Genomic DNA, 227,341 nt, shown 5'->3' with positions numbered 1-227,341 from the left:
TCCGCCGCACCGCCCTTGGTCAACCGGACGGTCTCGCCGGGTCGAACGCTGAGCGGGTCCAGCGCCTCGCTGAACAGCAGAGTGATCGGTTCACCGGGCACGGCGCGGTCGGCCACGTCTCCCGGCGTCCAGGACAGCCGCTGTTCACCATTGTCGTCCATCACCAGCAAGGTGGGCGGCACCGTATCCGCTGGCTGCGGCGGCGCGTTTTCCTGGTCGCGATAGGACTCCATATGGAAGCTCAGCACGCCGTGACTGTTTTCCACGCCCAACACCCTTGGCTCCACCACGGTGAGCGCGTCGGTGACCAGTTTGCCGTCCTCGACGATCGCCTTGCCCACCAACTCCACGTGCATCAGGTTCTGCGTGAAGGCGCCGTTGGCACGGGCATCCTTGGTGTTGGCGGCGAGATCCATGAACAGACGCACGTTCTTGGCGGCGTCGGGGGAATCGGAGTTGGGATTGGGAAACAGGTAACCGGTGGCGTCCGACATCACCTGGATGGTCACCGCGCCGGAGTCGAAGCCCACCGGCACTTCCCCACCGATCAACACATCCAGCGGTTCACCCACCAGGATGCCGCCCCGTTTGATGCGCAGCGGCGTCACGTCCGGAAAGCTGGGCGGGAACGCCAGTTCGGCGTAGATATCACCGGATTGCTTGGACGCGGTGCCATTGGCCAGCAGGGTGCTGATCAACGGCACACAGTTGATCGGATCGCCGGTCAGTTCGGAGGTTCGCAGATCGCCCTCCTCAAGACAGCCAAGGGTGTCGTGAGTGGCCGGCGCCTCGGTCACCAGCACTTCCCGTTCACCGGTGCTGGACTTGGTATTCAACGGTGTCACGGTGCGCTCGAATGGCGCCAGGGTTTCCCCTAAGGCGCTGGTGATCCCGCTCACCGTCAACACGTATTCCTGCCCCGGGGTCATGTCCTCCAGCGGATCCACGGTAAGCGTATCGCGGCCGCTCAGGACCAGGGCCGGCACCAGTTCACCACTCCGCGTCAGGCTGACGGTGTCCCCATACGCCACGGAAGACGGATCCAGCGGCTGGGAGGTACGCAGCCGGAAGGTGGAGAAATCCACGGTGGGAAACTGATCATCGTCCGGGAAAATTTCGCTGATCTCGAAGGTGTCCGAAGCACGTTGTTGCGACAACGGCCCTTCCAGGGCGGGACGGGTGGAGAAGTTCAATTCGCCGTCGCGGAAATTAACCACCCGGCCATCCGGGGCCAAGTCGATGATGGCGACCTTGTAATCACTGATCGGCGCCAGCGGCGCGGTCGGCTGCAACACCACGTTGCGGCCGCCGTTCATGACCTTCATTGCAAAAGGCACCGCCGCGCCATCGGGCCCGGTAAAGCGGAAGTTGTCCTCGGTGACCTCCAGGGGATCGCTGAATTCCAGCACCACCGGAGCTGACGGCGCCACATAGGCCTGCCCGTCGAAAGGATAGTTGAAATACAGCTCCTTGGGATTGTACTGGGGCCCGTCAAAACTCGGATTGCTGCTACCGCCGCCCCCGCAGCCGGCCAGGATACCGGCGCAGGCGGCAATGATCAGTTTACTTCGCATGACACCACTCCTCAGAACTTCAGGGTGACGGAACCGCTGAATACATGGACTTCGCCGCCGGTTTCGATGGTTTCGTAGGGATTCACCGGAGCCCGGTCGCTGGTCAGATCAAACTTGCGCTGGTCGATATCGTGGAACTGGTAACCGAAATCCACCCGCATCGGGTACGCGAGAACCGGGGGCTGCTCGATGGTCCAGGAACCGCCGACGCCATAGATGGTCTTGTCCGCGTCCAGATAATTGACGTCCAGGCTGCGGTCGCTTTCCATCGGTGATTCCCGGAACGCCACGCCGGCGGTCAGGCTCACGTTCTTGAGCGCGCTCCACTCAACACCGACCCGCGGCACGGTGATGTCCTTGAAGTGAATGTCCGCCTGATCCTTGATGGTGTCGTCCTCCAGCACCTCCATAAGATCCGACCAGTTCTGCCGTTCCACCGTCACCCCGGCACGCAGCCGGTCATTGAAACGGTACTGCACCCCGGCGCTGTAAATATCCGGTTGGTAGGAATCCACGGTATCGATCAGCAACGCGATACCCGGAGACGGCACGGTGCCGGGAATGGTGATGCGCGAGTCCACCGAAGTGCGCGCCTCGGTATGGCCACGAAAAGCAAACGCGGTTTCCAGGCCATTGGTGATGCAGTCGCCCTTGCCGCAGATCAGCTTGCCCCAGTCCAGGGTGACGCCGAGCACCGGCCGGATCACCGGTTTGGCGTTGACCTCGAGCGTTTCGTACTGGGTTTCACCGGCCAGATTGGAGCTGGCCACCAGCTTCGCGTCGGAACGCAGGGAGACGTGCGCGGAGGCGCCGACGGCGATCCCGTGCAGCAACTCGGTACCACCGCCGATATTCAGGAATAACGGTTGACGACCGTACTCCATGTATTGCCCGCCCATGGACGTGCTGGAATTGAAGGAAAGCATTTCTTTCCCGTATTTTTCCACGCCGGCGATGATGGCGAAGTAAATCGGATGTTCGAATTTGGTGATGCTGGACAGATCGGTTTTCAGCGCGATCAATTGCTGCTGGCTGCGGCTGTCATCGAGCAGGTTGCCGTCGCGTGTGGCCGGAGCGGCGCCCCCCAAACTCTTGCCATCGAGTTCCTGCTCGGCGTGCAGGAAGCCGATGGTCAGCTCACCACGGGGATCCTTGATCAGGTAGGACGGGTTGTAGTACAGCGACGACGCCTGCGGATTGAACATGGAAAGGGCCTGAGCGGATGCCACATCACCAGGAAAAAGGCCATAGCTGCTGGCGGTGTTACCCATGGCGGCGAAGGCCGGGGCAGCAATCGAAGCGGCGACCGAAAGGGACAGGGCCGCGATGCCACCGCGACGCAGGGGGGAAAGTCCGAACATACACTGCCTCCGGTACGGATCATTGTTGTTGTGTAGTTCAGGCAGTAAAACAAATGTGCACAGACATTGGCGTATGAAAAAAGGTGGAAAACCGTACTCAGGGATGGCGGATGGTTAGCAGCTGTAACAGACCGTGTCGCTCTGTGACGGGGGTCGGAAGAAAGAATTGAGGCAGCCTGATTGCCGTTTTCAGGCGCAATGGTGAGGGCGGGATTAAAACGATTACGGGCATCGCGGCCATGAACCGCGATGCTCCGTTTTCAACTCAAATCGAGATCACCTCGTCGCCACGGCCAACCAGCACCAGGTCGGCGGGACGGCGGGCGAACAGGCCATTGGTGACGACCCCGGTAATATTATTGATTTTCTCTTCCAGCTCGATGGGGTTGAGAATATCCAGATTGCGTACATCGAGAATCAGATTGCCGTTATCCGTGACAAAACCCTCCCGGTATTGGGGCTGCCCGCCGAGCGCGGCGAGCCGGCGCGCTACGTAGGAACGGGCCATGGGGATCACCTCCACCGGCAACGGGAAGCCGCCCAGGCGTTTGACCTGCTTGGAACCGTCGACAATACAGATAAACCGCTCGGCCACCGCCGCCACGATTTTCTCGCGGGTCAGGGCGCCGCCACCACCCTTGATCATCTCCCGGTGATCGTTGACTTCGTCGGCACCGTCCACGTACAGCGGCAGACTGTCCACCTGATTCAGCTCCAACACCTCGATACCGTGTCCACGCAACCGCTCGGCGGTGGCTTCGGAACTGGCCACGGCGCCGGCCAGGCGATCCTTCATGGTCGCCAGGGCATCGATAAAACAGTTTGCCGTGGAGCCGGTACCCACACCGATGACCTCGCCTTCAGGCACATGACGCAAGGCGGCTTCCGCCACCCTCTGCTTCAACGCATTCTGATCCATTTCCTACCTCAAACCGATTAATTCCACGACGATCGCCCAGTTTAACCTGAATATTGCGCCAATACGCCCCCCGTGAGTATCACCACCCCGCGGTACACGTGCTGAAGGCCGGCGATGCTGGCACGCTGATTCACTGCCACGGCAAGCCGCCCACGGCAGCGCTCCACCAGCCTCGATATTCTTTTTTACTAATGTATGACTTGAATTTTTGTACAGTTCGCGCATCTTGAACATATCACCGTGTCGCCGGTACGGACCGCCCCATGCCGGCCTCCGCGGTGAACTAAAACAATGAATCCAAAAAAGCGCTACTCCACGGAATGTTCAGGGAGTAACCATTGATCTACAAGGAGACGACTCATGCAACGGTCAGCATTCATTCCCCTTCTCTTCGCTACTCTCGGTGTCGTGGCGGCGCCGCTCGCGATGGCTGACGACACGTCCGGGCGGGATTACTCCACCGAACGCCGCAATCTGGACAGCCCGGAACACATCTCCAAGGAATACAAAAAGGCAATCGAAGCCGAAACCGAGTCCAAGCGGCGTGCCGCCGAAGGCGTTTCGGACAAGGCCAGAAACTACGGTGAGGACCGCAGCAAGATCGACAAGAATATCGAGGAGCGGCTTGAGGAAGGCCGGGCAGCCCGGGACAAGGCCCGCCAGGAAGCCAAGGAAATGGGTAAGGACATGCAAAGCCCGGACTACGCCAAGGATCGGGAAAACCTGGATAACCCGGACCAGATCAAGGAGCGTCTGCAGGAAATGAAGGAAGGCGCGATCAAACCGAAAGAGTAAACCGTTTCCCGAAACGAAAAGCCCCGGTCACCCCGGGGCTTTTGCGCTATCGCGTCAACGCCTCGCGACGACGCAACGCTTCCTGTTCCATTTCCTTACGGCGCTGCTCGGCGGCCTCCATCCGTTCATCCGCTCGCTGCTGCTGGGTTTTCCGCCGCTCTTCCGCGGCGCGGCGCTGACTGTCCAGGCGGTTCTGCAAATCCTGCCGCTGCTGTTCCGCCTGGGTGGCGGGGTCCGCGGATGGCATAGCCCGGTTATCCAACTGAGCCAGCGCCGGCGCTGCCATCGTCACCAGCATCACGCCCATGGCCATCCATACTGGTTTGAACTTCATGGCGTTACCTCCTGCTCGCGCCCGGGCACCGTGTCCGGGCGGCACTTGTATCCGGACAGTACTTGTATCCGGCTAGTACCATTGTCCCAGATTTCCCACCGAGACAAGCAAGTAACACAAGGTAAAATCCCAGGCCTTCAGGCTTACGGCCGGGCAGTGTGCTCCGGCACGTTCAGACAATCGTCAATGATACGAAAGATGCGCTCCCGATAATCCGCCTGCTCATTGGCCAACTGATGGCGGGCACCCTCCAGGATATGAATGCGGGGCTCCTGGAACTTGCGGCGGATAATATCCAGGTTGTAGCGCCAGTCCACCGTCTCATCCTGATCGCCTTGAATCACCACCGGCGACAACGGCACCGGGGCCGCCCGCTCGAATCCCGGCAACCAGCGCTTCAGCGCGGTCACCCAGCTGGCCGGCAACCGCCGCGGCTGCAGAGGGTCCCGATTTTCCAGGAAATCGAGGAAGTCCGGATCCCCGGAGTTGATGGTGAAAACCCGCTTTATCGAGCGAGCAAAGGGGCGAATCAGGGTATGCAGCCAGCGAGCGGTGCCCCATTTGAATGGGCGCACCAGAGGCGCCAGCAGGATCACCTGGTCGAACGGCGCCTCGTCCGCATCAAACCGGTGGTGCAACAGGAAGTCCATGACGATGGCTCCGCCGGTGCTCTGCGCCACCACGTGCCAGGGTTTCGGCAAATGAGTCCGGGCCAGGCTCAGACACTGCTCCAACACTTCCCGATACACCTTGAAGTCATCGATATCCGCCGGCGGGCCGGAACTGAGGCCGTGCCCGGGAAGATCGTAGGCGACCACGGCGAAGCCTTTTTCCAACAGATGCCCAATGACATGACCGTAGAGACCGACATGATCAAAATAACCATGACATACGAACACCGTGCCCTTCGGCGACGGGGGACGCCACACATGGATACCGAGAGTATGGCCGGCGGCATCGAAATAGCCGAAACCGTGCTCCAGCCGCGGCAGCCGGGCGGCGAAATCAATGCCGTAGTAGCTGACGTAATCCAGGCTGGGGTCATCGAGAGGGGCGAACCGTTCCCAATTCAGAGGATGCCAACTGCGGGTGATGGCGTCGCGGGAAAACGGTATCGACATAGGCGGGAAACTCGATTCAGGCGGTGTATGACAACCGTCAATGATAGGCACTCCGTGCCCGGCATGCCATCGCCCGAACCACAAAGCGCCCGGTCAAGGGCGCTTTGATGGGCCCGGCCAGGGAAGCCGGGCGAAGTACTACAAGCTTGCAGGTTTGCTGGCGAGTCTCTTACAGCTGTGCCTGCTGAGCTCGCAACGCTTGCTGGGCCTGCACTTCGGAGATGACGCGTTGCAGATTCTCCGGAGAGTCCAGGTTCAGGCGGTGACCCAGATGATCCACCGGAGTCTGGCTGGCCAGGGGAGCACGTTCCTTGGCGACCGCCAGGTTGTGCTGAGCTTCCTGGGAGCGGTAAGCGATGTAGTCCTGGGAGTCGATATTTTCACGGACGCTCAGGAAGTCACGGCCTTCACCCTGGGACTGACCACGCTGCTCGGCTTGCAGGCGATCGCTGGCGGCTCTTTGTACCTGGCCGTCAACCAGCGCCGGGGAGTCGATCTGCTCACGGGCGCTCAGGTAATCGGCACGAACCTGATCTTCGAAACTGTTGGCCTGGGCCAGCGGTGCGGCAGCCAGACCAGCAACGACCAGGGCGGCAACGGACAAACGGGCTACGTTTTTCATCATCCTTTCCTCACGTTCACATTCAGGGAATGTCGCGGGAGGTCAGGGCGATTTCGCGAGTGCTTGCTGGTCTCCCACGCTGATGGAGCCAGTATAGTTACAGGTTACGTTATTGTCAACTTGTAACTCGCGATTATTTTCAGGGCGCCAGACTCCGGAGGATCAGGTTGGTGACCGCCGCCAGCTTGGTTTCCATCTCCTCGGTGTTCCCCAGCCGGTTGAGCAGCACCGGGTGAGCGTAAGCGGCGGCGGTGACGCGGATCGCCATGCAGACCTCATCCAATGGCGTCTTGCGCTCGAACTCCCCGCTTTCACGGCCGTCCGAGACGATTTTCTCGATCGCCTCGTAGATCTCATTATTGTGTTCTTCGGTGACCGCCCACTGATTCTCAATGGAGACAACAACAATATCGTGTATGCACCGCTCCTTGAGAAACAGCCGCATCCCCTCGGAAAGCAAGGTGTGCAGCATGTCGCGCAGGCGCTGAGTGGCGGAGGCGTCGCGCTCGGAGACGGCGCGGATGGCCTCGCCCATGGTCGACAGCGCCAGGGCGCAAACCGACTCGCCGATCGCCTGTTTGGAATCGAAAAAGCGGTACAGATAAGCGCTGGATACTCCAATCGCCTTGGCAATGTCGGTCACCGAGGTCTTGCGGTAACCGTGCACTCGGAACAGTTCATCCGCCACCTGCAGAATCTGTGTACGCCGCTCGTGGTCGGCGGGCCCGCGTTGTCCGGGCAGGTTTTCACAATTGTCGATCGCCATGGAGGCTCTCCCTGAAATTCTCGCGTCGCTTAGATGAGTTACGACTATTGTTATGTGTAACACCAAGTAACCATCATAGCGCCGACTGGAGTATCCGCCAAGTGAACGGCACTTTCAGGCAAGCCAGCACAGGAAGAAGAAAGGCGATGGGGGAAGGGAAGGTTGGGGCAGGAGATCCACGATTCGCTACCAAGGCAGCTTCCCACAGCGGCTCTGTAGCGCCACTGTGGGAAGAGGCCGGCAGCGAATTACGGGCTTACTTGACGCGCGGGTCCAGTTCGCCGTTTTCGTAACGCTGGAACATCACTTCCAGGTTTACCGGCTTGATCTTGTCGGCGTTACCGGCGGTACCGAACGCTTCGTACCGGGCGATACAGATATCGCGCATGGCGGTCACGGATTCCTTCAGGTACTTGCGCGGGTCGAACTCGGCCTTGTTGGTGGCCAGGAACCGGCGGATGGCACCGGTGGACGCCAGGCGCAGGTCGGTATCGATGTTGACCTTGCGCACCCCGTACTTGATACCTTCCTGAATCTCTTCCACTGGCACCCCGTAGGTTTCCGGGATCTCGCCCCCGAACTCGTTGATGATGGCGAGCCAGTCCTGCGGTACGGAAGAGGAACCGTGCATGACCAGATGGGTATCCGGGATACGGGCGTGGATCGCCTTGATCTGCTCGATGGCCAGAATGTCGCCGGTGGGCGGACGGGTGAACTTGTAGGCACCGTGGCTGGTGCCGATGGCGATGGCCAGGGCGTCCACATGGGTTGCCTTGACGAAGTCCGCTGCTTCTTCCGGGTCGGTGAGCATCTGCTCATGGCTCAGGGTGCCTTCGGCGCCGATGCCGTCTTCCTCGCCGGCCTGGCCAGTTTCCAGGGAGCCCAGGCAGCCCAGTTCCCCTTCCACCGAGACGCCGCAGGCGTGAGCCATATCCACCGCCTGGCGGGTCACCCGCACGTTGTATTCGTAGTCGGTGGGGGTTTTGCCGTCCTCACCCAGGGAGCCATCCATCATCACCGAGGAAAAGCCCAGTTGGATGGAACGCTGGCACACGGCGGGGCTGGTGCCATGATCCTGGTGCATCACCAGCGGGATATGGGGAAATTCTTCCACCGCCGCCAGAATCAGGTGACGCAGAAACGGGGCACCGGCGTATTTACGGGCACCGGCGCTGGCTTGCACGATCACCGGGGAATTGGTTTTATCCGCCGCTTCCATGATGGCGCGCATCTGTTCCAGGTTGTTCACGTTGAACGCCGGAACGCCGTAGCCGTGCTCGGCGGCGTGGTCCAGCAATTGGCGCATGCTGATCAGTGCCATGGGGAATTCTCCTTCGCAATCCGTTTGTCTGAACAAACTCCGTGGGAGCGGGCCCGGTCAGCGGGCCTCCGCGCTCTCACGATCTGACTTAATCCTTGGCCCGGGCCTCGAGCATGGCCACCGCGGGCAAGGTCTTGCCTTCCACGAACTCCAGGAAGGCGCCGCCGCCGGTGGAAATGTAGCTGATGCGGTCGGCGATTTCATACTTGTCCACCGCGGCCAGGGTGTCACCGCCACCGGCGATGGAGAATGCTTCGCTGTCGGCGATGGCCTCGGCCATTTCCTGGGTGCCCTCACCGAACTGATCGAACTCGAACACGCCCACCGGGCCGTTCCAGATGATAGTGCGGGCTTCCTTCATCAGCGCGGCGAAGACGTGGGCGGTCTGCGGGCCCACATCGAGGATCATGTCGTCCTCGCCCACCTCTTCCACCTTCTTGGTCACCGCTTCCGCGTCGGCGGAAAATTCCGTGGCCACCACCACATCCACCGGCAGCGGAATGTGCACCTTGGCGGCGATTTTGCGAGCCGCGTCGAGCAAATCCGGCTCATGCAGGGATTTGCCCACCGGCAACCCTTCCGCCGCCAGGAAGGTATTGGCGATGCCACCGCCGACGATCAGTTGATCCACTTTGTCGGCCAGCGCTTCCAGCACCTCCAGTTTGGTGGACACCTTGGAACCGCCGACGATCGCCACCAGCGGCTTGGCCGGGTTGTCCAGCGCCTTGGACAACGCATCCAGCTCATTGGCCAGCAGCGGACCAGCACAGGCGACCGGGGCGAACTTGCCCACCCCATGGGTGGACGCCTGGGCACGGTGCGCGGTGCCGAAGGCATCCATCACATAGATATCACACAGCGCCGCCATCTTCTGTGACAACGCCTCGTCGTCCTTCTTTTCGCCTTTATTGAACCGCACGTTCTCGCACAGCACGACCTCGCCCTCGGCCACCTCGACACCGTCGAGCCAGTCCTTCACCAGCGGCACTTCCCGGCCCAGCAGGGTTCCCAGGTGTTCGGCCACCGGCTTCAGGGAAAACTGCTCTTCGTACTCCCCTTCACTGGGGCGGCCCAGGTGGGACATCAGCATCACCCGGGCACCGGCCTTCAGCGCGTGCTCAATGGTCGGCAGGGAAGCACGGATGCGTGCATCACTGGTGACCTTGCCCTCTTTGACCGGCACATTCAGGTCTTCACGGATCAGTACCCGCTTGCCCTTCAGATCCAGGTCGGTCATGCGTTTGAAGTTCATGGTCTTGCTACCTCGTCTAAAACCATCCATCCGGGATGATGAAAACTTGTCGGTTCGAAGATTCCGCCGGGCGTCAGACGTTCGACGCCCTGGACAACTCACTTACCCAGTCGAGCAGCCGGTTGGCATAACCCCACTCGTTGTCGTACCAGGCCACCAATTGCACCAGTTCGCCCTGCACCCGGCTCAAGGAGCCGTCGATGATGGCGGACTCCGGCCGGTGGTTGAAATCGGCGCTGACCAGCGGCTGGTCGTTGTAGCCCAGCAGGCCATTGCTGTCCGCCGCCAGCCGGCGCAGCCATTGGTCCAGATCGTCGCCTTCCGCTGCTGGGGGACGTTCCAGGGACAGGGTCAGTTCCACCATGGCCACGTTGAGCGTCGGCACACGAATACTGTGACCGCTGATACGCCCGGCTAATTCCGGCAATACCTGCTGCACCGCGCCGATGGCGCTGCTGGTGGTGGGCACGATGTTTTGCGCGCCGGCCCGGCCACGGCGGGGATCCCGGTGCACGTGATCCAGCAGGGTCTGATCGGAGGTGTAGGCGTGGGTTTCCTGCATCAGCGCCTGACGCACCCCGAAATCCGCGTGCAGCGCCCGCAGCAGCGGGGCGATGCAGTGAGTGGTGCAGGAGGCCGCGGAAAGGATGCGGTCACCGCTGCCCACCTGCTCCTGATTGACACCGTACACCACCACCTGATCGGCGTGGTCGAACGGCACCGCGCCGAGAATCACCCGCCCGGCACCGGCCTCCAGATGCACCGCGGCGTCCCGGTAAGCGCGGAAATGCCCGGAGCATTCCAACACCAGGTCCACGCCCAATTCCCGCCAGGGCAGACGCGCCGGTTGCGGCTCGTTAAGCAGCAAGGGCGTCTGCTCCGCCAGAGACAAACGGCCGTCCCGCAGGTTGGCTTCCTGCGGCAAACGGCCGTGGGTGGTGTCGTAGCGGGTCAGGTACAGCAGATCCTCCGCCTCACCGAGGTCGTTGATCGCCGTCAGGGCAAACGGCGCCTGCCAACCCCGCTCCCAGCGCTCCGCCAGGGCCCTGACGAAAGAGCGCCCGATACGACCGTATCCGTTGATGGCGACTTTCATGATGAATCCCGCTGGATGCCAGACGCCAGACGCCAGACGCTTTGCTCCACGCAACCCTGATCCAGCAGCACGCAGCCGGCGCCCATCGCGACCCAAAGGCCATAAGAGGACACCTTACTTGTAAGCGTCCGGCGTCCAGCGTCCGGCGTCTGGGGTACCATTAAAGCAGGCTCTCCACGGCCTCTGTCACCGCCTCGGCGGTGATGCCGAAATGCTTGTACAAGTCTCCGGCGGGGGCGGAAGCCCCGAACCCGGTCATGCCTACCACCTTGCCGTCCAGACCGACAAAGCGATACCAGTAATCGGTGATGGCGGCTTCCACCGCCACCCGCGCTCTGACCGCCGCCGGCAGCACGCTTTCCTGATAATCCGCGCTTTGCGACAGAAAAGTATCGACGCTGGGCATGGACACCACGCGTACATTGCGGCCAGCGGCCCCCAGCGTTTCCGCGGCTTTCACCGCCAGTTCCACTTCCGAGCCGGTGGCGATGATCAGTGCGTCCGGGGTGCCTTCACCGGTTTGCAGCAGGGTATAGCCGCCCTTTTCCACCTGGTCCAGAACGCTCTCGTCCCGGGGCATGCAGGCCAGCCCCTGGCGGGAACAGATCAGCGCGGTGGGGCCGTCCTGACGCTGCAGAGCGTGTTTCCAGGCCACCGCGGTTTCCACCGTGTCACAGGGGCGCCAGGTGCTCATGTTCGGCGTCATGCGCAGGTTGGCCAGCTGTTCGATGGGCTGGTGGGTCGGGCCGTCCTCGCCCAGACCGATGGAGTCATGGGTGTAGACCAGAATATTGGGCTGGTGCATCAGCGCCGCCATGCGCACGGCGTTGCGGGCGTATTCCATGAACACCAGGAAAGTGCCTCCGTAGGGGCGCAGGCCACCGTGCAGGCACACGCCGTTCATGATCGCGGTCATGCCGAACTCGCGCACCCCGTAATGCACATAGTTACCGCTGGCGTCAGCGGCATTCACCGCCTTGCAGCCTTTCCACAGCGTGTTGTTGGAACCGGCCAGATCGGCGGAGCCGCCAAGCAGTTCCGGCAGCAGCGGACCGTAGGCGTCCAGGGCATTCTGGCTGGCCTTGCGGCTGGCCACTTTCTCACCCTTCTCCTGGCACTCCTTGATGAAGGCCTGGGCGGCCTGATCGAATCCGGTGGGCAGCTTGCCGTCCATACGGCGCTGGAACTCCACCGCCAGTTCCGGGAATTCCGCCCGGTAGGCGTCGAACCGGGCCTGCCATTCGGCCTCTTGCCCGGCACCGGTGTCGCGGGCGTCCCAGGCCTGGCGAATATCTTCGGGGATCTCGAACGGACCGTGCTGCCATCCCAGGGCTTCACGAGTCAGGGCGATTTCGTCCTCGCCCAGCGCGGCGCCGTGGGATTCTTCCTTGCCCTGCTTGTTGGGGCTGCCGAAGCCGATGATGGTCTTGCAGCAGATCAGGGTGGGCTGTTCGCTGTTCTTGCGCGCGGTTTCCACCGCCATGCGGATCTCTTCCGGATCGTGGCCGTCCACATTGGGGATCACCTGCCAGCCGTAGGCGCGGAAGCGTTCCACGGTGTCGTCGGTGAACCAGCCTTCCACCTCGCCATCGATGGAAATGCCGTTGTCGTCATAGAAAGCGATCAGTTTGCCCAGCCCCAGAGTGCCGGCCAGGGACGCCACTTCGTGGGAAATCCCCTCCATCATGCAGCCATCACCCAGGAAACAGTAGGTATGGTGATCGACGATCCGGTGGCCTTCGCGATTGAACTGCGCCGCCAGCACCTTCTCCGCCAGCGCCATGCCCACGGCGTTGGCGATGCCCTGCCCCAGCGGGCCGGTGGTGGTCTCGATGCCCGGCGCGTCGCCATATTCCGGATGACCCGCGGTGGGACTGCCGAGCTGCCGGAAGTTCTTGATGTCTTCCAGGCTGACGCCGTAGCCGGTCAGGTGCAGCAGGCTGTACAGCAGCATGGAACCGTGGCCGTTGGACAGCACGAAGCGATCCCGATCCGGCCATTGCGGGTTGCCGGGGTTGTGCTTGAGGAAACCGCGCCAGAGCACTTCGGCGATGTCCGCCATGCCCATGGGCGCGCCGGGGTGGCCGGAATTGGCTTGCTGGACCGCATCCATACTGAGCGCACGGATGGCATTGGCGAGATCACGGCTGGCGGGGGCACTGGACATGCAGGGCTCCAAACTGACTGGTGGCTGAAAAAGGGGCGCTATTGTCGCCCATGGGCGAGTCGCGGGCAAATAAAGCGATGACTGGCCTCGAACGCCGGAACACCGCCCTGGCCGGCCTCCTTCGGGACGGCATCCACTTTGTAAAACCCGCCCTCGGAGCGAGCTGTAACCTCGTGAGCCCGCCTCATTTGTGGTACCCCTAAAAAAGAGTGCATCCGCCAAAACACACAAGGAAGATCGATGAGCGACAAGGACTTCATCACCATGGCACCGCGCGGCCTGACGGTATTGGGCCTGGCCGCCGCCCTCACTCTCCCGGCCTGCGGTGGAGGCGGAGGCGGCGGTGGTGGCCCCCGGGACACCACGCCGCCCACGGCGTCACTCAATCAGACCGGTCCGGTGCTGGGCAAAGAGGCCAGCGTCGTGGTGACTTTCAGCGAACCCATGAATACCGACAGCCTGCAATTGGGCGGCGCACTGGAGGCGGCCGGCACTCCAACCTGGTCCGACGATGCCACAACGCTGACCCTGACACCCGACGACGGCGCCTGGCCGCCCGGTTCCGGGCTTGATCTGAGCATCGACGCCCAAGACACCGCGGGTAACGCACTCAACACCGTCACGGCAACTTGGCTGGTCAAACTGGCATTCAGCACGTTCCAGCCCGCCGCCACTGTTATCGGCCAGGCCGACTTCACTGGCACCGGCCCCAACAAGGGGACCAACGAAAACATCCCCGACCCGCCGGCAGCCGATTCTCTGGCCAACCCATCCGGCAATCCGGCGGTGAGCCCCGCCGGCACGCTGTTCATCAGTGATAGCTGGAACGCCCGGGTGCTGGGCTACCACGCCCTCCCCACCGTCAACAACGCCGCCGCCGATTTCGTCTTGGGCCAGCCGGATTTCGAAAGCAAGGAAGAAGGTGTGTTTCCCTACCCGACAGGGGTGTCGATAGCGGACGGCAAGATGGCGGTGGCGGACAGCGACGGCAACCGGGTCCTGATTTACAACACGGTTCCCACCAGTGGCGGGGCCGAACCCGATGTTATCGTGGGGCAGACCGATCTGGATTCCGAAGACACCACTTGCGACGCCACTCACTTGCAATATCCCGAAGCCGCCGTGCTCACCGCGGACGGCAAGCTGGTGGTGGCCGACTCCTCCCACAATCGAGTGCTGGTCTGGAACGCCCTGCCCACCACCCACGGCCAGCCCGCGGATCTGGTGCTGGGTCAGCCCGACTTTACCCGTTGCGGCCCAGATGAGGGCAGCCAGGGCGGCAGCGTCGTCCATTCCGCCCGTGCGTTCGATTTCCCCGCCGGCCTCTGGACGGACGGCCATCGTCTCGCATTGACGGACAACGATAATAACCGGGTGCTGATCTGGAATACCTTCCCCACCAGCCATTTCCAACCCGCTGATATCGTGCTGGGCCAGGCGGATTTCACCTCGGTCACCGAATCCGTGGACACCCTGGACACCCCCTACGGCATCGACTCCAACGGCGAGCAACTGGCGGTCGCCGACAGCCTCAATCATCGCGTACTGATCTGGAACAGCTTCCCCAACAGCAACGCTCAGCAGGCCGATATCGTTCTGGGCCAGAGCGATCTTGCTCACAATCAATCAAACGACGACGACCAGAATGGCGAGGATGACGGCGCCGCCTCGGCCCGCGTACTGAAGTCTCCCGACGGTGTCCGCTTTCACCAGGATAAGCTGCTGGTTTCCGAGATCGGAAACAATCGCGTGTTGATATTCCAGTCGCAATAACAAGCACCAAGGAACCCATAATGAAAAACAAGAACCTCGTAAATCTGACATCGCGCGGCCTGACGGTACTGAGCCTGGCCGCGACCTTCACCCTTTCGGCTTGCGGGGGAGGCGGAGGGGGCGGCGGTTCCGGCGGGGGTGGCGAAAACCTCCCGCCGCTGTTGAACCTCAGCAATTTCCAGCCGGCCGACATCGTTATCGGCCAGGCCGACTTCATCGGCACCGGCCCCAACAAGGAAACGGGCTACGGCACACCCGAGGCCGACTCCCTGGCCACGCCCTACGGCAATCCGGCGGTGAGCCCCTCCGGCACCCTGTTCATCAGTGATTCCTCCAACAACCGGGTACTGGGCTACCACACCCTTCCCACCGTCAACACCGCCGCCGCCGATTTCGTGCTGGGCCAGCCGGATTTCACCAGCAACGAGCCGGGCATGCTGTCCAGTCCGCAAGGGGTTTCGATAGCGGGCGGCAGGATGGCGGTGGCAAATTTTGACGGTGACCGCGTATTGATCTACAACACGATCCCCGCCGGGGGCGGGACCGAACCCGATGTCGTGGTCGGACAGGTGGACTTCGATTCTCAGGAGGACACCTGCGATGCCACCCACCTCAACAGCCCCGAAGCCGCCACACTCACAGCGGATGGCAGACTAGTGGTGGCCGACTCCGCCCACAATCGAGTCCTGATCTGGAACACCCTGCCAACCACCCACGGCCAGCCCGCGGATCTGGTGCTGGGACAGGCCGACTTTACCCATTGTGATCCAAATGACGACGATCAGGATGGCCTCAGCGGCCCCCGTTCCGCCCGCACCCTCGACTATCCCACCGGCCTGTGGACGGACGGCCGCCGTCTCGCGGTGATCGACAACGACAACAACCGGGTGCTGATCTGGAGCACCTTTCCCACCAGCCACTTCCAACCCGCTGATATCGTGCTGGGCCAGGCGGATTTCACCTCGGCCAGCGCCTCAACAGGCACTTTGGACACCCCCTATGGCATCGATTCCAACGGCCGGCAATTTGCGGTCGCCGACAGCCGCAATCATCGTGTACTGATCTGGAACGGCTTCCCCACCAGCAACTTCCAACAAGCCGATATCGTGCTGGGCCAGAGCGATCTCACTCACAATCAATCAAATGACGACGACCAGAACGGCGAGGATGACGGCGCCGCCTCGGCCCGCGTGCTGAACTTTCCCGCCGGCGTCCGTTTTTACCAGGACAAGCTGTTGATTTCCGACATGGCAAACCATCGCGTGCTGATATTCCAGTCGCAATAACAAGCACAAAGGAACCAACAATGAAAAACAAGGAGCACATGAACATGACACCGCATGGCCTCACGGTGTTGAGCCTGACCGCGACCCTCACCCTTTCCGCTTGCGGCGGTGGCAGTGGTGGAGAGAGCGGTGGAGGTGCTCCCCTCCCACCGAAGTTGAAACTCAGCAATTTCCAGCCCGCCGCCGTTGTCATCGGCCAGGCCGACTTCGCCGGCATCCGTCCGAACCAGAACGGCGCACCGGACGCCAACACCCTGCAAAGCCTGTATGGCAATCCCGCGGTGAGCGACTCGGGGACGCTTTTCATCGGGGATTACGGCAATCACCGTGTTCTGGCCTACAACACCATCCCCACTGTTAACAACGCCGTTGCTGACTTCGTGCTGGGCCAGCCGGATTTCACCACCACCGAACCAGGCACCTTTGACGGTCCGCAGCAGATCTCGATTGCCGGCGGCAAGATGGCGGTGGCGGACTATGACCTCGACCGCGTACTGATCTACAACACGGTCCCGGCCGGTGCCGGCGTCGAACCCGACGTGGTGGTCGGAAAATCGGGCTTCTCTTCCGACGAGACCCATTGCGACGCGGTTCACGTCACTATTCCCGAAACAGTGGAAGTCACCCCAAACGGCAAGCTGGTGGTGACCGATTCCGAGCATCACCGGGTATTGATCTGGAACAGCGTGCCCACCAGTCACGGCCAACCCGCCGATTTAGTGCTCGGGCAAGCCGACTTCACCCATTGCCAGCAGAACGACGACAACCAGGATGGCGAGCGTGATGAGGCCCCAACGGCGCGCACCCTGTCTTTTCCGGCCGGCCTTTGGACCGACGGCAGCCGACTGGTAGTGAACGACTACGAGAACAATCGCACCTTGATCTGGAACACCTTCCCCACTTCCAATTTCCAACCCGCGGATGTGGTTCTGGGGCAAGCGGACTTCTCCAGCAGCATGCCAAACGACGACGACCAGGACGGCCAGACTGACGAGGCCCCCTCCGCGCGCACTCTGAACTATCCCTATGACGGTGTGGACTCCAACGGCAGACAACTGGCTATCGCCGACAGCGGCAACGCCCGTGTGTTGATCTGGAACAGCTTCCCGACCGCGAATTTCCAGCCCGCCGATGTGGTGTTGGGCCAGAGTGACTTCGCCCATTATGCTCCCAATGACGATGACCAGGATGGCTCAATGGACAGTGCCGCCTCCGCACGTGTGATGATTTCCCCCACCGGTGTGCGTTTTCACCAGGACAAGCTGTTGGTGTCCGACGAGGGCGCCAATCGCGTGCTGGTATTCCAGTCGCAATAACCTTGATGTTGACGAGGCATCCACCATGCATCTGATGACCGCCTTGCTCTGGGGACTGGCGGGAGGCAGTGCCCTGCTGGTTGGCACACTGCTGGGCTGGTTCACCAGGCCGCCGGCTCGGGTGACCGCGGCGGTGATGGCGTTTGGCTCCGGTGTTCTGGTTTCCGCCATCGCCTTCGATCTTATGGATGAGGCGTTGCACAAAGGCGGCTTGCTGGCTTCGGCAGCGGGCTTTCTGGCCGGCGCCGCCGCCTTCACCGGCGGTGCCGTCATCCTCGCCAACAACGGCGCCCGCCACCGTAAGCGATCGAATAAATCCAATGCCGCCACGGCCAGTGCCGCCCTGGTCATCGCTCTGGGCTCCGTGTTCGACGGCATACCGGAGTCCATGGTGATCGGCCTGAGCCTGCTCGAGGGTAATGGCGTATCGATCCCGATCGTCGCCGCCATCTTCCTCTCCAACGTGCCCGAGGGCATGTCCAGTACCGTCGGCATGAAACGGGCCGGCATGTCGTTCGGCTATGTGTTCGGACTGTGGACGGCCATCGCTTTGTTATGCGGCCTCGGCGCCGTGGGCGGCTACCTTCTCTTCGATAACGCGCCGGCGCAGTACATTGCCGTGGCCCAGGGCGTCGCCGCCGGCGCCATGCTGGCCATGATCGCCGACACCATGATTCCCGAGGCCTTCGATGAAACCCATAACGCGGCCGGACTGATCACCGCCGCCGGTTTCACCACCGCGTTTATCCTTTCACATGCTTTTTCCTGAATCAGAAGGACCCGGCGCCGGCCTAACCGTCCTGACGGGACAGAGGCCGGTAACGGCGCTCCGGGCGACCAATGCTGCCGTAGGTCTGATCGGCTTCCAGTTCGTGGCGCTGGAGCAGGTATTCCAGATAGCGGCGGGCGGTGGAGCGACTGACGCCGGCACGCTTGCCCACCTCCTGGGCATTGAGAAAGTCCCGGGGAACCTTGGCCAGCACCGCCCGAACCCGGGACAGAGTAAGCGCATCGATCCCCTTGGGCAGGCGTGCCTGCCCGCCCTTCGCCGGGGCCGCCGGTTCGCCCTCCGCGTCCCGGGAAAACAGTGCATCGGCCATGGACTGGGTGATCGCCGGTGACTGGCGCAAGCGCCGCTGGCGTTGCATGAAAGTGTTCAATGCCCGGTCCAGCCGCTGCAACAGCACCGGTTTCACCAGGAAGTCAAAGGCTCCCAGCTGCAAGGCCCTTTCCAAAGCGGCCACTTCGGAAGCGGCGGTCACCATCATCACTTCACAACCGTGGCCTGCGGCGCGCAACTCCGCCAGCAGGTCCAGGCCGCTGCCATCGGGCAGGTAGACGTCGAGCAGCAGCAGATCGGGCTGGTAACGCTCCAGCAAGGCCCGCCCGCCAGCCAGATCGCCAACCACCGCGGTGACCCGGAACTGATCGTCCCGCTGCAGGTATTCCGCCAGCAGCCGGGCCACCTCGCTTTCATCCTCCACGATCACTACTGAATAGGTCATGACCGGTTGTCCTCGTCCGTTGGCCGGCGGGGCAGGTACACCGTGAACCGGGCGCCGCCCAGATCGGCCTGACCCACTTCCAGAGTGCCCTTCAGGGCACTCACGTAGGTCTTCACCAGATACAAGCCGACACCGTGTTGACGCCCGCTCTTGGAAGAATAGTCCGGCCGGAACAGCGCCTCCAGCCGTTCTCGGTGCAACCCTTCTCCACTGTCTTCCACATCGAAGATCAGATGGTCACCAAGATCGTCGAACGTCACCCGAACTCGCGCCGGCTGGCGCGGCCCGACGCGCGCCGCTTCGATGGCGTTGTCGATCAGGTTGCCGAGAATCGACACCAGCCGCTCCAGCAGGGCTTTGGACGCCGCCGCGTCGAGCACGCTCTCTTCCGCCACCTCGAACGAGACACCCTGCTCCTTGGCCTTGTGATATTTGCCCAACAACAATCCCGCCAGCAGCGGCTCCCCGGTACTGTCCAGCAGCCGGTTGACCATGGCCTGATGGCCCTGGCTTTCCAGGCCGATCAGCTCCACCGCCTTGCCGTAGGCGCCCATCTGGATCAACGCGCCCAGGGTATTGAGTTTGTTGGAATAGTCATGGGTCTGCACCCGCAGCAGCTCCGCGAACGCTTCCACCTGGGCCAGTTGTTGACTCACATGGGCAACTTCGTCCTGAGGACGGAAACTCAGAAACACGCCGCGCACCGTGCCGCCCACCCGCAACGGCCGCCGGAACAGCACCAGTTCCTGGCCGGCGGCGTACAACTCCACGCCATCCAGCACCTGCTCCACATCCCGCAACAGAAAACCGGCCTGGTCGGGGAACAGATCCCGCAAGTGCAGCGCGCTTTCCTGTGATGTGTCCACCCCCAACAATTGCCGGGCCCGGCGATTGCTGCGCTGCACCCAGCCGTCCAGATCCAGAGCGACAATGCCCGAGCGCACCGTATCCAGCATGGCGCTCTGCTCGGCGAATACCCGGGCGATTTCATGGGGCTGCCAACCGAACAAAGCGGCGCGCACACGGCGGGCGATCCAGAGCGAGGACAGAATGCCCACCAGGAACACCGCCAGCACCACCGGCAGCCATTGCAGATAGCGCCCGGCGACGATGGATTCCACCGAACGGTTGAGAAACCCCACCGATACCAGACCGATGACATTGCCGCCAGCATCCAGCACCGGCGCCTTACCACGCACGGAAAAGCCCAGGGAACCCCGAGCTTCGGAAATAATGGTGTTACCGGCCAGCACCTCCTGACTGTCACCGCCCTGCATGGTCTTGCCCAGACGGTCGGGCTGCGGATGCGCCAGCCGCCGCAGCCGGGTGTCGCCAACCACGATGAAGTCCGCGCCGGTTCGCCGCCAGAGGTGATCGATGAACGGCGCCAGTGCGTCACCGGCCGGGGAGCCGATGCCGGCCACCAGCGCCTGGCGCACCTGCGGCAACTCCGCCACCAGTTGCGCCAGGTCCAGCGCCTTGCGGCCGGCCTCCTCCCGCACACCCCGCTCCAGCAGGTACTGCCCCAGAGCAGCGAACAGCACCACCTGCAGCAGACTGAATGCCAGCACCCAGAGAATCAGCCGGGTTTCCAACCGTTGAATACGCCTGCGACGCATGGTTCCTCCCGGCCAGCAAGGGTTTACAGGTTATCGGACAGCTCCGCCTCCGGCGCCGGCCGTTTCAGTCCGCGCAGGAAATCCATCAGCGGCACCAGCAGCAGCGCCAGGGACACCAGCGTGATGCACAGGGTCAGCGGCCGCTCCCACAGGAACGCGATGGAACCGTCGGCGATCATCATCGCCCGGCGGAAATTACTCTCCAGCATGCCGCCGAGAATAAAGCCCAGAATCAACGGTGCCATGGGGAAATTCAACTGCCTCAATATCAGCGACAACACCGCGAAGCCCACCATCAGATACAGATCGAAGGTATTGAACGACACCAGATACACACCGATCAGGCTGAAGAACAGGATCAGCACGGTCAGTAGCGGTTTCGGCAGCGCCAGCGTCTTGGCGATGTACGGGATCATTGGCAGGTTGAGGAACAGCAGCACCACGTTGCCCACATACATGGACATGATCACCGCCCAGAACACATCCGGGTTATCGTGCATCAACAACGGACCGGGTTGCAGTCCGTAGGCAATCAAAGCGCCAAGCATTACCGCCGTGGTGCCGGAACCGGGAATACCCAAGGTCAGCAACGGCACGAAGGAGCCGGTGCACGCGGCGTTGTTGGCGGTTTCCGGCGCCGCCAGACCACGCAGGGAACCCTGTCCAAACTGTTTCTTCTTCTCGCCCCGGGCCAGATTGCGCTCGGTGGCGTAGGCCAGGAAGCTGGCAATGGTGGCACCGGCACCGGGCAGAATGCCGATCAGAAAACCAAGAATGGAGGAACGGCCGATCACCGGCACCACGTCCTTGACCTCTTCCCTGCTCAAGCGCAGATCGCCCATCTTCGAGGACGGCGCCGGCGCTTTTTTATGGCCACCGTCCCTGGCGGCCACCCTGCGGGCCGTTGCTGAAGCAACGTTTAAAATTGCTCCCGGCAATTTTTTATGATCCGGGCGCAGTACGCCGGAGAGCGCCTCGGACAAGGCAAAGATCGACATCGCCACCAGCAGGAAGCTGATGCCGTCGAGCAGATCGCTGGAGCCGAAGGTGAACCGTTCGGCGCCGGAGGACGGATCGATACCAACGGTGGCGAGCATGATGCCAAGCAGGGTCATCATCACCGCCTTGAGAAACTGCCCCCGATTGGAGAACGCGGCGATGGCGGTGAGCCCCATGACCATCAGCGCGAAATAATCCGCCGACCAGAAGCTCAGCGACACCTTGGCCAGCAGCGGCGCCGCCACCATCAGGAATACCGCCGCCAGGGTACCGCCGGAAAACGAGGCATAAGCGGCCAGCGCCAGCGCCTTGCCGGCCTGCCCTTTGCGCGCCAGGGGATAGCCATCGAAAGAGGTCGCCACGGTACCGGCCACCCCCGGCGCATTGATCAGAATCGACGAGGTGGAGCCGCCAAAAATCGCACCGTAGTACACTCCGGCCATGAGGATCATGCCGTAGGAAGGGTCGATACTGTAGGTCACCGGAATCATCAGGGCGATGGCGGTGATCGGCCCCAGCCCTGGCAACATGCCAATAAAGGTGCCCACCAGGCACCCCATCATTACGTAGAGGATGCCCTGCCAGCTCAACGCCGCGGACAAACCGGTCAACATGCCTTCTATCATGGTCTCAGCTCCACAGCATGCCCGGCGCCAGGTAAATCCCCAGCACACGGGTCATGATCAACCAGAACACCACCACCACCGGCACCGAGGCCCAGAACAGCACCTTCGGGCGGTATTCACCCATCAACAGGTAGCCGGCCAGCAGGAACACTTCGGTGGCCAGCAGGAAGCCGAGCGGATCCAGCATCAGGGCATAAAGCACCATCAGCACTAGCAGCAGCGCCGTGCGCCCCAGCGCCAGCGCACCGGAATCGCCCTGCGGCCCCGACGCTTGTTGCAGGAAGGATCCGGCCAGCGCCAGCAGGCTTACCACGACACCGACCACGGCATAGATTTTCGGCAAGGTCGACGCGCTGACGGCGATGCCCTGCTCAGTGGGCAGCAACGGAATTTGCCAGGCGTAAACGCCATAGGCACAGGAGAACACCAGAAACAGAAAGGCACCGATACGATCTTTGCTGACGGACATAGCCCCTCCTTCAGCGGATGAAGCCCAGATCACGCATCACTCGCGCCATCTGTTCTTCCTGCTGCTCCAGGGATTCGAGGAATCGCTCCGGCGTCTCGTAGTTGTTGAGCCAGCCGTTGCGCTTGCGTACCGCTTCCCACTCAGGGGTCTCGAGCAGTTTGCGGAATACCGCGGAGTACGCCGCCACTTTTGCGTCCGGGGTATCCGGAGCGGCGAACAGCCCCCGCCAGTTGACGAAACTCATCGGGTAACCCAGCGATTTCAGGGTCGGAATCTCCGGGTAGTCGGCGATGGTCTCCGGCGCGGTGATGGCGAGAATACGAGCATCACTGGAGCGCATCAGCTCCAGCGCTTCACTGAAACCGGTGGACAGCAGTTGCACTTCCCCGGACAACAACCCGGCTTTGGCCTGGCCGCCCGCGTCATAGGGAATGTACGCCAGCTTGCGGCCGTCGCCCCCGGAGGCCTGGAACGCCTGCGCCGCCACCAGGTGATCCATGCTGCCGCGGGCGGAACCGCCGGCCACTTTGACCAGGCGGGGATCGCGGCGGTAAGCGTCCATCACTTCCTCCCAACTCTGATAAGGCGAGTTGGCGGTCACCACGAAGGCGCCGTAGTCGGCGATCAGATTGGCCACCGGCTTGAGATCACGAAAGCTGTTGGGGATTTGCCCGGACAGGGCCCGCAGCACGATGGGGGTGGAATTGATCATCACCATGTCGCCCTGCTTGGTGCCCATTTTGATCATGTAGGCAATAGCGCGGCCGCCCCCGCCACCGGACATATTCTGGAACGAGGCATTGCTCTCCAGGCCGGACTTGATCAGTGCCTCGCCGGCGGCCCGGGCAGTAGTATCCCAGCCGCCGCCGGGGCCGCCAGGCACCAGAAAATGGAGATCCGCCCGGGCCGCCACGGCCCCGAGCATCATCGACAGCACCAGCAGACCGCGACACAGACGCCGGCAACCGGCGTGAGCAGGCATAGTCATGGCAACCTCCTAGAATTGGTATTGCGTCCGCAACACCACGGCATTGGCATCACGCTCACTGCCCACCAGCGCGGGCGCGCCGGGACCACTGACCCGGGAACGGATCAGATTGAGCATGAATTTCAGATTGGCGTCGTAGTAGTAGGACAGGCCCAGGGTGTGGCTGGTGACATCGGTGCCCTGGTTGGCGCTGCTGGCGTCCACCCGCGAGGTGCGCGCCGCCACTTCCCAGGCATTGCGCACGCCGTCCGGCTGCCGGAATACGCCCTGGCTGGCCTTATAGGCGCGGGATTCCCCCGTCAGAAAGTAACTAAGGGAGGCGGAATAGCCGTCGAAATCCCGTCCGTCCAGGTCGGAAGCGCTATCCTCGGTGCTCAGTTCACGGCGGGCGTATTCCGCCTGGAACAGCAGACTGTGCCATTGAGCCGCCAGCTCCAGCCCCTGCTGGGTCAGGTGGTCCACCGCCACTGGCGCGCCACCGGCGGCATAATCCACCAGTCTGACGGGCGTCTCGCGAACCTCGCCACGGGCCCAGGACGCACTCAGCTCATCGCCGGACATGTCCCGGTAGGAAGCCCAGAACCCCAGATGCAGCACCTGCCCCTGATCACGTTTGGGAGCCCAGGTGAGCCGGCCACTGGTAGCGTAGTTGAGACGCTCGCTGTCGTCCTTGCCGCTGTCACCGAAGGCGTCATTCTTATACACGCCGAAGGCATAGCGCAGGCCACTGGAAGGGAAAAACTGATAAGCCGACGCGCCCCAGCGAAAATAGGGTGAGACGGTATTGGCCAGACTGGACCGCTCGATCATTACCAGATGGGCACTGCTGGACAACGCTTCCAGCGAAATGTCCTCACGCAGTTTCCCCAGTTGGACCACCGGGCCACGCTCGAAACCACTGTAGCGCAGGCGCGCCATGACGATCTCGGCATCCTCGGAGAAGTCCATCAGCAGCTTGTAGTCCCAGTCACCGTGCTCGGAGCCGATATAGGCGCGCACCCGACGAGGGAACAGATCAGAGCCGGTACGGCCCTCATGGGTTGCGTTGTAGGCGCCATCGAAATGGTTGTAGTCGAGTTGCAGAGCACCACCGATCTCAAGGCCGTCCCAAGGCGAGGGGGCGGTTTCGCGCTGACTGAGCGCATCGACCTTTTGATTCAGTTCCTCGATCTGCTGCTTGAGGCGGGACAGATCATCGTCGGCACGGACTCCGGCGCTCAACCAGAGGCCAACAAACACCAGCACCAAAGTCATGGAGCTTCGCATCATCGGGCGTTCCTTTTCTTTTGTTTATGCGCGCCGCGGCGCACCGGCCACCGGGGAGACGGAGGCGCCACCCGGCCTTGAACGGAGAAACAAGTGTTTCTCTACAGCCGGCACGCTACCCCCCACTGAAAAAGTGTGAAATGTAATGGCGATAATGGGCGTTCTTTGTGTTTTGGGCGTTTTGTTCATATTGATCACGGAGTGCGCCGGACGCCCCATCCAACCTATATCAATTTATTTTGATGCACTCGCGGCAATAGGCTACACTCGCCGCCATGACGGCACCCGCTGAAGCCACACAATCCGGACTCGACGGTCTGACGGTCTTTCTCAAGGCCGCCGGCGACGGTTTGCGTCTGGAGGTTTTGCAGGTGCTCGGCCAGAACAGCTTCGGCGTGCTGGAGCTGTGCGAGATCATGGCCATGAAGCAGTCGGGCATGAGTCATCACCTCAAGGTGCTGGCCCAGGCCGGTCTGGTGGAGAAGCGCCGGGAGGGGAATTCCATCTTCTATCGGCGCCGTCTGCCGCCGGCGGATACCCGGACCGGCGCTCTGCACGGGGCTTTGTTCGAGCAACTGGATCAGACCCCGCTGGATACGGTGACGGCGCAGCGCCTGAAAGGCGTGCAGGCGCAGCGGGCGGCCCAGAGCCGGGCGTTTTTCGTGCGTCACGCGGATGATCTGGCACGCCATCAGGACCTGATCGCCGAACACGAACAGTACGCCGAGCAGGCCTGCGAGTTATTGGATCGGGCCGCGGGCAGTCCGGCCGCCGGCGGCACCGGCACGGTGCTGGAGATCGGGCCCGGCGACGGCCGTTTCCTGGTGCCGCTGGCACAGCGTTTCGAGCAGGTGCTGGCCCTGGATCACGCCGAGGCCATGCTGGAGCGGGCCCGCCGGGAAGTGGCGGAACAGGGCCTGGACAATGTGCGTCTGATACTGGGCGAATGGCCGGAGGCGGGAGCGGCCCTACCGCCGGTGGACGCCGTGGTGATGAACATGGTGCTGCACCATCTGGCCTCCCCCGCCGCCGCTTTGCAGGCCGCCGCCCAGCAATTAACTCCGGGCGGGGTGGTGGTGGTCACCGATTTGTGTCGTCATAACCAAAAGTGGGCCGTGGAGGCCTGCGGTGATTTCTGGCTCGGCTTCGACGAAGCCGATCTGGTGAGTTGGGCTGGTCGTGCCGGCCTGGTTTTGCGCGATAGTTTGTTCCTGGCCCTGCGCAACGGGTTCCAGGTGCAAGTGCGCAGTTTTCAACGCGGTGGCGCAGAGATCGACAACAGACTCTGAGGTCCGTGTGGAACGTCAACCCCCAATCGAGGGAGTAAACCGGTAATGAGTGAATACAGCATCTTTACCTCCGAGTCGGTCTCCGAAGGCCACCCGGACAAAATGGCCGACCAGATTTCCGATGCGATTCTGGACGCCATCATCGCCGACGATCCCCACGCCCGCGTGGCCGTGGAAACACTGGTGAAAACCGGTATGGCGATTGTCGCCGGGGAAGTGCGCACCAATACCTACGTTGAATTGGAAGACATCGTCCGCCAGGTGATCCTGGACATCGGTTACGACAGCTCCGATGTGGGCTTCGACGGCGCCAGCTGCGCCGTGCTCAACGGTATCGGCAAACAGTCCGCGGACATCGCCATGGGCGTGGATGAGGCGGACAATAAAGACCTCGGCGCCGGCGACCAGGGTCTGATGTTCGGCTACGCCACCAATGAAACCGACACGCTGATGCCGGCACCGATCTATTTCTCTCACCGTCTGGTGGAGCGCCAGGCGCAACTGCGCAAGAACGGCACCCTGCCGTGGCTGCGTCCGGACGCCAAGAGCCAGATCACGCTACGCTACGAAAACGGCCAGCCGGTAGCGGTGGAAGCGGTGGTACTGTCCACCCAACACGCTCCGGAGATCAAGCTGAGCGATCTGCGCGAAGCGGTGCTGGAAGAGATCATCAAACCGGTGCTGCCGGCGGACTGGCTGCACAAGGATACGCTCTACCACATCAACCCCACCGGCAACTTCGTCATCGGCGGCCCGATGGGGGATTGCGGGCTGACCGGACGCAAAATCATCGTCGACACCTACGGCGGCATGGCGCGCCACGGCGGCGGTGCTTTCTCCGGCAAGGATCCGTCCAAAGTGGACCGTTCCGCCGCCTACGCCGGCCGCTATGTGGCCAAGAATATCGTCGCCGCCGGCCTCGCCGACAAGTGCGAGATTCAGGTGAGCTACGCCATCGGCGTGGCCGAGCCCACCTCCATCTCCATCAACACTTTCGGCACCGGCAAGATCAGCGACGACAAGATCGCGCAACTGGTACGCGAGCACTTTGATCTGCGTCCGCGCGGCATCATCGAAATGCTCGACCTGCGCCGTCCGATCTACCGCCCCACCGCCAGCTACGGCCATTTCGGCCGGGAAGGCTTCAGCTGGGAAAGCACCGACAAGGCGGACGCGCTGAAGAACGCGCTCTGACGACGAACTCCGCCACTCCCCCGAGGGGCGCTGCAGCGGCGAGGGCCGCGAGGCTCGGGGGAACGGCGCGACATTTCAACGGCGCCCATTCGCTAACCACGAATGGAGAGAGCAATGAACGCACAACCGGAAACGTTGCAGGATTACAAGGTCGCGGATATCTCCCTGGCCCAGTGGGGCCGCGCGGAAATCGAGATCGCGGAAACCGAGATGCCGGCGCTGATGGCGATCCGCGATAAGTATCGTGCCGAGCAGCCGCTGAAAGGCGCCCGCATCATCGGCTGTATTCACATGACCATTCAGACCGCGGTGTTGATCGAAACGCTGAAGGAACTGGGCGCGGAAGTGCGCTGGTCCAGCTGCAACATTTTCTCCACCCAGGATCACGCCGCCGCCGCCATCGCCGCCGCGGGTGTGCCGGTGTTCGCCTGGAAGGGCGAGACCGAGGAAGAGTACATGTGGTGTATCGAACAGACCTGCCGCGACGGTAACGGCAATCTGTGGGACGCCAACATGATTTTGGACGACGGCGGCGACCTGACCGCCTATATTCACGATACCTACCCGGAGATGCTGGATAACATCCACGGCATCACCGAGGAAACCACCACCGGCGTGCATCGTCTGTATGACATGCTCAAGAAAGGCACCCTCAAGGTACCGGCGGTGAACGTGAACGACTCCGTCACCAAGAGCAAGAACGACAACAAGTACGGTTGCCGTCACTCGCTCAACGACGCCATCAAACGCGGCACCGACCACCTGCTCTCCGGCAAGAAAGCACTGGTGGTGGGCTACGGTGACGTGGGCAAGGGCTCCGCCCAGTCCCTGCGCCAGGAAGGCATGATCGTCAAAGTGACCGAGATCGACCCGATCTGCGCCATGCAGGCCTGCATGGACGGCTTTGAAGTGGTGAGCGCTTATAAAAATGGCGTCAACGACGGCACCGCCGCCTCCATCAATACCGATCTGCTCGGCAACACCGATCTGCTGGTCACCACCACCGGTAACTTCAACGTCTGTGACGCCAACATGCTCAAGGCGCTGAAGAAAGGCGCGGTGGTGTGCAACATCGGCCATTTCGACAATGAAGTGGACACCGCCTTCATGCGCAAGACCTGGGAATGGGAAGAGGTGAAGCCCCAGGTCCACAAGGTATGGCGCGACAAAGCGAAGGGCGACTTCCTGCTGCTGCTTTCCGAAGGCCGCCTGGTGAACCTGGGTAACGCCACCGGCCACCCCAGCCGGATCATGGACGGCTCCTTCGCCAACCAGGTACTGGCCCAGATGTACTTGTTCGATCAGGGCTACGCCAACCATTCCGACGCGGTAAAGGAAAAGATGCTGAAGGTGGAAGTGCTGCCCAAGCATCTCGACGAAGAAGTGGCCATGTACATGGTGCAGGGCTTTGGTGGCGTGGTGACCAGGCTGACCGCCGAACAGGCCGACTACATCGGCGTCAGCGTCGACGGCCCGTACAAGCCGGATCATTACAAGTACTAAAGGCGTCGGACGCCGAGGGCCGGACGCAAACAACAAATCGCCGTCCTTTTCTGTATGAAAAGGTCTGTATGAACAGGACCGCGATGGTTTGCGCCCGGCATCACGCGTCAGGCGCCTCGCAATGCGAGGCACCGAATGAAACGCATCAGTTTCGAGTTCTTCCCACCGAAAACGGATGAAGGACGTACCAAACTGCTGACCACACAGCAAAAGCTGCTGGCGAAGAAGCCGGCTTTTTTTTCCTGCACCTTCGGCGCCGGCGGCTCCACCCGTGACAACACCCGTGAAATGGTCGGCAAACTGCGCGAGCAGCACGCCGATACCGCGCCACACCTGAGCTGCATCGGCCAGAGCCGGGAGGAAATCCTGGAGTTGGTGCGCGGTTACCGTGACAGCGGCGTGCGCCGTATCGTCGCTCTGCGCGGCGATCTGCCCTCCGGCATGGGCTACGCGCAAAGCGAAGTGAAATACGCCGATGACCTGGTCCGCCTGATCCGCGAGGAAACCGGCGACCATTTCACTCTGGAAGTGGCCGCCTATCCGGAAATGCACCCGCAGGCGCGCAGCTTCGAGGACGACATCGCTCACTTCAAACGCAAGATCGATGCCGGTGCCAACAGCGGGCTGACCCAATACTTCTATAACGCCGACGCCTACGGCTACTACATGGACGCCCTGCGCCGCACCGGCTGCGACGCTCCGGTCTACCCGGGCATCATGCCGATCCTCAATGTGGCCAATCTGATCCGCTTTTCCGGTGTCTGTGGCGCCGACATTCCACGCTGGCTGCGCAGCAAGCTGGACGACATCAAGGACGATGAGCAGGCGGTGAAAGCCTTCGGCGAGGAAGTGGTGACGCGCTTGTGCGAGCGCCTGCTGGCCATGGGCGCGCCGGGCCTGCACTTTTACACCATGAACCAGGCCCAGGCGAGCCTGCGCATTCTGGACAATCTGGGCCTGTAATCCCGCCCCGCCCCCGGAGGCGGCTTCGGCCGCCCCTCGCGGGCTCATGCCCCGCGGTTGTATGCCGATATGCCCATATAGCCCAACGGTATTTTCCCCACCGGCCCGCCCTTCCTATTCTGGAGGAAACACGGTTTTCGCTACCGGCAGGAGGTGCATCATGGCCGTACGCGCTTTGACCGAGTTGCTCGACAGCAACCAGGTGAACTACCACTGCTATAACCATCCCCCCACCGCCACCGCGGCGCAGACCGCGCAATCCACGCACATCCCCGGTGATCACATGGCGAAAACGGTGATCGTGTCCGTGGATGGCGAGCTGGCCATGGCGGTCTTGCCCGCCAATGAGTATGTGGACCCGGACCGTCTGCGCCAGGCCCTGGGCGCCCGCCATCTGTCCCTGGCCCGGGAAGATCAGTTCAGGGACCGTTTCCCACTCTGCGAAGTGGGCGGCGAACCGCCGTTCGGCCCCCTATACAACATGCGCGTCTTCATTGATGAAAGCCTGCTCAAGCAGGACTGGCTGGCGTTCAATGCCGGCTCCCATACGGAGGTGATCAAGATGGGCATGGGGGATTTCCTCAAATTGAGCCGACCGGAATCCATCTCCTTCGCCATGCGTCACTGAAGGAGCAGGGAGGTGCAGACAGCCAGGGAGCGGCGCTAGCGAATCCGGTTCTCGATGAGGAAATCGACGAATTGACGCACCTTGGGCGACAGGTGCCGGTGGCGGGGATAAACCACCCACACCGCGGTGTGGGCACAGGCGTATTGGTCCAATACCGACACCAGCCGCCCGGAGGCCAGATCTTCTTCCACGTAGTAATCCGGTAACTGCGCCAGCCCCAGCCCCTTGCGCACCGCGTCAAGCAACGCCAGGCCGGAGTTGGCACGCCAGCCGCCCTGGACCCGTTGGGTGCGATGCTGACCCTCCACATCGAAGGTCCAGTGATCCAGGGAACCGTGCAGGCAATTGTGCGCCGCCAGTTCCCCCAGAGTATGGGGGCGGGCGTGCCGTTCGAAATACTCCGCCGAGCCAACAATGTACTCCCGGCGGTCGCACAGGCGCCGGGCGATCAAGGACGAATCCGGCAGGGCACCGGTGCGGATCGCCACATCGAAGCCTTCATCAACGATATCCACACGGCGGTTGGTGAACTCCATATGGACTTGCAAACGGCTGTGTCGCGCGAGGAAGTCATTAACCACCGGCGCGATGTACTTCTCACCGAAGGTGGAAGCGCAGGTCAGCCGCAGCACCCCGGAAGGTTGTTGCTGATAGTCACCAATCGCCGCCAGGGCCTCCTGGAAACCGTCGAATAACTGGGCGCAGTGCTCGAAATACACCGAACCCGCATCGGTGAGCTTCAAGGTCCGGGTGGTACGGTACAAGAGCTGGGTTTGCAGCTGGGTTTCCAGGCGTGCCACCAGCCGGCTGACATGGGAACTGGACACCCCCAATCGCTTGGCGGCACCGGCAAAGGACCCGCGTCGCACCACTTCCACGAACGCCTCGATACGATCCCAATGCTGCATTGTTGCTCCCAGGCAATAATCAATTGCGCCATAATGCCTTAATCCTCCCCTCGGCGCTGCACTACACTGCCAGCATCCTCTGATAATCACGGGAACGGCTGGTCCCTCCGCCAGCCCCCCGCGAATCGTGCACCCAGCCTGGAGATGGAGAGAAACATGAAATCAAGAGCCGCCGTAGCCTGGGAAGCAGGCAAGCCCCTGGTGATCGAGGAAGTGGACGTGGCCGGCCCGAAGGCCGGTGAGGTGCTGGTGAAAATTGCCGCCACCGGCGTCTGCCACACCGATGCCTACACCCTTTCCGGCACCGATCCCGAAGGTCTGTTTCCCTCCATCCTCGGCCACGAAGGCGCCGGTGTGGTGCAGGAGGTGGGCGAAGGCGTCACCGGCCTGAAACCCGGTGACCATGTCATTCCGCTGTACACCGCCGAGTGCCGCAAGTGTAAGTTCTGCCTCTCCGGCAAGACCAACCTGTGCCAGGCGGTACGTGCCACCCAGGGCCAGGGCCTGATGCCCGATGGCACCAGCCGGTTCTCCCATAAAGGCAAGATGCTGCACCACTACATGGGCACCAGCACCTTTTCCGAATACACCGTGCTGCCGGAGATTTCCCTGGCCAAGGTGAGCAAGGAAGCGCCGCTGGACAAAATCTGCCTGCTCGGCTGCGGCATCACCACCGGTATCGGCGCGGTGCTGAACACCGCCAAGGTGGAGCCCGGCTCCACTGTGGCGGTGTTCGGTCTCGGCGGCATCGGCCTGGCCGTTATCCAGGGCGCGGTGATGGCCAAGGCGGAACGTATCATCGCCATCGACATCAATCCGGAAAAAGAAGCCCTGGCCCGTCAGTTCGGCGCCACCGAGTTCGTCAACCCGAATGACCACAGCGCTTCCATCCAGGAAGTGATCGTCGAACTCACCGACGGCGGCGTGGACTACTCCTTCGAATGCATCGGTAACGTCAATGTCATGCGCTCCGCGCTGGAGTGCTGCCACAAAGGCTGGGGCGAATCGGTGGTCATCGGTGTCGCCGGCGCCGGCGAGGAAATCAGCACTCGCCCGTTCCAACTGGTCACCGGCCGTGTCTGGAAGGGCTCCGCCTTTGGCGGAGTGAAGGGCCGTACCGAGCTGCCCGGCTATGTGGAACGCTACATGAAGGGCGAAATCATGATCGATGAATTCGTCACCCACACCATGCCGCTGGACGAGATCAACACCGCCTTTGACCTGATGCATGAAGGCAAAAGCATTCGCTCGGTGATTCTCTACTAAAGTATCTGTTGGCCGGAGAGGCCCGGCGTGCCCGGCCTCTCCCACGAAGGAGGGAAAACGATGTCCGACGAGCTGGAGCTGATCTCCGCCACCAAGTCCTTCGGCGGCTGGCTGAAACGCTACAAGCATCGCAGTGAAGCGCTGCACTGCGAAATGATCTTCGCCATCTACCTGCCACCGGCGGCGGAAGAAAAATCCGTGCCTTTGCTGTGGTGGTTGTCCGGCCTCACCTGCACCGACGAAAACTTCATGCAGAAAGCCGGCGCCCAGCGCATAGCCGCGGAGCTGGGCATTGCCATCGTCTGTCCGGATACCAGCCCCCGTGGCACCGATCTCCCCGGAGAACACGATCGCTATGATTTCGGCTCCGGCGCCGGCTTCTATATCAACGCCACCGAATCCCCCTGGAACCGGCACTACCATATGTACGACTACGTTACCGGGGAGCTGCCGGCGCTGCTGGAAGCGCACTTCCCGCTGAATGGCAAGGCGGCCATCAGCGGCCACTCCATGGGCGGGCATGGCGCTTTGATCTGCGCCCTCAAGAACCCAGGGCGTTACACTTCGGTGTCCGCGTTCGCCCCGATCTGCAACCCGAGCCAGTGTCCCTGGGGCGAGTCCGCGTTCAGCGGATATTTAGGTAAGGATCAGACCAACTGGCGGGAATGGGATGCCTGTGAACTGGTAAAAAGCCGTGGCAGCAATCTGGCGTTGATGGTTGATCAGGGGGACGCCGATAATTTCTACCAGGACGGACAGCTGCGGCCGGAAGCCTTACAGGCCGCCTGCAAGGAAGCGGAAGTGCCGCTGACATTGCGCATGCAACCCGGTTACGACCATTCCTATTTCTTCATCGCCAGCTTTATCGACGACCATTTGCGCTATCACGCGCATCATCTGCGCAGCGCCTGAAGGGTCAAACAGGATCGCGGCTCGTGGGCCAGGACACGAAGCCACTGTAGGAGCTTGCCTGCAAGCGAATCGGCTTTCGACCCAAACAATTCGCTTGCAGGCAAGCTCCTACAGCAGCGCCCTAGTGGGGTTTGGCTGACCCGCGGTATCAGCCCTTCGGCTTCAACGAATCCAGCAGCAGCATGCTGCCGGCTTTCACCGCGGTGGTGATCGCCAGCGCCGGGTTCTTGATCTCGAACTTCGGGTTATGGTTCAGCGGTGGCAGCTTACCGGTTTCCATGTAGACCTTGGTCACGTCCGGAGCGCCCCCGCCCACTTCCATGAACAGCGTCTTGGTATTCTCCAGACCGGATACCAGCAGCGGAAAATCCTCGGACCCCATTACCGGCGGGAAGCCCGGCATCAGCGCCTTCTCACCCAACACCGAGGCCAGCACCGGCTTGGCCCAGTCCACCAGGGCTTCATCGTTATAGACCGGCTCGGCGTACCCTTTCATGGTGTATTCCGGCATACGGTCCTCGGGGACTCCGGCAGCCTTGGCCAGACCGTTGGTTTCCCGTTTGATCGCACTGATCAGTTGTTCGCGCACCGGCTTCTCGTACCAGCGCAGGTTCAGCTTGAGCACGCCGTTATCCGGAATCACGTTGTTGGCCTCACCGATCTGAACACTGCCCACGGTCAACACCGCCGGCTGTTGCGGATCCACATTACGGCTGACAATGGTCTGGTAGGCCATCACCGAACGAGCTCCCAGCACCACCGGATCAACAGTGTGCTGCGGCGAGGAGCCGTGGCCGCCGACGCCATGCAGGGTCACATCCAGAGCATCTGAGCCAGCCATGCGGCGGCCAGCGCGCACCGCCACCGTGCCCGATGCCCAGATCGGGAAGACGTGGGCGGCGATCAGCAATTCCGGCTCGGGCACCTTGTCGTAAAGCCCGTCGTCCACCATGGCCTGGGCGCCTTCGATCAACTCTTCCGCCGGTTGCGCCACCAGCACCAGGGTGCCGGACCAGTCCTTGCGGGTTTCCTTCATCACCTTGGCGATCCCCAACAACCAGCTGACATGACTGTCATGGCCACAGGCGTGCATGACATAGGTCTGGCTGCCGTCGGGCAGGGTCACCTGCTTGTCGCTGGCATAAGGCAGATCGGTGTCTTCCTTCACCGGCAGCGCATCCATATCGCTGCGGAACATGACCACCGGACCGTCACCGTTCTCGAGCACCGCGGCGATGCCGGTACCGCCGATACCGGTGTGCACCTTATACCCAAGCTTGTTGAGGCGCTTGGCCACCATGGCGGCGGTCTCGGTTTCATGGAACCCCAGTTCCGGATTGGCATGCAGATGCTTGAAGGTCTTTTCCAGGTCGCCGCTCTGGGCTTCGGCCAGCTGCTGCACCCGTTCCACCAGACCGGTATCGGCGGCATGAACAGCAGTGCCCGCCAACAGCACGGCGGCGGCCAGAGGGGCTCGGATCGCGGATCTCAGGTTCATGGTCTCTCCTTGTGCACTTTCTTATGTTCTTGTGATACGCCAACAGGCATCCGAACACTTTTCCCCATACCGGCGGGCCTGCCAAGTGCAAAAGACGACGAATTTTTGAAGAAAGCCGGACTTCAGGCCTCAGACGTCCGGCCGACAAGCTTCGGCGCCACCGCGCCCCGGTACATTCGCCAGGCCATCACCCCAGCCAATCCATTGCCCAGGGCCGCCCCCAGAGCGAGGCCAGTGAAACCGGCCAGCACCGATCCCAACCACAGCAGGGGGAGATAACAGGCGAACAGGCGCAGGAACGAGATCCCCATGGCCCGCCAGGGCCAGCCCAGGGCGTTGCTGGCCGAAACCACCAGCATACAGACCCCCAGCAGGCCATAACTGGGCGGCAGGACGCGAATCAGGACAGTAAGGGTGTCCCGCACTTCCCCGCTGGCCACCAGTGCCGACGCCAATGGCCGTGCCGCCAGGGCGAAGACCACGCCCAGCGCCAGCTGCCAGAACAGCACCATGCGCGCCGCGCTGGCCATCAGCCGCTCCACCTCGGCCCAGTTGCCGGCACCGTAACAACGGCCCAGCCAGGGCGGCAACGCCATGGTCATACCCAGCACCAGGACGATGGAAAAGCTCTCCAGACGGCTGGTCAGCCCCCACGCCGCCACCGCGCTTTCGCCGAGGCGCGCCACCAGGCCGGTGGCCAGCATCGAGGCCAGTGGCGGCATTAACTGGCTGATCATGGCCGGGCCGGCGATATGGGCGAACGGCAGCGCCGAGGCACGCGCTTCCCGCCAGGCCCCCACCCGCTCCAGCCAGCCACGGCCGCGCAGCGCCCAGGCCACCACCAGCACACCGCAGCCAAACGCCAGCAAAGACGCCCAGGCGGCGCCGATAAGCCCCAGCCCCGGCCAGGGGCCGATGCCGAAGATCAGTAACGGGTCCAGACACAGGTTGATCAGGCTGGTGAGCACCATCATGGTGCCGGGAAAACGGGTATTACCGTGCGCCCGGAACAGGCTGTAGCCAAAGTACGCCAGGGCGCCCAGCCAGGACGCCACCACCTGCACGGTCCAGAATGGCCGGATCAGCTCACGAATCGACTCACTGGCGCCGAGCAGAGAGAAAGCCGGTTCCTGCACCAGCCACAGCAGCGCCAGTAACAACGCCATCAGCCCGCCACCGCCGGCCAGCACCAGCAATCCCAGGCGCCCGGCCCGATGTGATTCGCCGGCGCCGATGGCACGGGAGATCAGCGCGGCGATGGCGATGCCCACGCCGACCTGCACGCCAATGCTGAGAAACACCAGCGGGAAGGTAAACGACTGCGCCGCCAGCGGCTCGGTGCCCAGGCGGGCAACAAAAACGCTGTCCACCAGATTGAACCCCAGCAGCGACATCACGCCCAGGGTCATCGGCCAGGTTTGCCGCCATATTTGGCGTGTCAGAGACTGTGATTGCACGAATCGGTCAAGGGTTGAGAGTCAGGTTGTCGCTGTTGATCAGCCCTTCCCACGGGAGGGGCTACGAAGCCACTGTGGGAGCTTGCCCGCAAGCGAATTCTTCAGAAGCGAGTCCAATTCGCTTGCGGGCAAGCTTGTATGGTTTCCCGGCAAGTCTTAGAAGGAGAAGACTTGTCGGGGTGGAGGGACCAGGCAAGCTTCTGACCCTAGGGTACAGACTGTGGGAGATATGGCCCCACCCCGCACCTTCAAACGCCGATAAGGAATCCATCGGCTGAGCGCACACTCAGACCGACGATACTCTGCAAGCCAGCGTGACGGTGCGCCCCGACAAGCCCATTTAACCTAGCTGACAGGGGTGCCCCATGGCAATGCCGGCAAGCCGCCCGGAGATCGGGATCGACGTTGCGAAAGATGACCTGGTGATTCACCTCCAGGGCCTGAACCAAACCTTCACCATCGACAACACGCCCCAAGCCATTCGCCAATGGCTGGCCACCCTCCCCGAGGGCTGCGATATCGCCATTGAGGCGACCAGCACCTATCACATGGACATTACCGAGCGCGCACACGCCAAGGGGCATCGGGTCTATGTGGTGGACGGTTACCGCCTCAGCAACTACCGCAAAGGCGTTGGAGGGCGGGCCAAGACGGATCTGGCCGATGCCCAGTTGCTGGCCCGCCATCTGCACAAGGAGAAAGACGAGTTACGCCCGTGGAGCCCGCCCCCAAAGGCGTACCGGATGCTGCAGAGCCTGCTGCGTCGCCGGGCCGCCTTGGTTAAGGCCCGCACGGCATTACGTCAGAGCCTGAGCGGAGAACCGGAGCTCAAGGCCCCTCTGCGTGCCCTGATCGCCAAAATGGACCGGATTGACTCTCTGATCCAGAAACGGCTCAAGAGCGCGGTGAGCGCCGCCGGCTTACAGACTCAGGTCCAACGCTGCGACGCGATCGACGGGGTCGGCGAGATCACCGCCACCGCCTTGGTCATGGCCTTCCTGAGAGGGGACTTCAAGAACAGCGATGCTTTCGTTGCCTTCCTGGGGCTGGATGTCCGAGTCCGCGACTCCGGCAAACTCACAGGCAAGCGTAAGCTGACCAAGCAAGGGGATACGGAGGTCAGGCGACTGCTGCACTGTGCCGCCATGAGTGCGTCTCGACACCCGGTCTGGCGCGCCTTCTATCAGCGCTATCGGGACCGGGGACTGCACACCACGCAAGCCTTGGTGATCCTGGCCCGGAAGATCGCTCGCACCGCCTTCGCCCTGATGAAGCAGCAACAAGAATATTGCCCCGCAAAGCTCTTCTAAGCATTGCAGGGCACCATAGAATCTCCCACAGCGGCCTTGTAGTTGCCTTTGTCGTGTGCGTGCCAGCGAATCGCGGAAGCGGTGAGCAAGAGTAGCACAGATTCCCGGCGCGGATTATTCCGCGCCGGGCAGATAGGCGGGCGTCAGCAGGCGGGAAGGTTCGCGCTCCATGATCACTTTGCCGCCGCGCACCGAGAGCAGCACCTCGCCCTGACGCCGCAGCACCGAATAGTCGTCTTCGCCATCGAGCAGAATGAAATTACCCGGCTTACCCACGGCGATGCCGTAGCGGTCATGGATGTTCAGGGTTCGCGCGCTGTTGTCGGTGATCAGGTCCAACGCCCGGCTGAAATCCTGATAGCCCATCATGTGGCAGATGTGCAGCCCGAAATCCAGCGTTCGCAGCAAACTGCCGTTGCCGAGGGAATACCAGGGGTCAAAAATGGAGTCCTCGCCGAAGCACACATTGATGCCCGCCGCGTTCAGTTCTTTCACCCGGGTCAGGCCGCGCCGTTTCGGATAATTATCAAAACGCCCCTGCAAATGCAGGCTCTCGGTGGGACAGGAAATGAAGTTGATGCCGGACTGCTTGAGCAACCGGAACAGCTTGGAGCAATAGGCGTTGTCATAGGAATGCATGGCGGTGGTGTGGCTGGCGGTGACACGCCCGCCGAGCCCGTTGAACAGCGCCTCGCTGGCCAGCACTTCCAGGAAACGGGAATTGGGATCGTCGATCTCGTCGCAGTGAACGTCCACCAGCCGGTCATAACGGATCGCCAGTTCGATGACTTTCTTCATCGAGGCGTTGCCCAGCTCCTGGGTGAACTCGAAATGGGGAATGCCGCCGACCACGTCGGCGCCGATTTCCAGCGCCTGCTCCATGCGCTCCAACCCGCCCGGGCTGGACAGAAGCCCCTCCTGGGGAAACGCCACCACCTGCAGGTCGATATAGTCCTTCAATTCATCGCGTAGTTCGCACAACGCCCGCAGCGCCACCAGGTCCGGATCGGTGGTGTCGGCGTGGGTGCGGATGTGCTGCACACCCCGTCCCACCAGCAGTTCCATGGTGCGTAGCGCGCGCTGGCGCACGTCCTCGTTGCTGAGCATGGGGCGCCGTTCGCTCCAGCGCTCGATGCCTTCGAACAGGGTGCCGCTCTGGTTCCAGGCCGGTTCACCGGCGGTAAAGGCCGCGTCCAAATGGATGTGCGGTTCCACCAGAGGCGCACAGGCCAACCGTCCCTGACCATCCCGCTGCCCCTGTGCCGCCGCCACCGAACCCGGCTGGCGCTCGATGGCGGCGAAGCGCCCCTCCTCGATACGCAAAGTGTACAGATCAGGTTGCTGACGCAGACGGACGTTGACGATTTCCATGATCACTCCAAAAACGGGCTCAAGGCTGAAAAAAGCTCACGATTGCTCCGGGACGCCCTCCGCCGCTGGAAACAGGCGGGAAATCAGGGCATGGGCCAGGAAGGCCACCCCCACCCCGACCACCGGCGGCAATACCGGCGAGCTCCAGGCCGCCAGGGCGCCGAGAGCGTAGGCGCCCAGACCAGACCATTGGAAAGCCGGCAATACCGTACCCTCCAGAGAAGGGTATTGGCCGCGGAAACGCACCCAGAAGTCGGCCATGATCACCCCGCCCAGCGGCGGAATGAAGGTGCCGAGCAGGATCAGGAACGGCACCAGCAGATCGTACATGCCGAACACCGCCAGCAGCGTACCAATACCGGCCCCGGCGACGGTTACCACACGACGCCGGTCGGTGCGCAGCAGATTGCAGCCGGCCACCGAGAAGTTATAGATGGTATTGTCCTGAGTGGTCCAGATGTTCAGGAACAGCATCAACAGCGCCAGCACCACGAAGCCCTGGGTAATCATCACGTCGACGATATCGGCCTGCTGGTAAATCAGCGTGCCCATGGCGCCGACCAGCACCATCAAACCGTTGCCGAGGAAGAACGCCGCCAGGGTGGCGATCACCGCGATACGGCCATTGCGGGCAAAGCGGCTCCAGTTGGTCGCCATGGTACCGCCACTGACAAAAGTGCCAATCACCACCGTGATGGCGGCGGCGAAGCCCATATCACCGCCGCCGGCGCGAGCGCTCAGCGCCTCGAATCCGCCCACATCGACCACGCCCCGGTAGAGGCTGACACCGATGAACAGCAGCATGGCCGGCACCGCGAACCGGGACAGCCAGTCCAGCCCGCGATACCCCACCATGGCGGTGACACAAAAACCAAAGCCGAACACCACCATCAACGGCAACTCCAGCCATTGCGGCAGCGGCGTCATCTTCACCAGAGCAATGGCGATGGTGGCGGTACCCCAGGCGTACCAGCCGATCTGGGTAAAGCCCAGCAAGCAGTCAGACAGCTTGCTGCCCTTCTCCCCGAAACAGTAGCGCCCCATCAGCACGGTGTTCAGTCCGCTGCGGCAGGCAATATAGGCCAGCGCGGCGGCGTAGGCTCCCAGCAGCAGGTTGCCCACCAGGATCACCATGAGCAGTTCAGGGAACGAGAACGCGGTCCCCAGGTTGCCGCCGGCCCACATGGTGGCGGTGAAGAACGTGAAGCCGAGCAGCACCACCGAGGTGGACAGCAACCCCTTACGCTGGTCCTCGGGAACAGCGCTCAGCGGGTAATCATCGGATGAGGACATGACAAACTCCGTGACTATGAGGAAAACACGGAGCCTGGCCGTGCAACCTGCGGGCCAAATCAGTTCGCGGGCCGGCGGCCCAGCAGAGGATGCAGGCGATCGGCGCAACGACCGCTCTCCACCAGTTGCAAAAATTCATCTCCCAGGCGCCGGCTTTCATCGATGGCCATGCGCCAATAGCGTTCACGGCCGGCGTCATCATCGAGATAACGCTTGAAGTCGGTGCGATCCGGCAGCTTGCCATGCGGCAGGCTGGCCAGATACTGCGGTGACGGCGACACCAATACGGTGCGGGACAAACGCCCGGGGTCGCCATTGCGCCAGCGCAGCGGCTTGTCGAACCAGCCGGGAATCACCCGGTCGGTGAAATGCGGATACAACACCAGCCCTTCCGTGCGGTACGGCAAGTCCAGATGGTAATCGAGCATGCCGCCATCCCGGTAGACGCCTGGCGGGGCCCCGGGAATATCCCGCACCCCTTCCAGCACCATGGGAATGGCGGCGCTGGCCAGCAGGGCGGCACGCAGGTTGTCGGCGGTCAATGGCACATGGTGGGTGGCGAAATCCGCCAGCGGCGCCAACGGCAGGTTGTCCTGGCCACCGGTGTAGACCAGGCCACGCTCCATGAAAGCACCCAGCGCCCGGCGGCTCAGTAAATTACCGCCAATCACTCCGGCCAGTCCCAACCCCAACCCCAGGCCGCCGTCCCGTGTCATCAGGCCACGGCTGCGGATCACCACCACCACCAACCGATAGTCCGGGTTGTCGAGGATGGTGTGGTCCTGCTCATCAAGCAGCTCGGAGAGCATGGCGGCACAACGGCGGGTGACTTCGTGGGCGGTAATGCCTTTGGGGAAACGCTGGCGGGTATACAGCTCCGCCAGCCGCGCCAGCGCCCCGGAGCGCGCGGCGCCATCCTTGCCACTGGCCACGGCGGCGAAGCGCCAGCTGCCGATGGAGGCCCCGATCAAGGTGCGCCGGCGCGGCGCCCGCGACAAAAAGTCGCCGAAAATAGCCTGATCCAGACCAGCAATCCCGATTCCCTTGGGCCCGCCGGCGGCACCGGGCAGCACCTCGATGTCTTCCGCGCGCAGCCCATGCTCGCGGATGTGCGCGATGGCCTCATCACCGGCACGAAGGATCAGGGCCGGTTCGCGGGTATGGATAGCGGGCACCGTCAACTCCTGGCGTTGGAAAGCAGGGAATACTAATCAGAATGGGGAGGTGGGGCAAAAGTAGCGGAGCATGGGGCGAGCACTTCCACACGCCGATTCGCTGGCAAGCCAGCTTCCCACAGCGGCTCCGTAGTACCCCTCCGTGGGAAGCTGGCTTGCCAGCGAATACAGCGTTTTTCGATCAGCCGTACAGGCACAGATAAGCGGTATCCACCGCCACTTTCACCTGGAAGCGCTGATCGGCCTCCACTTCGAAGGTCTCGCCGGCGGCGTAGGTGCGCCAGTCCTCCGCGCCCGGCAGCTGCACGGTAAGGGCACCGCTGACCACGGTCATGGTTTCGTGCTGGCTGGTGCCGAACTCGTAGTCGCCCGGGGCCATGACGCCGACGGTGGCGGGCTTATCCTCGGTCTGGAAGGCAATGGACGCCACCTTGGCATCGAAATACTCGTTAACCTTGAACATCGACGGTCTCCACGGAACGGGATGGGAACAGGATCAAAGGAGCGCGAGTATATACCGGAGCCGGGCGGGCGCCATAGCGGGACCCTGCCCGCAGGCGCCACGGCAAATCCGTGGACAGTGGAGCGAACCGGAATCAGGGATTCCGGTCGTGTTCGTGGCAGTACAGCACCAGTTGACCGTCGTCGGCGTCTTGGTAACTCAGCGGGAAGTTCAGGGGGTCACTGAACGCCAGGATGGCATCGTAGCTGCGGCCACCATTCATGGCGCAGTCCACCCGGGTGATACGGCGCTCCGGGGAAACGCCGTTAACCAGCACCTCCATATTCAGGCGCCCGCTGTTCATGGTCTGGTAACCAGTGACATCACCACGCTGCAGATCCGTACCGAAAGCATTGTCGTCACCGTTGACGCGTACATCGATGGAAAACGCATCGGAAAACGTCACCGTGTTGATCACCCGGAAGCGCACCGTGCCGCTGGCTACCTCGCTGATTTCCTGATTCAGCAACTGGACCTGAGCGGCGCCCGTGGTGAGATCACCGTAGGACACCAGGGTGTAACCGGTATCGTTGGCCAGACGCAGGCGCTGCTGGAACAGGGTCGAACCGTTGCCGCTGACGCCGGTCATCTGCACGCTGTTGTCCTGATTGTCGTTGGAGTCATCGATAGTGACTTCCAGGCTCGATCCCTCGGCTTCACCGGAATAGCCCTGGCCGGTGATGCTTTCATCATCGATGGTCAGATCCACGGTCAGCGCGGTCTGATCGGCGTTGCCGTTATGCGTGATCTGGTTGTAGTAGTACACCGTGGCGCTGGACCGGAAGCGACCACCGCCATCACCATCCTCGTCCTCGCAACCGGACATGGTCATGGCCATCAAGAAAGGCAGCAGCATGGGCAGCAGCAGGAATTTCATCATTATCCCTCGTTATCACCGTTGTCGTCCTTATTTCCCCCCGGAATCCGGACTTCGGCTTCCGGCACCGACTGTTCCTCAGTGGACCCGTCCGCGGCGGCCAGGTTCCCGTTTTCACCGGCGCCCACATTGAACTCCTGAATGAAAATTTGCCAGAACGAAACGAACAGGCCCGCCAGCAACGGCCCCAGGGCGAAGCCGGTGATACCGAACAACGTCAACCCGCCCAGGGTGGAGAACAGTACCAGATAGTCCGGCAACTTGGTGTCCCGACCCACCAGGACCGGGCGCAGCAAATTATCCACCAGCCCGATGACGAATACACCGAACAACACCAGAATCAGCGCCTCGGTGACGTCTCCGACAGCGTACATATAAAGCGCCACGGGCACCCAGACCAGACTGGCCCCCAGGGCCGGAATCAACGACAGCAGCGCCATCACCACCGCCCACAACACCGCCGCCGGCATACCCAGGATCCAGAAGATCAGGCCCCCCAGTGCCCCCTGTATCACCGCGATAACCAGGTTGCCCTTCACCGTGGCGCGGGTCACTTCAGCGAATTTGCTGAAGATCATCCGCTCCCGGTCATCGCCCAGCGGCAACGCCCGGATCAACAGGTTCACCAGCGCGGGGCCGTCGCGCAGCAAAAAGAAGGTGAGATACAGCATCAGGCCGAGATTGACGAAGAACTGGAACGTATTCTGCCCCACATCCAGCGCCCGCTTGGCCAGGAACTGGCCGGCGGCCTTCAGGCCCGACATCAACTGCGCGCCCAGATCGGAGAAGTCCACTCCCAGGCGCTGCAGCCAGTAATGGGCGGAGGGGAAGGCCACCTCCAGTTTTTGCAGGTAGCTGGCCGGATCGAATTCGCCCTGTTGCACGCGGTCATATACCGCCAGCCCTTCTCGAATGAAGGACGCCGCCACCACCAGAACCGGGATCACCACCACCACGATGCTCAACAGCAGGGTGATCATGGCGGCCAGATTGCGCCGCCCCGGCCAGCGCGCCAACAGGCGCCGCTGCATCGGAAAGAAGATCAGCGCCACCGCGAAGGCCCAGAACACCGGCGCATAAAAAGGGCGCAGCAGCAACAGGAAGGCCACCGTCACCAGAATCAGAAAAGCCAGAAAAGACTGCTGCTCCAGACGCTCACGCATTCCGTTGTCCTCTTTTCACCGCGGATTTCACGGCGGGGCGGCGTCCCGGCGCCGGTCTTCTCCCCTCACCAGTATTGTGACGGCATCACGGTACCATGGTGGTAACCAGATAACCGGTGTAGGCCAGATAAATAACCAGCAACGCCGAGCCTTCCAGACGGTTGATCCGTCCCCGCCCGCGGAAGCCGTACCCGAACACGAACAACAGCAGGGTCAGGCCGGTCATCACCGCCCAGTCCCGATAAAGCACCGCCGGTTCCACCGCCACCGGATGGATCGCGCCGGCGATCCCCACCACCGCCAGGGTATTGAACAGGTTGGAGCCTAGCACATTGCCCAGCGCCAGATCGTGCTCGTTTTTGCGGATGGCCACCAGGCTGGAGGCCAATTCCGGCAAGGAGGTGCCAATGGCCACCACGGTCAGACCGATGATCAGATCGCTAACCCCCAGCGCCTGGGAAATTTCCACCGCTCCCCAGACCAGCAGACGGGAACTGAGCACCAGCAGGACCAGCCCCAGCACCAGCCAGAACAGAGCGCGCTTCTTGCTCATCGGATGGGTGAAGGCTTCCTGGTCCACATCCCCACCCAGAGGGTCGCCTTCCCCCCGCATACCTTGGTAGATGGACCAGCCCATCAGCGCCGCGAAGACCAACAACAACACCGCCGCATCGATACGACTCACCAGATCGTCATAGATCAGCGCGGCGGACAGCAGGGTGATCACCAGCAGTATCGGCAGCTCTTTACGCAACACCGAGGAATGCACGGCGATCGGACTGATCGCCGCCACCAGGCCGAGGATCAAAGCGATATTGGTGATGTTGGAGCCGTAGGCGTTACCCAATGCCAACCCCGGATTGCCATCCGCGGCGGCCAGGGCGGATACCACCATTTCCGGCGCCGAGGTGCCAAAACCGATCACCACCATGCCGATCAGCAAGGACGGCATGCCCGCGTAACGGGCCGTGGTGGCGGCACCATCAACAAACCGGTCAGCACTCCAGACAAGAACAATCAGGCCGGCAACCACTGCCGCCACGGCAAGCCACATACTCTTTCCTCAGTGTTTTTGAAACCTCGCGCTCCCTTCTTCCATGAAGAGGACCGCTGCTATTCGCAGTTCGCTGGCACGCCGCAATTCCGGGTCACCACAGCGGCCTTGTAGCGCCCTTATCCCAGTCATCACTCCCGCTGGAACAGCCGGGCCAGCACATCACCGCCGCTTTTTTCCTTCAGCAGCCGCCAGTTCTCCGGCACTTCCGGCGCTCCGTCCTGGCGCCGGGATTCGACGTAGATCAACGCCTCCGGCATCAGCAGCTTGAGCGCCTCCAGGGCGCGGCAGGCGGGTTCCGCCAGCCCCAGATCATAGGGCGGGTCAACGAACACAAGATCAAAGCGCTCCGCCGTCCTCGGCAACCATTTCAAAGCGTCGGCGCACTGTATCACCACCCGCTCCCCGAACAAGGGGCGCAGTTGGCGGGACAGGTCGGAACAGCGCTCCTTTTTTTTCTCCACCAGGATGGCACGCTCGGCACCTCGGCTCAGCGCTTCCGCGCCCAGAGCTCCGGAGCCGGCGAACAGATCCAGCACCCGGGCCCCGGACAGCTCCCATTGCAACCAGTTGAACAGGGTCTCGCGCAGGCGGTCCCCGGAGGGGCGCAGATCGCCCCCCTGGTCGACGAAGTGCAGACGGTGGCCACGAAATTCGCCACCGATGATCCGCACCTGCCCTTTACTGGTCTTTCCCTTGGCTTTCATTACTTTCGACCGTTTGCATGGCGGGCAGGGCGGGCGCTTCCGGGCCGATACTGACAATCGCCAGATGATCCGGATCCACCGCCTTCCGCATTGCCGCCTGAATGTCCGCCACGGTCAGATCCCGCACCTGCTGGTTGAACCGTTGCAGATAGTCCAGAGGCAGATCGTAGAAGCCGATGGCGCCGAGCTGGCCGATGATATCGCTGTTGTCGGCGGTTTCCAGTGCCATGCCGCCAAGAATGTTGTCCTTGGCCATGGTCAGTTCCTCCTCACTGGGCCCTTCGGCGATGAAGCGGCGGATTTGATCCAGGGTCAGAGCGAGCGCATCGCTGGCATTATCGTTGGCGGTTTGTAGTTGTACCGTGAACGGGCCGCCGGCGGCCATGGGCTTGAAATAGCTGGAGATACCATACACATAGCCACGCTTTTCACGCACCTCCTGGGTAAGCAGAGAAGCAAAGCCACCGCCGCCGAGAATGTAATTGCCCACATACAAGGCGACATGGTCCGGATCACCACGCCAGGTGGCCTGGTTGCCGAGCAGAATATGGGTCTGGGTGGACGGAAAAGTCAGATGTTCCACTTTGCGGGCGGACAGCGTCCTGGCGCGGGGCAACGCCGGCGCCGCGCCGCCTTGTGGCAAAGCATCGCTGAGACGCTGGGCGATCCGCTCGGCCTGTGCCCGGCTGACATCGCCAACCAGGGCGATGACGGTATTGCCGGCGGTGTAATAGCGCTGGTGGTAATCCACCAGATCCTGACGCTGAATACGCGGCAGGCTCTCCAAGGTGCCACCCTCCGCATGCCCATAGGGATGATCGCCGAACAGCAGCTTCTGGTATGCCTTCTGAACCTGCGGGCCCGGCACCTGCCGCTCCATTTTCAGTCCCTGCAGCATCTGGGTGCGAATGCGCTCCAGAGCGTCCCGCGGGAAAGTGGGCTGGCCCGCCACCCGCGCCAGCAGGGTCAGAGCCGGGTCCCGCCATTGCGGCTCGGACAGGGTACGCAGGCTGATCACGGCCATGTCCTGGTAACTGCCAGAGGAAAACTGCGCGCCCTTGTCCTCGAACCCCCGGGCGATATCGTCCACGCTCAACCCCTGGGCCCCCTCGCCAATCAGCGCGCTGGTCATGGCCGCCAGCCCCGGCAGATCGCCGTCACGGGCGCCTCCGGCGTTCATTACCAGACGCACATCCAGCATGGGCAGCGCCTCGCTCTGGACGAACATCACCCGGGCGCCTCCGGAGGTATGCCAGGACTGGATATCCAGCTCCGGCGCCGCCGGCTCCGCCTGGCGCACCTGCCGCTCCGAGGCGGGGAAGCTGGCGCAGCCGGCCAACAACCACGCGCACATCACACTCCAAATCGCTACTTTCATCGCGCGCATTATTGTTCCTCCGGCTGTGCATTCTCTGGCTGCGCCTTCTCTGGCAACACAAAGGCGGTGGTGCGGCGCTCATCCACCAGCCACCGGCGGGCGGCGTCCCGCACATCCTCGGCGGTGACCTTGGCAAGGTTGGCCTCGAACTCGCCGGCCAGCCGCCAATCCAGACCCAGTGTGCTCAGCATGCCCAGTTCCATGGCCTGGCCCATCACCGAATCCCGCTGATACACCTGGCTGGCGGTGACACTGGCGCGCACCCGTTCCATTTCCCGCGCACTGGGCGGCGTTTCGGCCAGGGCACGGATCTGATCCAGCAAGGCCTGTTCCAACTGCTCCAGGGTTACCTCCGGATTGGGCGTGGCGGTGAAGGTGAAGGTCCCACTGCCCCGCTGCAAACCGCTGTAACCAGCGCCGGCGCCAGCGGCCAGACGCTGCCCCCGCACCAGTTCCGTTTCAATGCGGGCGCTGAGGCCGCCATCCAGAACCCCGGCCAGCATGGTCAGGGTATAGAACGCTTTCTTGTCCTCGGCGGTGGTCAGCGACGGCACGTTATAGGTCATGTAAAGGGCCGGCACTTTTACCGGCAGACGCAGGGACAGGCGCCGCTCTCCGGCGGGCGGCTCGAGACTGAGTTTCGGCCTTGGCGGCGTCTCCCCGGCCGGCAGCTTGGCGAAAAAGCGTTGTACCAGTGGCCGTACCTGTTCCTCGGTGACGTCGCCGGCAATCACCAGGGTGGCGTTGGACGGCACGTAATAGCGCTGGAACCAGCTGCGCGCCTGCTCCGGTTGCAGCTGGGCCAGCAGGTCGCGCCAGCCGATGATCGGGTGGGCGTAACCGGTGCCGGGCCGCGCCACCGCCTGGAACTTCTCCCAGGCCAGAGCATTGGGGTTATCGTCGGTGCGCTGCCGGCGCTCCTCCATCACCACCTGCAGCTCACGATGGAACTCCTGGTCGTCGATCTCCAGATTCTTGAGGCGCTCCGCTTCCAGCTCCAGCGCCAGGGGCAGACGCGAGGACTCATACTGCTGGAAATAAGCGGTGTAATCGTAACTGGTGAAGGCGTTGTCGCTACCGCCAAAGCGGGCCACGATCCGTGAGTATTCTCCCGGTCCCAGATGTTTGGTGCCTTTGAACATCATGTGCTCAAGCAGATGGGCCAGCCCGGTTTCATGGGGGGCCTCGTCGATACTGCCCGCCTTGAACCAGATCATCACGGTGATCACCGGCGCCCGGTGATCCTCGCGCACCAGCACGCGCAGACCGTTATCCAGACTGAATTCGTGGGTCGGCAAGTCCGCCCGGGCCAGGGATGACAACATCCCCAACACTAACGCTACCACCAGGATTCTCATCAAACGTCCTCTCATACTCTGATCGGAAATGCCGGACTCACACCACCAGCGCGCCGGCTCCCCCCCTTATTCACCAACGGCCGGTTGGGCAGCGGCCGCCATACCGCGTTCACGGTGGCGTCGCATAGGCCATGAACAGGCTCCGCGACAGTGGTAGGATACCCGCTCGCCCGCCGACGCGGGCGACGCTTTTTCCGAATCCGCCACCAGGGCGGGTTCTTCCGGCCGCGGCCGGACAACCCGATGGATACGACTGATCATGAACGACGAAGTTTCCCGCGACGACGATAACCCTGCCGAGAAGGAACAAAAGAAAGGCGGTTTCTTCTCGCGCATGTTCCGCCGCGACCGCGAGGAAGCGGCCCCGGCCGGACCCGCCGCGGACGAGACAGAGTCCAGCGAACCGGCCTCCACCGCCCCTCCGGCGGAGCGGCGTGAAACCACACCGGAGCCCGCGGAAAGCGCGGAACCGGAGAAACCAGTGGCCGCGCCCGAGCCTCCAGCCACCGCGCCGGTAACGAGCGAGGAAGAAGACAAGGCCGGTTTCTGGGCCCGCATGAAAGCGGGCATGAGCAAGACCAGCAAGAACCTGGGCAAGGGCCTGGCGGATCTGCTGGTGGGCGCCAAGGAGATCGACGACGAGATCTTCGAGGAGATCGAAACCCAGCTGCTGGTGGCGGACGTCGGCGTGGAAGCCACCGACGTGATCATCCAGGCACTGACCGAGCGCGTCGGCCGCCAGGAACTGGTGGACGCCGACGCCCTCTACGAGGCGCTGCAGGAAGAGCTGCGCAAGCTGCTGGTGCCGGTGGATCAACCACTGGTCATCAACGGCGCGCACAAACCCCACGTGATCCTGATGGTGGGCGTGAACGGCGTCGGCAAGACCACCACCATTGGCAAGCTGGCCTGCCGCTTCAAGGCGGAGGGCCGCAATGTGATGCTGGCCGCCGGCGACACCTTCCGCGCCGCCGCCGTGGAGCAATTGCAGGTATGGGGCGAGCGCAACGATATTCCGGTGGTGGCGCAGCATACCGGCGCCGACTCCGCCAGTGTCATCTATGACGCGGTGCAGGCCGCCCAGTCCCGCCAGGCGGATGTACTGATCGCCGACACCGCCGGCCGCCTGCATACTCGCGGCAACCTGATGGAGGAGCTGTCCAAGGTCACCCGGGTGATGAAGAAGCTGTCCCCGGAAGCGCCCCACGAGGTGCTGCTGGTGCTGGACGCCGGTACCGGCCAGAACGCCATCAACCAGGCCCTGGAATTCCGTGAGACCGCCGGTGTCACCGGCCTGGTGCTGACCAAACTGGATGGCACCGCCAAAGGCGGTATCCTGTTCGCTCTGGCCAAACGCACCGGTCTGCCGATCCGCTTCATTGGTGTCGGTGAACGCCTGGAGGATCTGCGGCCCTTCAACGCCGAGGAATTCGTGCAGGCCCTGTTCGAGGACGTGACCTCCTGATCGAAGCTCCCCAGCACGCTCAACGAGACCAGCATCCATGATCAAATTCGACCGGGTCAGCAAACGCTACGCCAGCGGCAAGGATGCCCTGCGCAGGGTGTCGTTCGAATTGCCCGCCGGGCAGCTCACCTTTCTTACCGGCCATTCCGGCGCCGGCAAATCGACCCTGCTCAAGTTGATCATGATGATCGAGCGCCCGACTCAGGGGCAGATCTTCGTCGGCCGGCAAAACCTGAATGGCTTCGGCAACCGCCATATCCCTTTGCTGCGCCGCAAAATCGGCATGGTCCACCAGAACCACCAGTTGCTGTTCGATCGCAGTGTGTTCGACAACGTGGCCCTGCCATTGGTGATCGCCGGTTTCCCCAAGGCGGATATCGGCAAACGGGTGCGCGCCGCCCTCGACAAAGTGGGCCTGCTCAGCAAGGAGAAGCAGAATCCGATCATGCTCTCCGGCGGCGAACAGCAGCGGGTGGGCATCGCCCGGGCGGTGGTCAACAAGCCACCTCTGCTACTGGCCGACGAGCCCACCGGCAACCTGGACCCGGCCCTGTCCGCGGAAATCATGGACCTGTTCCACGACTTCGCCCGGGTTGGCGTGGCGGTATTGATCGCCACCCATGACCTGTCGCTGATCGCCCGCTACCGCCACCGCCTGCTGACTCTGCGCGAAGGCAATCTGATCCACGATGGCGTCGAGAGCGCCACCCCGGCCGCGGGAGACTGGTATGGCGCGTAACCCGAAACGCCCCGCCGGCGCCCGCAGCGCCCGCACCTCCCTGGGCGATCATTTCACCGCCTGGCGGCACCATCACCGGGACTCGCTGGCGGACGCGCTGGGGCGCATGCGCGGTACTCCCGGCAGTACTCTGCTCACCATCCTGGTGATCGCCATCGCCCTGGCCCTGCCCACCGGCCTATCGGTGCTGCTGGACAACGCCCGGGTCATCACCCAGGGCTGGGATGGCCGCGCCCATCTGTCCGTCTTTCTGAAGATGGATGTCAACGAGGAGCGGCAACGGGCTCTGGCCAAGGATTGGGCAGCCCTGGACGGCGTGGCGGACACCGAGGTCATCACCCGCCAGCAGGCGCTGGATGAATTCCGTGAACAATCCGGTTTCGGTGACGTACTCGAAGCCCTGCCGGACAACCCGCTGCCGCCGCTGATCGTGGTGTTCCCGTCCAACAACGAGCCGGCGGCGCTGGAGGCCCTGCAGCAACGCCTGTCGAAGCTGCCGGAAGTGGATCTGGCACAGTTGGATGTGGCCTGGGTGCGGCGCCTGCATGCCATTATCGAGCTGGGGCAGCGCCTGATCGGCGTGCTGACCCTGGCCCTGGCCGCCGCCGTGGTGCTGGTGGTGGTGAATACGGTACGGCTGGCCATCGAGAGCCGCCGCGAAGAGATCGTGGTGATCAAGATCGTCGGCGGCACCGACGGCTTTGTCCGCCGTCCCTTCCTTTATAGCGGCTTCTGTTGCGGTTTCGCCGGCGGGCTGGGGGCGCTGATCCTGGTCGGCACAGCCCTGTGGTGGCTGGGCGGCCCGGTCAATCAGTTGCTGGATCTGTACAAAAGTGAGCATTCGCTCACAGGGATGTCCCCGGCAACCGCGCTGATCCTGCCGCTGTTCAGCGGCGCCCTGGGCCTGCTCGGCGCCTGGTTGGCGGTGAGCAGGCATCTGGGCGAGATCGAGCCGCAGTTCTAGGCGCCGGACAGCCGGCTATCCAAAGACCGGACTACGAGGCCGCTGTGGGAGCTTCGTAGCCATATCCGAGTTCGCGATCCTGCTTTTTTACTTCCCGTTACATCCATTCGTCATCCAACCATGGAATCATTGATCCAGATCGGGGTCCGATGGGGAGAGCGGGGTCATTATTGATTCCGACGATAGCGGGGAACCAAAACCCCTATTAGCACTCAAAGGGACCGAGTGCTAATATCTTTCCCATCCAAAAGGGAGAAGGGATACATGAACACACAACTGCAACGTGCACAGGCCATGCCGCTGGCGGTACCGGGTAATGACCTGGACGCCTATATCCGCGCGGTCAACGCCGTGCCGGTGCTCAGTGCCGAGGAAGAGCGGGTACTGGCGGAGCGGTTGTACTTTCAGGAAGACCTGGATGCCGCCCGCAATCTGGTACTGGCCCATCTGCGCTTTGTCGTGCATATCGCACGCAGCTACACCGGCTACGGTCTGCCACTGGGCGATCTGATCCAGGAAGGCAACGTGGGTCTGATGAAGGCGGTGAAACGCTTTGATCCGGCCAAGGGTGTGCGCCTGGTCAGCTTCGCGGTGCATTGGATCAAAGCGGAGATTCACGAATACGTGATCCGTAACTGGCGTATCGTCAAAGTGGCCACCACCAAGGCCCAGCGGAAACTTTTCTTCAACCTGCGTGGTCAGAAGAAACGTCTGGGCCGGTTGACGCCGGAAGAAGCCGCCCGGGTAGCCGATGATCTGGGGGTAACCCCGGAACAGGTGAAGGAAATGGAAGGTCGGCTGGGCGCCTATGACGCCAGCTTCGACGGCCCCATCAACGACGATGAGGACAACACCATTCCGTCACCGGCCGCGTACCTGCACAGCGACAACAGCGACCCCGCTGAACTGCTTGCCGAGCAGGACGATCAGGACCGTAACTCCCGCAAGCTGGGCTCCGCCCTGCTGGCGCTGGATGATCGCAGCCGCGACATTCTCGAACGCCGCTGGCTGGCGGACAGCAAGTCCACCCTGCAAGAGCTGGCTGATGAGTACGGCGTGTCCGCCGAGCGGATCCGCCAGTTGGAGAACAACGCGATCAAGAAGCTGCGTAACGCCATAGCTGCCTGATCGTTGCACGAACCCGTAATGCGCTGATTTTGTTTTTGTTACTTTTGCTTTGTTTGCTTTTTCTGCCTTTTGCACGCCACCTCCGGGTGGCGTTTGCGTTATAATCCCGGCGTTTTTCCGCTACCCGGCGACACTCTCCCGATCACCCACGCATGAGGGATGACTCTCAATGAATGCGTTACTCACTCTCGGCGCGCTCAACGGTGCCCTCGCGGTGATGCTGGGCGCGTTCGGCGCTCACGGCCTCAAGGCGCGGGTCGGCCCCGCCGATCTGGCCATCTGGGAGACCGCCAGCCAATACCATTTCTACCATGCTCTGGCCCTGCTGCTGACCGGCCTGCTGGCCCGTCAATTCTCCGCCGGCGGCGCCATCACCGCCGGCTGGGTGATGTTTGCCGGCATGGTGGTGTTCAGTGGTAGCCTGTATGTACTGGTACTCAGCGGCCAACGCTGGCTGGGTGCGATCACCCCCCTTGGCGGCGTGGCCCTGATCGTGGGCTGGCTGATGCTGGCCTGGGCTTTGTTCCGTTCCGTGGATTGAATGATGACCACCCTGACCGTTAACGGCGAACCCTTTTCCCTTTCCGGCCGTACCGTGGCCGACCTGGTTCAGGCCCTGAACCTGAGCGGACGACGGCTGGCGGTGGAAGTGAACCGGGACATTGTCCCCAAGAGCGCCCATGCCGATCATGTGCTGCGCGACGGGGATGTCGTGGAAATCGTGCACGCCATAGGAGGGGGATGAGCCTCCGGCTCCCCCGTCTCCTTAACCCACCAATCTCAACCGAGGCCATCATGTCCGACCTACTCGATATCGCAGGAAAAACCTATTCCTCCCGGCTGCTGATCGGCACCGGCAAGTACAAGGATTTCGAGGAGACCCGATCGGCCATCGAGGAGAGCGGCGCGCAAATCGTCACCGTGGCGATTCGCCGTACCAATATCGGCCAGAACGCCGACGAACCCAATCTGCTGGACTTCGTCAGCCCGGACAAATACACCATCCTTCCCAACACCGCCGGCTGCTTCAACGCCGAGGACGCGGTGCGCACCTGCAAGCTGGCGCGGGAACTGCTGGACGGCCATGATCTGGTGAAGCTGGAAGTGCTGGGCGATCAGAAAACCCTTTATCCGAACATCACCCACACCCTGAAAGCCGCCCAAACCCTGGTGGACGACGGCTTCAAGGTGATGGTGTACACCAACGACGACCCGATCGTGGCCAAGGAACTGGAGTCCATGGGCTGTGTGGCGGTGATGCCGCTGGGTTCGCTGATCGGATCCGGCCTCGGCATCCTCAATCCGCACAACATCCGCCTGATCCTGGAAGAGGCGGAAGTGCCGATCATCGTCGATGCCGGGGTGGGCACCGCTTCCGACGCCGCCATCGCCATGGAGCTGGGTTGTGACGGTGTGCTACTGAACTCCGCCGTGGCCCATGCGAACAAGCCAGTTCTGATGGCCTCCGCCATGCGCAAGGCCATCGAAGCCGGCCGCGAATCCTTCCTGGCCGGCCGCATGCCACGCAAGGCCTATGCCGCCGCGTCCTCGCCGCTGGATGGCGTGAGCCGGTAACCGCCATGCTCGATTTCATCAACCAGGACAAAGACCCGGTCACCGGCAAGGTGATGCGCAAGGTGCGCAGCTTCGTTCTGCGTGAAGGCCGCCTTACCGTTGGCCAGCGTCACGCCCTGGAAACACTGTGGCCGCGTTATGGTCTGGAACGTGCCGGCGGCCAGTTGGAACCGGAAACGGTGTTTGGCCGCGACGCCCCCCGGGTACTGGAGATCGGCTACGGCATGGGCCATTCCCTCGCCACCATGGCGGCGGCCGCCCCGGAGCAGGATTTTATTGGCGTGGAAGTGCACCGGCCCGGTGTCGGCGCGCTGCTGATGGAGATCGAGGAACAGCGTCTGAGCAACCTGCGCAGCTACTGCGATGACGCGGTGGACATCCTCACACTGTGCATCCCCGATCACAGCCTGTCACGGGTGCAGCTCTATTTCCCCGATCCGTGGCACAAGAAGAAGCATCACAAGCGCCGCATTGTCCAACCGGAGTGGGTGGCGCTGGTTCGCGGCAAATTAAAGGAAGGCGGCACGCTGCACATGGCCACCGACTGGGAAGACTACGCGCAACACATGATGGCGGTAATGAACCAGGCACCGGGCTTCCGCAATCTCGCCGGCACCGGCCAGTTTTCCGAACGCCCCGCCTGGCGGCCGGAAACCAAGTTCGAACGCCGCGGCGAGCGGCTTGGGCATGGCGTCTGGGATCTGTTGTTCGAGGCGGTATAACCAGCGAACCGTGGCTCGGTCCTTAAGGCCACCGTGGGAGCTTGCCTGCAAGCGAATGGGCTCTCGGAAAAAGATTCGCTTGCAGCGGCCCGCCGCCCGGACCAAGCTCCCACAGCGGCTTCGTAGTCCGGTCAGTAATGCCTAGAACCGGTATTGAGCGCCGATCCCCACGCTGTCATATTCCAGATCATCCACGCCGTTGGCGTCGATCTCGAACTTGTAGCGATTATAGGCCGCGGTCAGCGCGAGCTGGTCGGTTACCAGATACTGCAGCCGCAAGCCGTAGAAGAAATCACGGGCATCGTCATCGTCCTTGAAGCCGTTGTAGCCATCGCTGACTTTCAGGGTGACGTCCACACTCTGTATGCCGAGCGTCCCCCCCAGTGACAACCGTTCCGTCACCGGCATCAGACCATCCAGAGCCACATAGACCCCGTCCGCTTCCACCTCCATCTTGCCGCCGTAAATCCGGGTTTCGGAATCACCAAACAGGCGATGCCCGAAACGGGCCTGAAAATACTGATTGAAGGCGACCCCCACATAAAGGTCCGTCCCCCATTCCGCATCAGGCGCACTGGCACGGATGAGCGGATCAATACTTTCCACCACCTCATCCAGATTACTCTCGTCACGCATCAGCGAGCCGCCGACCAGCAGGCGCGGGTCCTCGGCATGGGCGAGAGGGGACAGCGTCGCCGCGATAGCGGCCAGAGCAACGGGTATTTGGACAATTGATTTTTTCACGGTTTCCCTCCATTGGTTATCCCGTTGGTTATTGTGATCCGGCCTCCCCCAAATCGAGGCCGAAGCGCAAATCCTAGCACAGGTCACCGTGACGCCAAGGCCGAAAAAACAGCGCCCTATCCACACTCAGCCAACCCTCGACAGCGCTCTACTCCACCTCCGGTAACTTCCACGACCACAGCGTCCCCAGCACACCCATCGCACCGAGGCTGATCAACGCCCACTCGGTGCCCAGCAGCGACACCACCGCGCTGATACCACCGGCCACCAGCAGCAGCACACCGATCACGGTATTGCTCACCGCGGTGTAGTCGGTGCGCTTGGTGCCACCGGCCATGTCCACCAGATAGGTCTTGCGGCCGATACGCACACCGGCATGGGCAATAGCCAGCACGAAGAAGGCAAAAGGATAAAACCAGGCGGCGGCGCCTTCGCCGGCCAGGGCCAACACCGCCACCAGCAGGCAGGTGGCCGAGGCCAGACCGCCACCGCGAATCATCACTTTGCGGCTGGAGGCGTCGGCCATGAACCCCCAGACACTGGCGGAGACGGTACTGGCCAGACTCGACGCTACCAGAAACCCACCCAGCAACGCGGCGCCGGAATTCTGTTTCTGCGCCAGCACCACCAGAAACGGCGAACCCAGAGCGGACGCCATCAGCAGAGCCCGGGCGATCACGAAGTTACGGAAAGGCGCATCGCTGATCAGCAACCCAAGGCTGCGCCAGGCATCCCTCAGGGCGTGTCCGCCACCCGCGGTTTCGCCGGCGAATTCATCCACCGAGGCGAATACTCCCGCCGCCAGCAGCCACGCCAGGGCCGCCCCCACCAGCAACACCGAATAGAACACCATGCCCGGATCCTGGCCACCGCGGAACAGCACCACGCCAACCCCGAGGGTCACCAGACCGGACAGGGTCGCGGCAAGGCCGGTAAGACGGCCGCGCCGGGCCTTGGGAATGCATTTGCCCTGCACATCCTTCATCGCCACCGAGCAGAAGCCCCGCCCGAGACTGAACACCACCAGCAAACCGACGATGGCCAGACCGGCGGCCAACCCCTGCCACTGCCACACCGACAGCGCCATGCCCAGAACACAGATCCCCTGGATCACCGAACCCAGCACCCAGAACCCCTTGCGCACCGGATGCCGGCGCATCCAGGCGCCGATCAGCAACTGCGGAATCAGCGATCCGGATTCGCGGATCGGCACCAAGGCGGCGGTGAGAAATCCCGGCGCCCCCACCGCGCCGATCAGCCAGGCGAGGATGGTTTTCGGATTGATCAGCAGATCTCCGACCTTGGAAAGCAGATTGGCGACAATGATCTTGAAGAAGTTGCCTGGCACCTCGCGGCAGGCTTCTTCACTGATATCGGTACAGGTGCGCGCATCCTCGTCATTGGCGACCAGGGCATAAAGGCGGTCCACCGTTGCCCGCGTCCCCGCGCCATGAACGTTCCCGTTGCTCATCATGTCCCCTTTTCACCCAAGCGAATGTCCCAACACCGGAAGCCGTATTCGCCAGCAAGCTGGTTCCCACAGATTACACTACGAAGCCGCTGTGGGAGCTTGCCTGCAAGCGAATTTTTTGGGGCTCGGAGCCCGATTCGCTTGCAGGCAAGCTCCCACAGCGGCGTGGTAACCCGGAGTCCATGGACCACGATACCGGGGTGGCCGCATTGCATGCCTTGGGGGGGGTCGATAGACTTTGCCTCACCTTTGGATGATGACCCGAAATGCCCGAATCAATCCCCCAGGACTCCGTGGGCCTGGTACAGCCCCATACCCTCCATGTGGACCAGCCGCTGGAGTTGGAATGTGGGCGTCAGTTGCCATCCTACGATCTTGTCTACGAGACCTACGGCAACCTCAATGCCAGCGCCAGTAACGCGGTGTTGATTTGCCATGCCCTGTCCGGCCATCACCACGCCGCGGGCTATCACAGCATGGACGAGAAACGTCCGGGCTGGTGGGACAGCTGCATCGGCCCGGGCAAGCCCATCGACACCAACCGTTTCTTCGTCGTGTGCCTGAACAATCTGGGCGGCTGCCACGGTTCCAGCGGCCCCACCTCCACCAATCCGGAGACCGGCCAGCTCTGGGGCCCGGATTTTCCCATGATGACGGTGAAGGACTGGGTCAAGAGCCAGGCGCGGCTGGCGGATGCACTGGGCATTGAGCAATGGGCGGCGGTGGTTGGCGGCAGCCTCGGCGGCATGCAGGCCCTGCAATGGGCGATTGATTTCCCGGAGCGCCTGCGCCATTCCGTGGTCATTGCCGCGGCGCCCAAACTGTCGGCGCAGAATATCGCCTTCAACGAGGTGGCCCGGCAGTCCATTCTCACCGATCCGAACTTCCATGGCGGCCGCTATTATCTGCACGATACCTATCCCCGTCAGGGCCTGATCCTGGCGCGCATGGTCGGGCACATCACTTATCTCAGCGACGACGCCATGCGCATGAAATTCGGCCGCGACTTGCGCTCCGGCCGCTTCCATTTCGGTTTCGATGTGGAATTCCAGGTGGAGTCGTATCTGCGTCACCAGGGTGAAACCTTCTCCCGCAATTTCGACGCCAATACCTACCTGCTAATGACCAAGGCGCTGGATTACTTCGATCCCGCCCGCGAGCAGGGCGGGACCCTGGAACAAGCGTTGGAGCGTACCCGTTGCGGCTTCCTGGTGATGTCCTTCAATTCCGACTGGCGCTTCTCGCCGGAGCGCAGCCGCGAGATCGTCAACGCTCTGACCCATGTGGGCCGGGACGTGAGCTACGCCGAGATCGATACGCCCAAGGGGCACGATGCGTTCCTGCTGCCGATCCCGGAGTATGTGAAACTGTTCGGCGCTTACCTGCGCCGGGTGGCCGATGAGGTGGATGCCGATGGCCAATGATGTACAGCGGATCCGCGAGTGGATGCCGGAGCGTAACGACCTGAGCCTGATCAGCGACTGGATTCCGCGCAATGCCACGGTGCTGGACCTGGGTTGCGGTGACGGCGCGCTGCTGGCGTACCTGAAAGCAAACAAAGGGGTGCGCGGTTACGGCCTGGAGATCGACCAGGACAACCTGGCCGCCTGTTTCGAGAACGGCGTCAACGTGATCGAACAGGACCTGGACAACGGCCTGGACAACTTCCAGAACGACCGCTTCGATTACGTGGTGATGACCCAGGCCCTGCAGGCGGTGTTACGCCCGGACCGCATCCTCGCGGAAATGTTGCGGGTAGGTCGCGAGGCGATCATCACCTTCCCCAACTTCGGCCACTGGCGGGTGCGCAGTTATCTCGCCTTCAAGGGCCGCATGCCGGTGTCTTCCGCGCTGCCTTATGAGTGGTACGATACCCCCAACATTCATCTGTGCACGGTGAATGACTTCGAGACGCACTGTCGCAAAAACGACATCCGCATCATTCAGCGGGAAGTGGTCAACCGCGATCACCGCAGCAGCACCCTGCCCCGGCTGCTGCCAAATCTGTTCGGCGAGATCGCCATCTATCGGGTGACCCGGTAACCGCCCCCCTATTCAAGGAGAGACCATGGCAACCCTGGTTCTGGCTTCCGGCAATCGCAAGAAGCTGGAGGAAATGAACGCCATTCTGGCGCCGCTGAACATGACCATCGTGCCGCAGAGCGATTTCGATGTGCCGGAAGCGGAAGAGACTGGTCTGACCTTCGTCGAGAACGCCATTCTCAAGGCCCGCAATGCCGCCCGGCACACCGGCCTGCCGGCCATTGCCGACGACTCCGGCCTGGAAGTGGACGCCCTCAACGGCGCCCCCGGTATTTATTCCGCCCGCTTCTCCGGTGTCGGTGCCAGCGACGCGAAAAACAACGCCTTGCTGGTGGAGATGCTCGGCGACCTGCCCGACGCTCCCCGCACCGCCCGTTATCAGGCGCTGCTGGTACTGATGCGCCACGCCGAGGATCCGACGCCGCTGGTCTGCCAGGGCAGTTGGGAAGGGGAAATCGTTCTTGAACCACGCGGCGAGTTCGGTTTTGGCTACGATCCGCACTTTCAGATCAGTGGTGACGGCCGCACCGCCGCCGAGATGCCGCCGGAAGAGAAAAACCGCGTCAGCCATCGCGCTCGCGCTCTGCAGCAGCTGATCGCGCAACTGCGGGAGCATCCACTGCCGTGACCCCGGAGCGGCCGCCCCTGGCGTTATACGTGCACGTACCCTGGTGCGTGCGCAAATGTCCGTATTGCGATTTCAATTCCCATCAGCGCGACACACTCCCTGAAACCCAATACCTCGACGCCCTGCTGGCGGATCTCGACGCGGACCGGCGCTGGCTGGAAGGTGAGTTGGACCGGCCCGTTGTTTCGATCTTTATCGGCGGCGGCACACCGAGCCTGATGAGCGCCGATTTTTACCGGCGCCTGCTGGATGGCCTACGCCAGCGCCTGCCAATGGCCAACGACGTGGAAATCACCCTGGAGGCCAACCCCGGCACCGTGGAAGCGGGCCGCTTCGAAGGCTTCCGCGAGGCCGGCATCAACCGCCTGTCCATCGGCGTACAGAGCTTCGATCCCGGCCAGCTCGCGGCTCTTGGGCGTATTCACGGCCCCGAGGAAGCCCGCCGTGCCGTGGCCCTGGCCCGCGCCGCCGGTTTCGATAATTTCAATCTGGATCTGATGCACGCGCTGCCCGGACAAACGCCGGCCCAGGCGCTGGCGGATCTGCAAGCGGCCATCGAGTTGTCACCCGCTCACCTGAGCTGGTATGAACTCACCATTGAACCGAATACCGCCTTCTACCGCGCCCCTCCGACCCAGCCGGACGAGGACACCATGGCCGACATCGAGGAACAGGGGTTTGCCCTGTTGCGGCGCCATGGCTATGAGCGTTATGAAGTTTCCGCCTTTGCCCGGCCGGATCGCCGCTGCCGTCATAATCTCAACTACTGGCGCTTCGGCGACTATCTGGCGATCGGCGCCGGCGCCCACGGCAAACTGACGCGCCGTGACGGACAACGTGTACGCTATCAAAAAACCCGGCAACCGGAAGCCTATCTTCGGACACCGGAACAGACACGCCGTAGTATCACCGCCATAGAAGATCCTCTGTTCGAAGCATTGATGAACGCGTTGCGTCTGACCAACGGCGTTCCCTCATGCACATTGAGCCAAAACAGCGGCGTGGATCAGGAACGCATCGCGGCCCTGCTGGCGCCCTTGCGTGAACGCGGTCTGCTGCAACCGGATCCGAATCGAATCGTTTGCACCACTTTGGGATTACGCCACCTCAACACCGTGTTGACGCTTATTGGAGAATCCCTCTCCACCTCTTGATGCCCGCCTGATTTCTGGGCACACTCGGGCCTTCTGGACGCCGTGGCCGCCGGGTCTGCCCTCATTATTTTGATCCGCTTTGTCGATCTGCCCTTGCCCCGAGCGATTCAGCCTGGAGAGAAAAAACCAAAACCACAGGGACGCAGCTTTTGATGCACAGCCACCGGCAGGTAGGGCTCTTGTTTCCCAAAAGATTCGCTTGCAAGCAAGCTCCCACAGCGGCTTCGTAGCCTAATCCGTGGGAGCCAGCCTGCTGGCGAATGCGATCCTCTGGTTTTGGACGCTCTCATGCAAGGCTGCCAGGCAACGAAAATATCCAAATAAGCAGGTTGCACATCGGGGTTTCGATCATGACAAAACGCATGGTGATTATGCTGGTCTGCGTTGGCGTATTGTTCGGCGCCATCTTTGGCTGGAAGGCATTCATCAATCATATGATGACGGGCTTCTTCGACAATATGCCCATGCCAGTCGCCAATGTCTCCACCGCGGAGGCAACCCGGGACGAATGGGCACTGTCACTGGATGCCGTGGGGACCGTGGAAGCGGTCAACGGCGTCGACGTCACCAGCCAGGTGGGCGGCGAAGTGGCGGCCATCGAATTCACCTCCGGCGACCAGGTGAAAAAAGGCGACCTTCTCGTGCGGCTGGAATCCCGCGCCGACCAGGCTCAGTTGAAGGCGTTGCAGGCCACGGCTCAGTTGGCGTCCCAGGAATACGATCGCTATCAACGGCTGTTCAAACAAGGGTCGATCTCACAATCCGAGCTGGACAACCGGCGCGCCCAGCGGGATCAATCCATGGCCCAGGCGGACGCGCAGCGGCAGCAGCTCAGCTACAAGACCATTCGCGCGCCCTTCGACGGGGTCCTTGGGATCCGCCGCGTGGATATCGGCCAGTACCTGCAACCCGGCACCCCGGTGGTCAGCCTGGCGCAACTGGATCCGATCTTCGTCAACTTCGCCCTGCCCGAACAAACGCTGAGCAAAATCGAAACCGGCCTGACCGTCCGCGCTTCTCTGGACGCCTACCCTGATCAGACGTTCGAGGGCACCATCACCGCCATCGAACCGGGCGTCAACGAGACCACCCGCAACGTCACCATTCAGGCATCCTTCGAGAACGCGGATCAGCGTATGCGTCCGGGCATGTTCGCCAACGTAACGATCCAGTTGCCGCAATCCGAACCGGTGGTGGTGATCCCTCGTACGGCGGTGGCCTACGCCCCTTACGGAAACGCGGTGTTCGTGATCCAGGACGCGCCGGCGAAAGAAGGCGAACAGGCCGAACAGCAAAGCGGGGACGGCGCCGGCAAGATAGTGCGCAAGCGGTTCGTGAAACTGGGCCGCCAGCGCGGCGACCTGGTGGTGGTGGAATCCGGTCTGGAACCCGGAGAAATCGTTGCCACCAGTGGCTTGCTCAAGTTGCGCAATGATGCACCGGTGGCCATTGAGAATGACGTACAGCCTTCCGCGGAAGCCACGCCCGAGCCGGCGAACAGCTGAGGTCGCTCATGAAATTCACGGATATCTTCATCAATAAACCGGTTCTGGCCTCGGTGGTCAGCCTGTTTATTTTCCTGCTCGGGTTACGCGCCGCCACGGAACTGAACGTGCGCCAGTATCCCGAGCTGGAAAACGCGGTGATCACCGTCACCACGATCTATACCGGTGCCGACGCGGATCTGATTCAGGGCTTTATCACCACGCCGCTGGAACAGGAAATCGCTTCGGCGAACGGCATCGACTATCTGGTTTCCACCTCCCTGCAGGGGGCGTCCTCAATCCAGGCTTATGTACGGCTGGGCCAGGATCCCAACGAAACTCTGACGCAGATCGTCGCCAAGGTGAACAAGATGCGCAGCGAACTGCCGGAGGAGTCCGAGGACCCCACGGTGGAGCTGGCCATCGGCGATGATATCGCCGCCATGTACCTGTCGTTTTCCTCCGAGGTGCTGGACAACAATCAGATCACCGACTATCTGGTGCGCGTGGTGCAGCCGAAACTGGCCACCATCAACGGCGTGCAACGGGCACGAATTCTCGGTGACCGCACCTTCGCCATGCGCGCCTGGTTGAAACCGGAGCGCATGGCGGCGCTGGGCATTACCCCTTCCGACGTTTACGCCGCGCTGGAGCAAAACAATGTTCTCGCCGCGGTGGGCAGCACCAAGGGCACCAATGTGGCTCTGGATCTCAAGGCGGAAACCGACCTCAACGACGTCGCCGGCTTCCGCCGTCTGGTAATCCGCGCCCAGGACAATGCCATCGTGCGTCTCGAGGACGTGGCCGACGTGGAACTGGGTTCGGAGTCCTATGCCGCCTCAGTGACCTTCAACGGCCAGAAGGCCACGTTCATGGGCATTGAAGTGGCGCCGGACGCCAACTCCCTGGACGTGATCGCCGAGGTAAGGAAGGTTCTGGAAGACGAGATCTTCCCGCAAATGCCGGAGGGCCTGGAAGGCAATATTCCTTACGACGGCACCGAGTATATCCAGGACTCCATCGATGAGGTGGTGAAGACCCTGGTGGAAGCGGTGATCATCGTTATCCTGGTGATCTACCTGTTCCTCGGTTCTCTGCGGTCGGTACTGATCCCGGCCATCGCCGTGCCGCTCTCCATGGTCGGCGCGCTGTTCCTGATGCTGCTGATGGGCTTCTCCATCAACCTGCTGACCCTGCTGGCCATGGTGCTGGCCATCGGCATCGTGGTGGACGACGCCATTATTGTTCTGGAAAACGTGCACCGCCATGTGGAGGAAGGGCTCTCGCCCAAGGACGCGGCACTTAAGGGCGCGCGCGAGCTGGCCTGGCCGGTGGTGGCGATGACCACCACACTGGTGGCGGTGTACCTGCCAATTGGTTTCATGGGCGGGCTCACCGGCACCTTGTTCGTGGAATTCGCCTTCTCCCTGGCCGGCGCGGTGCTGCTCTCCGGCGTGGTGGCACTGACCCTGTCGCCGATGATGTGCGCCAAAATTCTCAAGGCCCACGACCCGGAGCATCGCGGCAATCGCTTCGAGGCCTGGCTGAATCGCCAGTTCGAGAAACTGGCCGGCAGCTATGAGCGGCGACTGCACGGCGCTTTGAACGACGTGCCCACGGTGCTGGTGTTCGGTCTGATCATTCTGGTGTCCTGTTACTTCCTGTTCGTCACCTCGCCGAGCGAACTGGAACCCAAGGAAGACCAGGGCTTTGTGCTGGTGTCCGCCACCGCCGACCCCTACGTGACGCTGGACTATCTGGAGCCGTTCACCCGGGAGCTGGAACAGATTGCCGCCGACACCCCGGCGGTGGAAAACATTTTCCTGCTCAATGGTCTCGGCGGCGGCGCCGGCACCGCCGCCTCCAACACCGCCCTGGCGGGTTTCGTACTGGACAGCTGGAATGAGCGGGACGTCACCACCAATGAATTCCAGGAACAGTTGTCCGGGCAGGTGAACAGCATCGCCGGTCTGCAATCAGCGGTGTTTGTCCCGCCGTCCCTGCCCAGCGGCGGCGGCATGTTGCCGGTGGAATTCGTCATCGGCACCACCGAACCGACCGAGAATCTGCAGGAACTGGCCAACCAGATCCTGGGCAAAGCCCAGGAGAGCCGCAAGTTCATCTTCCTGGACACGGACCTGAAGATCGACAAACCGCGCTACAACATTCTGATCGACCGGGAGAAAGCCGCGTCGCTGGGCATCACCATGCGCCAGTTGGCGCAGGAACTGGGCGCCATGCTGTCCGGCGCCTACGCCAACCGCTTTTCCCTGGAAAACCGGTCCTACAAAGTGATTCCCCAGGTTCAGCGCGGCGACCGGCTGACGCCAGAGCAGTTGCAGCAGTACTACATTCGCACCGGCTCCGGCGATCTGATTCCACTGGCCACTCTGGTGCGCCTGGAAGAAACCGTGCAGCCGCAACAGTTGAAACGCTTCCAACAGCTGAACTCGGTGACCATTTCCGGCGTACAACGCCCCGGGGTGACACTGGGCGAAGCGCTCGGCATCCTGGAAAGCGCGGCACGGGAAGTGCTGCCCCCCGGCTACAGCGTGGATTATTCCGGCCAGTCGCGGCAGTTCAAGAAGGAAGGCAGCGATTTGATGATCACCTTCTTCTTCGCCCTGATCGTGATCTATCTGGTTCTGGCGGCCCAGTTCGAATCCTTCCGTGATCCGATCATCATGCTGATCACGGTGCCCATGTCCGTGTGCGGCGCCATGATCTTCGTCAGCCTCGGTCTGGCCACGCTCAACATCTACACGCAGGTGGGGCTGGTGACTCTGATCGGGGTGATATCGAAACACGGGATTCTGATCGTGGAGTTCGCCAACAAGATGCAGGAAGAGGGCATGGGCAAGCGGGAGGCCATCGAACACGCCGCCGCCGTGCGCCTGCGTCCGGTGCTGATGACCACCGCCGCTTTGGTCTTGGCGATGATTCCGTTGCTGATCGCCGCGGGCCCCGGTGGTGGCGCCCGCTTCGCCATCGGTCTGGTGGTGGCCGCCGGCATGACCATCGGCACCCTGTTCACCCTGTTCGTGGTACCGGCCATGTACATGCTGCTGGGCCGCAACGAAGGGCACGGTGACGAAGAGACGGAGGCACTGCCGGAACCGGCGGAGAGTTGATGAGGAGTTGAGGAAAGCGGTTCGCCAGCAGGGCTGGCTCCTACAATTGTGCTACGAAGCCACCGTGGGAGCTTGCCTGCAAGCGAATCTTGGGGCCGGAAGCTCATTCGCTTGCAGGCAAGCTCCCACGGCGGCTTCGTCCTCCCTTGGCGGGAGAGCGATTACGTATTACCGATTCAGAATGTCCAGGAAGCGGACAGGGCGGGACCTTTCAGGGTGACGTTGTCCTTGTCACGATAGAACATGTATTCCACGTTGACGTCGAAGCGCTCGCTGACACCGAAATCGATCCCCAGACCGTAGGACGAGTCATACCATTTGTCCGAGACCTTGCCGCCGCCGTCCACGTCCATTTCTTCCTTGCCTTCGGTATAACCGCCAATCAGATACGGCGTGGCCATGGTGGCATTGGGACCACTCAGCTTCACATAAGCGCCATAGAAATACTTCTGACGGTACTCGCCTTTCACGGAAGTTCCATTGAGACGGTCTTCGTTGCTGTTCAGCGTGGAACCGCCGCGCATCTCCACCGCGAACCAGCGGTTGATACGGCCGCCCAGTTTGGCGATCAGGTCACCGGTCTCGAAGCGGTCGTCGCCGAAAAAGCGGTCATCCTGTTCATGATATCCGTATCCCAAGGATACGTAGGCTTCGCCGTGCGCCACGGATACACCCATGCCCATGGCCACGGCGGCCAATGCAGCCACGCAACGTTGCATAGCGGACTCCTCGAAAGATCAATCGGTAGCGGCGCGATTATTGCGCCGCATTGGCTTCTCGTATTTTTTTCTCCGCCTGTTTGCGCTCATGTTGCGTCGGCGTGCAACCCAGGCAACGCAAAAAAGTGGCGCGGGCGGGATTCTTCACCAGCACTTCGGCGGCTTCGCCTTCATTATCACCGAGCACGGAGAACGGCAACATTACCGTATATACGGCCAGACCGCCCACCGTGCCGACGGCCATGACCGGCCTGACGATCACGGCGTCCCCGAACATGGCCAGCGCCGACGGCTGATCGGCGTCTTCGTCCATGGGACGGGCCTGTGTGGTTTGGGATACGGTGCAGATGATGGTGGCGGCCGCCAGCAGGCGCAGGGCTCGCTTCATTGTGAGTCCCTCTTCGACAGGTTCTCGTTGGATAGCAGGATTGGCCGGGCAGTCCCAACCGTCTTGACCCGGCCTTTTGAATAGGAGCCCCCGCGGCCGTCCCTCGACCGCGGGAGCGGCGACTCACCCCCCACAGGTTCAACCCCCACACACAAGAAGATGGTCCGGGCTCCCCCCTTTTGCTGAGTCGCCGGGGCATTGTTACCCCAATTCAGCAGTCGTGCTGACTACTGGTTCACAATCTAAATCTTTATTCTTAGATAAACAATACGACAGCACACTGATCTCAGAAAACGGTTGAGCCCGCCTCAACGCTGGCAGTGGGGACAATACACGGTACTGCGCTGACCGTGGCGCCCGCCCCGCAGCGGCGTTCCGCACTGCCGGCAAGGCTCCCCCGCTCGACCATAGACCCGTAATTCCTGGGCGAAGTAGCCGGGCTGACCGTCAACCCGGGTGAAGTCCCGCAACGTGGTGCCCCCGGCCTCGATGGCCCGTGCCAGGACTTCCCGGATAGCCTCCGCCAGAAGGCGGTAACGAGCCAGGCTGATGCGCCCCGCTGGCCGGGAAGGGTGGATTCCCGCCAAGAACAGGCTTTCTTGCGCGTAAATGTTGCCAACGCCCACCACCGTGGCGTTGTCCATGATGAACGTCTTCACCGAGGCCTTACGCCCACGGCTGCGCCGATGCAGCCATTCTCCGGTGAAGGCCGCATCCAGCGGTTCGGGGCCGAGGCCGGTGAACAACGGGTGTTGCTCCAGGTCCGGCAGATAGAGCACCGCGCCGAACCGGCGGGGGTCGTTGAAGCGCAATAGCTGCCCGGAATCGAGCACCAGATCCACATGATCATGCTTGCGCAGCGGCGCCGCCTCCGGCACCACCCGCAGTGTTCCGGACATACCCAGATGCACCCCCAGATGCAGGCCATCCAGGTCCAGCAGCAAATACTTGGCACGCCGCCGCACCGCCAGCACCGGCCGATCCCGCAACGCCGCCACCCGCTCGTCCACGGGCCAGCGCAGCCGCGGCTCGCGCACGGTCACCGAGCGCAGACGGCGTCCGGTCAAATGAGGCTCAATCCCCCGCCGCGTGGTTTCCACTTCGGGTAATTCGGGCATTAACGGCTCCTTGGAATATGGGTCAGGACAGGATTCGCCAGCAGGCTGGCTCCCACAGACTACGCCACGAAGCCGCTGTGGGAGCTTGTAGCCCCCCTGTGGGAAGCGAGCTTGCTCGCGAAGGCAGCGGCAATGGGCAGCCCGCGGCCAGGACGGTTATGATACCCGCGGCACCGTCCTTGCGCAGGCGGTAAAGGGGTTAAGCACAAGCGGGGCAACGATGCAGTACTGGCTAGGCGTGGACACCGGCGGCACTTTCACCGATTTCGTTCTGCTGGGCGGCGAGCAACCGCGCATCCATAAAGTACTGTCCACGCCGGCGGCCCCGGAGCGGGCCATCCTGCGGGGCATCGAGGACATGGGACTCTCCGGGGCCTTGGCCCTGGGGGAGTTGGTCATCGTCCATGGCAGCACCGTGGCTACCAACGCAGCCCTGGAAAACAAAGGCGCCAAAACGGTAGTAATTACTAACTCCGGCATAGAGGATCTGCTGCTCATTGGCCGCCAGAACCGGCCCGAGTTATACAACCTGCGGCCGCTGCCCACCCACACCGCCCTGCACGACACTCCGGTCATCGGCGTCGATACCCGCCTGGACGCCCAGGGAGACACCCTGATCCCGCTCACCGAAGAGACGATCCGGCAAACGGTGGAAGCGGTTCGCCGCCATGACCCGGAATCCGTGGCCATAAACCTGTTGTTCAGCTACCTGGACCCCGCGGCGGAGCAACGGCTCTGCAAGGCGCTCCGGCAGGCCGGCTATCCGGTCAGCCTCTCCAGCGACATCCTGCCCACCCGTGGCGAGTACGAGCGCGGCATGGCCACTTGGCTGAACGCCTGGCTCTCTCCCCGCATGGCGGATTATCTGGCGCGGCTGAAACAGCACACCACCCCGGCGCCACTGACCATCATGCAGTCCAACGGCGGCACCATCGCCGCTGATCAAGCCGCCGAAAGGGCGGTGAACCTGCTGCTGTCCGGGCCCGCCGGCGGCCTCAACGCTGCCCGCCGTCTGGGGCAGGCCCTGGGCCGCGATCATCTGATGACCTTCGATATGGGCGGTACCTCCACCGACGTGGCGCTGCTGGACGGCGACATCCGGCTGACCCGCCAGGGGCGCATCGGGCCTTATCCAGTGGCCGTTCCCATGGTTGACATGCACACCATTGGGGCCGGCGGCGGCTCCCTGGCCCAGGTGGATGACGCCGGCCTGCTGCACGTGGGACCGGAATCCGCCGGTGCCAGCCCCGGCCCCGCCTGCTACGGCCAGGGCGGCACCCAAGCCACGGTCACCGACGCCAATCTGGTGCTGGGCCGCCTGCAGCCGGAATTCGCCCTGGGTGGCAACCTGCGTCTGGACCCGGCCAAGGCCCACGACGCCGTTGCCCGCGTGGCGGAACGCCTCGGCATGCCTATTCCCCAGGCCGCGCAAGGCATCATCGATCTGGCCAATGAGCATATGAGCCAGGCGCTGCGGGTGATCTCGATCCAGAAGGGCTTTGACCCGCGGGACTTCACGCTGGTGAGTTTTGGTGGCGCCGGCGGCCTGCATGTGTGCGCCCTGGCCACCAGCCTCGGCATGCGGCAGGCGGTGGTGCCCGTACGTGCCGGCGTACTGTCGGCGGAAGGGCTGGTCTACGCACCACGCCAACGTGAACGCATCCAGGCGCTGCCGGCGGATGCCGAGGCCGCGCATATTCTCACTCTGGCTCGGGAACTGGAGCGCCAGGCCCGGGCGGAACTGGAAGCGGAAGGCATCGACACCAACCGGATCCGCACCGAAACCGGCCTGGACCTGTGCTATCAGGGCCAGTCCTCCGTATTGACCCTGCCCTGGCAGGGAGAGAATCCCGCGCAAAGCGAAGCCGCCTTCCATGATCTGCACGAACAGCGTTATGGCCACCGGCTGTCATTGCCGGTGCGGCGGGTGAACCTGCGGGTCCGGTGCCTGGCCGAGGCGCGGCCACCCTCGCCGGGCCAGGCCCCACGGGGCGAGGGCTTGCCAGCCTGGGAGGCTCCGGTTTACGGTTCCGTTGGTGATGAAAGCGCCGCGCCAAACGCAGAAAGAAACAAAACCAAAATTCCTGTATACCGACGGGACGAATTAGGAGCCGATCAGGTAATCTACGGCCCCGCATTGATCTTTGAACCGGTAGGCACCATCTATATAGAAGCTGATTGGCAGGCCCGGGTGCATCCATCGGCCCATTTATTGCTTACCCGTTTATAACGTCGAGGCTCAAGGAACGAATCGGCGACATTCGCTTTCTAACGGACTACTACCGCCGCAAGCCGGATTATTATGAACACCATCCTGATGTTTCTCTCCGAGGGTCTGCTGGCCCTGGGTCCCTGGAGCCTGGTGCTGATCACCCTGGCCCTGACCCACGTGACCATTGTCAGCGTCACTGTCTATCTGCACCGCTATTCCGCCCACCGCGCGCTGGAATTGAACCCGGTGCTGAAACACTTCTTCCGTTTCTGGCTGTGGTTGACCACGGGCATGAACACCCGCGCCTGGACCGCCATTCATCGCAAGCATCACGCCCACTGCGATAGCGAGGAAGACCCGCACAGCCCGCAGGTGCTTGGCATCCGCAAAGTACTGCGCGAAGGCGCGGAGCTCTACCAGGCCGAAGCGCTGAACCAGGAAACCCTGGACAAGTACGGCGCCGGCTGCCCGGATGACTGGATGGAGCGCAACGTCTACAGCCGCTTCCCCATGCTCGGCATTATGCTGATGGCACTGATCAACATCCTGCTGTTCGGCTTCGCCGGGGTGACCATCTGGGCCGTGCAGATGATGTGGATTCCGCTGTTCGCCGCCGGTGTGATCAACGGTATCGGCCACTACTGGGGCTACCGCAACTTCGAATGCAAGGACGCCTCACGCAACATTCTGCCGTGGGGCGTTCTGATCGGCGGCGAAGAGCTGCATAACAACCACCACACCTACCCCAGCTCCGCCAAGCTGTCGGTGCGCCGGTTCGAGTTCGATATGGGCTGGGCGTGGATTCGCCTGTTCGAAATACTGGGCCTGGCGAAAGTGAAGAAACTGGCACCGAAACCGGTGCTGAACCCCACTCGCCCGAGTATCGATCTGGACACCGTGCGAGCCCTGGTGCAACACCGTTTCCAGGTGATGGCTCACTACCGCCGCACGGTAATCAAACCGGTATTCCAGCAAGAGCAAGCCCGCGCCTGCGAAGCCACCCGTGGTTTCTACCGCCGCGCCCGGGCCCTGCTGTACCGCGATCAGCGTTTCTTCAAGCCGCGTCATCAGCAACGCCTGGAGCAACTGACCGAACACAACCACACGCTGGCCACCATCTACGAATACCGCCTGCGCCTGCAGGAAATCTGGAGCCAGACCAGCCGTAATTCCGCGGAAATGCTGGATGCATTGAAACAATGGTGCCGCGAAGCCGAGGAGTCCGGCATTCACGCTCTGCAGGATTTCGTCACCACATTGAAAGGCTACCAGCCCCAACCGGCCCGGGCCTGATCATTTCCCACAGCCGGATCCTCGGAGCCGCTGTGGGAGCCAGCCTGCTGGCGAATTGGGTCTCAAATTCGCCTGCAAGCAAGCTCCCACAGCGGCCTTGTAGAAAGAAAGCTCTAAGTTTCCGTTCGCGGTTCTGCCTAATGCATATGCGGCTGGTACGCCACGTCGAACTCATCCGCCAATCCAGCCAAGCGTTTATCCAACGTCCAAAGCCTCCCTTCGGGAGTGATGACGGTTGAAGCAAGCAACATCATATCCACCAAACCACAACCTCGCCCGTATAAGCGTTCTTGCTCAACGAACGTCATGACCTCCTTAAGGCTGGCCTGATTACTCGGCCGCAATAGACCTATGTAGCCCAAAGTTCGTTGCCGAGGCTCAGGCGGAGTCCCACAGGCAAGCTCGCCCAAGACCATGGGATGCACCAGGGCACGGTCCATTTCCATCAGGTTGATCAGCGCCTCATTTTTTTCTCTGAAGTGCGCCACCCATACCGAGGTATCCACCAAAACGCTCATTCCTGGAACGGCTCCTCACGCCGCCGCGGGATATCCTCCATATCAGGTGAGGCTCCTCCCAAAGCGGCCAGGCGGCGCGCGGCTTGGACCCGAACATAGGTTTTGATGGCCTCCCGAAGAATATCCGCGGGTTTATCCAAGCCTGCTTCAGCCAGCTCCAATGCCTGCTCGTAGAGGGCATCGTCAATCGTGATTGTGGTACGCATATCGACGCTCGGTCATCATTATTGATGCCACAATGCATCAAATTCATCATCTCGTCAATATGGCACCATCCTGGTTAGTACATCAGCGAAGGCAACAGCAGGGATAACGTCGGAAACGTCATCAGCAGAATCAGCACCACCGCTTCCGCGGCCAGGAACCACACCGTGCCTCGCACCACCTGACCGAACGGCACCTTGTCGCCCACCCCGGCACTGACCACGAACAGGTTCAATCCTATTGGCGGTGTCAGCAAACCGATCTCGATGAACTTCACCACCAGCACGCCAAACCAGATCACGTCGATATCAAACGCGATGACGAAAGGCGCCAGCACCGGCAGGGTCACCAGCATCAAGCCGATCGGATCCAGGAACATACCCAGAACGATGTAGAACACCGTGACCGCCAGCAGGAACATCCACAGCGCCACTGCGTAATCTTCCACCCAGACACCAATGTTCATGGGAATCTGGCTGAGTGTCAGCATACGGCTGAACAACACCGCGCCGATGGCGATAAGAAAAATCGACGCCGTGCTGGTGACAGTTTCCGATACTGCCTGCTGCATCGCCGTCCAGCTGAAGGATCCCTGGAGCAAGGCGGCCACGATCGCCACGAAGGCACCGAAAGCGCCTGCCTCGGTGGCGGTCACCGTTCCGGTATAAAGCCCGCCGACGACACCGGCGACGATCACTGGCAGAGGCCAGGACTTGAGCAACAATACCCAACGGTCCCGGTTGGAATAGGCCTGCGCGGTCCTCGGCGCCAGATCCGGATTCAGTTTTACCCGGGTGACGATCAGCACGGCATAAGCCAGCATGGTCAGCAGGCCGGGAATAATCCCCGCCATCAACAGCTGCCCGACGGACGCCTCCATGAACACGGCATAAAGTACAAAAGGAATACTCGGAGGAATAAACGCCCCCAGCGTCCCGGACGCCGCCACCACCCCGGTGGCCAGACCAGGATCGTACCTGGCCCTCAGCATTTCCGGCACGGCAAGACGGGACATGGCACCGGCCATGGCCACGCTGGAACCGCTGGCGGCGGCAAAACCGGCACTGGAAACATTGGTGGCGATCGCCAACCCGCCCGGCAGAAAACCCAGCCAGGCCTTGCCCGCATCGAACAAGGTTCGCGTCAAACCGGTATGGAAGGCAATCGCGCCCATCAGAATAAACATGGGAATGGCGGTCAACGACCAATGGGCGATGAACTGAAAAGTGGTGGACCCCATCAGAGCGAACGCCGCATCCAGGCCACGGAGGGAGAGCAGCCCGGTAAAGGCACTCACCCCAAGTGACACCCCGATCGGCACGCGCAGCGCCAACAGCACCAGCAGTAAGGCGATACAAGCGAACCCGATCTGCACCGCGCTCATGACGAAACCTCCCGCCGGGACTTTCCGCGCAACAAACGGATCAGAAGATACATCGCCGCCAGGGCGGCCATGAAAACGCCCGCCCAGGCAATCCAACGGGACGGCCAGATCGACAGTTCAAAAAACACCGCGTCCACCCCTTCCCGGCGCCCCCAGCTTTTAACCGCCTGCAGGTACAAACCGTAGGAGAACAGAGCGAAGTACAGCGTCATTACCAGCAGCCCGAAGATGTCCGTGGCGGATCGTATACGCTTGCTGAAATGCTGAACCAGCACATCCACCCGGATGTGACTGTCCTCAACGACGCAGATGAAAATACCGATGAAGACCGCGGCCACCATGTAGTAGTAAGCAACGACCTCCATGGTTCCGGGAATGTGCATGCCGAACAGCAGCCTCAGCAGCACTTCGGCGGTAACGTGCACCATCATCAAAACGATCATCGCGCCGACCACATTGGTGGCCAGATCCTTTGTCTTTTTTATTAGCCGGTTCATAACCCAACCTCATCGAATACGTAACGCCACCTTGCCCACGGCACGGCGCTGAACCACCTGGTCGATGGCCTCCGTCACCTGCTCGAAACGAAACAGCTCGGGCGTGGCGAGCCTTATTTTTCCTTCCGCCGCGGACTGGAACAGCCAGCGCATCATCGACTGGATTTCATCGGAAAATTGATGACGCCGGTCTTCTTTTCCCCAACCCACGTACTCGGAAAAATTCACTCCCAGTAAACCGATGTTCTTCACCAACAACAGATTCACCGGCGCGGCGGGTATCTTGCCGCTGGCAAAGCCCAGGGACAAAATAGTGCCTTCCACCGCCGTGGCCCGAATCAGCGACGCGAACACCTCGCCACCCACCGGATCGAACACCACATCGGCGCCCCGGCCTTCGGTCAGCGACTTGACCTTCTTCACCACATCCCCGGTGGAATAATCGGTCCCTTCCGAAGCGCCCACCTTCATCGCCGCGTCCAGTTTCTCCGGTGAACTGGCCATGGCGATCACCCGGGCACCAAGCAAGGACGCCACCTGCACGGCGGCCTGCCCAAGAGCCCCGCCCGCGCCAGTGACCAAAACCGTTTTATCGGCCAGTTCGCCGGCCCGCTTCAGCGCCGTGGTCGCGGTGCCGAACGACAAGGGCAAGGCCACCGCCTGTTCCAACGGCACCGACTCCGGGACCGGGTAAACAGTGGCCCGGTCGATCACCACTTCTTCGGAAAAGGCGCCGCAATCGACAATGGCCGCTACCCGATCCCCTACTTTCAGATCGTTAACGCCGGGGCCGCATTCGGTAATAACACCGGAGACTTCCGTGCCGGGAACAAAAGGCGGCGTCATTTTGCGCTGATAGGTCCCCGCCACCATCAGGGAGATGGCGTAACTGACGCTGGCGAAGTGCACGGCGATACGCACGCTACCCTCCGCCAACGCCGGACTGGGCACCTCGGATAACACCAGGTCCTGATAAGACCCGAACCGGTCACAAAGCACTGCTCGCATCACCTGCTCCTTATTCTTTGTCACGCCTGCATGCAGGCACCGGATGACAGCAAGTTGTGGATCTCCGCCTCGGCGAAGCCCGCGCCTCGTAGGGCGTCCACGGTGTGTTGCCCCAAAGCCGGCGCCGGCGGCAACTCGTCCGCCGCCCTCTGCGCCCCCGGAAACGCCGGGAAAGGAAAAGCGCCGAAGTCCGGATGATCCACATCCGCCAACAAACGCAGAGCCTCCACCTGGGCATCTTCACGCAACGACGAGTAGCTGTTCACCGGCCCGCAAAGCACGCCCGCCTGATTGAGCCGGTTGATCCAGTATTCCCGGGATTGTGTCGGGAAGATGCCCGCCAGAAGATCATGCAAGGTATCCACATTACGCTGGCGCGCCTCGTTATCGGCAAAACGCGGGTCGGTTGTCCATTCTTCATGGCCGAGCGCCTTTGCCAGGGCGTGGAACATCTCATTGCGTAAACACACCACCGAAAGCTGGCCATCGGCGGCGTCGAAGTTGCCCGAGGGCACCGTCACCGGTTTTCTTTTTTCACCACCCTGCAGAAAGGACTCCACCATGGGCATAGCCTGAAAGGCCATCGAGGCGCCAAGCAGTGACAGATCCAGATGCCGGCCGACACCGGAAGCACGTTGCTCATGGATCGCCGCGGACAACGCGTAGCCGGCGTACAAACCGGTGATCATGTCCACCGCCAGCATGCCGACCCGCCGGGGAGACCCTTCGTCAGCGCCGTTCATGGCCGCCATACCGGTGGCGGCCTGAAGAATACTGTCCGAGCCGGCTCGCAGCGCGTGGGGCCCGCTGCGCCCGAAGCCGGAAATGGAACCCAGCACAATGCCGGGATTCAGGGATTTCAGAACGTCATACCCCAGCCCAAGCTTCTCCATGACGCCGGGCCGGAAGCTTTCCATCACCAGGTCCGAACAACCGACCAGGCGTTTGATTACCTCCCGGCCCTGTTCGTTGCGGGCATCCACGCAAATGCCTTTCTTGCCCCAGTTGGCGATCACGCTCAAAGCACTGTGCCCGTTGCGTGCCAATCCCATCACCCGGCCCCAATCGCCCTGGGGAGGCTCTACCTTCACTACCGTGGCACCCATCATCAGAAGCATCTGCGCCGCATAGGGCCCGGCCAGTCCCTGGCTCATATCCAGGACCCGGACCCCCTCAAACGGCTTAAACTGCGCTGTCGCTGCGTTCATCAATCAAATAACCTGTGAAGTGAAAAAAATCCGGTGCAGTTCTCATGGAGCAAGCTACCAAGCCGCTGTGGCGGCCAGCCTGCTGGCGAAAGACGCCCGACAGACCCAATTCGCTTGCAGGCAAGCTCCCACAGCGGCCTTGTAGCAACCATTAGAGCCCTGAACCGGCACGGTCCATCAAAACGCCTTGTCGTAGATTTCGGTTTTCAACAACTCGGCGTACTGTTGCTCGGTGAGTTGCTTGCCTTCGAGCAGCTTTTCCCACTTCTCCAGATTCCTGATGAAACTCTCGACAATCTTTTCCGGATTCTCGACACCACGCTCGGCGGCATTTTTAGCCGATTGCTCGATCTGGGATTGCATGAATTCTTCGCGACGTTGTTTGAGTGCATCGGATACCTCAACGAAGTTGACGCCCTGTTCCCGCGCCAGCTTTCGTACGTCCTGTTCTTCTTTCTGATACGCATACAAGGTACGAGCGAGCCCTACCGGCGCCGCATCGATTAATGCCTGGCGTCCTTTCTCATCCAGATCCTCCCAGACGGATTCGCGCACGTTCAGCAACGAACCGCCAAGAAAAGCGCCCATGGGCAGCTCGACGACGCTGTTGGCCACTTCCATGAGCGACAGGGACTTCAACCAGCTGGTGGCGCCGATGACACAGTCCAGTTGGCTGCGTTCCATGGCCTCGTAGGATTCGCTATTGGGAATGTTGACCGGAATACCCTCGATGCCCGACACCCAGCGGCCAATCTCCTCACCGGCCACGCGCATGCGTTTGCCCTCGGCCTCGAAACCACCATCGAACCGGTCCTTGCACATGGCCTGGTAAGGCGGCGTGGCGTAACTGGCGAGGAAGCGCACACCCTGCTCCTTGTACTCCTCAAGGCATTGCGGGCAATCGTTGAGAATGGTGTCCACCGACGCGGCGGACGCAGCCAGCGAGTCCCGGTCCCAGAACGACAGATCGCTGATAACCATGTTCGCCGGCATGGAAGTAGGGAAATAAACGGTCACCAGGAAGCCACCGTCGATCATGCCGTCGCTCACCGCCGACAGCATCTCCTTGCCCGAGGCCGCCGCCCCGGAAGGAAAGAACTTGAAGGACACCTCGCCATCGGACCGCGCCTTCGCCGCCGACATGAAGGTGGTGATCCCCTCACTGGTGGGATGGTGAGGCGGCAGATAACTGCCGTAAGTCAGATCACGCGCGGAAGCCAAGGCCGGCACCAGGGAAGTCACGGCGACCAGGCCACCGAGCAACGCGGATATCAATCGATTGCTGTTGTTGTTAGCCATGAGACTCTCTCCAAGCCCTCGTGGAGCTTTCTCCGAGTTCGGGGGTTGTGTTGCAACCCCATCTTGATTATTGTTCGCTATACGCACATTGTGTTCTCTAAAAGAACACCAGTAAGATAAGACGAAACTTTCGTTAATGTCAAAACGTCCCTGGACGGAGCGGTACCGATGGCGGCACACAAAGAGAAGGATGAGTCCCTGCTGGTCAGCGGATTCATGCGGGGTTTGAAGGTGATCACCACTTTCGGAGAAGGCGCCGCCAGGCAGTCCCTGTCCGATGTCGCCCGGCGGGCCGACATCTCCCGGGCCAGTGCCAGACGCCTGCTGCATACCCTCACCGCCCTGGGCTACGCCAACACCGACGGCAAGCAGTTCTGGCTCACCCCCCGCATGCTGAACCTCGGTTTCTCCTACCTCTCCTCAATGGAGATCTGGTCCTTCGCCCAGAGTTACATGGAGGAACTGGTGCAAAGCGTTCAGGAATCCTGCTCCATCGCGGTGCTGGACGGTTCTGACATCTACTACGTGATGCGGGTCCCCACCCGTAAACTGCTCAAAAGCACCCTCAACGTGGGCAGCACCCTGCCCGCGCACGTGGTCTCCCTGGGACGGATCCAACTGGCCGACTTGCCCCCCGAAGAACTCGACCACTACCTCAACAACCTGGAACTCACCCCCTACACCCGCTTCACCATCACCGACAAAGCAGAACTCAAGCGAGCGATTCAGGAAGACGGCGCCAAGGGCTGGTCCATCGTTGACCGGGAACTGGAGGAAGGCATGTTCGGCATCTCCGTGCCGATCAAGAATCGGGAAAACAAAACCATCGCCGCCATCAACCTCACTTTGGCGCCGAGCAAGGCCAATGAGGAAGGTATGATTGAGCGGTTATTGCCTGAGCTGCGAAAGACGGCTGAGAGGATTAATGGGGAATTGCGGTAGCAGAACAGATTCTGGATTAGTCGTTTCGTCTGGAGAGGCTTTTCTCCAGCCTGTGGAGCCCCTCTTCAGCGAGCTTCCAAGGTAAGCGGCGTCCACGTTCACGCATTCTTTTATATGCGTCCCTCGCCATCGCAACATCAAGGAGATTACAAACAACAAGGTGCTCAACCAGCCACAAGGTGCCTCTAACATCCACACCTTCTTGCTCGGCGACCACCCTGAGCGCCCTATCCCCAGTTAGAAGTGGGCACTGTTCCTGGCGGGCCAATGCCAAGGCAAAAAGATCATTCCGGCTCGGTGCACTATGGCTCTGCCCTAATGCCCCCGCATAACCAAGCGACTCCCCGGACAGCTCCAAAACGCCAAGCCCCAGCGCTAAAAGATGATCATGCTGCTCTTCCAATTCCTCATGGAAAAGGATATCAGGCACACACAGATCGAAAGGCGCCATAAAAGCGCTTTCAATAATCTGCCCCTCCTCCAAATCGATCAGGATATTAGCGTCACTGATCAGCACTCTCACCAATCAACTCCATCTGACGTTCCCGGTGAAAGCGGGACAGTGGCATGTTAAGCAGTTCCGCCGCCTTGGATTCTCCGATGATGTCCTCTCCCAAAGCCCGATAAACCAGCTGTGGAAACAAAGCTGTCCGCTCCTGCGGATAAGGCTCTCCCGGTTCCTTTTTACGCCAGCCGTTCTTCCCAAAGGAAATCTGGGTTTTCTTGTAGTAGGCATCAGAGATCACAGCCAGATCATAAGCCCGCCGCAAACAGGCCGCCATGCTCAAACCGTACTCGTGTTTGAGCATGTACAGCTCTTGAGGCTCCAGATGATGCCGGCGCTCCCCCAAATGCTCGAACAGCCCCGAGTCGGGGAGCAAAAAGGCACAGGCAAAGCGGTTACACGCCTTTTCCTCATCCAATTCGGGCCGCAAGCGACCGTGCAAAAGAAGGTGCCCTAACTCATGAGCCAAAGTAAAACGCTGCCGGTCGCCTGGCCAATGCGTGGAGACGACGATCAGCGGGGCATTGGCCACGGAAGCCTGTAATCCATCGAACTTCGACAAGTCGTCCACATCGCTCAGAATAACCAGGATCCCCTTCGACTCCAGCTCGGAAATCAGGTCCGGTATGGGATTGATACCCAGTCGCCAGACCGACCGAACCAGGCATGCCAAAGCATCGACTTGCTCCAGTGAAGCAACAGACTCCGGTAACTCAGAAGGCATTTCAAAAGATGGGACGGGAAAAGACGGCCACAAGTTGGCCAGCTCTTGCCAGCGCTCAGCCTGATCCAGGATATCCGCCTCGATCCGCTTGAGCAGTCCGGCCGGCGTGCTGGCTCGCTTACGGTACTCCACGCCTTCAAGCCGGACCTCGACAGAGCGGAAGAAGTATTCGCTGCGCACATTCAGCGCTTTGGCCAGCGCAATCAGTACCCGGGAACCGGGCATGCTCTGATCGTGCTCATACTTCTTGATCATGTTGGCACTCACATCCGCCTTTTCCGCCAAGGCCCGCATGGAGAGCCCGGCAGCGGCGCGAGCCCGCTTTAATCGCTCACCGATCATGAGTGCACCTGAATCCATGGTTTACAAGTTAGGCTGTTATTCTATATATGTAAACCGAAAGAGCAAGCCCGGCAGGAAGGACGCTATAGAAGAGCAGGAGGGAGGGACATCATAGGATTACCGCTCAGGCGCTCTCACTACCTACGGCCTCGGCGTTGAGCCAAACCTCATCTTCCTCCACTCGAAACTGCTCGGGGGAAGACCTTTCCAGCAATGCCTCTAATGATTCGGCTTCTGGTTCAAGCGGGGGGATCACCAATCTTCCTCCTTCAGCGGATAACGACGGTTCGCCTCCTTCATTCATCGAACAAGTCAGCATGGGTGCCAGTCCGGGCCAGCTGCAACTCGTCGCCGTCAATACGGTATATCAGCAGCCAATCCGGCTCGATGTGGGCACGTCAGAGCCCTAGATCCTCGAAAAGCTCTTCGGCATTATCCAGCCGTTTGCCTTTACCAGCGTCCAACTCGCGCATGGCGTTCCGAGTGGTTTTGTTGGGCACGGCCACGGCGAACGGCAAGCGCTCCTCCTCGGCGACTCGCAGCATCAACAGGCGAATGGCATCGGAAACGCTGAGCCCCATACGATCCAGGGCAGCAGTGGCGCGTTCCTTGGTTTCCGTGGATATCCGGGCCCGGACATAGGTGTCAGCACGCATTGCGAGTCTCTTGTACGGATATGGTGCCACTGTAGTCACAAATGAACCACTGAGACAAATCAAGATTCCGAAGTTTCGGGCTCCGGCTCCGTCCGGCGAAAGACTCATTCAATGACGATGGAGGCCCGAGCCCAAGACAAGACTCGATCTCGATGCCATAAGTAGATACAAATGTTGATACCCCCGGCTCCCGACGGGCTAGCGTTATCACTAATGTATCTACACGGCCGGAACAGGAATAGGTACTCACCGTGCCAAATGACACCATACAAAGCGAGATCAAACAGTGGGGCAACAGCGCAGCCGTGCGACTGACCAGCCGTATTCTGGCCCAGGCGCACTTAAGCATCGCCAGCCCGGGGTGGAAGAGGGCCGTATTGTCATTGAAGCTGCGGGAAAGCTGTCTGGGCGGGTTAAATTGCCGTTCAGCGAGGCGGACCTGATTACCGGTCTCAATGCCCATACCGCACACGCTGACGAATTGGCCTCACCTTCAGGCGGCGAATTGGGGGACTAATGCCGAAAGAAACGTATACCCCGGAACGCGATGATATTATCTGGCTGGATTCCGAGCTCTCCAAAGGCAAGGAGATTGGCAAATACCGCTCTGCCCTGGTGCTGTCATCAAAGGGATATAACCAACAAACCGGGCTGGTTATCTGCCGCCCCATCAGCACCAGCATCCGGGGCGGCGCCACGGAAGTCCCGGTGGACAATCTCGACCAGCCGTACGTCGTTACCGCAAGCCTGATTCAAACGCTGTCCTGGAAAGACCGGAAAGCCAAATTTATTACCAAAGCCGAAGACGGCATTTTGGAGCAGGCGTTGGTACGGATCATACCGCTGATCGGTGCCGACTCGGTGATCGAGAAATTCGTTGAATGACAACAAGGTGCGGGGCTTGAGGCAAAAGGCAAGGCTTGACCCCAGCACATCTCGGGCTGGAGGCAAAGGGCAAGACTTGACCCCAAACATTCAAGACTTCCCCCTATGATGTCCAAGCCAGCACTGATATTAGCAACCTTCCGGACCGCAATACTGAAGCAACTGTACCGTTGATTGCTCCGATTTTAGCAAGTTCAATTTCGCCTGCCCCAAACTAACGCCGAGAAAATCCAAAAGCGGACCAAGAACATACTCCAGAATCGGACCGACCACGATGTCAACGATCCCACTTAAGGCATCAACAATGAAAGCCAAGGGATCAGCAAGAGGAATACCCAGCAGGTCTAACTCTTCAATATCAATTGTACCCAAGAGACTATTTAGGCTATCGGCCAGTACCTGCCCACTTTGCAAGCCTAAAGTGCAAGTAACCTGCCGGGCGGACTCTTCATATTCACATTCCGCGGGAAGATCAGCGGGAGCCTCATCATCCGATAACGGAACCTTCGTTATCAAAAGAGGTTTAGGCAAAGTGGCTTCCGGCTCAATATTTCCGACATTAATAATTGTATTTACCAAATTTAGTTCAAAGTCCGCATCTTGATCATATCTGCACCACCCACCTCTATTACCAGAAACAGGGGACTGAAAAAGGCGCGGCCTACTACATGAAGGGCCTGGGTCCCAGTTGTAGTTCGATAGGCATGGGTTTCGGACATGACACCCGATTTGTAAAGGGTCTGGCATATAGTCCTCCCCAATCCCAGATGATGGGAACGACAAGCCAATTTTTGCACAAATTCCCGATCTGGAAAGTGAGCTGCCATAACACGAATTGTCACCAGCGTACTCATAAGTTGCAACTCTCAACACTGATCGTCCGATATCAAAATCAAAATCCACATTATTATTACTTCCAGAAGCACATCTGGCGCCCACGAGAGTACTTTTAGCTGCGCCCGTGCTAATTTCCAACGGCACAATCGCGACAAAATTCAGAAATTCAGTATTGGGGGCTAAATCCAGTATTAACCCCAGCCTGATGGTTATATCCTCTCCCGTAGACTCACCCAGCCATTGGCCATCGACTTTTCTGGCTGGCGCCACTACTATTTTGGGTGCCTGATTAACATCGATCTCCACATTTAACCCCAAAACATCCCCCAACCCTAAACTTGACGTAAGCCCATCCAGATCTAGAGATATAGGCTTATCCAGCTTGTTCGCTAAGTTGAGCACGATGCTGTTCAACATACTTAAAACAGGAATTTCTGCTCCAGAGTCTACCGCACCTTGCCCCAAAACATAGATAACATCAGAGAGTCTGAGATTAGTATCCACACCCAGTAACGCTATGGCAGAATCAAGTTCCGAAACTGCATCACCCGTCAAATTTGAAACAGCCCCCAAAGCACTGATAAGTATTTCAGCGGGAACATCTATCTCCAGCAGATCACCAACACCCAAATCCTCAAGCACAGGATTGAGGATACCATTCGATTCATCATTGATTGCCCCCAACAAGGAGTCCAGCGAGACAAGAGTTCCTGAAAGGCTATCTAGCGACAGTGTTTCCACATTCACATCTTTGCCAAACAACCCCCTAAACAACGCGGAAAGAACCGGGGAGTCCGCCGTATTAAGGGCCAAGGTATTAGAGTCAGTAAAAAAGGTAGCATAGACCTCCTTCCGGGCCGCAGCCCTTGACACTAAATTTATTCGGCCGAGTACAGCTTCTGGCAAAAGTGACGATATAGGCACATCCCTTTCGATCTCAATAGCAACACCATTGGTTTCCTCGAAACTATCAGTCCGTCGAAATTCAAGGACTTTTTCTGAATCCGCTTTTATTACACCTTGTTGAACCCGAATACTCCCCGATCCACTATCAAATCCCTGAGCAGTTGCCGCATCAATGGCCAGAGCCCGCATTGCATTACTGTCTGTACCGCCACACGTGTACGCTGACCCAGCCGCAGCAAACGCCGCTGCATTAGCCTGGGCTTGCATTTCTTTCTGCATTGAAAGGAGGCGAGCGCCATCCAGTGCCAGCGCAGAAAACAGCACTATAAGAATAATAATGAGGGGTGTGACGACTGTAAGAGCCCCGCGCTGGCGTTTCATCCTTAATTTTCCCCTCTTGTCTGCTCCCCGAAACTTTCCGGGATCGAGTGCCGGAAAGATTCCGCCAGCCGACGTTGTGAATCCACATAAACAGGGGCAGCAAGTTCGCTCTTTTCAGCGCCTCCGGATTTGGCCTGGTTATTAAGCATGGCACGGGTATAGGTTCTTGATTGCTCTCCATGCAGGCTGCCGGACATACCGGAGGGGTACTTGGCGTTCTCATCCCCCAAACCTGAAGCTACCGATAATCCAGGAACCGCCATTAATATCAGAATCAGGTATTTCATTTGATCACCTCACAAAGTGGCCGGCCAGACGCTCGGCGTAGGCCAGTTCATCGGCGGAAAACTCGTATTCTCTCTTCATCCATTTCAGGCCGTCTTCATCATCCGTCAACAGAAACGCCACTGCCAGATTTTGCCGAACCGGCCCCTGGCCATTGGAAAGCTCCATGGCGGTTCTGAGTTCATAAGCCGCTTCGTCGTAACGACCAACCAGCATCAGGACATAGCCATAATCGTTGCGCACTTGGGACGACGCCGGTGCCCGGTCTCTCGCTATCTTCAGATGATCGAGCGCACCGAGAACATCATCCTGTTTAAGAAGTACCATACCGAGCCCGTGATGACTCTCACCGGTACCGCAGCGGTCCACAAGGGCATTGAACACCTCAGCTGCCTGATCCAAGGACCCCGTCGCTGCCTTGAGCTGACCATAGCGCAACCAATGCTCCACGGAACTCAAAGGCTGATCCTCCAGCTTTGCCAGGGCAGCATGATCTCGATCCCTGGACATCAGAGAATCGATCATTTCAATTTGTACCTGTTGCTCCGGCTGCACCACCTCGTCACAGCTAATTCGGCCCAGGTCCACTCGATCCGCCGCCGTGACAGGCCCTGATACCGGCTTGCTCGCGCATCCCGAGGCCAGCACAGCCACCGCCATAACCCCCATCGCTTTATGCATCCCTTTCTTCCATCTGCTATTACACATCGCAGTTTCTCTCTTTATGTTTCGGCTAGCGAGACAGGGCGTCGGCGATGGAGATCACCGCCGGCCCGCCGATAATGATGAACAGCGCCGGCAGCATGAAAACCATCATGACCACCGTAATCTTGGCCCCAATTCGATTGGTTTCTTCCTTAAGCTTGGAGCGCTCCACATCGCGGGCCTCCAAAATGATCTGTTCCAGACTCGAGGACACTCCAGCGCCCAATTGGCTACTTTGCTTCATTAGCATCACGTAGCTGCGAAGAACCGGAATACTGCGGTTTTCCCCTAACTCATCGAGAGCCTGATTTCGCTCCGCCCCCGATTCCATAAGGCGGTTGAAACGATCAATTCTAAGAACCAGCTTTGGCATCAGGGGGCGCGCCTGGGCGGCGATCATTCTCATTACCCTCTCAAGAGAGAGTCCTGCTTCCATCAGCATTCGAGTCATATGGCACAACTCCACGGCCTCGCGGTTCTGTTGTTTCTCGGCGGACCGGCCCATACCCCGAATAATGCGTCTGGGCAAGATGAAAGCCGCGGCAGCGCAAAGCATGCCGCCAAGAATCCCCAGAAACGCAAATCCCAAGAAGATCGCTACCGCTGGCATAACCCAACAGTAGAAGAAATAAATTAGCTGGGCGCTGCCGGCGCTCCTTCCCATAGCGAAAACCGCATGCTGTATTTCCAAGAAGTCGTCACGGGTTAACGGGGAGTTGGCAAGACGCCAGGCCAGCTTTTCAAAGGCATTTCGCGAGGAGGCATCTTCAGTGCTATCGGGAGAGGTCCGCATGCGACCGCTAATCCGCGCCCGGCTTTCCCACTCCCGGCTTTTCAGGATGACCCAACCGCCAGCCACAAGGGCTAGCACTGCGGAAGCGATAAACCATCCGTTAGACACGGCCCACCCCCTGAATCATTTTGAGGATGACGAGGATACCCAGCCCCTGAAAGACGCCAGCAACTACCAGCATGGTGTTACCGGTACTGGTTTTCAGGAGAATTTCCGAGTAACTCTCGTTCATCAGTATCATATAGGCCGCCAGTCCCATTGGGATAATCGCAAAAGCCCCCGCAGTAAAGCGGGTTTCCGAGGTGGCCGCCATGAACTCACGACGCAACTCCTGTTGGGACCGAAGAGAGCTCGCCACCTGCTGCATGACAGGTCGTATCGACGAGCCGAAGCGAGCTGAAGTCCTGAGCGCAATGGAAACCAGGATTAACGACGGAATTCGATATAGGGAGGAGAAGTCCTCGAATAGAGAAGTGTAATCCCGCCCCGCTTCCACCGCGCTGCGCAACCGAAACGCCAAGGGGTCAAACACCGGATGCGCTTCCCGAAACGATTCCACAAGAGATTGCTCGAGTGATCGACCCGCATCCATATAGCGCAAGGCCGTTTCCATAATACCGGGCAATTCCTCATTGATTCGGCGGCGCTGTTGCTCAAAGCGGAACTTCCAGTAGAGCAGTAATGCCATCACCATCAAAACCAGAGCAACCAGCGCCGCTACCGTTCCCTTGACGAAGAGCACGGCCAATACCAATGCGGAAAGGAAGGCGCCAACCAGTACTAACTGACTGTCCGACAAACGAATACCGGCCGGAACCAGCAAACGCTCCAGCTTACCTATGAGCACTTGCTCCACGGGTGGAGCCGCCCCACTCTCAGAGCCCAGAGCAAGACGCCTCTCCACCGCCTCCTTGATCTGGCGCTGCTCTCGTAAGTTGAACCAGAGCCACTGCAAAGCAACAACAGCCAATGCTATGAACGCCAGAATCTGTGAAGCCACCAACCAATTAAACGTGCTCATGGTCTTCACTCCGGTACAGATAGTCCATGTTGTAAGGGTTGTCGCTGGTTGGCGACAGCGCCACAACTTCAGAAACCCGGCGGCGCCCGTCCGGCAATCGAACCAGTTGAATAATGATATCCAGGGCCGATCCGATCAGCCGACCAATTGCTTTTTCACTGGCATCATATCCGTTCACGGCCAGGAGGGTTTCAATCCGCACCAAGGCGTCCCTGGTGCTGTTTGCGTGAATCGTACTCATCGACCCTTCGTGCCCCGTGTTCATGGCTTGAAGCAACTCGATGATCTCCCCGGAACGCACCTCACCAAGAATGATTCGGTCAGGCCTCATACGCAGAGCGTTGATCACCAGATCGCGGGCGGTAATCCGCCCCCGGCCCTCGGTATTGGCCGGGCGGGTCTCAAGTCTCACCACATGAGGGTGATTCAAAACCAGCTCAGCGGAATCCTCGATCGTCAGAATTCGTTCCTGGCGAGGAATGTATTGGCTGATGAGATTGAGCATGGTGGTTTTACCCGTGCCCGTACCACCGCTGACAATAATATTACGAGCCGACTCCACCGCTCGGATCAAAACATCAAGACAGGCTTCGGTCATGGACCCTTTTTCTATCAGGTCCTTGGCACTGAGATGGTTACCGGTGAACTTTCTGATACTTAATGTGGGCCCTTCCAAAGCCAAAGGGGGAATAACCGCATTAACGCGAGAGCCGTCAGGAAGCCGGGCGTCGACCATCGGGCTGGCTTCATCCAGCCTTCTCCCTAGCGGCGCCAACATCCGGCGGATAATTCGTAACACATGTTCGTCGTTGATAAACCGGGCCCGGGCGTGTTGCAGAACGCCACCTATTTCTACAAATACCTGGTTTGGTCCGTTGACCAGGATGTCATTGACACGATCATCCGCCAGCAGCGGCTCCAGCGGACCAAAGCCGGTAACTTCGTCCAACGTATCCCGGATCAGTTGGTTCAGGTCCTGAGTGGAAAGCGGGACACGATTTTGAGCAATATAGTGGGAGATCTGCCCTCGAGTGAATTCGGCCAAGCGCTCCCGAGTGGCACGGCCAACTTCGATTCCTGCTTCATCAAGCCGCTCTACCACCCACCTGTGCGTGTGGTCCTTGAGCGTTTGATACTCCTGGTCAATGCGCCCCGTCACACGTTACTCCTAGGCCTTGGCCATAACCCGACGCAACCAGCCGCCGCTTTGATTCTGTGGTAAATCACGTTCTCCCAACTTCGTCAGCAGCGACGCCATCTGACGACAGTAAGAAGAACGTGGAGCCTGATCTTGCATGGTTTGGCCGGAATTGATCGCCAGGACACGATATTTCCAGTCCATCGGCAGGGTGCCGGCAAGGGGGGCACCCGAGGTCTCCGCCAACTCATCACTGGATGGGGGGACGCCGTTTACGTATCCGTCCACTACCACCTTCATTTGCCCCTGGCTACCGATATGCGAACGCCAATCGCTGATCAACCCGCGGGCAGCATGGGCGTGATCCACCAAAGGATGAATGGCGACCAGAAGGTGCTGCGTGTGTATGCCCAGCGCTCGGATCCAATGCTCACTATGCAGGTTGCCGATATTCACCACGATGCGATCGAACATCTGCATCAAGCCATTCAAAGCAATGAACAGGTCCGCGCTGCGATCCCCGCCGAGGTGATGCTCCGCCTGGCCTCCAGCCAGAAGACGAAGCCCCGGTCGAAACTCCTCCAGCGCCGTATTGATCAGCGTTTCATCCAGCGTCTCAGGGCTCGCCAGCAAGTTCTCCAACGTGTATTGGCTGCGGCTGTCCAGATAAAAGCAGCCACGTTCGGATTGTGTATCAATAGCCAGAGTACGGCTTTTCGGGTCTCGCCGGCTCAGTTCAATTACCAGATTCTGGGTCAAAAAACGGGTATCAACGGAAGCATCCGCCCCAGTGACCAGAATAAGGTTACCGGTAGTAGAGCGATTCTCATCGTCGTAATGCCCCGCACGGACCAATTGATGACGGCGAAGCCGATCACGAACCTCCGTGGCATCCTGCCCGGCAACCAGACAATCCCTTGCGCCAGCTCTCATGCTCTGCAGCAACAACTCCTGGTTCGAACGAGCACATACGGTGATTACGGTCAGCCAGGGGCGGGCACTGGTCAGTGCCGTAATAATGGCCAGGGACTGATTCAGCTCTTCTTCGTTGACCTCAACCAGAACTACGTGCGCCGTGGTTGCTTCCAGAAGACGCAACACTCGCCCGACATCAGAGCGGCCAACAAATTCCATGCGGAAACTGTTGTCCACCACCCGATCCAACCAGGTTCTGAGGCTGGTATCATCGATTGCTGACAGGATGATCTCATTGTCCGCCATAGCGCTCACCAACTCACTCCGTGACGAATGGGACGTGAGCCACGACGGGGCTCCGTGGCCATGTCGAACCAACCGGTGCTGCTTTCCCGATAACCAACACCAGGCAAAACGAGAGGCGGATCCGAAGGCTTGCGCGGCGTTACCAGGTGCGGCGTCACCACCATGACCAGCTCTTTGTCATCCCGGGAAATACGGCTGGAGCGGAAGAACGCCCCCAGAATGGGAATATTTCCCAGTCCCGGAATTCGGTCACTGCTATTGACGGTGCTGCGGCTGACCAATCCGCTGATAATAAAGGTCTCTCCAGGTGCCAGAGACACCGTGGTTTCAGAGCGGCGGACACGCAACCCTGGGACTTGGACCCCTCCGGTTTGCACGCCTGCTGAATAATCCAGTTCGCTGACTTCCGGTGCCACCTTGAGAATGATCTGCTGACCATTGATAACTGTGGGTGTAAGCGTTACGCCGACACCAAACTCTTTATATTCAATCTGTACGCCATTGTTGTCGTTACGAGTCGGTACGGGAAATTCACCGCCGGCCAGGAATGACGCACTCTGGCCACTCAGGCTGGTCAAGGAGGGTTCGGCCAACGTATAGGCGAACCCACCGGACTCCAGGGCGTCGATAATGGTCAGTGAGTTAGCGCCGATACGAAACAGGCTGAATCCGTCATTACTCAGCCCTGCCTGGGCGCTTCCCGTGCCGGGAAAACCTCGAAAACCATTTCCAGGGGGGGATACCCCGATCGCCGTGTCGCCGCCATTGAACAAGTTGGCGTAGTACACACCCAGACTGTTCAGCTCGGAACGATTGACTTCCAGCACACGAATTTCGGTTTGCACCTGGGTGCCGAAAGGCAGGGCAGCACCCTGGGTAGTGGCAACCACTACCACACTGCGCAAAGGCTTATCATTGCCTCTCAACCAGACAGTCAACTCCGCCGACCCTTCCTTTTTTGCCGTCAACAGCAGTTCCTGGGTGCCGCTAACAGTGAGGGTCGCCACCTCCGGATCAGAGGTCGCCACTTTGGTGACTTGGGACGGGAAAGCCAGAACTTTCTGATCCCCCGGAGCCAAGGTGGTGGACGGTGACAGGCTGTCATCGGCCTGAACCAGCAACGTCATTAATGTCATCAGCCCGCCCAGCAGCAGGCGCAGCCCGTATTTAGCGTACATAGGTGCTCCTCGCTTCGGATCCCTCGAATACCTGTACCCGATGACCGGGTGACCGGCGCACCACCGGTGCTCTGGCAGGCTGCTTTTCTTTAGGGAAGAAGTCTTCGAGATAGAAGGGTTTTGCTGTGGGTTCCGTTTCCGTGCCGTTGTTCGCCAACACGGGTTCAGCTTGCTCCCCGTCTTCAGCAGGTAACGGGTCATCTTCAACACTGGCGCGAACACCAGACCCGACCACCGCCAGACGTAAGGTACTCTCCGTGGAAGCCAGAAGCAGACCGGTAACTTTTTCTTCCGGCACCGCTAGCACCACTGTGTTATTGGCGTTACGCCGCCGGTCCTCTTCTTTTTGTGGAGGACCATCCGCCAACTCACCATGCACTGCCAGGACCTCCAGGTCCTCTTGTATCACCAGGGCGGCGGGGCTTTTTTTGTCTCCACCACGTTTAAAAGCGGAAAGAACATCCACCCGATCGCCTGGTTGCAGCAAACCACCGGCACCAACCACGTTATCAACGGAAATAGCCAAGGCGCGGAAGCCTTCCGGCACCACGTCCGGCAGAGGCCGGCCGCTGTCATCGAAATGGCGCTGAGTCAGTATTTCCCCGGCTCGTGCGTCTCGCTTAAGTGACTTACCTACGAGATCCTGATCCGCACCAAGGCCGTCAGGCAACGGTGACGCTGACGACACCTCCACCAGCATATTTTCGGTAAGCGGCTCCCCAGCCGGCACCGCCTGAGCCAAAGCCCAGTATCGATGCATGGACGCCGATTTGGAGCGCGCCTCCTCCGCGTGCTGTGAGGGCGACGCACCCGGCGGTGCCGGTTCTGGTTCGCGGCTTAATCCCACCAAGGCCAGGATCAGAGCCAAAGCCGCCAGCAACAGCGCCGGCAGCGCGTATAACACTCGAGTTCCCATGTCCCCCTCCGGGATGGTCCTGATTCGAATTCAAATCTGGTTGACTTAAAATGCCGCCCTTGCCGAGACCTCTAAACTTTCCGGCAAAGGTGGAAATTTACCCAGCCAGCCAAAATTCAAACTCGGAACGATCGGGTTTTCTTTAAAGCTCGGATAGGTGAGCGAGCACACCACCATTTCAATGCCACCGATGGGCTTCGTTGTGCAGACGTCAACGAGCGGACCAGGCAAACCCTCTTTCAAACCAACCAATGCCTCTCCCGCCCGTGACGTCACCTCCACCGTTATCTCGTCAGCTGCATAAGCGGAGCGATCCACATGAAGCGCCGCCGCCACCGCACGGTCCACGGCATCTTGCATTTGATACTTCGCAAAGAACGTGATGCCGTAGACCGCAGCGGCGTAAAGCATGGCCATGATGAAAGGGAACAGCAAAATAAACTCTACCGTTGTTGCTCCTCGATTTTTCCTTACCATCATGTTAGCCAACCCATCTGCCACTTTTCGCTTGATTAATTATTCACCACCGCCTGTTCCACCACCGCCTGTTCCACCGCCCACCTCACTTTTTGCATTCGTGAACAAATCTTCAAAAGCTGTTCCTAAGATGTCAGTGCTATTTAAATAAGCAACAGCAGCTCCAATAATCAGAATTAGACCAGCAGCCAGGACGATATATTCCAACGCACTAGCCCCACGCTGGCGATTACTACGGGTTGGCATTTGGGTAAAGAGACGCACCATCAAGGATTGAATGGCGGTATTAAAGGATTGGATCATTTTCATTTTAAAGCGCTCCCTTGCGGTTTTTGATTGCCCCCCCAGACAGGGGCACCTTTCAGCTTCGATCGTAGGCGTGTTGTGACGTTCGTCACAAGTTCTACTTTGTGCATACTGCGTAAATACACGTAGCAATTTCAATCACTTACAGATCCGCTCTTAAGATAATCGGCCGGTGGCATGCGATAAGTGGTTTTGCTTAGCCCCCGATTCCCTTGGCACCTCCCCGTCTGCATTTTACATTTTTCGAATACGCACTGAGTTGTTTTGAGTGTGCAAAAACCTGACTCCAAATGAAATAATGTCATTTTGTCATTATGAAAAAGTGCGCTCAGTCACATTTCCTATATGCAATATGTAAAATCATGCTGAGGCGCAGGTCACATGGGTGCAGGCGCCGTACAAAGGGTTACATAAGGTTGCATAAGGGTGGGTTTTTGATGGAGGGAAGGCGGGGCTTGGTTTCGGTTTTATTCCCGGACCATGAATATGCGGTGATATTTTGGGCTTCAACCTACTGGCGGGGAGGTTGGGGAGGGGCTCAGAAGAAGAGCCCCGGATCGATGCGAAAGCGCTGGGACAGTGCCTTGATATGATTCTTGTTCAGGCCGCGCTCTCCCGACAGAACCCGGGACACCATGGATTTCGAGCCAATCTCGGGGAGGTCGGCGGTTCCGAGATGATGCTGCGCCATCAGCATCCTTAACATGGCCCGATCCGCGGGCTGATCCATGGCCTGTTTCTCGAAGGCGGCCAGTTCTTCATTCTGGTTTTCATAGGTTTCGACCGCGCGGGCAAGCAGATCGATGACGGCATTGATAGGGTCATCGGGGGAGTCTTCCGCTTCCTCCAGCAGGCTCTCAATCAGTTCCAACGCTTCTTCGTAGTGAGCGTCATCCTTAATAGGAATGAAGGGGGCCGCAGCTTGCGCGAAGCTGCGGCAGGCTTCCTTGAGCACCAGAGCAGTCATGATAAAGCTCCTTTCGCGTATCGTTTGCAGATCTTGTCGTACTCCGCATGGGTAACGATGTGCTTCACATACATGCGGTTATGGACAAACTGAATGAAAGCTATGATCCGGAGATGATTACCTCCCACATCAAGGACCCACCATTTGTCCTTGTACTTGAAGTTATCCAGGGACGGAAACACTCGTCGCATCGCTTCTGGAGAACCGAACTCGCTTTTGCGAAGCACCCGATAGAGATCTTCAAGAGCCCGTTTTTGGTTAGGGTGGGTCTTGCTCGCGTCGTTGAATGGGCGCTTCGTAATAACGTGCATCGTCACTCCTGTTGACATATTGGCAACGGTAGGCTTTTGTTGCCAATATGTCAACAAGGATGACAGGGGTAAAATTATGATCGCGGGCCGGTGGTGTTACACAGGCGCTGGGAGCCTTGGCTCAAAGAGAATTCGCTTGCAGGGCAAGTTCCTACAGCAGCAACGGCTTTGTAGTTGGTTCCGTGGGAAGCGGCGGCGAATTGGCGGGCACAACAAAAGGCCCGGCGGCTTGTGCCACCAGGCCTTTATTTGTTCGCCCCGTGCCAGGCTGGGGAAGCGTTACTTGATCTTCGCTTCCTTGTACATCACGTGCTTGCGTACCACCGGATCAAACTTTTTGGTTTCCATCTTTTCCGGATGGAGACGCTTGTTTTTGGTGGTGGTATAGAAATGACCGGTGCCTTCAGAGGACACCAGACGAATCTTTTCACGAACCGGACCGGCCATGGGTCAGCTCCTTAAACTCGAATGCCGCGGGCACGGATATCGGTCAGTACTGAGTCGATACCCTTCTTATCGATGATGCGCATGCCTTTGGAGGATACGCGCAGACGCACAAAGCGCTTTTCACTTTCCACCCAGAAGCGGTGGTAGTGCAAATTCGGTTCGAACCGACGCTTGGTCTTGATGTTCGAGTGGGACACGTTGTGGCCCGTTACCGGGCGCTTGCCGGTCACCTGGCAAACCTTGGACATGATCTTGCTCCCGTGATGATCACATAGGGGCGGGGCAGCCCCGGAATAAGGCCGCGTTTTATACCAGACCCCGCCCCCGGGATCAAGCGGAAAACGCCGATGGCGGTGGACGGGGGAGGTCTGGCGGGACCGGTATTCGCCGCCAGGGCAGCTCCCACAGCGGCTTCGTAGCACATGTAGGAGCCAGCCTGCTGGGGCGAATCCTGCCCCCCGGTTTCCCACCGCTACAGCCAGCCGAGGCGGCCCAGGGACTCCCACTGATTGTCGCCGATCACCAGGTGATCGAGTAAGCGGACATCCACCAGGTTCAGGGCGTCGCTGAGGCGGCGGGTGACATCGCGGTCCGCGCGGCTGGGTTCGGCGATGCCCGAGGGGTGATTGTGCCCGACGATGATACTGGACGCATTATGGTCCAGCGCCCGCCGCACCACTTCCCTCGGGTAGACGGCGGCGGCGTCCACGGTGCCACGGAACAGCTTCTCGAAGCCCAGCATGCGGTTCTTGTTGTCCATGAACAGTACCGCGAACACCTCACTGGGCTCCCCGCGCAACTCCGACATGAACATGCGCGCGGCCGGCTCCGGTTCGCTAAGGGTGATCGCCCTTTTCTTCTCGAGAGCCATATAGCGCTTGCTGATCTCCAACGCCGCCAGCAACTGGGTAAGGCGGGTGCCTCCCAGCCCCCGCATACGCCGCATGCGCTCCGGAGGCAGCTCCAGTAAGGCTCGCAGGTCGCCGGCCTCATTCAATAGATTCCGCCCCAGGTCCACCGCGGAACAGCCCCGCACGCCGGTACGCAACAGCACCGCCAGCAGTTCCGCGTCACTCAGTGCCGCCGCCCCCCGCTGCAGCAGCTTTTCCCGCGGGCGTTCGTTTTCCGGCCAGTCCGTTATTGCCATTGGATATCCTCCGTGATGATGGTTTAGTGCCCTGCTAGCCGACGCCAATCGCCGCCCTCTGGCCCGTTTGTCACCGCCAGGCATTGGGCATACACTGCGAAAGCGTCCACCCCAAACTACTGTACGGAAATACAGTATGCAACGTTTGATTAGTAAGCGAATTCTTCTCGGCGTCACCGGCGGTATCGCCGCTTACAAGGCGGCGGATCTGGTCCGCCGCCTGCAGGACGCCGGCGCCGAGGTGCGCGTGGTGATGACCCAGGGTGCCTGTGAGTTCATCACGCCGCTGACCATGCAAGCGCTGTCCGGGCAACCGGTGCACACCGATCTTCTCGACCCCCGCGCCGAGGCGGCGATGGGACATATCGAGCTGGCGCGCTGGGCCGACCTGATCCTGATCGCCCCGGCCTCCGCCAATTTCCTCGCCCGTCTGGCCCACGGCCATGGCAACGACCTGCTGAGCACGCTGTGCCTGGCCACCGGCGCTCCGATCGCCATCGCCCCGGCCATGAACCAGCAGATGTGGGCGGATAGCGCCACGCAGAAGAATCAGCTGATCCTGCAGGAAAAGGGCATCCACATTTTCGGCCCCGGCTCCGGCAACCAGGCCTGTGGTGAAGTGGGCCCGGGCCGCATGCTGGAGCCGGAAGAGATCATCCGGCAGGCCGCGGATATCTTTAATTACGATCTGCTCACCGGCAGGCATGTGGTGATCACCGCCGGCCCCACCCGCGAGCCGATCGACCCGGTGCGTTATCTGACCAACAAAAGCTCCGGCAAGATGGGCTTCGCCCTGGCGGAAGCGGCGGCGGAAGCGGGGGCCCGGGTCACGCTGATCGCCGGCCCGGTGGCCTTGCCGACCCCGGAGCGGGTGCATCGCATCGATGTGGTGCGTGCCCAGGACATGTACGAGACCAGCATGGACGTGGTGGAGCAGGGTTGCGATGTGTTCATCGCCACCGCCGCCGTGGCGGACTACCGGCCGACGGTGACCGCGGACCACAAGATCAAGAAGTCCACCGAGGAGATTCACCTGACCCTGGTGAAGAACCCGGACATCATCGCCGCGGTGGCCAGCCACGACAAACGCCCCTTCACCGTGGGCTTCGCCGCGGAAACCCAGGATGTGATCAGCTACGCCCAGGGCAAGCTGACCAACAAGAAGCTGGATATGATCGCCACCAACGATGTGTCCGGCAGCAACGTGGGTTTCAACAGCGACAATAACGCCCTGACCGTGATCTGGCCCGGCGGCCACAAAGTGCTGCCGCTGGCGTCCAAGCGACAGATCGCCAAGCAATTGATCGAGCTGATCGCGATACGGTACAAGGACTGACAGTTTCGTCATCAACCCGGGATAACACATGAACCTGCAATATCGAGTGCTCGACCCGCGTCTGGGCGACACCATCCCCTTGCCTCATTACGCCACCGAGGGCTCCGCCGGCCTGGATCTGCGCGCCATGCTGGACGAGTCCATCACCCTGGCGCCGGGCGATTCCACTTTGCTGCCCACCGGTCTGTCGATTCATATCGCCGATCCCGGTTACGCCGGCCTGGTGCTGCCACGCTCCGGACTGGGGCACAAGCACGGCATCGTGCTGGGTAATCTGGTGGGGCTGATCGACTCCGATTACCAGGGCGAATTGATGGTGTCCTGCTGGAACCGGGGGCAAAACGCTTTCACCCTGGAGCCTGGTGAGCGAGTGGCGCAGTTGGTGATCGTGCCGGTGCAGCAGGTGGTCTGGCAGCAGGTGGAGCAGTTCACAGAAAGCCAACGGGGTAGCGGCGGTTTCGGCCACAGTGGCCGACAATAAGACCCGCACCTGCCCGTCCCGCGCATGACATCATTCCAATGCGGGCCGGGCGCGAACGCCGGCGGTGGGGGCCGCCGGCGTTGTTGCTTGAACATCGTCGTTCAAGTGTACAAAAAAGGGGGGGACACCATGTTCAACAGCAAGGCCGACGGCGCCGGCGCGCGCCCATCGCGGCCCTTCGTTCTGTTCGCTTTACTGGTGGGGCTGGCGCTCGCCGCCGTCCAGGCCGTTTATTTCCATCAGCAGATCCAGCAACGGCAATGGCAAACCGCGCAAGCCGATGCGCAGGGCCTGGCCCGGGAATGGGCGCGCGACCTGTGGAACCGGGCGCAACGGCTCGAGGACAGACTGACCCGCCTGCCCGGCGAAGTCCCGGTCCAGCGCGCGCTGGCGCAAGCGCAAGTTTCCGATGCCGACTGGTTTCGCGACGGCCGCTTACGCATCGTGCCGGATATCGCCGCCACCGACGCGCTCAGTTTCACCGAACAGGATCTGCTGCAACGGCTTCATGAAGGGAGCGGGCGCGCTCTGGTGATCGGACGCGGCGGCGAGTCTCCGGCACTGCTGGCGGGACGGGCGGTGTCCGGCGGCGCCCTGATCATCCAGCAGGATCTCGCGCCCTGGATGCGCCAGCTTGATCAGCGCCTGCCCCGGGGCGCCCAGGTGCGCCTGATCCAGGACGAGGTCACCCTGGCCCGACGCGGCCAGCCCTCCGCCCTTCATGGCATCGCTCTTCATGGCACAAATATGGCTTCCGGAGAGGCCACCCAGGGCACCTTTACGGTACGGCTGGATAGGCCACCGCCGCCGCCGCCGCTAACCGCCTGGCTTCTGCCCGGTGGTCTGGGGCTCGGCCTGGTCCTGTTGTCATTGGTGCTGCCCAGGCTGATGACGCGGCGCCCGGAGCCGCCGGAACCGGTGAGGCAGGGCAGCGCTCCCAAACCGCGACGCCGCGAACCGGCCGCGCCCAAACCGGCGGCGCCAGCGGTCACTCAGCCGCCGCTGCCGGACGATGTGTTCAGCGGCGACGGCCTTGTTCTCAAGGCGGACCCCGAGCTGCTGGCGCGCCTGGGCAGCGCCTTCGCCGCTCTGGCCCGGGACAGGCACGCCCCCGCCCTGTGCCTGGCCAGCGATGATTCTGAGGGCGCCGACGCCGTGCTCGACGCGCTGCGCGGCGGCATTCTGGTGGAAGGCCTGAAAACCCGGGACCAGACGCCCTGCGCCGAGCCGCTGTGGCGGCACGGGCTGGAAACCGGCGCCGTCCGCGAAGGTCTGTACGTCCACAAGAACGGCGATCGCTGGCGGCTGATCCCGGTACTGGACGGACAGGAACCAGGCCAGGACGATCTCGACACCCTGCGCCGCTACAGTGCTGGCACCGTGGCCGCTTCCTCGCGGCGGGCCGATCCCGAGCCAGCGCCCTTCGACACCTACTTGCGCCAGCTTCGTGACGATATCGTTCTGGCCCGGCCTCTACGGCTGGCCCTGCACGCCCCCGCGCTACTGGCGCCGCTGGCGCACGCTCTGTTCGATGGCCTGGGCTGCGCCGTGGTGCCGGCCAAGACCGCCGATGCCCTGCGCCGCGTGGTGACGGAACAGAACGCGGATGTCGGTATCCTCCTGGATCAGCGAGGAAATACGCTGGCACTGGTGGATCATCAAGGCGGGGAAGTGGCTTCCGATCAGGTGCTGATGCTGCTGGCCCGGGACCTGTTGAGCCGTCACCCCGGCGCCGACGTTTTATTTGACGTAAAATGCAGCCGCGCTTTGCCCTCGCTGATTCGCAAACAGGGCGGGCGCCCGGTATTGTGCGCCGCCGACCCTCGCCATATCGCCGCGGAGCGCCTGCGTTTGGGGGCGCCGCTGGCGGGCGAGTGGTCCGGTCGGGTGTTTTGCGCGGATCGCTGGTTCGGTTTCGCCGACGGTTTCTATGCGGCGGCCCGGGTGCTGGAGATTCTCAGCATGCAGGAGAGCGACAGCGCCACCGTGTTCGCCGGCCTCGCCACCGGCCGCAGCACCCCGCTGCTGCGGCTGCCGGTCCCCGGTGATCAGGGGCGGGCGCTGGTCTCGGCGCTGCGCGCGGACGGCCGCTTTCCCGGTGGACGCGCCGCCACCGTGGACGGCCTGCGGGTGGAATTTCCCGATGGGTGGGGCGTGGTGAGGCTTTGCCCCTTACAATCGGTGCTGGAAATGCGCTTCGAGGGTCGCGACACGGCGGCCCTGGAACGGGTCAAGGATCTGTTCCGTGATCAGCTCCGGGCGGTGTCCCCCGACCTGGCGCTGCCCTTTTGACGTTTTGGCTGGAGAATGACATGGATACCAAGAGCGCCCAGGAAACCGCGCGCGTTCTGATCGAGGCTCTGCCCTATATTCAGCGTTTTTCCGGAACCACCGTGGTGATCAAGTACGGTGGCAACGCCATGGAAAATGATGAGCTGAAGAACAGCTTCGCCCGTGACGTGGTGATGATGAAACAGGTGGGTATCCATCCGGTGATCGTCCACGGCGGCGGCCCGCAGATCGGCGATCTGCTCAACCGTCTCGGCAAGGAAAGCAAGTTCGTCCAGGGCATGCGCGTCACCGATCAGGAGACCATGGACGTGGTGCAGATGGTGCTCGGCGGCCTGGTCAACAAGGACATCGTCAATCTGATCCAGCACAACGGCGGCCAGGCCATCGGCCTCACCGGCAAGGACGGCCGGCTGATCCGCGCCCGCAAAATGCTGCTGCGGAACGAGGACGCCGACAATCCGGAGCTGAAGGCCTCCGAAATCATCGATATCGGTCACGTTGGGGAAGTGCAGGGCATCGACACCCGCATTCTTTCGCTGCTGTCCGGCAGTGACTTCATTCCGGTGATCGCGCCCATCGGCGTGGATGACGAGGGTGTCAGCTACAACATCAACGCTGATCTGGTGGCCGGCAAGGTGGCCGAGGTGTTGCGCGCCGAGAAGCTGATCCTGCTGACCAACGTGGCCGGGCTCAAGGACAAGAACGATCGCATCCTCACCGGCCTGAACGCGGACCGGGTCAATACGCTGATCAAGGACGGAACCATTTACGGCGGCATGCTGCCGAAGATTCGCTGCGCCCTGGAAGCCGTGGAGAACGGGGTGCGCACCTCGCACATCATCGACGGCCGGGTGCCTCACGCGGTGCTGTTGGAAATTCTCACCGATCAGGGTATCGGCACGCTCATCAGCCGCGATTGATACGCCGGAACGGCGCTTTGTTATTGGCTCCAATTGGGGTGGAGCACACCGGCCCGGCGGCGGTATCGCCGGGCCGGCTCACATAAAACGGGTAACCAGGATATGACCGACAAGAAGCCTTCTCGCAAGGAGCAAATCCTGCAAACACTGGCCTACATGCTGGAAGCGGAGCCGGGGGGCCGGGTGACCACATCCGGGCTGGCCCGGGAAGTGGGGGTGTCCGAGTCCGCGCTGTATCGCCATTTTCCCAGCAAGGCACGCATGCTTGAGGCGCTGATCGAGTTCATTGAGGACTCGGTGTTCTCGCGCATTAACCGCATCATCTCCGAAGGGGACGCGCTGCAACAGGTGGAGCAGATTCTGACGCTGATTCTGGCCTTCACCGAGCGCAATCCGGGCATTACCCGGCTGCTTACCGGCGACGCCCTGACCGGCGAGAATGAGCGGCTGCGTCAGCGTATTCAGCAATTCTACGACCGGGTGGAGAGCCAGCTGAAACAGGTGGTCCGCGACGCCGAATTCCGCGAAGGCAAGCGCACCCGCGCCACTCCGGGCATCACCGCCAATCTGCTGCTGTCCGTGGTGGAGGGGCGTATCGCCCAGTTCGTGCGCTCCGGCTTCCGCGCCCGTCCCGCCGAGGACTGGCATGAGCAATGGGCACTGATCGCGCCAATGATCTTTCGTGCGGACGGGGAAGCGCTTTAAAAGGCAGTGAATAGTTAACAGTTAATAGCGGAAGGACTAAAACAGCCTGATCTTTAGCCGCTGTGGGAACTTACCTGCAAGCGAATGGGCTCTGGCATCCAAAGATTCGCTTGCAGGCAAGTTCCAACAGTGGCGAAAAACAGGTGTGATTACTGCGCTTCCAGCTCGCGCAGGCGCTGGATGATGGGGGTGAATTCCTCCTTCACCCGCGCCATGTCCTCCTGGTATTCCTTGATTTTCTCGCGGTTCTCGCGAGCCTGGCGGCCGTAACGTTCAATGGCATCGCGCACGCTGTCGGGCACTTGCCGGCCTGCCCGTTCGGCCCGGGCCGCCTTGCGGATTTCCTCGTCCTGTTTGCCATTCAGTTGCTGGATAGCATTTTCAGCGTAGTCGATATTGAGCTGCAGCGCTTGCAGCTGCCGGTCGCGAGCCCGTTCGGCATCCCCCGGGCCGGCGTAAAGGCGGCGTAATTCACCGTCACGCCGTGCCTGAGCCTTGGCCTGCTCCTGGCGGGCCAGTTCCCTGCGGCGACGGGCCTGCTCCTCCGGCGGTGCCGGCGCCACCGTCTCCAGCACCCGGCCATGTTGGTCGAGCACCTGATAACCGGCGTGAATGGCCGCTTCGGTGAGGGTGGCGCTAATCGCCATGGCCCCGTCCGCGGACTGGTAACGGTACAGCCGCTGTTCCACTTGCCCGGTCTTGTTCGCCGCCATACCGGCGGCGCTCAACACACTCAACAACACACCCAGCAGCAGTACCGTTGCTCTCACGACTCGCTCACCCCATAGCGTACCCGGTAGGCGTCCATGGCGGCCCGCTCCTCTTCCCGGTCCGGCTGCTGATCAAGCCAGCCGATGATGTCTTCCATGGACACGATACTGCGCACCGGCACACCCAGGCTGTCCTGCACTTCCTGAATCGCGGATTTCGCTTTACCGTCCGCCGAGGGCTCTCCCTGCCCCCGCTCCTGGCGGTCCAGCGCCACGAACACCCCGGCGATGGAAGCATCGGTCTGCGCGAACAGCGCCGCCACTTCACGAATCGCGGTGCCGGCGGTAATGACATCATCGATGATCAGCGCCCGGCCGTTGAGGGGGGCCCCCACCAGCCAGCCGCCTTCGCCATGATCCTTGGCTTCCTTGCGGTTGAAGGCCCAGGGGTAATCCAGACCATGATGCTCGGCGAGCGCCACCGCCACCGAGGACACCAGCGGAATGCCCTTGTAGGCCGGGCCGAACAGCATGTCGAATTCGATGCCCGACTCGACGATGGCGTCGGCGTAATGGCGCCCCAGACGCGCCAGCGCTTCTCCGGTGTGGAAAGTGCCGGCGTTAAAGAAGTAAGGACTTACGCGCCCTGATTTGAGCGTGAACTCGCCAAACTTGAGCGCCTGGCGCTGCTCGGCGAACCGCAGAAAATGCTTTTTGTAGTTTTTCATCATGTCACCAGGCGCTTACCAGCCCAGGGCCTCCTGCTGCTTGCGCACGATGTCCTGAATGCCCTTCTCCGCCAGGCCCAACAAGGTATCGGACTGTTCACGGGTGAACGGCACCCCCTCCGCGGTCCCCTGAATCTCCACGAAGCCCCCATGCTGGGTCATCACCACGTTCATATCGGTATCGGCGTTGGAGTCCTCCGGATAGTCCAGGTCCAGCACCGGCTCATTGTTGTACATGCCCACGGAAACGGACGCAATCAACCCGTTCAAGGGATCTTCCTTTATGCGCTTCCTTTCCAGCAAAACCGAGAAGGCGTCCACAAGCGCGACACAGGCCCCGGAGATGGAAGCGGTGCGGGTGCCGCCGTCGGCCTGCAGCACATCACAGTCCAGATAGACGGTATTTTCGCCCAGCTTGCGCAGATCCACGGCGGCGCGCAGGGAGCGGCCGATCAGGCGTTGGATTTCCAGGGTGCGCCCGCCCTGCTTGCCGCGGGCCGCCTCCCGGCCAGAACGGGTGTGGGTGGCGCGGGGCAGCATGCCGTACTCGGCGGTGATCCAGCCCTGGCCCTTGCCTTTGAGGAAGCGCGGGACACCGTCTTCCACGGAGGCGGTGCAGAGCACCTGGGTGTCACCGAACGCCACCAGGACGCTACCCTCGGCATGCTTGGTGTAATGGCGCGTAAAAGACACTTCACGCATTTGGTCGGGCGCGCGGCCGGAGGGACGCATGGTAGCTCCTTAGGTTCTGATAATGGTATGGGAGGCCCCCATTGTAACGAACCCGCCGGACCCATTGCGAGGCGTCACGGTCGATCGGCCCGGATCGCGCCGCAAGGGAGATCGCTACAAGGCCTCTGTGGGAGCCAGCCTTGCTGGCGAATCCCTGAGGGTGCAGTCCCTTTCGCCAGCGGGGCCGGCTCCTACAATAGCTTCGTCGCTGGCCCACAACTATCGAACACCAATGGTACACTGAGCGCACACGCAATGGCCGAGGACCCCGTAATGATCCGCAGCATGACCGCTTTCGCCCGTACCGACGGGCACCTCGACGGCGTCGACCTCGCCTGGGAAATCCGCTCGGTGAACCACCGCTACCTGGAAATCTCCCCACGCCTGCCCGAAGCCGTACGGACACTGGAGGGCATCGTCCGTGAGCGCTGCCGCAGCCGCCTGGCCCGAGGCAAGCTGGATTTGACCCTGCGCTATCAGGAAGACGAAGCGGATCCCAATCTGGAGCTCAACGAAGCGCTGGTGAAACGGATCTCCGAAGCAGCTCGCCGGGTGGGCGATCTGGTGATGCACCCCGGGCAGATCGACCCCTTGGAAGTGCTGCGCTTCCCAGGTGTGCTGAAAACCACCCGGGTGGACCCGGAAGCCCTGCAAAACAAAGCCGTGGAGCTGCTCGACGAAGCACTGGACAGCCTGTTGGCCACGCGCGAACGGGAGGGGGAACAATTGGCCAAACTGGTGCTGGACCGCCTGACCCTGATCGGCGAGCAAGTCGTCATCGTCCGCGCCGCCCTGCCCCGCATTCGCGACCACCTGCGCGAACGGCTGCGGCAGCGGGTCGAGGACGTGCTGGAAACCGCTGACAACGACCGTCTGGAACAGGAAGTGGTGCTGGCCGCCCAGAAAATGGATGTGGACGAGGAACTGGATCGCCTGGAGGCCCATGTGAAGGAAGTCCGCCGGGTGGTGGAAAAGGGTGGCCAAGCGGGCCGCCGTCTGGATTTCCTGATGCAGGAGCTTAATCGCGAAGCCAACACCCTGGCGTCAAAATCCATCGACGCCGAAACCACCGCCGCCGCCGTCGAACTCAAGGTCCTGATTGAGCAGATGCGGGAGCAGGTCCAGAATATTGAATAACCGGAGCCGTCATGATCGAGCATGCCATCACCGTTTTCCTGGCGTTCTTCGCGATCATGAACCCGATCGCCAATACAGCGGTGTTCGCTGGTCTCACCGGGGACAAGAGCAAAGCCGAGCAACGGCACATCGCCACCAAAGCGCTGATCATCACCTTTGTGATCATTCTGTTGTTCGCGGCGCTCGGCAAATCCATCTTCGATCTGTTCGGCATCACTCTGCCAGCGCTGAGGATCACCGGCGGGATACTGGTCTTCCTGGTTGGCTATCACATGCTTCAGGGCAGCAATTCCAAGCTGCATACGGAACAGGACGACGGTGATTCGGATATCGCCGTCTCCCCTCTGGCGGTTCCGTTGCTGGCCGGTCCAGGTACCATCGCCACAGCGATGAACTATTCCGCCTCCGGCGGCTGGACCGCCATCATTGTCACCTGCCTGGTCTTTTTGGCGCTTTGCCTGATCACTTTTATCTGCTTTCTATTCAGCGCACGGATCATTGCCGTCATCGGCCAGAATGGTCTGAGTATCGTGACGCGCCTGATGGGCCTGATCCTGGCCGTGATCGGCACGCAGATGCTGATCGCCGGCATCCAGGGCGCGGTGCATTTCACCTCTGCCAGTTAATATACCGAGGCCACCGCGAACCATACCGCTCAACCAAACCTTTCAGGCAGGAACAGAATCAGCTCCGGCACACCCATCAACAACAGCAGCACCAGGGCGTCCATCATCAGGAACCAGAACACACCCTTGAAGATGGCGCTGGTGGATACCAGGTCACCGACCACGCTCTTTATCACGAAGATGTTCATGCCCACCGGCGGCGTCACCATGCCCACTTCCAACAGCTTGGTCAGCACCACGCCGAACCAGATCAGACTGAGACCGGCGCTGTCGATGATCGGCAGGACGATGGGCAAGGTCAGCAGCATGGCGCCGATGGGTTCCAGAAACATACCCAGCAACAGATAAACGCAGACGATGATCAGCAGGATCGCCACGGTATCGGCGCCAGCGTCCAGTACCAGCGAGGACAGGTAATCACCAGCGCCGGATAAGGACAAGAAGCGCGTCAGCAAACTGGCGCCCATGGCGATGATCAGAAGAGCGCCGGTGGTCAGCAGGGTTTCTTGTATCGCCGCGCGAAAGCGGCTCCAGGTCAGAGTACGTTTGCACAGCGCCACGATACAGGACAGCGCGGCGCCTACCGCACCGGCCTCCGTGGGCGTGAACAATCCGGCGAACATGCCGCCGAAAATACCCATCATGATCAGCAGAATCGGCCAGATATCCCACAGCGCCGCCACTTTCTCTTTCAGTGACACACGCGAATCGGTACGCGGCGCCAACGATGGGTCCATTTTCACCCGCATCATTACCACCGCGATGTAGCCCGCCACGGTAATCAGGCCGGCCGCGATCCCGCCCAGAAACAGCTTGCTGATCGATTGCTGGGCGATGATGCCGTAAAGGATCATGATGATGGACGGCGGCAGCAGGGCACCGACGGTGCCGGCGATGGAAACGGTGCTGGTCGCCAGCCCCGGATTGTATTTTTGGTCAATCATCTCCGGCACGGCAACGCGCCCCATGGCGGCGGAGCAGGCCACGGAAGAGCCACACACCGCGGCGAAACCGGTGGTGCCGAAAATCGAGGCCACCGCCAGCCCACCCGGCACCGAGGACAACCAAAGGCGCGCGGCCCTGAACAATCCCTGAGTCAGTTGGGCATGGAAGCAAACGTAGCCAAGCAATAGAAACATCGGTACCGAACTGAGCACCCAGTTGGCGGAGAATTGGTAAGGGATGAGCCCCAACGATCCCCAGGCAATTCCCCAACCCATCAAGTACCACAGCCCGCCGAACGAGACTCCGATAAGCGCAATGCCCACCGGCATGCGCAAGGCAATCAGCGCGAACAGCACCACCAAACCACCGAGGCCGATCTGGACTTCGGTCATGCCGATTCTCCGGTGGCGCGGGTAGCATTCGGCCGCGGCACTTCACCAGCTCCCTGCTGTTGTCCGGACGAGACCAGCCCCGATTCGCCGCCCGTGACATAGACCACGAACTTGTAGACCAGCATCAGAACCATAAGCCCCAGCCCAATGGGCAGCACAAAGTAGCCCGGCCAGATGATGATGGAGGTGCCGCCTTCCACCAGTGCGGCCCCCATTTCATAGCGGGTCACGGCTTCCAGCCCCGTTTTCACTGCCATGAAGGCGAGGATGATCGCGGACAGCAGGATCAGCCAATGGGCCAGATGGAACTGGATCCGTTGTGGCAGACGTTCGGTAACCACCTCCACGCTGATGTGGGCGCCCAGCTTTTCCGCGTAAGCCAAAGGCAGAAAGGCAGCGATGATCATGTAGTAGTTGGACACGTAGGTGATGGTGCCAGGTATTGGTGTTGAAAACAGATAACGCAACACCACGTCCAGGCTGATGTGGATCATCATCAAGGCAATGGCAAGCCCGCCCACCAGCGTCGTCATATCCGTTACCCGGGAAAGGTAACGCCCCAACCGATACATAGTCTTTCCTCGAGAACCGGGAGTGCGAAGTGAAAATCGGCGATAACTTTTAATGGCCGGATTCGATGACCACGGTGGCATTACCCACGGTGGTGGCTTCCCCACGCTGATTGGTGATCCTGAGATCCAGGGTAACGGTGTCTCCATCAACGGCGGTCACTTCGCCCACGGTGCTCAGCACGTCACCCACATAGGCCGCACGACGATTGCTGTAGCTGAATGCCGTCAGAATCCCGTTTTCGCCCAACCATTCGTAGACCATCTGCGTCAACCAGTCACCTTGAAGTGGACCATCGATCAACAATTGCGGATGCCCTTCGGCTTCCTGCGTGTAGGGCAGATCATAGTGGATGCGGTGAGGATTCCAGATGGCGGCGTTGTACAAGAACAGCTGAACGGTATCCGCACGCCAGGTCCGCCCCGTAAGTTTCTCGCCGGCTTCAATACGCTTTTTCATCATCACTGCTACCTCGCGATCCGGGTCAGACGTTCCGTGACCACTGGTTCGCCATCACGGGTTTCAAATCGGTTTTCGAATACCAGAAACAGCAATGGCCCCTCGGCTCCGGTTTTCTCAAATACCTCGACGAATTTCTGCCGGCAAACCAGCACATCCCCGACATTCACCTTGCGGTGGAGTTGATATTCACTGCCACCGGCCATTACGCGGTTCAACGGCAGCGGCGGCATCAGGCCGCTGTCCGGTTGGCGGCCGTCCGGCAACAGGCGGTCCAGCGGCACCACCGGCATCATCGCCGCGAACAAGTAAAGCAGCGGCGCCTCGTCACCATTGAGGTAGCGCTCGAGTCGCTGGCCGGTAGCCACGGCGTATTTCTTCAGGTCACCGCGGGAAATTTCAAATTCGAAAGGCGGAAGCTCAGCACCGACATGGTTTTTGAGCTCTTCGGTAATCACAGTCATGACGTACCCCGGTCAGGTTGGCGGAGACCGGGCGGCCAGGCCGCCCGCATCGGATCAGAGGCCGTGCTTGGAGACGTCCACTTTGGAGAAGATCTCATTCCAGTACAGGTCAACGAGCTGTTGCTCACTGTCCACGTCCTGGACCAGACCGGCCCACTTCTCCAATAGTTCGCGGAAATCCGCGATCATCTCCTGACCTCGACTGACGTTGTAACGTTTTTGATAGTCCGTGGCGATGAAATCCATGTCCTTCTCGATAAAGGCGTTGGTTTTTGCCACCAGATCCTCGTCGGCATGATGAATCGTGACACCGCGCTGCTCCGCCTCCGCCAGGATACGATCTTCGTGCTGGTGGTAGATCCAGGGAATGCCAGCGGTGAAAGCACTGGCGGCACGCAGCATCAGCGTTCTCTGTTGCGGAGACAGCGACTTCCAGGTGTTGGCATTGATATTGGTGCCCGCCACCGGCATGGGACCGCCCGGCACATCCATATTGATGTCGGTCACCACATCCGCGAGCCCGAAATTGTGGATCTCCGGAGAAGCCAGAACGATGCAGCCCACGACACCCTGACTCAATGCTTCGTACATTTCGTTGGCGGACATGGTCACCGGTGAGGCACCCACCGCCTCGGTCCAGCGGGACCAGTTGGCGGCACCGACCCTAAGACGCATGCCACTGAGATCCGCGGCAGTTTCCACTGGCCGGTTGCATACCAACCCATAGGAGGAACCGCCGGTGCTTCCGGTATATACCTGATTTTGATTGGCGAACTCCTGATTGCATTCCGGGCAGTGGAAGAACGTAAACTCGGAGAGCGCGCCCATGAAGACCATGCCTTCCTTGCCACGTACTTTGTCACCCAGCAAGCTCAGCAACATCGATGATTCAACCACCACATTACTGTGCGGAAACTCGGCGGGGAAATAAGACGTCAGGACAAAACCGATATCCGCCATACCGTCCCGCAGACCACCGGAGGTCTCGGCAAAGTTCAGCAACGACATGGGAAAGACCCGGACTTTCAAATCACCGTCGGACAGTTCACTGACGGATTCCGCATATTGTTTGGCCACATCCACGACGAAAGAACTGGGGGGATGGCCAATGGCATAACGCAACGTTTTCGCCTCGGCGGAGAGCACAGTCACCCCGCTGAGTATGGCCAGAGCCATAATCATCAAGCGTTTCATAGTGTGTTCACCTTTGTTATTTAATAGTTCATGGTAACGACGTCAGATGACGCCGCTGTTTTTCAGAAACTCGAATTCTTCATCATCTTTGCCAAGCCATTCCCGATAAATTCTTTCGTTGTGTTCGCCCACTTCCGGCGCCATCGCATTTTTCTCGCGAGTGCCGCCGGAAAGCTTCACTGGATTACCGAACACTTGGAAATCCACGCCCCGGTATTGCACCGGAATCACCATGTCGCGCAACCGCACATGGGGATCCGCCACCACTTCGTCGATGCTCTTTATGGGTGACAGCGGGAAGCGCGCACCGGTCATCTCTTCCAATTCCGCTTTGGTATGACGCCCGCACCACTGTTCCACCAGCGGTTTCACCCGGCGCTCATAAACTTCCGGATCAAAACGCCTGGCCATGGTGTTGATCTCAGGGTCATCGAGGAGATGTTCATCACCGAAAACGATGCAGGCCTCACGCCAGAATTTGTCGGTATAGGCACCGAAGAACACGTAGCCGTCCTTGCAGGCGTAGCGGCCATAAGGTTTGACGAAAGGATGGCCGTTGCCTTCGGGAACCGTGACCTTGCCGGAGGCGGTGTAAGTCACCAACGCGTTCTCGGTGAGCGAGATAATGGAGTCCTGCTGGGAAATATCCACGCATTGGCCCATGCCGGTTTGTTCCGCCTGGCGTAATGCCCCCAGGGTGCCAATGGCGCCGTACAGGGCCGCACTCAGATCGCCGAGCACGGTGCCCACCCGCATGGGTTCTTCCACCGTACCGTTCATGGACCACAGTCCGCCGGTGGCCTGGGCGCTGCTGTCGAACGCCGGCCGTGGCGAGTTTGGTCCGGTCTGTCCGAAGCCGCTGATACAGGTGAGAATAATGGCGGGATTGGTCTCCGCCAGAACGTCGTAGCCCAATCCCAGCTTATCCAGCGTGCCGGGGCGGAAGTTCTCGATGACAATGTGGGCTCTGGCCACCATTTGCAGAAAGGTCTCACGGCCTTCCGCTTTCTTCAGATCCAGACTCACCGCCATTTTGTTTCTGTTGTACTGAGCGAAGAAACCGCTGATCGCCGCGCCATCCTGATCCATCAAAGGCGGAAATTCCCTCGTCAGGTCCGGGTCCTGGGGGTGCTCGATCTTGATCACCGTCGCCCCCATGTCAGCCAGTAACATGGCGCAATAGGGACCGGCCACGACCCGAGTCAGATCGAGGATGACAATGCCCTTGAGCGGACCTTCTGATGCAACGGGAATATCGGTTTGATGGGTCATGGGACCTCCTCGTCTTGTTGTCATTCTGATGCTCGCTGGAGGCGCCGCTGATCGGCGCCACCAGCGAGCTGATCATAGACGCTGTCTCACTCGCCTTGTCGTTTCTCTCTCAGCCGTATTTCTCTCAACTTTTTTTCTCTCAACAAGGCTTCCGCGTGATCGGCGCGCACGTCCCGGGCGCTGACCATGCGCTCCACCACATAAGCAACCTCCTCGCCACGTGCGCCGGCCAACAGCGCTATATTGCGAGCGTGCAGGGCCATATGGCCGCGCTGAATGCCTTCCGTCGCCAGCGCGCGCAGCGCTCCCAGGTTCTGTGCCAGCCCCACCGCCACCGCCACTTCCGCCAACTCCTGGGCACTGGATACGCCCAGAATCTTCAACGCCAGCCGTGCCAGCGGGTGCGTTTTGGTGGCGCCGCCCACCAACCCCACTGGCATTGGCATTTCAATGGTGCCCACCAGGGCGCCCTCGCGGTCTTTTTCCCAGGTGGTGAGGGAGCCGTAATGGCCATCGCGGCAGGCATAGGCATGGGCGCCCGCTTCCACCGCGCGCCAGTCGTTACCGGTGGCGACGATCAAAGGGTCGATGCCATTCATGATGCCTTTGTTGTGGGTGGCCGCCCGGTACGGATCCACGGCGGCGAACGCGTAGGCATCGATAATACGCTCGATTACGTCCTCACCTTTGTAGTCCGCGGTGTCCAGATGCTCCGGTGCAATGCGCACCTGGGCACGGGAGAGCCGCAGATCAGCGAGATTGGAGAGAATCCGCAGCCGCACCGTGCCACCGGTGATCTCTTCCATCAGCGGCGCCACGGCCTCGGCCATGGTGTTCACGGTATTGGCCCCCATGGCGTCCCGCACATCGACCAACAGATGGGCCACCACCATCGGCCCGCGCGGACTGTCGGCGAAGGTATGGATGTCCAGATCACGGCAGCCGCCACCGAGCTGATTAAGGAGCTGATCCTTGCTGTTGGCCAGATCGAGGATGCGCTGCTTGTGACGCAGCAGGCTGAGACGGGCGTTGACCGGATCGGAAACACCGATGATCTGGATCTGTGCGCGCATCAATGGGGTACTGGAGGATGTCAGAAAGCCGCCCGCCGGACGTGCCAGCTTTGCCATGAAGGACGCCGCCGCCACCACCGAGGGCTCTTCCACGGCCATGGGCACCAGCACCTCCTTGCCGTTAACGAGAAAGTTTCCGGCAATCGCCAAGGGCAGCTCGAACTTGGCGATGACGTTCTCAATCATGCCATCGGCGATTTCCAACGGCAGAGCTCCGACGTTGCGCAGCAGATCCAGCTCATCATCGGATAAGGCCAACTGGGATTGCAGATGATCCAATCGCTCGGCGGGGGAAAGATTACGAAAACCGGGAAGCAGGGAGCTGTAGCTCACGGGTCACCTCTGTGACGTCGTTGTTGTTAGGTGGGCGGCGTTTGGTTGACGGAGTCGGATACGCCGGATTGACCGTTACGATAGCTTCACCTGTACCCATCAAAAAGGTACAGTTACGGCAAACAGTCTCCCCCAGTCCCGTACAACAACAACGGAATTTCCCGTGGCCCTTCCCCTGCACCGCCAAACGCTGGCCCAGCGGGTCGCCGCCAGCATCGCCGAGCAGATCTCCGAGGGCGCGCTGCGCCAGGGCGACAAGCTCCCCTCCCTGCGCGAGTACACTCGTCTGCATGGCCATTCCAAGAACACCGTGATCACCGCCTACGAGTACCTCGCCGCGGAAGGGCTTATCGAGGCCAGACATGGCAAGGGCTTTTTTGTCTGCGCGCCACCGGAGAACAGCGACGACACCGGCCCCGAACCACCGCCTTACGCACGCGCTCTGGACACCATCTGGATGATGCGTCAGCAGTTCGTGCGCGAGCCTGGACATTCCCATTTGGGCGAAGGGTTTCCGCCGGTGGAATGGCTGATGGATATGCGCCTGGACAAGTTCAGCCGCCAAGTGGTGCGCAGCGGCGTGGCCACACTGTTCCGTTACGGCGACCGACTGGGCAATATCAATTTGCGACAGCAACTGGTCAGAAAACTGGCCGGCTACGGCATCAGCACCACCATAGCGCAGATCGCCACGACCTTCGGCGCCAACCACGGCATGGACCTGGTGATCCGGCGGTTCGTCAAACCCGGAGATGCGGTGCTGGTGGAAAGTCCGGGTTATTACCCGCTGTTCGGCAAGTTGCAGCTTCAGGGCGCGCGCATGCTGCCGGTTACCCGCCAGGTGGACGGGCCCGACACCGAACAGCTGGCCCGGCTGCTGGCCAGAGAGAAGCCGCGCTTGTTCTTCATGCAGTCCGCCGGCCATAACCCCACCGGCACCGATCTTTCCACCGCCAAGGCGGAACGGATTCTGGCGCTGGCCAGACGCCATAATCTGATCGTGGTGGAAAACGATGCCATGGCGGATTTCAAACTCAGTTCCTGCACAAAACTGGCGGCCTTGGATCAACTCAAACGCACCCTTTATATCGGCAGCTTCTCCAAACCGGTTTCAGCGGCACTGCGGGTCGGTTTCATCGCCGGCGAGGAAGGGCTGATCAGTGAACTGGCGGACGTGAAAATGCTGTTGCACACCAGCGGTGCCGAGTATTCGGAGAGGCTGGTCAATATTATCTTGCGCGAAGGTCACTACCTGAGACATCTGGCGCGTCTGCAGAAGCGGCTCAGGGAAGCCACCGAACGGGGTCTGGCGGTGCTCGATGAGCTCGGCGCGGAAGTGTTTCACCGCCCGGATCAGAGTCTCTATGTCTGGGCCCGCTTCCCCGGTATCGACGATGCCAATGAACTGACCCGGCGCTGTCTGGACAAAGGGGTGATGCTGGCACCGGGCTCGATCTTTTCCGTCGACAGAACAAAAATCGTGCCCTGGACCCGCCTCAACGTGGCTTACCTGGACGACCCGGCGTTCCGGGCCGCCCTGCTCGACGGCCTGTAGTCGCTAAAACCGCACGACGTTCCTTCACGCCGGTCAATCGAAGTTCTTCAGCACCACCGCCAGCACCGCGAAGGTATCCCCCATGGCAACTCTGGCGGGGTGGCGGCGGCCGATCAGAATACCGCTCACTGGCGCCCGGTATTCCACCGGCGCCGCACCGGTGCGCTCCATACTGTAGATTCTGGCGATCAGGTCACCGGCGCGGATTTCGTCTCCGAGGCCGACGCAAAACTCCAGCAATCCGGCGTGTTCGCTTTGCAGATAGTGGTCGTTATCGGGGATCTCCAGCATTCTGCTGGCGGGTACCGGCGGATGCGGTTCTCCAGCCAGGACACCGGCGTAGCGAAGGACGTTCTCGACACCCCGCTCCGCCAGCGCCACGCTCTCCGGCGTGGACGTGCCGCCACCGCGCAGTTCGGTGCTGATAAAGACCTTGCCCTGATTCTCGACCACGGTGTCGAACAGCGCCGCACCCTCCAGCTCCGACATCAACAGCGTATTGGGTGCGCCAAAGGCCAGGGCGCCTTCCAGACAACGGCGGGCCAGGTCCTGGTCCGGCAGCCGGTGGGTGGCGGCGAACGGCAGCAGATCCAGGGTGCGGCCGCCGGAATGGATATCCAGAACCACGTCGCTCAACGGCACCAGATAACGGGTGAAGTAATCGGCGATGCGCTCGGTCAGCGTGCCGCACGGGTCACCGGGGAAGGCGCGATTTAGATTGCCTTTATCGATGGGTGAGGTACGGGTGCCATTCAGCGCCGCCGGATGGTTCATCATCGGCACGATGATGACGCGGCCGGCGATGTCCCTGGCTCGCAGCCGGTTGGCCAGTTTGATCAGGGCGGTGATCCCCTCGTATTCGTCGCCGTGATTACCTCCGGTGAGCAGCACCGTCGGCCCAGCGCCATTGCGCACCACGGCGATGGGGATCATCAGGCTGCCCCAGGCGGAGTCATCATGGGAGTGCGGCAGCTTGAGAAATCCATGCTGCACACCGTCGCGGTGATAATCCACGGTAGCGCTGATAGGGCTGTCTGGCAGATACGACATAGGCTCTCCTCGTCCCGGACGCCCATGACGGACCACCGGCTTTGCTCCTATAATGCCCGTTTTCGCGGCAAGTCCGGCAGGGGTACCCGTTGCCTCCGACCCTACCCGCATCCCGAGAAACAGGAATATACGTTATGGCCGACATTGGCACCCTGTACATCGTTTCCGCACCCTCCGGCGCCGGCAAGACTTCTCTGGTGGCGGCACTGGTGGAAAAGCTGCCGCGTCTGAGGATTTCCATTTCCCACACCACCCGCGACCGCCGTGACGGCGAAACCGATGGTGTGAACTACCACTTCATCAAACGCGAATCATTCGTCAGGCTGGTGGAGCAGGGCCGGTTTCTGGAACACGCCGAGGTGTTCGGCAACCTCTATGGCACCAGCGCCGACTGGGTTTCCGACACCCTGCGCAACGGCGAAGACGTAATTCTGGAGATCGACTGGCAGGGCGCCGCCCAGGTCCGCCGGCAGATGCCGGAGGCGGTCAGCATCTTCATTCTGCCGCCATGCCTGAAGACGCTGGAGCAGCGTCTGCGCAGCCGCGCCTCCGATGACGACGAGGTGATCCGCAAGCGCCTGGCCGGGGCCCGGGAGGAGATGAGCCACTATGGCGAATTCGATTATCTGGTGGTCAACGACAACTTCGAACGCGCCCTGCATGAGCTGGCCGCCATTGTCGAGGCCCGCCGGTTGACCACCCACCGCCAGGCAGTGCGCCAGGCGGCGGTACTGGCGGACTTGTTGTCCGATAGCGAAACCCGGTAAAATCCCCGCCCTTATGTCTGGTCGATTGAGACCAACCGGAGGAGAACACCGTGGCCCGTGTAACCGTAGAAGATTGCCTGGAAAAGCTGGACAACCGCTTTGAGCTGGTACTGGTATCCAGCCGGCGCGCCCGTCAGCTGCAGACCGGCGGCAAAGAGCCGCGGGTGGCCTGGGAGAACGACAAGCCCACCGTGGTGGCCCTGCGCGAAATCGCCGATGGTCACGTGACCGGCGAAAGCCTGGATGCCGCCGCCCTGGAACACGACAGCGAGGTCGATGACCTGGCGCTGCTGACCCGTTCCTTCGGCGAATAACGCCGCTGCTCCGGCCGGGCACAGCCCCGGCCGCGCCTTTCTCTTTGCCCCCAGTCTTTGCCCGCTTTTTCATAGTCTCCGCCTATCAAGGCAAAAAGCTTTGCCTTTTCAATGACTCACGGCAATAACGTAGACAAATTGTCGCGGCAAACCTTAAGCTAGGACTGTATACCGCATACCGCGATGATCAGCGCGGATGCATGACGCGTCCTTTGCATACATGGATTCGCCCTGGCGGCGTGATGAGAGCCCTTGTCCACCATCCATAACCTGGAAAAACGTTTGCGCAGCTACCTGACGGACGAGCAGATCGCCCCGGTGGTGCGCGCCTACTATTTCGCCGAGACCGCCCACGAGGGCCAGTATCGACGGACCGGGGACCCATACATCACGCATCCGCTGGCGGTGGCCAACATTCTCACCGATATGCACATGGACCACGCCTCTCTGATGGCGGCCATGCTGCACGATGTGATCGAGGATACCGGCGTCTCCAAGGAACAGCTGGCGACGGAATTCAGCGAGGAGGTGGCGGAACTGGTCGACGGCGTCTCCAAAATCGCCCAGATCAAGTTCGAGTCCAAAGCGGAACAGCAGGCGGAGAATCTGCGCAAGATGATCCTGGCAATGACGCGGGACATCCGCGTGATCCTGGTGAAACTCGCCGACCGCCTGCACAACATGCGCACGCTGCATGTGATGAACCCCGACAAACGACGCCGTATCGCCACCGAAACCCTGGAGATCTACGCGCCCATCGCCTTCCGCCTGGGCATGTACAACATGCGCGTGGAGTACGAGGACCTGGCCTTCCACGCCATCCATCCGATGCGGGCCCGGCTGATCGGTCAGGCGGTGCGCTCCGCCCGGGGCAACCGCAAGGAGATCCTCTCGTCGATCAAGACCAGCATCGAACACTGCCTGCAGCAGGAAGGCATCGAGGCCCGGGTGCTGGGGCGCGAGAAGCACCTTTATAGCATCTACAACAAGATGAAGGAGCAGCACAAACCGTTCTCGGAAATCATGGACGTGTTTGGCTTCCGTATCATCGTCGACCGCGTGGACACTTGCTACCGGGTGCTCGGCGCGGTGCACAACTACTTCATTCCCATCCCGGGCCGGTTCAAGGACTACGTGGCCATTCCCAAGGCCAACGGCTACCAGTCCCTGCATACCACTCTGAAGGCCCACTCCGGGATTCCGCTGGAAATCCAGATCCGCACCGAGGAAATGGAAGCGATGGCCAACAACGGCATCGCCGCCCACTGGCTGTACAAGACCGAGGAGAAGCCGGGCTCCCCGACCCACACCCGGGCACAATCCTGGATGCAGCGGCTGCTGGAGATGCAGCAGAAGGCGGGCAACTCGATGGAGTTCATCGAGAACGTCAAAGTGGACCTGTTCCCCGACGAAGCCTACGTGTTCACGCCCAAAGGCGATATCAAGGAGCTCCCCGCCGGCGCCACTCCGGTGGACTTCGCCTACGCCGTGCACACCAAGGTGGGCAACCGTTGCGTGGCGGCGCGGGTGGACGGCAAGCTGGCGGCGCTGTCCACGCCGCTGGAGTCCGGGCAAACGGTGAAGATCATCACCGCCCCCAACGCCACCCCCAATCCGGCCTGGCTCAACTTCGTCGTCACCGGCAAGGCCCGCTCCAACATTCGCCACTTCCTCAAGCAGCAGCGGCGGGAAGACGCCCGGGAACTGGGACAACGCCTGTTGGACAAGGCCCTGGCGGGCTATGAGAGCAGCCTTGAGCATCTGCCGGAAACGGTGATCCGCGCCGAGTTGGACAGCAACGACCAGCACAGCCTGGACGAGCTGCTGGAAGACATCGGCATGGGCAACCGGCTGGCGCCGCTGGTGGCCCGCAAGATGATGGGCAACCATGGTGAGGCCCGGCAGGAAGAGGACGACCGGCGGCCGCTGGCGATTCGTGGCAGCGAAGGCCTGATGGTGACCTACGCCAAGTGCTGCTACCCGCTACCCGGCGATACCATCCTCGGGCATCTCAGTGCCGGACGGGGCATCGTGGTGCATCGCGATACCTGCAAGAATCTGCTGGCGGAGATGCGCAACGCACCGGAAAAATGCATCGCTCTGAGCTGGGAGCGGGAGGCGGAGCAGGAATTCACCGCTGGCCTGCGCATTGAACTGGTCAACAAGCGCGGCGTCCTCGCCACTCTGGCCAACAGCGTCACCGAACTGGGCTCCAACATCGATACCATCGACATGTCCGACAAGGACCCCACGCTATCCCTTCTCAATGTCACTCTCACGGTGAAGGACCGCATCCACCTGGCGCGCATTATTAAACGCCTGCGTGTGCTGGATAACATCGTTCGCATTCACCGTCTGTAGGGCTTTTCCCGCAGCCCCAACTACGCAACCGCTGTAGGAGCTTGCCTGCAAGCGAATATTACAAACCGCCTGATGAGCCCCATTCGCTTGCAGGCAAGCTCCCACAGCGGCTTCGCGGCAGACCTTTCACCCACAGCACTTCTTATGCTTTTTGCCACTGCCGCAGGGGCACGGGTCGTTCCTGCCGGGTTTAAGCGGCCGCACGTCGTGTTCTCCATCGAGATAGAACCAGCGGCCGTCTTCGCGCAGAAAACGTGACCGCTCTTCCAACACCGCGAAGCCGTCACCCTCACGGCAGGTAGCGCGGAAATGCACCCATCCATCCTCCCCCTCCTGATGGCTGTCCAGCACGGTCAGGCCGAGCCATTGATCACCGTCTTCCAGTGTCAGCGGCGCGGGCCGGGTAGCCGGGTGCCAGGAGGCCTTTACGTAGGCCGCATCGTTGAGGACAAACGCGCTGTAGCGGGAGCGCATCAGCGCTTCGGGCGAGGGCGCCGGAGCACCCCGGTGCAGGGGCTGGCAGCATTGCTCGTAATCGAGGCCGGATTGGCAGGGACACACAGGCATGGCGGGACGGTCAAACAGCGGCTTCAGTGACGCCATTATAAAGGGTACGCCTCATCAAGGGGCTCCGTTGTCCCGCAATTCGCTGTGAAACGGACTACCCAGCCGCCGTAGGCGCGTGGTCCGGGCGGCGGCTATGCAGTTACCCCTGAATACATAGTTGCCGGCCAGGCCGCAGGTCTATTGCGCCTCCTGGCCCCCCGTGCCAGCATAGCTTCTTTCTGAGCGTCACCGGGCAGTCGGGGCGCCGTCATTCACACTCAAGTACTGAACTACCATGTCCAATCGTTCCGTAATCAATACCGACCGGGCGCCGGCGGCCATCGGCACCTATTCCCAGGCCATCAAGGCCGGTTCCACGGTGTACCTGTCCGGCCAGATTCCGCTGGACCCCGCCACTATGACGTTGGTGGAAGGCGACATGGAAGCCCAGATCCGCCGCGTCTTCGACAATCTGGCGGCGGTCTGCGAAGCCGCTGGTGGCGGCCTGCAGGACATCGTCAAACTCAACATCTTCCTTACCGACCTCAGCCATTTCGCGTTGGTCAATGAGGTCATGGCCAGTTACTTCCAGCAGCCTTACCCCGCCCGCGCCGCCATCGGCGTGGCCGCCCTGCCGAAAGGCGCCGGGGTGGAAATGGACGGCATCATGGATATCGCCTGATCGATTCAGAGGCACTATTCCCGCACCGCTTTTAATCAGGGGCATCCTAGCGGATGCCCCTTTCCAGTTCCGCTGCACCGGCTTGCACCGCGATTACTTTTCCCCCGCCCTCTCCCATCTCGTTGATAAACGGCACCCCTGGTTTTCTCGAAAACGGAATCCACTTTTAAAACAAAACCTTACCTACTCCTCAGTTTGTTTTCCCCTGACACCGGTCAGGAAATGGCATCTCTATTGCCTTATCGGTCTGGTCCTCCTGGGACGCTTGCCGTTATCAGCAAAAGGGGAAAAACAGCATGAGCATCAGCATGTCGCCCTTGTCACTCAAGGGTGCGGGAGCACTTTATCTTTCCATCTCTTTGGTTCTTAGTGGTTGTGGCGGCGACAGTTCCTCCGACAACCCTCCGCCGGCGGCCAAGACTGAACCGGACCCGATCACCAATACGGTGGCCGCCGATGCCGCCACCACCGGCGCCTATGGCGTATCGGAGAATGAATACCAGTTCGGCCGCATGACCGTCGTGGACAACAAGAATAGCGATAGCTACGAAACCAATATTCACGGTTATATTCAGTACCCGGAGGGCGAAGCCGGCCCGTTCCCGCTGGTGCTGTTCCTGCATGGCCGCCATGGCACTTGTTATGACGGCCGCGGCATCGACGATGACGACTGCGACAACCCGATCCCCAGCTATCGTGGTTACCAGTACATCTCCGAAAATCTGGCCAGCCACGGCTACGCCGTCATTTCCGTGGACGCCAACGATATCAACGACCATGACAGCAGCCCGGGCAACGGCGATACCGGCGCCCTGGCCCGAGCCATGCTGGTGGTCCGCCATCTGGATGAGTTCCGCACCATCAATCAGGCCGGCGGCAACGGTCTGGACAATCTGGTGGGCAAGCTGGACATGAGCCGGATCGGCATCATGGGGCATTCCCGTGGCGGCGAGGGAGTCAACCAGACCGTGCTGTATAACCGCGCCCAGCCCGAGCCTCACAACATCACCGCGGTGTTCGCCCTGGCCCCCACCGATTACAACACTCAGACCGTCAGCAACGTGAACTTCCTGTCCCTGGCCGGCTATTGTGACGGCGACGTGGAAGATCTGATGGGCAACTTTGCCTACGACACCAGCCGCTACGCCGTGGACAACGACCCCTATGCCAAATTCCAGTTGATTCCGATGGGCGCCAACCACAACTATTACAATACCGTCTGGACCACCGATACCCGCCCGGACGACTGGACCATCCTGGACAGCGACGGCGATGATCCCTGGTGTGGTGAGAACGCCGCCGGCAACGGCCGCGACACGCCGGAAATGCAGCAAGCTCACGGGCTGTTTTTCATCGCTTCCTTCTTTCGCTATTTCATCGGTGGCGAAGAGGAGTTCGGTGCCTATTGGAATGGCCAGACGCCTGTGCCGGAGACACTCTGTCCAGCCGGTGAAGCACCCTGCGACGACCGCTTTCTGCTCAGCGTGCACGCACCCGCCGGGCAGCGACTGGTCATCGACGACACCCTGGATCCGGCCAGCCTGACCACCAACAATCTCGGTGGCGCGGTGCGATTCGACGGCTTCTCCCGCTTCGGCATCTGTCAAACCAACGGCCGGCCCGGGGAAGGCTGTGACGTGGCCACGCCGACCTTCAATATCGCCGAGCAGTTGTTCATGGTCTGGGATACCGCCGCCACGTACCGCTCCGAGCTGCTGGGCACCGACGCCACGGACTATCAGGTGTTATCGGTACGCGTCGGCATCTCGCATGGCGACACTGACAATACGGACGGCCAGGACTTCCAGGTGGTGCTCGAGGACATGGACGGTAACCGCGCCGCCGTGGCCGCCAGCGATTACGGCAACGGACTGTTCTATCCGCCGGGTCACACTTTCTATGACGATGCCAATCACGGCTCGCAAAAAACCACCTTGAACTCCGTTGCCATTCCCCTTACCGCCTTCGAGGGCGTGGACTTCACCAGCCTCAACGCGGTGGAGCTGGTGTTCGACCAAACCGTCGCCGGCACCGTTCAGATCACCGATCTGGCAATGCAACGCGTGGATTTCTAACTTAAAGCCGGCTCGCGGAGGGGGGGCTCAGCCGCCCCCTTCGGGTCGATCCCGCCCCGCCGTTTGTGATTCGGCGACGCTTTGCGATTCAGGTCCCACCTCTTCCCTTTCACAGGTTGACGCCATCGTAACCGCCTCTCATATTGAGTGCGTTTCGCTTTATAGAAAGACTATTCCGCATAGCGAAACACAATGAACGATTACTTATATAACACCAATAAAGAAAGGGAGACACCAGATGGACTCGCATTCCGTTATATTTCTTAAACCTCTGGCCATAGGCTTGCTCGCGGCCAGCATCGCCGCCTGCGGCGGTGACAGCGACCGGGACCCGGCGCCGAGCGAACCCAGCCGCGTCCAGGATCAGCGTACTTTCACGGCGGACGAAGCCAGCCTGCCATTCGAGGCCCTGGAAGGGCACGACAGCGCCAGCCGCTGGTGGGGCGTGCGGCCCAACGGCGCCGGTTACCGGATGGAAGTGCCGGAAAACTGGAACGGCAAACTGGTGATGTATGCCCACGGTTATCGCGGCGAGGGCGAGACCTTGACCGTTTCCAATCCGAGCCTGCGGGGCTGGTTCCTGGACAACGGCTACGCCTGGGCGGCCTCCAGCTACTCCACCAACTACTATGACGTACGAACCGGCGTCGAGGACACCAACGAACTGGCGCTGGCGTTCAACGAGATCGCCAGCGCCAACGGCCGCGAGCTGGATACGCCGAGCAAGATCTACATCACCGGCCATTCCATGGGCGGCCACGTCACCGCCGCCGCCATCGAGCAGGAAACCTACGACACCGCCAATAACGTCGTGCACTATGACGGCGCCGTGCCCATGTGCGGCGTGGTGGCGGACACGCTTGAGTTCAACTATCTGGCCTGGTTCACCATGGCCGCCCAGCATCTGGCGCACACCGCGGACAACAGTGTGCCGCCGCTGGAAAGCGTGCCGGCCACCAACTTCGATGCGGATGCCATCAACGCGGTATTGTGGGACGAGGTCCCCACTCCCGCCGCACTGGGCACCCCCACGGCGGAGGGCGAGAAAATGATGGCGATCTCCCGCAATCTCTCCGGCGGCGAACGGCCCATCGCGGATATCGGCTTTCGTACCTACTACTGGGGCGTGGTGATGGGCACCGGCGGGCGCGACGGCACCGTCAACGGCATCCTCGCCGACAACCTCACTGGCAACGCCGACGTCACCTACCAGTTCGACAACGACCCGGCCCTCACCGCCGAGGAGCAAGCCTTCAACGACACCATTCTGAGAGTGGAGGAGAACCCGGCCGCCAACGGCCCGCGCAGCGACGGTCTGCGCTGGATTCCGGTGGTCAACGGTGAATTCACCATCCCGGTGGTCAGTCTGCAAGGGCTGGGGGATCTGTATGTGCCGTTCCGACATGCCCAGGTCTACCGCGAGCGGGCCGCGGCCAATGGCAGCGACACCTGGCTGGTACAGAGGGCACTGCGGTCTCCGGGGCACTGTGATTTCACCCAGGAAGAACAGGAAACCGCCTTCGCCGACATGATCAACTGGGAACAGAACTCGGTGAAACCGGCCGGGGATGAGATTCTCGACCCGGCGGTGGTGGCCGATCCCGATTACGGCTGCCAGTTTACCTCCGAGGACCGGCCGGGCCTGCCCGCCTGCCTTTGATTCGAATCCTATTTGCCTTTTTACGGAGGGCCATTGCCCTCCGTGATCCGCCCCGCCCGGTCCGGGCGTGGGCCTCAACACCTGCCATAACAACAATGCAAGGAGAGAGCGATGTTCCCCCATGGCAAATCCCTGGGACTGCTGGCCCTGTTCAGCCTGATCCTGACCGGCTGTGGCAGTGACAGCAGCAATGATCGACCATCCCCACAACCCCCTCTGACCGCGACCACGCTGCAAGGCGAGGTCGCCGGCCAGCAACGGGCGCCGGAAAACGCCACTGTCGATGGCACCCTGCTGGTGTGGCGGGGCATACCTTATGCCCGCCCGCCAGTGGACGACCTGCGCTGGCGCGCACCGCAACCGCCGGAAAGCTGGAGCGGCGTGCGCGACGCCAGCGAGCCGGCATCCCGTTGCGTGCAGGCGGAAACCACCCGTCACTGGGTACGCACACAAAACATCATCGGCGACGAAGACTGCCTGTACCTGGATATCTACCGACCCAGCCGCGCTGACTGGCAACAGGAGCAATTGCCGGTTTATGTCTGGATTCACGGTGGCTCCAATAACTTCGGCACCGCCATGGATTACGATGGCGGCAACCTGGCGCTGCACGCCGACGCGGTGGTCGTGGTGATCCAGTACCGGCTGGGGCCGCTGGGCTGGTTCTACCAACCGGAGGTCCAGACCGGCGGCGCCGACCCGCTGTCCGATTCCGGCAATTTCGGCAATCTGGATCAGATACAGGCCCTGCGATGGGTGCGCGACAATGTGGCGGCCTTCGGCGGCGATCCCGATCAGATCACCATTGCCGGCGAGTCCGCCGGCGGCCACAACGTGATGACGCTGCTGGTGTCACCGCAGGCACAAGGCCTGTTCCACAAGGCCATGGCACAAAGCCCGGCCATGGAGACCCGCTCGCCGGCGGAGGCCGAGGCCTTCACCAACGAACAGATCGACTATCTGCTGCGCTACCGGGGTGACGCCGGGGACGCCGGCGAAGCCGCCGCCCTGCGCCAGCAGATGGTGGACGATGGCACCCTGGACGAATACCTGTTCCAGGTCCCGGCCCATGACTACTACGCCGCCGTCCTGGCCTACACCAGCCTGTCCGCCTACGGCGCCACGGAAGACGGTGTGGTGGTGCCCAGCGGCGGCTGGATGCCGGCCATTCGGGCTGGCGAGTACAACTCCGTGCCCGTGATCATCGGCGCCAACGAATATGAGCAAAAGGCGTTCATGCCCCTTTATGGCGCCTTGGTGAAAGCCCTGTATGGCCAGCCTTCCGGAGACTACACCTGGCTCAATCTGAAGGACGTAATGGAAGGGGAATCGAAAGCGGACGGCGCTCCGTTCACCCTGGACGACGTGCTGCCCACGGAGCGGGATCGAACGATCTACGAGCTGGCCGGCTACCATGGCAGCCGCGCCTGGCGCGCCAAGTATGTGGACGAACTGGCGGCGGCGCTGGCACAACGGCAAGAAGACGTTTTCGCCTATGATTTCCGCTGGGGCGGCCCCGGTTCCGGGCCCGAACCCTTCGACTTCATTTATGGCGCCGGACACTCCGCGGAAATTTCATTCTTCCATGGCAGGGAAGAGGGTCTGTTCGGTTACCCGTTCACCGCGGACAACGAAGCGGGGCGACGCGATCTGCAAGACGCGATGATGACCTATGTGAAGCACTTCCTTCGCCAAGGAGACCCCAGCGATGGCTGCGATGGCGACTGCCCACCACGCTGGATGCCATGGAGCGGCGAGGGCGGTGACACCGTCATCGTACTGGATGCCGACCGCGAACAGGCCCACATAGCGATGTCCGGCGAAGCGCTGACATTGGAAAGCGTGGAGGAGGACCGGGAAGCGGCGATCAGCGCTTACAACGAAGGGGAAAAGAACGCCGTGCGGCATTTCGCCAGCCAGAGCCCCTGGCCGGCGCCCTGAGACCGGACGCAGTAGATCGCTTTGTTTTCACCCTCTCCTTCCCCCCTCAAAGGGCAGGGAGAGGGTGAAACGTTAAAGGCCCAGTTCCGAATCCAACACCGCCTCGAACCCTTCCGGCAGCACGTCGGCCCAGGCGCGCAGCCCTTCGCGCAGTTCCTCCAGGGTGTCGGCCACCAGATTGGCGTGCCCCAGTTTGCGTCCGGGGCGCACGGATTTGCCGTACCAATGCACTACCCCCGGATGTTGCAGCCAGGCCTGGTCGAACGGTGTGCCGATCAGGTTCACCATGGCGGTGGGACCATGCACGTTCACCGCGTGCAACGGCACGCCGGCAAGGGCATGCACGTGTAAGTCGAACTGCGACCAGTCAGCGCCTTCATGGGTCCAGTGGCCGGAATTATGCACACGCGGGGCGATCTCGTTGACCACCAGCTGGCCCTCTTCCTCGAAGAACTCCACCGCCATTACGCCGGCATAACCCAGCTCTTCCATGATGCCCTTGAGCATGGCTTCGGCGGGTTGCTGCAACGTCTCGCAGGCACGGGCGGGAGCCAGGCTCAGGCGCAGAATGCCATCCACGTGCCAGTTGCGGGTCAGCGGGTAAAACAGTGTGTCGCCCTGCAGATTGCGGGCTCCGACGATGGAAAGCTCACGCCGGAACGGCACCTTCCGCTCGATGATGGCCTGCCCGGCCAGTTCCGCCACCGGCACCGCCGAAGTGTCGTCACCGGCGTCCAGGATCCAGGTACCACGGCCGTCGTAGCCGCCGCTGCGCGCTTTCACCACCACCCCGCCAAAACGCTGGATAGCGGTATCCAGATCCCCGGCGCGATCCAGATTCATCCATTCGGCGGTGGGAATGCCGAGTTTGTCGAGCATGGTTTTCTGATCGAAGCGGTCCGGAATGACCTTCAGGGCACCCCGGGCCACACAGCGGTCGCTGCGGGCCAGCTCGGCGGACAGGCCGCTATCGGGAAAGGCTTCCCGTTCCACGGTGATCACCGGATAGCGGTCCAGGCAGGTCTGCAGATCAATGGGTACCGGCAAATCGGAAGTGCCCGGCAGCAACAAGGCCCGCTCCGGATCGTAACGATCCACCACCAGACCCAGCCGGGCCCCGGCTTCCGCCATCATCAGGCCCAATTGGCCTCCACCCAATACCAGTACCCGATTCATCAGCCCTGCCCCAGATCCGCGTTGGCCAGCACCTCATCAGCGCGGGCGGCTTTCCACTCGGCGATGCGCTGGCGCAGCGCGTCATCGTGGCTGCCCAGCATCTGCGCCGCCAGCAGGCCGGCGTTATAGGCCCCCGCGGTACCGATGGCCAGAGTGCCCACCGCCACGCCCTTGGGCATTTGCACGATGGACAGAAGACTGTCGAGACCGGACAGGGCGCGGCTCTGCACCGGCACGCCCAGCACCGGTAGCGGCGTCATGGAAGCAATCATGCCCGGCAGATGGGCGGCACCGCCAGCACCGGCGATGATAATGCGATAGCCCTCATCCGCGGCATTGCGGGAAAATTCGAACAGGCGCTCGGGGGTGCGGTGGGCGGACACCACCTGGGCTTTCCAACCCACCGCGAATTGGCTAAGGGCGTCACAGGCCTCTTTCATGGTGTCCCAGTCGGACTGAGACCCCATTACAACAGCTACGGGTACGGTCATCGTTTCACTCCCATGCGCCGACGCTGCGTCGGCCATTGTGGAGCCCGATCCCGGCGTGACCGTGCCTGGGCTCCGTTTAACAGGCCACCGGTACGCCGGCAAGGCGCCGCGGGCGGCCCCGGGCCATGCTTTCAGGCCCGAGAGGCGCACACTCTACTGATTCCGCGGCGGCGCGCAAGAACCGGCGCCACGCGGGAGGTCATTCTACACCGTGGGCCGGGCCTCACGGAGAGATCCAACAGGGATAGCCACAGCGGCTTCGTAGTGACCTCTGGATTCATGTTTACAAGACCTGGGAAAGCCCCCGGTACCCTTCCCGGTAATCGGGATAGAGCAAGCGATAGCCGCCTTCGGCGATAAACCGGCTGAACAGCCGCTTGCCGCTGGGCGGGGCCTCTTCCAGCGTCAGCGGCCAGCCGTGCAGTTCGGCCAGATAGCGGTAAACCGTCAGGTTGCTGACCGGATGGTTGTCGGTGCCCAGCACCACCGGCGATACCGTCTGCCCGGCCAGCCAACGCCTGGCCAAAGTGTGCAGCAGGCCGACACAATCGTCCCGGTGAATACGGTTGGTCCACACCGGCGCCGGCGGCGCGTCCTGTCCCTGGCTAAGCTGTTCCACCTTGCGCAACAGACGGGTGCGGCCCGGCCCGTAAATACCTGAGAAACGCACCGCCGTGGACGGCGCCCGGGCGCTGATGGCTTCTTCCGCCGCCAGCATCACCTGGCCGTTATAGCGCCGTGGAACCGGCGAGGTGTCCTCGTCCACATCCCCTTGCAGATCGCCGTATACCGCCGTGCTGGAGACAAACAGAGTCGGCGGCAACGGCTGGCGCTGCGCCAGAGCGTCCAGCAAACGGCCGGGGGCGGTCAGATAAGCGGCCCGATAGCCGGCCTCGGAGTATTCCGACGGTGTCATCACGATCACCAGCAGATCCACTGGCTCCGGCGGCAGCAAGGGGGTATCGCGAACCAGGTCCTGGGCATACACTTGGACCCCGCGGGGGGCCCGCGGACTCCGGCGAATGGCACTGATGCTGTGACCCTCGTCACTCAGCGCCCGCGCCAGGCCGCCGCCCAGATCTCCCAATCCGGCAATTAGGATATGGCTCATCGGTTTCCTCTTGGGCACAATGGTCACAATTGCCTCTACATATTATTGCCATGACGCTAACAGAACTTCGCTATCTGGTCGCTTTGGCTCGTGAGCGGCACTTCGGTCACGCGGCCCAGGTGTGCAATGTCAGTCAGCCCACTCTCAGCGCCGCCATCAAGAAGCTCGAGGAACAGCTCGGCATGCCTCTGTTCGAGCGCCGCCCGCGGGAAGTGGTGGTCACGCCCCAGGCGGAGCCTATTGTGGCCCAGGCACAACGGGTACTGGAACAGGCCGATTTGCTGGAGCAGATGGCGATGAGCCAGCGTGACCAGCTCGGTTCGCCGCTGCGAGTGGGTGCCATCTTCACCGTTGCGCCTTACTTGTTCCCGACTCTGGTACCGCGAGTGCACGCGGAAGCGCCGGAAATGCCGCTGTTCATTGAGGAAAACTACACTCATGTGCTGCGCGGCAAGCTGGAGCGCGGGGAGCTGGATGCCATCATCGTCGCTCTGCCGTTCTCCGGCGGCGGCCTGGTGCGGGCCAAGATGTACGAGGAATCCTTCTCCGTGCTGCTGCCGGCGAGCCATCCCTGGACCAAGCAGCAGCACATCCGCCCGGAGCAGCTGCTGGACGAAACCCTGCTGCTGCTCGGCGAAGGTCACTGCTTCCGCGATCAGGTGCTGGAACTATGCCCGGCGATCAACTCCGAGCGTCAGCGCAATCTGGTACAGATCGAGGGCGGCTCCCTGGAAACCCTGCGTCACATGGTCGCTTCCGGGTTGGGCATCACGGTACTGCCGGACTCCGCGCTGTATCAGCACGGCTACGACAAAAGCACTTTTGCCGTGCGTCCGTTCACCGCGCCGGTGCCCTCACGCACCATTGCCCTGGTCTGGCGGGACAGCTTCCCCCGGCCCAAGGCCATTGAAGTGCTGCGCCACGCGGTACCCCGCGAAGGTCTGGCGGCCTGAGACCCGGCTCTCCGCGCCGCCCTTCATTCACTGCGACGACATAGCGAGCGATGGCGGTATCACTGGCGGAGATGGGCCTGTCCCGGCTCAAGGGGGTTGGCCCCAGAGCCGCGGAAAAACTGGAACGTCTGGGTTTGAGCACGGTGGAAGACGTGCTCTTCCACCTGCCGTTCCGTTACGAGGACCGTACCCGGATCACCCCCATCGGTGCTCTGCGCCCGGAACAGGGTGTGGTGATCGAGGGCGAGGTCCTGGCCGCCGATGTGGTGTTCGGCAAGCGCCGCTCGCTGCTGTGCAAGGTGGCCGACGGTACCGGCCTGGTGGCCCTGCGCTTTTATCACTTCAGCGCCGCGCAAAAGAATAACCTGGAAAAAGGCCGCCCGATCCGGGTCTATGGCGAGCCCCGCCCCGGCGCCGCCGGCCTGGAGTTCTATCATCCCGAGTATCAGCTCGGCCCGGAGCTGCCACCGCTGGAGCGCGCGCTGACCCCGGTCTACCCCACCACCGAAGGTGTCAGCCAGCGGCAACTGCGCAATCTGGCCGGCCAGGCGCTGGATATCCTGCGCCAGCACACTCCCGAGGAACTGATTCCTTCCGATCTGCTGGACCAACGCCACCTGCCCAGTCTCGCCAATGCCCTGGAAATGCTGCATCACCCCGGCCCCGATGACCCGGTGGATCTGCTGCTGGACGGCAACCACCCGGCGGTGAAGCGCCTGGTGATGGAAGAAATGGTGGCGCACCAATTGGGCATGCTGTCCAAACGAGCCGGACAGAAGACCCTGGCGGCGCCGGTTCTCGATGGCGACCGCCTGCTGCGGAAGCTGCTGCGGAGCCTGCCGTTCGAGCTCACCGGCGCGCAGAGCCGGGTGATCGGCGAAATCGGCGCCGATCTGCGCCGGGACCATCCCATGCTGCGGTTACTGCAGGGCGACGTGGGCTCAGGCAAGACGCTGGTGGCGGCGGCGGCGGCGCTGACCGCCATCGAGTCGGGCTATCAGGTGGCCCTGATGGCGCCCACCGAGTTGCTGGCGGAACAGCACCGGGCCAACTTCGAGCACTGGCTGGCGCCGCTGGGGATTCCGGTGCACTGGCTGGCGGGCAGCCTGGGCCAGAAAGCGCGTCGGGAAAATCTGGCCGCCCTGGCCGATGGCAGCGCCGCCATGGTGGTGGGTACGCACGCATTGTTCCAGGACGCCGTGGCCTTCCAGCGGCTCGGTCTGATCATCATCGACGAACAGCACCGCTTCGGCGTGCAACAACGGCTGGCGCTGCGGGAGAAAGGCCGCTTCGGCAATCAGGTGCCGCACCAGCTCACGCTTACCGCCACACCAATCCCCCGCACCCTGGCGATGAGCGTCTACGGCGATCTGGACACCTCGGTGATTGATGAGATGCCACCGGGGCGCAAGCCGATTCAAACCCTGGTGCTCCCCGCTTCACGCCGTGACGAGGTGATTGCCCGGATCCGCTCCGCCTGTCTGGAGGGGGCCCAGGCCTACTGGGTGTGCACTCTGATCGAGGAATCCGACGAGTTACAGGCTCAGGCGGCGGAGGCGGCCTTCGAGGCACTGCGCGAAGCGCTGCCAGAACTCAACGTAGAGCTGGTGCACGGCCGCCTGAAAGCAAAAGACAAGGCGCAGCGAATGGCCCGCTTCGCCGCCGGCGAAGCGCACCTTCTCGTCGCCACCACGGTTATCGAGGTGGGCGTGGACGTGCCCAATGCCACGCTGATGGTGATGGAGAACGCGGAACGTCTGGGACTGGCGCAGCTCCATCAGCTCCGTGGCCGGGTGGGCCGAGGTGGTGGCCAGAGCTATTGCCTGCTGCTGTATCAGACCCCGCTGTCGCAGACCGCCAAGCGGCGGCTGGCGGTGATGCGGGAGACCACCGACGGCTTCGTCATCGCCGAGGAAGATCTGAAGCTGCGTGGGCCCGGCGAATGGCTCGGGACCCGGCAGACCGGGGAACTGGCCTTCCGGATCGCCGACCTGGTTCGCGACGAAGCCCTGATGGAGCCGGCCCGCGAGTTGGCTCAAACATTGTTGGAACGCTACCCGGGGCGGGTGGAACGTTTGTTGCGCCGCTGGCTCAACGGCGGCGAGGACTACGCGGACATTTAGAGCGCTTACACCCTTGACGCTCCCACAACGGCCTTGTGGCGATACTCAGGGCTTGATGGGCCGGAACACTTATATGGAAATAGTGCCGCCATCCTCGGCGTCGCTTTTTTCCGCCGGCTTGGTCAGTTCCCGCCAACCGTCCTTGGCGGCCTCCCACGCCTGACCGAAACGGCTCTTCGCCGCTTCCCAGTTTCCACGGGTGGCTTCCTGAAGTTCGCTGTATTCCTTGCCCAGTTCCTCGCGCTGTTTCTTCAGGTTCTCCAGCGCCTGCTCCTTGTTCGCACGGGCCTGTTCGGACAGTGTGTCCCAGCCTTCGTCCATCTCTTTCTGCAGCTCGTCGATATTCTCGTCCAGCATGTCGAGCCCCCGGCGAGCCGCGTCGAGAGCACGTTCCTTTTGTTCCACGCCGTAGTTGCGGATTTCCTGCCAGGTGTCGTTCAACTGCGCCTGCACGTTCTCTTTGTCAGGCTGCTTCACATTGGGGACGCCTTCGGTGGTGTCGCTTTGCGCCCAGCTCAGCGAGGTGGTCGCCACCATCAACGTCGCCGCCATCAACAGGGAATGACGCATAAAAACTCTCCTATAGCACAGCCCCTATTGTGCCCTTTTGCGTAGCTCTTTCGTGCAAAAGACTGTAAGAGCCTGCGCTCGCCTTTTCCCTCTTACGGCATTGCGGCACACTGAGGCTTCCGCCACCACAACCAAGGACCCGGTTATGCGCCTCCTGCTCCCCACCGTGACACTCGCACTGTTACTCGCCGGCTGTGGCGACAGCGACGCCCCCGCCCAATCCGGCGCGGCATCCGGCCAGAACAGCGGGGCCGCCCAGCCGGACCAGCCCGCGCCCCCGGCCGAGCAGCCCGGCGACACACCGCTGACCTCGAAATCGCAAACTCTGACCCGCGAAAGCGAATCCTGCCCGGACGACCCTTGCTCCAAGGTGGATTTGCAGTGGCTCACCTTCCCCGAAGACGCACCTCTTACCCGGGCCTTGGAAAGCACCCTGCTTGAGCAGCTAAGCAATGGCGCCGATGACGGGGCCCCCTCTTTCGCCGCAGTGGCGGACGGCTTCCTGTCCGATGCCAGGGAAGCGGCGGAAGTGGAGAGCATGGGCTGGGAGCTCAACTCAAAAGTGTCGCTGCTGGGGGAGCGCGCCGGGCTGGTCACCTTGCAGCTCGACAGCTATGAAATCACCGGTGGGGCCCATGGCATGCCGGTGGTGCAGTTGCTGAACTGGGACCGTCGGGAACAGCGGCGCGCCACATTGCAGGACGTGTTACAACCGGGCCGGGAAGACGCATTCTGGAAAGCCGCCGCCGAGGTGCATCAACAATGGCTGGCGGATGACATCGAAGCCGACAAGGACTTTCGCGACACCTGGCCCTTCCTGCAAACTGGCGATTTCCATATCACCAACCAGGGCGTGGCGTTGCTCTACAATGTTTACAGCATCGCCCCCTACGCCATGGGCCAGCCGGAACTGACCGTGCCCTGGAGCAAGCTGGATGGTCTGATTCGCGAGCGCTACCGGCCCTGACACTATCTTTACTCGGGCGATTGCCGGCACAGTTCCAACCAGCGCTCAACACCGGGGCTGCGGTATTTCTGCCGATGCAGTACAAAATAGAACTCACGGCTGAAATCCCGCCCCGGCACGGTCAACGGCACCAGGGAACCGCGCCGAAACGCCTCGCGCAGCGATACCCGGGACAGACAACTGATACCCAGCCCGGCCTCCACCGCCCGTTTGATCGCTTCAGTGTGCTCCAATTCGAGCAACAGTTTCAGACCGGGCAGAAGGCCGTGCATGGCCCGCTCGAAGGTCTGTCGCGTTCCCGATCCGGTTTCGCGTACAATCCAGGTGGCTGCCAGAAGGTCTTCGTCGGATAGCGTTTCCTGTTTCGCCAGCGGGTGATCAGGAGCGCAGAACACCACCAATTCGTCCTCTCGCCAGGGCAGCAACTCCAGGTCGGTGTGGTTGATTTCCCCTTCGATCAACCCCATATCCAGATCGAAGGCCAGCACCCGGTCGACGATGGTGGCGGTATTCGCCACCTCCAGTTTCACCTGGGCTCCGGGCTGCTCCGCCATATACCGAGCCATGATATTCACCGCCAGGTAATTACCGATTGTCAGTGTGGCCCCGACCTTGAGGCGCCCCAACTCCTGGTGAGCCTGCAAACCGGACTCCAGATCCCGGGCCTGCCCCAACAGAGCTTCCGCTCTGGGCCAAAGCTGACGCCCCAGTTCATTGAGCCGCAGCTTTTTACCAGCACGTTCAAACAGCTTGATGTCGAACTGGGTTTCCAGCTCCTTGAGAGCGCCGGAGGCGGCGGACTGAGACATGTTCAGATCCCGTGCCGCCCGGCTCACGTTCTCGTGATGGGCCACGGCGAGGAACACCTCCAGTTGTCGCAGGGTGTATCTCATTGTTATCACCAAAGTCGATATCAAATATCGGTACAACCCATTTTACCGATATGGGCGAAACGGTTACATTCTCATCAATTAAAGTATTTTGGAATAAAGGCGCATTAGCTTATGTCGAATCTGAATACTGAAACGGTTACCAGTGTTCGGCACTGGAACGACACCCTGTTCAGCTTTACCACCAGCCGTGACCCGGGCTTCCGCTTCAAGAACGGCCATTTCACCATGATCGGTCTGGAGCAGGACAATGGTCGTCCTCTGCTGCGCGCCTATTCCATCGCCAGCGCCAACCACGAGGAAGAGCTGGAGTTCTTCAGCATCAAGGTGCCGGACGGTCCGCTCACTTCCCAGCTGCAGAAGATCAAGCCGGGCGACAAGATCTATGTGAGCCGCAAACCCACCGGCACCCTGGTGGCGGACCACCTGCTGCCGGGCAAACGCCTGTGGCTGCTGTCCACCGGTACCGGCTTGGCGCCGTTCCTGAGCATCATCAAGGATCCGGAAATCTACGAGCGCTTCGACCAGGTGATCCTGACCCACGGCGTACGCTTCGTTTCCGAGCTGGCCTACCAGGACATGATCCAGGACGAACTGCCCAACAACGAGTTCTTCGGTGACATGATCCAGGGCAAGCTGAAGTACTACCCGACCGTCACCCGGGAACCGTTCCGTAACCAGGGCCGGCTCACCAATCTGATGGACTCAGGGAAAATCTTCGAGGATCTGGGTCTGCCCCAACCCAGCCTGGAAGAAGACCGCTTCATGCTGTGCGGCAGCCCGGCCATGCTCAAGGATCTCACCAGCCTGCTGGACGGCTGGGGCTTCCGTGAGAGCCGTGGCGGCCATATCCACGAGTACGTGATTGAACGGGCCTTCGTGGAAAAGTAATTGCTCCAAGCGCTGAATCTGTTCTTTTGACCCCGCCTCGCGCGGGGTTTTTTATGACCGCCATCCATGGCGGTCCCCCCCCGGGCCGTCACTGAAGTGACGTTAAAAATCGTTCCCGACGATTTTTTATGACCGCCGTCCATGGCGGTCACCCTCCGGGCCGTTGCTCACTGAATCACGAAGCCGCTGTGGGAGCTTGCCTGCAAGCGAATCTTTTGGTGCCGGAACCCATTCGTTTGCAGGCAAGCTCCCACAGCGGTTTCGTAGCGACCTCTGAGTTTATGGCTGAGAGGCACGCCATCTTTAGCGTATGCTGTCCACTCCACAGGACGACAAGCCCGCCAAGGGTAAAGGAGTCAGAGCATGGAATTGCTCCGCCGTCTTTTCGGCAAGAAGCCGCCCCCTTCTTCCGGTAACGGTAACCTGCTTGATGCGAACGCCTTCGCGCAACGCTATGCCGCCACGGTGAAGGAGCTTCTCGGTCCCGCCGAAGTGCGCATCCAATCCGATGACACCAATCGCTTCTCGGTGCGCTGGGACAGTGAAGCCGGTTGGGAAATATGCCATTTCCTGGACAACGCCTATGACACCTATCGACACGATCCGGAAAATCTGGATCAGATCATCCACACCTATATCCGCAGCCAGGATCAGGTGACACAAACCCAGGACGAGGCCGTGGTCCTGCCGGTCATCAAGACCCGCGCCTGGCTCAACGCCTCTCTGGAGCAGATGCGCCAGGCGTTTCCCGACGCCACCCCCGAGCAGATGCCTTTCCTTATCCGTCCTCTGGGCAACGACGAACTGCTGATCACGTATGTGGAAGATCTCGGAGAACAAATGCACTTTGCCGGCGGCGACGTGTTGGAAAAATTCGGCGGTGACCGGGAGGCCCTGCACCGGCTTGCCCTCGACAATCTGCATCGGCATTGGCTACCCCATCTTCAGCTGAAAGGCGGTGACGGCCGCTACTTCGTGACCCTGGACACCAACTACGAAGCCAGCATGGCGCTGTTATTCGAACACTGGCGTGAGCGGCTGGAGGTGGCCGGCGAACCGGTTCTGGCCATTCCCGCCCGCGACAGGCTGATGATCTGTGGCAGCGAGGATGAAGAGAGTCTCGGCAAACTTCGCCGGGTCGCCACCGATATGGCGGCGGAGTCACCCTATTCGCTATCAAGCGCTCTGTTCGTCTTCCGCGACGGAGACCTGCTTGCGTTTACCAATGGGTTGGAGAAGGACAACTAAACCATGCGTATTCTGAAATGTCTTCCGATGTTGCTGCTTTCCACCACCGTACAGGCCGAAACGCTGAGGCTGAACGTGGAGAACGCGGAACAGAGCAGATCACCCGATACGGCCCGGGACGTGATCGATGTGAAGCTCGACCCGAAAAGCCGGAAAGCTCTGGCCGATTTCACCCGGACCCGAGTGGGCCGGCAAATCCATCTGTTCGTGGATGGCCATCTGCTGACCTCCCCCACCTTGCAGAGCGTCATTGATACAGGCAGCCTGCGACTGTCCGCCGGAGAGGAAGGCTTCGGCGGCAAAACCGCCGGGGAAGTCGCCAAAACTCTGAACAAAGGCGGCCCCCTTACTCTCACCGACGAGAGATAATCAGCATCGAGAGAACCCCGGGAGCAACCGCATACCGTTCCCGCTGATTGGCGCCCATCCACACTCCTATGCGATCATCGCGCTCATTGTCCGCTTCAACGAGAAGGAGCTCCCATGTTCGATCCAGGCCAGGCCCTGGTCGCGCTTATGTATGCGCTTCCCCTGCTTATACCCGCTATTGTCGGCATCACCCTCGGCGCCATCCACATGCAGCGGGTGCGCAAAGCCGCTCTTCTGGTGATCATCGCCAGTGTCTTGCTGTTCCTGGAAGGTGGCTACAACGTTGTCTCTCAGGTTTTCATCATCCCTCTGGTAGGCGATGCCCTGTCCTGGGAGGTGTTCGGCGCCATCAATGGTGGTGTGTATGCCATCCTCACATTGTCCGCGACCATTTTGCTGATCTCCGCGGCTTTCGTTGGCCGCGGGCAGGGACAATCAGCTCCCGGCGGCAATGCCGATCAAGACTCTGGCGCGGGTCTTTCCCATGTCCCGCCCCAACTGGCCCAGGCGCCGAATCATCGGGGCGCGCTTGTGCTGACGCTCGGTCTGATCTCCTTGCTGGTGTTCCAGCCTCTTGGCATCGCCCCCTGGGTGATCGGCGTGCAGGATCTGCGTGCCATGCGTGAAGGCCGTATGGATCCGGAGGGCCGGGGCACCACCATGGCAGGCATGATCCTAGGCATTATCGCCATTGTCCTGTTCGTGCTTACCTTGATCGCCGTGGGGTTCTTTATCGCCGCGTTGGCCAACAGTAACTGGGCATACTAAGTACTCAAAGGGCGTCACGATGACGCCCCAGCGAACAGGTAGTCGTCACGAGTACTTCGCAATTCCCACCAAAAGGTATTTTCCTGTCACGCACCATAACTCAACGTGTGATTTTCCTTTATCGGAATTATGCCATGTCATGGATTGATGTTCTGCGTAGCAACATGATTAACCTGATTCCAGCAACGATCGGCTTGATACTGGCCGTTCGCTTCTTTCATCGATCAAGAACAGCCGCTCTATTAACCACTCTCAGCTGTGCCTTGGCGTGGACCACCTTGCTGGTCAGTATGATCTTGCGCGGCATAGTGAGCACAATGTTCATACAGGAGGTCAATCGGGACGCGCTGGAGGCGTTGCATTCCATCTCTCTACCTGTATTTATTTTACTGGAAGGCTCGATAACGCTACTGCTCGTAGCTGCCGTATTTGTTGACCGGAAGCCACCGGCTTTGCTTGCAACGGATCAATCCCAGGGTGCCAACATCAGCCGGCATCGGGGCATGACCACCTTGATACTGAGTTGGGTATTCTTACTCCTGTTCCCTTCTTTCGCGATCACTACTCTGGTCATGGGCGTACAGGATTTAAGAGCCATCGGCAGGGGTGATTTGGATTCCGCAGGCCGGCGCGGAATGATCATTGGCGTCATTGTCAGCGCCATTGCTCTGGCCTGGTTCCTTATTGCATTGATTGCCTCAATCTGGATTGCTCGGGGAGTTTACGATGGCAGCATAGCTCTATTTCGGAGTGGAATTTACTAATGCTGAGTTTCTTCCATGCTTTTCTGGGCGCCGGGCCGACGTTCTTGCCAGCGATCATGGCATTGATTGCCGGCGGCCTGTATTTCCGCCGTTTTCGCAAGCCCGCCTTGTTATTGATCGGAGCGGCCTTGCTGCTTTGGCTGAATGCCGTTTATTCCTTATCGGTGGATCTGGCACTGGGGTCTGGTCTGATCGGCTCTGGTGATCCCAACCTGGAATTGTTCATACTCATCGACGGTGCCATAAGTCAAAGCCTGACCATGGGCGGTTACGCACTGTTGATCTGCGCGGCGTTTATCGGTCGCGGCGACGGAGCCCCCGCCGTGACGCACAATAACGGGAATCAAGCGAAGGAACTGGTGCTGATCGGCGTCATCGCCCTGCTGTTGTTCCAACCGCTGGGTATCGTCGCCTGGATGGTAGGAGCCCGGGATTTGCGTGCCATGCGCGATGCCGGCGCGGATCAAAGAAATCGCGGCGCCGTCCTGTTTGCCATGGCATTGGGTATTGTCTCCGTGGCGCTGTTCGGTATGACGCTGGTTGCCGCCGCCGTCACCGTTAAGGTGGTCACCAACATGATCTGAGCGGGCGGCCGCGAGCAAGAGGTTCACGTTCGCGACCGCCTGGCCATGAATCAGACCTTGTCGTCGATAACGACACGATAGATCAGCGCGCCCACGGCCCCGCCGATAATCGGCGCCAGCCAGAATAGCCACAATTGAGCGGTGGCCCAGTCTCCAACATATAGCGCCACGCCGGTGCTGCGTGCCGGGTTCACCGATGTGTTGGTGACAGGAATGCTGATCAGGTGGATCAGAGTCAGCCCCAGGCCAATGGCGATGGGGGCGAAACCTTGTGGGGCGCGGCCATGAGTCGCCCCCATGATGATGATCAGAAACATCGCCGTCATCACGATTTCCGTCAACGCCGCCGCCATCAGGGAGTAACCGCCGGGAGAGTGTTCACCGTAGCCGTTGGAAGCGAAACCACTACCCAGGTCGAAACCCGACTTGCCGGAGGCGATCAGGTAAAGCACGCCGCCGGCGATGACCGCGCCGATCACCTGAGCCAGAATATAGGGAATCACCTGCCCGCCGGGGAAACGCCCCCCAGCCCACAACCCCACCGACACCGCGGGATTCAGATGACAGCCGGAGATATGACCGATGGCGTAGGCCATGGTAAGCACGGTCAAGCCAAAGGCCAGCGCGACACCGGCGAAGCCGATTCCGGTTTCCGGAAAGGCGGCGGCCAGTACCGCGCTGCCACAGCCACCGAGAACAAGCCAGAAAGTCCCAAAACATTCCGCTATATATTTGTTCATTGTGCAGTCCTTTGTATTAGGGAATTGCGCTTATATACATAAGGACCGCTCACCAAGGCCAGCACTATCCCTGCTGAATAACGCGTTGGTGTCATTCTTTTACGAACGCGCGGTATTTAGCCATCAAAGTCATCCGTTCATCCGCCATGTCGGCGTCCTTACATTGACTTACATTACTTACATGATATGATAATCGTTTTCATTTGCGATTAGACCTTTTCTGGCCTTTCCAGAGAACGCGTCGCTTGCATTCCGTTTTCCGAGGTAAGGGAGAATCCCCAAATGCGATATCAAGTGCTCTGGCCGGCGGCAGCGGCCATAGGGCTGGTTTTCGTCTGCCCGGCTTACAGTGCCGAGCAGTCCCAGAAACATGTTCTCGACCCGGTGGTTGTTACCGCTTCCCGGACCGGTGCCACTCAAGAGGACTCCCCCCAGGTGGTCCGGGTCATCCAGAAGGAGGAGATTGAGGAACAGCGTCGAATCACCTCCGATTCCTCCCAGATCCTGAGTAACCTGTTGCCGTCCTTCTCTCCCAGCCGCCAGAAAATGAGTGGCAGCGGCGAGACCCTGCGTGGCCGGACGCCGCTGGTGATGATCGACGGCATTCCCCAGTCCAATCCGCTGCGCCCCACCGGGCGGGAAATGCACACCATCGACTTCGCCATGGTGGAACGCATCGAGGTGATCCAGGGCGCCAACGCGACCAACGGTCTGGGCGCCACTGGCGGGGTCATCAACCTGATCACCAAAAGACCGGAACCGGGTTCCTTGAATCAGAACGTCGAGGTGCAGGTCACCACACCCACCTCCGAGTTGAAGTCCGAAACCCTGAGCTACAAAACCCATTACGGAGTGAGCGGCAACGCCGGCAACGTCGACTATCTCTTCTCCCTCGGTTACGAGGAACAGGGCATGTTCCTGGATGGCGACAATCATTTGATCGGCGTGGACAATACCCAGGGTGACCTGATGAATTCGCGCAGTTATGACGCCATGGGGAAACTGGCTTACTGGCTGGATGACAATCAGCGTTTGCAATTGAGTGTGAACCGGTACCGGATCAAAGGCCTGAATGAATACGTCAGCGTTACCGGTAAGCGGGACGATGGTGTACCGACCACCTCCACTCGTGGCACCCCCGAAGGTGACGCGCCTTACAACGAGGTCTGGACCACCGGGCTGAGTTACGATCACTACAATCTGGTGGGTATGCAGCTCAGCGCCCTGGCGTTTTATCAGGATTACAACGCCCTCTTCGGCGCCACCAATTCCGGCAGTTTTCAAGACGAAAGTATCGCGCCAAAGGGTTCCCTTTATGATCAGAGCATGGCGGAAACCACCAAGTACGGCACCAAGGTTTCCCTGACCAAGGACGGCCTCTGGAATGGCCGGCTTAAGCTCACCGGAGGCTTTGATACGCTGTTTGACAACACCGAGCAGTATCTCTGGCAGACTAATCGCACCTACGTGCCGGAAGTGGAATACACCGATCTTTCGCCCTTCGTTCAGATCGAACTGAAACCCATCGACTCCCTGACTCTCTCCGCCGGCGCCCGCTACGAGTACGCTGAGCTGAATATCGACAGCTATACCACGGTAGCGGCCCGAAACAGCGTTCACGTGGAAGGCGGAGACCCCAGTTTCAACGATACCCTGTACAACGTCGGTCTGGTCTGGGCGCCGCAAGACAACTGGAACCTGTTCGCGAACTATTCCGAGGGCTTCTCTATTCCCGATGTGGGCAGGGCTTTGCGCGGTATCGAAGACGAAGGCCAGTCGGTGGATGATTTCGACAATCTGCGCCCGATCGTCACCGAAAATATCGAAGGCGGTGTCCGCTACACGGATGGTCCATTCAGCGCCGAGGTAAGCTACTACGTTTCCTCATCGGACTACGGCAGCCGTGTCGAGCGGGAAAACGACGCCTTTGTGATGCGGCGGGAGAAAACAAAGATCGACGGCATCGAAGGAACCCTGGGCTACCAGTTCACACCGAATCACAGCGGCAAACTGGCCTACTCCCACATGCGCGGACGCTATGACAGCGATAAAAACGGAACCCTGGACGCTAAACTGGACGGCTTGAACGTGGCGCCTGATCGCCTGATTACCAGTTGGTCGGCCCGCTGGTCTTCCAGGCTGACTTCATTCGTGCAAGCCAACTACGCTTTCGATAAAAATCTCGATAAAAACCCCAAGGGCGATGACATGGACTTCGACGGCTATCTGCTGGTGGACGCCGCCATTGGCTACCAGTTACCCAAAGGGCAACTCAGCGTGGCGCTTTCCAATCTCCTGAACAAGCAGTACGTCACCTATTACTCACAAAGCGCCCTGGCCAATAACGACCGGTATTTCACCGGCAGAGGGCGCACCTTGACGGTGGGCTATCGCCTGAACTTCTAATGCTTTCCGGGTGGACGTAAATCCACCTTCTGCACATTCGCATCCGTCGCCTGCGGTTCCGCGTCCAGATCGCGCACCAGACCGCAGGCGACGCATTCCATCCATTGCCTGTCACCATCGATAACACGTTGGATCTTGTCCATCTTTCCGCATTCCGGACAGGTGGCGCCGGCAATAAATTGACGTTTCATAATCTTACTCGTTGAACAATTTCCAGGTCATGCGAAATGGATAACGTCATTCGCTTGCAAGCAAGCTCTCGTCGCAGTCCTTTCCTGAATGAAGAGGACCGCGATCTCTCCCTGACTAGACGTCGATACCGCTGTGCCGTAACAGCGGCTCCACGCTCGGTTCGCGGCCACGGAACGCCTTGAACAGTTCCATCGGTTCCCGGCTGCCACCCAGGGCAAGGATGTTGTCGCGGAAAGCGCGGCCGGTATCCTCATTGAACGTGCCTTCCTCCTCGAACCGCGAGTAGGCGTCACTGGAAAGCACTTCCGCCCATTTGTAGCTGTAATAACCCGCGGCGTAGCCGCCGGCGAAAATGTGTGAGAAACCGTTCTGGAAGCGATTGAACGCCGGCGGCTTGATCACCGCCACCTCATCACGGACCTCGTCCAGCACCTTCTGAATACTCAGCTCCGGCGTGTACTCCGCGTGCAGGCGCATGTCGAACAGGGAGAACTCCAGCTGTCGCATCATACCCATGGCACTTTGGAAATTTTTCGCCGCCAGCATCTTGTCCAGCATCGCTTTGGGTAGCGGTTCGCCGGTTTCGTAGTGACCGGAGATCATTGCCAGCCCTTCTTCGGTCCAGCACCAGTTTTCCAGGAACTGGCTGGGCAGTTCCACCGCGTCCCAGGCAACACCGTTAATGCCGGAAATCCCGGACACTTCCTGTTCGGTCAGCATATGGTGGAGGCCATGACCGAACTCATGGAACAGTGTCACCACCTCGTCGTGGGTCAGCAGGCCCGGCTTGCCCCCGGCCGGCGGCGCGAAATTACAGGTCAAATAGGCCACCGGGGTTTGCAGGGAACCATCCAGCCGGCGGCGGCGAATACGGGCGTCATCCATCCAGGCGCCGCCGCGTTTACCGGTGCGCGCGTACATGTCCAGGTAGAAGGCGGCGCGGACACTGCCGTCATCGTCCACCAACTCGAAGAAGCGGACATCCGTATGCCAGGTGTCCACATCATGGCGTTGACGGAAGCGGATACCGAACAGTTTGCCGACCACGGCGAACATGCCATCGATGACTTTTTCCGCCGGGAACCAGGGGCGAAGTGCTTCGTCGGAAAGATCGTAACGGGCTTCACGCAGACGCTCGCTCCAGAACCCAATGTCCCAGGGCTGCAGATCCGTGGCGCCCTGTTCCGCGGCGAAGTCCTGTAATTCCCGCAATTCCTTCTCTGCCTGAGGTTTGGCCTTGAACGCCAGATCGTGAAGGAAATGCATCACCTCATCGACGCTGCGGGCCATCTTGGTGGCCAGCGATTTCTCCGCATAACTCCCGAATCCGAGCAGTTTGGCCTGGGCATCACGCAGCGCCAGAATCTCGTCCATGACCGGGCCATTGTCGAAACGGCCGGCGTCTGGCCCTTGATCGGAAGCGCGCGTGGTGAAGGCACGATACATTTCCTCGCGCAGGGCGCGATTACGGGCGTGGCTCATGACCGCCAGATAGACCGGAAAATCCAGCGTCAGCAGCCAGCCATCCAGACCCTCCGCCCTGGCACGATCGGCGGTACCGGCCAGCGCGGTTTCCGGCAGGCCTTCCAGCTCCTGCTCATCGGTAACATGCTTTTTCCAGTTCTGGGTGGCGTCCAGAAGCTGGTTTTCATACTGTGTGGTGAGTTCGGAGAGGCGCTTGGCGTTCTCCATGTAACGGCGCTTGTCTTCCTCCCCGAGGGCGACGCCGGACAAACGGAAATCACGCAGGGTGTTGTCAATATCCTTGCGCTGGGCTTCATTGAGAGCAGCGAATTCGGCGCTGTCGTGGAGCGCCTGATAGGCCGCGAACAAGGCGCTGTTCTGGCCTACCTCGGTGCCGTATTCACTGAGCAGCGGCAAACAGGCATTGTAAGCTTCCCGCAATGCCTCGTTCTGAGCCACCGCGTTGAGATGCGCCACCGGGCCAAAGGCCTTGCCAAGGCGATCGTCTTCCTCGTCGAGCGCGGCCACCAGCGCCTGGTAGCCCACGTCACCGGCTTTCAGCACCGTCTCGATACGCTGGCGGCCATCCGCGATCAGTTGCTCCACCGCCGGTTTTACATGCTCGGGGCGGATCTCGGAAAAGGGGGGCAGATCCGGGTAGTCGATCAACGGGTTGTGACTCATGGGGCCTCTCGTTATAAACGGAATTCACCTGATTGGGAGAAAGAGATGGGGATTCGTCGCTTCGAAGACAAGGTACCGCAACTGGGCGAACGGGTATATGTTGATCCCGCCGCCACCGTGATCGGTGACGTGGCCCTGGGCGAGGACTGTTCAATCTGGCCGGGGGCGGTGATCCGCGGCGATATGCATCGTATCCGCATTGGCGCTCGCACCAGCGTCCAGGACAATGCCGTGCTGCACATTACCCACGCTTCCCGTTTCAACCCGGACGGCTTTCCGCTGACCATCGGCGAGGATGTCACTCTTGGCCACCAGGCCATGTTGCATGGTTGCACCGTGGGCAACCGGGTCATGGTGGGCATGCAGGCGATGATCATGGACGGCGCGGTGGTGGAAGATGACGTGATGATCGCCGCCGGCACTCTGGTGAGCCCCGGCAAACGCCTGGAAAGCGGTTGGCTGTACCGGGGCAGCCCGGCCAAACCGGCGCGCCGGCTGACCGAGGAGGAGTTGGCGTTCCTGCCCTATGTGGCGGGCAATTACGTGAAGCTGAAGGACCAGTACCTTAAATCGCCCACATGAACGACATGTTGCCGAAGCTGATCGGATCACTGTCGCGGATCGGTGATGTGGAGTGCTGCAGGGTCATGGTAAAGCTGAAGCGGTCGTTGCGAACACCGGCCCCACCGATCAGCGTGACGGTCCAGTCTTCCTTGTCGATGTTGTAGTCCCCGCCCTTACGCTCGATGTAGGAATAGCCGTTGTACTGCACGGATGACCCCAGGAACAGCTCCCAGCCGAACCCGGGGTTATCGAACAGTCCCACCAGGGACCCGGCGGTACCGATACCCGCGTAATCCGGAATGAAATTGCCGGGCAGGTTGCGGCCGAAACGGATGAAGCCTCCGCTCTGCGCGTTGCCGTCGAAATTGTTGACGTCAATGCCCCAGGCACCGCCCAGCTCCAGCTGATAACCGCTGTCGTATTCCCGCTTGAGGAAGCGATGGGCGTGCAAAAAATAGACCCCGCCGATGAGATCCGGGCCGAGCTGATTGTCCCACCCCCTTGGCCGGGTGGAACCCGTGACCTTGTGGACGATCTTCTGGCTTTCCTCCGCGCCGGAGTCCGGCCCCACCACGCCACCTCTGATACCGTAACCGTACAGATTATGGGTGTCCCAACTGAACAGGCCCAGTTCCAGATTGCTGTAGCCCACATAGGGCACATCACTGTAATCCGGTGTGGAACGCTCGATATCGTCGGGCGTCACCATGATCTGTTCCAGGCTGACGGTGAGAGCATGGCGCTCATCCGCCGCGGACACTCCCGGCAGCGGATCCAGGGCTCGCGCCACCGCGCAGGTAGCGCCACCGTTGTCATCGCATTTGCCATGACCATCGCCAACCCAACTGATGCGCAGGCCATTGGTGTAATTCTTGTCCAAACCGACGAACAGGTCGTTATCCCAGGCGAAACCGAACGTATCCGCACCACATACGCCAGCGAAGGAAAGGCCGGCACCAAGGATCCAATTTCGCATCTGAATCATGACGCGCTCCGTAGGCTGTTGAGCACCGGACGAGTGTCCGGCCGCCACCCCCGCCAAACCTGAAAGGCCTCCGCCGCCTGCTCCACCAACATGCCCAGGCCATCGCATATACCCGCCGCGCCAGCGGCGCCCGCCCATCTCATGAACGGCGTCGGCTGACGGCCATAAACCATGTCGTAGGCCACCGTATCCCGGTGTACCAGGCTCGCCGGCAACGCCGGCATTTCTCCTTGTAATCCCGCCGATATGGCGTTGAGGATGACGTCGAAGTCACCACTCAATTCCTCAAGCCCCGCCGCCGCCACCGGACAATGCGTATTCTGGAATAACGTGACCAGATTCCGCGCCCGTGCCACGGTACGGTTGGCAATAGTCAGCGCTGCTGGTGTGCGCGCCAACAGTGGTCCAAGCACACCGCGAACGGCACCGCCGGCACCGAGAATCAGTATCCGCCGCCCCTGCAACTCCCAGCCCTGGTTATCGCACAGGTCGGTAACCAGCCCAGCGCCGTCGGTGTTGTCGCCATAACATTTACCCTGCTCCCGCCACAGCGTATTCACCGCACCGGCCTGTCGTGCCCGCTCGGTGAGCACATCGCACAAATCATGGGCCTGTTCCTTGAACGGCACGGTGACGTTGGCGCCTTTGCCACCGGCCTGAAAAAAGGCACCGACCGATTCAGCGAAGCCGTCCAGAGGCGCTTCGATACGCTCGTAGCTGAGGTCCTCGCCACGCTGAGCGGCAAAGGCGTGGTGGATGTCCGGTGACCGGGAATGGCTTACCGGATTGCCAAACACCGCGTAGCGATCGGTCATACCCACTCCTTGTGAATCAGGAACTGTTCGTACAACGCGGCTTCCTCGCTGCCCGGCTGCGGCCGCCAGTCGTAATCCCAGCGCACCAGCGGCGGCAACGACATGAGGATGGATTCGGTACGGCCGCCGGATTGCAGGCCGAACAGGGTGCCGCGATCGTAGACCAGGTTGAATTCCACGTAACGGCCGCGCCGATAAAGCTGGAAGCGGCGCTGGCGCTCCCCGAAGGGCGTGGCCTTGCGGCGCGCCACGATCGGCCGATAGGCACGGATGAAGGCGTCACCGACGCTACGCATGAAAGCAAAGCTTTGGTCAAAACCGAGCCGGTTGAAATCATCGAAGAACAGCCCGCCAATACCGCGCGGTTCGTCCCGGTGCTTCAGGTAGAAGTAGCGGTCACACCAGGCCTTGAACTCCGCGTAAAGGTCCTCACCGAACGGCGCGCAGGCGTCCCTCGCCACACTGTGCCAGGCCACCGCATCCTCTTCGAATCCGTAATAGGGCGTCAGGTCAAAGCCGCCACCGAACCACCATACCGGTGCTTCACCCGGCTTTTCCGCCAGAAAGAAACGGACATTGGCATGACTGGTGGGCACATAGGGGTTGTGCGGATGCAGCACCAGCGAAACGCCCATGGCCTGAAAAGAGCGGCCGGCCAGCTCCGGCCGATGAGCGCTGGCGGAAGGCGGCAGACTCTCACCGTACACATGGGAGAAGTTGACCCCGCCCTTCTCAAACACCGCCCCCTCGCTGATCACCCGGCTACGGCCACCGCCGCCTTCAGGACGCTCCCAGGCGTCCTCGAGGAAGCGGGCCCCACCGTCCTCATCCTCAAGCTCCCGGCAAATGCGGTCCTGCAGCTCAAGCAGATAGCGCTTTACCGCTTGCGGCGCCACATCGGTCATCGGCATTACTCCGTGGTTATCTGGGCGGTCGCGCCGGTCAGGCCCGCACGACCTGCCCGGTTTCCAGATCGATAATGGTGGAGGGGCGGGCCCTGGGGTCACAGTCACCGGTGACGATGAAATCCAGCTCCGCCCCCATTACCCGAGCCACCTGAAAACGATTGCGGGCAGGGGGCTGACCAGCGCGATTGGCGCTGGTGGAGATGATCGGCGTGCCCACGGCCCGGGCCAGGGCCCGCACCAGCGGGTGCGGACTGACCCGAACCGCCACCTTGGCGTGTTCGCCGCGAACCCACTCTGGAACCGCCGGGGTGGCCGGCAGCAAGTACGTCACCGGTGCCGGCCAGATAGACGCCAGTTGCTCGCGCTGGGCTCCACTCAGGGCGACCAGCCCGTCGAGCTGGGACAGGTCCGCGGCCACCATGATCAATCCTTTACGCCAGGGGCGGGATTTGATCGCCAGCAGTTTGTTCACCGCCTCACGATTGAACGGGTCGCAACCGAGGCCGTATACGGTTTCCGTGGGGTAAGCGATTACGCCGCCCGCGTGAATGATGCGGGCCGCCGTGTCCAAGTGCAGATTCATTTAAAAAGCGCGTCAGGACGAATGGGGAGAGCCTCTCCGGTCGGCACGTAGGATACCCGTTGTGGCGGCCATCCCGCCAGCACCGGACGGATTGCTGCCCGACAGCCTTGGCGGGTCAGCCCGGCGGACGGCTCACATAGCCGCCACCGACCCGTTCGATGTGCCCCTCCCGCTCCAGTTCCAGCAACGCCGCGGTCAGCTCCGGCGGCGCCAGACCGGAGCGCTCACACAGCTGGTCAAGGCTGTTCACACCGCCGATGAAATACCGCAGCAACGGCGGCGTCGGCTTGCTCAATGACGGACTGTGCGCCACGGTGCGATGAAAGTCCTCGAACGCCGCCAGCACATCGTCGGTACATTCCAGCCAGTTGGCCCCTTCGCGCAGCAGTTTATGGCAGCCCTTGCTAAGCGGGTTATGAATGGATCCAGGGATGGCGAACACTTCCCGCCCCTGCTCGGCGGCACAGCGGGCGGTGATCAGAGAACCACTGCGCAGCGCCGCTTCCACCACCACGACCCCCAGACTCAGGCCGCTGATGAGCCGGTTGCGTTGCGGGAAAGAACGCCGGGACGGCGGGCGCCCCGGGGCGAATTCACTGACCAGGGCTCCGCCGGCGGCGATGATCTCCCCGGCCAGCCGGCGATGGCGTGGTGGATAGAGCTTGCCGGGACCATGCCCCAGCACCGCCAGGGTGATCCCGGGGGCGGCAAGGGCGCCACGGTGGGCGGCGCCGTCCACCCCCAGGGCCAGCCCGCTGGTGACGGCGAATCCCGCCGCGGCCAGACAACGGCTGAAACGATAGGCGTTGGCCTCCCCTTCGGCGGACGCGCCACGGGCCCCGACCATGGCGATTTGAGGCCGCGTCAGCGCGGACACCTCGCCCAGTACCGCCAGCACCCCCGGCGCGTCCGGCAGATCCGCCAGCAGCGGCGGATAATCCTCGTCCCCCAGGGCCAGCCAGCGCCAGCCCTGAGCGGCCAGCGGTCGCCACTGCGGCTCGAGGGATTCCGGGGCCGTCAGCCAGCGCCGGCGTTCGCTCGGATTCGGCAGGCGCCCGGGCAGGGCCTCGGCATACCGGGTCAGCGGGGTTTCGTCGATGGGCCGGCGGCGCAGGGCCTCGCCGAGCTGCATGGAAGCGGGATCGAACGCCTTGGCCAACGCCAGGCGCGCAAGCTGGTCTCGCATAAAAACGCACCTCCCTGTGCGCGTTATGGACTCTGTAAATCGGCCTGAGGCCGCGGCTAGTAACTGCCTTCCGGGCTTTCCACCACGTCGTTCATGTAAACCGGGCGCTGGGATTCCATGATCAGCCCGTAGCTGACTTTCTCGAACACCCGGAACAGCACCAGGGAACCGGCGCGGGTACGGGGCAGGCGCACCATCTCGTCCTGCTGCCGGTCCCGGACCTGCTCGCCCTGCTGGAAGATATCCAGCACGTGGCCTTCCTCCATGCCTTCCCGGGCGCCACGGTTGATCACCACCACGTCGTTGCGGGCGACACTGCTGATCCGGTCGAAGAAGCGGATGATACGGCCTTCCACTTTTTCATCCGGCGCGTGCGGATAGAGCAAGGCGCGCACGCGCTGGTCCGGTTGCGGGAACAGACGATCATCCACCCGCAGATCCTCGGAAGAGCGCAACACCTGCAGGGTCGCCATCTCTTCCTCGATACGCTCCACCGAGGCCAGACCGACCTGGCGGGCCTCGTAGCCCAGTACCTCATCGGTGACCGGGTCCACGTATTCCTCGCCCACCCGATACAGTCCATAGCGCTGCTCGGCGTTTTCCCAGCGCTGCTCCGGGTCACGGGCGTGGACGGTATCGCCGCCGCCGAAGATGACACGGCGATCCTGCCCACCGAGAATATAGGGCGCGGCGCTGATATCCGCGCGTTCCAGCACCAGGGCCTGCTTGAGATAGCTCTGGATGGCGTTCATCGGAATCGCGGGAATGGCGTCCTCCCGGCTCATTTCCCGCACCCTTGGTGACAGCTTCACGGTGCCGTCGGGCAACTGGCTTTGCTCACCGCTGGCGCGATCCAGTTCCAGCCGTGGCTCACCGTCCACCCAGGACAGGCGAATGGCGTCACCGGGAAAAATCAGGTGCGGGTTCTTGATGGCGGGATTAACGTGCCAGATCTCGGGCCATTGCCAGGGATGTTCCAGGAAACGCCCGCTGATGTCCCAGAGAGTATCGTCTTTCTTGACGTAGTAGACGTCCGGGTGATTATCGCGCAGGGTTACGGCGGAAACGCCGGCGGCCACCACCAGCATCGCGCACGCCGCCGCCAGGCGCCGGAGCGTTTTGATCATCAGTGGTTTCCTTTTATGATTATGAGCACCCACGTTGTGGATGCATCCCCCAAATCGGCGAGAGCCGATTCTCGATACTAGCAACGTGATCATAGAGTTAGCAACCAAATCTAAAGTAGTCTGGCAATAGCAGACTAGCCGGGACCCCAAATGGCCAAACTGGAAATACTTGAATTCCCCGACCCCCGACTCCGCACCGTAGCAAAACCGGTGGAGCAGGTGGATGACGCGCTTCGCAAACTGATCGACGATATGATCGAAACCATGTATGAAGCGTCCGGCATCGGCTTGGCGGCGACCCAGGTGAACGTCCATCAGCGTTTGCTGGTGATCGATGTCTCCGAGGAGCGGGATCAGCCGCTGGTGTTCATCAACCCGGAGATCACCCCGCTCACCGAGGATCTCGCCCCCTATGAGGAGGGCTGCCTGTCGGTGCCGGGCTTCTACGAACAGGTGGAGCGGCCGGCGCGGGTGATGATCAAAGCCCTGGACCGGGACGGCAATCCGTTTGAGATGGAGGCCGACGGCCTGCTCGCCACCTGCATCCAGCACGAGATTGATCATCTGGATGGCAAGCTGTTCGTGGATTACGTATCGCGGCTCAAACGCGACCGTATCAAGAAGAAACTGCAGAAAATTCACCGCCAGCAAGCCTGAGCACCGGTTTAAGAGCCTGTTCAAGGTTTCCCCCCCGGACGCACGAGCAGGCTCTGACACTCATTCCCCAGGGCGGCGGCGCTGCCCTGCTTCCTGGAGACGGATCACCATCGTGGCCCATTCCGAACAATCTTCCCGATTACGGCTGGCCTTCGCCGGCACGCCGGACTTCGCCGCGAGCTGCCTGCAAGCGCTGCTGGAAAGCTCTCATGACGTTGTCGCCGTGCTGACCCAGCCGGACCGTGGCGCCGGGCGCGGCAAGAAGGTCAAGCCCGGGCCGGTCAAAGCACTGGCGGAAAACGCCGGCATCCCGGTTCTGCAACCCGCCACTCTTAAGGACGAAGCGATCCAGAACCGGCTTCGCGATCTCGAACTGGACGCGCTGATCGTGGTCGCCTACGGCCTGATCATCCCCCAGGGGGTGCTGGATATCCCCCGGCTGGCCTGCGTCAACGTGCACGCTTCGCTGCTGCCGCGCTGGCGTGGCGCGGCGCCGATCCAGCGCGCCATCATGGCCGGTGACCGGCAAAGCGGTACCACCATCATGCGCATGGACGCCGGCCTTGATACCGGCCCCATGCTGCTCGCCGAAGCGCTGGACATCGGCGACCGTGAAACCGGTGGAGAACTGCACGACCGGCTGGCCGGGCAAGGCGCGCGCCTGCTGGTCACGGTGCTGGAGGATCTGCCCGGCCATTTACAGCGGGCACAGCCACAGCCGGACGATGGCGTCACCTACGCCCACAAGCTGAGCAAGGAAGAAGCCCGCCTGGACTTCCGCCTGCCGGCCCGGGCCCTGAGCTGCCGCATCCGCGCGTTCAATCCCTGGCCGGTGTGCTGGTTTGATCTGGATGGCAAGGCCGTGCGGGTATGGGAAGCGCGGGAGTGCGACGCCGACACCACCCTGCTGGAGCCGGGCGACATCGTCACCGCCGACGCCGACGGCGTAGTGGTGGCCTGCGGCGACATCGCATTGCGGTTGCAGCGTATCCAGTTGCCAGGCAAGAAGCCGATGAGCGTGGCCGAGGTACTGCGCGGCCACCCGGATCTGTTCGCGCGGGGCGGTCATCTTGGCTGAGGCCACCCCCAACCCCCGTCTGGTGGCGGTACGCGCCCTCAATCGTGTGCTGCCCGGCAGTGGCGATGGCGCCAGTCTGCGCGAAGTGCTGCGCGCCCAGGCCCTGGACGGCGCCGCCGGCGGCCTGATGCGCGACCTCTGCTTTGGTGTCTGCCGCTACCTGCGCCCGCTCAATCACTGGCTCAATCAACAACTGAGCAAGCCGCTCAAACCCAGTGCCCAACCGGTGCGTCTGGCGCTCCTGTGCGGCCTTTACGAACTGTGGTTCAGCGACCGCGCCGATCATGCGGTGGTCAATGCCTATCCGGACTTGTGCCGCAAATTGAAAGCGGGCTGGGCCAGCGGCCTGGCCAACGCGGTGTTGCGCAAGGCCAGCCGTATTGACGCCGCCACCGCCTTCGCCGACTACCCCGACGCGGTGCGCTGGTCGCTGCCGGACTGGCTCTGGCAACAGTGGCAAAGCGACTGGCCGGATCAGGCCGCCGCCATGGCCGAGGCCAGTCTGACGCCGCCACCGCTGACCTTGCGGGTGAATCAGCGACACCACCACCGCGACCATTGGCTGACACAATTCGGCGACGAAGCCCGCGCCGGCGCCCTCTCTCCCTGGGCGCTGTATCTGTCGCCGCCCCGCCCGGTCACCGCCCTGCCCGGTTTCGCCGAGGGCGAACTGACGGTGCAGGATGAAGCGGCACAACTGCCGGTGACCCTGATGGCGGTACCGGACGGCGCCCGCATACTCGACGCCTGCGCCGCGCCCGGCGGCAAGACCGGGCAGTTGGCCGAAGCCTTTCCCGGCGCGCGGCTGGTGGCACTGGATGTTTCCGAGCCGCGCCTGCGTCAGGTGCGTGAGGCGCTCAAGCGTCTCGGCGCCGAGGCCACCGTGCTCCAGGGTGACGCCGCCGAACCGCAAAGCTGGTGGGACGGTGAGCCGTTTGACACCATTCTGCTGGACGCCCCCTGCTCGGCTACCGGCATCCTGCGCCGTCAACCGGATGTGAAATGGCACCGCCGCCGCCAGGACCTGCCGGCACTGGTGGATTTACAAGCGCGCATGCTGGATGCACTATGGCCGCTTCTGCGCCCCGGGGGTACGCTGGTGTACGCCACCTGCTCGGTGCTGCGCGCCGAAAACGATCAGCAAATCAGTGCGTTCCTCGAGCACACCGAAGACGCCACCGAGGACACGCCGGGCATTGGCGATCCGTCACCGGCGTCGCGGGGCTGGCAATTGCTGCCGCGGGATCAGGGGCCAGACGGTTTTTATCTGGCCCGCCTGCGCAAAACCATGGGGTGATCGGACCGCGATCATGAAGATCATTATTCTGGGTGCCGGCCAGGTGGGCGGCACGTTGGCGGAGAACCTCGCCGGCGAACGCAACGATATCATCGTCATTGATACCGACGGCGAGCGCCTGCGGGAACTGGGGGACCGCCTCGACATCGGCACGGTGCAGGGCATGGGCTGCTACCCCAGCGTGCTCAAGGACGCCGGCGCCGAGGACGCCGACATGCTGATCGCGGTGACCAACTCCGACGAGGTCAACATGGTCGCCTGCCAGGTGGCGTACAGCCTGTTCCGCACCCCCACCAAGATCGCCCGTATCCGCACCGCCCATTACACCAGCCGCGCCGACAAGCTGTTTAACGAGAGCGCCATTCCCATCGACGTGATCATCAGCCCCGAGCAGGTGGTCACCGACTATATCAAGCGTCTGATCGAACATCCCGGTGCTCTGCAGGTGGTGAATTTCGCCGGCGGCCGGGTGCAACTGGTGGCGGTGCGCGCCTATTACGGCGGCCCACTGGTGGGTAACGAGCTGCGCGAACTGCGCAAGCACATGCCCAATGTGGATACCCGGGTGGCGGCGATTTTCCGCCGCAACCGGCCCATCATTCCGGAAGGCAACACGGTCATCGAGGCGGACGACGAAGTGTTCTTCATCGCCGCCAAGAACGACATCCGCGCGGTAATGAGCGAGTTGCGCCGGCTGGAGCACAACTACAAGCGCGTGCTCATCGCCGGCGGCGGCAATATCGGCTATCGCCTGGCGAAAAGCATCCAGCACCGCTACAACGTCAAGGTCATCGAGCGCTCCCCGCAACGGGCCGACTGGCTCGGCGAAAAACTGGAGCACACCGTGGTGCTGCAGGGCCTCTCCACCGATCGCGACGAATTACTCAAGGCCAACATCGAGAACACCGATGTGTTCTGCGCTCTGACCAACGACGACGAGGCCAACATCATGGCCTCGCTGCTGGCCAAACGCCTGGGCGCGCGCAAGGTGATGACGCTGATCGCCAACCCCGCCTACGTGGACCTGGTACAGGGTCATGACATCGACATCGCCATCTCACCGCAGCAATCCACCATCGGCAGCCTACTCACCCATGTACGCCGTGGTGACGTGGTCAACGTCTATTCGCTGCGCCGCGGCGCCGCCGAGGCCATCGAGGCGATTGCTCACGGTGACGCCAAATCCTCCAAGGTGGTGGGTCGCGCCATCGAGGACATCGACTTGCCGGAAGGCACCACCATCGGCGCCGTGGTACGCGGTGAACGGGTGCTGATCGCCCATGATGACGTGGTGATCGAACCGAACGATCACGTGATCCTGTTCCTGATCGACCGGCGCCGCATCCGCGATGTGGAGAAGCTGTTCCAGGTCGGGTTCACGTTCTTCTGATGAAGGCCGTTGCGTTGATGATGACGGAGAGAGCAAAACACAGGGCAGCGGGCGCCCCCTTTTTCATTGACGAGGGGACGCCATGCATTTCGCGCTGATCTCCAAAGTGCTTGGCCTGCTGCTGGTGGTGTTCAGCTTCACCATGATGCCGCCGGTGGCGGTGTCCTATTTTTATCAGGATGGCAGCGAAGGGCCCTTCCTGGCCTCTTTTGTGATCTCATTGCTGCTCGGCCTGGTGCTGTGGCTGCCGTTCTTCCGCCACCGTGCCGAACTGCAGACCCGTGACGGCTTCCTGGTGGTGACCCTGTTCTGGTCGGTACTGGGGGTGATTGGCGGCCTGCCGTTTCTGATTTCCGCTGATACGCCGGTGGGGTTCACCGACGCGGTGTTTGAATCCGTGTCCGGTCTGACCACCACCGGCGCCTCGGTGCTTTCCGGTCTGGATACGCTGCCCAAATCGATTCTCTATTACCGCCAGCAACTGCAGTGGTTTGGCGGTATGGGCGTTATCGTGCTGGCGGTGGCGATTCTGCCCATGTTGGGCATCGGGGGTATGCAGCTGTACAAGGCGGAAATTCCCGGGCCGATGAAGGACGCCAAACTGACGCCGCGCATCGCCGAGACCGCCAAGGCCCTGTGGTATTTGTATCTGTTCTTTACCGTGGCCTGCGCTTCCGCCTACTGGCTGGCCGGTATGTCTCTGTTCGATGCTGTCACCCACAGCTTCAGCACCGTGGCCACCGGCGGTTTCTCCACCCATGATCAGTCCATGGCCTATTGGGACAGTGCCGCCATTGACTGGATCACCACCGTTTTCATCATCATCGGCGGCACCAACTTCGCGCTTCATTTCGCTGCCATTCGCGGCCTTTCGCCCCTGACGTTCGTGCGCGACCCGGAATTCCGCTTCTATATCGGCATGGTGTTCCTCTACATCCTGCTGGTAACCCTGGGACTGCTGGCCTTCAACGTGTTCCAGGGCGCCGACGAGACCCTGCGTCACGCCGCGTTCCAGGTCGCCTCGTTCAGCACCGGCACCGGCTATACCAGCACCAACGCCGCCGCCTGGCCGGGTTTCGTGCCCTTTTTGCTGGTGTTCACCAGTTTCCTCGGCGCCAGCGCCGGTTCCACCGGTGGCGGCATGAAGAGCGTGCGCGGGGCTCTGGTGTTCCACCACAGTATTCGCGAACTGCGGCGGCTGATTTACCCCAATGGCGCCTTTGCCCTGCGCTTCGGCCGCCATACGGTAAATGATCGGGTGCTGCAGGCGGTGTGGGGCTTTGTCGGTGTTTACATCACCATCGCGGTGGTCTTCACCCTGCTGTTCACCGTCACCGGCCTGGACCTGACCACAGCGGTCAGTTGTGTTGCCGCCAGTCTGAACAACCTGGGTGTGGGCATTGGCGGCGTGGCCAGCGGCTTCGCCGATATTTCCCCCGCCGCCAAGTGGATGATGACGCTGCTGATGCTGCTCGGCCGTCTGGAGATCTTCACCCTGCTGGTGCTGTTCACGCCGCTGTTCTGGAAGCAGTGATCTCTGAACTATTCGTCCTGGAGAGATTTCGCGAGCAAGCTCGCTTCCCACAGCGGCCTATAGATCCTTGTGGGAAGCGAGCTTGCTCGCGAATCATTGGCCCTGCGGAATCTCCAACCGGTACGTTTCAATGGCGTTTTCCCGGAACAATGCCGCTTTCTCCGCCTCGGAAAAACCGGCGGCGTACCGTTTGAAGGCGTTCCACAACACCGCGTAGGAACAGGACACCTGGTCCACCGGGAAGTTACTTTCGAACATCGCCCTTTCCACACCGAAGGCGGACAGGCAGACATCCAGATAAGGGCGCCAGAGCTCCACCAGAGCCTCCGAGGAGGGCGGTAACGGCTGACCATCCAGGCCGAAACCGCAGCTGTGCATGCCCAGACCACCCAGTTTGATCCGTACATTGGCGCAGCGCGCCAGCGATTCGATCGCCATGCGCCATTCCGGGAACAGCGCGTCACGACGCCCGGCGTAAGGCCCGACACCGAGCACGCCGCCGACGTGATCCAGCACGATGACCGTGTCGGGGAACGCCCGCGCCAGATTCTCCAATTCCGGCAACTGGTGGAAGTAGGTCCAGCAATCGAAGCTCAGTCCCAGCGGCGCCAGACAGGCGAACCCTTCGCGGAAATTCGGATCCAGCAGCAGCTTCTCCGGTGGAATCCGGGTGGTGGTGCGTACCGTCGGGTCTGGATCCCAGACGCTGGACTGGCGAATGCCGCGGAAACGGCCGCCGCCTTCCTTCAGGTGACCTTCCAGCACCCGATTCACCGAAGTGCCCAGGCGCAAATCGGCGTGACCGACGATGCCAGTGCAGACGCGGCCGCCGGTGGCCTCCGCCACACTCCGGGCAAAACGGGTCTCGCCCAGCGGCCGCATCGGCTCCGGACCGGTGTCACGGTACTGTTCCAGGCATTCCACGAAGACAGTGCCAATGATGCGGTGGCCGGCGTTCAAATCAGTTTCGATATCCGCTTGCAGATAGGTGGCGCGCGGCGGCCCCCACAGATGATGATGCGGGTCGACGATGGCCAGATCCGGCTCCAGCACCGGCTCCTGATGTCGTGCCAGCCAGTCCCGATCCGGACCGGGTAGCACCGGTTTTTGTGACGTTGTTGTTGTCATCAAGGCTCCTGATTGTCCCGGCCTGTTGTTTTCATTTCCGGGTTTCCGATCCCGGACGGGCCGGAATCAGCCCGATACTTTTCCACTTTTCGTGACGACAATCAAAGCTGATTTTTTATCACCACCATCCATGGCGGTCACCCTCCAGGCCGTCGCAGAGCAACGTTAAAAATTGCTCCCGGCAATTTTTTATCACCGCCGTCCATGGCGGCCGCCTTGCGGACCGCCATTCGCTTGCAAGCAAGCTTCCCACAGCGGCTTCGTGGCGTAATCTGTGGGAGCCAGCTTGCTGGCGAATGCGGCTGGCTGAATTATTCAGCCAGCAGCCCCGCCAGGCTGGTCTTGAGCAACGCCAGCGCCGGCCGCACCCGCTCCTCCGGCCCCATCTCGATGCGCCTGAGAGCAATGCCGCGCAGAGCGTCCATCATGTAAGTGCGCACACCGACCAGAGTGTCGGTGTCCAGCGACACGTCGGCGAACAGACGCACCCATTCCCGGTGGCGCGTTTCCGCCAGCTCCCGCATTTCCTGGCACAGCTGGGCATGGAGCGCGCCGTTGAAACGCTCATACAGGCGGATCTCCATGGCCGCCACATAATCATCGCTGCCCAGCACCGACCAGTAATGGTCCACCACCCAGGCCACCCGCTCAGCCAGAGGCCGGGCCGCCAGCTCCGCCACCGGAAACCCCCAGTCCAGGCGCAATGCCAGACGGCTGCGAACCGCCACGAACAGATCGTCACGGGAGGCGAAATGGTATTGCAGCGCACCGCGGGAGACGCCCGCGCGGCGTGCCACCAGCGGGGTGCTCAGGGCGGCATAACCTTCCGTGCGGATCAACTCCAGGGCAGCGGTCACCAGCTTCTCCCGGGTATCCAGACTGCGCGCCTGCCGGGGGGCGCGCCGGGCACCGGGGACTTCCGCGTCCGTCGCCGGAGAGTTCTCTACGTCTTCGGTCATGGTTCTTGTCCATTGCGTTCGCCGGATGCCAGCCATCTTGACCGGCAAAAAAAATCATGGTTGATTGTTTATCCCGTTTTGTCGAGCCCCGAGCGCCCTTTTCGCGCCAGGGTCCCGGACCCGACGGGCGATGCCCCCCGGATATTCCCGGATGACGGCCGTAATAAGGAGTACAAATGAATTCCCCCCTGCCGCCGGGTAATCCCCGGCATGGAGCCCGTCATGACTGAAGCCGCCGTTATCGTCGACGCCCTGCGTACGCCCATGGGCCGTGGCAAGCCCGATGGCGGGCTGGCCGGCCTGCACCCGGTGGACCTGCTCGCCGCCTTGTTGAAAGAGACCGTCCAGCGCCACGATATCGACCCCGGCCTGGTGGACGACGTCATGATCGGTTGCGTCAGCCAGTCCGGCGAACAGTCCGCCACCCCCGGGCGCATGGCCTTACTCGCCGCTGGCTTTCCCGAACATGTTCCCAGCACCACCATCGACCGCAAATGCGGCTCCAGCCAGCAGGCGGTGCATTTCGCCGCCCAGTCGATCATGGCCGGCGCCAATCAGCTGGTGATCGCAGGCGGCGTGGAGTCCATGAGCCGGGTCCCCATGGGCAGCGCGCGCATGGGCCAGGACCCGTTCGGACAGGGCGTTCAGCAACGCTATGCTCCGGGGCTGGTGTCCCAGGGAGTGGCCGCCGAACTGGTGACCAGCCGCTATCAACTGGATCGCGAGACGCTGGATCAATACGCCGCCCAATCCCATCAGCGGGCAGCCGCTCATCGGGAAGCCGGCGCGTTCCGCGACGAAATCGTGCCGGTGACCCTGCCGGACGGCCGTGTCCTGTCCGAGGACGAAACCATCCGCCCCGCCACCACCGCGGAACGGCTGAGTGAATTACGTCCGTCATTCCAGGACGACGCCCTGAAACAGCGGTTCCCGGAAATCAACTGGAGCATCACCGCCGGCAACGCTTCCCAGATCACCGACGGCGCCTCCGCTCTGCTGATCATGAGCGAGAGTCTGGCCAACAAGCTGGGGCTCAAGCCGCTGGCCCGTTTCGTGAGCTTTGACGTCTGCGGCGACAGCCCGCTGACCATGCTCACGGCCCCCATTCCGTCCAGCAAACGGGCGCTGCAAAAAGCCGGCATGAGCGTGGACCAGATCGACCATTTCGAGGTCAACGAAGCGTTCGCGCCAGTGCCGCTGGCCTGGCGGAAAGAGCTGGATGCGGACCCACAGCGCCTGAACCCGCGCGGCGGCGCCATCGCGCTTGGCCATCCGCTCGGTGCTTCCGGAGCCCGGCTGATGACCACTCTGGTGCACGCCCTGGGTCAGAACGGCCAGCGTTACGGCTTGCAGACCATGTGCGAGGCCGGCGGCATGGCCAACACCACCATCATCGAGCGCCTGTGAGGTTCCATGGACGATAGTCGCAGCCTGCTGCTCGATACCGCCGGGCGGCTCTTCGCCGAACTGCGGGAAACGCCGGACGACGCTGACGCGGCCTGGCAACGGGTGGCCGAACTCGGCCTGCCACTGGCGCTGGTGGATGAGGCCCATGGCGGCTTCGACCTGCCGGTGGCGGACGCACTGGCGGTGGTTCGCCTGGCCGGTCAGTACGCGCTGGCGGCACCGCTAGGCGAAGCTCTGCTGGCCAACCGGTTGCTTGCCGAAGCCGGCGCCGACATCGCCGAAGGGCGGCCCACCCTGGCCGTGGCGGACCCGCATAGTCCACTGACACTGAACCGGGAAGGGGACCGCTGGCGGGTCCACGGCCGGCTGCCGGCCGCGCCCTGGGTGGAACACGCCGAGGTAGTCGTAACGATCGCCCGGCACGACCGGCAAAACCGGCTGCTGCTGCTCGACCCCGACAGTCTGGCGGCAACGCCTGGAACCAATCTGGCCGATCAGCCGCGCACCGATCTGACACTGGACCTTGATCTGGACAACCACCGGGTGCGCGAGCTGCCCGAGACGCTTGGCGCGGAATGGCTGTTCGAAAGCGGCGCGCTGTTGCGCTGCCAGGAAATCGCCGGAGCCCTCGCCACGGTGCTCGATATGACCGTTCAATACGCCAGCGAGCGAGTGCAATTCGGCAAGCCCATCGCCCGGCAACAGGCGATCCAGCAGCAACTGGCGGTACTGGCCACCCAGGCCGCGATAGCCGCCGGGGCCGCCGACATGGCGGTGGACGCGTTCCATGATCCGCGCCGCCACGCTCTGATTGCCGCCGCCAAGGCCCGTTGCGGCGAAGCCGCCGGCCAGGCGCTGGCCATCGCCCACCAGGTCCATGGCGCCATCGGCATAACCCGCGAATACCGGCTCAACCTGTACAGCCGGCGGCTGTGGAGCTGGCGCGATGAATTCGGCAGCGAGCGCTACTGGCAGGCCCGGTTGGGCGAGCAGGTGCTGGCGCGCGGCGCCGATGGTCTTTGGCCCTTCATCACCGAACTGGGCGGCAGCACCGAAGGAGCGCGCCAATGATCGATTTGTCCTTCCCGACGCCTCCGGAATCGCAGCAGGCAGAGAGCTTTCGCGAACAGGTACGCGACTTCCTCGCCACCGAGCTGGCCGGCCGCACGCCACTTCAACGGGTCGAATCCTGGATGGGGTTCGACGCCGGCTTCAGCCGCCGGCTAGGAGAACAAGGCTGGATCGGCCTGACCTGGCCGAAGCAGTACGGCGGCAGTGAACGCAGCGCTCTGGAACGCTACGTGCTGCTGGAGGAACTATTAGCCGCTGGCGCGCCAGTGGCGGCACATTGGATCGCGGACCGGCAAAGCGGCCCGCTGCTGTTGCGCTATGGCACTGAAGCCCAGAAGCAGGCGATCCTGCCACGCATCACCCGCGGTGAATGCTTTTTCTGTATCGGCATGAGCGAGCCGGATTCCGGTTCCGACCTGGCCGCCGCCCGCACCTACGCCGAGCCGGTGGACGACGGCTTCATCGTCAACGGCACCAAGCTGTGGACCACCTACGGCCACAAGGCCCATTACATGGTGCTGTTCTGCCGCACCAGCCGTGACCATGAGGACCGCCATGGCGGCACCAGCCAGTTGCTGATCGATCTGACTCTGCCGGGGATCACCATCCGTCCGATCCACGATCTGTCCGGCGCCCATCATTTCAATGAGGTGGTGTTCGAAAACGTCCAGGTTCCCCGCGACGCCCTGATCGGCGAGATGGGCGACGGCTGGAACCAGGTGCTCAGCGAGCTGGCGTTCGAGCGCAGCGGTCCGGACCGGTTTCTCTCCACTCTGTGGGTGCTGATCGAGTTGATCCGCGCCCTGGAAGGCCGCGATGACGATCAGTCCCGCATCGCCGTTGGCCGCCTCGCCGCCCATTTGATGAGCCTGCGCCGGCTGTCACGCAGTGTGGCCGGCATGTTGCAACGGGGCGAGAATCCGACTTTGCAGGCGGCCATCGTCAAGGATCTGGGGGCCCTGCTGGAACAGGAAATTCCGGACATTGCCCGGCAACTGGTGGACACCGGCCGCGCCGACGCCGCTCACCGGGACTTTTTCCAAGTGCTCCACTACGCTGTGCAACAAGTACCCGCATTTTCATTACGAGGCGGCACCCGGGAAATTCTGCGCGGCATCATCGCGCGTGGCCTGGGTTTGCGTTAATAAGCCGCGTTAATAACAAGGAATCTTCATGAGCGAACTGGTTACCTATCAAATCGACGACGGTATCGTCACCCTGACCCTGAACAGCCCGGAAAACCGCAACCCGATTTCCGACGCCGACATGATCGAAGCGCTGCTGGATGCCCTGGACCGCCTGGAGGCGGACCCGCAAGCCCGGGTGGCGATTCTCACCGGCGCCGGCAGCGCCTTCTCCAGCGGCGGCAACGTGAAAAAGATGGGCGCCGCCGGCGGTCTCAACGACGCCACCGCCCCGGTGAAAACCCGGCGCAACTACAAAACCGGCATTCAGCGCATTCCGCTGGCGTTCGAAAAACTGGAAGTCCCGGTAATCGCCGCCGTCAACGGCCCGGCGGTGGGCGCCGGCTGCGATCTCGCCTGCATGTGCGACATCCGCATCGCCGGCGAGCGTGCCTGGTTCGCCGAGAGTTTCGTCAAGTTGGGCATCATTCCCGGAGACGGCGGCGCCTGGTTACTGCAGCGCGTGGTCGGATTCTCCAAAGCGGCGGAAATGGCACTCACTGGTGACCGCGTCGGCGCCGAGGAGGCGCTCGCCTGTGGTCTGGTATCCCGGGTGGTGCCCGACGACAAGTTGCTGGACGAAGCCCGCGCCCTGGCCGCACGTATCGCCGCCAACCCGCCACAGGCGGTGCGCATGACCAAACGCCTGCTGTGGACCGCGCGCTCCTCGCGTCTGGATACCGTACTGGAAATGTCCGCCGCCATGCAGGCGCTGGCGCACACCACCGACGACCACGACGAGGCCGTGGCTGCCTTCATCGAAAAACGGGACCCGAGATTCAGCGGCCAATAACCCCTGACCAGGGCGCCCACGCGCCCTTTTCGTTTCCTGTCCGGCACGGCCCGCGTGCCGGTCACTGGACGGACTCCGATGCCCCTTCCCACTGTCGACGCCGAGCCCCGCGTCTATCAACACCCGGGCTTCGCGCCTTTCGTTCTCGCCCGCCTGGGCGCGGCGTTGGCCATGCAAGTGCAGGCCATCATCGTCGCCTGGCAGGTTTACGCACTGACCCGGGATCCGCTCAGCCTCGGTTATGTGGGCCTGGCCCAGTTTCTGCCAATGGTTGTGTTGCTGCTGCCCGCCGGCGATCTGGTGGACCGCTTTGACCGGCGTCTGATCCTGCACGCCAGTTGGGCGGCGCAAGCCGTATGCAGCGCGCTGTTCATCATGCTTTCCCTGAACCCGCCGGATCATGCCGGTCCGTTCTATGCGGTGTTGGTGCTGTTTGGCGCCGCCCGCGCCTTCACCGGCCCGACCCTGCAAAGCCTGCTACCGCAAATCGTGCCGCAAGCCTTACTTGGCAAAGCCATCGCGCTCAATTCCTCGATCATGAAGATCGCGGTCATTGGCGGGCCGATGCTGGGAGGATTGCTTTATCCGCTCGGTGCCACCACCGCTTACAGTGTGGTCCTGGGCTGCTTCCTGTTCGCCCTGGCCATGCTTTTTCTGGTGCCGGTCCGCTACCGACAGCGCCCTCTGCATTCCGGCGACACCACCTCCTGGCAACGCTTTACCGCCGGTATTCTTTATATCCGCCATAAACCGGTCATTCTCGGCATCATCTCCCTGGACCTGTTCGCCGTCTTGTTCGGTGGCGTGGTGGCGCTGCTGCCAATCTACGCCGACGAAATCCTGCACGTGGGTTCGGAGGGACTTGGCGCCCTGCGCAGCGCCATTGCCCTCGGTGCTTTCGTCATGGGTTTGTATCTGGGCGTGCGCGCCATTCGCCGGCATACCGGCCTGGTGATGTTCGCGGCGGTGGCGATTTTCGGCGTCGCCAATCTGGTGTTTGCCCTGTCCACCTCATTCTGGCTGTCGCTGGCCGCCCTGTTCATTGCCGGCGCCGCCGACATGATCAGTGTCTATGTGCGGCTGACGTTGCTGCAACTGGCCACGCCGGACGAAATGCGGGGACGCGTCAACGCCGTGAATATGCTGTTCATCGGGGCATCCAATGAGTTGGGAGAATTCGAGTCCGGCATTACCGCGTCCTGGTTCGGCACCGTGCCGGCGGCGGTGATTGGCGGCGTCGGCACACTGGCGGTGGTCGGCCTGTGGATGTGGGGCTTTCCGGTTTTACGCCGGGTGGATCGACTTGAAGACGTTGCGGTGGAGGAAGATCAGCATAGCGCCTTACGCAAATAAATGCGTCGATAAACCCCCTGCTCCAGACGCCGCTCGCATTCTTCGTAGCCATGATCCAGGTAAAACACCAGGTTTTCGACCATGGCTTCGCTGATGTAGATATAGAGCATGTCGTGACCGGCATCACGAGCCAGCTGTTCGGCCTGCTTCAACAGCCTGCGGCCCAACCCTTGTTTCTGAAAATCAGGATCCACCGCCATATTCTTGGTGAGCAATCCGAAGTCGGTTTCTTCCAGCTCCACCACTCCTTGAATGCCGAGGCCGTCGTCCGCCACCCACACGGTGTTCCGCAGCACGACTTGATTGTAGTCATCGGTCATCGGCGCCGGGGGGCGCCCCATGCGCGGAACGAAATGCTGATAAGCTCGCAGCACGCAACGGGAAATAGCCGCCGCGTCCTGCCGACGGGCCGGACGTAGAACGACGGGACGGTGCCTATCCATGACGACCATGACGTATGAAACGCTTTCCTCGTGACGGCGCCCGGGCCCAAGGCCCCAGGCAATGGAAGTTGCACTGTAAGAAGAATCCCGCCCAATGAGAAGGGGCTGTTCCATAATACGAGAAAGCCGACCCGGACAATGTCGTAATTTGCGTATACCTGGTGATTCACGACAGCCCTTCGGGTCCCTGGTGCCGCGCCTCAATTCGCGTGATGATAATTGACAACGCCTTGACGCGATCAGGTGGAAGATGCACGAAAGAAAACAGGAGTGACATCGTGAAGAATCTGTCTGTTCTGCTGGTGGAGGACCATCGCCAACTGGCCCAAACCGTGGTCGAGTATCTGGAACAGGAGGGCGCGATAGTGGACTACGCCGGCGACACTGATCTGGCTCGCTCGCTGGTCAAGGAACACCACTACGATATTCTGATACTCGATGTGATGTTGCCCGGCGAGGACGGTTACAGCTTCTGCCAGTATCTGCGCCGTGATCTGGCTCTGGATACGCCGGTGATCTTCCTCACCGCACGGGACCACCTCGATGACAAGCTGGAAGGATTCGAGCGCGGTGGCGACGATTACATCGTCAAACCTTTCGCGCTCCCGGAACTGGTGGCACGTGTTCGCGTTTTGGTGCGCCGGGAGCGCCGCGAGGTCACCCCCAACGTGATTACCATCGCTGATCTCCAACTGGACCCCGCCCGACAGGAAGTCCGCCGTGGAGGACAAATTCTGAAGCTCTCTCCCACCGCATTCCGAATCTTGCGCATTCTGATGCGCGAATCGCCCAAAGTGGTTAGCCGCGAACAACTCGAACAGGAACTCTGGGGCGACCTGGTACCCGATTCCGACGCGTTACGCAGCCATCTGTATAATCTGCGCAAGGCGGTGGACAAGCCGTTTGATCATAGCCTGATGGAGACTCTGCCCGGCGTCGGCTTCAGCATCCGGGCTCCGCGGAGCGAGAGTGCCTGAGCCCGGGGCCCTAACGAAACCTTACGCGAACGTCCGTGCCCTTTCCTGGCTGGCTGGCCACGTCCAAATGCCATTCAAATCGCTCACAGAGGCGCTGCACGATAGCCAGCCCCAATCCATAGCCACCCTCACTGCTGGAACCTCGCTCGAACGGCTTCAAAAGCCGAGCCAGTTCCTCGCGATCCATTCCGGTTCCGGTATCCACCACGTGCACCGCATCCGCGACCACGACCAGAGTGATACGGCCCGAACCGCTGTAATTGATGGCGTTACGAATCAGGTTGGTGAAGACGATGTTCAGTACCGTTTCCGACGCTTCCAGTGATAACAAGGCCTTCTGCTTCACCCGGAGATGAATCTGTTTACGCTCCGCCAACGGCTGCAGCCGTTCTATCAGATTCGCCACGACGTCGTTCACCACCAGCGACTCCGATGCCGCCGGTCGTTGCTCCGTGCGCGCCAGCAGCAATAACGTCTCCACCAGCGCTTCCATATCGTCGACGGTATCCGACATCCTGTCGATCAACGGACGATCCCCGACTTGGCGCTCCAACAGTTCCAGATTGGCACGAAACACCGCCAGTGGCGTACGCAGTTCATGGCTGGCATCCCGAGTAAACTGCCGCTCCCGCTCAACAAAACGCAAAAGGCGGTCGGCATACGCATCCAGCGCGGCGATCAGTACCGATGCTTCACTGCCCGGCTCGGCCTCGACCTGAGTAAAATCCGGTCGTGCCTGCCGCGGATCAAGCACATTGGCATAGCGCAATGTTTCCGACAGCCGAACCAACGGCGACACCAGTTCCCGGGACTTTCTCCAACCAAGAAAGGAGGTCAGGTAAATCACCAGCAACACGCCGGTCAGAGGCAAAATGCCGAACATGAATGCCAGAACGGATACTCTCTGCTCGTCGAAGATCAGATAAAGCCTGGCCTCGCCTTTATGTTCTATGTATACCAACGGCTGCTCGCCATCCAGCGTTACCCTCTGATAACCGTCGGGCAATGACAGCAGGATCCCGGGCACCGGATCCTGGGTTCTCCCATCCACCAGCAGTCCGAGCAAGTGGCGGGTGTTGGGGCGGGGAAAATCCGGGTCGCGCTGATAGAGTTGCCAGTAGTGCTCAGCCTCTTTCATCAAGGCTTCCTTGACCAGCACATTCTCAATGATTTTCGCCGTGGCCCAGACGCCAAGCACCGTCGCCAGGCTGATAAACAGAATCTGTATCAGAAAAACCCGGGTGAGCCGGTGCTGGACCCCTTTACGTGTCATCTTGATCCCGACTGAACAAATAATGGCCAACGAACCATTCCTTGCCTTCACCATAGTTGAACAGTTCGGCGCAGGCCATGAAAAACATCCGCCAACGCTGTAGCCAGATCACCCCTTCATTGCCGCCGTATAATTCATCCAGTAGTGGAATCAACTCTTCCCGCTGGCGATCCGTTGCTTCCAACCAGGCCTCGAGGGTACGACCATAGTGGCGGCCATTTATGGCCCAGGACTGCTCCAGGTTGAGCCGATCGGCACAACGGGGCAGCCAATCGAAGGACGGCATGACCCCGCCGGTAAAGAAGTAACGCCCCATCCAATTGGCATCACCTTCCGTTTCGAAAAGATATGTCAGCTGCCGATGGCAGAATATGTGCACGAACAGCTTGCCACCGGGCTTCAACCAATGGTGAATACGGCGGGTCAGCTCACGATGATTACGCATGTGTTCAAACATCTCCACCGAGACCACACGATCAAAGTTCCGATCCGGTTGGAACGCGGCCACATCAGCAGTGATGACACGAAGATTATCCAGTCCCCGCGCCTTGGCCCGGGCCAGAATCCATTGCCGTTGCGAGTTTGAATTGCTGACCGCGGTAATACGGCTGTGCGGGTAGCGGTCGGCCATCCACAGGGAAAGCGATCCCCAGCCGCAACCCAACTCAAGCACCTCCTGACCATCACTGAGCTTCGCCCTTTCGCAGTAGAGTGACAGCATTGCTTCCTCCGCCGCGGTCAGATCATCCACGCCATCCGGCCAGTATCCGCTGGAGTATTTAAGATGCCGTCCAAGAATCCGCGAATAGAAGCGAGCATCCACCTCGTAGTGCTGTTCATTGGCTTCTCCTTGTGCCACCGCCACCGGGCCGCCGGAGAGTGTGTCGAGCAGTTGACTCTGTTCGGATCGGCGGGGCTGTTCCCGCCGCAGACGTTTGCCAAGCAAGTAACGAATACCTTGGCGGACCAGCCTGTCGGGCAACAAGCCGGATTCAGCCAGACGAATCATCATGAGGCGGGTCTCCAGGGGATAAACGGACTGGTGGTACGTTGGTAATCACGATAATCCGCGCCACGGGATTTCAGCGCCTGCTTCTCGGTATAGGGAATGCCAGTGACGAACCAGAGAAACAGCAGCATCATTACCGGCAGGCCCCACAGCCAGACTCCACCTGTCGCACCAACGGCGATCAGTGGGTAGCTGAACCAATGCAACCACTCAAAAAAATAGTTGGGGTGCCGTGAGTATCGCCACAGGCCGTCACGGCAGGTTCGCCCGTGACTGTCGTCTCGCGCCTTGAACCGTGCCAATTGATGATCCGCCAGGGCTTCTCCCCATATCGCCACCAAGCCGATGACGACGCCCGCGGCCATCGCCCACGGGGAGAACCACGGCTGGCCGGCGATGACGTGGAATGGCAGCGCGAAGAGCCAGGCCAATCCCGCCTGTGCCCAGAACACCAAGAGGAATGCAGGCTGCGCACCACGCCCCAGGCGTTCACGCATCGCCCGGTAGCGGCCATCTTCTTGTTCCTCGTTAACCACCCGTTTAAGAATGTGGCCACCAAGACGCATCGCCCAGACCAGCAACAAGACACCCGCCGCCAGTCTCGGCAGCAACTCACCTTCTCCAACAACAAGGTACGACAACCCGGTCACACCGATACCCACACTCCAGGCCACATCCACATAACCCGCGTTCCCCGCCAGCCGCTGAATCCACCATGCCACGGTAAAAGCCAGCAGCAGCATAACCAGGCTGAATGTCAAAATACTGGAGATCATGGCGCTTTCTCCCATTCACGTCGCGACATGGCCGCCAACAACGGCACCACCGCCGCCCAGAGCAGCGCATAACATAATGCCAACGGCAGCCAGCCCAGCGGCGCGCTCGCTGCCCCAAGCCGGATCCCCATGCTCACTGAGACCACACCTCCCACCGCCCCCAGCATGGCGGCCCAACGCGGTCGTTGGTGCAACCAGGCCAGTGAATAGTTAAAGCTTACCGCGAAGCCCAGCCATAAACTCCATATCCATGACGGCGGCCACCACGCGCCACCGCCTGTCGCGTAGCGCAATAATCCGGTGAGCATCAACAGCGGCTCCACCAAAACGCAGCCCAGGGCACCGGCCAACAACAGTCTTGAATCCGACCGCCAATTCCTCTCCAGCGCCCAGAGCAACACCAGCATCACCATCACGACGCTCCAAGCCGGAACCGCCCATTGACGCACGGCCCCGATCACCGCCACCGGCCATAACGCCTGCAACCCAATAAAGTTAACCGCTGTCGCGGCAAACGCGCGATTCATGTGTGGCAGCATCACCCACTCTTCGTCAACGGCTCGTGAACCGGCCTCACAGCGGATTCACAACCACCATGAAAGAGTGGCGACCATGTACCGAGGAGATCCCCATGACGCGCTTCCTGTGGCCCATCGCCGCTATAACGTTTCTGTCCGTCACCGGCTGTTTCCACACCCCCGAATCTCCGGGTTATTCTCATCTCTACGAGCAGGCTCTGGCGCAAAAGCGTGGTGTGGCGTCCCCGCCACCGGCGGCACTGGAGCGTTTTATAGCACTCTACTCCCCGATCAACGCCGACTATATCCGGGAACATCTGGATGAGGTCTATGCGGAGCAGATTTATTTCAACGATACTCTCGCCACTTTCTATCGACGTGATGAACTCAAGAAACATATGCTGAAAACCGCCGGCCGGCTTGATGAGATGAAACTCCATGTTCGCAAGATCTGGCGGGATGAGGATGATGTTTTTCTGCAATGGATCATGGAAACCCATTTCAAGATTCTTGGTCGAAATCGCAGCTCACGTACTATTGGCATCTCTCAGCTTCGCTTCAATCGGCAGGGCCAGGTCATTTTCCATCAGGATTTTTGGGACAGCAGCCAGGGGCTCGACCAGCATCTACCGATTATTGGCACACTGACGCGGACATTACGGGAGCACCCCTGATGTGGCGACGCTTCCGGAAGTCCACTGTGATGTTCGCCGTCGTGCTCTGCCCAATCCTCAGCGCCACTGTTGGCGCGCGGCCATTCGATACCATGCCAGTCTGCTCCCAAGCCGAGGTAAAGGCACTCCGATTCATTACCGTTGGCCGGGCTTCCCTGCATCGGCCCGATTGCAACACCACATCCCCGTTGTCAGCGCCACTTCGCCTTGACTTCACGTATTACCGGAAAATCCCCGGTGATGCCTTCGCCAAAGCAGCTCGCAAGATCATCAAACGCAACCTTCCCGCTGTCGCCTTTAAGCGTCTGGCGTCACGCATAGACGCTTTCAATGCCGCCTATCAAACGATTCAGCAAGGCGACCGTTATAGCCTTGATTACCATGCCGATGGCACCCTCGTTCTTCTCCTTAACGGCGAAGCCGTGGCGAGGGAAAAGGGCGACGACTTCGCTAGCGCCTATCTTTCCATCTGGTTTGGTGAACGTCCTTACTCCGATGCACTTAAAGCCGCGCTCATGGATGTCGGCTCCTGAGGGGATTCACCTCATCCCGATATTGCTCCCCGATAGCCACCAGATGCACGGTGCTGATGGCTCTCTCCAAAAAGGCGCCCTGACAGTAACAAAGATAGTAGTTCCACATTCGACAGAAGCGCTCATCGAACCCCATCTCACTGATCTTCGGCAAGGCGGACACAAAGCGCTCCCGCCAATGTCCCAGGGTGCGGGCGTAGTCCAGGCCAATATCGTGCAATGCCACCGGGACCAGGCGAGTATGGCGGCGCAAAGCGTCACACATCACCGTGACCGACGGTAGAAAGCCGCCGGGGAAAATGTACCGCTTTATGAAATCCACATTATCCCGCGCGTACTCATAGCGTTGCTCGGGCACCGTGATCGCCTGTAGGAGCAGCATTCCGTCCGGCTTGAGGAGGTGATCCAGGATTCTGAAGTATCCGCTCAGGTATTGATGCCCCACCGCCTCGACCATCTCCACGGAGACCACGCGATCATAAGTGCCGGTCAGTTCCCGATAATCGCGCTCCAGCACTTCAATGCGGTTTTCCAGGCCGGCCTTTTTTATTTCCTCACGAGCGTAATACGCCTGTTCCCGGGACAGTGTCGTGGTCGTTACCCGGACGCCATAATGACGAGCGGCATATATCGCCAATCCGCCCCAGCCGGTACCGATCTCCAGCAAGTGCATGCCTTCGCGCAGACGCAGGCGGCGGCAGATCAGATCCAGTTTATGCAATGCGGCGGTTTCCAGGTCCGCCTCCGGGTCGGGGTAGATAGCGCTGGAGTACATCATGCGTGCATCCAGAAACAGAGAAAAAAACGCATTGCCCAGATCGTAATGGGCGGCGATGTTACGGCGCGATCCGTTCACGGAATTACGATTGGCGAAGTGCAGGGCCTTCAACAGCGGCTTGGCCAGTAGTGCCGTCCCGCTTTCCAGTGACCGGATGACGTTCACGTTGGCCGCGAAATAGCGCATCACCGCCACCAGATCGGGGCTATCCCAACCACCATCCATATACGCTTCCGCTGCCCCCAGCGCACCGCCGGTCATCATCCGGCGATAGCAGTCCCAGTCGGAAATATGCAGGCAAGCATCGCCGTTGCCGAAGCGCACCAGAGCACCATCCGGCTCATAAAGAGAAAGACCACCGGCAGGCAGAGCCGCCAGCCGCCTGTGCACCAGCTTGCGCGCCACTCTCTGCAGCCAGGTCGGATGTCGCATCGTCAATGCCTTATCCGCGTCCATCATGGCTGTTTTCCTCTTCTCTCAACTCACTTCGCCCGGGATGGGCGTGAAACGGCACCCCTTTTCGCCATAACTTCCAGGCCTGCCAGTAGATGCCCGCCATGGTCCTCAGACTCTGCGCGCCAAAGCGGTAAATGATCCTCGCCATGGCACCGGCATCGGCGTCGAGCATGCGCATGTTCAAGCCAGCGGCAAACACGACCCGATCATCATCACGGTCTTCCAACGTTAAGCGCAGATCGGGAAACAACGCGTGAAGACACCAGTGATAACGCAGTGCCATGGGCAAGAATGGAGAAACATGGAAGGTCTTGTCGTGACAGGCGGTCTGCCCTTGCGCGGCGGAGATCAACGGCAGCGGGTAAAAATACCGTTCATGCCAGGGCGTATTCCTCACCTCCGCCAGCATCGCCGCGGGGCGATCAGCGCCAGGAGGAAAGTGCATATACAGCACCAGTGGATTGAACACAGCGCCGAAAGTGCGCCATTGCCCCAGCATGAAGACCCGGCCCGACGACCAATCGAGCCCATGTATCAGAGCCTGTTCACGTACTTTTTCTCCCAGCGGCCGGTCCCGGCCATCGACAAAGTCCCGGTCCCGGAATGTCACCGGGCGCCAGCGCCGCCCCCACAACTTCTGCCGCCGCAACAGCCGATCCGGTTCGTCCACATTGCACCACACCAGCCATAGCGGATACTGGAAGGCATGCGCCACCGGCTCCGGGCGACGGTGCCAGACGTGGCCGCGAGCCAGCGCGAAATCCGGAATCACGGATTCCCCCCGCAGCGGTCAAGCCCCTCAACCACGTCCAGAGCCGATACCACCCCGTCCTCGTGGAAGCCATTACGGCACCAGGCGCCGCAAAACCAGGTTCGCCGCTTGCCGTTGCGCTGCAAAAGACGCTGGCGTGCGACGAGCCCTTCCGGGGTGAACACTGGATGGCGAAATACCTGGCGGTGCAACACCGCTTCCTCGCGAATCCGGTCGCCCGCGTTCAGTGTCACACAGAATGTTTCCGGCGAAGTCAGCCCTTGCAGCAGGTTCATGTTGTAGGTCACTTGCACCGGTTCGGTATCACCCGCTTTCCCCAACAATGCGTTCCAACTGGACCAGGCCCGCCGCCGGCGGGGCAACAAGCGGATATCGGTATGCAGCACCACATCATTGGCCTGATAGCGCAACGCATCCAGGCATGTCTTCTCCAGCGGGTCCGCATCCTCCAGTATTCTCGACACCTGGTCGCTGTGACACGCAAGAATTACCTGATCGAAGCGGCGACATCTTTCTTCCCCCGCCAGCTTCAGGTCCACCCCTGTGGCATCGCGGCGTACCGATACCACCGGGCGCCCGGTAACCCATTGCGCCGGACATGTTGAACACAACGCTCGCACGTAGCTGCGGGAGCCGCCTGGGATAACGTACCATTGCGGCCGACCGCGCAATGACAGTAAGCCGTGATGCTCAAAGAAACGCACGAAAAAGCGGACCGGGAAAGCCTCCATTTGCGCCAGCGAGCAAGACCAGATGGCACCGCCCATGGGTAGAATGTAGTGCCGTCGGAAAGCGTCGCTGTAACCGCGTTCCCGCAAGAACGCCCCCAGTGGTTGTTCGCCTCCCGGCTCGGCCAGCAACGCCGGAGCCTCCCGATTGAAGCGCAGGATGTCACGCAACAGGTTCCAGTGCCGGGGGCGAGCCAGGTTGGCGCGCTGTGCAAAGAACCCTCCCAGGCCATCACCGCAATATTCCAGCCCGGTGTGCGAATCGGACACCGCGAACCCCATGCGGGTCGGTTGGCGCCCTATTCCCAGCAAGGTCAGCAAGGCTTCAAAATTCGGGTAAGTACGGTCATTGAATACGATAAAACCCATGTCCACTGCGTAATCACCGTGGTCACGGCGCACGTCCACGGTATAAGTGTGTCCGCCCAATTGCACTTCCGCTTCGAAAACCGTGACCTGATGACGGGCACCGAGGTACCAGGCCGCGGTCAATCCGGCAATGCCGCCGCCGACAATGGCAATACTCTGACTCATGCCTTACGCTCCCCGGCCTGCTGGCTCCAAGCGTCACGCGCGGCACGAAACGCCGCTTCCACACGTTGCTTGACCCCCTCATGTGGCACCAACGGAGGCGGATAGTCCCCGGTCAGTAATGGCTGCTTCCAGGGTTCATGGATAGCGTTGTTATCAAGCTCCGCCAGCTCGGTGACATAGCGGGCGATAAAACGCCCTTCCGGATCGAACCGCCGGCTCTGCCGCACCGGGCTGAAGACCCGGAAATAAGGCGCCGCGTCGGTGCCGGTGGACGCGCTCCATTGCCAGCCGCCGTTGTTGGCGGCGAAGTCTCCATCAATCAGATGTTGCATGAAAAACCGCTCCCCCCTTCGCCAGTCAATAAACAGATGCTTGGTCAGAAACATGGCGGTCAGCATGCGCAGGCGATTATGCATCCACCCGGTGCTCACCAGTTGCCGCATCGCCGCGTCGACCAGCGGATAGCCGGTACGCCCATTACACCAGGCTGCAAAATGCGCTTCATTGTCATTCCAACGCAGCAGCCGCGTTTCCGGACGGAATGGCGCCCCCTTCGCCAATGCTGGGAACCGGTGCAGAATTTGCCGGTAAAAATCCCGCCACGCCAGCTCGCCGATCCAGGTCACCGCGCCTTCCCTGGCCGCCGGATCCCGCATCGCCATTCGCGCCGCCCGCCACGCCTCCGCCGGTGCCAGGGTGCCGGCGGACAACGCCACCGACAGTTCACTGGTGGCCGTCTCCGCGGGCACATCACGCAACCTCTTGTAATCGCCGATATGCTCCTCAACGAACACCTTCAACCGCCGCACGGCGGCGTCTTCTCCTGGCAGCCAGAGTGCTCTCGGCGCCTGCCCGAGCGACAGCGCCGATAGCGCCCCGTCCACCGTGTCATGCCCGACAAAGCGGCCCCGCCGTCTCGGCCAGCGCGGCGCCTCCGGCACTTGTGGACCGTATTCTTCCATCCACTGATCCCAGCGTCGCTTGTACGCCGTGAAGACCGTGTAAGGGGTACCTTTGCCCGTGTTCAAGGATCTTGGCGGCACCAGAACGCCATCGTCGAAGCCATGGATACGGACCCCTTCCGCCTCCAGTTCGCGCGCGACGGCCCGATCCCGGTTCAGTTCATTCAGCGGGTACTCGCGGTTGCAAAACACATCGGTAATGTTGTGTTGGCGAACAAAGTCCGTCACCACCCCCACCGTGCCCTCAAAGTCACCGCCGTCGATCACATGCAGATCAACGCCGCGCGAGGCCAGCGTATGTCCCAGCTCCAGCAGACTCTCCAATACGTACCAGCGGCGCAGCGGCGCAACCCCGTGCCGGTCCCATTGGCCCGGACACAATACATACAAGGCGATCACCGGCTCACCAGCCGCCAATGCCCGCTGCAGGGGGGTGTGACTGTGACATCGCAGATCGTTACGGAACCAGATCAGACGCATGGTCCGCCCTCCCCGCCGCCATGGTCGCCGACCAATCGCTCATCGCCCCGGCCACTTCGGCGAAACCGCCCGGGCAGCGCGTCAGCCACTCCGGTGTGCGTAACTCCCCGGTCAGAGCCGGCCCGCAGCACCATAGCGCGAGCCCGGAATCCGGCATGCGCTCGGGCCACAACCGGTTACTCTGTCGTCTCCCGGGGTGCTCCCCGAGCACCCAGAGCAAGCCGTCCAAATGGGAATGGCTCAACCAGGCCCCGAGCTCCGCGCCCGCCACCGGCAGCACCAAAGTCCATACCGGCACTTCTGACAAAGCGGCCTGAAACATCGCCGGCAGGGGATCCCCCACCGCCATCACCAGCCAGCCGTGTTGACGGCGACTGGGAGCGGCCGCCAACAGTGGGCCGGACAATTTCTGCCGCAAAAAGCTGTCAAACAGGGCACGGGCGGCAATACGTCCCGGCATTTGCAGATGCGACCGCAACGGCTCACACCAGCCGTTCACTACCTGCTCCAGCGGGTAGTCACCGGTCAGCCGGCGGAACAACTGTTCCAGTCGGCGGACGTTGAGGTCATCCAGAGCCACCCGGGCCTCTTCCATGGCCTGGTGCCAAGGCCCCGTCACCGCCCCGGGGGCCTCTCCCCGCTCCAGCACAGCACGTACCTGACTGATCGGCAGCCCCCGGTCGAGCCAGGCGAGAATAGAGCGGATGCGGGCCACGTCCGCTTCGTTGTATCGGCGATGTCCCCGCTCTGTCCGGGCCGGACGGATCAATCCGTAGCGCCGCTCCCAGGCCCTCAACGTCACCGGGTTCACACCGCAACGCCGGCTCACCGCCTGGATCGTCAGCCTCTCTTTCGTGTTCATAACCGGTTCCTCAAACCCAGGGCATCCGGATACGGGCGCAGATACTCCTGGGTCGCCAGATAAGGTTGCTCCACTTTGCTCTGAGCGCCCCTCAGCATCGTCATCGGCACAACCAGAGGAACTTCACCGCGCTGATAGGCCTCGATCTGCTGATGAATCAAGCGGCGATCCTCGGCGCTCAGCGCCTCGCGCAGAAAGCCGGTCAGGTGCAGCATGGTATTGACGTGGCTGCCACGTGACACTCGCCGCGCCAGCGCCGGCATCACCTGGGTGATGTATTCCTCCGCGATCACCGGCAGAGGCTGACGCTTGAGATCGGACAATAGCGGGCCCACCCGCCGGTAGGTGGACTGACAGTGCGCCAGCAATTGAAACTTGTGACGACGATGGAAGGCCAGCAACCCTTCCGCGGTGAGCCCACCCTCCCGCAAGCGGCACCAGTCGTCATAAACGAACACCCTCTCAACGAAGTTTTCACGCAGACCGTCGTCATTCAGCCGCCCTTCCTCCTCCAGCGGCATCAGCGGAAACCGCCCCGCCAGCGCCGCCGCGAACAGCCCGCTGGCATCCCGCCTCGCCACCTCACCATCGGCGCGATAGACCCTTATTCGCTCCATGCCGCAACTGGGTGACTTGGCCATCAATACAAACCCTCTGAGGTGCGCGAGGTGTTCCAGCTCCTGGTCAATAAAGCCGTGCATCAGCGCGGTGAAATCCTTTTCCCCGCGCGTGGCGCGCAGCCGGATCTGACCATCGATCTCCACCAACCGCATGGCCTGACGAGGCGCGCTCATGCCAGCGCCCATCTCCGGACACAAGGAATGAAACTGGAAGTAGCGGCCCAGCACCTCCGTGCAGTAACGGGAGTGCTTATGCCCACCGTCGTGGCGTACCGGGCTGCCCAGCAGGCAGGCACTGATCCCCACGGGGATGCGTCGATCCTTGGTGTCTCCCGGATGCGCGCTCATGGTTAGGCTCCGTTCGCTTTCTTTGACCTGTACAAGAATGCCGCTCTGTACAAGTTTCAACGAGCCGTGATGAAGGCACCGTGAAGATCCGTGAACGCCACCGGTCAGGCTGACGTCGGGAGTCATTCTCGGGGTTGCGTCAGTGGCAACCCGAAGAGTGGTTACCATGGGCGTCGAACCAAAAAAAACCCCGGGTACCGCAGTCGATACGGCCCGGGGTCCTGAAGGAAGCCAGGAAATGAGCCCGGCAAGGCCGGGCTCCGTGTCATCAGCAGGTATTCATGCGATGTTGTTCACGCGGCGCGCATTGCGGAACAATTGATCCATCTCCCCTTCGTAGTAAGCCTCGACGCGGGGATTCATGACCTTTTTCCACAGCGGCGGGAACAGCGCCAGCACGTACATGGCGGCGTAACCACCTGGCAATTGCGGGCTTTCCTCATAGTGGCGCAGGACCTGATAGCGCCGCTTGGCGTAGGCATGGTGGTCACTGTGGCGCTGCAGTTGGAACAGGGCCAGATTGGTGAGGAGGTAATTGGAGTTCCAGCTATGCGCCGGGGTTACCCGCTCATAGCGGCCATTCTCCTGAACCCGACGATGCAGGCCATAGTGCTCGATGTAGTTGATGACCTCCAGCGTCAAGGCGGCAACGAAGCTTTGTGCCAGGAAGAACAGCACACCCTGCCAGCCGAAAGCAATTCCGAAAGCCACCGCGAACAGAGCGGAAATGCTGTACCACCAGATCAGCTCATTATGGATGCTGACGTTCTTTTTGCCCTTACGCTCCAGATACTGCTTTTCCAGCTTCCAGGCATTGAGGAAGTTGTGCTTGATGGCGCGCGGCAGAAAACTGTACAGCCCCTGGTTGTACTGGGATGAGGAGGCATCCTGCGGGGTGGAAACATGGACATGATGGCCGCGCACGTGCTCCACCTTGAAGCCGGCATAGGTCACCGAGGACAGTAGCAACCCGCCCATCCAGTTCTCCAGTTTGGGATCCTTGTGGACGAATTCGTGGCCCAGATTAATGGCGATGATGCCACCCACGGTGCCAATGGACACAATCCAGCCCAGTTTGCCGAACCAGCTGTAGTCATTGCTGATGAACACATGACCGGCATAGAACAACACGCCCAGCCAGATAAAGCCCATCAGAAACAGAAAGAACGTGTAGATGCGCTCCTCGCTCAGGGAGGGCACCTGAACCTTCTCATCCGGGTTGGAGGGATCCTTGCCGATTAAGTAGTCGAGCAACGGCACGATGCCGAACACGACGAAATAGATGAACCAGGCCCAGTAGTCCTGGGTGCCGGCCTCACGTCCCACATGGACGCTGAACGGCAACAGCGGCAGTACCGCAGCCCAGAACAGGAGATAGCCCCACTTTTTTATTTTCAACATGGTGTCGGACGACATTTTGGCGAACATGATCGGCCTCGCTAGTGACAGTAACAGTCTTCGATGGCAACGTTAGCACGATTAACTCAATTGTCAAACAATTCAATTCGTGACACATCCACCCATAATGGCGATAATCGCTGCCATCAAAAGGAGCCCTTTATGACCTTGAGAGCCGTGAGCCTCAGCGAGCAGATCGCCGATCATCTGGCCGAGCAGATTGTCCGCGGCGAGCGAAAACCGGGGGAGAAGCTGCCGGAGGCGGAGCTGGCAAAACAGCTTGAAGTGAGTACCAACTCACTCCGAGAGGCCTTCAGACTCTTGGAGAAGCAACATTTGATCGAACTCCAGCCGCGCCGCGGCGCGCGGGTTTGCGAGGTCAGCGAAAGCGAGGTCCGCGATCTCTACGACTTCCTGTTTCTGCTGCTCTCCCGTCTAGCGGCCCAGGCGGCCAGCAATTGGCAACCGGGTCAGATCGAGGATCTCGCCGCCATGCTGCCGGACTTCCAGCGCTGCTACGATCAAGGCGACGTCCAGGGCGGTCATCAGCTGGCCTTCCGTTTCGTCGAGATCGCCACCGACCGTTTCGCCAACAACCGCTACCTGGCGGCCGACATCACCGACCTGATGCCCTTGTTGAAGCGGTTCTCCTTCATCGCCCTGCAAGAAGAAACCACCGAATTCGATGTGTCCTTGCGAATCTTCCAGCGGCTGCTGGAAAACGTACTGGCGCGGGATCCCGAGAAGGCCGCGGCGGACATTCGTGAGTATGGCGAGAATCAGTGCCGTATCGTGCTGAGGGCGGTGGCCAAGCGGGAACTTTGACACGGAGTGGGCGGTGCCCCCCCCCCCCCACCTCTTCCACACAAAACCCACATAAGAGTCTCATTCAGGCTGTCCATGCTGTCCCCGACCTAACCTGCGAGGGGAACCGACATGACCATTCGCCTGCTTGCCACGCGGCCCGGTGCCGCACCCCGCAACGCCCTGCCCCGGGCTTTGCTTTGCCTGGCCGCGCTGCTGTTGTCCGCCACCGCCCACGCCCTGCCCCGGGATACTCCGGAGGAGCCGGGCAGCGGCGTGTTCCTGATGTTCGATGACGATGGCCAGGAGATGCCCGCAACCCTGCTCTCCACTGACGTGGACATCCGTATCAGCGGCCCGGTGGCCCAGGTCACCCTGGTGCAGTCGTTCCAAAATGAAGGCGCGCTCTTCAGCGAGGGGCGTTATGTGTTTCCGCTGCCGGAGCAGGCGGCGGTCACCGGTATGACCCTGACGGTGGGCGAACGCCGTATCGTCGGTGAGATCCAGCCGAAACAGGAAGCCAAACGCCGCTACCAGCAAGCCAAGAGGGACGGCCATCGCGCCGGGCTGGTGGAGCAACGCCACAGCAATCTGTTCACCACTTCCGTGGCCAACATCGCTCCTGGCGAACGCGTCGAAGTCACCTTGCACTACAGCCAGACCGTGGATGTGCAGGGCAACGACTTCCGGCTACGGGTGCCGATGACGCTGACGCCCCGTTACCAGCCCGAGGGCGGCGAGAACCTGTCCGGCCCCTTCCATTCCCCGGATAGCAGCGCCGCCCCCAATATGGCCCGCCTGCGGGTGGAACTGGATGCCGGCCAGTCGATTCTGCCGCCGGACAGCGGCAGTCACGATCTGGACGTGGACGGCGCGCGCGGCCTTTATCGGATCCATCCCAGCGACGGCCTGGTAGCCATGGATCGGGATTTCCTGCTGCATTGGCGCATCGCCAACGCCGGGCAAAGCCGCGGCAGCCTGTTCGTGGAGACGGTGAATGGCGAACACTACGCGCTGGTAATGTTGACCCCACCCTCGCAGCCCTCCGCCACCCGCGCCCTGCCCCGGGAAACCCTGTTCATTATCGATACCTCCGGCTCCATGAGCGGCGCTTCCATTCGCCAGGCCCGCGCCAGTCTGCTGGAAGCGCTGGCGCATCTGCGTCCTGGCGATCGCTTCAATGTGATCGAATTCAACAGCGTCCATCACGCCCTGTTCGAAGCGCCCAGCCCCGCCGACGAGGTGCACTTGCAGCAGGCGCGCCGCTTTGTCGCCGGCCTGGAAGCCAGCGGCGGCACCGAGATGCTGCCCGCTCTGCACACCGCTCTGACCATGCCCACCGATGCCGAATACCTGCGCCAGGTCATGTTCATCACCGATGGCGCGGTGACCAATGAGGACGGCATATTCAGCCTGATTCACCGGCGCCTGGGCTCGGCCCGTCTGTTTACCGTCGGCATCGGCTCCAGTCCCAACAGTCATTTCATGCGCAAGGCGGCACAGTTCGGCCGCGGCACCTTCACTTATATCGGCAACTTGCAGGAAGTGTCGAAAGCCATGAATGACCTGTTCGTGAAGCTGGAAAACCCGGTGATCCGCGATGTCCAGCTGACACTGCCGCCGGGCGTGGAGGCGGAAGTCTGGCCGCACCGTATTCCGGACCTGTACGCCAGTGAACCGCTGCTGCTGACACTGAAGCTGAATCGCGTTCCCGAGTACCTGACCTTGACCGGTCTCACACCCGCCCCCTGGGAGCAGACCCTGCCACTGCCCGAAGGACGGCAACACCCCGGCATCGCCCGACTTTGGGCCCGCAACAAGATCGAGGCGCTGAACGACCGGCTGGCGCTGGGCGAACCGGAAGAAGTGATCCGTCCGCTGCTCACCGACGTGGCACTGGAGCATTCGTTGATGAGCCGCTACACCAGCTTCGTGGCGATCGAGCGCACTCCTTCCCGCCCGCTGGACGAGCCGTTGATCCGGGAGGACATCGCCAACACCCTTCCCGATGGTCTGGCGTGGCCTGCTACCGCCACCGGCGTGGACCGGCTCTGGCGCCAGGCCGTGGTACTTGCCCTCACCGGTCTGCTGCTGATACTGGTGTTCCGCCGGAGACGCCACCGTGGCTAGGAGCGAGCGTGTGCTGTTGGGGTTGGTTCTGGGCTTGCTGATACTGGTGGCGGGCAAGGCGAGCTGGATCGAAGCCAAGGCCTGGGTGGCCCAGGCGCTGATCGCCCAGGCCTGGGAGCGCACCCTGGCCGAAGGCGGTCACCATCCCCCCTGGCCCTGGGCGGACACCTGGCCGGTGGCACGGTTGACCGACAACAACGGCAAGGATCTGTATATCCTGGAAAGCGCCAGCGGCCAGGCCCTGGCGTTCGGCCCCGGCCGGATGGCGGCAACTGGCGGCGGTTGGGTGGTGGCCGGACACCGGGACACACACTTCCGCTTTCTGGAGGGCTTGGAAAAGGACGACCGGTTGAGCTTGCAGAAAGCGGACGGGGGCTGGACCCGCTACCGGGTGTCGGCCACCAAAGTGGCCGACACCCGCCGGGACAGCCTGCAACCCCCAGAGGACCCGCAAGCGCTGGCGCTGGTGACCTGCTATCCCTTTGACGCCAGCGCAGCGGGAGGGCCGCTGCGCTATGTGGTCAGGATGGAACCGGTGGCCCGTGCGGAATCGGTGGTCAGCGCGGAAACACTCAGCGGCCGAGGATATCCCGGGCGATGATTTCCTTCATGATTTCGCTGGTACCGCCATAGATGCGCTGAATGCGAGCGTCCACGTAGTCCCGGGAAATCGGATATTCCTTCATGTAACCGTAACCGCCGAACAATTGCAGACACTGGTCCGCCACCTTGCCCTGCAGTTCCGTGGTCATCAGTTTGGCGATGGAGGCATTGGTGGTGCTCAGTTCACCTCGGCCGTACTGATCGATGCACTGGCTGGTGAAGGCTTTGTTGACCTCGACCATGGCGTGCAGATTGGCAAGCACGAAGCGGGTATTCTGGAATTTGGCCACCGATTGCCCAAACGCCTGGCGCTCCTGAACGTACTCAATGGTCCGCTCCAGCATGCCCTCGCAAGCGGCCACCGCGCTTAGCGCCAGAATCAGGCGCTCGCGGGGCAACTCGTTCATCAGGTTAAAGAACCCTTTGCCCTCTCCGCCAAGAATCTGGTCCGCGCCAACGCGTACGTCCTGGAAAAACAACTCCGAGGTATCCGCCGCGTGATGGCCCATCTTTTCCAGATTACGGCCACGGGAGAACCCCGCGGTGGTGGCGTCCACGGTAAACAGCGTCACGCCCTTGGCGCCGGCATTGGGATCGGTTTTGGTGGCCAGGACGATAACGTCGCTGTGCTGGCCATTGGTGATAAAAGTCTTCTGACCATTGATCACATAGTGGTCGCCGTCTTTTTCCGCGCGGGTTTTCATGCCTTGCAGATCGGAACCCGCGCCGGGCTCGGTCATACCGATGGAGCCCACCGCCTCCCCGGTCACCATCTTCGGCAACCAGGCCTGCTTCTGCTCCTCAGTGCCCAGGTGCAGGATATAAGGGGCAACGATATCGGAGTGCACGGACAGGTTGGACGCCAGGGCGCCAAACCCCAAACGGGAAGCCTCTTCCACGATCACCGCGGAAAGCCGGAAATCGGCGCCGAAGCCGCCATAAGCCTCCGGCACGTCAACACACAGGAACCCGTTTTCACCTAACTGGTTCCACAATTCGCGGGGAAACTTCTCTTCTTTCTCCCACTGATCATAGTGCGGCGCGACTTCCTTCTCGAGGAACTTGCGGACGTTATCGCGGAATAACTCAATTTCGTTTTGGTCAAGCATGACTCACCTGTTTTGTAACCTGGCCATCTGAAAACGGGGCCCTCCCGGCCCCCGTAATGGGTACCCGAACCACCCGGATACCGCAAAGGACATACCGGCTCGCCGGAAAGCGCTCCATTCTAAGGCGTGATGCTTCAGGATAACACTTGACGTAGCGTCAACCTGAAGACTTGGCGGTTGCCGCCCACGCGACATTTTTTACCTATCCTCCGCCTTCCCATCACGGCCCCGCCTCGTCCATTCCGCCGATTGTCACCGGGCAAGTCTGGACAGCACCGTCACCGCCATGGATCATCTGCCGTTTCCCGAATCGGCAGGACGGAGCGTTCATGGCCAAACTGTTTCTGGTACGTCACGGCCAAGCGGCCTTCGGCGAAGACAATTACGATCAGCTTTCCGAGCTCGGACACCAACAGGCACGCTGGCTTGGCGAGTATTTCCGTGAACGGGGCGTCACCTTCAAGCGGGCCCTTGCCGGCGGGTTGATGCGGCAACAGGACACCGCCAAGAGCCTGCTCGCCGCCACCGAAAACCCGCCTCCTCTGGATACCCATCCCGGCCTGGATGAATACGATGGTCATGCGCTTTATACCAGCCATACCGGCAGCGCCGATGTGGCCGGCCATCAAAAACGGGACGCGGTGGACTACTGGCGCACTTTTCGTGGAGCCTACCAGGGCTGGGTGGACGGCACCCTTGTCGGAGAACACGAGAGCTGGGCCGATTTCGGTGGTCGTATTCAGCAGGCATTGAGCACGTTGTGCACAGGTTTGTCCCGGGAAGACAATGTTCTCGCGGTCAGCTCTGGCGGCGTCATCGGCACCACCATTGCCGGCCTTTTACAGACCGCGCCGCGTTCCGCCATCGAATTGAATTTCCAGTTCCGCAACAGCGCGTTCTGCGAGATCATCGTCGGCCGTTCCGAATGGCGGCTTTCCACATTCAACGCCCTTCCCCACCTGGATCGCCCTGACCGGCGTGACGCCATTACTTTTGTTTGACGGCTGGCCCCTGCCGGCAAATCGTCGTAACAGACGATAACCGGTTATGGCTTTGTCGATAGGGTAAGGACGGCCAGACCCGCCTTTTTACCGCGGGTTATTCACCTTTTTTGGGAGGTCGTCCATGCGTCTTTCGCTTGTCGTTCTACGTCCGATCCTACTGGTGGTTATGTTCGCCGGCATGGCCGGCGCCCACGCCACCACCTTGCGTTATGCCACCGGCTATCCTCCGGGATCCCTGCCCGCCGTGGCGGCTGAAAACTACGCCAAAGCGGTGGAAAAATATTCCAGCGGTGATCTGAAACTACGTGTTTTCGCGCTGTCTCTTCTCAACGCTTCGGAAACTTCCGATGGCATTCGCGATGGTATCGCCGACGGCGGCTATTTGCTGACCGTGTATTTTCCCGCCATGTATCCGCATACCAATCTGGTCAACGAATCCGCCATGCAACTTCTGCTATTCGACGAGGACGAACTGAACGGCAAAGGCGCCTTGGCTTACGAAGGCGCCATGACGGAATTCACTTTCTTCAACTGCCCTGAATGCCTTGAAGAATACGAAAAGCAAAAGCAGGTCTATACCGCCAACGCCGCCAGTTCCAGCTATGGATTGCTGTGCAACAAGCCGGTCTCCAATCAGGAACAACTCAAAGGCAAACGTCTTCGGGTAGCCGGCTCTCACTGGTCCCGCTGGTCCGAGCACTTCGGCGCCACCTCCATGTCGCTGACCATCAACGATACACTCGAAGCACTGCATCAAGGTGTTATTGACTGCACCATCGCCTCAGCACCTGAGCTGATCAATCTGGGACTGATCGAAGCCGTCAGCGATATCACCATGAGCGTGCCCGGCGGCGTCTATGCTGGTGCCAACGCCGGCAGTTTCAATATTGATGTCTGGCGCAAACTGGACGAGAAACAACGCCAGGCCATTCTCCGGGCCGGTGCCCGCTTTACCGCTGAAACCCCCTGGAGCTATCTGCAGCTTGAGAAAGAAGCACTGGAAAAAACCGAAAAAAAAGGCGCCACACTCCATCAAGCATCACCAGATCTGATGGAAGCCAGCCGCGAATTCGTCAAGCAGGATCTCAACACCATCATCGACTACTACGCCAAGAATCACGGTGTCGAACGTGGTGAGGAAATGCTCGATACCTTCCGCGGTCTTCTCAAGAAATGGGTCGGCCTGGTACAGGATGTGGATAGCCTCGATGAGCTGGAAACACTGTACTGGAACGAGGTTTTCTCCAAAGTGGACGTGTCCAGCTACGGCATGAAATAACTCGATAACACAGAAAAAGGTGACTGATTATGGCGATAACAAAAAGTGTCACCCGTGCTTTTCTTTTGGCAATGCTCCTGATTGGTTTCGGTCAGGCCAGCGCCTCGGAAACGTTGAGACTAGCGCTGGGCTATCCGCCGGGTTCAAAGGCCGACGAGGTCATGCAGAAGTACGCCGAAACGGTAAAACAATATACCGACGGCAGTCTGTCAGTGAAGGTGTATCCGATGTCATTGTTGAGCGCCGCGGAAATTTCCGACGGTGTACGTGACGGCATCGCCGATATCGGCGTCATGTACACGGTGTACTTTCCGGCCATGTACCCTCACACCAATCTCCTCAACGAATCCGCCATGCAACTTCTGTTGCTGGATCCGGAAAAACTGAAAGGCAAGGCGGCCATGGCATTCGAAGGGGCCATGTCGGAGTTTACTCTGTTCCACTGCCCCGAATGCCTGGAGGAGTATGAGAAACAAAACCAGGTTTATACCGCCAATGCCACCAGTATCAGCTACGGCCTTCTCTGCACTTCTCCTGTAACCAATGAAAAGCAACTGAAAGGCAAACGAATCCGTGTCGCCGGTTCACACTGGTCGCGCTGGGCCAAGCACTTTGGCGCCACTCCGACGTCCCTGACCATCAACGAAACTCTGGAGGGGCTGAGCCAGGGCGTGATCGACTGCAGCATCACTTCCCCGGTGGAATTGATCAACCTCGGTCTTGCCGAAGTGGTAACCGATATGACCCTGGCTATTCCCGGCGGGCTCTATGCCGGCGCCAGCGCCGCCGGTTTCAACAAGAACGTGTGGCAAGGGCTGACCGAAAGTCAACGCCACGCCATACTCCGCGCCGGAGCCTCCACCACCGCGTTGTCTCCCTGGAGCTCGCTGGAGCAGGTTCCACAAGCCTTGGAACTAGCGGAAAAGGAAGGCATTAAACAGCATGACCCCGACCCCGCTCTGGTTAAGGCGACCCGCGAGTTCGTGGAACAGGATATGAACACCATCGTCAACTATTACGCCAAAAACCACGGCGTAAAACGCGGCAAGGAAATGCTCGATTCCTTTCACGACGTTCTGGTCCGCTGGGTTGATCTGGTTCAAGACGTCGACAGCCCCGAGGAACTGGAAAAGCTGTATTGGGACGAGATCTTTTCGAAGGTGGATGTGGCGACCTATGGCATGAAGTAAGCCCATTGGCGGCATATGAAAAGCAGAAAAAGGCCGGCATCACAGCCGGCCTTTTTTTCAACAAAATTACTACTTTTCCGGCCTCACACTCACCGAGGCTTTGAGGGAATTGGCCACGAAGCAGTTACGGTGGGCGCTTTCGTGGAGGCTGCTCAGCGTCGCCTCATCCACCTCCTCACCTTCAAAAACCACTTTCGGATGCAGCACCACCTCGGTGATGGACATACGGCCTTCCGCATTCTTATCCACCACCCCCTGGGGCCGGTCCACATAACTGAGCACCCGCAGTTTCTTCTTGGCGGCGATGGAAAGGAAAGTAAGCATGTGGCAACTGGACGTGGCGGCGATCACGGCTTCGTCCGGGTTCACCCGGCTATGGCAACCGTAGTAGTCCGGCGATGCCGACGCCTGAACCACCTCGCCACCGGCGAACGTCCATTCATGATCACGAGGAAAGGTTTCGTACTGGAAATCCGCACCCGGCGGCAAATGCCAGGCAACGCTGGCGGTGTACTCGGTCATGGTCACTCCTCCCTTTGGCCCTCTGAACAAGCTCCAGTTTAACCATGCCCCCGGTCGAGGTTCCTGGCAAGTGATCAAGATCAATGCCGGCCGCGAAAACGTTACCCCAGGCTCTCATCCTGTAGCCCTTCGGCCACAGCCCGTGCCACCCGGCGGCTGTAGAGCAGGGCGCAATGGCCGAGGTAGGGCACATGCACGGAGCGTTCAGCTCCGTCCAGCAAGGCACTTGAAGCCGGCAGGATAAAGTTGTCCATGGTGGAGTAAATTACCTGGTAGCGGGCCCCGCCGGGGCAAGCTCCGCCTTCTTCCAGCTCCTTGATGAAAGGACTGTCATAACGCATCTGAGCAGCAGCGCCACGGGGTGCGAACAGTGCCGAGATACGCGATCCGCGATGCGGGCTGCCCAGGGTGATGACCCTATCCACTTTACCGGCCAACCCCAGATTCTTGAGCGCATAGCGGGCCAGGGGGCCGCCCATGGAATGGCATACCAGATCGGCTTTCTCCGCCCCGGTCAGGACCAGGATGCGGTTTACATGATCCGCCACCTGTTGAGCCAGCTTGCGCGCGTTGATATGGGGTGGGGTATAACTCACCGAATACACATTGGCCCAGCCCCGGCGCCGCAACCACCATTGCAGCCAGAGAAAATTGGTGCTGTTGCCACCGTACCCATGGACCAGAATGATCGGTTTCTGCCCTTGCTGACGGGAGCGCTGCGGCGACGCGTCCTGGACCAGCCGCAATGGATAGCTGAGCACCAGCACCGTCAGACTGATGGCCTCCCGCGCCACCGCCAGTAAAGCGGGCAGGGGACGCAATGCTGTTTCCCGATCCGCTGGCGTGGGGGAGGGGAAAGCACGCCGGTCATAGTACCAAAGCAGATAGAACACCAGGGTCAGAGCGCCGGGGATAAGCATCAACACCAGCAACAAGCAGAAAATCCAGGACATACGGGCCTCTCCTTTCGTTCCCGGCACCCCCGGTACCGGATCCATTCCGGCAAACTACGCGCCCCCGGCGCCCGGCTCAACGCGATACTGGCACCGGCGTACCGCCGGCGGTCATTGACATGACCGCGGCGGGGATGTCATGGCAAACTGGCTGACCTTTTCGGGAAGAGCACGAACGAGAACAATATGAGCGACACCGTCATAGTCAACGAAGTGGGCCTGCGTGATGGCCTGCAAAATCAGCCCGTCACCGTGGACACCGACACCAAGGCGCGCCTGGCCCGCCTGCTGGTGGACGCCGGTGTCCGCTATCTTGAGCCGGTCAGCTTCGTCAGCCCGAAAGCGATCCCGCAGATGGCCGACGCCGCCGCGCTGACGCCCCGGTTACCGGCCGACGAAGGGCTGCACTACACCGCCCTGGTGCCCAATCTGAAGGGTTATCAGCTGGCCCGGGATGCCGGTTACCGCACCGTGGCACTGGTCCTGTCCACCACCGACACCTTCAACCAGCGCAACCTGAACATGAGCCTGGAGCAGGCCGCCGCCAGTTGCGAGAGCATCATCGCCGCCGCCCGTGAAGACGGCGTGGCCACCCGGACCTACATTTCCGGCGCTTTCGCTTGCCCTTACGACGGTCCGGTGCCGGTCAGCCTGCCGCAACAGCTGACCGGGCGCATGTTCGCCGCCGGCGGTGATGAGGTCGCCATCGCCGACACCATCGGCGCCGGCAACCCGAAACAGATGAAGGACATCATGACGCCGCTGATCCGTGAATACGGGGCCGACAAGTTCTTTGTCCATCTGCATGACACCCGCGGGCTGGCCGCGGCCATGGCCTGGGAGGCAGCGGACCTGGGCGTGCGCCGCTTCGACGCCTCCGTGGGCGGTCTCGGCGGCTGTCCGTTCGCGCCCGGCGCCACCGGCAACATGGCCACCGAGGATCTGGTCTATCTGCTGGAAAGCTGCGGCCTGAAAACCGGTATCGATATCCAGGGTCTGCGTGAAGTGGTGACACTGGCGGCGGAAGCGACCCAGCGGCCGCTGGGCGGACGGATTCTGGAATGGATGGCGTCCCAGGAGAAGCGCGGCAAAACCCCCTGCCTTTGGTAAAATTCCTGGAAAATGAGGCCAATATCCGCAAATTTCATTAAAAATGCGGGCATTGTCCTCGAAAAGGAACGACCCCGCTAATGCAGCTGAAACAGAATCTTCAGCAACTGCACCCCAAGCAACACGATCAGCGGACTTAAATCCAGGCCTCCCATATCCGGCAGCAAGCGGCGGGCCGGCGCCATGATCGGCTCGGTGATCTGTACGATCACCCGTACCATCGGGTTATACGGATCCGGGGCGATCCAGCTCAGAATCACCCGGATCAGCACCATCCAGAATACGTAGTTGAGGATCAGCGACGCCAGCTCACGCAAGGTGTAGATCAATAACTGGGGCCCCAGACCGGAAGGCAGGGAGCCGTAATGGATGGCGCTAAGCACCAACACCTTGGCGATGATCAGAATCACCACCAACACCAGCGAGGCAATGTCCAGACCGCGCCAACCCGGGATGATCCGACGCAACGGCGCCAGCAGGGGGTTGGTGGCGCGCAGTACGAACTGGGAAATCGGGTTGTAGAAGTCGGCCCGGGCCAGCTGCAGTACAAAGCGGGTCAGAACGATGAAAATATAAATGCTGAACGCCACATTGATCAGGAAGATCGCGGCACCCTGGGGGTTCATAGGCTCTCCGGCGGTGTCATTTGGCGAAAGAGTATTGGGGCAAATCGGCGTGAATTCAAACCGGATCGATGGGGGAGGTGATTGGAAGGAGCCGGCACCCTGGGATCGGGGGTGCCTCATCGTTGCAGGAAATTTCCACGGAGGAATCTACACAAGGCCGCTGCAGGAGCTTGCCTGCAAGCGAATAGGCTTTCGGGTCACAAGAGATTCGCTTGCGGGCAAGCTCCTACAGCGGCTTCGCAGCTACCCCAGCGTTCAACCTCCGGGGCCCACAACAGGCTTTGGACCGCCATCCATGGCGCGACGCCATGCCGGTCGGAAAGCCCGGCCTGGCCATCCATGGCCAGTCGTAAATCACGCTGCGAAGCATGCTTCGGCGGAGGAGCCTACACAGGCCGTGCCCGCCATCCATGGCGTGGCGCCGTGCTGGTCGGAAAGCCCGGCCTGGCCATCCATGGCCAGTCGTAAATCACGCTGCGAAGCATGCTTCGGCGGAGGATCCTACACAGGCCGTGCCCGCCATCCGTGGCGTGACGCCGTGCCGATTGGAAAGCCCGGCCTGGCCATCCCTGGCCAGTCGTAAACCGAGCTGCGAAGCATGCTTCGGTCTCGGTTTACCCAGCCAGCTCTTCGGAGCGTTCGCGGGCGGCGGCGACGGCGGCCTGGACGTGTTCGCGGAAGCCGGCTTCCTCGAAGACTTCCAGGGCGGCGGCGGTGGTGCCGCCGGGGCTGGTGACACGCTGGCGCAGCACATCCGGGCCCGCCTCGCTGGTGATCGCCAGTTGCGAGGCACCCCAGGCGGTCTGCAGCACCAACTGACGGGCGGTGGCGGCGTCCAGGCCCTGGGCCTTGGCGGCGTCGATCAGCGCCTCCATGAGCAGGAAGAAATAGGCCGGACCAGAGCCGGAAACGGCGGTCACCGCATCCAGCGACTGCTCATTATCGAACCAGAACGTCAGACCCACCGCCCCCAATACCTGGGCGGCCAGGGCTTTCTGGCTGTCATCCACGCCCTCGGCGGCGTACAGGCCGGTGGCGCCGGCCTGCACCAGCGCCGGTGTATTCGGCATGCAGCGCACGATGGGCACGTCCTCGCCGAGCCAGGCACGCAGGTTGGCCACGGTGACACCCGCGGCGATGGAAATCACCAATGGCCGCCGCTCCGCCACCACGGAACGCAAATCAGCGCATACCGACGCCATCATCTGCGGCTTCACCGACAGCACCAGGGCATCCACCCGCTGGGCCACTTCCAGGTTATCCGTGGCCACGTGGACGCGGTGCTGCTGGGACACTTCGTCGAGGCGATCCCGGGAGGGGTCGCTCATCCAAATACGGGCGGGGCGAATGCCCTTGGCGATCATGCCTCCGGCCAGGCTGGTGGCCATGTTGCCGGCGCCGATGAATCCGATTAGCTGTTGTGCCATGCGTTCCTTCCCATGTTCAGGTCCCGCCGTGGTCATACCGCGGGATTACTCGCCTTGGGCGGGCGCGGACCGAACAGGGCGGTGCCCAGGCGCACGATGGTGGCGCCTTCATCGATCGCCACCGGATAGTCCGCGCTCATGCCCATGGAAAGCGTATCAAGGGCCGGCATTGTATTGCGCAATTGTGACAGTGTCATGGCGAGTCGACGAAAGGCGTCCCGGCCGCCATCGGCGGCGTCCGCCCGGGGAATCGCCATCAGACCGCGCAAACGCAGGCGCGGCCATTGCTGGAAGCGGGCGGCGAGGGCAGGGACGTCCGCCAGCGCCACACCGCTTTTGCTGTCTTCCGCATCCACATTCACCTGAATGCAAACATTCAGTGGTGCCAGCCCTTCGGGACGCTGAGCGTTCAGGCGCTCGGCGATCCTGGCCCGGTCCACGGAGTGCACCCAGTGGAAATGGGCGGCGATATCACGGGTCTTGTTGGACTGGATCGGGCCGATGAAATGCCAGGTCAGGTCCCGATCCGCCAGTGCCCGGATCTTGTCCAGCGCTTCCTGCAGATAATTCTCGCCAAAGTCGTACTGGCCCTGATCCGCCAGCGCGGCCACGTCCCTGGCCGATCGCGTCTTGCTGACCGCCAGCAGAGTCACCTGCGCGGGATCCCTCCCGGATCGGCGACAAGCGTCGTCAATTCGTGCGCGAATCGAGGTATATGGTGTTTCACTGTGCTTCATGATTGAACGGTGGGCATCCAGGGGTTAGTTTATGGCTGATACTTTTTACTGAGTGTTCCGGTCATTGGGTTTTCGGGGGTCGGCCGGAACGAATCACACAACACTATATAAGCAACCCATGGATATCACCGAATTGCTCGCCTTCAGCGCCAAGAACGGCGCTTCGGATCTGCACCTGTCCGCCGGCCTGCCGCCGATGATTCGCGTGGACGGCGACGTGCGCCGCATCAATCTGCCGCCCATGGAGCACAAGGAAGTGCACTCGCTGATCTACGAGATCATGAACGACAAGCAGCGCAAGGACTACGAGGAGTTCCTGGAAACCGACTTCTCCTTCGATGTGCCCAGCGTGGCCCGTTTCCGGGTCAACGCCTTCAATCAGAACCGGGGCGCCGGCGCCGTCTTCCGGACCATTCCCTCCAAGGTGCTGAGCATGGAGGAACTGGGCATGGGCAAGGTGTTCCAGAACATCGCCTCGCTGCCGCGCGGCATCGTGTTGGTCACCGGCCCCACCGGTTCCGGTAAATCCACCACGCTGGCGGCGATGATGGACTACATCAATAACACCCGCTACGAACACATCCTCACCATCGAGGACCCGATTGAATTCGTCCATGAATCGAAGAAATGTCTGGTCAACCAGAGGGAAGTGCACCGGGACACCCATGGTTTCGCCGAAGCCCTGCGCTCGGCACTGCGGGAGGACCCGGACATCATCCTGGTGGGGGAGATGCGGGATCTGGAGACCATCCGGCTGGCACTGACCGCCGCCGAAACCGGTCACCTGGTGTTCGGCACCCTGCACACCACCAGCGCCGCCAAGACCATCGACCGGGTGGTGGACGTGTTCCCCGCCGAGGAGAAGGCCATGGTCCGCTCCATGCTTTCCGAATCCCTGCAAGCGGTGGTGTCGCAAACGCTGATGAAGAAAAACGGCGGCGGCCGGGTGGCGGCCCACGAGATCATGATCGGCACCCCGGCGATTCGAAACCTGATTCGCGAGGACAAGGTGGCGCAGATGTATTCGGCGATCCAGACCGGCGCCTCGGTGGGCATGCAGACTCTGGATCAATGCCTGCAAGGGCTGGTGCAGCGCGGACTGGTATCCCGCGAAGTGGCCCGGGAAAAAGCCAAGAACCCGGACTCAATCTGAACGCAGCGGTGAGCGCCCATGGAATTCGAAGATCTGCTCAAACTGATGGTGCAAAAAGGCGGCTCGGACTTGTTCATCACCGCCGGTGTTCCACCAAGTATGAAAGTCCACGGCAAGGTGGTGCCGGTTACCCGTAACGCCCTGACCCCGGACATGACCCGGGATCTGGTGTTCGGTGTGATGTCGGAAAAGCAGCGCAAGGAGTTCGTCGACCAGCACGAATGCAATTTCGCGCTATCCTCGCGGGGCATTGGCCGCTTCCGTGTGTCCGCTTTTTACCAGCGCAATCTGGTGGGCATGGTGTTGCGGCGCATCGAGACCAAGATACCCGACGCCGACGAACTGCGGCTGCCGCCGATCATCAAGGACCTGGCGATGACCAAGCGCGGCCTGGTGATCTTCGTCGGCGCCACCGGCACCGGGAAATCCACCTCCCTGGCGTCAATGATCGGCCACCGTAATCGCAACTCCAAAGGCCATATCATCTCCATTGAGGATCCGATCGAATTCATCCACCAGCATCAGGGCTGCATTGTCACGCAACGGGAAGTAGGCCTGGATACGGACAGTTTCGAGATCGCCCTCAAGAACACGCTGCGACAGGCACCGGATGTGATTCTGATCGGTGAGATCCGCAGCCGCGAAGTGATGGATTACGCCATTGCCTTCGCCGAAACCGGCCATCTGTGTCTGGCCACCCTGCATGCCAACAACGCCAACCAGGCGCTGGACCGGATCATTCACTTTTTCCCCGCCGACCGTCACCGGCAGTTATGGATGGACCTCTCCCTGAACCTGCGCGGCATTGTCGCCCAGCAACTGATCCCGACGCCGGACGGCAAGGGCCGCCGCGCCGCCATCGAAGTGCTGCTGAACACGCCACTGGTGGCGGACCATATCCGTAAAGGCGAAGTGCATTTGCTCAAGGCGCTGATGGGCAAATCCCGGGAGCAGGGCATGCAGACTTTCGATCAGGCCCTCTATGATCTTTATGATGCCGGCGAAATCACTTACGAGGACGCGATTGCCCACGCCGACTCCCCCAACGATCTGCGCCTGATGATCAAGCTCGCCAACGAAACCGACGCCTCCAGCCTGGACCACGCCACCCGTGGCCTGAGCATCGAGGACTCGGACTGATTTTTCCTGCCTCGGCGGTCTCGAAGACCGCCTTTTTTTATGGCCGCCGTCCATGGCGGCCACCCTGCGGGCCGTCACTGAAGCGACGTTAAAAATCGTTCCCGACGATTTTTTATGGCCGCCGTCCATGGCGGCCACCCTGCGGGCCGTCACTGAAGCGACGTTAAAAATCGTTCCCGACGATTTTTTATGGCCGCCGTCCATGGCGGCCTATCGCCGAAGCGGGGCTTGGAGCATTGGCCTCAGGCCGGTTCAGTGAGGGTCCCGTTGCGATAATCCTGCAGGGCCTGCTCCAGCTCCTCCTGCGTGTTCATCACAAAGGGGCCGTACTGGGCCACCGGCTCACCCAGCGGGCGGCCCGCCAACAGCAGCAACCGGGCACCGTCCCGTCCGGCGGCCAGGGTGACCCGGTCACCGTCAGTGAGTACCGCCACATGGTCCACCGCCACCGTCTCTTCCGCCACCGTCACCGCGCCTTCGAACAGATACAGGAAAGCGTTGTAACCCGGCGTCAGCGGTACCGTGACGCTCTCGCCGGGACGCAAGATCACATCCAGGTAAAGCGGGTCGGTACTGCCACCGTGCACCGGCGCGGTGAGAGACTCACCGGCAAGGTCCACTTTCCCGGCAATCGCCTTGATCTGCCCGCCAGTCGGCAGGTCCAGCCGCGGTATTTCGCGATCCTGGATATCGCGGTAGCCGGCGGGTTTCATTTTTTCCGCCGCCGGCAGGTTGATCCACAGCTGGAACCCGCGCAGCAAACCGTCTTCCTGCTGGGGCATTTCCTCGTGGATGATGCCTCGGCCGGCGGTCATCCACTGCACACCGCCCTGTTGCAGATCACCCTCGTTACCCAGGTGATCGCGGTGGCGCATGTGACCTTCCACCAGGTAGGTGACGGTCTCGAATCCCCGATGAGGGTGGGGCGGAAAACCGGCAATGTAGTCGTCCGGGTTATCAGAGGAGAACGCATCCAGCATCAGGAACGGATCCAGACGCACCGCCGGGTTTTGACCCAGGGCGCGCTTGAGCCGCACGCCGGCGCCGTCAGAGGTTTCCATGGCCCGGATGGTATGCAGCACTTGTCTGTCTTTCATGTTTCCTCCTCGCCCCTCGGGGCTGTGAAGAGCCTGTTCATGACGCCCAGGATCAGGCGCCATGTATCTCCCGCACTCCCAGCCGTTCACGCTGATGCGGCGCGGTAAAATCCAGTTCCGGCCCGATCGGGATGATCCCATGGGGGTTCACCGTCGGGTGACTGCGGAAATAATGATGACGGATGTGATCCATATACACGGTCTCCGCCACACCGGGTAGCTGATACAGTTCACGCAGCAGACCGTTGAGGTTCGGGTAGTCACTGATGCGGCGCCGGTCGCATTTGAAATGGGTAACGTAAACCGCATCGAAACGCACCAGCGTGGTCCACAGCCGCAAATCCGCTTCGGTGAGTGTGTTGCCCACCAGATACCGTTGCCGGCTCAACCGTTGCTCCAGCTCATCCAGGGTGTCGAACAGTGACACCACCGCCTCGTCATAGGCCGCCTGACTGGTGGCGAAACCGGCTTTGTAGACGCCGTTATTAACGCGGTTATAGACAGTGTCGTTGATGGCATCGATCTCCGCGCGCAACGCCTCCGGGTAATAGTCACCGGCCCGCGCGCCCAGACCGTCAAAGGCCTGGTTGAGCATGCGGATGATTTCCGCCGACTCATTGCTGACGATGGTTTCACGCTGTTTGTCCCACAGCACCGGCACCGTCACCCGGCCGGTGTAGTGCGGATCGGCCTTCAAATACAGCTCGTACAGCTTGCTCAGACCGTACAGCGGGTCGCCCGTGGCGCCGTCGAAATCCGTACCCAGCTCCCAGCCATTTTCCAACATCAACGGGTGCACCACGGAAACACCGATGTGTTCTTCCAGCCCTTTCCAGGCCCGCATTACCAAGGCGCGGTGGGCCCAGGGGCAGGCATAGGAAACGTACAGATGGTAGCGCCCGCTTTCCGCCTTGAAGCCGCCCTCGCCACTGGGCCCGGCCTCGCCATCGGCGGTTACCCAGTTGCGGAATTGGCTTTCCGACCGCTTGAAGCGGCCGCCGGTACTGTCGGTGTCGTACCACTTATCCTGCCATTTGCCGTCCACCAATAATCCCATGGTGCTCTCCTTACTTTGCCGTTTGCCGCGTCAGCCGATCGCGGAAGTTACAGGGCCGCCAGCGCCGCTTCTGTTTCCACTCGCGCCTTTTCCAGGGCTTCCTCTTTCACATCCTCACTGATGTTCAAACCCTCGGCGTAAATGAAGCGCACATCCTCAATACCGATGAAGCCGAAAATCGCTTTGATAAAGGTTGTGCTGGTTTCATGGGGCTGGCCCACATGGAAACCGCCGTGCGAGGCGAACACCCGCACCGGGCGGTCAGCCACCAGCCCTTCCGGACCGTCGGCGGTGTAGCGGAAGGTCACTCCGGCCCGGGCGATATGATCGAACCAGGCCTTGAACTGGGTGGGCACGCCGAAGTTGTACATGGGCAGTCCGACCACCACCAAATCCGCCGCCCGCAACTCTTCCACCAAGGCATCGGACAGGGCCAGCACCGCTTTCTGCTCATCGTCCAGGCTGTCGGCAAAGCCGCGCAGCGCGCCGGCACGGGCCAGGTCCAGGTGAGGCACGCCGTCATTGACCAGATCGCGGACCACCACTTCGGTGCCGGGATGGCGGGCCTGATAAGCCTCGATGAAAGCCGTGGCCATCTGGCTGGACTGGCCCTGGTCACCAAAGATGCTGCTCTGCAGGTAAAGAATGCGGGTCATGGCTGCTGCTCCGTAATAATCGAATGACATCATTGTCTTTTCGTCTGATCCGATATAAAACAGCAACTATTCGAGCAATATCTTCGAAATATCTGATATGTCGACCAAAATTTCCCTGGACCAATGGCAAGCCCTGATCGCCGTGGTGGACGAAGGCGGGTACGCCGCCGCCGCCGAGGCGTTGGGCAAAAGCCAATCCGCGATCAGCTATGCCGTGCAGAAGATCGAAACCGAGCTGGGTATCCGCGCCTTCACTTTGGAGGGCCGCCGCGCCAAGCTGACGGAAACCGGCGATATGCTCTACCGGCAGGCCAAGCTGTTGCTGGAAGAAGCGGGCCGTATCGAAAACTCGGCAATCCAGTCCAGCCATGGCTGGGAACCTCTGGTGCGGCTCGCGGCGGACGCCTTGTTTCCCCGTCAGCAGGCGTTGTGCGCTCTGGTCACTCTGGCGGAGGAAAGCCCGCTGACCCGGGTGGAGTTCCAGGAAACCGTATTGTCGGGATCCGAGGAGGCGCTGCTCCGGCACGAAGCGGACGTGGTGGTTACCGGCCGGGTACCGCCCGGGTTCATGGGCGATCATCTGATGCGGGTGCGCTTCATTGCCGTGGCCGCTCCCGGCCACCCCTTGCATCAGAAGGGCGAACTGAGTCTGGAAGACTTGCGTGCGCACCGCCAGCTGGTGATCCGGGATTCCGGCAAGCGCCGCCTGGATTCCGGTTGGCTCGGCGCCGAACAACGCTGGACCTTCTCCTATGGCGGCAGCCGGCGGGAAGCGCTGCTGCGCGGGTTGGGGTTCGCCTGGGCGCCGGAAACCGAGGTGGACGGCGATCTCGAAGCGGGAACCCTGCAGCCCCTGCCACTCAAGGAAGGCGGCGAGCGCTACGGTGACCTGTACCTGGTCTACGCCGACGGCCAGTACGCCGGCCGTGCCGCGCGATTCCTGGGTGATAGCCTGAAAGCCAGTTGCCGGAACCCGAACACTGATCATTAATCATACCCGGTCTATACTGAAGCTAGATTCGCTCTGGAGGCCTTCCCATGCGCAGTACCGTTGCTCTGATCCTTGCCCTCCTGCTAACGGGGTGTGTCGCGCCGGTGGTCATCGACCAGCGCGCGCAGACTGATTTCAGCCAATACCACAGTTATGCCTTCGATCCGCCGAAAGAAGATCAGGAAGCCCTGAGCCTGGACGGTCAGCGAGTGCAAAAAGCGGTGCGCGAGGCACTGGCCAACGGCCCGCTGCAACCCGCTGATGAGAGCAGCGCCGATCTGCTGGTGCGCTACCGCTTCGTTCCGGTGGACCGCTTCCAGGGCAGTTCGGTGCAGTTCGGCTTCGGTTTCTGGCGAGATCGCTACGGCCTGTCCACCACGACTCCGGTGGAAGGACAAACCAACCAGGAATACCGCCTGCAGATCGCCCTGGTGGACCGCGGCGACAAGCAGGTGGTCTGGCAGGGCACCAGCCGCGACACCCTCTATTTCGAGATGGCCACGGAACGACGGGCGGAGCGTATCGATACCATGGTTCGGGAAATGTTCAATCGTTATCCGCCGGTGGCCACCCCAGACTGACAAGCAGCCCGCCCGACGGACGGTTTTCCAGCCGCAACCGCCCCCCGGTGCGGGCCATGATACTGGCGACGATGGCCAGTCCCAGGCCATGGCCTCCGTCATGGCCGTGCCAGCCCCGATCCAGAACACGCCGTTGCCGCGCCTCGGGAATACCGGGCCCCTGGTCGGCAACCGTCAGCCAGCACAACCCCTCCTTCTCTTCGAACCCGATGCCAATCACGCCCTGCCGGGGGCTGTGGCGCAACGCGTTATCCAGCACATTGCGCACGGCGATCCGAACCAGCCCTTCCGGTGCCAGCGGCACTAATTGACCACCCTGCGCCAGCTCCCATCGGAGACTCTGGCCAGGAAACTCCTCCAATACGCTGGCCGTCACTTCGGCCAGGGGCGGACAGGGCGGCGCTTCACCGGGGACGCGGTCCTCGCGCGCCAGCGCCAATAACTGCTCCAGGCTGCCTCCCAGCCTCACGCTGGCCTGCTCCGCCGCCGCCAGCGCCCGTTCCGCCTGTTCTCCGGAAGTGATCCGCGCCACCTGGAGCTGGGTGCGAATCGCCGCCAGCGGCGTGCGCAGCTCATGAGCCAGGTTATCGGTCAGTTCCCGCTCCCGGGTCAGCGCGCGGCCGCTTTGCGCCAACCAGTGATTCAATGACGCCACCATCGGCGCCAACTCACCGGCTCCCGGCGCCAGTGTCAACGGCCGGGTATCCTCCAGATCCCGCGCCGTCAACTGCTTGCGCAGCGAGGACACCGGTCTGAGCGCCCGTCCCACCGCCCACCAGACCAGCGCCAGACTGGCCAGCAGACCGGTCACCAGCGTCACCATCAGCATCACCGCCATACGATGGAGGAAGCGGGTCCGGCCACTGACGCGCTCGGCGGAAGCCACGCGCAAATCGCCCTCGGTAATGGTGTAGATGCGCCAGGCCTCACCATCCAACTGGCGCTCGCCGAAACCGTCCTCCGGCAGCACCAGCTCCCCCGGCGGCGCCCCGGCACTGCGCGCCAGGATCTCGCCGCGCAGTACACTGACTTCGCAGGCGATGCCCTGGAAAGGCATGTCATCCGGGTTGTCCACGGCCTGGTCCGGCGTGGCGCCACTGGCGGTGATCAGTGAAGCCACCATCCGCGCCGAGGCCGCCAGACGATGGTCGAGCATGTCCGACAGCCGGTCCCGGGTTTCACCATGCAGCCAGATCGCCAGCGGCAGCCATAACAACAACAGCCCCAGTCCCAAAGCCCAGAGCAGGCGCGCGCGCAGACTTTGTGCATGAATCACGGCGGGCTCCCCAGCCGGTAGCCTTCGCCACGCACCGTTTCAATCAGACTTTCCCCCAACTTGCGCCGCAGGTTGTGAATGTGCACGGCCAGAGCGTTGCTCTCCACGCCACCGGTCCAGCCGTACACACGGTCGGTGAGCTCGTCCACGGTCAGCAATCGCCCCCGACTTTGCAGCAGCGCCTGGAGCAGCGCCCGTTCCCGCCGGGCCAGTGAGACCGGCTGCTGATCCAGCCAAACCCGCTGCTGGCCCGGATCGAAACGCAGGCGGCCATATTCGATCCACGGCACGGCACGGCCTTGAGCACGACGCAGCAAGGCCCGCAAGCGCGCCACCAGCTCATTGAGATCGAAGGGTTTGACCAGGTAATCATCGGCGCCGGCGTCGAGGCCATCGACCCTGTGGGCCACCCGGTCCCGGGCGGTGAGCACCAGTACCGGCTCGTCCCGCTGACGGCGGCGCCAGCGCCGCAGCAGCACCAAACCGTCCTCGTCCGGCAGCCCCAGATCCAGCACCACCACATCGAAGTGGCCGTTGACCAGCGCCTGATCCGCTTCCGCCGCGCGGGTGACCCAGGCCACGGTGAAGCCGTGGGCCTCAAGACCGGCGTTTACGCCGTCGCCCAGCAGGGCGTCGTCTTCCACCAGTAGTACGTGCATTGTCTTCCAGGCTCCAACGAACGGATCACCGGGAGGTCCAGCCCCGGATGTTCCAGAATAGCACCGCCGTATTAGCCCGCCATTAACGAGAGGCGGGCCGCGACGGGCTAATGGTGTGTTAATCCACGCCCCGCACACTGAGCCGAGTTTTTTGGAGGAGCCGCGAATGACCACCTTCACGCTGGGCCCGCTGGCCCTGCCATGGATGGCGATGCCCTGGCTGGCTTTGTTGCTGAGCGCCTGGCTGACCACCGTGTGGCGGCGCCGGAGCGGCCGGGCGGACGCCGAGCCTTTGCTGTGGTGGCTGCTGACCGGCGCCCTGGTCGGTGCGCGCCTGGCCTTTGTTGGCCGCTATTGGGATCAATACGGCCTGAGCTGGGCGCTGATCGACATCCGTGACGGCGGCTGGTGGTGGCCGGGCGGGGTGGCCGGCGCGGTCGTTGGCGCCGCGCTGGGCTGGCCGCGTCATCGTCAGGCCGGCGGCGAACTGCTGCGGACGCTGGCGGTGGGCGCCGTGGCGGCCGTGCCAGTGCTGGCCACGGTAATGGCATTCAGCGGCGTGCGCCCCATGGCTCCCGATGTGGCCCTGCAGGACCTGCAAGGGCGCCCCGCGGGCCTGCTCGACGACGGCCCGTCGCCATTGACGGTGGTCAACCTGTGGGCCACCTGGTGCCCGCCATGCCGCCGGGAAATGCCGGTATTACAGCGGGGACAACAACACTACCCCGAGGTGGATTTCGTTTACGTGAACCAGGGCGAGAGCAGCGCCCGGATCCGCAGCTATCTCACCGACCAGTCATTGCGCCTGCAACGGGTCCTGGCCGATCCGCACAGTGATCTGCTGCGCGCCCTGGGCAGCAGCGCGCTGCCCACCACGGTGCTGATCGATGCCCGGGGCCGCCTGGTTGGCAGCCATGTGGGCCCGCTTTCCGACGCCAGCCTGCGCCATCTGCTGGCTCCGTACATCAAGGAGTAACGCCATGCTTCGTTCACTGTCCCTGCCATTGCTGTTGATGGCCGCCCTGTTCATCGTCCCGCTGGCACACGCCGACGATCAGGAGGATCAGGCCGCCGTGCAAAAAAGGGTCTTCGAGATGTTGGAACAAAGCCATTGGGTGGCGGAAGGCGCGGACGATCCGGAGCGGGTGGTGTACATGTTTACCGACATGGAGTGCCCGTATTGCGCCAGCCAGTGGCAAATGATGCGGCCATTTCTGCAGAACGCGGACAACGACGTCCAGGTGCGTCACATCATCGTCGCTCTGATCAAGCCCACCAGTCTGGGCAAGGGCGCGGCGGTGCTCGATGCCAAGGATCCGCAAGCGGCTCTGGACAAAGCCCAGGGTGATTTCAACCAAGGTGGCATCGAGCCGTTGCGGGACATCCCCGCCGAGGTGGAAAACGCCCTCCAGGCCAATACCATCCTGATGATGCAGCTTGGCTTGCGCGGTACGCCGGCGACCCTGTTCCTGGATCCCAACGGCCGCTTGCAGGCGGCGCCGGGGCTGATGAACGAGGAGGTTCTGGCCTCGTACGTTTTCCAGACCCGGCCGGCGCCGAAGGCGCCGTGACCGGGATTCGCCGGGCTATTCGGCCAGCCAGCTCACCTCGCCATTACACAGGGTGCGGCGCACCGAGCCGGGCAACACGGCATCAAACCAGGGCGAGTTACGGCCGCGGGAAAGCCAGCGCTCATTCATGACACGCTGCTCATCCGGCGCCACCACCGCCAGATTGGCCATCCGCCCGGTTTCCAGCTGACCCGCGGGAATCCCCAGGCAACGGGCTGGCGCCGAGGTCACCGCGTCCAGTGCCCGGTGCAGCGGCAAGGCACCATCCTGAACCAGTTTCAGTACCAGCGGCAGCAGGGTGTCGAGCCCGGAGATACCCGGCCGGGTGGACGGGAACGGCGCGGCCTTGCTGAACGAGCCCAGTGGTTGATGTTTGGAACAAATGGCATCCAGCGTGCCGTCGGCCACCGCGTCCAGTAACGCCTGCCGGTCCTCCACCGTACGCAGCGGCGGCAGCACGTGGCAGCGGCTGTCGAAGCCCTCGAGGGCGGACTCGTCGAGAAGAAGATGGTGAATACTCACATCCGCTGTAACGGGCAGTCCACGGCGTTTTGCTTCCCGAATCAAGGCCAGAGAATGGCGGCTGGAAATCTGCTGGAAATGAGCCCGCACCCCGGTGGCCTCCACCAGCAACAGGTCCCGGGACAGGGCCACCGATTCCGCCACCGCGGGAATGCCAGGCAAGCCGAGACGGGCCGCCACGGCGCCGTCGTGGGCGCAGCCTCCGGCGGTCAGGGAAGCGTCCTCGGGCCGGAACAGCACCAGCAAATCAAAGGTCGCGGCGTATTCCAGACAGCGCTTGAGGGTGAGGGAACTTGCCACGGACGCGCCGGCCTGGCCCACCGCGATACAGCCGGCCTGGGCCAGGGTCTGCATTTCCGCCAGATGTTCACCCGCCAGCCCCTGAGTCAACGCCGCCACCGGCAGGGCCCGGGCAAAGTTGGCCTGCCCGGCCTGTTCCCGGATCAGGCGCACCACCGCGGTACTGTCCACCGGGCCGCAGTCCGGCTGCACCGCCATATGGGTGACCCCCCCGCCCGCGGCGGCGCGGCATTCCGAGGCCACGTCACCGGTCCAGGGGCCCTCACCGGGCAGCGACAGATGCACGCAACTGTCCACCAGGCCGGGAATCACCCACAGCCCTTCGGCTTCCATGATTTCCGCCCCCGGCGCGTCCAGGCTGGCGCCCACCCGCACCAGGCGGCCTTCCTCCACCAGCAGGTCGGCGACGTCGTCACGGCCGGAGGCCGGGTCGATCACCCGTCCCTTGCGGATCAGCAGGTTGGCTTTAGTGTCCATGGCCGCTCTCCTCCCGGGCTGCCTGAGCCGCATCCAGACTCTCCTGGCCGCTGATGGCCATGGACATCACCGCCATGCGCACGGCGATGCCGAAGGTAACCTGGTTGAGAATCACCGAGCGGGGTCCGTCGGCCACTTCCGAAGCGATTTCCACACCCCGGTTGATCGGCCCCGGATGCATGACGATGGCGTCCGGTTTGGCGTGACTGAGCTTCTCATTGGTCAGGCCGTAAAGGCGGAAGAACTCGCCTTCGCTGGGCAGCAGTGCGGAATCCATACGCTCTTTCTGCAAGCGCAGCATGATCACCACGTCCACATCCTCGATGCCCTGGACCATGTCGGTGAATACGGTGGCACCAAGCGCGTCGGCATCCGCCGGCAGCAGGGTGCGCGGCGCGATCACCCGCACTTCCTCGGCGCCCAGGATATTGAGCGCGTGGATCTGGGAGCGGGCCACCCGTGAATGCAGAATGTCCCCGACGATGGCCACCTTCAGGCCCTCGAAGCCGCCCTTGTAGTGGCGGATGGTGTACATATCCAGCATCGCTTGAGTGGGGTGCGCGTGACGCCCGTCACCGGCATTGATGACCGCCACTTTCGGCGTCACCTGCTCGGCGATGAAAAACGGCGCGCCGGAATCCTGATGGCGTACCACGAACATATCCGCCGCCATCGCCTCCAGATTGCGAAGGGTATCCAGCAGCGTCTCGCCCTTGCTGGTGGCGGACTTGGCGATATCCAGTGTGAGCACGTCCGCGCTCAAGCGCTTGGCGGCCAGTTCGAAAGTGCTGCGGGTCCGGGTGCTGGATTCAAAAAACAGATTGACCACGGTTTTGCCACGCAGCAGCGGCACTTTTTTGATCGCCCGTCCGCCGACGTCGACGAAACCGGCGGCGGTATCGAGGATGTCTTCCAAAAGCGGGCGGGAAAGGTGTTCCAAGGAGAGAAAATGGCGCAGCTTTCCATCATCGGTGAGCTGCACGCGGGAGGAGGGCGGCGCAAGCGTCATTCCTGAAACCTTATTTCCAGGGTCTGTGGGCACGGACAGAACCTATGGCATGCTCCGCGGCCGGGATGCGCGGATCCGCCACATTCTAACTATTGACCGGGGCAGAATGCTATGGAGCTGGGCATAATGCCAAAGTTTACGACATCAGTGTCCGTTCCGGACGGCCTGCACCGATGCTTCCAATTGATCCGGTCCGCTCAGTTCCACCCGTTGATCGGCGGGCAGGGACAACACCTCGCCGCAAATATCGGCGCGAATAGGTAACTCGCGCCGACCAATATCGAATAACACCATCAGCCGTATCGAGGCCGGACGGCCAAAATCAAACAACTCATTCATGGCGGCACGAATGGTGCGGCCGGTCATCAGCACATCGTCCACCAGGATCAGATGCGCCCCTTCCACGTCGAACGGCAATTTAGACGGTTTGATGCTTTTCTTCAGACCGCGCTTCTCGAAATCATCGCGGTAGAAATTGGCGTCCAGGAACCCCAACGGCAACGGTGTGCTCAGGCGCTCGTTCAAGGCTCGCGCCACCCAGGCACCACCGGACTCGATACCCACCAGGGCGGTGGTGCCGGCATCGTCCGCTCCGCCCATGCTTCCCATGCTCTCCAGCGAGGACGCCATGTCCCGCAGCAAGGAGTCAATCTGTTCCGGATTCCAATGCAAGGTCATCTCCTCGGCCTGTTGTGCTGGCCGTCACTTCGCAGCAGTCTAGCCGTTGCCGGCTGAATTGAAAAACAGGTTTACATCACGGGACCCACCATGGCTTTCGGAGTACACTGCGCAGCTTGTTTCATGTCACTTCGATTACTAAGGAACGGTTATGAACCAAATGATTCGGATTGCTGTGGGGGCGGTTCTGGCAGGAACCCTGGGCGCCAACGCTCACGCCTTTGACCTGAAAGGTATGGCCGACAAGGCCACCAAGGCCGTGGACGACGCCAACAAGGCGGTCAGCGAGCAAACCGACAAAGCCAATGGCGCCATCAATGCCGCCTCGGAGCAGGGCCAGGCCAACCTGGACCAGGTTACCGGCCAGTGGCAAGTGGCTGGTGACGCCAAGAACATGGTCGACACCCTGTCCAGCGACCTCGGCGTCAGCCAGGCCCAGGCCGCCGGCGGTTCCGCCGCGCTGCTCGCCCTGGCCCAGACCAAACTGGATGCCAGCCAGTTCAGCGGCGTTACCGACAAGGTATCCGGCCTGGATCAAATGCTCGGCAACAGCCAGGAAAGCAGCGGCCTGCTCGGTAGCGTGCTGGGCAACGTGAAAAGCCTGCAAGGCGTGCAAACCGCGTTCAGCGCCATGGGGCTGAGCCCGGACATGGTGAGCCAGTTCGCACCGACCATGCTTAAGTTCCTGGGCGGCCAGGGCGTGGCCGACGGCGTGCTTGGATCCCTGCAGCAACTGTGGACTCCGGCCGGCTAAACGCCGACAGCGTCACGGCCAGCCGGTCGTGACGCCGCCGAGCCGGGGCTCAAGGCGTCACTGGCTCGGCGCCATTCAGATACCCCTCCGCGATCACTACCGCGGCCATGGAATCCACCTTCGGATCCGGCCCTCTGGTGGCGGTGCGCTCCCGCGCTTCCCGGGTGGAAAGCCGTTCATCCACCATATACACCTTCAGTCCGAACCGCCCCTGGATGCGCCGGGCGAACTTGCGCGCGCGCTCGCTGGAATGGCTTTCGCTGCCATCCATGTTCAAAGGCAGCCCCACCACCACCAGTTGCGGGCGCCACTCATCCAGCAACGCGGCCATCTGTTGCCAGTCGGGCTGTTCGTTCTTGCAGGACAGGGGCGGTAACGGCGAGGCGGTACCGATCAGGGCATTGCCGCTGGCGACACCGATTTTGCGGGTTCCGTAATCAAAGGCGAGCAGAATCAACCGTGTCCCACCTGAGTGGCGATCAGGCTCATATCCACGCCCATGCGGGCAGCCGCGGCATGCCAGCGCTGTTCAAACGGGATCTCGAACACCAGCTCCGGGGCGCTGGGGGTGCTCAGCCAGACATTATCCGCCAATTCCTGCTCCAGCTGGCCCTCGCTCCAACCGGCATACCCCAGGCACACCAGAGTGGATTCCGGCCCCTCACCCACGGCGATGGCCTCGAGAATGTCCCGTGAGGTGGTCATGCACAGCCCATCCGCCAACATCAGGGTGGACTGCCAGTGGCGCTCCACATCCCGGTGCAACACGAACCCGGCTTCCTGCTGGATCGGGCCGCCGGCCACCACCTGATGGCGGCTGGAAGGCGGCACCTCCACCTCGATCTCCATATCCGCCAGGATATCGTGCAGGCTCAAGCCGGCCGGACGGTTCAGGGTCAGCCCCATGGCCCCTTCCGGATTGTGCTCAACCACATAGGTCACGGTGCGGTCGAAGTTGGGATCGTCCAGTTGCGGCATGGCGATCAGGAACTGGTGTTTCAGGCTGTTATGCGTCATGGGCCCAGTATCCGGGGAGCGCGGGACCAGGGCAAGAGTAGAGGGGTGCCGGATCAGCGTGAGGAGACCTGCCGGTTGGCATCGAACTGCCAGGTACGGATGATCTCCAGCACGTCCATATGTTCGCGCATCTCCGTGGAAAAGGGCTCAAACGGCGCCGACAGGCGCACACTCTGCACCGCCGCCTCATCCAGGAAGGCATGCCCGGAGGACTGCAACACCCGAATGTCGCGGATGTCACCGCTCTTGCCCAGCGCCACCATCAGCCGCACCCCGCCGAAGGTATTGCTGGTCAGCGCCCGGGCCGGGAAATGGCGGGTCCCGGTGACTTCGACTTTGCGGCGAAAGGCGTCGATATAAAGCGCTTCGTAATGGGCCTTGGTGGAAACCGAAGTGAGCCGGCGCACCCGTGGCCGTTTGGCATAGGCCTGCTTCTGTTGATCCAGGCGCGCCTGCAGGCTGGCGATCTCACGGCTGAGCTGATCCAGGCTGTCATCACGGCGTTGTGGTTCGCTGGGCTCCTGTTTCTGCTCTTGCCGAGGTGGTTCCGCGCGTGGCGAAAAGGAATGCGTCACGATCACTTTCTGGCGCGACACCGGACGGGGAGGCGGCGCACTGTCCGGCTCCAACTGCACCGGGCGCGGCCGGGCGTCGGTGAACGGCGCCTGCTCGGTGGTGGTCAGCTCCTGTTTTTCTTCTTCGTCGCCGGCCCCCTCCTGGTTGGCCTGGGCAATAAAGTCCGCCTCGTCCGGCGTCTGGTCGCTACTGTGAGTCGCCAGTGTCACATCCAGTGTCCGCGGCGCGGCGCGGGGCCGCTCTGGTGCGAAGCCGACACCGAACAGCACCAGGCCGTGCACGGCCAGCGCCATGAAGAGTGTGAAGCCGAGGCGATCGGCGGCGGTAACCTGAGCAGAGGCCATGAGTCGTGTCGTCAATAACCGGATGATGTCGGGCCGGTGGGCCGGCCCTGTTATAGGAGTCGTTATTGTCCGGCCCGTTTTGTTGTTTCGCTAGGACCGGTTGCGCATTTCCAGCAAAGCATCGAAAAGCTGCCCGGCGATATTGATGCCGTAAATGGCGTCCAGCTCCCGCGCACAGGTGGGACTGGTGACGTTGATCTCGGTGAGATAGTCACCGATCACGTCCAGGCCGACGAAGTACAGCCCCCGCTCGCGCAGCACCGGCCCTACCTGTTCGCAAATCCAGCGATCACGGTCGCTCAGTTCCCGACCCTGGCCGGTGCCACCGGCCGCCAGGTTGCCGCGGAACTCACCTTCCTTGGGAATACGTGCCAGGGCGTAAGGCACCGGTTCCCCATTGATCATCAGGATGCGCTTGTCGCCGCTGGTGATCTCGGGAATGAATTGCTGCGCCATGATCGGCGTGCGCCCGTGATCGGTCAGCACCTCGATGATCACGCTGGTGTTGGGGCTGTCCTTGGATACCCGGAAGATATTGGCGCCGCCCATGGCATCCAGCGGCTTCATGACGATGTCATTGAACTCCGCTACAAAGGCCCGCAACTGATCGGCGCGGCCGGAAACCAGGGTCGGCACACAGCATTGCGGGAAATCGGTGGCGAACAGTTTTTCGTTGCTGTCACGAACACTGCCGGGACGATTCACCACCAGGGCGCCCTCGCGCTCCGCTTTTTCAAGAATATAGGTGGCGTAAATGTACTCCGCGTTAAATGGCGGATCCTGGCGCATCAGGATCATGTCCAGATCCGGCAGCGAGGTCTGCGTGGCATCGCCGAGTTCGAACCAGTGATCATTGTTGTCTTCCACCCGCAGCGGCCGGGTGGTGGCCAGTGGCCGGCCATCACGGACGTACAGATCCCCCGGCTCCATGTAGTGCAGCCGCCAGCCGCGCCGCTGAGCTTCCAGGAGCAGGGATAAGGTGGTGTCTTTCCAGGGTTTTATGTGGGCGATGGGATCCATCACCACACCGATATCAAGGCTCATGGTGGCTCCAGGCAAGAGGACGACACCGCATGTTAGCAGTGCGCGGGAATGCTCGCTACGGGATGCTTTTCTCAAGTCCCACAGGGTCTTATAGATTGATTGTAGAAACTGTGTTAAAACCTCGGCGTGGGCTGAAAGACCCCGAAGCCCTGCCTATCGCGACACTATAAAAAGATTCCTCATTACAAGGTGTCGCGGCCTGTATTTGAATCACGGTGAAAGGCAGTTCTCAATGACTGACAATTTTCAAGACCTCAAGGTCATGGTGATCGACGATTCGAAAACCATTCGTCGTACCGCCGAGACCTTGTTGAAGAAAGCGGGTTGTGAGGTGATTACCGCCACCGACGGGTTCGATGCGCTTGCCAAGATTGCCGACAGCAAGCCGCGAATCATTTTCGTGGACATCATGATGCCCCGGCTGGATGGCTATCAGACGTGCGCCTTGATCAAGAACAACAGCGCGTTCAAGCAGACACCGGTGATCATGCTCTCCTCGAAGGACGGCTTGTTCGATAAGGCCAAGGGCCGCATCGTGGGATCCGATGAATACCTGACCAAGCCTTTTTCCAAGGACGAGCTACTGGGCGCCATCCGTCAGCATATCAGCGCCTGAAACGAGCGCCTGACCGGAGCCACCCAGCTCAACCATAGAGGAAAAGATGGCACGGATTCTTATTGTCGATGACTCTCCCACGGAGACGTACAAGCTGCGGGAGATTCTGGAGAAACACGGCCACCAGGTGCTGGAAGCCAGCAACGGGGCCGACGGTGTGGCGACTACCCGTTCCGAACAGCCGGACCTGGTATTGATGGACGTGGTGATGCCCGGCCTCAATGGTTTTCAAGCCACCCGGCAGTTAACCAAGGGCGCGGACACCCGACACATCCCGATTGTTATCGTCACCACCAAGGATCAGGAAACCGACCGGGTTTGGGGCAAACGCCAGGGCGCCCGGGATTATCTGACCAAGCCGGTGGATGAAGCGGTTTTATTGAAAACGGTCGAGCGTCAGCTCACCGGAGCGTGACGAGGGGGTCGCCGATGAGCGCCGCGTCCACAGCCTATTTGAAACTGGCGGATTACTTCATCCGTTGCCGCGACAATGCCGCCAACCTGCCGGAGGAGCAGGAGGTCACGCCTTATTGGAGCGGCGTGGGGTTTTCCCTGAACGGCCACCGTCTGGTGGCGCCGTTGACGGAAGTGGCCGAGATTCTATCACCGCCGGCCTGTGCCCGGGTGCCCGGTGCTCAGGATTGGGTTCGCGGGGTGGCCAACGTTCGTGGGCGTTTGATGACCGTGACCGATTTGAACCGGTTCCTCGAACGCGCCTCGGAAGTGGCCGAAGGCCGGCGCCGGCTGCTGGTGCTGGACCGGGACGAACTCTACACCGGAGTGATGGTTGATGATGTTTTGGGGATGCAACATTTTCCGGTGGAAAACCGGGTGACGGCACCGCCGCGCCCGGAGGAAAGCCCAATGGCCGCTTATCTGGATGGGGGCTACCGTCGGGACGGGGAATACTGGTCCGTGTTCAGTCTTGCCCGGCTGGCACGGGATCCGCGCTTTATGCGCGCTGCCAGCGGGGAATGAGCAACCGAACGTAGCAGTGCAAAGCAGGCGGCGGGGGATGAACAACGGGCAATGAGCAATGGAGAGTGACCGCGGGGGGAGGGCGCCGTGCCGGGGGGAATATCGACACACGTCCATGGCAGCCATTGCGGCTCCAGAATCGCCGGGAACGGTTTTCGACGTCGAGCCAATGACTGCCCGGGGAGGGAGCCGCCATGGACGGCGGTCACACAATAAGAGCAGAGTCAGGCCAGGAGCCAAGCTATGAAGTTCAAACCGGGGCTTGTGTTAAGCAAGATGCGGGGGGGAGCGGGTAACAATCCGCTGGGCGTTGCTCTGTATATCGGGTTGCTCGCCTGTATTGTTCTCGCCTTGATGAATTTCGTTATGTCCGCCATCGGCGCCAATCACGCCCGGGACAATATTACCCAGGCGTCGGACATGCGTGTGTATTCCCAGCAGCTGCCGAAAAACGCACTGGAGGCGGTGTCCGGTAATGCCGAGGCCTTCACGCTGCTTGAGCAGGGCCGCCAGGGTTTTCTGCGCGCCTGGAATCAGGTCAAGGACGAACGGGTATCGGACCCGCGAGTGATGCAACGCCTGCAGAATTTGTGGGACGAGGCGCTACGACAGGTGAACACGGTCCTTCAGGGGCGCGCCACGGTGCTGGATCTGCACCAGGTGTCCGCCACCCTGGCACAGACCATTCCGGAACTTCAGAGCAAGTATGACGAGGTGGTCCGCATCCTGATCGCCAATGGCGCCTCCGCGGATCAGGTGGCACTGGCGCAACGCCAGTCATTGCTCACCGAACGTTTAATGCGATCCTTGTCGAAGATTCTGGAAGGCCGGGACAGCGCCGTGGCCGCCGCGGAAACGTTCGGCACCGACGCGGTACGATTCGGCAATGTCGTCAACGGCATGCTGCGCGGCAACAGCCGCCTCGGCATTCAGAGAGTCAGCGACCGCGATGCCCGTGCGCGGTTGACGGATATCGCCGATGTCTTTAATCAGTTCATCAACCCTTCCGTGGACAAGGTGCTGGAAACCGCGCCGGATCTGATACAGATCCGCGCCGCCGCCGACAGCCTGTTCCTGCGCTCCCAGGACCTGCTGCAGGAAGCCTCCAATCTGGACAGCCAGTTCGAGAACGCCAGCAGCGGTCTGTTCCCCTCCATATGGCTGGGCATCCTGTGCGCGGCGGCCTCGGTGTTACTGTTTTTCCTGATCATGCTGCAGGGCAATCGCAGCGCCAGCAAACAGCGTGGCGAGCTGGAAAGCGAGAATCAGCGTAACCAGGCGGCGATTCTGCGCCTGCTCGATGAACTGGGGGATCTGGCCGACGGCGACCTGACCGTGGAAGCAACGGTGACCGAGGATTTCACCGGTGCCATCGCCGATTCCATCAACTATTCCATCGACCAGTTACGCAGCCTGGTACAAACCATCAACCAATCCGCCGTGCAGGTGGCCAGTGCCGCCCAGGAAACCCAGTCCACCGCCATGCATCTGGCGGAGGCTTCCGAACATCAGGCGCAGGAAATTGCCGGCGCCTCGGCGGCGGTGAACGAGATGGCGGTGTCCATTGATCAGGTGTCCGCCAACGCCGCCGAGTCCGCGGCGGTGGCGGAACGGGCGGTGGCCATCGCCAACAAGGGCGCCGAGGTGGTACAGGCTACTATTCATGGCATGGACACCATCCGCGAGCAGATTCAGGAAACCTCCAAACGAATCAAGCGCCTGGGTGAGTCCTCCCAGGAAATTGGTGACATCGTTTCGCTGATCAACGACATCGCCGACCAGACCAACATTCTGGCCTTGAACGCCGCCATCCAGGCCTCCATGGCCGGGGAGGCCGGTCGCGGCTTCGCCGTGGTCGCCGACGAGGTGCAGCGCCTGGCGGAACGCTCCGCCGCCGCCACCAAGCAAATCGAAACCCTGGTGAAGACGATTCAGACCGACACCAACGAAGCGGTGATTTCCATGGAAGCCACCACCGCCGAAGTGGTGAAGGGCGCCCGTCTCGCCCAGGACGCCGGGGTGGCGCTGGAAGAGATCGAAACGGTATCCAAGAACCTGGCGGACTTGATCCAGAATATTTCCAACGCCGCCCGCCAGCAGGCCGCGTCCGCGGGGCACATTTCCAACACCATGAACGTGATCCAGGAAATCACCTCGCAGACCTCCGCCGGGACCACCGCCACCGCCCGTTCCATTGGCGATCTGGCGGAAATGGCGCAGGACATGCGTAACTCGGTGGCCGGCTTCAGATTGCCGGGCTGATGGACATTGCCGTGACGCCGCCCTGGGCTCTTCGCAACGCGCCAGCCATGGACGCGGAGCAATTCCAGCTCTGGCAGACCCTGCTGGAAGAGCGCACCGGCATGACCCTGCCGGCGGAGCGGAAATCCTTCCTGGAAACCAGCTTGAGCACACGCATGCGTGAACTGGGCCTGGAGGACTATCAAACCTATTACGCTCAGCTGGTCACCGGCGCCAGCGAATCCCGTGCCATGGAATGGTCGATTCTGGTGGACCGGCTCACGGTGCAGGAAACCGGTTTTTTTCGTCATCCGGGGTCCTTCGCGCTGGTCAAGGCGTTCAGCCGTGACTTCGCCCGTCGGCATGCCGGCGGCGGCACCTTGAATGCCTGGAGCGTGGGGTGCTCCACCGGCGAGGAAGCCTATTCGCTGGCCATGGTCATCAATGAGTGTTTCGCCGGCGCCCGGGACAAATTGTTCTACGGCATTACTGGCACGGATATCAGCCTGCCCACTCTGGCCAGGGCGCGCCGTGGTGTGTTCCCCCTGCGCCGGGTGAACCGCGTGGCGCCGGCATTGCGCGAGCGATATTTTCAGCACTACGACGCTCAGCACCTTCAGGTCATCGCCACCTTGCGCGAGCGGGTGTGCTTCGCCCACCTGAACGTACTGGATCTGGATCAGGCACCGATGGAAAACCTGGATCTGATCTTCTGTCAGAACATGCTGATTTACTTTCGCCGTTGGCGAAAACGCCAGATCGTCAATCGCCTGGCCGCCCGCCTGGCGCCGGGGGGCGTCCTGGTCCTCGGGCCCGGCGAAATCACCGACTGGCAAAACGATAATCTGGAGCGGGAAGTCTATCCCGACACGTTGGCGTTCCGGCGCCGCGTTTGACGGCCAGGGGCTGGGGGCAGCCCCGGGGGGATCATCAAATGAGCGATCATCACGATTATCTGGCTCTCGACTGGGTACGCGGAGAAATCCAGGAAACACTGGATCAGGCCCGCGAAGCACTCGAAGCCTATGTGGAGAACCCGGGCGACTCGACACGCATGCGGTTCTGCCAGACCCACCTGCATCAGGTCCATGGCACCCTGCAAATGGTGGAGTTCTACGGCGCCGCGTTACTTGCCGAGGAAATGGAAAAACTGGCCCGAGCTCTGCTCGATCAGCGTATCGACCGGGAAGCGGAAGCCCAGGAATTGTTGATGCGGGCGATCCTGCAGCTGCCCCCTTATCTGGATCGCGTGGCCAGTAACCGTCGGGACTTGCCGGTGGTGCTGCTGCCATTGTTGAACGACTTGCGCGCCGCGCGCGGTGAACCGCTGCTGTCCGAAACCGCGTTGTTCAAACCCGATCTGCAGCATGCCCAGGGCGACGGCCGCATTGATGAGAGCATCCGCAATGACGCCCGCTTTCCGCAATTGATCCGCAAAATGCGGCAAACATTCCAGGTAGCGCTGTTGGGCATCATGCGCGGCGACCAGGTGAAACGTAATCTCGGATATCTGCGCCGTGTGCTGGAAAAGCTCCGGCAAATCAGCGGTGATGCCGCCCGGGCACCGTTGTGGCGGATCGCCGATGCCATGGTGGAAGGGCTGGAGGAAGAGGTTATTCCGCTGGGCTCCTCGGCCAAGCAGATGCTGGGCCAGCTGGATCGCACCTTGCGTGAACTGGCCGCCGACGGCGCCGACAGCCTGGAACGCCCGGCCCCCACGGAGTTGATCAAGAACCTGCTTTATTACGTGGCCCGGGCGGAGCGCGCGACACCGGCCATCGAGGCCATCCGGCGGCGCTTTCGTCTGCAGGACGCGCTACCTCCGGAGGCGCTGGTGAACGAGGAGCGGGCCCGGCTCAACGGCCCGGATGCCATGGCCATGCATTCGGTGGTGACCGCCTTGTCCGAGGAGATCACCAAGGTCAAGGATCGCCTGGAGCGGTTCGTTCACGACTCCCGGGCGGACCCCGCCGATCTGTCGCCGTTGGTCAGCACGCTGAAGCAGGTGTCCGACACCATCGCCATGCTCGGCCTGGGCCAGCCCCGGGTGCTGGTGGATGAACAACGGCAGGCCCTGGAGGACATCGCCGAACGCCGTCAGCCCCCACAACGGGAACGGCTGATGGATGTGGCCGGAGCCCTGCTGTATGTGGAAGCGACGCTCGCCGGCTTTGGCGGCAACAACCAGCGCCGCTCCACCGGGAATACCATTGGCAATACTATTGAAGGCACCGGCACTTCGCCGCTGCCCAATCATCTCGGCCAGGCCATGGACGCGGCGCTGCGCGAATGCCGGGCGGGACTGGAGGAAGCCAAGGACGGGGTAGTGGAATTCATCGCCTCGCATTGGGATCGCGCCCATTTGCAATCGGTGCCGGACCGCCTGCGGACCGTCCGTGGCGGCCTGGAAATGGTGCAACTGCAACGCCCGGCTCTGGTACTGCGGCAGTGCGCCCGTTTTATTCAGGAACGGCTGCTGGACGACGAACAGGCACCGGACTGGCAGAGCATGGATACCCTCGCCGATGCCATGAGTTCGGTGGAGTACTACCTGGAACGTCTCAGCGACGACCCGCATACCAGTGACGATGTTCTCGAAGTGGCGCATCGCAGCATCGCCGCCCTGGGGTATCCGCTTCAGCCCCAGGAGAGCGATGCGGAGCCGCCGTCAACGGGAGCACCGGCCGAGCAGGAACCGCGCAACGCGGACGACGATGATGATCTGGTGGATGATGAAATCATCGAGATTTTCGTCGAGGAGGCGGACGAGGTCATCGAGGCGCTGGACCAGTACTTTCCCCGCTGGGCCGCCGATACTGGCGATGAAACCGCGCTGGTGGAGTTTCGCCGCGCCTTCCACACCCTCAAGGGCTCCGGTCGCATGGTCGGCGCCACCACCGTGGGAGAACTGGCCTGGGCCATCGAGAACATGATGAACCGGGTCATCGACCACAGCATCGGCGCCGACGCCACGCTGATCGACCTGGTGCGCGAGGTCCACGGCCTGATTCCCGATCTGGTCAGCGCTTTCGCCCGCCGCCAACCGGACCCGGTGGACGTGACCCCGCTGATCGAAGCCGCCGGTATCCTTGCCGACGGAGGCAGCCTGGAGCGAATCCCCACACTGGGTAGCGAAGACAAAAACAAAGCGGAAAGCGACCAGGAAAGCACGGCGGCTCAAACGCCCGTCCAGGAAAAAACAGGCACCGGGCCCTCCGTCACACTCAGTGACGAGGACTACCAGGCCCTAACCGGCAAGGCACAAGCGGAACCGGCGACACCGGGCGACACTCTGGATAATCTGGACGCTCTGACGTTACCCGAAACATCCGCGGATCAGCCCGATCCGGTGCTGCTGGATATTTTCCGCCGTGAGGCCGACCGCAATCTCGCACTGCTGGCGCAGTGGCTGGATGGACTGGACCCGGAACTTGGCGAGCAGGATCTGGATGATCGCGTCCATCGCGCCTTGCACACACTGAAAGGCAGCGCGCGCATGGCCGAATTGAATGCCATGGCGGAAATGGCGGAGGCAGGCGAAAAGCTGGTGAAGGAACTGATCGCCGCCGGCCTGCGCGCCAGCCGTGATCAGGTGGCACTGATTCGCGACAGCCACCAGCAACTGAGCGAGGGCTTGCGGCGATTGGCCTCCCAGGGCGATGCCGCTTTACCCGATGCCGGCCCTCTGCTGAGTGCCCTGGACGACGCCCGCCATCAGGTACGCGGTGATCATCAAAACAATAACGCCCAGGTTCTGGCCATGCTGCTGTCCGACAGCATGGACCTGGTGATGGACGCCGACACCCTGTTACAGGCCTGGTCCACCGACCCCGAGCAGATCCGGCCGTTGGCCCGGCTACGCGATGAACTGCAGAACCTGGCGCAAGGTGCCCGCAAGGCGGGTCTGGAGGAAATCGAAGGCCTTGCCCTGGCGCTGGCCACCGCCTACGCCACCATCACTCAGGGGCGCCTGACCTTCGACCCGGGGCTGTTGGCACAGCTCAATGAAGGTCATGACGCGCTGATTAACATGCTCGATTGCCTGGCCGCCGGCCAGACCGTGCGCGCCGAATTGGGGCTGGTGGACGGCCTGCGAGACCTGACCGAAACCCGGCAGCCACTAACGCCGGATACGCAGGCGCCGTCCGCGCCCGCTTCGGAGCATAGCAGCGGGCTTTTGCAGCAGGCCGAGGAGGCCTTGCTGCGCGCCAACGAACATCTGGCCACCTGGCAATTGGGACAGCCGGCCAGCCTCGACCAGCTGGACCAGGAACTCACCGATCTGGCCGGCAGCGCCGGCGATGCGGAAGTACCCGCCCTGGCGGACCTGGCCCGGTCTCTGGCCGGCCTGTACCGCCGTCTGGCCTTACCGGAGACCACCGCGCCGACGCCTTCGGTATTCGATATTCTGCAGCGGGCCCATCATCGCCTGGCCGATATGATCGATCAGTTGCGCTCCGGCTCGCTGCCGGCCACGGACACGGTCCTCGAAGACGTGCTGGCACTGGCCGACACGCCCTGGACACCGAAGGGGAAGGGGGAGGCGAAGGCCGCGCCCCCGGAGCCGGCCGCTCAACCCGCCACGGAGGAGCGGGACCCGGAATTGGTTGGTATCTTTCTGGAAGAGGCGGAGGACATTCTCCACAGCTGCACCGAAAGTCTGGAACGGTGGATCGGGGAGCCGGAGAACCTTCTGCTGGTGCAGGCCCTGCAGCGAGATCTGCACACCCTTAAAGGCGGGGCGCGCATGGCCGAACTCCGCGAGCTGGGTGATCTGGGCCATGAGATGGAAACGCTCTACGAGCGCCTCGCTCTTGGCCGCGTGGAGCGACAGCCGGCGGTTTTCGATCTGCTGCACCGCTGCCACGACCGCGTGGCGGAAATGATCGACCAGGTCACCGCCCGGCAAGCCCTTGCCCCTGCCCGGGATTTAATTCAGGCCATCCATGACTATCTCAATGATCCGTCCGCTTTCAGACTCGCGGCTCCCGTCTCCGACGTCACCCCCGAAGCCGCCCAGGCCAAGCCTGTCGCGCTCGCGCCATCGTCCGGCGGCGGGGATAGCGGCGGCATTGATCCCGACATTCTCGATATTTTTCTGGAGGAATCGGAGGAACTGGGCGAGACCATTGAAGCAACCCTGACCGCCTGGCGGGATCAGCCGGAAGACCGCCAGCTCAATGACCAGCTCAAGCGGGCTCTGCACACTCTCAAGGGCGGCGCGCGGCTGGCCGGGGTGGCGCCTCTCGGGGACCTGAGCCACGACTTCGAGCAGTTTCTGGAGCGGCTGGACAATCAACGCCGGGCACCGGAAGAAGACGACTTCCTCACCATGCTCGGTTGGCTGGACGCGATTAACCAGCAACGCGGCCAACTGCGCGGGCAACCGGCGGATACCCGGGCACCGGACACCCTCCCGGCGCCCAGCGCGCCTACCGAGCCTGCCGCCGCCACGCCGGCGGCGCCGCAGGAAATGGTACGGGTAAGCGCGGAGGTGCTGGAGGCGCTGGTCAACCTGGCCGGGGAAACTTCCATCAACCGGGGCCGGGTGGAGCAGAGCATCAACGACTTTGTCGCTCACGTGTCGGAGATCGGTGCCACCGTTACCCGTCTGTACGAACAGCTGCGCCGACTGGACGCGGAAACCGAAGCCCAGATTCTCTCCAACTATCAGCAGGGGGTGGACCGGGGCGAATTCGACGCCCGCTTCGACCCCCTGGAGATGGACCAGTATTCCGAGCTGCACCAGATTACCAAGCAGCTCTCCGAATCCGCCTCGGACTTGCTGGATCTGAAAAACACCTTGCTGGAACGGACCCGCGACAGCGAAACGCTGTTGCTGCAGCAGCAGCGCATCAATACCGAGCTACAGGAGAAGTTGATGCGCACACGCATGGTGCCGTTCTCCCGGCTGGTGCCACGCCTGCGCCGCATCATCCGCCAGGTTTCCGGCGAGGTCGGCAAGAAGGTCGAGTTCGAGGTGATCAACCCGGAAGGGGAGTTGGATCGCACCTTGATGGAACGCATGGTGGCGCCTCTGGAACACATGCTGCGCAACGCCATCGACCACGGCATCGAGTCCCCCCGGGAGCGGCGCGAAGCCGGCAAGAACGAGACCGGTCAGGTGCGCCTGGAACTGACCCGCGAGGGCGGCGAGGTGGTGCTGACGCTGGCCGATGACGGCGGCGGTATCAATACCGAGGCGGTGCGCGCCAAAGCGGTGGAGCGAGGGTTGATCGATGCCGACGCCAATCCCAGCGACCAGGACGTGCATCAGTTCATTTTCCACGCCGGCTTCTCCACCGCCAGCCAAGTCACCCAGCTCTCGGGCCGGGGCGTCGGCATGGATGTGGTGGCCAGCGAAATCAAACAACTCGGCGGCACCGTGCGCATCGAATCACACCGAGGGCAGGGCACCCGCTTCGTGGTGCGCCTGCCTTTCACCCTGGCGGTGAACCGGGCCTTGATGGTGCGCGCCAACGAGGACACCTACGCCATTCCGCTCAATCAGATCGAAGGCATCGTGCGGGTCAGTCCGTTCGAGCTGCTCGATTATGTGGAGAATCAGAACCTGGTGTATCGCTACGCCGGTCAGGACTACGACCTGCATTACCTGGGCCGTTTCGTCCATGACATGCCGATGCCGCATCCGGATGTGCAGAGCCAGCCGCTGCCGTTGCTGTTGATCCGCAGTTCCGACCACGCCGTGGCCCTGGTGGTGGATAGCCTGGTGGGTTCCCGCGAAGTGGTGGTGAAATCCCTCGGGCCGCAGCTCACCAGCGTGGCCGGCATCAGCGGCGCCACCATCCTCGGCGACGGCTCGGTGGTGGTTATTCTCGACATCCACTCCCTGATCCGCGCCGCCCAGTTGCGCCAGCCAGCACCGTTGACCGCCCCGGCGGACCAGCGCGACGCCGCTCGCGAGCAGGCGCCGCTGGTGATGGTGGTGGACGATTCGGTGACGGTGCGAAAAGTCACCGGACGCCTGCTGGAGCGTCAGGGCTACCGCGTGGTTACCGCCAAGGACGGTCTGGACGCCATCGCCAAGCTGGAGGATCACACGCCGGACGCCATGCTGCTGGACATTGAAATGCCACGCATGGATGGCTTCGAGGTGGCGTCCCATGTCCGTCATGATGCGCGGCTGGCGCGGGTGCCCATCATCATGATCACTTCCAGAACCGGCGAGAAACACCGTGACCGGGCTTTCGATATCGGCGTCAACGGCTATATGGGGAAACCCTTCCAGGAAGGTGAGCTGCTCACCACCCTCGGCGAATTGCTGGAGGAAAGCCGGGAGAGCGTGGGATGACGCCACCGGCGGCCCGCATCGGCGTGATCGCCGATGACACCCTGCAAGGCCATTTGCTGTCCACGGCGATTCGCGGTCAGGGCTATCAGGTGGTGATCAGCACCGATCCGGAGAACCTGGCGGCACACTGGCTTGATGACAGCGATCTGGATCTGTGGGTGGTGGACCTGTCCCGGGAAGATCGCTGGCAGCACTTCCTTGATCGCCTGCTGGAAGGTGCCCGTGCGCCGTTGCTGTTCTGCGATGGTCAGGCCCCGCCGCGCAATGCCGCCCACTATCCCCGTTGGGAGCGTCGCCTGCTGAGCAAATTGCTGGACTATGTCGGCCCGCCGGCATTGCAGGAGCGCCTGCAAAGTCTGCCCCCGGACACCAGAGCACCGATCCCGGAGCCCCGGGAATTCCGCGATCTGCCGCGGCAAGACCAGGGCCGCCCACGGAGAGTCTGGGTACTGGGCGCCAGCCTGGGAGGGCCGGCGGCGGTGAAACGTTTTCTCGACTCGTTACCGGAACATCTGCCGGTGGCCTTCGTGCTGGCTCAGCACATTGATCCCGGATTCATGGGCACTCTCCGCCAGGTACTGGACCGCAACCCTTCGATCCGCTGCCGGATCGGTGACGACGGCAGCCGGTTGTGCCACGGCGAGGTGCTGCTGGCGCCAGTGGACCAGGCAATCCGTTTTCATTCCGACGGCCGCGTCGTCGCCACTGGTAACCGCTGGGAGGGCCCCTATGCACCCAGCATCGACCAACTGATGACCCATGTCCTGGAGGGCATCGGCCACTGTGCCGGCGCCATCCTGTTTTCCGGCATGGGCAATGACGGCGCCATCGCCGCGCCGCGTCTGGCGGCTTCCGGCACCATGGTCTGGGCGCAGTCGACGGACACCTGTGCCGCCAGCAGCCAGCCGGACTCGGTGCGGGAAACCGGCTGTGTCAGCTACAGCGGCAGCCCGGAACAACTGGCGGGCCAATTGGTGGAACAGGTACGCCGGGAACTATCGGCACCGGGCAGGTGAACCAATCCCATGCAAGGAGAAGATTATGTTCGACAAGACCCTGTCCGATGACCGTAATCCCGACACGCTGCCCGACGACATCGCCAGTCTGCTGATTCCCATGGCGGAACGCCCCTGGCTGATTCCCAACCTGGTAGTGGCGGAGGTGATTCCGCTGCGCCACCCGGACCGGCCCGGCCACGGCCCGGAATGGCTGCTTGGCTGGATGCACTGGCGTGAGCAGGAACTGCCGCTGCTGTCCTTCGAAAAGCTGAATGAGTCCGGTCCCGTTCATATCGGGCCACAAGCACGCATCGCCATCCTTCATTCGGTGTCCGGGGCGTGCCGTTTCTACGCCATGGTGGTACAAGGGATACCAAGATTGCTGCGGGTGACGCCCGGCGCCCCCCGGGAGGAACCGGGAGACATCGGTCCGGCAGCGGCGATGAATGTGCAAATGGGAGGCGATCTGGCGGTGATTCCTGATCTCGACGCGGTGGAAAAGGCGGTGGCGGGCCTGCAAGCCGGGCAACGCCGATAATGATTGACTGGTCTCTGCTGGAACAATGGGCACGGCGCGATGCCCGGCCCCGCGGACGTTTCCGCAATCTTTACCCCACACCCGATCACGGACTGGCGGAGTTGCTGCGCTGGCAAAGGGAAACCCGCGGCCGTTTCCCGCCCCATTTGCCATTCCCATTACAGCAACCGGACCCGGCCCTGCTGGCCCGGCCGGCACCGCAACCGCGTTTCACCTGGATCGGCCACAGCACCTATCTGATCCAATACCGGAACTGGAATCTGCTGACCGACCCGGTGTTCTCCGAACGTTGCTCACCGGTTTCCTTCGCCGGCCCCAAGCGCGCCGTTCCGCCGGCGCTGACCATCGACGCGCTGCCGCCCATCCACGCGGTGCTGGTTTCCCACAATCACTATGATCATCTGGACCGGGCTGCGGTGGACGCGCTGCAACGGCGCTTCGGCGATCAGATCACCTGGTTCGCCCCCACCGGGGTCGGCGCCTGGCTGCGCCGCCGAGGCATCACCGAAGTGATCGAGCGGGGCTGGTGGCAGCACGCGGACTGGCACGAGGCTCAGGCATTCTGCCTGCCGACCCAGCATTTCAGCGGCCGTGGCCCCCGTGATCGCAACACCACGCTGTGGTGCGGCTGGCGCCTGCAGTGGCCGGATTTCAGTCTGTTTTTCGCCGGCGATACCGGCTACGCCCCGGTGTTCCAGGATATCCACAAGGCGGTGGGGCCGGTGGACACGGCGCTGTTGCCGATCGGCGCCTATCTGCCCCGCTGGTTCATGGCGCCGGTGCACATCAATCCGGAAGAAGCCGTGCGCATTCATCAGGATCTGCAGGCACGCCATTCCCTGGCCATGCATTGGGGAACCTTCGTTCTCACCGACGAACCAATGGACGAGCCGCCACAACTGCTCGCCCGGGCCCTTGCAACCCAGGGTATTCCCGCCGGACAATTCCGCGTTCCGGCCCATGGCGAAACCGTGACTCTGCCCTTGCACGACACCGTTGCCGCCGTTGACCCTGTTTTGCAGAGCTAAGCGCGGGCCGACCATGGGTCTGCTTAGCGACTCATGTAGAATGCGCTCATGGAAGGCCCCCGCCGGCACACCTTGACTCCGGATCCGGGACCACAAGAATTCAGCCTTCGCAGGCGGAGGCAGCGAGACCCAAGGAGAAAGCGGAACATGACACCACGGCAACGGGGACGGCGTCTCTGGTGGCTGATGCGTCTGTTTGCGTGGCTGCCATTACCCGTGGCTACCGGCTTGGGGGCGTTTCTGGCGGGACTGATGACCCGGGTGCCATTACGCTATGCCAGTGCTTACCGGGTTGCCCTGATCAACGTGCTGGCGGCTTATCCGGACATGCCCCTGGCCGAAGCACGCCGGATTGCCCGGCAAAGCGTGTGCGAGCTGGGCCGCACTCTCACTGAGTTCGCCCATGTCTGGAGCCGGCCGGTGGAGGAGACCCTGGCGCGATTCTCCCATATCCACGGCGAAGCCGCCTTTCTCGAGGCCTCCGCCAGCGAGCGGCCGGTGTTGCTGTTGTCGTTGCACCAGGGCAGCTGGGAAAACATCAATCTGTATTTGGGACAGAAAGGCAACACCACCGTGATGTACCAGCCGCACCCGGCCACGCTGCTGGACGAGGTGGTGAAGCTGGCGCGCGAACGCACCGGCTGCCGGCTGGTGCCCACCAACAGCCAGGGGGTCAAGGAGGGGCTGGCCACCATGCGCGCCGGCGGCACCCTGGCGCTGCTGGCCGACCATAACCCCGGCAGCCGCGCCAACCCCTATGTGCCGTTCTTCGGCCATGCGGTACCCACTCCGGCGCTGGTGGGGAAACTGGTGCGCCGCTTCCGACCCCATATTTTCGTGGTGTCCTGCTATCGCGGTGAAGGCGGCGTGCGTGACATCCAGGTGCATTTCGAACCGGCGCCCGACATTGAAAATGCCGAGGACGACAGCGCCATTCTGTCCGCGCTGAATCACCACCTGGCCCGCTGCATCAGCCGCAAGCCAACCCAGTACCAGTGGACTTACAAACGCTTCAAGTGGCGCCCCGGCGGGCGCCGGCTGTGGTACCGGCAATCCCTGGTTCTGTTGCGCCGCGCCGCTCACGGGGAGGATCGCTCCGCGCTGGGTCTGGCGCCGGACACCACGACGGCGCGGAACGCTTCCGTCCCTTCGGAAGGAAAAGCATAATAGCGCCTTCGTTTTCGAGGACTCGCCCATGCCGATCAATAAAGACAAGGTCGTTACCCTGCATTACACCCTGCTCGACGGTGCCGATGGCAGTGAACTGGAACGCAGCGCCGAGGACGCGCCACTGTTGTATCTGCATGGCGCCGGGAACATTCTGCCCGGCCTCGAGGCCGCACTGGAAGGCAAGGACGTCGGCGAGGATGTGGAAGTGACTCTGGCGGCGGCGGACGCCTACGGCGAACGCGACGACAGTCTGCGGCAACGCCTTCCGGCCAAGTATTTCAAGCACGCCGGCAAGCTCAAACCCGGCAAGGTGGTCCGGCTGCAAACCGAGCAGGGCCCACGCCTGGTCACCGTGGTGAAAGTGGGTTTGAAAACCGTGGACGTGGACGCCAACCATCCGCTGGCGGGCCGCGCCTTACGCTTCCAGCTTTCGGTGAAGGATATCCGCGACGCCAGCGCCGAGGAAATCGCTCATCGCCACGTACACGGTCCGGGCGGCCACCAGCACTGACGTATCGCTTTGGTCGTTTCCCACAGACCGCGCCACTTCAACGCCGCTTCAGAAACCGCTCCAACACTCGAACCAGTACCCGACCCAGTTGCGTGGCCAGGGTTCTCAGCAAACTCTTGGTAAAAGCCTCGCCGGCGCTCTGCCGGCGCGAGGTCCGCTTCATGCTGGCTTTTTTCTCCGGCTCCGGTTTCGCCTGTTCCGCCTCCTTCTGCCGCTGGCGGCGAGCCTGCAGACGCTCGTGGGCGGAGTCCCGATCCTCCGTTTGATCGTATTTGGCGGCCAACGGGGACGCCGCTTTCAGTTGCGCCAAAGCCTCCTCGTCGGCCGGCCCGATGCGGCTGCGTGGCGGCGCCACCAGGGTACGTTCCACCGGCGTCGGGATACCCTGATCGTCGAGCACGCTGACCAATGCTTCGCCGACACCCAGCTCGGTGATCACCCGGGCGGTATCCAGATCGGGGTTGGCGCGGAAAGTCTGGGCCGCCACTTTCACTGCTTTCTGATCCTTGGGGGTGTAGGCTCGCAAAGCGTGTTGCACCCGGTTACCGAGCTGGCCCAGCACACTGTCGGGAATATCGGACGGCGATTGCGTGACGAAGTAAATACCAACCCCCTTGGAGCGGATCAGCCTTACTGTTTGTTCGAGTTTTTCCAGTAGCGCTTTCGGCGCGCTGTCGAACAGCAAATGGGCCTCGTCGAAAAAGAACACCAGTAACGGCAAGGGCTGGTCGCCGCGCTCCGGCAACCGTTCGAATAATTCCGCCAGCAGCCAGAGCAGAAACGTGGTGTATAGCCGGGGCCGCAGAATCAACTCACGGCCATCCAGCAGATTGACCACGCCCTGGCCGTTCTGCTGCTGTATCAGATCCATGATATCCAGCGCCGGCTCACCGAAGAACACATCACCGCCCTGGTTCTTCAACACCAGCAGCCGGCGCAAAATAGCACCGAGGCTCTGCGAGGAGAGCGTGCCATAGCGTTCGGACAATGGTTTGCGTTGCTCCACCATCCAGTTCAGCAGGCTTTCCATATCCTTCAGATCCAGCAGCGGCAGATCCTCGCTTTCGGCGTAGTCGAAGGCGATATGGAGCACTCCGCTTTGCACCTCATTGAGCTCCAGCAAATTGCTCAGCAGCGCCGGCCCCATGTCCGCCACGGTGGTGCGGACCGCCTGGCCGGTGCGGCCATACAGATCCCACAGCCGGGCCGGGCAGGCCTCGGCGGCCCAATCAGTGATGCCGATGCGCTGAACCCGCTCCTGGATCTTGTCGTTGCTCTCGCCGGCCACGGCGATACCGGACAAATCCCCTTTCACATCAGCGGTGAATACCGGCACGCCCAGACGTGAGAAGCCCTCCGCCAGCACCTGCAAGGTCACGGTTTTTCCGGTACCGGTGGCACCGGCGATCAATCCATGGCGGTTGGCCATGGCCCCGTTGAGTGCAATCCGCCCCTGTTCCGTACCGCCGATCAAAAGCTGCTGCATGGTCCGAATCCCCGTTGTGTCCTGACCGCAGTCTGCGCGATTCGGCGGATTTTGTCCGTGAGGAGTTGTAAAAGCGGCGCTCAACCCCATGTGCTGGGGAGCCGTTTTATTGGAGAGCACACTATGCCCCGCCACTTTGAATCCGCTCCCGGCCTGTGCGAAAAGCCAGACGCGGAAACCAACCGTTACCTGTTCAACCAGACCATGCTGCGGATCAAGGATCCCGAACGCAGCCTGGACTTCTACTCCCGCGTTCTGGGTATGCGCCTGGTGCGCAAACTGGATTTCCCGGAAATGCAGTTCAGCCTTTACTTCCTGGGCTATCTTGCACCGGACGAAGAAAATCGCGTGCCCGAAGACGACGCCGCCCGGCTGACCTACACCTTTGGCCGGGAAGCGATGCTGGAGCTGACTCATAACTGGGGCACGGAAAAAGAGGCGGATTTCAGCTACCACAACGGCAATGACGACCCGCGCGGCTTCGGCCATATCGGCGTCACCGTGCCGGACGTCTATGCCGCCTGCGAACGCTTCGAGAAACTGGGCGTGGACTTCGTCAAGAAGCCGGACGAGGGCAAAATGAAAGGCCTCGGCTTCATTCGTGATCCCGACGGTTACTGGATCGAGATCATTCAGGCCGACATGATGGAGAAACAGGCCAACAGCTAAAGATCGAGCAGCGCCAGAAAGGCCCGCGTCGCCGGTGTCGGGTTGGGGTGCCATACCGCCCGCACCACCCGGCGCGGCGCTTCCCGCACCGGCCGTGTGCACACGCCGGCCAGGCGCGGGGCGAGGCTGGCGGGAATCAGGCCGATCGCCAGGCCGCGGCGGACGATATCCACCAACAGCGAAATGGTACTCACCTCAAACCGGACCGCGTAACGCAGGCCCGCGGCGGCGAACGCTTCCTCCGACTGCTGGCGGGCCCCGCTTCCCTCGCCAAAGTCCGCCATCGGCCATTCGGTCAGTTGCTCCAGACCGACCCTCCGGCACTGGGTCAGAGGGTGCTCCCGGGGCAGCAACGCCACCAGCTCTTCTTCGCACAGATCAGCACTTTCCAGCCGTTCAATCACCACCCCGGGCCAGAGACCGACAAAGGCCAGATCCAGGCTGTGTTCGTGCATGCGATCGATCATCCGTTCGCTGCCGTCCATGCTCATCTCAATGTCCACGTGGGGGTAGCGGCGATGAAACTGGGCCGTCAGCCCGATCACGTCCGGTTCGGTCAGTGTGGAGATGGTCCCCAGAGAAAGCCGGCCACGGACTTCACCGCTGCGCGCGGCCACTTCGTCTTCGATACGGCGCACCGCATCCAAAGCCCGCCGGCCGCTCTCCACGAACGCCTCACCGGCGGGAGTAAGCCGCAAGGATCGGGAGTTACGTTCAAACAGGATGGTCCCCAGTTGCTGTTCGAGCTGCGCCACCTGATGACTCAGTGCCGATTGCACGATATGGCAGCGGCGGGCGGCGGCGGTGAAACTGCCTTCTTCCGCCACCGCCAGCACATACTCGATCTGGCGCAGTTTCATGATCCAGCCCCTGATCCATCTCTTTTATAGATAGCTGGAATGATATTAATGCATTTGTCACATGACGGCGATTGGCCGACACTGCGCCGCTCAGCCGACGATCGATACCCAGCCCATCAGGGAGAACCGCCAGGAGAGGCCATGAACACAGACCGCCAGCACGATACGGCACCCGGGCTCAATCCCATGCTGCTTATGCTGATGACCGTCACCACCGGGTTGGCGGTGGCCAGCAACTACTATGCCCAGCCGTTGCTGCACACTATCGCCGATGAGTTGTCGTTGTCCTATTCCCGCGCCGGCATCATCGTCACCGCCGCCCAGGCGGGCTACGCGGCCGGATTGCTGCTGCTGGTGCCTCTTGGCGACATGTTCGAGCGGCGGCGGCTGATCGTCACCATGATCACGCTGGCCGCCGGCGGCCTGCTGATCAGTGCCAATGCCTCCACGCTGACCATGCTGCTGGTGGGCACCGCCATTACCGGCGCTTTCACCGTGGTGGCCCAGGTGCTGGTGCCCTTTGCCGCCACTCTCGCGGCGCCGGCGGTGCGCGGCAAAGTGGTGGGCACGGTGATGAGCGGTCTGTTGCTGGGGATTCTGCTGGCCCGGACCGTGGCCGGCGCCTTGTCCACCGTCGGCGATTGGCGCACCGTCTACTGGGTAGCTTCGGCGCTGATGTTCCTAAACGCCCTGGCGCTGTGGCGGCTGCTGCCCACCCACCGGCAATCGGCGGGGCTTTCCTATGGCCGTTTACTGCTGTCCATTGGCCAGTTGTTCGCCCGTTATCGCCTGTATCGGGCCCGTTCCGCTTTGGGCTTCCTGACCTTCGCCATGTTCAGCGTGTTCTGGACCTCGGCGGCGTTTTTGCTTTCCTCCGAACCCTGGCACTTCTCCGACGCCACCATCGGCCTGTTCGGGCTGGCCGGGGCGGTGGGCGCCTTGTCCGCGCGCAAGGCGGGCAGCCTGGCCGACCGGGGCTACGCCCGCTGGACCACCTTGGGCGGCGTGTTGATGCTGGCGTTGTCCTGGGTGGTGATGGGCTTCAGTGAAGTGAGCCTGATCGCGCTGATCATCGGCATCGTGATATTGGATCTGGCGATCCAGGCGGTGCACATCAGCAACATGAACGTGATCTACGCGCTGGATGAGTCGGCCCGCAATCGCCTCAATTCCGGCTACATGTTCGTGTACTTTCTTGGCGGCGCCGGAGGCTCGCTGGCCTCCGCGTGGGTCTACCAGCATTACCAGTGGAACGGCGTGGTCGGGCTCGGTCTGGGTCTGGCGGCCGTGGCCTGTCTGCTGGCTTGGCTGACACCGGCGGAGACGTCAACCTCCGCCTCGTGATTGCAGAACACGAAACAGCAACATGCCGGCGACCATCGCCGCCACGAACACAATGCCCTGCCAATAACCCAGAGGCAGCAGCGTCAGAGCCGGACCGGGGCAAATACCCGCCAATCCCCAGCCGACGCCGAACAGCAAACTGCCGCCCACCAGGCG

The 227,341-nt window shown here is 61.6% G+C and carries 221 protein-coding genes and 1 riboswitch (2 of these 222 running past the window's edge); of the genes, 98 read left to right on the top strand and 123 right to left on the bottom strand.

What is annotated here, in order from left to right; translation table 11 throughout:
- The 3 genes from RYH70_RS01375 to rpiA form a co-directional block, all read right to left on the bottom strand.
- Nucleotides 1–1,574, bottom strand: partial view of an Ig-like domain-containing protein gene (locus RYH70_RS01375; RefSeq protein WP_317009661.1) — the 5' end (the start) only. The gene continues 1,654 nt to the left of window position 1, outside the view; only the first 1,574 of its 3,228 coding nucleotides appear in the window; it begins with the start codon at nt 1,572–1,574; its stop codon lies off the left edge, out of view.
- A gap of 11 nt (nt 1,575–1,585) precedes the next feature.
- On the bottom strand, nt 1,586–2,935 hold the full coding sequence (locus tag RYH70_RS01370; RefSeq protein WP_317009660.1) for an outer membrane protein transport protein: 1,350 nt from the start codon (nt 2,933–2,935) through the stop codon (nt 1,586–1,588).
- Between the two features lie 265 nt (nt 2,936–3,200).
- Nucleotides 3,201–3,854 carry a ribose-5-phosphate isomerase RpiA gene (gene rpiA / locus RYH70_RS01365; protein WP_055100125.1) on the bottom strand — a complete coding sequence of 218 codons (654 nt, stop codon included), beginning with the start codon at nt 3,852–3,854 and terminating at the stop codon, nt 3,201–3,203.
- A 360-nt stretch (nt 3,855–4,214) separates the two neighbouring features.
- On the opposite strand from rpiA, the gene RYH70_RS01360 reads away from it, so the two are divergent.
- Nucleotides 4,215–4,649 (top strand): hypothetical protein, encoded by a 435-nt coding sequence (locus RYH70_RS01360; protein WP_022997047.1) that lies wholly within the window; start codon nt 4,215–4,217, stop codon nt 4,647–4,649.
- A gap of 46 nt (nt 4,650–4,695) precedes the next feature.
- On the opposite strand, the gene RYH70_RS01355 is transcribed toward RYH70_RS01360, so the two are convergent.
- The 8 genes from RYH70_RS01355 to tkt form a co-directional block, all read right to left on the bottom strand.
- Nucleotides 4,696–4,983, bottom strand: coding sequence for a hypothetical protein (locus RYH70_RS01355; RefSeq protein ID WP_317009659.1), 288 nt, complete (start codon nt 4,981–4,983; stop codon nt 4,696–4,698).
- A 143-nt stretch (nt 4,984–5,126) separates the two neighbouring features.
- On the bottom strand, nt 5,127–6,104 hold the full coding sequence (locus tag RYH70_RS01350) for an alpha/beta hydrolase (protein ID WP_317009658.1): 978 nt from the start codon (nt 6,102–6,104) through the stop codon (nt 5,127–5,129).
- Between the two features lie 169 nt (nt 6,105–6,273).
- Nucleotides 6,274–6,729: a hypothetical protein gene (locus RYH70_RS01345; RefSeq protein ID WP_014992636.1), complete on the bottom strand. Its 456-nt coding sequence runs from the start codon at nt 6,727–6,729 to the stop codon at nt 6,274–6,276.
- Between the two features lie 136 nt (nt 6,730–6,865).
- Complete coding sequence (locus RYH70_RS01340; RefSeq protein ID WP_317009657.1) at nt 6,866–7,492, bottom strand: TetR/AcrR family transcriptional regulator; 627 nt, start codon at nt 7,490–7,492, stop codon at nt 6,866–6,868.
- Nucleotides 7,493–7,748: 256 nt separating this feature from the next.
- Complete coding sequence (fba, locus tag RYH70_RS01335; RefSeq protein WP_317009656.1) at nt 7,749–8,813, bottom strand: class II fructose-bisphosphate aldolase; 1,065 nt, start codon at nt 8,811–8,813, stop codon at nt 7,749–7,751.
- Nucleotides 8,814–8,901: 88 nt separating this feature from the next.
- Nucleotides 8,902–10,065 carry a phosphoglycerate kinase gene (locus tag RYH70_RS01330; protein ID WP_317009655.1) on the bottom strand — a complete coding sequence of 388 codons (1,164 nt, stop codon included), beginning with the start codon at nt 10,063–10,065 and terminating at the stop codon, nt 8,902–8,904.
- A 73-nt stretch (nt 10,066–10,138) separates the two neighbouring features.
- Nucleotides 10,139–11,161, bottom strand: a complete 1,023-nt coding sequence (locus RYH70_RS01325; protein ID WP_317009654.1) for a type I glyceraldehyde-3-phosphate dehydrogenase — start codon at nt 11,159–11,161, stop codon at nt 10,139–10,141.
- A gap of 160 nt (nt 11,162–11,321) precedes the next feature.
- Nucleotides 11,322–13,328, bottom strand: coding sequence for a transketolase (gene tkt, locus RYH70_RS01320; protein ID WP_317009653.1), 2,007 nt, complete (start codon nt 13,326–13,328; stop codon nt 11,322–11,324).
- Nucleotides 13,329–13,568: 240 nt separating this feature from the next.
- Between tkt and RYH70_RS01315 the strand changes: the two genes are divergently transcribed.
- From RYH70_RS01315 to RYH70_RS01300, 4 genes are read left to right on the top strand one after another with little or no spacing between them, the layout of a single operon-like run.
- Nucleotides 13,569–15,101, top strand: a complete 1,533-nt coding sequence (locus tag RYH70_RS01315) for an Ig-like domain-containing protein (protein WP_116027419.1) — start codon at nt 13,569–13,571, stop codon at nt 15,099–15,101.
- A gap of 20 nt (nt 15,102–15,121) precedes the next feature.
- Nucleotides 15,122–16,387, top strand: a complete 1,266-nt coding sequence (locus RYH70_RS01310) for an NHL repeat-containing protein (RefSeq protein WP_022997057.1) — start codon at nt 15,122–15,124, stop codon at nt 16,385–16,387.
- Between the two features lie 20 nt (nt 16,388–16,407).
- Nucleotides 16,408–17,703, top strand: a complete 1,296-nt coding sequence (locus RYH70_RS01305; RefSeq protein ID WP_317009652.1) for an NHL repeat-containing protein — start codon at nt 16,408–16,410, stop codon at nt 17,701–17,703.
- A 25-nt stretch (nt 17,704–17,728) separates the two neighbouring features.
- Entirely contained in the window at nt 17,729–18,472 is a 744-nt protein-coding gene (locus RYH70_RS01300) for a ZIP family metal transporter (RefSeq protein WP_022997060.1), read from the top strand.
- A gap of 22 nt (nt 18,473–18,494) precedes the next feature.
- On the opposite strand, the gene RYH70_RS01295 is transcribed toward RYH70_RS01300, so the two are convergent.
- From RYH70_RS01295 to RYH70_RS01270, 6 genes are read right to left on the bottom strand one after another with little or no spacing between them, the layout of a single operon-like run.
- Nucleotides 18,495–19,208: a response regulator gene (locus RYH70_RS01295; protein ID WP_022997061.1), complete on the bottom strand. Its 714-nt coding sequence runs from the start codon at nt 19,206–19,208 to the stop codon at nt 18,495–18,497.
- Nucleotides 19,205–20,827, bottom strand: coding sequence for a sensor histidine kinase (locus RYH70_RS01290; protein ID WP_317009651.1), 1,623 nt, complete (start codon nt 20,825–20,827; stop codon nt 19,205–19,207). Before RYH70_RS01290 ends, RYH70_RS01295 begins: the two co-directional genes overlap by 4 nt.
- Before the next feature lie 23 nt (nt 20,828–20,850).
- Nucleotides 20,851–22,452, bottom strand: coding sequence for a tripartite tricarboxylate transporter permease (locus tag RYH70_RS01285; RefSeq protein WP_063140189.1), 1,602 nt, complete (start codon nt 22,450–22,452; stop codon nt 20,851–20,853).
- Nucleotides 22,453–22,456: 4 nt separating this feature from the next.
- The gene (locus RYH70_RS01280) at nt 22,457–22,921 is read right to left on the bottom strand and encodes a tripartite tricarboxylate transporter TctB family protein (RefSeq protein ID WP_116027423.1); all 465 of its coding nucleotides are present in this window, start codon (nt 22,919–22,921) and stop codon (nt 22,457–22,459) included.
- A gap of 10 nt (nt 22,922–22,931) precedes the next feature.
- The gene (locus RYH70_RS01275; protein WP_145912197.1) at nt 22,932–23,909 is read right to left on the bottom strand and encodes a Bug family tripartite tricarboxylate transporter substrate binding protein; all 978 of its coding nucleotides are present in this window, start codon (nt 23,907–23,909) and stop codon (nt 22,932–22,934) included.
- A 9-nt stretch (nt 23,910–23,918) separates the two neighbouring features.
- The gene (locus RYH70_RS01270) at nt 23,919–25,178 is read right to left on the bottom strand and encodes an OprO/OprP family phosphate-selective porin (RefSeq protein ID WP_026948385.1); all 1,260 of its coding nucleotides are present in this window, start codon (nt 25,176–25,178) and stop codon (nt 23,919–23,921) included.
- A gap of 272 nt (nt 25,179–25,450) precedes the next feature.
- Here RYH70_RS01270 and RYH70_RS01265 point away from each other — a divergent pair, with 272 nt between their 5' ends.
- The 5 genes from RYH70_RS01265 (at nt 25,451) to RYH70_RS01245 (ending at nt 30,752) form a co-directional block, all read left to right on the top strand.
- Nucleotides 25,451–26,464 carry a metalloregulator ArsR/SmtB family transcription factor gene (locus tag RYH70_RS01265; protein WP_022997067.1) on the top strand — a complete coding sequence of 338 codons (1,014 nt, stop codon included), beginning with the start codon at nt 25,451–25,453 and terminating at the stop codon, nt 26,462–26,464.
- A 45-nt stretch (nt 26,465–26,509) separates the two neighbouring features.
- Complete coding sequence (metK, locus tag RYH70_RS01260; RefSeq protein WP_026948383.1) at nt 26,510–27,658, top strand: methionine adenosyltransferase; 1,149 nt, start codon at nt 26,510–26,512, stop codon at nt 27,656–27,658.
- A gap of 16 nt (nt 27,659–27,674) precedes the next feature.
- Nucleotides 27,675–27,752, top strand: a riboswitch (S-adenosyl-L-homocysteine riboswitch).
- A gap of 20 nt (nt 27,753–27,772) precedes the next feature.
- Nucleotides 27,773–29,161, top strand: coding sequence for an adenosylhomocysteinase (gene ahcY, locus RYH70_RS01255; protein ID WP_022997069.1), 1,389 nt, complete (start codon nt 27,773–27,775; stop codon nt 29,159–29,161).
- Nucleotides 29,162–29,296: 135 nt separating this feature from the next.
- Nucleotides 29,297–30,124 carry a methylenetetrahydrofolate reductase [NAD(P)H] gene (gene metF / locus RYH70_RS01250; RefSeq protein ID WP_026948382.1) on the top strand — a complete coding sequence of 276 codons (828 nt, stop codon included), beginning with the start codon at nt 29,297–29,299 and terminating at the stop codon, nt 30,122–30,124.
- A gap of 160 nt (nt 30,125–30,284) precedes the next feature.
- The gene (locus RYH70_RS01245) at nt 30,285–30,752 is read left to right on the top strand and encodes an aminoacyl-tRNA deacylase (RefSeq protein WP_022997071.1); all 468 of its coding nucleotides are present in this window, start codon (nt 30,285–30,287) and stop codon (nt 30,750–30,752) included.
- Between the two features lie 35 nt (nt 30,753–30,787).
- Here RYH70_RS01245 and RYH70_RS01240 read toward each other — a convergent pair whose 3' ends face one another.
- Entirely contained in the window at nt 30,788–31,660 is an 873-nt protein-coding gene (locus RYH70_RS01240; RefSeq protein ID WP_317009650.1) for a LysR family transcriptional regulator, read from the bottom strand.
- 156 nt (nt 31,661–31,816) lie between these two features.
- Here RYH70_RS01240 and RYH70_RS01235 point away from each other — a divergent pair, with 156 nt between their 5' ends.
- Together RYH70_RS01235 and fghA are read left to right on the top strand one after the other, a co-directional pair.
- Nucleotides 31,817–32,926 (top strand): S-(hydroxymethyl)glutathione dehydrogenase/class III alcohol dehydrogenase, encoded by a 1,110-nt coding sequence (locus tag RYH70_RS01235; protein ID WP_022997073.1) that lies wholly within the window; start codon nt 31,817–31,819, stop codon nt 32,924–32,926.
- 60 nt (nt 32,927–32,986) lie between these two features.
- Complete coding sequence (gene fghA, locus RYH70_RS01230) at nt 32,987–33,838, top strand: S-formylglutathione hydrolase (RefSeq protein ID WP_022997074.1); 852 nt, start codon at nt 32,987–32,989, stop codon at nt 33,836–33,838.
- A gap of 148 nt (nt 33,839–33,986) precedes the next feature.
- Here the strand turns inward: fghA and RYH70_RS01225 are convergent, their stop codons facing one another.
- A complete protein-coding gene (locus RYH70_RS01225) occupies nt 33,987–35,336 on the bottom strand; it encodes an amidohydrolase (RefSeq protein ID WP_022997075.1) in 1,350 nt (449 codons plus the stop codon).
- A gap of 122 nt (nt 35,337–35,458) precedes the next feature.
- Nucleotides 35,459–36,745, bottom strand: coding sequence for an MATE family efflux transporter (locus RYH70_RS01220; protein WP_022997076.1), 1,287 nt, complete (start codon nt 36,743–36,745; stop codon nt 35,459–35,461).
- A 413-nt stretch (nt 36,746–37,158) separates the two neighbouring features.
- On the opposite strand from RYH70_RS01220, the gene RYH70_RS01215 reads away from it, so the two are divergent.
- On the top strand, nt 37,159–38,103 hold the full coding sequence (locus tag RYH70_RS01215) for an IS110 family transposase (protein ID WP_233917054.1): 945 nt from the start codon (nt 37,159–37,161) through the stop codon (nt 38,101–38,103).
- Between the two features lie 114 nt (nt 38,104–38,217).
- On the opposite strand, the gene codA is transcribed toward RYH70_RS01215, so the two are convergent.
- From codA to RYH70_RS01165, 10 genes are all read right to left on the bottom strand, one after another.
- Nucleotides 38,218–39,474, bottom strand: coding sequence for a cytosine deaminase (gene codA, locus RYH70_RS01210; RefSeq protein ID WP_022997077.1), 1,257 nt, complete (start codon nt 39,472–39,474; stop codon nt 38,218–38,220).
- Between the two features lie 36 nt (nt 39,475–39,510).
- Nucleotides 39,511–40,767: a cytosine permease gene (gene codB, locus RYH70_RS01205; RefSeq protein ID WP_022997078.1), complete on the bottom strand. Its 1,257-nt coding sequence runs from the start codon at nt 40,765–40,767 to the stop codon at nt 39,511–39,513.
- A gap of 59 nt (nt 40,768–40,826) precedes the next feature.
- Nucleotides 40,827–41,942, bottom strand: a complete 1,116-nt coding sequence (locus tag RYH70_RS01200) for a hypothetical protein (RefSeq protein ID WP_022997079.1) — start codon at nt 41,940–41,942, stop codon at nt 40,827–40,829.
- 181 nt (nt 41,943–42,123) lie between these two features.
- Nucleotides 42,124–42,405 (bottom strand): pyrimidine/purine nucleoside phosphorylase, encoded by a 282-nt coding sequence (gene ppnP, locus RYH70_RS01195; RefSeq protein WP_022997080.1) that lies wholly within the window; start codon nt 42,403–42,405, stop codon nt 42,124–42,126.
- Between the two features lie 133 nt (nt 42,406–42,538).
- On the bottom strand, nt 42,539–43,324 hold the full coding sequence (locus tag RYH70_RS01190) for a hypothetical protein (protein ID WP_063140197.1): 786 nt from the start codon (nt 43,322–43,324) through the stop codon (nt 42,539–42,541).
- Nucleotides 43,324–44,484 (bottom strand): AI-2E family transporter, encoded by a 1,161-nt coding sequence (locus RYH70_RS01185; protein WP_317009649.1) that lies wholly within the window; start codon nt 44,482–44,484, stop codon nt 43,324–43,326. The genes RYH70_RS01190 and RYH70_RS01185 overlap by 1 nt, the downstream gene beginning before the upstream one ends.
- A gap of 85 nt (nt 44,485–44,569) precedes the next feature.
- Nucleotides 44,570–45,538 carry a calcium/sodium antiporter gene (locus RYH70_RS01180; RefSeq protein ID WP_022997083.1) on the bottom strand — a complete coding sequence of 323 codons (969 nt, stop codon included), beginning with the start codon at nt 45,536–45,538 and terminating at the stop codon, nt 44,570–44,572.
- Nucleotides 45,539–45,669: 131 nt separating this feature from the next.
- Nucleotides 45,670–46,245: a 16S rRNA (guanine(966)-N(2))-methyltransferase RsmD gene (rsmD, locus tag RYH70_RS01175; RefSeq protein ID WP_026948376.1), complete on the bottom strand. Its 576-nt coding sequence runs from the start codon at nt 46,243–46,245 to the stop codon at nt 45,670–45,672.
- On the bottom strand, nt 46,220–47,632 hold the full coding sequence (locus tag RYH70_RS01170) for a M16 family metallopeptidase (protein ID WP_022997085.1): 1,413 nt from the start codon (nt 47,630–47,632) through the stop codon (nt 46,220–46,222). The genes rsmD and RYH70_RS01170 overlap by 26 nt, the downstream gene beginning before the upstream one ends.
- Nucleotides 47,632–48,981 (bottom strand): M16 family metallopeptidase, encoded by a 1,350-nt coding sequence (locus RYH70_RS01165; protein WP_317009648.1) that lies wholly within the window; start codon nt 48,979–48,981, stop codon nt 47,632–47,634. Before RYH70_RS01165 ends, RYH70_RS01170 begins: the two co-directional genes overlap by 1 nt.
- 259 nt (nt 48,982–49,240) lie before the next feature.
- Here RYH70_RS01165 and ftsY point away from each other — a divergent pair, with 259 nt between their 5' ends.
- The 8 genes from ftsY (at nt 49,241) to trmB (ending at nt 55,574) form a co-directional block, all read left to right on the top strand.
- On the top strand, nt 49,241–50,446 hold the full coding sequence (ftsY, locus tag RYH70_RS01160) for a signal recognition particle-docking protein FtsY (protein WP_022997088.1): 1,206 nt from the start codon (nt 49,241–49,243) through the stop codon (nt 50,444–50,446).
- A 37-nt stretch (nt 50,447–50,483) separates the two neighbouring features.
- Nucleotides 50,484–51,185, top strand: coding sequence for a cell division ATP-binding protein FtsE (gene ftsE, locus RYH70_RS01155; RefSeq protein WP_022997089.1), 702 nt, complete (start codon nt 50,484–50,486; stop codon nt 51,183–51,185).
- Complete coding sequence (gene ftsX / locus RYH70_RS01150; RefSeq protein ID WP_026948372.1) at nt 51,175–52,149, top strand: permease-like cell division protein FtsX; 975 nt, start codon at nt 51,175–51,177, stop codon at nt 52,147–52,149. Before ftsE ends, ftsX begins: the two co-directional genes overlap by 11 nt.
- Before the next feature lie 264 nt (nt 52,150–52,413).
- Nucleotides 52,414–53,277, top strand: coding sequence for an RNA polymerase sigma factor RpoH (gene rpoH / locus RYH70_RS01145; RefSeq protein WP_022997091.1), 864 nt, complete (start codon nt 52,414–52,416; stop codon nt 53,275–53,277).
- 169 nt (nt 53,278–53,446) lie between these two features.
- Nucleotides 53,447–53,818, top strand: a complete 372-nt coding sequence (locus RYH70_RS01140; RefSeq protein ID WP_022997092.1) for a DUF423 domain-containing protein — start codon at nt 53,447–53,449, stop codon at nt 53,816–53,818.
- Nucleotides 53,819–54,022 (top strand): sulfur carrier protein ThiS, encoded by a 204-nt coding sequence (thiS, locus tag RYH70_RS01135; RefSeq protein ID WP_022997093.1) that lies wholly within the window; start codon nt 53,819–53,821, stop codon nt 54,020–54,022.
- Between the two features lie 50 nt (nt 54,023–54,072).
- Complete coding sequence (locus tag RYH70_RS01130; RefSeq protein ID WP_022997094.1) at nt 54,073–54,852, top strand: thiazole synthase; 780 nt, start codon at nt 54,073–54,075, stop codon at nt 54,850–54,852.
- 5 nt (nt 54,853–54,857) lie between these two features.
- Nucleotides 54,858–55,574 (top strand): tRNA (guanosine(46)-N7)-methyltransferase TrmB, encoded by a 717-nt coding sequence (trmB, locus tag RYH70_RS01125; RefSeq protein WP_317009647.1) that lies wholly within the window; start codon nt 54,858–54,860, stop codon nt 55,572–55,574.
- Nucleotides 55,575–55,715: 141 nt separating this feature from the next.
- Here the strand turns inward: trmB and RYH70_RS01120 are convergent, their stop codons facing one another.
- Both RYH70_RS01120 and RYH70_RS01115 read right to left on the bottom strand, forming a co-directional pair.
- Nucleotides 55,716–56,318, bottom strand: coding sequence for a porin family protein (locus RYH70_RS01120; RefSeq protein ID WP_158549006.1), 603 nt, complete (start codon nt 56,316–56,318; stop codon nt 55,716–55,718).
- Between the two features lie 148 nt (nt 56,319–56,466).
- On the bottom strand, nt 56,467–57,792 hold the full coding sequence (locus RYH70_RS01115) for an MFS transporter (protein ID WP_235069090.1): 1,326 nt from the start codon (nt 57,790–57,792) through the stop codon (nt 56,467–56,469).
- A gap of 263 nt (nt 57,793–58,055) precedes the next feature.
- Here RYH70_RS01115 and metX point away from each other — a divergent pair, with 263 nt between their 5' ends.
- The 6 genes from metX (at nt 58,056) to RYH70_RS01085 (ending at nt 66,229) form a co-directional block, all read left to right on the top strand.
- Nucleotides 58,056–59,213 carry a homoserine O-succinyltransferase MetX gene (metX, locus tag RYH70_RS01110; protein WP_022997247.1) on the top strand — a complete coding sequence of 386 codons (1,158 nt, stop codon included), beginning with the start codon at nt 58,056–58,058 and terminating at the stop codon, nt 59,211–59,213.
- Complete coding sequence (gene metW / locus RYH70_RS01105) at nt 59,203–59,832, top strand: methionine biosynthesis protein MetW (protein ID WP_374072356.1); 630 nt, start codon at nt 59,203–59,205, stop codon at nt 59,830–59,832. The genes metX and metW overlap by 11 nt, the downstream gene beginning before the upstream one ends.
- Nucleotides 59,833–59,857: 25 nt before the next feature.
- A complete protein-coding gene (gene rdgB, locus RYH70_RS01100) occupies nt 59,858–60,460 on the top strand; it encodes an RdgB/HAM1 family non-canonical purine NTP pyrophosphatase (RefSeq protein WP_233918150.1) in 603 nt (200 codons plus the stop codon).
- Nucleotides 60,457–61,614: a radical SAM family heme chaperone HemW gene (hemW, locus tag RYH70_RS01095; protein WP_317009646.1), complete on the top strand. Its 1,158-nt coding sequence runs from the start codon at nt 60,457–60,459 to the stop codon at nt 61,612–61,614. Before rdgB ends, hemW begins: the two co-directional genes overlap by 4 nt.
- A 350-nt stretch (nt 61,615–61,964) precedes the next feature.
- A complete protein-coding gene (locus RYH70_RS01090; protein ID WP_026949883.1) occupies nt 61,965–63,119 on the top strand; it encodes an efflux RND transporter periplasmic adaptor subunit in 1,155 nt (384 codons plus the stop codon).
- 8 nt (nt 63,120–63,127) lie between these two features.
- A complete protein-coding gene (locus RYH70_RS01085; RefSeq protein ID WP_022997252.1) occupies nt 63,128–66,229 on the top strand; it encodes an efflux RND transporter permease subunit in 3,102 nt (1,033 codons plus the stop codon).
- A 176-nt stretch (nt 66,230–66,405) separates the two neighbouring features.
- Here RYH70_RS01085 and RYH70_RS01080 read toward each other — a convergent pair whose 3' ends face one another.
- The 3 genes from RYH70_RS01080 to mutM all read right to left on the bottom strand — a co-directional run bounded on the left by RYH70_RS01080 (nt 66,406) and on the right by mutM (nt 68,454).
- The gene (locus tag RYH70_RS01080; protein ID WP_051414266.1) at nt 66,406–66,948 is read right to left on the bottom strand and encodes an outer membrane beta-barrel protein; all 543 of its coding nucleotides are present in this window, start codon (nt 66,946–66,948) and stop codon (nt 66,406–66,408) included.
- A gap of 37 nt (nt 66,949–66,985) precedes the next feature.
- The gene (locus RYH70_RS01075; RefSeq protein ID WP_022996541.1) at nt 66,986–67,336 is read right to left on the bottom strand and encodes a hypothetical protein; all 351 of its coding nucleotides are present in this window, start codon (nt 67,334–67,336) and stop codon (nt 66,986–66,988) included.
- A 308-nt stretch (nt 67,337–67,644) separates the two neighbouring features.
- Nucleotides 67,645–68,454 carry a bifunctional DNA-formamidopyrimidine glycosylase/DNA-(apurinic or apyrimidinic site) lyase gene (mutM, locus tag RYH70_RS01070; protein WP_317009645.1) on the bottom strand — a complete coding sequence of 270 codons (810 nt, stop codon included), beginning with the start codon at nt 68,452–68,454 and terminating at the stop codon, nt 67,645–67,647.
- Nucleotides 68,455–68,674: 220 nt separating this feature from the next.
- On the opposite strand from mutM, the gene RYH70_RS01065 reads away from it, so the two are divergent.
- Both RYH70_RS01065 and RYH70_RS01060 read left to right on the top strand, forming a co-directional pair.
- Entirely contained in the window at nt 68,675–70,684 is a 2,010-nt protein-coding gene (locus RYH70_RS01065) for a hydantoinase/oxoprolinase family protein (RefSeq protein ID WP_317009644.1), read from the top strand.
- A 72-nt stretch (nt 70,685–70,756) separates the two neighbouring features.
- A complete protein-coding gene (locus RYH70_RS01060) occupies nt 70,757–71,959 on the top strand; it encodes a DesA family fatty acid desaturase (RefSeq protein ID WP_317009643.1) in 1,203 nt (400 codons plus the stop codon).
- A gap of 137 nt (nt 71,960–72,096) precedes the next feature.
- On the opposite strand, the gene RYH70_RS01055 is transcribed toward RYH70_RS01060, so the two are convergent.
- From RYH70_RS01055 to RYH70_RS01025, 7 genes are all read right to left on the bottom strand, one after another.
- On the bottom strand, nt 72,097–72,477 hold the full coding sequence (locus RYH70_RS01055) for a type II toxin-antitoxin system VapC family toxin (protein WP_317009642.1): 381 nt from the start codon (nt 72,475–72,477) through the stop codon (nt 72,097–72,099).
- A complete protein-coding gene (locus RYH70_RS01050) occupies nt 72,474–72,683 on the bottom strand; it encodes a type II toxin-antitoxin system VapB family antitoxin (protein WP_080530188.1) in 210 nt (69 codons plus the stop codon). The genes RYH70_RS01055 and RYH70_RS01050 overlap by 4 nt, the downstream gene beginning before the upstream one ends.
- 74 nt (nt 72,684–72,757) lie before the next feature.
- Complete coding sequence (locus tag RYH70_RS01045; RefSeq protein ID WP_080530187.1) at nt 72,758–74,065, bottom strand: TRAP transporter large permease; 1,308 nt, start codon at nt 74,063–74,065, stop codon at nt 72,758–72,760.
- Nucleotides 74,062–74,562, bottom strand: coding sequence for a TRAP transporter small permease (locus tag RYH70_RS01040; protein WP_317009641.1), 501 nt, complete (start codon nt 74,560–74,562; stop codon nt 74,062–74,064). The genes RYH70_RS01045 and RYH70_RS01040 overlap by 4 nt, the downstream gene beginning before the upstream one ends.
- Before the next feature lie 9 nt (nt 74,563–74,571).
- The gene (locus RYH70_RS01035) at nt 74,572–75,570 is read right to left on the bottom strand and encodes an NADPH:quinone oxidoreductase family protein (RefSeq protein WP_317009640.1); all 999 of its coding nucleotides are present in this window, start codon (nt 75,568–75,570) and stop codon (nt 74,572–74,574) included.
- A gap of 20 nt (nt 75,571–75,590) precedes the next feature.
- Nucleotides 75,591–76,778, bottom strand: coding sequence for a CaiB/BaiF CoA transferase family protein (locus RYH70_RS01030; protein WP_317009639.1), 1,188 nt, complete (start codon nt 76,776–76,778; stop codon nt 75,591–75,593).
- Between the two features lie 177 nt (nt 76,779–76,955).
- Nucleotides 76,956–78,077: a C4-dicarboxylate TRAP transporter substrate-binding protein gene (locus tag RYH70_RS01025; protein WP_317009638.1), complete on the bottom strand. Its 1,122-nt coding sequence runs from the start codon at nt 78,075–78,077 to the stop codon at nt 76,956–76,958.
- Nucleotides 78,078–78,245: 168 nt separating this feature from the next.
- On the opposite strand from RYH70_RS01025, the gene RYH70_RS01020 reads away from it, so the two are divergent.
- Nucleotides 78,246–79,019, top strand: a complete 774-nt coding sequence (locus RYH70_RS01020; protein WP_317009637.1) for an IclR family transcriptional regulator domain-containing protein — start codon at nt 78,246–78,248, stop codon at nt 79,017–79,019.
- 16 nt (nt 79,020–79,035) lie between these two features.
- On the opposite strand, the gene RYH70_RS01015 is transcribed toward RYH70_RS01020, so the two are convergent.
- From RYH70_RS01015 to RYH70_RS01000, 4 genes are all read right to left on the bottom strand, one after another.
- Entirely contained in the window at nt 79,036–79,542 is a 507-nt protein-coding gene (locus RYH70_RS01015; RefSeq protein ID WP_317009636.1) for a PIN domain-containing protein, read from the bottom strand.
- A complete protein-coding gene (locus RYH70_RS01010) occupies nt 79,523–80,590 on the bottom strand; it encodes a helix-turn-helix domain-containing protein (RefSeq protein WP_317009635.1) in 1,068 nt (355 codons plus the stop codon). Before RYH70_RS01010 ends, RYH70_RS01015 begins: the two co-directional genes overlap by 20 nt.
- Nucleotides 80,591–80,886: 296 nt before the next feature.
- Nucleotides 80,887–80,979 carry a type II toxin-antitoxin system YafQ family toxin gene (locus RYH70_RS01005; protein ID WP_081706032.1) on the bottom strand — a complete coding sequence of 31 codons (93 nt, stop codon included), beginning with the start codon at nt 80,977–80,979 and terminating at the stop codon, nt 80,887–80,889.
- Nucleotides 80,980–80,988: 9 nt separating this feature from the next.
- Nucleotides 80,989–81,246, bottom strand: a complete 258-nt coding sequence (locus RYH70_RS01000) for a type II toxin-antitoxin system RelB/DinJ family antitoxin (protein ID WP_317009634.1) — start codon at nt 81,244–81,246, stop codon at nt 80,989–80,991.
- A gap of 516 nt (nt 81,247–81,762) precedes the next feature.
- Between RYH70_RS01000 and RYH70_RS00995 the strand changes: the two genes are divergently transcribed.
- Nucleotides 81,763–82,131 (top strand): type II toxin-antitoxin system PemK/MazF family toxin, encoded by a 369-nt coding sequence (locus RYH70_RS00995; protein WP_284455657.1) that lies wholly within the window; start codon nt 81,763–81,765, stop codon nt 82,129–82,131.
- 129 nt (nt 82,132–82,260) lie between these two features.
- Here the strand turns inward: RYH70_RS00995 and RYH70_RS00990 are convergent, their stop codons facing one another.
- From RYH70_RS00990 to radC, 16 genes are all read right to left on the bottom strand, one after another.
- Nucleotides 82,261–84,255, bottom strand: coding sequence for a hypothetical protein (locus RYH70_RS00990; protein WP_317009633.1), 1,995 nt, complete (start codon nt 84,253–84,255; stop codon nt 82,261–82,263).
- Between the two features lie 2 nt (nt 84,256–84,257).
- A complete protein-coding gene (locus RYH70_RS00985) occupies nt 84,258–84,542 on the bottom strand; it encodes a hypothetical protein (protein ID WP_081706026.1) in 285 nt (94 codons plus the stop codon).
- A 4-nt stretch (nt 84,543–84,546) separates the two neighbouring features.
- Entirely contained in the window at nt 84,547–85,221 is a 675-nt protein-coding gene (locus RYH70_RS00980) for a tetratricopeptide repeat protein (RefSeq protein ID WP_284455659.1), read from the bottom strand.
- 52 nt (nt 85,222–85,273) lie between these two features.
- Nucleotides 85,274–86,146 carry a type II secretion system F family protein gene (locus RYH70_RS00975; RefSeq protein WP_284455660.1) on the bottom strand — a complete coding sequence of 291 codons (873 nt, stop codon included), beginning with the start codon at nt 86,144–86,146 and terminating at the stop codon, nt 85,274–85,276.
- Nucleotides 86,139–87,059: a type II secretion system F family protein gene (locus tag RYH70_RS00970; RefSeq protein ID WP_284455661.1), complete on the bottom strand. Its 921-nt coding sequence runs from the start codon at nt 87,057–87,059 to the stop codon at nt 86,139–86,141. Before RYH70_RS00970 ends, RYH70_RS00975 begins: the two co-directional genes overlap by 8 nt.
- A complete protein-coding gene (locus RYH70_RS00965) occupies nt 87,046–88,218 on the bottom strand; it encodes a CpaF family protein (RefSeq protein ID WP_133492736.1) in 1,173 nt (390 codons plus the stop codon). The genes RYH70_RS00970 and RYH70_RS00965 overlap by 14 nt, the downstream gene beginning before the upstream one ends.
- Before the next feature lie 9 nt (nt 88,219–88,227).
- Nucleotides 88,228–89,418: an AAA family ATPase gene (locus tag RYH70_RS00960; protein WP_284455662.1), complete on the bottom strand. Its 1,191-nt coding sequence runs from the start codon at nt 89,416–89,418 to the stop codon at nt 88,228–88,230.
- 5 nt (nt 89,419–89,423) lie between these two features.
- Nucleotides 89,424–90,596, bottom strand: coding sequence for a type II and III secretion system protein family protein (locus tag RYH70_RS00955; RefSeq protein WP_284455663.1), 1,173 nt, complete (start codon nt 90,594–90,596; stop codon nt 89,424–89,426).
- Complete coding sequence (gene cpaB / locus RYH70_RS00950) at nt 90,586–91,512, bottom strand: Flp pilus assembly protein CpaB (RefSeq protein WP_284455664.1); 927 nt, start codon at nt 91,510–91,512, stop codon at nt 90,586–90,588. Before cpaB ends, RYH70_RS00955 begins: the two co-directional genes overlap by 11 nt.
- A 45-nt stretch (nt 91,513–91,557) precedes the next feature.
- Nucleotides 91,558–91,992 (bottom strand): TadE/TadG family type IV pilus assembly protein, encoded by a 435-nt coding sequence (locus RYH70_RS00945; RefSeq protein ID WP_284455665.1) that lies wholly within the window; start codon nt 91,990–91,992, stop codon nt 91,558–91,560.
- Nucleotides 91,993–92,028: 36 nt separating this feature from the next.
- Nucleotides 92,029–92,298 carry a Flp family type IVb pilin gene (locus RYH70_RS00940; protein ID WP_284455666.1) on the bottom strand — a complete coding sequence of 90 codons (270 nt, stop codon included), beginning with the start codon at nt 92,296–92,298 and terminating at the stop codon, nt 92,029–92,031.
- Between the two features lie 535 nt (nt 92,299–92,833).
- Nucleotides 92,834–93,262, bottom strand: a complete 429-nt coding sequence (locus tag RYH70_RS00935) for a helix-turn-helix domain-containing protein (RefSeq protein WP_082823769.1) — start codon at nt 93,260–93,262, stop codon at nt 92,834–92,836.
- Nucleotides 93,259–93,573 (bottom strand): type II toxin-antitoxin system HigB family toxin, encoded by a 315-nt coding sequence (locus tag RYH70_RS00930; RefSeq protein WP_284455667.1) that lies wholly within the window; start codon nt 93,571–93,573, stop codon nt 93,259–93,261. The genes RYH70_RS00935 and RYH70_RS00930 overlap by 4 nt, the downstream gene beginning before the upstream one ends.
- A 279-nt stretch (nt 93,574–93,852) precedes the next feature.
- Complete coding sequence (gene rpmG / locus RYH70_RS00925; RefSeq protein ID WP_014992561.1) at nt 93,853–94,020, bottom strand: 50S ribosomal protein L33; 168 nt, start codon at nt 94,018–94,020, stop codon at nt 93,853–93,855.
- An 11-nt stretch (nt 94,021–94,031) separates the two neighbouring features.
- On the bottom strand, nt 94,032–94,268 hold the full coding sequence (rpmB, locus tag RYH70_RS00920; protein ID WP_014992560.1) for a 50S ribosomal protein L28: 237 nt from the start codon (nt 94,266–94,268) through the stop codon (nt 94,032–94,034).
- Nucleotides 94,269–94,492: 224 nt separating this feature from the next.
- Entirely contained in the window at nt 94,493–95,167 is a 675-nt protein-coding gene (radC, locus tag RYH70_RS00915; protein ID WP_317009632.1) for a RadC family protein, read from the bottom strand.
- A gap of 136 nt (nt 95,168–95,303) precedes the next feature.
- On the opposite strand from radC, the gene coaBC reads away from it, so the two are divergent.
- The 5 genes from coaBC (at nt 95,304) to slmA (ending at nt 100,901) form a co-directional block, all read left to right on the top strand.
- Complete coding sequence (gene coaBC / locus RYH70_RS00910; protein ID WP_022996571.1) at nt 95,304–96,503, top strand: bifunctional phosphopantothenoylcysteine decarboxylase/phosphopantothenate--cysteine ligase CoaBC; 1,200 nt, start codon at nt 95,304–95,306, stop codon at nt 96,501–96,503.
- 28 nt (nt 96,504–96,531) lie between these two features.
- Complete coding sequence (dut, locus tag RYH70_RS00905; protein WP_055098897.1) at nt 96,532–96,984, top strand: dUTP diphosphatase; 453 nt, start codon at nt 96,532–96,534, stop codon at nt 96,982–96,984.
- A 129-nt stretch (nt 96,985–97,113) separates the two neighbouring features.
- On the top strand, nt 97,114–99,276 hold the full coding sequence (locus RYH70_RS00900) for a phosphohexomutase domain-containing protein (RefSeq protein WP_317009631.1): 2,163 nt from the start codon (nt 97,114–97,116) through the stop codon (nt 99,274–99,276).
- A 20-nt stretch (nt 99,277–99,296) separates the two neighbouring features.
- On the top strand, nt 99,297–100,196 hold the full coding sequence (gene argB, locus RYH70_RS00895; protein WP_022996574.1) for an acetylglutamate kinase: 900 nt from the start codon (nt 99,297–99,299) through the stop codon (nt 100,194–100,196).
- 102 nt (nt 100,197–100,298) lie between these two features.
- Nucleotides 100,299–100,901 (top strand): nucleoid occlusion factor SlmA, encoded by a 603-nt coding sequence (slmA, locus tag RYH70_RS00890; protein ID WP_014992554.1) that lies wholly within the window; start codon nt 100,299–100,301, stop codon nt 100,899–100,901.
- A gap of 149 nt (nt 100,902–101,050) precedes the next feature.
- Here slmA and RYH70_RS00885 read toward each other — a convergent pair whose 3' ends face one another.
- The 3 genes from RYH70_RS00885 to rph are packed head-to-tail and all read right to left on the bottom strand — an operon-like array spanning nt 101,051 to nt 103,071.
- On the bottom strand, nt 101,051–101,671 hold the full coding sequence (locus RYH70_RS00885; RefSeq protein ID WP_026948883.1) for a hypothetical protein: 621 nt from the start codon (nt 101,669–101,671) through the stop codon (nt 101,051–101,053).
- Nucleotides 101,668–102,339: an orotate phosphoribosyltransferase gene (gene pyrE, locus RYH70_RS00880; protein WP_055098900.1), complete on the bottom strand. Its 672-nt coding sequence runs from the start codon at nt 102,337–102,339 to the stop codon at nt 101,668–101,670. The genes RYH70_RS00885 and pyrE overlap by 4 nt, the downstream gene beginning before the upstream one ends.
- A gap of 15 nt (nt 102,340–102,354) precedes the next feature.
- Nucleotides 102,355–103,071, bottom strand: a complete 717-nt coding sequence (gene rph, locus RYH70_RS00875) for a ribonuclease PH (protein ID WP_014992551.1) — start codon at nt 103,069–103,071, stop codon at nt 102,355–102,357.
- A gap of 273 nt (nt 103,072–103,344) precedes the next feature.
- On the opposite strand from rph, the gene RYH70_RS00870 reads away from it, so the two are divergent.
- Both RYH70_RS00870 and RYH70_RS00865 read left to right on the top strand, forming a co-directional pair.
- Nucleotides 103,345–104,208, top strand: a complete 864-nt coding sequence (locus RYH70_RS00870) for a YicC/YloC family endoribonuclease (RefSeq protein WP_097059039.1) — start codon at nt 103,345–103,347, stop codon at nt 104,206–104,208.
- 11 nt (nt 104,209–104,219) lie between these two features.
- Entirely contained in the window at nt 104,220–104,834 is a 615-nt protein-coding gene (locus tag RYH70_RS00865) for a MarC family protein (protein WP_063140626.1), read from the top strand.
- A 29-nt stretch (nt 104,835–104,863) separates the two neighbouring features.
- Here RYH70_RS00865 and RYH70_RS00860 read toward each other — a convergent pair whose 3' ends face one another.
- The 7 genes from RYH70_RS00860 to RYH70_RS00830 form a co-directional block, all read right to left on the bottom strand.
- Complete coding sequence (locus RYH70_RS00860; RefSeq protein ID WP_233917213.1) at nt 104,864–106,171, bottom strand: TRAP transporter large permease; 1,308 nt, start codon at nt 106,169–106,171, stop codon at nt 104,864–104,866.
- On the bottom strand, nt 106,168–106,743 hold the full coding sequence (locus RYH70_RS00855; RefSeq protein WP_116027453.1) for a TRAP transporter small permease: 576 nt from the start codon (nt 106,741–106,743) through the stop codon (nt 106,168–106,170). The genes RYH70_RS00860 and RYH70_RS00855 overlap by 4 nt, the downstream gene beginning before the upstream one ends.
- Nucleotides 106,744–106,792: 49 nt before the next feature.
- A complete protein-coding gene (locus RYH70_RS00850) occupies nt 106,793–107,203 on the bottom strand; it encodes a hotdog family protein (RefSeq protein ID WP_116027454.1) in 411 nt (136 codons plus the stop codon).
- A gap of 5 nt (nt 107,204–107,208) precedes the next feature.
- Nucleotides 107,209–107,664, bottom strand: a complete 456-nt coding sequence (locus tag RYH70_RS00845; protein ID WP_063140630.1) for an FAS1-like dehydratase domain-containing protein — start codon at nt 107,662–107,664, stop codon at nt 107,209–107,211.
- Between the two features lie 54 nt (nt 107,665–107,718).
- Entirely contained in the window at nt 107,719–108,858 is a 1,140-nt protein-coding gene (locus RYH70_RS00840; RefSeq protein ID WP_317009630.1) for a C4-dicarboxylate TRAP transporter substrate-binding protein, read from the bottom strand.
- A gap of 42 nt (nt 108,859–108,900) precedes the next feature.
- A complete protein-coding gene (locus RYH70_RS00835; protein ID WP_063140632.1) occupies nt 108,901–110,130 on the bottom strand; it encodes a CaiB/BaiF CoA transferase family protein in 1,230 nt (409 codons plus the stop codon).
- An 86-nt stretch (nt 110,131–110,216) separates the two neighbouring features.
- On the bottom strand, nt 110,217–111,536 hold the full coding sequence (locus tag RYH70_RS00830) for a hydroxymethylglutaryl-CoA reductase, degradative (protein WP_317009629.1): 1,320 nt from the start codon (nt 111,534–111,536) through the stop codon (nt 110,217–110,219).
- Nucleotides 111,537–111,699: 163 nt separating this feature from the next.
- Here RYH70_RS00830 and RYH70_RS00825 point away from each other — a divergent pair, with 163 nt between their 5' ends.
- Nucleotides 111,700–113,091: an aminotransferase-like domain-containing protein gene (locus RYH70_RS00825; RefSeq protein ID WP_317009628.1), complete on the top strand. Its 1,392-nt coding sequence runs from the start codon at nt 111,700–111,702 to the stop codon at nt 113,089–113,091.
- A 33-nt stretch (nt 113,092–113,124) separates the two neighbouring features.
- On the opposite strand, the gene doeB is transcribed toward RYH70_RS00825, so the two are convergent.
- A complete protein-coding gene (gene doeB / locus RYH70_RS00820) occupies nt 113,125–114,141 on the bottom strand; it encodes a N(2)-acetyl-L-2,4-diaminobutanoate deacetylase DoeB (protein ID WP_317009627.1) in 1,017 nt (338 codons plus the stop codon).
- Between the two features lie 134 nt (nt 114,142–114,275).
- Here doeB and gmk point away from each other — a divergent pair, with 134 nt between their 5' ends.
- The 3 genes from gmk (at nt 114,276) to spoT (ending at nt 117,583) form a co-directional block, all read left to right on the top strand.
- Nucleotides 114,276–114,908 carry a guanylate kinase gene (gene gmk / locus RYH70_RS00815; protein WP_097059054.1) on the top strand — a complete coding sequence of 211 codons (633 nt, stop codon included), beginning with the start codon at nt 114,276–114,278 and terminating at the stop codon, nt 114,906–114,908.
- A gap of 50 nt (nt 114,909–114,958) precedes the next feature.
- On the top strand, nt 114,959–115,222 hold the full coding sequence (gene rpoZ, locus RYH70_RS00810) for a DNA-directed RNA polymerase subunit omega (protein ID WP_014992535.1): 264 nt from the start codon (nt 114,959–114,961) through the stop codon (nt 115,220–115,222).
- 252 nt (nt 115,223–115,474) lie between these two features.
- A complete protein-coding gene (gene spoT / locus RYH70_RS00805; protein ID WP_262459930.1) occupies nt 115,475–117,583 on the top strand; it encodes a bifunctional GTP diphosphokinase/guanosine-3',5'-bis pyrophosphate 3'-pyrophosphohydrolase in 2,109 nt (702 codons plus the stop codon).
- 126 nt (nt 117,584–117,709) lie between these two features.
- On the opposite strand, the gene RYH70_RS00800 is transcribed toward spoT, so the two are convergent.
- Nucleotides 117,710–118,186 (bottom strand): YchJ family protein, encoded by a 477-nt coding sequence (locus RYH70_RS00800; RefSeq protein WP_233917210.1) that lies wholly within the window; start codon nt 118,184–118,186, stop codon nt 117,710–117,712.
- A 238-nt stretch (nt 118,187–118,424) separates the two neighbouring features.
- Here RYH70_RS00800 and RYH70_RS00795 point away from each other — a divergent pair, with 238 nt between their 5' ends.
- From RYH70_RS00795 to RYH70_RS00780, 4 genes are all read left to right on the top strand, one after another.
- Nucleotides 118,425–118,811, top strand: a complete 387-nt coding sequence (locus RYH70_RS00795; protein WP_022996600.1) for a RidA family protein — start codon at nt 118,425–118,427, stop codon at nt 118,809–118,811.
- 296 nt (nt 118,812–119,107) lie between these two features.
- On the top strand, nt 119,108–120,886 hold the full coding sequence (locus RYH70_RS00790; protein WP_317009626.1) for a poly(ethylene terephthalate) hydrolase family protein: 1,779 nt from the start codon (nt 119,108–119,110) through the stop codon (nt 120,884–120,886).
- Between the two features lie 238 nt (nt 120,887–121,124).
- The gene (locus RYH70_RS00785; RefSeq protein WP_233917208.1) at nt 121,125–122,546 is read left to right on the top strand and encodes an alpha/beta hydrolase family protein; all 1,422 of its coding nucleotides are present in this window, start codon (nt 121,125–121,127) and stop codon (nt 122,544–122,546) included.
- Nucleotides 122,547–122,657: 111 nt separating this feature from the next.
- Nucleotides 122,658–124,487, top strand: a complete 1,830-nt coding sequence (locus RYH70_RS00780; RefSeq protein WP_026948872.1) for a carboxylesterase/lipase family protein — start codon at nt 122,658–122,660, stop codon at nt 124,485–124,487.
- Nucleotides 124,488–124,559: 72 nt separating this feature from the next.
- On the opposite strand, the gene RYH70_RS00775 is transcribed toward RYH70_RS00780, so the two are convergent.
- The 3 genes from RYH70_RS00775 to RYH70_RS00765 form a co-directional block, all read right to left on the bottom strand.
- The gene (locus tag RYH70_RS00775) at nt 124,560–125,663 is read right to left on the bottom strand and encodes a 5-(carboxyamino)imidazole ribonucleotide synthase (RefSeq protein ID WP_317009625.1); all 1,104 of its coding nucleotides are present in this window, start codon (nt 125,661–125,663) and stop codon (nt 124,560–124,562) included.
- Nucleotides 125,663–126,154 (bottom strand): 5-(carboxyamino)imidazole ribonucleotide mutase, encoded by a 492-nt coding sequence (gene purE, locus RYH70_RS00770; protein WP_026948870.1) that lies wholly within the window; start codon nt 126,152–126,154, stop codon nt 125,663–125,665. The genes RYH70_RS00775 and purE overlap by 1 nt, the downstream gene beginning before the upstream one ends.
- Nucleotides 126,155–126,437: 283 nt before the next feature.
- Nucleotides 126,438–127,265 carry an NAD-dependent epimerase/dehydratase family protein gene (locus tag RYH70_RS00765; RefSeq protein WP_317009624.1) on the bottom strand — a complete coding sequence of 276 codons (828 nt, stop codon included), beginning with the start codon at nt 127,263–127,265 and terminating at the stop codon, nt 126,438–126,440.
- Between the two features lie 50 nt (nt 127,266–127,315).
- Here RYH70_RS00765 and RYH70_RS00760 point away from each other — a divergent pair, with 50 nt between their 5' ends.
- Both RYH70_RS00760 and recG read left to right on the top strand, forming a co-directional pair.
- On the top strand, nt 127,316–128,218 hold the full coding sequence (locus RYH70_RS00760) for a hydrogen peroxide-inducible genes activator (protein ID WP_022996607.1): 903 nt from the start codon (nt 127,316–127,318) through the stop codon (nt 128,216–128,218).
- 50 nt (nt 128,219–128,268) lie between these two features.
- Complete coding sequence (recG, locus tag RYH70_RS00755; protein ID WP_116027462.1) at nt 128,269–130,341, top strand: ATP-dependent DNA helicase RecG; 2,073 nt, start codon at nt 128,269–128,271, stop codon at nt 130,339–130,341.
- Between the two features lie 69 nt (nt 130,342–130,410).
- Here the strand turns inward: recG and RYH70_RS00750 are convergent, their stop codons facing one another.
- Nucleotides 130,411–130,911, bottom strand: a complete 501-nt coding sequence (locus RYH70_RS00750; protein WP_022996609.1) for a sll1863 family stress response protein — start codon at nt 130,909–130,911, stop codon at nt 130,411–130,413.
- A 145-nt stretch (nt 130,912–131,056) separates the two neighbouring features.
- On the opposite strand from RYH70_RS00750, the gene RYH70_RS00745 reads away from it, so the two are divergent.
- Complete coding sequence (locus RYH70_RS00745; protein ID WP_063140642.1) at nt 131,057–131,878, top strand: DUF3298 and DUF4163 domain-containing protein; 822 nt, start codon at nt 131,057–131,059, stop codon at nt 131,876–131,878.
- Between the two features lie 8 nt (nt 131,879–131,886).
- Here RYH70_RS00745 and RYH70_RS00740 read toward each other — a convergent pair whose 3' ends face one another.
- Nucleotides 131,887–132,771 carry a LysR family transcriptional regulator gene (locus tag RYH70_RS00740; protein ID WP_022996611.1) on the bottom strand — a complete coding sequence of 295 codons (885 nt, stop codon included), beginning with the start codon at nt 132,769–132,771 and terminating at the stop codon, nt 131,887–131,889.
- A gap of 111 nt (nt 132,772–132,882) precedes the next feature.
- Here RYH70_RS00740 and RYH70_RS00735 point away from each other — a divergent pair, with 111 nt between their 5' ends.
- From RYH70_RS00735 to RYH70_RS00710, 6 genes are all read left to right on the top strand, one after another.
- The gene (locus tag RYH70_RS00735; protein ID WP_022996612.1) at nt 132,883–133,659 is read left to right on the top strand and encodes a ferredoxin--NADP reductase; all 777 of its coding nucleotides are present in this window, start codon (nt 132,883–132,885) and stop codon (nt 133,657–133,659) included.
- Nucleotides 133,660–134,022: 363 nt separating this feature from the next.
- Nucleotides 134,023–134,907, top strand: coding sequence for a DUF1444 family protein (locus RYH70_RS00730; protein ID WP_317009623.1), 885 nt, complete (start codon nt 134,023–134,025; stop codon nt 134,905–134,907).
- Between the two features lie 3 nt (nt 134,908–134,910).
- The gene (locus tag RYH70_RS00725) at nt 134,911–135,276 is read left to right on the top strand and encodes a SecDF P1 head subdomain-containing protein (RefSeq protein WP_080530148.1); all 366 of its coding nucleotides are present in this window, start codon (nt 134,911–134,913) and stop codon (nt 135,274–135,276) included.
- A 114-nt stretch (nt 135,277–135,390) separates the two neighbouring features.
- Nucleotides 135,391–136,044 carry a hypothetical protein gene (locus tag RYH70_RS00720; protein ID WP_080530147.1) on the top strand — a complete coding sequence of 218 codons (654 nt, stop codon included), beginning with the start codon at nt 135,391–135,393 and terminating at the stop codon, nt 136,042–136,044.
- A 134-nt stretch (nt 136,045–136,178) separates the two neighbouring features.
- Nucleotides 136,179–136,808, top strand: a complete 630-nt coding sequence (locus tag RYH70_RS00715) for a hypothetical protein (RefSeq protein ID WP_026948864.1) — start codon at nt 136,179–136,181, stop codon at nt 136,806–136,808.
- Nucleotides 136,808–137,392 carry a hypothetical protein gene (locus RYH70_RS00710; protein WP_026948863.1) on the top strand — a complete coding sequence of 195 codons (585 nt, stop codon included), beginning with the start codon at nt 136,808–136,810 and terminating at the stop codon, nt 137,390–137,392. The genes RYH70_RS00715 and RYH70_RS00710 overlap by 1 nt, the downstream gene beginning before the upstream one ends.
- 50 nt (nt 137,393–137,442) lie before the next feature.
- Here RYH70_RS00710 and aqpZ read toward each other — a convergent pair whose 3' ends face one another.
- Nucleotides 137,443–138,132 (bottom strand): aquaporin Z, encoded by a 690-nt coding sequence (aqpZ, locus tag RYH70_RS00705; RefSeq protein WP_022996618.1) that lies wholly within the window; start codon nt 138,130–138,132, stop codon nt 137,443–137,445.
- 282 nt (nt 138,133–138,414) lie between these two features.
- Between aqpZ and RYH70_RS00700 the strand changes: the two genes are divergently transcribed.
- Nucleotides 138,415–140,538, top strand: coding sequence for a TonB-dependent receptor (locus RYH70_RS00700; RefSeq protein WP_317009622.1), 2,124 nt, complete (start codon nt 138,415–138,417; stop codon nt 140,536–140,538).
- Here the strand turns inward: RYH70_RS00700 and RYH70_RS00695 are convergent.
- Nucleotides 140,535–140,729, bottom strand: coding sequence for a YheV family putative metal-binding protein (locus tag RYH70_RS00695; RefSeq protein ID WP_022996620.1), 195 nt, complete (start codon nt 140,727–140,729; stop codon nt 140,535–140,537). The genes RYH70_RS00700 and RYH70_RS00695 overlap by 4 nt on opposite strands.
- A 115-nt stretch (nt 140,730–140,844) precedes the next feature.
- Nucleotides 140,845–142,878 carry an oligopeptidase A gene (prlC, locus tag RYH70_RS00690; protein ID WP_022996621.1) on the bottom strand — a complete coding sequence of 678 codons (2,034 nt, stop codon included), beginning with the start codon at nt 142,876–142,878 and terminating at the stop codon, nt 140,845–140,847.
- A 45-nt stretch (nt 142,879–142,923) separates the two neighbouring features.
- Between prlC and RYH70_RS00685 the strand changes: the two genes are divergently transcribed.
- Nucleotides 142,924–143,460, top strand: a complete 537-nt coding sequence (locus RYH70_RS00685) for a gamma carbonic anhydrase family protein (protein WP_022996622.1) — start codon at nt 142,924–142,926, stop codon at nt 143,458–143,460.
- Here RYH70_RS00685 and RYH70_RS00680 read toward each other — a convergent pair.
- From RYH70_RS00680 to RYH70_RS00655, 6 genes are all read right to left on the bottom strand, one after another.
- Nucleotides 143,444–144,427 carry a lipid A deacylase LpxR family protein gene (locus RYH70_RS00680; RefSeq protein WP_022996623.1) on the bottom strand — a complete coding sequence of 328 codons (984 nt, stop codon included), beginning with the start codon at nt 144,425–144,427 and terminating at the stop codon, nt 143,444–143,446. The two genes, RYH70_RS00685 and RYH70_RS00680, sit on opposite strands and share 17 nt — an antisense overlap.
- The gene (gene aroE / locus RYH70_RS00675; protein WP_022996624.1) at nt 144,424–145,242 is read right to left on the bottom strand and encodes a shikimate dehydrogenase; all 819 of its coding nucleotides are present in this window, start codon (nt 145,240–145,242) and stop codon (nt 144,424–144,426) included. The genes RYH70_RS00680 and aroE overlap by 4 nt, the downstream gene beginning before the upstream one ends.
- A complete protein-coding gene (hemF, locus tag RYH70_RS00670; protein ID WP_022996625.1) occupies nt 145,239–146,147 on the bottom strand; it encodes an oxygen-dependent coproporphyrinogen oxidase in 909 nt (302 codons plus the stop codon). Before hemF ends, aroE begins: the two co-directional genes overlap by 4 nt.
- A 37-nt stretch (nt 146,148–146,184) precedes the next feature.
- A complete protein-coding gene (locus RYH70_RS00665) occupies nt 146,185–146,733 on the bottom strand; it encodes an L-threonylcarbamoyladenylate synthase (RefSeq protein WP_055098911.1) in 549 nt (182 codons plus the stop codon).
- A gap of 115 nt (nt 146,734–146,848) precedes the next feature.
- Entirely contained in the window at nt 146,849–147,919 is a 1,071-nt protein-coding gene (dprA, locus tag RYH70_RS00660; protein ID WP_284455684.1) for a DNA-processing protein DprA, read from the bottom strand.
- 56 nt (nt 147,920–147,975) lie between these two features.
- Nucleotides 147,976–149,046: a LysM peptidoglycan-binding domain-containing protein gene (locus RYH70_RS00655; protein ID WP_317009621.1), complete on the bottom strand. Its 1,071-nt coding sequence runs from the start codon at nt 149,044–149,046 to the stop codon at nt 147,976–147,978.
- Nucleotides 149,047–149,196: 150 nt separating this feature from the next.
- Here RYH70_RS00655 and def point away from each other — a divergent pair, with 150 nt between their 5' ends.
- From def to RYH70_RS00630, 5 genes are all read left to right on the top strand, one after another.
- The gene (gene def, locus RYH70_RS00650) at nt 149,197–149,703 is read left to right on the top strand and encodes a peptide deformylase (protein WP_022996629.1); all 507 of its coding nucleotides are present in this window, start codon (nt 149,197–149,199) and stop codon (nt 149,701–149,703) included.
- A gap of 112 nt (nt 149,704–149,815) precedes the next feature.
- On the top strand, nt 149,816–150,781 hold the full coding sequence (gene fmt, locus RYH70_RS00645) for a methionyl-tRNA formyltransferase (protein ID WP_284455685.1): 966 nt from the start codon (nt 149,816–149,818) through the stop codon (nt 150,779–150,781).
- Entirely contained in the window at nt 150,774–152,078 is a 1,305-nt protein-coding gene (gene rsmB, locus RYH70_RS00640; protein WP_317009620.1) for a 16S rRNA (cytosine(967)-C(5))-methyltransferase RsmB, read from the top strand. The genes fmt and rsmB overlap by 8 nt, the downstream gene beginning before the upstream one ends.
- Before the next feature lie 13 nt (nt 152,079–152,091).
- On the top strand, nt 152,092–153,468 hold the full coding sequence (gene trkA / locus RYH70_RS00635; RefSeq protein ID WP_014992484.1) for a Trk system potassium transporter TrkA: 1,377 nt from the start codon (nt 152,092–152,094) through the stop codon (nt 153,466–153,468).
- An 82-nt stretch (nt 153,469–153,550) separates the two neighbouring features.
- Complete coding sequence (locus RYH70_RS00630) at nt 153,551–155,002, top strand: TrkH family potassium uptake protein (RefSeq protein ID WP_317009619.1); 1,452 nt, start codon at nt 153,551–153,553, stop codon at nt 155,000–155,002.
- A 93-nt stretch (nt 155,003–155,095) separates the two neighbouring features.
- On the opposite strand, the gene RYH70_RS00625 is transcribed toward RYH70_RS00630, so the two are convergent.
- Together RYH70_RS00625 and RYH70_RS00620 are read right to left on the bottom strand one after the other, a co-directional pair.
- Complete coding sequence (locus tag RYH70_RS00625) at nt 155,096–156,130, bottom strand: amidohydrolase family protein (protein WP_026948854.1); 1,035 nt, start codon at nt 156,128–156,130, stop codon at nt 155,096–155,098.
- A gap of 311 nt (nt 156,131–156,441) precedes the next feature.
- Entirely contained in the window at nt 156,442–157,089 is a 648-nt protein-coding gene (locus tag RYH70_RS00620; RefSeq protein WP_233917197.1) for a TetR/AcrR family transcriptional regulator, read from the bottom strand.
- A gap of 222 nt (nt 157,090–157,311) precedes the next feature.
- Between RYH70_RS00620 and RYH70_RS00615 the strand changes: the two genes are divergently transcribed.
- The 5 genes from RYH70_RS00615 to RYH70_RS00595 all read left to right on the top strand — a co-directional run bounded on the left by RYH70_RS00615 (nt 157,312) and on the right by RYH70_RS00595 (nt 162,897).
- A complete protein-coding gene (locus RYH70_RS00615; RefSeq protein WP_022996635.1) occupies nt 157,312–158,496 on the top strand; it encodes a thiolase family protein in 1,185 nt (394 codons plus the stop codon).
- A 6-nt stretch (nt 158,497–158,502) separates the two neighbouring features.
- Complete coding sequence (locus RYH70_RS00610) at nt 158,503–159,567, top strand: acyl-CoA dehydrogenase family protein (protein ID WP_022996636.1); 1,065 nt, start codon at nt 158,503–158,505, stop codon at nt 159,565–159,567.
- Nucleotides 159,564–160,712 (top strand): acyl-CoA dehydrogenase family protein, encoded by a 1,149-nt coding sequence (locus RYH70_RS00605; RefSeq protein WP_022996637.1) that lies wholly within the window; start codon nt 159,564–159,566, stop codon nt 160,710–160,712. The genes RYH70_RS00610 and RYH70_RS00605 overlap by 4 nt, the downstream gene beginning before the upstream one ends.
- 28 nt (nt 160,713–160,740) lie before the next feature.
- Nucleotides 160,741–161,544, top strand: coding sequence for a crotonase/enoyl-CoA hydratase family protein (locus tag RYH70_RS00600; protein WP_022996638.1), 804 nt, complete (start codon nt 160,741–160,743; stop codon nt 161,542–161,544).
- A gap of 78 nt (nt 161,545–161,622) precedes the next feature.
- Nucleotides 161,623–162,897 (top strand): MFS transporter, encoded by a 1,275-nt coding sequence (locus RYH70_RS00595; RefSeq protein WP_022996639.1) that lies wholly within the window; start codon nt 161,623–161,625, stop codon nt 162,895–162,897.
- Here the strand turns inward: RYH70_RS00595 and RYH70_RS00590 are convergent.
- A complete protein-coding gene (locus RYH70_RS00590) occupies nt 162,873–163,340 on the bottom strand; it encodes a GNAT family N-acetyltransferase (protein WP_031228790.1) in 468 nt (155 codons plus the stop codon). The two genes, RYH70_RS00595 and RYH70_RS00590, sit on opposite strands and share 25 nt — an antisense overlap.
- Nucleotides 163,341–163,618: 278 nt before the next feature.
- Between RYH70_RS00590 and RYH70_RS00585 the strand changes: the two genes are divergently transcribed.
- Complete coding sequence (locus RYH70_RS00585; protein ID WP_022996641.1) at nt 163,619–164,317, top strand: response regulator transcription factor; 699 nt, start codon at nt 163,619–163,621, stop codon at nt 164,315–164,317.
- A gap of 10 nt (nt 164,318–164,327) precedes the next feature.
- On the opposite strand, the gene RYH70_RS00580 is transcribed toward RYH70_RS00585, so the two are convergent.
- From RYH70_RS00580 to RYH70_RS00565, 4 genes are read right to left on the bottom strand one after another with little or no spacing between them, the layout of a single operon-like run.
- Nucleotides 164,328–165,590: a sensor histidine kinase gene (locus RYH70_RS00580; protein ID WP_022996642.1), complete on the bottom strand. Its 1,263-nt coding sequence runs from the start codon at nt 165,588–165,590 to the stop codon at nt 164,328–164,330.
- Nucleotides 165,580–166,602, bottom strand: coding sequence for an SAM-dependent methyltransferase (locus tag RYH70_RS00575; protein WP_317009618.1), 1,023 nt, complete (start codon nt 166,600–166,602; stop codon nt 165,580–165,582). Before RYH70_RS00575 ends, RYH70_RS00580 begins: the two co-directional genes overlap by 11 nt.
- A complete protein-coding gene (locus RYH70_RS00570; RefSeq protein WP_055100232.1) occupies nt 166,599–167,375 on the bottom strand; it encodes a DUF1295 domain-containing protein in 777 nt (258 codons plus the stop codon). The genes RYH70_RS00575 and RYH70_RS00570 overlap by 4 nt, the downstream gene beginning before the upstream one ends.
- Nucleotides 167,372–167,902 carry a DUF2878 domain-containing protein gene (locus RYH70_RS00565; RefSeq protein WP_026948850.1) on the bottom strand — a complete coding sequence of 177 codons (531 nt, stop codon included), beginning with the start codon at nt 167,900–167,902 and terminating at the stop codon, nt 167,372–167,374. Before RYH70_RS00565 ends, RYH70_RS00570 begins: the two co-directional genes overlap by 4 nt.
- Nucleotides 167,903–168,006: 104 nt before the next feature.
- Here RYH70_RS00565 and RYH70_RS00560 point away from each other — a divergent pair, with 104 nt between their 5' ends.
- Together RYH70_RS00560 and RYH70_RS00555 are read left to right on the top strand one after the other, a co-directional pair.
- Nucleotides 168,007–168,567 (top strand): nuclear transport factor 2 family protein, encoded by a 561-nt coding sequence (locus RYH70_RS00560; RefSeq protein ID WP_080530129.1) that lies wholly within the window; start codon nt 168,007–168,009, stop codon nt 168,565–168,567.
- Between the two features lie 29 nt (nt 168,568–168,596).
- Complete coding sequence (locus RYH70_RS00555) at nt 168,597–169,100, top strand: chalcone isomerase family protein (protein ID WP_317009617.1); 504 nt, start codon at nt 168,597–168,599, stop codon at nt 169,098–169,100.
- On the opposite strand, the gene RYH70_RS00550 is transcribed toward RYH70_RS00555, so the two are convergent.
- The 7 genes from RYH70_RS00550 to RYH70_RS00520 all read right to left on the bottom strand — a co-directional run bounded on the left by RYH70_RS00550 (nt 169,081) and on the right by RYH70_RS00520 (nt 177,068).
- Nucleotides 169,081–170,337: an SAM-dependent methyltransferase gene (locus RYH70_RS00550; RefSeq protein WP_051414248.1), complete on the bottom strand. Its 1,257-nt coding sequence runs from the start codon at nt 170,335–170,337 to the stop codon at nt 169,081–169,083. The genes RYH70_RS00555 and RYH70_RS00550 overlap by 20 nt on opposite strands.
- The gene (locus tag RYH70_RS00545; protein ID WP_022997237.1) at nt 170,321–171,106 is read right to left on the bottom strand and encodes a DUF1365 domain-containing protein; all 786 of its coding nucleotides are present in this window, start codon (nt 171,104–171,106) and stop codon (nt 170,321–170,323) included. The genes RYH70_RS00550 and RYH70_RS00545 overlap by 17 nt, the downstream gene beginning before the upstream one ends.
- The gene (locus RYH70_RS00540) at nt 171,103–172,368 is read right to left on the bottom strand and encodes an NAD(P)/FAD-dependent oxidoreductase (protein ID WP_317009616.1); all 1,266 of its coding nucleotides are present in this window, start codon (nt 172,366–172,368) and stop codon (nt 171,103–171,105) included. The genes RYH70_RS00545 and RYH70_RS00540 overlap by 4 nt, the downstream gene beginning before the upstream one ends.
- Nucleotides 172,365–173,810 (bottom strand): cryptochrome/photolyase family protein, encoded by a 1,446-nt coding sequence (locus RYH70_RS00535; RefSeq protein ID WP_026948847.1) that lies wholly within the window; start codon nt 173,808–173,810, stop codon nt 172,365–172,367. Before RYH70_RS00535 ends, RYH70_RS00540 begins: the two co-directional genes overlap by 4 nt.
- Nucleotides 173,788–174,672 carry a MerR family transcriptional regulator gene (locus tag RYH70_RS00530; RefSeq protein WP_022997234.1) on the bottom strand — a complete coding sequence of 295 codons (885 nt, stop codon included), beginning with the start codon at nt 174,670–174,672 and terminating at the stop codon, nt 173,788–173,790. The genes RYH70_RS00535 and RYH70_RS00530 overlap by 23 nt, the downstream gene beginning before the upstream one ends.
- Nucleotides 174,669–175,640 carry a YbgA family protein gene (locus RYH70_RS00525; RefSeq protein WP_317009615.1) on the bottom strand — a complete coding sequence of 324 codons (972 nt, stop codon included), beginning with the start codon at nt 175,638–175,640 and terminating at the stop codon, nt 174,669–174,671. Before RYH70_RS00525 ends, RYH70_RS00530 begins: the two co-directional genes overlap by 4 nt.
- A gap of 279 nt (nt 175,641–175,919) precedes the next feature.
- Nucleotides 175,920–177,068: an alkane 1-monooxygenase gene (locus RYH70_RS00520; protein WP_063141420.1), complete on the bottom strand. Its 1,149-nt coding sequence runs from the start codon at nt 177,066–177,068 to the stop codon at nt 175,920–175,922.
- Nucleotides 177,069–177,200: 132 nt separating this feature from the next.
- Here RYH70_RS00520 and RYH70_RS00515 point away from each other — a divergent pair, with 132 nt between their 5' ends.
- The 3 genes from RYH70_RS00515 to RYH70_RS00505 all read left to right on the top strand — a co-directional run bounded on the left by RYH70_RS00515 (nt 177,201) and on the right by RYH70_RS00505 (nt 180,573).
- Nucleotides 177,201–177,863, top strand: a complete 663-nt coding sequence (locus RYH70_RS00515; RefSeq protein ID WP_022997231.1) for a GntR family transcriptional regulator — start codon at nt 177,201–177,203, stop codon at nt 177,861–177,863.
- Between the two features lie 111 nt (nt 177,864–177,974).
- Nucleotides 177,975–179,972, top strand: a complete 1,998-nt coding sequence (locus RYH70_RS00510) for a VIT domain-containing protein (protein ID WP_317009614.1) — start codon at nt 177,975–177,977, stop codon at nt 179,970–179,972.
- The gene (locus RYH70_RS00505) at nt 179,965–180,573 is read left to right on the top strand and encodes a class GN sortase (RefSeq protein ID WP_216636256.1); all 609 of its coding nucleotides are present in this window, start codon (nt 179,965–179,967) and stop codon (nt 180,571–180,573) included. The genes RYH70_RS00510 and RYH70_RS00505 overlap by 8 nt, the downstream gene beginning before the upstream one ends.
- Here RYH70_RS00505 and RYH70_RS00500 read toward each other — a convergent pair.
- A complete protein-coding gene (locus RYH70_RS00500; protein WP_055100241.1) occupies nt 180,545–181,684 on the bottom strand; it encodes an acyl-CoA dehydrogenase family protein in 1,140 nt (379 codons plus the stop codon). The genes RYH70_RS00505 and RYH70_RS00500 overlap by 29 nt on opposite strands.
- 329 nt (nt 181,685–182,013) lie before the next feature.
- Between RYH70_RS00500 and RYH70_RS00495 the strand changes: the two genes are divergently transcribed.
- The 3 genes from RYH70_RS00495 (at nt 182,014) to RYH70_RS00485 (ending at nt 185,157) form a co-directional block, all read left to right on the top strand.
- Complete coding sequence (locus RYH70_RS00495) at nt 182,014–182,685, top strand: histidine phosphatase family protein (RefSeq protein WP_063141414.1); 672 nt, start codon at nt 182,014–182,016, stop codon at nt 182,683–182,685.
- Between the two features lie 124 nt (nt 182,686–182,809).
- Complete coding sequence (locus RYH70_RS00490; RefSeq protein ID WP_233917189.1) at nt 182,810–183,967, top strand: C4-dicarboxylate TRAP transporter substrate-binding protein; 1,158 nt, start codon at nt 182,810–182,812, stop codon at nt 183,965–183,967.
- 29 nt (nt 183,968–183,996) lie between these two features.
- Nucleotides 183,997–185,157 carry a C4-dicarboxylate TRAP transporter substrate-binding protein gene (locus tag RYH70_RS00485; RefSeq protein WP_026948842.1) on the top strand — a complete coding sequence of 387 codons (1,161 nt, stop codon included), beginning with the start codon at nt 183,997–183,999 and terminating at the stop codon, nt 185,155–185,157.
- Between the two features lie 69 nt (nt 185,158–185,226).
- Here RYH70_RS00485 and RYH70_RS00480 read toward each other — a convergent pair whose 3' ends face one another.
- Entirely contained in the window at nt 185,227–185,679 is a 453-nt protein-coding gene (locus RYH70_RS00480) for an OsmC family protein (protein ID WP_022997224.1), read from the bottom strand.
- Between the two features lie 101 nt (nt 185,680–185,780).
- Complete coding sequence (locus RYH70_RS00475) at nt 185,781–186,632, bottom strand: esterase/lipase family protein (protein WP_080530123.1); 852 nt, start codon at nt 186,630–186,632, stop codon at nt 185,781–185,783.
- 186 nt (nt 186,633–186,818) lie between these two features.
- Here RYH70_RS00475 and RYH70_RS00470 point away from each other — a divergent pair, with 186 nt between their 5' ends.
- Nucleotides 186,819–187,742 carry a hydroxymethylglutaryl-CoA lyase gene (locus tag RYH70_RS00470; protein ID WP_317009613.1) on the top strand — a complete coding sequence of 308 codons (924 nt, stop codon included), beginning with the start codon at nt 186,819–186,821 and terminating at the stop codon, nt 187,740–187,742.
- Nucleotides 187,743–187,819: 77 nt separating this feature from the next.
- Here the strand turns inward: RYH70_RS00470 and RYH70_RS00465 are convergent, their stop codons facing one another.
- From RYH70_RS00465 to RYH70_RS00455, 3 genes are all read right to left on the bottom strand, one after another.
- A complete protein-coding gene (locus RYH70_RS00465) occupies nt 187,820–188,368 on the bottom strand; it encodes a YggT family protein (protein ID WP_022997221.1) in 549 nt (182 codons plus the stop codon).
- Nucleotides 188,369–188,982: 614 nt separating this feature from the next.
- Nucleotides 188,983–189,795, bottom strand: coding sequence for a pyrroline-5-carboxylate reductase (gene proC, locus RYH70_RS00460; protein WP_022997482.1), 813 nt, complete (start codon nt 189,793–189,795; stop codon nt 188,983–188,985).
- Nucleotides 189,796–189,827: 32 nt separating this feature from the next.
- Complete coding sequence (locus RYH70_RS00455) at nt 189,828–190,532, bottom strand: YggS family pyridoxal phosphate-dependent enzyme (RefSeq protein ID WP_063141403.1); 705 nt, start codon at nt 190,530–190,532, stop codon at nt 189,828–189,830.
- 118 nt (nt 190,533–190,650) lie between these two features.
- Here RYH70_RS00455 and RYH70_RS00450 point away from each other — a divergent pair, with 118 nt between their 5' ends.
- From RYH70_RS00450 to RYH70_RS00440, 3 genes are read left to right on the top strand one after another with little or no spacing between them, the layout of a single operon-like run.
- The gene (locus tag RYH70_RS00450; protein WP_022997480.1) at nt 190,651–191,685 is read left to right on the top strand and encodes a type IV pilus twitching motility protein PilT; all 1,035 of its coding nucleotides are present in this window, start codon (nt 190,651–190,653) and stop codon (nt 191,683–191,685) included.
- Between the two features lie 18 nt (nt 191,686–191,703).
- On the top strand, nt 191,704–192,825 hold the full coding sequence (locus RYH70_RS00445) for a PilT/PilU family type 4a pilus ATPase (protein ID WP_022997479.1): 1,122 nt from the start codon (nt 191,704–191,706) through the stop codon (nt 192,823–192,825).
- A gap of 52 nt (nt 192,826–192,877) precedes the next feature.
- Entirely contained in the window at nt 192,878–193,084 is a 207-nt protein-coding gene (locus RYH70_RS00440) for a hypothetical protein (protein ID WP_317009612.1), read from the top strand.
- Here the strand turns inward: RYH70_RS00440 and RYH70_RS00435 are convergent.
- From RYH70_RS00435 to RYH70_RS00425, 3 genes are read right to left on the bottom strand one after another with little or no spacing between them, the layout of a single operon-like run.
- Nucleotides 193,068–193,922: a pirin family protein gene (locus RYH70_RS00435; RefSeq protein WP_022997478.1), complete on the bottom strand. Its 855-nt coding sequence runs from the start codon at nt 193,920–193,922 to the stop codon at nt 193,068–193,070. The two genes, RYH70_RS00440 and RYH70_RS00435, sit on opposite strands and share 17 nt — an antisense overlap.
- Before the next feature lie 52 nt (nt 193,923–193,974).
- Nucleotides 193,975–194,979 carry a glutathione S-transferase family protein gene (locus tag RYH70_RS00430; protein WP_063141399.1) on the bottom strand — a complete coding sequence of 335 codons (1,005 nt, stop codon included), beginning with the start codon at nt 194,977–194,979 and terminating at the stop codon, nt 193,975–193,977.
- Nucleotides 194,980–195,026: 47 nt separating this feature from the next.
- Nucleotides 195,027–195,635 (bottom strand): FMN-dependent NADH-azoreductase, encoded by a 609-nt coding sequence (locus RYH70_RS00425; RefSeq protein ID WP_022997476.1) that lies wholly within the window; start codon nt 195,633–195,635, stop codon nt 195,027–195,029.
- Between the two features lie 97 nt (nt 195,636–195,732).
- Between RYH70_RS00425 and RYH70_RS00420 the strand changes: the two genes are divergently transcribed.
- Nucleotides 195,733–196,626 carry a LysR family transcriptional regulator gene (locus RYH70_RS00420; protein WP_022997475.1) on the top strand — a complete coding sequence of 298 codons (894 nt, stop codon included), beginning with the start codon at nt 195,733–195,735 and terminating at the stop codon, nt 196,624–196,626.
- 47 nt (nt 196,627–196,673) lie between these two features.
- Nucleotides 196,674–197,207, top strand: coding sequence for a DUF4136 domain-containing protein (locus RYH70_RS00415; protein ID WP_022997474.1), 534 nt, complete (start codon nt 196,674–196,676; stop codon nt 197,205–197,207).
- On the opposite strand, the gene RYH70_RS00410 is transcribed toward RYH70_RS00415, so the two are convergent.
- A complete protein-coding gene (locus RYH70_RS00410) occupies nt 197,173–198,483 on the bottom strand; it encodes a sensor histidine kinase (protein ID WP_055100247.1) in 1,311 nt (436 codons plus the stop codon). The two genes, RYH70_RS00415 and RYH70_RS00410, sit on opposite strands and share 35 nt — an antisense overlap.
- Complete coding sequence (locus RYH70_RS00405; protein ID WP_026948835.1) at nt 198,480–199,142, bottom strand: response regulator; 663 nt, start codon at nt 199,140–199,142, stop codon at nt 198,480–198,482. Before RYH70_RS00405 ends, RYH70_RS00410 begins: the two co-directional genes overlap by 4 nt.
- 166 nt (nt 199,143–199,308) lie before the next feature.
- Between RYH70_RS00405 and RYH70_RS00400 the strand changes: the two genes are divergently transcribed.
- Entirely contained in the window at nt 199,309–200,118 is an 810-nt protein-coding gene (locus tag RYH70_RS00400) for a TlpA disulfide reductase family protein (protein ID WP_055100248.1), read from the top strand.
- A gap of 4 nt (nt 200,119–200,122) precedes the next feature.
- Nucleotides 200,123–200,713: a thiol:disulfide interchange protein DsbG gene (dsbG, locus tag RYH70_RS00395; protein ID WP_167374798.1), complete on the top strand. Its 591-nt coding sequence runs from the start codon at nt 200,123–200,125 to the stop codon at nt 200,711–200,713.
- 15 nt (nt 200,714–200,728) lie between these two features.
- On the opposite strand, the gene RYH70_RS00390 is transcribed toward dsbG, so the two are convergent.
- The 3 genes from RYH70_RS00390 to pyrR all read right to left on the bottom strand — a co-directional run bounded on the left by RYH70_RS00390 (nt 200,729) and on the right by pyrR (nt 203,693).
- Nucleotides 200,729–202,012, bottom strand: a complete 1,284-nt coding sequence (locus RYH70_RS00390) for a dihydroorotase (RefSeq protein ID WP_022997469.1) — start codon at nt 202,010–202,012, stop codon at nt 200,729–200,731.
- A complete protein-coding gene (locus RYH70_RS00385) occupies nt 202,002–203,021 on the bottom strand; it encodes an aspartate carbamoyltransferase catalytic subunit (protein WP_022997468.1) in 1,020 nt (339 codons plus the stop codon). Before RYH70_RS00385 ends, RYH70_RS00390 begins: the two co-directional genes overlap by 11 nt.
- 144 nt (nt 203,022–203,165) lie before the next feature.
- Entirely contained in the window at nt 203,166–203,693 is a 528-nt protein-coding gene (gene pyrR, locus RYH70_RS00380; protein WP_022997467.1) for a bifunctional pyr operon transcriptional regulator/uracil phosphoribosyltransferase PyrR, read from the bottom strand.
- A 157-nt stretch (nt 203,694–203,850) separates the two neighbouring features.
- Here pyrR and RYH70_RS00375 point away from each other — a divergent pair, with 157 nt between their 5' ends.
- A complete protein-coding gene (locus tag RYH70_RS00375) occupies nt 203,851–204,453 on the top strand; it encodes a DUF2780 domain-containing protein (protein WP_022997466.1) in 603 nt (200 codons plus the stop codon).
- A gap of 49 nt (nt 204,454–204,502) precedes the next feature.
- Here the strand turns inward: RYH70_RS00375 and ruvX are convergent, their stop codons facing one another.
- The 4 genes from ruvX to gshB form a co-directional block, all read right to left on the bottom strand.
- Nucleotides 204,503–204,907: a Holliday junction resolvase RuvX gene (gene ruvX / locus RYH70_RS00370; RefSeq protein WP_026948831.1), complete on the bottom strand. Its 405-nt coding sequence runs from the start codon at nt 204,905–204,907 to the stop codon at nt 204,503–204,505.
- Nucleotides 204,907–205,470 (bottom strand): YqgE/AlgH family protein, encoded by a 564-nt coding sequence (locus tag RYH70_RS00365; protein WP_022997464.1) that lies wholly within the window; start codon nt 205,468–205,470, stop codon nt 204,907–204,909. Before RYH70_RS00365 ends, ruvX begins: the two co-directional genes overlap by 1 nt.
- A gap of 53 nt (nt 205,471–205,523) precedes the next feature.
- Nucleotides 205,524–206,390, bottom strand: a complete 867-nt coding sequence (locus tag RYH70_RS00360; RefSeq protein WP_022997463.1) for an energy transducer TonB — start codon at nt 206,388–206,390, stop codon at nt 205,524–205,526.
- Between the two features lie 90 nt (nt 206,391–206,480).
- Nucleotides 206,481–207,434, bottom strand: a complete 954-nt coding sequence (gshB, locus tag RYH70_RS00355) for a glutathione synthase (protein WP_080530118.1) — start codon at nt 207,432–207,434, stop codon at nt 206,481–206,483.
- A 232-nt stretch (nt 207,435–207,666) separates the two neighbouring features.
- On the opposite strand from gshB, the gene pilG reads away from it, so the two are divergent.
- The 11 genes from pilG (at nt 207,667) to RYH70_RS00300 (ending at nt 222,826) form a co-directional block, all read left to right on the top strand.
- Nucleotides 207,667–208,050, top strand: a complete 384-nt coding sequence (gene pilG, locus RYH70_RS00350; protein ID WP_014992438.1) for a twitching motility response regulator PilG — start codon at nt 207,667–207,669, stop codon at nt 208,048–208,050.
- Between the two features lie 46 nt (nt 208,051–208,096).
- A complete protein-coding gene (gene pilH / locus RYH70_RS00345) occupies nt 208,097–208,465 on the top strand; it encodes a twitching motility response regulator PilH (RefSeq protein ID WP_022997461.1) in 369 nt (122 codons plus the stop codon).
- Nucleotides 208,466–208,479: 14 nt separating this feature from the next.
- Nucleotides 208,480–209,028 carry a chemotaxis protein CheW gene (locus RYH70_RS00340; RefSeq protein WP_022997460.1) on the top strand — a complete coding sequence of 183 codons (549 nt, stop codon included), beginning with the start codon at nt 208,480–208,482 and terminating at the stop codon, nt 209,026–209,028.
- Between the two features lie 243 nt (nt 209,029–209,271).
- A complete protein-coding gene (locus RYH70_RS00335) occupies nt 209,272–211,290 on the top strand; it encodes a methyl-accepting chemotaxis protein (protein WP_233924767.1) in 2,019 nt (672 codons plus the stop codon).
- Nucleotides 211,290–212,165, top strand: a complete 876-nt coding sequence (locus RYH70_RS00330; RefSeq protein WP_022997458.1) for a CheR family methyltransferase — start codon at nt 211,290–211,292, stop codon at nt 212,163–212,165. Before RYH70_RS00335 ends, RYH70_RS00330 begins: the two co-directional genes overlap by 1 nt.
- A 38-nt stretch (nt 212,166–212,203) precedes the next feature.
- Nucleotides 212,204–218,581 carry an Hpt domain-containing protein gene (locus RYH70_RS00325; RefSeq protein ID WP_317009611.1) on the top strand — a complete coding sequence of 2,126 codons (6,378 nt, stop codon included), beginning with the start codon at nt 212,204–212,206 and terminating at the stop codon, nt 218,579–218,581.
- On the top strand, nt 218,578–219,597 hold the full coding sequence (locus RYH70_RS00320) for a chemotaxis protein CheB (RefSeq protein ID WP_080530114.1): 1,020 nt from the start codon (nt 218,578–218,580) through the stop codon (nt 219,595–219,597). Before RYH70_RS00325 ends, RYH70_RS00320 begins: the two co-directional genes overlap by 4 nt.
- A 25-nt stretch (nt 219,598–219,622) precedes the next feature.
- Nucleotides 219,623–220,117, top strand: a complete 495-nt coding sequence (locus RYH70_RS00315; protein ID WP_022997455.1) for a chemotaxis protein CheW — start codon at nt 219,623–219,625, stop codon at nt 220,115–220,117.
- A complete protein-coding gene (locus RYH70_RS00310) occupies nt 220,117–221,145 on the top strand; it encodes an MBL fold metallo-hydrolase (RefSeq protein ID WP_055100253.1) in 1,029 nt (342 codons plus the stop codon). Before RYH70_RS00315 ends, RYH70_RS00310 begins: the two co-directional genes overlap by 1 nt.
- A gap of 147 nt (nt 221,146–221,292) precedes the next feature.
- The gene (locus tag RYH70_RS00305; RefSeq protein WP_026948825.1) at nt 221,293–222,312 is read left to right on the top strand and encodes a lysophospholipid acyltransferase family protein; all 1,020 of its coding nucleotides are present in this window, start codon (nt 221,293–221,295) and stop codon (nt 222,310–222,312) included.
- A gap of 28 nt (nt 222,313–222,340) precedes the next feature.
- The gene (locus RYH70_RS00300) at nt 222,341–222,826 is read left to right on the top strand and encodes an FKBP-type peptidyl-prolyl cis-trans isomerase (protein WP_022997452.1); all 486 of its coding nucleotides are present in this window, start codon (nt 222,341–222,343) and stop codon (nt 222,824–222,826) included.
- Nucleotides 222,827–222,863: 37 nt separating this feature from the next.
- On the opposite strand, the gene RYH70_RS00295 is transcribed toward RYH70_RS00300, so the two are convergent.
- Nucleotides 222,864–224,312 carry a helicase HerA-like domain-containing protein gene (locus RYH70_RS00295; RefSeq protein ID WP_317009610.1) on the bottom strand — a complete coding sequence of 483 codons (1,449 nt, stop codon included), beginning with the start codon at nt 224,310–224,312 and terminating at the stop codon, nt 222,864–222,866.
- Nucleotides 224,313–224,435: 123 nt separating this feature from the next.
- On the opposite strand from RYH70_RS00295, the gene gloA reads away from it, so the two are divergent.
- Nucleotides 224,436–224,981 carry a lactoylglutathione lyase gene (gene gloA, locus RYH70_RS00290; protein ID WP_022997450.1) on the top strand — a complete coding sequence of 182 codons (546 nt, stop codon included), beginning with the start codon at nt 224,436–224,438 and terminating at the stop codon, nt 224,979–224,981.
- On the opposite strand, the gene RYH70_RS00285 is transcribed toward gloA, so the two are convergent.
- Entirely contained in the window at nt 224,978–225,841 is an 864-nt protein-coding gene (locus RYH70_RS00285; protein ID WP_022997449.1) for a LysR family transcriptional regulator, read from the bottom strand. The two genes, gloA and RYH70_RS00285, sit on opposite strands and share 4 nt — an antisense overlap.
- A 141-nt stretch (nt 225,842–225,982) precedes the next feature.
- Here RYH70_RS00285 and RYH70_RS00280 point away from each other — a divergent pair, with 141 nt between their 5' ends.
- Nucleotides 225,983–227,185, top strand: coding sequence for an MFS transporter (locus tag RYH70_RS00280; RefSeq protein WP_026948822.1), 1,203 nt, complete (start codon nt 225,983–225,985; stop codon nt 227,183–227,185).
- On the opposite strand, the gene RYH70_RS00275 is transcribed toward RYH70_RS00280, so the two are convergent.
- On the bottom strand, nt 227,168–227,341 hold the 3' end of the coding sequence (locus tag RYH70_RS00275) for a DUF6691 family protein (protein ID WP_022997447.1). 246 nt of this gene lie beyond the right edge of the window; only the last 174 of its 420 coding nucleotides appear in the window; the start codon falls outside the window, past its right edge; the stop codon is at nt 227,168–227,170. The two genes, RYH70_RS00280 and RYH70_RS00275, sit on opposite strands and share 18 nt — an antisense overlap.

It is taken from the genome of Alloalcanivorax xenomutans (genome assembly GCF_032810065.1).
Lineage (GTDB): Bacteria > Pseudomonadota > Gammaproteobacteria > Pseudomonadales > Alcanivoracaceae > Alloalcanivorax > Alloalcanivorax xenomutans.
Note: the sequence above shows the minus strand (reverse complement) of the source record. Positions and strands in the feature narration are given on the sequence as shown.

Coding starts and splice junctions, on each gene's coding strand:
- RYH70_RS01370 (WP_317009660.1), bottom strand. CDS start 2,935: ATGTTCGGACTTTCCCCCCTGCGTCGCGGTGGCATCGCGGCCCTGTCC.
- rpiA (WP_055100125.1), bottom strand. CDS start 3,854: ATGGATCAGAATGCGTTGAAGCAGAGGGTGGCGGAAGCCGCCTTGCGT.
- RYH70_RS01360 (WP_022997047.1), top strand. CDS start 4,215: ATGCAACGGTCAGCATTCATTCCCCTTCTCTTCGCTACTCTCGGTGTC.
- RYH70_RS01355 (WP_317009659.1), bottom strand. CDS start 4,983: ATGAAGTTCAAACCAGTATGGATGGCCATGGGCGTGATGCTGGTGACG.
- RYH70_RS01350 (WP_317009658.1), bottom strand. CDS start 6,104: ATGTCGATACCGTTTTCCCGCGACGCCATCACCCGCAGTTGGCATCCT.
- RYH70_RS01345 (WP_014992636.1), bottom strand. CDS start 6,729: ATGATGAAAAACGTAGCCCGTTTGTCCGTTGCCGCCCTGGTCGTTGCT.
- RYH70_RS01340 (WP_317009657.1), bottom strand. CDS start 7,492: ATGGCGATCGACAATTGTGAAAACCTGCCCGGACAACGCGGGCCCGCC.
- fba (WP_317009656.1), bottom strand. CDS start 8,813: ATGGCACTGATCAGCATGCGCCAATTGCTGGACCACGCCGCCGAGCAC.
- RYH70_RS01330 (WP_317009655.1), bottom strand. CDS start 10,065: ATGAACTTCAAACGCATGACCGACCTGGATCTGAAGGGCAAGCGGGTA.
- RYH70_RS01325 (WP_317009654.1), bottom strand. CDS start 11,161: ATGAAAGTCGCCATCAACGGATACGGTCGTATCGGGCGCTCTTTCGTC.
- tkt (WP_317009653.1), bottom strand. CDS start 13,328: ATGTCCAGTGCCCCCGCCAGCCGTGATCTCGCCAATGCCATCCGTGCG.
- RYH70_RS01315 (WP_116027419.1), top strand. CDS start 13,569: ATGAGCGACAAGGACTTCATCACCATGGCACCGCGCGGCCTGACGGTA.
- RYH70_RS01310 (WP_022997057.1), top strand. CDS start 15,122: ATGAAAAACAAGAACCTCGTAAATCTGACATCGCGCGGCCTGACGGTA.
- RYH70_RS01305 (WP_317009652.1), top strand. CDS start 16,408: ATGAAAAACAAGGAGCACATGAACATGACACCGCATGGCCTCACGGTG.
- RYH70_RS01300 (WP_022997060.1), top strand. CDS start 17,729: ATGCATCTGATGACCGCCTTGCTCTGGGGACTGGCGGGAGGCAGTGCC.
- RYH70_RS01295 (WP_022997061.1), bottom strand. CDS start 19,208: ATGACCTATTCAGTAGTGATCGTGGAGGATGAAAGCGAGGTGGCCCGG.
- RYH70_RS01290 (WP_317009651.1), bottom strand. CDS start 20,827: ATGCGTCGCAGGCGTATTCAACGGTTGGAAACCCGGCTGATTCTCTGG.
- RYH70_RS01285 (WP_063140189.1), bottom strand. CDS start 22,452: ATGATAGAAGGCATGTTGACCGGTTTGTCCGCGGCGTTGAGCTGGCAG.
- RYH70_RS01280 (WP_116027423.1), bottom strand. CDS start 22,921: ATGTCCGTCAGCAAAGATCGTATCGGTGCCTTTCTGTTTCTGGTGTTC.
- RYH70_RS01275 (WP_145912197.1), bottom strand. CDS start 23,909: ATGACTATGCCTGCTCACGCCGGTTGCCGGCGTCTGTGTCGCGGTCTG.
- RYH70_RS01270 (WP_026948385.1), bottom strand. CDS start 25,178: ATGATGCGAAGCTCCATGACTTTGGTGCTGGTGTTTGTTGGCCTCTGG.
- RYH70_RS01265 (WP_022997067.1), top strand. CDS start 25,451: ATGACGGCACCCGCTGAAGCCACACAATCCGGACTCGACGGTCTGACG.
- metK (WP_026948383.1), top strand. CDS start 26,510: ATGAGTGAATACAGCATCTTTACCTCCGAGTCGGTCTCCGAAGGCCAC.
- ahcY (WP_022997069.1), top strand. CDS start 27,773: ATGAACGCACAACCGGAAACGTTGCAGGATTACAAGGTCGCGGATATC.
- metF (WP_026948382.1), top strand. CDS start 29,297: ATGAAACGCATCAGTTTCGAGTTCTTCCCACCGAAAACGGATGAAGGA.
- RYH70_RS01245 (WP_022997071.1), top strand. CDS start 30,285: ATGGCCGTACGCGCTTTGACCGAGTTGCTCGACAGCAACCAGGTGAAC.
- RYH70_RS01240 (WP_317009650.1), bottom strand. CDS start 31,660: ATGCAGCATTGGGATCGTATCGAGGCGTTCGTGGAAGTGGTGCGACGC.
- RYH70_RS01235 (WP_022997073.1), top strand. CDS start 31,817: ATGAAATCAAGAGCCGCCGTAGCCTGGGAAGCAGGCAAGCCCCTGGTG.
- fghA (WP_022997074.1), top strand. CDS start 32,987: ATGTCCGACGAGCTGGAGCTGATCTCCGCCACCAAGTCCTTCGGCGGC.
- RYH70_RS01225 (WP_022997075.1), bottom strand. CDS start 35,336: ATGAACCTGAGATCCGCGATCCGAGCCCCTCTGGCCGCCGCCGTGCTG.
- RYH70_RS01220 (WP_022997076.1), bottom strand. CDS start 36,745: ATGACCCTGGGCGTGATGTCGCTGCTGGGGTTCAATCTGGTGGACAGC.
- RYH70_RS01215 (WP_233917054.1), top strand. CDS start 37,159: ATGGCAATGCCGGCAAGCCGCCCGGAGATCGGGATCGACGTTGCGAAA.
- codA (WP_022997077.1), bottom strand. CDS start 39,474: ATGGAAATCGTCAACGTCCGTCTGCGTCAGCAACCTGATCTGTACACT.
- codB (WP_022997078.1), bottom strand. CDS start 40,767: ATGTCCTCATCCGATGATTACCCGCTGAGCGCTGTTCCCGAGGACCAG.
- ppnP (WP_022997080.1), bottom strand. CDS start 42,405: ATGTTCAAGGTTAACGAGTATTTCGATGCCAAGGTGGCGTCCATTGCC.
- RYH70_RS01190 (WP_063140197.1), bottom strand. CDS start 43,324: ATGATGAAATTCCTGCTGCTGCCCATGCTGCTGCCTTTCTTGATGGCC.
- RYH70_RS01185 (WP_317009649.1), bottom strand. CDS start 44,484: ATGCGTGAGCGTCTGGAGCAGCAGTCTTTTCTGGCTTTTCTGATTCTG.
- RYH70_RS01180 (WP_022997083.1), bottom strand. CDS start 45,538: ATGTGGCTTGCCGTGGCGGCAGTGGTTGCCGGCCTGATTGTTCTTGTC.
- rsmD (WP_026948376.1), bottom strand. CDS start 46,245: ATGAAAGCCAAGGGAAAGACCAGTAAAGGGCAGGTGCGGATCATCGGT.
- RYH70_RS01170 (WP_022997085.1), bottom strand. CDS start 47,632: ATGCGCGCGATGAAAGTAGCGATTTGGAGTGTGATGTGCGCGTGGTTG.
- RYH70_RS01165 (WP_317009648.1), bottom strand. CDS start 48,981: ATGAGAATCCTGGTGGTAGCGTTAGTGTTGGGGATGTTGTCATCCCTG.
- ftsY (WP_022997088.1), top strand. CDS start 49,241: ATGAACGACGAAGTTTCCCGCGACGACGATAACCCTGCCGAGAAGGAA.
- ftsE (WP_022997089.1), top strand. CDS start 50,484: ATGATCAAATTCGACCGGGTCAGCAAACGCTACGCCAGCGGCAAGGAT.
- ftsX (WP_026948372.1), top strand. CDS start 51,175: ATGGCGCGTAACCCGAAACGCCCCGCCGGCGCCCGCAGCGCCCGCACC.
- rpoH (WP_022997091.1), top strand. CDS start 52,414: ATGAACACACAACTGCAACGTGCACAGGCCATGCCGCTGGCGGTACCG.
- RYH70_RS01140 (WP_022997092.1), top strand. CDS start 53,447: ATGAATGCGTTACTCACTCTCGGCGCGCTCAACGGTGCCCTCGCGGTG.
- thiS (WP_022997093.1), top strand. CDS start 53,819: ATGATGACCACCCTGACCGTTAACGGCGAACCCTTTTCCCTTTCCGGC.
- RYH70_RS01130 (WP_022997094.1), top strand. CDS start 54,073: ATGTCCGACCTACTCGATATCGCAGGAAAAACCTATTCCTCCCGGCTG.
- trmB (WP_317009647.1), top strand. CDS start 54,858: ATGCTCGATTTCATCAACCAGGACAAAGACCCGGTCACCGGCAAGGTG.
- RYH70_RS01115 (WP_235069090.1), bottom strand. CDS start 57,792: ATGATGAGCAACGGGAACGTTCATGGCGCGGGGACGCGGGCAACGGTG.
- metX (WP_022997247.1), top strand. CDS start 58,056: ATGCCCGAATCAATCCCCCAGGACTCCGTGGGCCTGGTACAGCCCCAT.
- metW (WP_374072356.1), top strand. CDS start 59,203: ATGGCCAATGATGTACAGCGGATCCGCGAGTGGATGCCGGAGCGTAAC.
- rdgB (WP_233918150.1), top strand. CDS start 59,858: ATGGCAACCCTGGTTCTGGCTTCCGGCAATCGCAAGAAGCTGGAGGAA.
- RYH70_RS01090 (WP_026949883.1), top strand. CDS start 61,965: ATGACAAAACGCATGGTGATTATGCTGGTCTGCGTTGGCGTATTGTTC.
- RYH70_RS01085 (WP_022997252.1), top strand. CDS start 63,128: ATGAAATTCACGGATATCTTCATCAATAAACCGGTTCTGGCCTCGGTG.
- RYH70_RS01080 (WP_051414266.1), bottom strand. CDS start 66,948: ATGCAACGTTGCGTGGCTGCATTGGCCGCCGTGGCCATGGGCATGGGT.
- RYH70_RS01075 (WP_022996541.1), bottom strand. CDS start 67,336: ATGAAGCGAGCCCTGCGCCTGCTGGCGGCCGCCACCATCATCTGCACC.
- mutM (WP_317009645.1), bottom strand. CDS start 68,454: ATGCCCGAATTACCCGAAGTGGAAACCACGCGGCGGGGGATTGAGCCT.
- RYH70_RS01065 (WP_317009644.1), top strand. CDS start 68,675: ATGCAGTACTGGCTAGGCGTGGACACCGGCGGCACTTTCACCGATTTC.
- RYH70_RS01060 (WP_317009643.1), top strand. CDS start 70,757: ATGAACACCATCCTGATGTTTCTCTCCGAGGGTCTGCTGGCCCTGGGT.
- RYH70_RS01055 (WP_317009642.1), bottom strand. CDS start 72,477: ATGAGCGTTTTGGTGGATACCTCGGTATGGGTGGCGCACTTCAGAGAA.
- RYH70_RS01050 (WP_080530188.1), bottom strand. CDS start 72,683: ATGCGTACCACAATCACGATTGACGATGCCCTCTACGAGCAGGCATTG.
- RYH70_RS01045 (WP_080530187.1), bottom strand. CDS start 74,065: ATGAGCGCGGTGCAGATCGGGTTCGCTTGTATCGCCTTACTGCTGGTG.
- RYH70_RS01040 (WP_317009641.1), bottom strand. CDS start 74,562: ATGAACCGGCTAATAAAAAAGACAAAGGATCTGGCCACCAATGTGGTC.
- RYH70_RS01035 (WP_317009640.1), bottom strand. CDS start 75,570: ATGCGAGCAGTGCTTTGTGACCGGTTCGGGTCTTATCAGGACCTGGTG.
- RYH70_RS01030 (WP_317009639.1), bottom strand. CDS start 76,778: ATGAACGCAGCGACAGCGCAGTTTAAGCCGTTTGAGGGGGTCCGGGTC.
- RYH70_RS01025 (WP_317009638.1), bottom strand. CDS start 78,077: ATGGCTAACAACAACAGCAATCGATTGATATCCGCGTTGCTCGGTGGC.
- RYH70_RS01020 (WP_317009637.1), top strand. CDS start 78,246: ATGGCGGCACACAAAGAGAAGGATGAGTCCCTGCTGGTCAGCGGATTC.
- RYH70_RS01010 (WP_317009635.1), bottom strand. CDS start 80,590: ATGATCGGTGAGCGATTAAAGCGGGCTCGCGCCGCTGCCGGGCTCTCC.
- RYH70_RS01000 (WP_317009634.1), bottom strand. CDS start 81,246: ATGCGTGCTGACACCTATGTCCGGGCCCGGATATCCACGGAAACCAAG.
- RYH70_RS00995 (WP_284455657.1), top strand. CDS start 81,763: ATGCCGAAAGAAACGTATACCCCGGAACGCGATGATATTATCTGGCTG.
- RYH70_RS00990 (WP_317009633.1), bottom strand. CDS start 84,255: ATGAAACGCCAGCGCGGGGCTCTTACAGTCGTCACACCCCTCATTATT.
- RYH70_RS00985 (WP_081706026.1), bottom strand. CDS start 84,542: ATGAAATACCTGATTCTGATATTAATGGCGGTTCCTGGATTATCGGTA.
- RYH70_RS00980 (WP_284455659.1), bottom strand. CDS start 85,221: ATGCATAAAGCGATGGGGGTTATGGCGGTGGCTGTGCTGGCCTCGGGA.
- RYH70_RS00970 (WP_284455661.1), bottom strand. CDS start 87,059: ATGAGCACGTTTAATTGGTTGGTGGCTTCACAGATTCTGGCGTTCATA.
- RYH70_RS00960 (WP_284455662.1), bottom strand. CDS start 89,418: ATGGCGGACAATGAGATCATCCTGTCAGCAATCGATGATACCAGCCTC.
- RYH70_RS00955 (WP_284455663.1), bottom strand. CDS start 90,596: ATGTACGCTAAATACGGGCTGCGCCTGCTGCTGGGCGGGCTGATGACA.
- cpaB (WP_284455664.1), bottom strand. CDS start 91,512: ATGGGAACTCGAGTGTTATACGCGCTGCCGGCGCTGTTGCTGGCGGCT.
- RYH70_RS00945 (WP_284455665.1), bottom strand. CDS start 91,992: ATGATGGTAAGGAAAAATCGAGGAGCAACAACGGTAGAGTTTATTTTG.
- RYH70_RS00940 (WP_284455666.1), bottom strand. CDS start 92,298: ATGAAAATGATCCAATCCTTTAATACCGCCATTCAATCCTTGATGGTG.
- RYH70_RS00935 (WP_082823769.1), bottom strand. CDS start 93,262: ATGACTGCTCTGGTGCTCAAGGAAGCCTGCCGCAGCTTCGCGCAAGCT.
- RYH70_RS00930 (WP_284455667.1), bottom strand. CDS start 93,573: ATGCACGTTATTACGAAGCGCCCATTCAACGACGCGAGCAAGACCCAC.
- rpmG (WP_014992561.1), bottom strand. CDS start 94,020: ATGGCCGGTCCGGTTCGTGAAAAGATTCGTCTGGTGTCCTCTGAAGGC.
- rpmB (WP_014992560.1), bottom strand. CDS start 94,268: ATGTCCAAGGTTTGCCAGGTGACCGGCAAGCGCCCGGTAACGGGCCAC.
- radC (WP_317009632.1), bottom strand. CDS start 95,167: ATGGCAATAACGGACTGGCCGGAAAACGAACGCCCGCGGGAAAAGCTG.
- coaBC (WP_022996571.1), top strand. CDS start 95,304: ATGCAACGTTTGATTAGTAAGCGAATTCTTCTCGGCGTCACCGGCGGT.
- dut (WP_055098897.1), top strand. CDS start 96,532: ATGAACCTGCAATATCGAGTGCTCGACCCGCGTCTGGGCGACACCATC.
- RYH70_RS00900 (WP_317009631.1), top strand. CDS start 97,114: ATGTTCAACAGCAAGGCCGACGGCGCCGGCGCGCGCCCATCGCGGCCC.
- argB (WP_022996574.1), top strand. CDS start 99,297: ATGGATACCAAGAGCGCCCAGGAAACCGCGCGCGTTCTGATCGAGGCT.
- slmA (WP_014992554.1), top strand. CDS start 100,299: ATGACCGACAAGAAGCCTTCTCGCAAGGAGCAAATCCTGCAAACACTG.
- pyrE (WP_055098900.1), bottom strand. CDS start 102,339: ATGAAAAACTACAAAAAGCATTTTCTGCGGTTCGCCGAGCAGCGCCAG.
- rph (WP_014992551.1), bottom strand. CDS start 103,071: ATGCGTCCCTCCGGCCGCGCGCCCGACCAAATGCGTGAAGTGTCTTTT.
- RYH70_RS00870 (WP_097059039.1), top strand. CDS start 103,345: ATGATCCGCAGCATGACCGCTTTCGCCCGTACCGACGGGCACCTCGAC.
- RYH70_RS00865 (WP_063140626.1), top strand. CDS start 104,220: ATGATCGAGCATGCCATCACCGTTTTCCTGGCGTTCTTCGCGATCATG.
- RYH70_RS00860 (WP_233917213.1), bottom strand. CDS start 106,171: ATGACCGAAGTCCAGATCGGCCTCGGTGGTTTGGTGGTGCTGTTCGCG.
- RYH70_RS00855 (WP_116027453.1), bottom strand. CDS start 106,743: ATGTATCGGTTGGGGCGTTACCTTTCCCGGGTAACGGATATGACGACG.
- RYH70_RS00850 (WP_116027454.1), bottom strand. CDS start 107,203: ATGATGAAAAAGCGTATTGAAGCCGGCGAGAAACTTACGGGGCGGACC.
- RYH70_RS00845 (WP_063140630.1), bottom strand. CDS start 107,664: ATGACTGTGATTACCGAAGAGCTCAAAAACCATGTCGGTGCTGAGCTT.
- RYH70_RS00840 (WP_317009630.1), bottom strand. CDS start 108,858: ATGAAACGCTTGATGATTATGGCTCTGGCCATACTCAGCGGGGTGACT.
- RYH70_RS00835 (WP_063140632.1), bottom strand. CDS start 110,130: ATGACCCATCAAACCGATATTCCCGTTGCATCAGAAGGTCCGCTCAAG.
- doeB (WP_317009627.1), bottom strand. CDS start 114,141: ATGTCGTATCTGCCAGACAGCCCTATCAGCGCTACCGTGGATTATCAC.
- gmk (WP_097059054.1), top strand. CDS start 114,276: ATGGCCGACATTGGCACCCTGTACATCGTTTCCGCACCCTCCGGCGCC.
- RYH70_RS00800 (WP_233917210.1), bottom strand. CDS start 118,186: ATGGCGTCACTGAAGCCGCTGTTTGACCGTCCCGCCATGCCTGTGTGT.
- RYH70_RS00795 (WP_022996600.1), top strand. CDS start 118,425: ATGTCCAATCGTTCCGTAATCAATACCGACCGGGCGCCGGCGGCCATC.
- RYH70_RS00790 (WP_317009626.1), top strand. CDS start 119,108: ATGAGCATCAGCATGTCGCCCTTGTCACTCAAGGGTGCGGGAGCACTT.
- RYH70_RS00785 (WP_233917208.1), top strand. CDS start 121,125: ATGGACTCGCATTCCGTTATATTTCTTAAACCTCTGGCCATAGGCTTG.
- RYH70_RS00780 (WP_026948872.1), top strand. CDS start 122,658: ATGTTCCCCCATGGCAAATCCCTGGGACTGCTGGCCCTGTTCAGCCTG.
- RYH70_RS00775 (WP_317009625.1), bottom strand. CDS start 125,663: ATGAATCGGGTACTGGTATTGGGTGGAGGCCAATTGGGCCTGATGATG.
- purE (WP_026948870.1), bottom strand. CDS start 126,154: ATGACCGTACCCGTAGCTGTTGTAATGGGGTCTCAGTCCGACTGGGAC.
- RYH70_RS00765 (WP_317009624.1), bottom strand. CDS start 127,265: ATGAGCCATATCCTAATTGCCGGATTGGGAGATCTGGGCGGCGGCCTG.
- RYH70_RS00760 (WP_022996607.1), top strand. CDS start 127,316: ATGACGCTAACAGAACTTCGCTATCTGGTCGCTTTGGCTCGTGAGCGG.
- recG (WP_116027462.1), top strand. CDS start 128,269: ATGGCGGTATCACTGGCGGAGATGGGCCTGTCCCGGCTCAAGGGGGTT.
- RYH70_RS00750 (WP_022996609.1), bottom strand. CDS start 130,911: ATGCGTCATTCCCTGTTGATGGCGGCGACGTTGATGGTGGCGACCACC.
- RYH70_RS00745 (WP_063140642.1), top strand. CDS start 131,057: ATGCGCCTCCTGCTCCCCACCGTGACACTCGCACTGTTACTCGCCGGC.
- RYH70_RS00740 (WP_022996611.1), bottom strand. CDS start 132,771: ATGAGATACACCCTGCGACAACTGGAGGTGTTCCTCGCCGTGGCCCAT.
- RYH70_RS00735 (WP_022996612.1), top strand. CDS start 132,883: ATGTCGAATCTGAATACTGAAACGGTTACCAGTGTTCGGCACTGGAAC.
- RYH70_RS00730 (WP_317009623.1), top strand. CDS start 134,023: ATGGAATTGCTCCGCCGTCTTTTCGGCAAGAAGCCGCCCCCTTCTTCC.
- RYH70_RS00725 (WP_080530148.1), top strand. CDS start 134,911: ATGCGTATTCTGAAATGTCTTCCGATGTTGCTGCTTTCCACCACCGTA.
- RYH70_RS00720 (WP_080530147.1), top strand. CDS start 135,391: ATGTTCGATCCAGGCCAGGCCCTGGTCGCGCTTATGTATGCGCTTCCC.
- RYH70_RS00715 (WP_026948864.1), top strand. CDS start 136,179: ATGTCATGGATTGATGTTCTGCGTAGCAACATGATTAACCTGATTCCA.
- RYH70_RS00710 (WP_026948863.1), top strand. CDS start 136,808: ATGCTGAGTTTCTTCCATGCTTTTCTGGGCGCCGGGCCGACGTTCTTG.
- aqpZ (WP_022996618.1), bottom strand. CDS start 138,132: ATGAACAAATATATAGCGGAATGTTTTGGGACTTTCTGGCTTGTTCTC.
- RYH70_RS00700 (WP_317009622.1), top strand. CDS start 138,415: ATGCGATATCAAGTGCTCTGGCCGGCGGCAGCGGCCATAGGGCTGGTT.
- RYH70_RS00695 (WP_022996620.1), bottom strand. CDS start 140,729: ATGAAACGTCAATTTATTGCCGGCGCCACCTGTCCGGAATGCGGAAAG.
- prlC (WP_022996621.1), bottom strand. CDS start 142,878: ATGAGTCACAACCCGTTGATCGACTACCCGGATCTGCCCCCCTTTTCC.
- RYH70_RS00685 (WP_022996622.1), top strand. CDS start 142,924: ATGGGGATTCGTCGCTTCGAAGACAAGGTACCGCAACTGGGCGAACGG.
- RYH70_RS00680 (WP_022996623.1), bottom strand. CDS start 144,427: ATGATTCAGATGCGAAATTGGATCCTTGGTGCCGGCCTTTCCTTCGCT.
- aroE (WP_022996624.1), bottom strand. CDS start 145,242: ATGACCGATCGCTACGCGGTGTTTGGCAATCCGGTAAGCCATTCCCGG.
- hemF (WP_022996625.1), bottom strand. CDS start 146,147: ATGACCGATGTGGCGCCGCAAGCGGTAAAGCGCTATCTGCTTGAGCTG.
- RYH70_RS00665 (WP_055098911.1), bottom strand. CDS start 146,733: ATGAATCTGCACTTGGACACGGCGGCCCGCATCATTCACGCGGGCGGC.
- dprA (WP_284455684.1), bottom strand. CDS start 147,919: ATGCGAGACCAGCTTGCGCGCCTGGCGTTGGCCAAGGCGTTCGATCCC.
- RYH70_RS00655 (WP_317009621.1), bottom strand. CDS start 149,046: ATGATCAAAACGCTCCGGCGCCTGGCGGCGGCGTGCGCGATGCTGGTG.
- def (WP_022996629.1), top strand. CDS start 149,197: ATGGCCAAACTGGAAATACTTGAATTCCCCGACCCCCGACTCCGCACC.
- trkA (WP_014992484.1), top strand. CDS start 152,092: ATGAAGATCATTATTCTGGGTGCCGGCCAGGTGGGCGGCACGTTGGCG.
- RYH70_RS00630 (WP_317009619.1), top strand. CDS start 153,551: ATGCATTTCGCGCTGATCTCCAAAGTGCTTGGCCTGCTGCTGGTGGTG.
- RYH70_RS00625 (WP_026948854.1), bottom strand. CDS start 156,130: ATGACAACAACAACGTCACAAAAACCGGTGCTACCCGGTCCGGATCGG.
- RYH70_RS00620 (WP_233917197.1), bottom strand. CDS start 157,089: ATGACCGAAGACGTAGAGAACTCTCCGGCGACGGACGCGGAAGTCCCC.
- RYH70_RS00615 (WP_022996635.1), top strand. CDS start 157,312: ATGACTGAAGCCGCCGTTATCGTCGACGCCCTGCGTACGCCCATGGGC.
- RYH70_RS00610 (WP_022996636.1), top strand. CDS start 158,503: ATGGACGATAGTCGCAGCCTGCTGCTCGATACCGCCGGGCGGCTCTTC.
- RYH70_RS00605 (WP_022996637.1), top strand. CDS start 159,564: ATGATCGATTTGTCCTTCCCGACGCCTCCGGAATCGCAGCAGGCAGAG.
- RYH70_RS00600 (WP_022996638.1), top strand. CDS start 160,741: ATGAGCGAACTGGTTACCTATCAAATCGACGACGGTATCGTCACCCTG.
- RYH70_RS00595 (WP_022996639.1), top strand. CDS start 161,623: ATGCCCCTTCCCACTGTCGACGCCGAGCCCCGCGTCTATCAACACCCG.
- RYH70_RS00590 (WP_031228790.1), bottom strand. CDS start 163,340: ATGGATAGGCACCGTCCCGTCGTTCTACGTCCGGCCCGTCGGCAGGAC.
- RYH70_RS00580 (WP_022996642.1), bottom strand. CDS start 165,590: ATGACACGTAAAGGGGTCCAGCACCGGCTCACCCGGGTTTTTCTGATA.
- RYH70_RS00575 (WP_317009618.1), bottom strand. CDS start 166,602: ATGATGATTCGTCTGGCTGAATCCGGCTTGTTGCCCGACAGGCTGGTC.
- RYH70_RS00570 (WP_055100232.1), bottom strand. CDS start 167,375: ATGATCTCCAGTATTTTGACATTCAGCCTGGTTATGCTGCTGCTGGCT.
- RYH70_RS00565 (WP_026948850.1), bottom strand. CDS start 167,902: ATGAATCGCGCGTTTGCCGCGACAGCGGTTAACTTTATTGGGTTGCAG.
- RYH70_RS00560 (WP_080530129.1), top strand. CDS start 168,007: ATGACGCGCTTCCTGTGGCCCATCGCCGCTATAACGTTTCTGTCCGTC.
- RYH70_RS00555 (WP_317009617.1), top strand. CDS start 168,597: ATGTTCGCCGTCGTGCTCTGCCCAATCCTCAGCGCCACTGTTGGCGCG.
- RYH70_RS00550 (WP_051414248.1), bottom strand. CDS start 170,337: ATGATGGACGCGGATAAGGCATTGACGATGCGACATCCGACCTGGCTG.
- RYH70_RS00540 (WP_317009616.1), bottom strand. CDS start 172,368: ATGAGTCAGAGTATTGCCATTGTCGGCGGCGGCATTGCCGGATTGACC.
- RYH70_RS00535 (WP_026948847.1), bottom strand. CDS start 173,810: ATGCGTCTGATCTGGTTCCGTAACGATCTGCGATGTCACAGTCACACC.
- RYH70_RS00530 (WP_022997234.1), bottom strand. CDS start 174,672: ATGAACACGAAAGAGAGGCTGACGATCCAGGCGGTGAGCCGGCGTTGC.
- RYH70_RS00525 (WP_317009615.1), bottom strand. CDS start 175,640: ATGAGCGCGCATCCGGGAGACACCAAGGATCGACGCATCCCCGTGGGG.
- RYH70_RS00520 (WP_063141420.1), bottom strand. CDS start 177,068: ATGTTCGCCAAAATGTCGTCCGACACCATGTTGAAAATAAAAAAGTGG.
- RYH70_RS00515 (WP_022997231.1), top strand. CDS start 177,201: ATGACCTTGAGAGCCGTGAGCCTCAGCGAGCAGATCGCCGATCATCTG.
- RYH70_RS00510 (WP_317009614.1), top strand. CDS start 177,975: ATGACCATTCGCCTGCTTGCCACGCGGCCCGGTGCCGCACCCCGCAAC.
- RYH70_RS00500 (WP_055100241.1), bottom strand. CDS start 181,684: ATGCTTGACCAAAACGAAATTGAGTTATTCCGCGATAACGTCCGCAAG.
- RYH70_RS00495 (WP_063141414.1), top strand. CDS start 182,014: ATGGCCAAACTGTTTCTGGTACGTCACGGCCAAGCGGCCTTCGGCGAA.
- RYH70_RS00490 (WP_233917189.1), top strand. CDS start 182,810: ATGCGTCTTTCGCTTGTCGTTCTACGTCCGATCCTACTGGTGGTTATG.
- RYH70_RS00485 (WP_026948842.1), top strand. CDS start 183,997: ATGGCGATAACAAAAAGTGTCACCCGTGCTTTTCTTTTGGCAATGCTC.
- RYH70_RS00480 (WP_022997224.1), bottom strand. CDS start 185,679: ATGACCGAGTACACCGCCAGCGTTGCCTGGCATTTGCCGCCGGGTGCG.
- RYH70_RS00475 (WP_080530123.1), bottom strand. CDS start 186,632: ATGTCCTGGATTTTCTGCTTGTTGCTGGTGTTGATGCTTATCCCCGGC.
- RYH70_RS00470 (WP_317009613.1), top strand. CDS start 186,819: ATGAGCGACACCGTCATAGTCAACGAAGTGGGCCTGCGTGATGGCCTG.
- RYH70_RS00465 (WP_022997221.1), bottom strand. CDS start 188,368: ATGAACCCCCAGGGTGCCGCGATCTTCCTGATCAATGTGGCGTTCAGC.
- proC (WP_022997482.1), bottom strand. CDS start 189,795: ATGGCACAACAGCTAATCGGATTCATCGGCGCCGGCAACATGGCCACC.
- RYH70_RS00455 (WP_063141403.1), bottom strand. CDS start 190,532: ATGAAGCACAGTGAAACACCATATACCTCGATTCGCGCACGAATTGAC.
- RYH70_RS00450 (WP_022997480.1), top strand. CDS start 190,651: ATGGATATCACCGAATTGCTCGCCTTCAGCGCCAAGAACGGCGCTTCG.
- RYH70_RS00445 (WP_022997479.1), top strand. CDS start 191,704: ATGGAATTCGAAGATCTGCTCAAACTGATGGTGCAAAAAGGCGGCTCG.
- RYH70_RS00440 (WP_317009612.1), top strand. CDS start 192,878: ATGGCGGCCACCCTGCGGGCCGTCACTGAAGCGACGTTAAAAATCGTT.
- RYH70_RS00435 (WP_022997478.1), bottom strand. CDS start 193,922: ATGAAAGACAGACAAGTGCTGCATACCATCCGGGCCATGGAAACCTCT.
- RYH70_RS00430 (WP_063141399.1), bottom strand. CDS start 194,979: ATGGGATTATTGGTGGACGGCAAATGGCAGGATAAGTGGTACGACACC.
- RYH70_RS00425 (WP_022997476.1), bottom strand. CDS start 195,635: ATGACCCGCATTCTTTACCTGCAGAGCAGCATCTTTGGTGACCAGGGC.
- RYH70_RS00420 (WP_022997475.1), top strand. CDS start 195,733: ATGTCGACCAAAATTTCCCTGGACCAATGGCAAGCCCTGATCGCCGTG.
- RYH70_RS00415 (WP_022997474.1), top strand. CDS start 196,674: ATGCGCAGTACCGTTGCTCTGATCCTTGCCCTCCTGCTAACGGGGTGT.
- RYH70_RS00405 (WP_026948835.1), bottom strand. CDS start 199,142: ATGCACGTACTACTGGTGGAAGACGACGCCCTGCTGGGCGACGGCGTA.
- RYH70_RS00400 (WP_055100248.1), top strand. CDS start 199,309: ATGACCACCTTCACGCTGGGCCCGCTGGCCCTGCCATGGATGGCGATG.
- dsbG (WP_167374798.1), top strand. CDS start 200,123: ATGCTTCGTTCACTGTCCCTGCCATTGCTGTTGATGGCCGCCCTGTTC.
- RYH70_RS00390 (WP_022997469.1), bottom strand. CDS start 202,012: ATGGACACTAAAGCCAACCTGCTGATCCGCAAGGGACGGGTGATCGAC.
- RYH70_RS00385 (WP_022997468.1), bottom strand. CDS start 203,021: ATGACGCTTGCGCCGCCCTCCTCCCGCGTGCAGCTCACCGATGATGGA.
- RYH70_RS00375 (WP_022997466.1), top strand. CDS start 203,851: ATGAACCAAATGATTCGGATTGCTGTGGGGGCGGTTCTGGCAGGAACC.
- RYH70_RS00365 (WP_022997464.1), bottom strand. CDS start 205,470: ATGACGCATAACAGCCTGAAACACCAGTTCCTGATCGCCATGCCGCAA.
- RYH70_RS00360 (WP_022997463.1), bottom strand. CDS start 206,390: ATGGCCTCTGCTCAGGTTACCGCCGCCGATCGCCTCGGCTTCACACTC.
- gshB (WP_080530118.1), bottom strand. CDS start 207,434: ATGAGCCTTGATATCGGTGTGGTGATGGATCCCATCGCCCACATAAAA.
- pilG (WP_014992438.1), top strand. CDS start 207,667: ATGACTGACAATTTTCAAGACCTCAAGGTCATGGTGATCGACGATTCG.
- pilH (WP_022997461.1), top strand. CDS start 208,097: ATGGCACGGATTCTTATTGTCGATGACTCTCCCACGGAGACGTACAAG.
- RYH70_RS00340 (WP_022997460.1), top strand. CDS start 208,480: ATGAGCGCCGCGTCCACAGCCTATTTGAAACTGGCGGATTACTTCATC.
- RYH70_RS00335 (WP_233924767.1), top strand. CDS start 209,272: ATGAAGTTCAAACCGGGGCTTGTGTTAAGCAAGATGCGGGGGGGAGCG.
- RYH70_RS00330 (WP_022997458.1), top strand. CDS start 211,290: ATGGACATTGCCGTGACGCCGCCCTGGGCTCTTCGCAACGCGCCAGCC.
- RYH70_RS00325 (WP_317009611.1), top strand. CDS start 212,204: ATGAGCGATCATCACGATTATCTGGCTCTCGACTGGGTACGCGGAGAA.
- RYH70_RS00320 (WP_080530114.1), top strand. CDS start 218,578: ATGACGCCACCGGCGGCCCGCATCGGCGTGATCGCCGATGACACCCTG.
- RYH70_RS00315 (WP_022997455.1), top strand. CDS start 219,623: ATGTTCGACAAGACCCTGTCCGATGACCGTAATCCCGACACGCTGCCC.
- RYH70_RS00310 (WP_055100253.1), top strand. CDS start 220,117: ATGATTGACTGGTCTCTGCTGGAACAATGGGCACGGCGCGATGCCCGG.
- RYH70_RS00305 (WP_026948825.1), top strand. CDS start 221,293: ATGACACCACGGCAACGGGGACGGCGTCTCTGGTGGCTGATGCGTCTG.
- RYH70_RS00300 (WP_022997452.1), top strand. CDS start 222,341: ATGCCGATCAATAAAGACAAGGTCGTTACCCTGCATTACACCCTGCTC.
- RYH70_RS00295 (WP_317009610.1), bottom strand. CDS start 224,312: ATGCAGCAGCTTTTGATCGGCGGTACGGAACAGGGGCGGATTGCACTC.
- gloA (WP_022997450.1), top strand. CDS start 224,436: ATGCCCCGCCACTTTGAATCCGCTCCCGGCCTGTGCGAAAAGCCAGAC.
- RYH70_RS00285 (WP_022997449.1), bottom strand. CDS start 225,841: ATGAAACTGCGCCAGATCGAGTATGTGCTGGCGGTGGCGGAAGAAGGC.
- RYH70_RS00280 (WP_026948822.1), top strand. CDS start 225,983: ATGAACACAGACCGCCAGCACGATACGGCACCCGGGCTCAATCCCATG.